The following is a 170,121-nucleotide window of genomic DNA, read 5'->3' as shown; positions in this document are numbered from 1 at the left end:
CTTCTGAGCTGGAATGTTTTGTTGTCTCAACACCACCAATCATTCCAGCTCAGAGGGCATTTTCTTGTCATCGACACCCCGCACCCATCCACGGATCCAGGCTCAGGGAGCAGAAGGGGTTGTCGCCAGCGCTCCTCAGGGAGCAGGGGGCAGGGCGTTCTTTCGGACTAGGGAGCAGAAGGGCTCAGAGGTCGAGGGTGAGATTCCCGCCGGGACTGCGTGATACGCAGGTCAGCATGGTCCCGGCCGCGCGCTCGGGCTCGGTCAGGATGTTGTCGCGGTGGTCGACCTCGCCGGACAGCGTCCTGACCTTGCAGGTGCCGCAGAATCCCTGCCGGCACGAGTACGGTACCGACGGCACCACTCGGCGGATCGCGGCGAGCGCCGATTCGTCTGCGGCGACCGGGATCTCCTGACCGGTCGAGGCCAGCGTCACCGTGAACTCGGAGCCGTTCTCCACCGGTGGCGGGCTGAACCGCTCGTAGTGCAGCTCGATGTCGGCGCGTGTCGCGAGATGACGGCGAAGCCCCTCCAGCATGGGAACCGGGCCGCAACAGTAGACGGCGAGGTCGGCGGGGGCGTCGACGGGACCGACCAGATCGGCCATGCTCGGCAGTCCGTGGACGTCGTCGGTCCGGATGGTGACGCGGTCGCCGAACGCTGCCACCTCGTCGAGGAACGGGATCGACTCGGCGGTGCGGCCGGTGTAGATCATCGACCAGTCCAGCCCGAAGCGCTCGGCCGTGGCGAGCATCGGCAGGATCGGGGTGATGCCGATTCCGGCCGCGACGAAGCGGATTCGGCGCGCAGGTGATCCGCGGCCGGGGACCGCGAACGGAAAGGCGTTGCGGGGACCCTTGATCGAGAAGACGTCGCCGACACGCAACGAGTCGTGGACCTCGACCGAACCGCCACCGCCGTCGGGAATCCGGCGCACCGCGATCCGGTAGTGCTCCCGATCCGCGGTGTCGCCGCACAGTGAGTACTCCCGCATGCGTCCCGACGGCAACAACAGATCGATGTGCGCCCCGGCGTGCCAGTTCGGCAGCGCGCCACCGTCCGCGGCGGCGAGGGTGAGCGCGATGACGTTCTCGTCGTGCGCGACCACCTCGCGTCCGACGATCCGGACCCGGGTGGCCCCGTCGCGCACCGCACCTCGGCGCAGCGGTGACAGCGGACGCCAGACCGGCCACCACGCCCGGAACATCATGGTGCCGACGGTGAGCAGCGGGTCGTGCCGCCATCGGCCGTGCAGGTGGGGCGGTGGTTGCGTGAGCGTTGTCGAATGCGGATGCGCGCGTTGGTTCATGACCCTGCTCTCCCGTCCGCACTCACGCCGCGTTGCGCGCGGCCGGCGAGCTCGCGAGATACGCGACCGCCTGTGCGGTGCTGCCGATGTCCTCCGGCCGGAACCCGGGCCGGAAGTAGCTGAAGGTGGCGAAGACGATCGTCCGCATCTTCGGGAGCACGCCGGCCCGCACCCCACGGTGGTAATGCCAGGTCTTCTGGAAGTAGTTGTACGACAACGACGTGTCCTGGCCCATGATGAATCGATAACCCCGCTGGATGAGGATCAACAGGATCGGCAGCACCACGAACATCGCCCGGCCGCGTCGGAGATATCCGTCGCCGAAGTACGCGGCGACATCGTGTGCCACCGCGCGGTGCTCCACCTCCTCGGCGCCATGCCACATGAACAGGTCGGTCATCGTGGGGTGCGCCCCGACCCGGGTCCAGGTGTTGTTCAACGCGAAGTCGCCGAGGATGGCGGTGTAGTGCTCCAAAGCCGCGATGAGCCAGAGGCGTTCGACGAGGTGTTTGTCGCGGGCCGCCTGGGTGCCACCCTCCAGCGGGCCGAGCACCTTGCGGAAGATCCACTCCATCTGCAGCTGGTAGGGCCGCGGGTCGATGCCGTGGTGATCGAGGAACTCCCACAGGACGTGATCGTGGGCCTCGGCGTGCATCGCCTCCTGGCCGATGAATCCTCGCATGCGAGAGGCGAGTTCCTCGTCGTCGACCAGCGGCAGGGCCTCGTTGTAGGTCTGCACGAACCACCGCTCGCCCTCCGGGAGCAGGAGGTTGAGCACGCTGATGAAGTTCGACGCGACCGGATGGCCGGGAATCCAATGCAGCGGGACGTCATCCCAGTCGAATGCCACGTTCCGGGCGTGCAGTTCGACGGGGCCGGGATCGGCCGAAGCGTCGTCGTGTGCGTGATCCTCGGTGTGCGTCATGTGGTTCACCCCGTGACGTTCTGACGGGCGCCGATGCGCGACAGCCACGGCGCGAAGCGGTAGATCCGGTATCCCACCTTTGCCTCCACGGTCACCGGCACCACCGCCTTGTTGTGCTCGATGGCCGCGACGATCTCACTTGCGACCCGGTCCGGGGTGAATCCCCGGCGCTGGTAGAACCGGTCGAGCCGATCGCGGCGTGCTTGTTCGGTCTCGGCGTCGAGGCCGGCGATCGGCGTCGAGGAGACGATGTTGGTGTCGACGAGCCCGGGACAGATCGCACTGACGCCGATGCGGTGTTCGGCGAGCTCGGCGCGGAGCGACTCGGAGAAGAGGAGGACGCCCGCCTTCGACGCCGAGTACAGGCCGAGGCTGCGTGACGGCGTGAACGCCGCGGCCGACGCGATGTTGACGATGTGCCCGCCGACCCCGCGCTCGACCATCTGCCGGCCGAATTCGCGGCTGCCGGTGACGACGCCGCGCAGGTTGACGTCGAGGAGCCGGTCGACCTGCTCGTCGGTGGCCGCCAACACCCCACCGGCCAAACCGATTCCGGCGTTGTTGACCACGATGTCGGGGATGCCGTGGGCCTCTCGGACGCGAGCGGCGAAGGTGGCGAACTCGGCGGTGTCCGAGACGTCGAGGAGGTAGGCGTGCGCGGCCGACCCCGCGGCCTTGCAGGCGCGGGCGGTCTCGTCGGCGGACGCGAGGTCGAGGTCGGCCAGGACGAGCTCGCACCCGCGTTCGGCCAGTGCCAGGGCCGTCTCGCGTCCGATGCCGCTGCCCGCACCGGTGATCACGACGAGTTTGCCCGCCAGAGGTTTCGGTTCGGTGAAAAGCCGGGCCCGCTCGATGACCGGGGCCGGGGCCCCACTGTTGGTCTGCACCGCAAGGAAATCCAGGACGAGATCGGTCAGATAGTCGGGGTGGGTGTAGGGCAGCCAATGTCCGGTCGGGGTGTCGCGGCGCCAGAGTTTCGCGACGTACGTCGGCGTGATGTCGTAGATGGCCGGCCGCAGCGCGATGTCGCGTTCGTTGACCACCTGGAGCACCGGCACCGTGGTGGTCCGCGGATCGGGCCGCAGGAGTTTGGCGCGGATGTTCGCGCGGTACAGGGCGAGGCCGCTCACCATGTCGCGGCGCAACGAGTCGGCGACGTCGAGGTTCTCCGGTGGCGTTCCCTCGACTGCGCGCAGGAACTGTTTCCACACCGCCGGATTGCCCATCGCGCGCAACAACACGTTGGGGAGCACCGGAAGCTGGAACAGGCCTGTGTAGGCCGACGACATCGACTGCGCGAGCACATTGCGCAGGTGCCTAGGGGTGGGGCTGGCGACCTGATCGCGGACGAACTGACCGAGGTGGTCGAGGTTGGGGCCGGACACCGAGACGAATGAGGCGATGCGGGCATTGGCGCGCGGGCGGCTGACGGCCTCCCACGTCTGCACCGACCCCCAGTCGTGTGCGACCACGTGTACGGGGTCGTCGGGACTCACCGACTCCGCGACCGCGTACAGGTCGTCGGCGAGCTCGTCGAGGCGGTAGGCGGCGACCTGCCGGGGGCGGTCGCTCTCGCCGAAGCCGCGGCAGTCATAGGCGACCACGTGATACTGCTCCGCCAGCCGCGGCGCGATGTGGGTCCACAGGTGGTGGGTGTCCGGCCAGCCGTGCACCAGCAGCACCGTCGGTTTCGACGGATCGCCCAGCTCGTAGGTGGCCAGCCGGATCCCGTTGTTGCTGACGGTCCCCGGATGCCACTCGGGTCGTCGAATCGCCTGTTGAGCCATCTGTCACCTCGTTGTGTGTGCCCCGCCGATGGAGGTACACGTTACCAACGGTTACACAAATGTCCAGACCCCGGAAAAGGAGTGAGGGCCCGGTCGGATGACCGGGCCCTCACCAGGGACTTCTCGCGGAACTCCGCGGGATCACTGCCGATATGACGACAGGAAGTTGCCGATCCGCTCCACGGCCTCGGTGAGATCCCGGGACCACGGCAGCGTGACGATGCGGAAGTGGTTGTGGTCGTCGAGGTTGAACCCGGTGCCCTGCACCACCAGGATCCTCTCCTGCAGCAACAGGTCCTGGACGAACAGCTCGTCGTTGTGGATCTCGTACACCTCGGGGTCGAGGCGGGGGAAGGCGTACAGCGCGCCCTTGGGCTTGACGCAGCTGACCCCGGGGATCTCGTTCAGCTTCTCCCAGGTCACGTTCCGCTGTTCGTACAACCGGCCTCCGGGCGAGACCAGGGCCTCGATGGACTGGTAACCGCCGAGCGCCACCTGGATCGCGTGCTGGCCCGGCACGTTGGCGCACAGGCGCGTCGACGCCAGGATGCCCATGCCCTCGATGAACCCGCGCGCGTGGTCCTTCGGTCCGGTCATCACGACCCACCCGGCGCGGTAACCGCAGACGCGGTACGCCTTCGACAGGCCGTTGAAGGTGAGGCACAACAGATCCGGCGCCAGCGAGGCCACGTTCACATGCTCGGCGTCGTCGTAGATGATCTTGTCGTAGATCTCGTCGGCGAGGATCAGCAGCGAATGCTCGCGGGCGAGTTCGACCAGCTGCTCGAGCACCTCCCGTGAGTAGACCGCGCCGGTCGGATTGTTCGGGTTGATGATGACGATCGCCTTGGTGCGGTCGGTGATCTTCGCGGCGATGTCGGCGACGTCGGGGTTCCACCCGTTCTCCTCGTCGCAGCGGTAGTGCACGGGCTGCCCGCCGGACAGCGAGGTCATCGCGGTCCACAGCGGGTAGTCGGGTGCCGGGATCAAGACCTCGTCGCCGTCGTTCAGCAGCGCCTGCATCGTCATCGTGATGAGCTCGGAGACGCCGTTGCCCAGGATGACGTCGTCGACGTCGAAGTACGGGAAGTCGGGGATGAGCTCGTAGCGAGTCACCACGGCACGACGCGCGGACAGGACACCGGCCGACTCGGAGTAGCCCTGCGCGTAGGGGAGGGCGTGGATCATGTCGCGCATGATCACGTCGGGGGCCTCGAAACCGAACAGCGCCGGGTTGCCGATGTTCAGCTTGAGGATTCTATGGCCCTCCGCCTCGAGCCGCTGCGCGTGCGCGTGGACGGGACCGCGGATCTCGTAGCACACGTTCTGCAGCTTGAGCGACTGCTCGAGCGGCTTGAGGTTCTGGTTGAGGTGCGAAACATGGGGCCTACTCACGGGTACATTGTCGCAGCCGGTGGCAAATGCGTTTCTGGCGCGTGTCGGGGTGCCTGCTTCCCGGCACGCTGGTCGTCGGCTAGTAGTCGACCGCGTCCCTGATGAGCGGACACGTCATGCAGTGCCCGCCGCCGCGACCGCGCCCGAGTTCGGCCCCGACGATGGTGATGACCTCGACGCCGGCCTTGCGCAGCAGGGTGTTGGTGGTCGTGTTCCGGTCGTAGGTGATGACCACCCCGGGCTCGAGGGCGACGGCGTTGTTGCCACTGTCCCACTGCTGTCGCTCGGACTGGTACACATCGCCGTCGGTCTCGATCACGCGCAGCGAGTCCAGGTCGAGCGAGCGTGCGACGGTGTCCACGAACGAGCCGGTCCCGTGGTCGATGACGTCGACGCCCGGTGCCGCGTCCGACGGCAGCAGCGAGAAGGTGTGCACCGCGTCGATGATCCGGGGGTAGAGCGTGACGATGTCGCGGTCGGCGAAGGTGAACACGGTGTCGAGGTGCATGGCCGCCCGCAACTTCGGCATGCCCGCGACCACCACCCGATCGGCTGCGCCCTTCTCGAACAGGGTCTTGGCGACCTGGGTGATCGCCTGACGCGAGGTCCGCTCGCTCATGCCCATCAGGACGACGCCGTTGCCGACCGGCATGATGTCGCCGGCTTCGAAGGTGGCACGGCCCCAGTTCTGTTCGGGATCGCCCCACCAGACCGTGGAGTCGACGAAATCGGGGTGATACAGGTAGATCGCCTTGTAGATCAGGGTCTCCTCGCGCCGCGCCGGCCAGTACAGCGGGTTGAGCGTGACCCCCCCGTACAGCCAGCAGGTGGTGTCGCGGGTGTAGAGGGTGTTCGGCAGCGGCGGGAGAAGATATTCACGCGCGCCGACCTGCTCGCTGGCGAGCTTGAGATAGCCGGAACGGAAATCGTCGGGCAGATCGTCGGTGGCCAGCCCGCCGATCAGGACCTCGGCGAGTGCTCGCGGAGTGAGCGACTCGAGGTAGCTCCGCGTGCTGTCGACGAGGCCCAGGCCGACGCGGTTGGCGACGATCGTCCGGTCCAGTAGCCAGTCACGAGCTCCCGGCAGCTCGAGCGTCGCCGCCAGGACGGCGTGGAGTTCGAGCACCTCGACGCCCCGCTGGGTCATCTTGTTGACGAAGTCGGCGTGGTCGCGCTGGGCGTTCTCGACCCACATGACGTCATCGAAGAGCAGGTCGTCGCTGTTGGTCCGGTCGCCAGCGCGCCGATTCCGAGCACGGCGCCGACGACGAGGATTCCGCAGAGCGCGGCCTCGGCCGGTCGGAAGATCCGCGCACCGTTCTCGCGGCGCGCCATCACGTACAGGATGGTCCCGGGCGCATAGATGATGCAGGACAGGATCAGGAACTCCGGACCGGCCGCGAAGACGAGGAACACCGTGTACACGGTGGCGAGGACGGCGATCGCAAGCGCGCGACGTGCCTGCGTCCCGGACCCGCGTTCGGGGAACGCCACCTTCACCGCGAAGGCCGCCGCGAGGAAATAGGGGATGAGCGACAGGCTCGTGCACAGGTCGAGGAGGAAGTCGAGCGAGTCCTCGGCGAACAGCACGACGATGATCAGCGTCTGGACCATCAACGAGGTCAGTGCGAGTGCCGCGATGGGGGCGCCGGCGCCGTTCTGTCGGGACAGGAAGCGCGGCATGTCCTTGTCCTGGGCCGGGATGAACAACACCTCGGCGGCCATCAGGGTCCACGCGAGGTAGGCGCCGAGGACCGAGATGACGACCCCGAAACTGATGAACGCCGTCCCCCAGCTGCCCACGATCTCGGCCAGCAGCGGAGCCATGGACGGTTGCCGGAGCGCCGCGATCTCGGCCTGCGGGAGTATCCCGTAGGAGAGCAGGGTGACCGAGGCGAACACGCACAGCACGCTGACGAAGCCGAGGATGGTCGCACGGCCGACGTCCTCGCGTCGTCGCGCGTAGCGGAAGTACACGCTCGCGCCCTCGATCCCGAGGAACACGAACACGATGATGATCATCGTGTTGCGTACCTGGTCGAAGATGGCTCCCGCGGTGACGTCCTCGGTGCCCCAGAAGTTGTCCGTGAAGACGCCGACGTCGATGGCGACGACCGCGACCGCGATGAACACCAGGATCGGCACGATCTTGGCGACGGTGACGATCCGGTTGATCGCGGCGGCATCCTTGACGCCGCGGGCGATCAGGGCGGCGAAGACCCAGATCCCGACGGTCGAGAGCAGTGCGGCGATCACGGTGTCACCCTCACCGAGCGCGGGCCAGGCCTTGCCGATGGTGCTCATGATGAACACCCAGTAGAAGGCGTTGCCCGCACAGGCGCTCGCCCAGTATCCGAACGCCGAGTTGAAGCCGACGTAATCCCCGAAACCGGCCTTGGCATAGGCGAATACGCCCGAGTCGAGCTCTGGTCGGCGAATCGCCAACCGCTGGAAGACGAGTGCCAGGGTCAGCATCCCGACGCCGGCGATGGTCCAGGCGATGATGGCCGCGAAAACGCCTGCGGACGAGCCGAATCGGGCAGGCAGGGAGAACACCCCGGCACCGATCATCGAGCCGACCACCATCGCGGTCAGGGTCGGCACACTCATGCCGGGTGACTGTTTGACCGCGTTGTCCTCGACTGCCGAGTTCGCCTCCCGCCGGTCGGATTCAGTGAACTGTTGCCTTGGCTCACGATGTCACAGTCGGCGGTCCTCGGCAGGATGTCGAGACACGACATGTCGATCGGGTGGTCGCGTCCGGACGGCCCGCCCGATGCAGAACGGGCCCCGACCGAATGGTCGGAGCCCGTTCTGCGGTACTGCGATCTACTTGTGGCCGGGCCGCTTCTTGCCGGCCGCGATGCCGAAGCCCTTGGCCTTCGACGCCCCGGTCTCGGCGACCGTGCGAGCGGCGGACGAACCGTTGCTCGACGCCGCAGGCGCCGCCTCTGTGTCGGGGTCGTCTGCGTTGCCCGCGGTCTCGACCTCGGCCGTCCCCGCGTCGTCGGCCTCTGTTACCGGAGCCTCGGCGGCCGGGGCCTCGTTCACAGGCGCTTCGGTCGCTGCGGCCTCGGCTGGTGCCTCCTCGGCCTGCGGGGCCTCGGGTTCTGGCTCAGCCGATTCCGGAGTCGGAGCAGCTGCCGGTGCGGCCTTGCTCGCGCCGCCCGGTCGCTTCTTGCCCGCGGCCATGCCGAAGCCCTTGGCCTTGGCCGGCTTCTCCTCGGTCAGCACGGCGGCCGAGCCGCCCTGCGGTGCCTCGGCGGCTGGGGTCTCAGCAGCCGGAGCCTCGGCAGCCGGTGCCTCGGCGGTCTCGGCAGGTTCGACGTCCGCCTCGGGAGCGGGGGCGTCCGCAGCCTCGGCAGGTGCCGCAGCCGGCTTGGCCGCGGCCTTGCCGATACCGCCGGGCCGCTTCTTGCCCGCGGACATCCCGAAGCCCTTGGCCTTGCCGGGCTTCTCTTCCGTTGCCGCAGCGCGAGGTGATTCCGTCGCCGATCCCGCGGTAGCCGACTCCGCTGTCGTCGTTCCCGCTGTCGCCGAAGCCGATTCCGTGTCCACGGTGGGGGCGGCGTCCGGGGCCGATTCGCTTTCGTCGACCTTGCTCTCGGCGGGCGCGGTCACCCCGGCGGCGGGGGCCGCCGCGTTGGTGGTCTTCTGACCCGGGCGCTTGGCCTTGCCCATGCCGAAGCCCTTGGATGCGGGCTTCTTCTCGGCCTGCGGCGTCTCGGTGGTGGCCTCGGCGACCTCCTCCTTGACCGCCTCGGACGACTCGGCCTCGGCCGGCACCGGCTCGGCGGTACCACCGGCGGGCTTGCTCGCGGCACCGGGACGCTTGGCGCCGCCCTTCATGCCGAAGCCCTTGGCTGCGGGCTTCTTCTCGGCGGGTGCCTCGGCTGCGGTCTCGGCGGTTGCCGGCTCCGGGGCGGCCGACGCCGCTGCGGCGCCGGGCTTTTTGCCGCCCTTCATGCCGAAGCCCTTCGATGCCGGCTTCTTCTCGGCGGGTGCTTCCGGTGCCGCGGTCTTGGCCGCCGCGCCCGGCTTCTTGCCGCCCTTCATGCCCAGGCCGACCTTCGGCTTCGGCGCGGCCTCGGTGGTCGCGGCCGACGCAGTCGCCGCCGCGGGCACCTTCTCGGGCTCGGGTTCCGGCTCCGGCTCGGCGAGGGTGGGACGCGGTCCGAGGAACCGGCCGCCGAGTTTGACCTCGGTCCGGTCGCGCTTCACCGATTCGAGCAGCAACTGCGCGACGTCGACGACCTCGACCTTGCCCTCGGACTCGGTACCGCTCGTCCGGGCGGTCACACCGTCGGTGAGCATGACGCGGCAGAACGGACAGCCGGTCGCGACCTTCTTGACCTGATCGCCGGTGGTGTCGCCGAGAGTATCGAGCGCCTCGTCGACCCGGTCGATGTTGATCCGCTTGCCGATCTGCTCTTCCATCCACATACGGGCACCGCCGGCACCACAGCACATGGACCGTTCGCCGTGGCGCGGCATCTCGGTGAGCGTCGAACCTGCCGCACCCATCAACTCACGCGGGGCGTCGTAGACCTTGTTGTGGCGGCCCAGGTAGCACGGGTCGTGGTAGGTGACGCCCTCGCCGAGCGGTGCGACCGGAACGAGTCGCTTCTCGCGCACGAGACGGTTGAGCAGCTGCGTGTGGTGGACGACCTCGTACTTCGCGCCCAGCTGCGGGTACTCGTTGCCCAGTGCGTTGAAGCAGTGCGCACAGGTGACGACGACCTTCTTGCGCTGCTCGGGCGCGGTCGCGAAGACCTCGCCGAGCATCTCGATGTTCTGCTGCGCGAGCATCTGGAAGAGGAACTCGTTGCCGGCACGTCGTGCGGAGTCGCCGGTACAGGTCTCGCCCTCGCCGAGGACCATGAAGTTCACCGCGGCCATGTCGAGGAGCTCGGCGACGGCCTTGGTGGTCTTCTTCGCGCGGTCCTCGTAGGCACCGGCACAGCCGACCCAGAACAGATACTCGAAGCCCTCGAACGACTCGACGTCCTTGCCGAAGACCGGGATCTCGATGTCCATCTCGTCGATCCAGGCGGTGCGCGCGGAGGCGTTCTGGCCCCACGGGTTGCCCTTGTTCTCGAGATTCTTGAACATGCCGGCCAACTCGGTCGGGAAGTCCGACTCGATCAGGACCTGGTAGCGGCGCATGTCGAGGATGTGGTCGACGTGCTCGATGTCGACCGGGCATTGCTCGACGCAGGCACCGCAGGTGGTGCAGCTCCACAGGGTCTCGGTGTCGATGACGGCGCCGAGGGCCTCGGGATCGAACTCACCCTCCACGGCTTCGACGACCTGACCGCCGCCCAGATCACCCTTGGACTCGCCGACGAGCTTGCGCGCCGCCTCGGCGCGCGCCGACTCGGGGATCGCGTTGAGCTTGTCCTCGAGGACGTTGCCGTCGGCGTCGACGAGGCCTACCTCGTCGCCGCCCATGTCCTTGCGGCCACCGGCGAGCAGGTACGGGGCCTTGGCGTTGCCGTGGTCGCGCAGCGACATGATGAGCAGCTTGGGGCTCAGCGGCTTGCCGGTGTTCCAGGCCGGACACTGCGACTGGCAGCGACCACACTCGGTACACGTGGTGAAGTCGAGCCAGCCCTTCCACGAGAAGTCCTCGATCTTGCCGGCGCCGAACGCGTCGACATCGGGATCGGCGGTCTCCATGTCGAGGACCTTGCCCTGGCTCATCATCGGCTTCGCGGCACCGAGGGCGACGCCGCCGTCCTGCTCGCGCTTGAAGTAGATGTTGAAGAAGGCCGAGAAACGGTGCCAGGCAACGCCCCAGCTGATGTTCATGCCGACCATGGCCAGCCAGACCATGCCGCTCATCAGCTTGATCACGGCGAAGATCGACACCAGCGTCGGCGAGGCCGGGAGAATCTTCGCGACCTGCATGGTGAAGAAATCGGAGTAGGCGTTCGCGTGACCGTAGGTCGCGATCTTCGACGCCTTGACCAGGATCATGCCGAGGCCTTCGAGCAGCACGATGGCCTCGACGAAGTAGGCCGGTCCGAAGCGCGAACCACCGAAGCGCGACAGCCGCTCGGGGACGCGCGGGTGGTTGAGCTGGCGGATCACGATCAGCACGATGATGCCGACGACGGTGGCGATGCCGAGCAGCTCGTCCCAGAGGTGCCACGCGAAGGTGTCACCGAAGACGGGCCAGTGGAACTCCGGGTTGATGGACTGTCCGTAGGCCTCGAACCACAGCAGGAATCCACCGAGGAAGCCGACCATCACGAGCCAGTGCGCCCAGCCGACGGTGCGGAACTTGACCATCCGCGTGTGGACGATGAATTCCTTCATCATCGTCAGGAAGCGCGGGAGGATGGGCCAGAAGCGGGAGCTGTCGACCTTGTGCCCGAGCTTGATGGTGCGGAAGATCCGCACCACGCCACCGAGGAACAGGTACCAGCAGAGGAGGCTGATCACCGCGGCTGTCGTGCCGATGGCAATCGTCGTGGTAGTCACGGGCGCGTACCGGCCTTTCGTCTAGGTCGTCCGCCCCCGGTCGCGGAACGCGAGGCTGGGTACCACGGGGCGGTGTACTACAGGTAACCGTAATTCGTTGCGCCACCGGCGCGCTGCCAAGGCTGGCCTAATTACGCTGGTCTACCTCATATCAGATGATACTCGCCAGTAACTTACTGTCGAGTCAGGGTGTCCGAGGCCACGTCCGGGCCGCGGGTGCCCGGAGACGTCACCGGGTTCGCGCGACCTTCTCGAGTTCCTCGAGCGCCGTATCGAGGTGCGTGAGCAGGCGTTGCAGGCTCGGGAGCTGGGCCCGGGCGCCGATCAGCCCGAAGTTGATGTGCTCGGCGGTGCTGGTCACCGTGATGTTGAGCGCGAGACCCTGCGTCGGGATGGAGACCGGGTACACCCCGTCGAGGCGGGCGCCGTTCCAGTACAGGTGCTTCGACGGCCCGGGGACGTTGCTGATGATGATGTTGAACTGCGGGGGGACGTACTGGACGAAGCCGGGCACGGTCGCGAAGGCGAGCGGCGCGAAATTCGCCGCTCCCAGCGCGAGCGCCTGCAGCGGACGAAGGCCCCGGACCACCGACTTGCTGTGGCGCGCCGACTCGACGAGTTTGTCGAGGCGGCGTTCGGGATCCGGCTCATCGGTCGCGAGACTCACCAGGATGGCGGTCACCGCGTTGCCGTCGTCATCGCCGTCGGTGTGCATCGACACCGGCACCGCCGCGATGAGCGGGGCGTCGGGCAGGGCGTCCTGGTCGATGAGGTACGACCGCAGGGCTCCTGAACACATCGCGACGATCACGTCGTTGAGGGTGATGTTCCGGGAATCGGCCACTGCCCGAAGACGGTCGATCTCCCACTGCTGCGAGGCGAATCGGCGGGCGCTCCCGATCGCGACGTCGAGAATCGTGCGCGGGGCCCGTCCCAGTGGGGCGACGAACTCCGGGTCGCGGAGGCCGGCCACCGCGACCTTCGCGGCCGCGGGCCCGAGGCCGGCGACCTGGCCTGCCACGTTCGCCAGGCCGGACACCCGGCTGCGCAGACTCGGCGAGGGGCGCGGGGGTCGACGCTCGACCAGCGCCGGGTCCCAGGGTGCAGTACCCGACCGGTCGTCAGGGTCGTCGGACAAGGTCCGCTGGAGCAGGCGCAACGCGGAGACGCCGTCGACGACGGAGTGGTGGATCTTGCTGTAGAGCGCCACCCGGCCGTCGTCGAGACCCTCGATGACGTGGATCTCCCACATCGGTCGGAACCGGTCCATCAGGGCCCCATGGTTGAGGGAGACGTATCGCAGCAGCTCGCGGACGCGGCCGGGGCGGGGGAGCACAGTCCGGCGGACGTGGTAGTCGAAGTCGATCTCGTCGTCGAAGGACCACGCCACGTTGCCCAGCAGGGTCACTGGTACCGCCGGCCGCTTGCGGAAGGTCGGATGGACTTCGGTGCAGCCGCAGAACGCCTCGATGATCTCTTCGGCGAGTTCGCTCGACGACTGGCCCTCGCGCGGTACGAACAGTTGGAGTCCGCCCACGTGCATGGGCTGCTCCCGCGTCTCGGCGAGGAGGAACATCGACGAGGTGACCGGCATGTACGGCATCGCACCATCACTTTCACACCACGAAATGGATGCGCGCACAGGCTGAGCGCGACCGAGGTCCCCTCAGTATCACGGGGCGACTGCCGGGTCGGGGCTCGAATGGGCATGTTGGGAGTCGGTCCCCCTACGTTGTAGGGGTGAGGTCAGGTGCTCGTCTCGTCGTACCGGTGCTGCTGGTGCTGGTCGAACTGTGGATCACCCTGGCCGTCACCTGGATGTACTTCTCGTCGGTCGGCAGGATCGACGACGCGACGGCGCCGGCCCGCCGGTCCACGCTGCTGGTGCTGGGTTCCCTCGTCTACGACGACGGCTCGCCCGGCGACTACGTGCGAGGCCGGCTCGACACGGCGCTGGAGCTGTACCGGTCCGGGGGAGTGGACCGGATCATCAACTCGGGCAACGGTTCCGAGGAGGCTGGAAACGAACCCGCGGTGATGCGAAGCTATCTCGAGGAACGTGGTGTCCACCCGCAGGCGATCGTCGACGACCCGGCCGGCCTCGACACCGCGGCGAGCTGCCGACGCGCCCGCGAGGTATTCGGCGTCGACGAGGTGGTCATCGTGACGCAGGGTTTCCACCTGCGCCGCGCCATCGCGTTGTGCCGCGACCATGGCGTCGACGCGCGCGGTGTCGCGGGTCGATGTGACTGTCCCGTCTGGACTCTCGCCCGGAACCACGTCCGCGAGACGGTGTTCGCCGGGCCACGGGCGGTGCTGACGGCGGTCACATCTCCCGCTCCCTGAGGAGCGAGCTTGCGAGCGTCACGAAGGGTCACCACCAGCCCAGCGACCGCTGGAGGTCGGCTTCGACGGCGGGGATCAGGCTGCGGACGAAGGTCGCCGAGAGGTGGTGGAAGTCGTGCCACACCAGGATGTTCCCGACGACCGCGGGGCAGTACTCGTCGTCGCACATGGCGTCGGTGTAGTCGAGGAAGCTCATGTTGGGGAACTCGCCGGCGAGCGCGGCGGCGGGGTCGGCCGGCGCCATCGCCTGTGCTCGGGGCACGCCGCACACCTCGGGTTTGCGTCCGCTGGCGAGACACTCCGGCGGCTTGAGTTGTCCGGTCGCCCAGGGGTTGTCGCGGACCGCGACGACCCGCTGCCCGCGGTCGCGGAACTCGGCGAAGATCTCTTCGTAGTCCTTGGGGACGTAGTCGCCGTCGCCCGACTCGACGGGCCGGGTGCTGTTGGTGAACACGACATCCGGCTTGTCGACGGCGAGCCGCTCCATGACGCGACGCGACCAGTCGTTGCACTGGTAGTACTTCTGGCCGAACCACGTGAACACGTGCTCGGTCGTGAGGGCGCACCCGACCTTGAGGTAGGTGGTCACGCGGAAGTCGTGGCGCTTGCCGATGGCGTCGAGCGCGGTGATCCACTGTTCCGCATGCGAACCGCCAACCAGCGCGATAGTTCGGGTGGCGTTCACGTTGCCGTAGTGCCCGACCTTGATGGACGGGTCCTTCCAGCCGCTGATGATCGAGTCGTAGGAGGTGATCGGCCAGTCCATGTCGACGACTTGGGGACTCGGTTGTGCGGTCACGTTCGGTACCGGAGCGCCGTCGAGGAATGCCCGCGCACCCGGGTACAGCCGTGGGTCGAGGTTCTGGGTGTCGAGGGTGGCGTTGGCGGCGTCGCGCTGCCAGGTCACCGCGGCGGCGCCGGCTGCGACGCTGATGACGACCAGTACCGCGACGAGGGCGCGCCGGTAGCCTCTGGTCTTCTCGAACGGCGGCCGCGCGACCACGCCATCGGCATCGGGCGGCACCGGGGACTGCTTCCGCTTCGCCGACCCGGCACGCAGCGGCGCCTCGACGTACTTCGTGGTCAGCCAGGCGAGCAGCACGGACACGGCCAGGATGGCGGTGCCCTCGAACCACGAGACATCGTCCTGATAGCGCCACGCCAGGTAGAAGATGAGCAGCGGCCAGTGCCACAGATACAGCGCGTAGGCGATCGAGCCCAGCCACACCAGCCGGGGATGGGCGAGACCGCGGCTCACCCCGGATCGGATCGAGGTCTGGCCGGACGCCGTCTTCTGATCGACGGGGGCCTGATCGATGGGGGCGGTCTGGGACGAGCCGACCCAGATGAGGATCAGCGTCGCTCCCACGGGGACGAGCGCCCACGCCGCGGGGTATTCCTGGACGCCGGCGATCCACCAGCCACACGTCACGATAAGGCCCAGGGCCACGAGTCCCAGTAGGTCACGCACCCGCTGCGACAGCGCGATCCGCGGCATCCACACCGCGAGGAGTCCGCCCACGAGCGGTTCCCACAGACGGGCCACGGTGTCGTAGTAGGTGAAGGGCTGGTTGATCCCGTGGCGGTAGTTGGCCCACGCGAAGGAGCCCAGTGCGACGACGCCGAGCGCGATCCCGACGACTCCACGGACCACCTTGGGGTCGGCGAAGAATGCGGATCGCCGGCCGAGGGCACGCAGCACCGCGCCCAGTGCCAGCGCGCAGACGAGGGTGAGGACGAAGAACTGGCCCTGCATCGACATGGACCAGAGATGCTGCATCGGGCTGTTCGCGGAGTCGGCGGCCGCGTAGTCCTGCGACTCGAACGCGAGGTGCCAGTTCTGGTAGTACAGGGCACTGGCCTGCAGTTCGGCCCCGAGCGGTCCCCAACGCGTCGTCGGCATGATCAGCGCGATCAGTCCGGCGGTGACCGCGAGGACCAGCAGCAGAGCGGGCAGCAACCGGCGCAGGAGCCGGGAGAATCGCGGCCACGGATTGATCGCCGCGCCCCAGGAACTCGTCGTGGGCTGGGTCGCCAGGACGTGCTTGAGCAGAGACGCGACGAAGAAGTAACCGGACAGGGTCAGGAAGACGTCGACGCCGCCGGAGACCCGGCCGAACCAGACATGGAAGATCGCGACCAGCGCGATCGCGATGCCGCGCAGCCCGTCGAGGTCCAGCCGGTACCCGGACGTGTTGCCGGTCGCGGCGTCCTCGTTCGGGGTTGCGACGGGTGTCGCATCGGTCAGGGGCGTACGCACAGAGGGCGATGGTACTTGCCCGCACCTGAGGGAAGCCTGGCACGAGCGGGGTGTCGTCGGACCTCACAGCAGACTCGTGGATTCACCTGCTGCGTCGGAGTCCGCGACTGTGTCGGCGAGGCGTCGTAACATCCCCGCATGCTGCTCTTGTCGATGGGCGTCTCGGTGGACGGCTTCATCTCCGACCGCGACGGCAACTTCAACTGGTCGGTCCCCTCTGACGATCTGTTCGCGTTCCACACCGAACGGGTCGGCGAGCTCGGCGCGTTCGTGTGCGGCCGCCGGCTCTACGAGACGATGCTGGTTTGGGAGACCGACCCGCGGATGCGTGAGAACGACGCGGATGCCGCGTTCGCCGACCTCTGGTCGGCGCTGCCCAAGGTGGTCTTCAGCCGCACCCTCACGTCGGTCGAGGGCAACGCGCGGTTGGCGCAGGGATCGCTGGCCGACGAGCTCACCGCGGTGCTGGACTCGACCGACGGCGACGTGGAGATCGGCGGCGCCGACTTGGCCCGGCAGGCAATCGAACTCGGATTCGTCGACGAGTTCCGCATCTTCCGCTACCCGGTCATCGTCGGTGGCGGTACCCCGTTGCTGCCGCCGGTCGCCGACACGATCCGGCTGTCGCTCGCCGAGACCCGGACCTACGGCGGACAGGTGATCTACGAGCGGTACCGCCGGGTTCGCGACGACGCATAGCGTCCCCACCCGAGCCGGCGCCGACGCGCCGATTCGTTCTCGGTGCGTCTAACCCTTCAGCCACACCGATCGCCCCGGCACGCTGTCGAGCAGTCATTCCACGCCGACAACCAGGGGAGATCCATTCATGACAGCACGACGATCGGTCGCGATCATCGGGGCCGGGCTGGCCGGGACCAGCGCCGCCCTCGGCTTCCTCGACGCCGGGTTCGACGTCACGCTCTACAGCGACCGGGACCGCGAGTCGTTGCGCGACAAGGTGCCGCCGACCGGTGTCGGTGTCCTGTTCGGCAAGTCCCGCGAGTGGGATGCCGAGATCATCGAGGACCTGTACGAGGTCAGCAACACCACCGGCATCAGCGCCCGGTTGTACTCCGGCAGCGGCGACGAGCGCGCCGCGGTTCTCGAGTTCAACCCGGACTACGGCTACGTCGCCCAGGCCGTCGACCTCCGCCTCCGCGCCGACGACCGGCTCGCCCGGTTCTTGGACCGCGGCGGCCGATTCGAGGTCGGACACGTCGGCCTCGACCGTCTCGACGCGATCGCCGCCGACGCCGACATCACTCTCGTCGCCACCGGCAAGGGCGGACTGTCGACGCTGTTCCCGGTCGACGAGTCGCGCACGCATTACCGGGAACCGCAGCGTCGTCTGCTGCAGGTCACCCTGACCGGCGTCGACCACGGCCCGGAGTCCTTCGCCTACCGCAGCAGCGCGGGCGGCGACCACTCGCTGTTCAACCTGGATGCGCAGAACGGTGAGATCTTCGTCGGACCGTTCCTGCACAAGGACGCCGGCCCGACGTGGTCGTTCATCGTCTTCGCCAAGCCCGACGGGGCGTGGGCCGCCCGGATCGATGACGTCCACGACGCGGTCTCGGCCCGGCAGACCATCTCCGGCATTTTCGCCGAATACTTCCCGGAGGATGCGCCGGTCATCGACCGGTTGCAGGTCATCGAGTCCGATCCGGTGTCGTGGCTCAAGGGTGCGGTCACCCCGACCGTGCGGCAGGCTGTCGCCACCACCGCGGGCGGGCATCCGGTAGCGGCGATCGGTGACACCGCGATCGCCGTCGACCCGGTTGCGGGGCAGGGTGCGCAGAACTCGCTGATCCAGGTCGCCGAACTGGTGAAGGCCGCTCGCGGCCACGAGGGCGAGTTCACCGCCGAATGGCTGTCGGCGGAATTCGAGAAGCATTGGGAGCGACGCGGACGGGCTGCCGTCGAGGTCACCCGCCTCTACCTGGGCGACCCCGACTACGCGACCCACCTGGAGTTGTCGTTTCCGGCTGCCGCCGTCAGTCCCGCCATCGCGTCGGCCCTGTTCGGTCTCCTCTCCGAACCGAATCCGCTGCTCGGTCTGCGGACCCGCGAGGACGTGGAGGGCTTCATCGCCGCGGTGGCCGAAGAGCCGCACGACGAGGTCCTCGCCCGCTTCGCGCCCGCCGGACAATTCAGCAGCGCCACCCCGGAGGCCGTGAGCGCCTGACTCTCGCTCCCTCCGGCGCCATGTGATACGAACAACATCGTCGTTCGAGCCGGTGCCGGAGGGGGCAGATGTGAAGTCGGGGTGGACGTTGGCCGACGCGCCTCCGCAAACCGGACGGGTCGCGGTGGTGACCGGGGCGAACTCGGGGATCGGGCGCGAGATCGCGCTCGGGCTGGCGACTCTGGGCGCTCGCGTCGTGCTGGCGTGCCGCAATTCTCAAACGTCTGCGGAGGCCCGCGACGACATCGTCGCGAAGGTTCCGGGCGCCGAGGTGGAGATCGTCGATCTCGATCTGGCGAGTCTGGATTCCGTGCGATCCGCGGCCGAGGAGATCCGACGCCGGCACGCGACCGTCGATCTGCTGGTGAACAATGCCGGAGTCATGCGGGCGCGGCACGAACTCACCCCGGACGGGTTCGAGATGGACTTCGGGACCAACTATCTCGGTCATTACGCACTCACCGGCCGGCTGATGGATCTGATCCTGGCAGCCGACGCCGGGCGGGTGGTCACCGTCGGCAGTCACGCGCACCGAGCCGGGAACATCGACTTCACGGACCTCCCGATGGACCGTGCGTTCACCAGTGCCGGTGCCTACTCGCGGGCGAAGCTCGCCCAGATGCTGTTCGCGCTCGAACTCGATCGTCGGATGAGAAGCGCGGAGGCGCCGGCGATCTCGCTCGCCGCGCACCCGGGCGGAACCCGCACCGGCGTGATGCGCGAGCAGAGCCGGTTCCTGCAGTGGGCCTATCACGCGTCCTCGCTGCGATGGCTCACCGACCGATTCATCATGGACCCGCCCGACGGGGCGTTGTCGGTCCTCCGCGCCGGCACCGACCCGAAGGCGCAGGGCGGCGAATACTACGGTCCGGTGGGCGGTTTCGGGCTCGCCGGCCCTCCGGTGCTGGTTGAGCCGTCGGCGAAGGCGAAGGACCGCGACGTCGCGGCGCGGTTGTGGGACATCGGTGCCGAACTCACCGGGGTGACCATCGACCTCGGCTGACCTCTCGTCAGAGCTTGAACCGACCCCCATTGCTCCCTGAGGTGCGAGGAGCGAAGCGACCATTATTCTTGCTCCCTGAGGTGCGAGGAGCGCTAGCGACGAGCCACGAAGGGTCGCAACACCTCTCATCAGATCGCGAACCGCCCGGCGAATGATCGCAGCGGGAGGTCGGCACTCGTCACGATGCCCGGAGGTGCCGCCACGACGGACCGGATCGAGTTGAGGGCCGGGAGTCCGGTGACGGTCATGCCGATGGATGCGAAGTTCTCCGGCTTGCTGAGGTCGAAGCCCTTACGCGGGAAAATCATGTGCTTGGAGTAGATGTTCGGGTCGCCGGTGACCTGGGTGATGTAGCAGGCCTGGATGTTCCACGACGGATCGGTGTGCGGTGTCATCTGCCATTCGAGGTGGGATTCGACGCGCGCCACACCGTCGACCATGCCCTGGTATTTGATGTAGCTGCCGCCCAGCGAACCCTCCGGGAGCTGATACCAGCCGAGGTCGACGTCCTTGGTGCAGGCGCCCAGTTCGTAGGAGAAGGTCACCTCGTCGAGTCCGAGATCGAAGGCGTCGGCCATCAGGTAGACCGAGTCCGCGAACACCGCGGTGTACTTGTACAGCGAATCGGGGATGCTGGGGTCGTCGACGGGCAGGCCGTATCCGACCGCCTTCCAGGTGTCGACGGAATGGTGGCAGGAGACGTCGACGGATTCGATCACCGTGACGTTCTCGATGTCGGCGACGTCGGCGGTGTGCACGATCCCGAGGATCTGCGCCAGACCGGGGTTCATACCGGTGCCGTAGAAGGTTGCGCCGCCGCGCTCGCAGGCCTCGGCGATCACCTCGCTGACCTTGCGTCCGGAGTGGTGCGGGTGATTGATGTCGCGATGGAATCCGGTGATCCAGTCCGCCGTGGTCACTACGTTGATCCCGGCCTCGAGAACCTGGACGTAGAGGTCCTCGTCGGGGAAGACGCCGTGGAAGGTGAGGACATCCGGACGGGCGGCGACGATCTCCTCGACCGTGCCGGTGGCCGTCACCCCGACCGGGTCGAGGCCGACGATCTCACCGGCGTCGCGACCGATCTTGTCGGGCGTATAACAATGCAGCCCAACCAGTTCGAGGTCGGGATGCGACTGGATGCGCCCGATCATCTCGGTGCCCAGATTGCCGGTGGCGACCTGGAAGACCCGGATTCGTTCGGTGGTGGTCATGACAGATCCTCTCGGGCTGAACGTATGTCAGGACTGCGTGGCGGCGCGTAGCGCCTCGAGCTCGGAACGGCGGATGCGGACGAAGTCATCGCCTTGTGGCAGCACCGCTCCACTCGACGACGACGGATCGGCATCGTCGGGTCCGCCGTCGGGGTAGAACTGCCGCGCCCACTTGCGAAGTGCGGTGAAGCCCTCGAACTCTCTGCGGGACAGTGCGGGTGGATCGGAGTAGCGCTGGTGTGCCCAGATGTCGATGTCGGCGGCGAACTGCTCGATGACGAGGTCGGCCATCACGGTCCCGTAGCGGGTGATCTCGCCGGTTTCCTCGCCCGGCTTGCGGCCGATCCACACGGTGAACCGGACGTCGGAGGTGTGCTCGTCGACCGGGGTGACCGCCGGCATCGTGCGGTTGTCGACCATGCCCCAGCTCTTGGTGACCGAACAACCCAGCCCGGCGTTGATGGATTCGACTCCGCTGGTGGCGTTCTCGAGTGTTGCGCCCTCCTCGAAGGCGATGGTGAAGTCGACATGCGACACCGGCCCGTCGAAGTCGTGCCGGGTGAACTCGGGCATGAACGGTGTCTTGTGGACGAACTTGAAGTGGGCGAAGTCGACGCCGTTCTCCATGATGTACTGCGGGTGGATCTCGAGTCCCGGCCGGAAGAGGGTGGCCGCGGGCACCGGCGGGTAGTAGTCGGCGGCGGTGCGATCGTCGTCGAAGTCGCCGAAGATGTCGGGAACGTCGAAATGCGGTGGGCGACCCTCGACGTCGTGCCAGATCCAGACGGCCTCGTTGCGCTCGACGACCGGATAGCTGCGGATTCGTCGCCCACGATTGGGATGTTTCTCGTACGGGATGCAGACGTTGCGCCCCTCGCGATTCCACTCCCAGCCGTGGAACGGGCAGACCAGGTTCTCGCCCTCGACGTGGCCGCCGTGACCGAGATGGGCGCCGAGGTGCTCGCAATAGGCGTCGAATACGGACACCTGGCCCGACCGCGACCGCCAGGCGACCATCTCGCGCCCAAAGTACTTCATCGTGTGGACCGCCCCGACCGGGATCTCCGAGCACCAGGCGACCTGGAACCAACCGGTGGGTGTCATCGACAGCGGCGTTCTCGCCATGCGGCAACCGTAGGTCCCGCGCGACGAGAATGCAAGAGGGCTCTATGAAAAAGGGCGTGCCTGGTCAGCTGGCGGTTTCGGCGAGCTCCGGACTCGGTGACGCGGAATGCATGACCCGATGGATCTCGGCCGTGAAGTCCTCGGCGGCCTCGATGTTCGACGCGTGACCGGTGTCGAGGACGACCAGGCGATCGAGGTAGCCGCGAACCGACAGGGCATGCGCGATGCGCTGGGTCATCGCGTGCGGGAGAAGGAGGTCGTGCCGCCCGCCGATGACCGTGGTCGGCACGGTGATGGCGTCGGCGCCGGCGGGTCCCATCGCCAACTGGAGAAGGGCCACGGCGGACTTCGCGCGGGAGCTGGGCGAGCACGAGCGGGTCATCGCGAGGACGAACGCGGCGTGATCGACGGTCGCCGATCGGCCGTTCAGGATGCGATGCCGGATGACGCTCCGCGTGAACCGATCTCCCGGGAACGGAACCGGTATGGACAGCGCCATCTGCAGCAGCCACAGCGGCGCCTTGATCGGGCCGTTGACGAGCGGCAGCACCCGGCTCTCGGTGGCGACCCCGCCCCAGGTGGTGTTGGCGAGAACCATTGCGGTGGCTCGCGACTGGGCCTGATCGCGATGCCGGTGAGCCCAGGCCTGCAGGGTGATGCCGCCCATGCTGTGTCCGACGAACACGGCTGTGGACGCTTCCGGGAGCGTCTGGGAGACCACGGTGGACAGGTCATCGGCCAGGACGTCGGTGTCGAACGTGCGACGGCCCCAGGTGCTCTCGCCGTGGCCGCGCTGGTCGTAGGCGATGACGTGGTAGCGCTCGGCCAGCGCATTGATCTGTGGATTCCAGTACTCGACACAGCACGACCAACCATGCACGAGAACGAGTACGGGAGCGTCCGCCGGTCCGTGGTGGACGACGCGCAACCGCGCGCCGTCGTCGGTCACCGCCCATGAGGTCCGTTCGGGTTCGCGGCTGTTGAACAGCGTGTCCACGTAGACGCGGTTGCGGAGTCGGCGACGCGCCTCGGCCGGCAGCAGGCCGGACAGGGCGTGGCGGGCGGCTCCGATGCCGGTCGCTGCATTCATGTCGTCCCCCTCGGACCACCGGTGACTTGTGTCACATCGGCTGCACAATGATACAAACTCTTACCGTCTGTATCTACCGCTTCGGATAACGGTTTGTGCCAAATGTCGGGTTGTGTCCGAACGGGCCGGCTGCCTGGTCGGACGTTGGTCGTCCGCACTTCGTCGCGATCGACCCGACGGACGGGTAGCCGAGCGAACGATCGCCAAACATCGCGCCGGTCAGCGCATCGCCGCTACGCCATGACCGCTGTCGGCAGCGGCTACGATCGGCAGCCATGGTTCCCGGCGAATCCCGCGCCTCCGATGTCCGCGCCGCGGACGACGAATCCCCCCACGGTGCTACGGGCAGCGTCACCCGGCGGGTGAACAGGCGCGGCCAGGCGACGCGCGAGGCGATGCTCGACGCCGCGCTCGCCTCGTTGGCCACCGGCGACCCCGCCTCCGTGTCGGGCAACCGGATCGCCAAGGACATCGGCGCGACGTGGGGCGCGGTCAAGTATCAATTCGACGACATCGACGGTCTGTGGGCGGCGGTGCTGCATCGGACCGCGGAGCACCGCGGCGACCTCCCGATGAGTGTGAAACCCGATGCGCCGCTGGCGGAGCGGGTCGCGGCCATCGTCGACCTCATGTACGACGGACTGACCGCGCCCGAATCCCGTGCGATCGAGACCCTGCGGGCGGCCCTGCCGCGCGATCCGGACGAGTTGCGTCGGATGTTCCCCAAGACCGCCGCCGAGTTCGCGTCGTGGGGGCCGTCGTGGATCGATTCGTGCCAGCGCGCTTTCGCCGACCTCGACGTCGATCCGGAGCGGGTACGTGAGGTCGCGGCGTTCCTGCCCGGGGCCATGCGGGGCCTGGTGTCGGAGAAGCAGCTCGGCACCTTCCAGGATCAGCAGTTGGCCCGACGTGGCCTGGCAAGGGCCATCGTCGCGCTGCTCGCGGGCTGAGGAACCGCCCCGACGGGCCAAATCCGCGCTCGGGGGCATCGCCGACCAGTGGATTGCGCATGACCGGTGCCGGTTTCGCTCGCTGTCCCGCGGGCTATTCCACGAGGCGGCCTGTGGCGGACGCGGACCGCCTCGACGCCAGGACACGACAGAAGGGGACGGTGATGCTGCTGCCGACCGGGCTGACGGCCGGATCGACCACGCTGCGCGCGGTTCTCGCGTGCGGACTGTGTCTGCTCCTCCTCGTCGGGTGCGCCCGGCAACCCGGCGGCGTGACGGCCGAACTGTCGCATTCGTCCGGCGACGTGGTGAGCTCGGTCGCCTCCGGCGAGGAGGGGCTGCGCCTGTGGACCGAGGACCGCGCACCGCGACAGTATGTGCGCGTCCTCTTCGACGACCTCATCGAGCAGTCACTGTCCGCCTACGGGGCGGTCGTCAACCTCGACATCGACAACGTGGCCGATGAACCGATGCGGGCGGGCGTCGAGGACGCCATGGGCGAGGCCACCCGGGTTCTCGTCTCCGCCCGCTCGGTGACGCTGCTCGACCGCGAGGACCCGCGGGTCGCCGAGTCGCTCGACGCGTTGAGCAAGGTCGGCGAGCGGCTGCAGCGGATCGTCGACGACCCCCGTTCCGCAGCCGGCGGGAGGGGATGAACCGGTGAAGACGATCTTCGGCGTCGCGCTCGGCATCCTGACCGCCATCGGCGGCTTCCTCGACATCGGCGACATCGTCACCAACGCGGTGGTCGGCTCGCGATTCGGTTTCAGCCTGGTGTGGGTCGTCGTGGTCGGCGTCATCGGCATCTGTCTGTTCGCCGAGATGTCCGGGCGGGTCGCCGCGGTGAGCGGACGCAGTACCTTCGAGATCATCCGGGAACGACTCGGCCCGCGGATGGGTGCGGCCAACCTCGTCGCCTCGCTGTTCGTCACCGGACTCACCCTCACCGCCGAGATCGGCGGAATCGCACTGGCGCTGCAACTGGCCAGCGGGGTCGCGCCGCTGCTGTGGGTGCCGGTCGCCGCGTTCGGTGTGTGGATAATCCTGTGGCGGGCCAACTTCAAGATCATGGAGAACGTGACCGGCCTGCTCGGCCTGTGCCTGGCCGTGTTCGGCGTGGTCTTCTTCCTGTTGCAACCGCCCTGGGGTGAGGTGTGGAGTCAGATGACGGCGCCCTCGATCCCGTCACAGGAGTCGGTACCCACCTACTGGTACTACGCCATCGCGCTGTTCGGTGCGGCGATGACACCGTACGAGGTCTTCTTCTTCTCCTCGGGCGGTATCGAGGAGGGTTGGCGGCGTAAGGATCTCGCCCGAGAGCGATGGAATGTGCTGGTCGGATTCCCCCTCGGCGGCCTTGGTTCGATCGCGATAGCCGGCGCCGCAGCGCTCTACCTGATGCCCGCCGACATCTCGGTGGACTCGCTGTCGCAGGTCGTCTTACCCGTGGCGCAGGCCGGCGGACAGCTTGCGCTCGCCTTCGCGATCATCGGGCTGGTCGCGGCGACGACCGGCGCGGCCCTCGAGACGGCGCTGTCGACCGGCTACTCCATCGCCCAGTACGCCGGATGGCCCTGGGGCGCAGCCAAGAAGCCGTTCCAAGCGGCACGGTTCCACCTCGTGATCATCGTGTTCCTCCTCGGGGGAGTGCTGATCCTGCTGACCGGCGTCGATCCGATCATGGTCACCGAGTATTCGGTCGTGTTCTCCGCGGTCGCCCTGCCGTTGACCTATCTACCGATCCTCGTGGTGGCGAATGATCGAGAATACATGGGAGACAGAGTGAACGGGCGAGTGATGAACTTCTTCGGAACCATCTACCTGGGCATCATCGTGGTCGCCTCGGTGGCTGCGATACCACTGCTGATCGTGACGGGGGCGGGGCGGTGAGTGCGCGGGACGACGACCGCGGGTTGTCGCGCCGGGCCACGATCGATCTCCGACTCCATCTGCTGGACAGGCAGATCCATGATCGGGATGGGGTGCCGCTCGGCGTCGTCGACGACGTCGAGATCGAGATGCCGGAGGATGGTCCGCCGCGGGTCTCCGCCCTGCTCACCGGCCGCGCGCTCTTCTACCGACTCATCGGCGGCGGCCCGCACATCAGCGAACTCGACCGCATCCCCTTCGACCGCGTGCGCGACATCGATGTGCGCGTCGCGATCGACGACGCGCAGGAGGAACTCGAACTCGCGTGGCCGGAACGATGGTGCCGGGATCACATCGTCGCGCGCATCCCCGGGAGCGGGAAGCGATGATTGCCAGCGACCTGTTGAGCTGCACCGTCCGAGGATCGGACGGCGATCACGTCGGCCACGTGATCGACCTGCGCTTCGAGGTGGAGGACGACGCACTGAGGCTGGTCGGGTTGCTCGTCAACCGCCGGAATCGCGTGTCCTTCCTCGGGTACGAACGCCAGGGGGTCGTTCGGCCATGGGCGCTGAACCGGTTCTTCGCGTGGTTGCACCGCGGCACCGTGCTCATCCCATGGGACGACGTGGAGACCGTCGAGGACGGGACGGTCTACCTCCGGGACGGCTTCCATCGCCTCGACGCCTCGCTCGACACCGCCGGCGACCGCGGCTCGTCCTGAGAGTCCGGGACGCACAGACGACGGTTTGGTCAGCACGGTCGACGGGTAGACCGGGGGCAGCCGACGCCGCGGTCCGCCCGGCGTGAATCCGCTATGGTGAGGAGAGCCGTCGTAGATGTCACGGGGACCCGATGATGACGTGCAGGAAAGCGCAGGCCAGGCGACCACGACGCCGCGGCTGGCGCGAGCAGGACTCCTCGACACCGGCCGCATCCTGGCCGGTGTGCTCGCCCCGGTGATCGCCGAAGGTGTTGTGGCGCGGCGCAAGTCGATGGTCCGCCTCGGTGGGCGATTGGACACCCACGGTCGCGCGGCGCGGGTGCTGAACGGTCTGCGGTCCAGATACGACGACGCCGACGCGCTGGCACTCACCTTCCCGCGTTCGATGGTGCTCGCGTTGCGACCTCCGGCGGTGACCGCGACCCTCGACGGCACGCCCGACCCGTTCACCCCGGCGTCCAAGGAGAAGGTCGCGGCGCTGTCGCGCTTCCAGCCGACGGGCGTGTTGATCTCGGACAACCGGCATCGCCGGGCCCGTCGTGAACTGAACGAACTGGCGCTGCAGACCTCCTCCGACGTGCACTCCCTGCACCGACGATGCGGACAGATCGTTGAATCCGAGATCGCGGAGCTGCTCCCCACCCTCACCGACGGCCGTCTGACCTGGGATGCATACGCCGTCGCGCACTGGCGCATGGTGCGCCGTTTCGTCTTCGGTGACGCGGCCCGTGACGACGAGAAGGTGACCGACCTGCTGACTGCGCTGCGTCGGGATGCCAACTGGGGCCCGGTCTTCCCGTACCGGTCCACCACCTACAACAACTTCCGGCGGCGTCTCGACCACCTGGTGGCCTCCGCGCCCGACGACTCGCTCGCCGGGGTCACGAGGGACGCACTGGACAGTCCGGGCTCGCTGGACCCGACCGGCCAGATCCCGCACTGGCTGTTCGCATTCGACGCGGTCGCGGTGGCCGTCCACCGATCGCTCGCGCTGTTGGCCGCCCACCCCGCGACCGCTGCGGCGGCGCGGAGCGAGATCGCCGACGGGGATCCCGGCGAGGCGCGCCTGCTGCCGACACTCCGTGCGACCGTTTTGGAATCGCTTCGCTTGTGGCCGACGACCCTCGCCATCCTGCGCCAGGCGAGCAGGGATGTCCCGTGGGACGGCGGCGCGGTCTCCGAGGGTGCGACCACGATCGTGATCGCGGAGTTCTTCCAGCGCGACGACGACGCGATGGACTTCGCCCAGCGTTTCACCCCCGAGGCCTGGACCGACGGTCGAGCGCAGAGACTCGCCGGTGTCGTCCCCTTCAGCGATGGCCCGGGCGAATGCCCGGGACGCAACGTGGTCCTGATGTTCAGCACGGCGGTGCTGGCGGCGATCTGCCGGGATCACGAACTCGACGACAACGTGCTCGCGCCACGTGTGCGCGGCGGCGACGTCGAGATGCCACGCGCCTTCGACCATTTCGATCTCACCGTCTCGCTCCGAGCCGCGCCCTGACATCCCGGGTCACGCAGGGTTGACGAGAGCCTGTCCTGGGTATGAACAGCGCACCGATCAGCGGTTGACGTCGGACGCCCGGACGCCGAGACAAGGACAGGGCGGTCCACGGACCGCGATGCCCAATGGTGGGTTTCGGTGCGGCACGATAGGAGACGACCGATGGGGTCTCACTGCAGGACGACGCGCGATCACGACGAGATCCGAGAGTGGGCGACCACCCACCGGGGTGTGCCCGCCCGCGTTCGCGACATCCGGAGCGTCGGCGGAACAGGAATGCTCCGCATCGACTTCGACGGTGCGGTCGACGGCGACCTCGAGCACATCACCTGGGACGAGTGGTTCCAGAACTTCGAGCGCGCCGAACTGGCTCTCGTCTACGAAGCGGAGAAGTCCGACGCCAGCAGGACCTTCGCGAAAGTCGTGCCTGCGCCGGACTTCTGAACCGAGCTCAGACCCGCCGGGCCGCGTACCGGGCGCCCTCGAGCGTCATGCCGTTGACCGAGTAGAGCACGTGCAGGGCATTCGGGCCGCCGACCGGCGCGCCGTCGCAGATGGTGTCGCCGGGGATGCAGTAGCGAACGGTGCGGCTGCGGTACGGTGCGGCCACCTTGACCGGGGGAGCGCCGATGTCGTCGATGAAGCGATCCGACGGCGCGCCGTAGAGCACGATCGCGGCGACGTTGCGCGCCATGTTCGCCGGCAGCGGCGGCGGCACGAACCGGTCGTAGGCGGCGTACCGGGCGGGCAGGTCCAGCCCGGCGTGGACGGCGTAGCCGGCGACGACGGCGCCCTGGGAGTAGCCGCCGAGGACGACCTTGGTGTCCGGGCACTTCGCGGCCAGGTACTTGATGCGGTTCTGGGTGGTGCGGACGCCGTCGGCCACCGTGCGCGCGAACTTCAGCCGGTTGTTGAACTGGTCGCTGGCCGGGTACTTGACGCCGTAGGCGCTGACGGACTTGCCCGGCAGCTGCGAGCGAACGGCCTCGACGAAGGAGATCCCGGTGAGGCCCAGCGGCGGAGAGGTCTCCACGGTTCCGCGTGCGAACACGACCTCGACGTCGGAGCACGATGGTGCGGCCTGCGCCGTGGGCGTGCCGACGGCCACCGCCCCCGTGATCGCCGCGATGACACAGAGGACGGAGACACTGAACCGTTTGATCACCAGGCCAATGGTAGAGATCACCTCGCGCGGGGATAAGGGCCTGATCGTCCCAAAGATTGAGCCGATCCAGGGCCATCCGAGAGTCGGTTCGGCACGAACAACCGGGTTGAACGTATGAGAGGTTTGTAGAATCACGGGGTTCGCCGGGCTGATCCGGCGCATCGAATCGAGGTTGAGTGCCGGTGGCAACAGACGTCCATTTCAAGATCGCCGAGCTGGCGCGGCAGATGCATGCCGTTCCCGAGTCCACGGAGGACACGTCGGCCGAGGTGCTGCCCTCGGTCACCGCCGGTGCCGTCGAGTACGTCCCCGGTGCGCAGTACGCCGGCGTTCTCGTGGTCGATCAGAAGAACAACTTCGACACGCTGGCGCCCACCGACCCGCTGATGAACCTGGCCGACCGAATCCAGAAGGAAACGGGTGAGGGTCCGTGCCTGCAGGCGGCCTGGGATCACCACACCGTGCTCGTGAACGACATCGCCCGCGACGAGCGATTCCCCGCCTTCTCCGCTCGCATCCTCGACGAGAGTCCGCTGCGGTCCAGCCTGTCGTTCAAGCTGTTCACCGACAAGGGGACCATCGGCGCGCTCAACATGTTCGCCGATACGCCCGACGCCTTCGGCGACGAGTCCCTGGAAGTCGGCCTGTTGTTCGCGACCCACGCCGCCCTGGCATTGCGTGCCGCGCGGCAGCAACAACACTTCCGCAGTGCGTTGGCCAGCCGGGACATCATCGGTCAGGCCAAGGGCATGATCATGTACCGCTTCCGCATCGATGCGGTCGCCGCCTTCGCTCTGCTCCGACGCCTGTCCCAGGACACCAACACGCCGCTGGCCAAGGTCGCCGAACAGCTCATCGAGAGGGAACTGGCCGAGCCCACCGACGGGAGCGCGGAGTCGCTCTCCTGACCGGGCAGATCGGCGTCGGGGGCTGCTAGATTCCCCGGGTGAACCTCGAGCAACTGGGGCCCGGAGCCCGTCGGCGTCTCGGCTATGCCTGATTCGCCGGAATCGTCGTCGTCTACCTGGCCATCATCCAGCTCGGGGGCCTGGCGATCGCGCGTCTCGCCGACGACAGCGAGCCGGTCGCCACCGCGGGCGTGGTCTTCGGGATGATCCTCCCGCTCGGGGCGGCGCTCGTGTTCACGATCCTCGTCATCGTCATCCTGGGATGGCAGAGGCCCGTGCTGCGCGACGACCGGCCCGTCCGGCGCTGGGTCTGGATCGTCCCGGCGGTTTTCGTGGTGGCCATCCTGGTCGGCATCGACTACAGCTCGCTGGCCCAGAAGGACCTCCTGTTCATCCTGACCCTGTTGATCGCGACGCAGTTCGTCGGCTGGGGCGAGGAGGCGATGTTCCGGGGCATCGGTGTCACCACATTGCGCGATCACGGGCTCAGCGAGGGCAAGGTCGCCTTCTGGTCCAGTGCCGTGTTCGGAGCGGTGCATCTGACGAACGCGATCACCCACGGTGTGAGCGCGATTCCGCAGGCCATCGCCGTCAGTTTCGCCGGATACTTCTTCTACCTGATCCGGCGGGTGTCGGGCGGCAACGTCCTCAACTCGGTCATCCACGGGCTCTTCGACTTCACGATCATCACCGGCACCGTCATCCTCGTCGACCAGACGGCGTATGTCGGTGCGTTCGCGCCGATCCTGGTCTACGTCGTGCTCGGCATCGTGCTGTTCCTGGCCCGCCATCACATCGAGCCGGTGGACACGGTCGGCAGGCGTCTGCGGTAGCGACTACGTTGGCCACATGCGCAGCCGGCACGTGAGTGTGGTCATCAACGCCGAACCCGCGAGGGTCTACGACTTCGCGGCCGAACCCGACAACCTGCCGCGGTGGGCCGCAGGGCTGGCGAAGTCGGAGGTGGTCCGGCGGGGTGACGAGTTGCTCGTGGAGTCGCCGATGGGCACCGTGACCGTCCGGTTCGTCCCGCGGAACGGACTCGGCGTCGTCGACCACGAGGTGGTGCTTCCCGCCGGGGACACCGTGCTCAATCCGCTTCGGGTGCTGGCACATCCAGAAGGTGCCGAAGTCGTCTTCACGATCCGGCAGCTGGCCATGTCCGACGACGAGTTCGACCGCGACACCGAGATGGTGGAAAAGGACCTCGCACAGCTGAAGTCGCTGCTGGAGACGGCCGGTTCGGCCTAGTGTCCGGCCGGGCCGACCCGGCCGGCGTCACTTTCGCTGCAGTGTGAAGTCCGCGGAGTCCGCGTGCCGCAACGCTTCCCACGCCGCCGAGCTGCTGCCGAGTGCGTCGAGCAGATAGGCGGCGACGGCGTCGGCGACCAGGCCGACCCGGTCCGCGTCCTCATCGGTCGTCTCGCGTACCGCCTCGCCGGCGATGCCGCCGAGAGTGTGTTCGCCGTCCGGAATCCACAGCAAGTCCGTCGCGCCGGGGGAGAGGTGGAAGGCGTCGGTCAGCCATTCCGGGCCACGCGTCGACAGGGCCGAGTCGTCCTTGCCGCCGGCGACGACGAGTGCCGGGGTGGACATCCTCGAGAAGTCCGGCCGCATGAACGGCAGGTGTTCGCGCGCATACTCGCTCAGGCTGTCGCCGGTCCCCGCCGTCGCGATCAGTGCGCCCGCTCGCACGGCGGGATGTGCGAGATCCGGGCCGACGTCTCCGTCCGGCCCGACCACACGCGCGCCGAGGAGCGTGCCGACGGTCTGGCCGCCCCACGAGTGGCCGGCCGCGGCGAGCAGGCCGATGTCGACGCGAGCGCGGAGGTCGCCACCGGCCGCGACGAGTATCTCGTCGAGGTGATCGATCACCGCGTGCGCGTCTTGCACTCGCGTACTCCAGATGGATGCGAACCGCGGGTCGTCGAACCCGATACCGTATCGCCGGGAATCGAGGTGCGTCGGCTGCACGACGACGAAACCCGAAGCGGCCCATCGATCGACAAGCGGTGCATAACCGTCCATCGACCAGGCGTTGCCGTGGGAGAACACGAGGACCGGGAGGTGCTCGCCGGTGACCGGGGCGGTGACCTTCACCGTCAGCGGGAACGGTCGGTCCGAGGTGGGGACGACGATGGGCTTGACGGCGACGATCTGACCGGCGAGCGATTCCGTGGACATGAGAGTTCCTTCGGGACGGGGAGCGGGACGCGATAACCTGGACGGAACGATGTTCCGCCAAACTAGCGGAACGGTGTTCCGCGAGCAAGGGGTGGACGGTGTCCGCAGGAAAAACAGCACGTCAGATGCAGGCCGAACGGAGCCGTACGGCACTTCTGGAGGCGGCGGCCGCGGCCTTCGTCGATGCGGGCGTGCAGGCCCCGGTGCGGGACATCGCCACGCGTGCCGGGGTGGGCGTCGGCACCGTGTACCGGCATTTCCCGACCCGGGCGGAACTGGTCACCGCGGTCTACCGGCACCAGGTCGACGAATGTGCGGCACTGGCGGAACAGCTTCTGGCCGAACAGGTCCCGCCGCGTGCCGCGCTGTGCCGGTGGACGTCGGCGTTCACCGACTTCCTCGTCACCAAACACGGCTTGAGTGACGCGCTCAGCTCGGACGACCCGAGTCTCGTCGATCTGCACGCGCTCATCTTCGACACCCTCGTGCCGGCGTTCGCCTCGCTACTCGAACCGGCGCAGGCCACGGGAGAGGTCAGCCGGGACATCTGCGCGCTGACCTTCCTACGGGCGATCGGCAACCTGTGCATCATCGGACCCGGGTACACCGACGCCGACGCCAGGGCGATGGTCGGTCTGTTGCTGATCGGCTCCGGTGCATCGTCGGCAGGGAGTGAGTACGCATGACGCAGCGTCGGCTGTTCTTCATCCACGGCGCGGGCGGGTACGCCGACGACGGCCCGCTCGCCGAGGCGCTGGCCGCGGCACTCGACGCGTCGCTGGACATGCCTCGTTTCTCTGACGATGACATGTCGATCGAGGCGTGGGCCCGGCCGATCCGCGAGCGTCTCGCTGGGCTGGACGCCGACGATCACGTCGTCGCGCACTCGTTCGGGGCGACGGTGCTGATGCATGTCTTCGCCGAGGCCCGCCTCGCTCCGAGAAACGCTGTGCTGCTTGCGATGCCGAACTGGGGACCGGACGGTTGGGATATTCCGCAGTACGTGTTTCCCGGTACCGGCTCTCTGCTCCCTTCGTTCCACCACTGCGTCGACGACGACGTGGTGCCCGTTGAGCACCTGGACCTGAACGCGGCGTTCCTTCCGTCGGCGCCGCTGCATCGTCATCCGGTGGGCGGTCACCAGTTCGACGGGCTCGCCGACGTCGTCGCCGCCGAGCTCATCACCGCCGAGAACCGATGAGCGAGAACAGCGCGGCCGACGCCGACGCCCGAGGAGTGCCGGCCGCGTCGGCGGCGGGGCGGTGGCTGATCGTCGCCGCGGTGCTCGGTTCGGGTGTCGCCTTCATCGACGGCACCGTCGTCAACGTCGCACTGCCGGCCATCGCGCGCGACCTCGATACCGGTCTACGCGGTCAGCAGTGGGTACTCGACGGGTATCTGCTCACGCTGAGCGCGTTGTTGTTGATCGGTGGGGTCGCCGGCGACCGGTATGGGCGCCGGCTCGTCTTCGCCGGAGGTCTTGCCGTGTTCGCGGTGGCCACGGTCGCATGCGGGCTGGCGCCGACCGTCGAACTCCTCGTAGCCGCACGGATCGTGCAGGGGATCGCCGCGGCCGCGGTGGTGCCGGGCAGTCTGGCGTTGATCAACGCCGAGATCCGGCCGTCGGACCGCGGTGCGGCGGTCGGTCTGTGGGCCGGGATGTCCGGCGCGACCACGGCTCTGGGCCCGTTCCTCGGTGGCTGGCTCGTCGACGCGGCGTCGTGGCGGTGGACATTCCTGCTCAGTGTGCCGCTCGCCCTGGGAGCGTTGTGGATCGCGATCCGGCATGTCCCCGAATCGCGAGGCGCGCCGTCGAACGCCCGGCTGGACGTGGCGGGCGCCCTGGCGATGACCGTCGGGCTCGCGGGCGTCATCTACGCCCTGATCGAGGGGCCGTCGAACGGGTGGAACGGGGTGACGGTTGCGGCGGGGGTGGTCGGAGTCGTCGCGCTGGTGGGCTTCGTGGTGATCGAGTCGCGGGTGCCGGCGCCGCTGCTGCCGCTCGGGCTGTTCCGGTCGTCGCAGTTCACCGGCGCCAATCTGACGACGCTGCTGGTCTATGCGGCGTTGGGCGGTGCGCTGTTCCTGCTGGCCCTGCAGTTGCAGCAGAGCCTCGGTTACTCGGCGTTCGAGGCCGGCGCGGCGATGTTCCCGAGCACGTTCATCATGCTGTTCGGGTCGCCCTTGGTCGGCAAGCTGGCGCAGCGGACCGGGCCACGGCTGCCGATGACGGTCGGCCCGCTCATCGCGGCCGGTGGTTTCGCGCTGATGTCCCGCGTCGAGCCGGGATCGGGCTACGTCGACTCCGTGCTGCCCGGGGTGCTGCTGTTCGGCCTCGGCATGACGGTGACGGTCGCGCCGCTCACCTCAGCGGCGCTCGCCGCCGTCGACGACGCGCTCGCCGGCACCGCGTCGGGCGTGAACAACGCGGTGGCGCGGCTCGCGGGGTTGCTCGCGGTGGCGGTGCTGCCCGCCGTGGCGGGGATCGATGCGGGCCCCGGCGATCCGCTCGGCGACGGCTTCCGGGCGGCCATGTACATCTGCGCGGGATGCTGCGCGGTCGGCGGGCTGGTGGCGGCGTGCACGATCCGCTCGAGCACTGATGTGCGGCCGCAGGTCCGTGCGGGTGTGGACACCGCCTGTCAGGATGCGGCTACCCGGGCAGGTTAGGCCCGGCGTTCGCCCGTGCCGGCCGCGATGGCCCAGAGCACCAGGACGGGCTGGAAGAACAGTCGCGTCAGGCGCTTCTCGTCGGTGTCGAGTCCGAAGGCGTCGATGTGCTCGACGTACTGGTTGATGTTGCCGGGGAAGATGACCACGAAGAACGCGGCCACGATCCACGACACCACCTTGCGGTGGCGGGGCAGCGCGATCAACGCGGCGCCCAGGGCGATCTCGACGCCGCCGGAGGCCAGCACCACGAAGTCCTTGCTGAACGGCACCCAGTCGGGGACCTGTGCCTGGAACTCCTCGCGCTGGGCGGTGAGGTGGCCGACGCCGGCAATCACCAGCACCGCTCCCAGGGCGATCCGGGCGATGGCCCGGCCCAGCGGCTGACGAGTGGTGGTCGGCGTGACGATCGACATGTGGGCTCCTCGGGTGGGTGTCGGTTCGGTTCTACCGCACTTCGTGGCGGGCGGGGTTTCGGACGGTCAGCGCCGGAGAGTTCGGGTCGGGATGAGTCTTGATGACTATTTGTGGCACAGAAGTACTTACTTGTGATTGAGTGTTGTGACTGCGACCACAACGGTGTGGTCGCTCGTTGTATGCAGAGGACCGCCCATGACCCCCGATGTCGCACCCGCACACCGACTCTCCGTGTCCTGGCTGCAGGCTGTGCCGAGTGCGCTGCGCGGGGCGGCCGGTGTCGTCGTGACCACCGCGGCGTTCTTCGTCGCCGTCGCGGTTCTGGTGATCGCCCAGATCGTCGTCCTCGCCACCCGCGCCGCGGTCGACCTCACCTGAGGTTCGCGACCGGTCAGGAATCGAGAAGCGTCCGGCCGGGTCGGCGTCTTAGCGTCGAAGCATGACGAACATCAACGCACTCACACTCGACGTCACTGACATCGCTACAGCACAAGCGTTCTACGACAAGGCCTTCGGACTCGGCGACCGACTGCGGTTCCGCGCGGGAGACTCGCCGACCTCGGGTTTCCGCGGTTTCGTGGTCTCTCTCGTGGTCGCCGATCCGACGGTTGCCGACTCCTTCCTGCTGCCGGCGATCGAGGCCGGCGCCACGGTGCTCAAACCCGCCAAGAAGTCCTTCTGGGGATACGGCGGTGTCGTCCAGGCGCCCGACGGCGCGATCTGGAAGGTCGCCAGTTCGTCGAAGAAGCCGACCGGCGCGCCGGAGCGGGAGGTCGACGATCTGGTCCTGCTGCTCGGCGTCGACGACGTCGCGGCGACCAAGGGGTTCTATGTGAGCCGCGGATTCACCGTGGCCAAGAGCTTCGGCCGTAAGTATGTCGAGTTCGAGAGTGCCCCGAACTCGATCAAGCTGGCACTCTACGGCCGCAAGGCCGCGGCCAAGGATGCGGGTGTCCACCCGGACGGTTCGGGTTCCCACCGGCTGATGATCGGCGGCGACGCCGGCGAGCTGACCGATCCGGACGGCTTCACCTGGGAGGCCGCACCCCGTTCGCTCCTGGCATAAACCGCTCGGGAACAAGATTCCTGCCACCTGGGTTGAGTCGGTCAGACTTAACTCTGGAGGTTTCATGTCGCAGACATATTCACTGCCGGTTCTCTTCGTTCCCGACGTCGTCGTCCTGCCCGGCATGGTCGTGCCCATCCCGCTCGACGATGCCGCACAGGCCACGGTCGACGCCGCCCGGGCGAGCGAGACCGGGAAACTGCTGGTCGCCCCACGTCTGGACGACCGGTATCCCACCTACGGTGTCATCGCGTCGATCGTGCAGGTCGGCCGCATCCCGGGCGGCGGGATGGCAGCCGTCGTCAAGGGTGAGCAGCGCGCGCAGATCGGGACCGGGACACCCGGTCACGGTGCGGCGCTGTGGGTCGAGGTGACCGAGGTCGACGCCGTTGACGCCACCGACGAAGAACGTGAACTCGCCGGCGAGTACAAGAAGCTCGTGCTGGCGATGCTGCAGCGCCGCGAGGCATGGCAGCTCATCGACGCCGTCAACAAGATGTCCGATCCGGCGGATCTCGCCGACACCTCGGGCTATGCGTCGTGGCTGTCCGACGAACAGAAGCGTGAGCTGCTCGAGACGCCGGTGACCGCGGCGCGGTTGCGGCTGCTCATCGAGTGGACCGGCGATCATCTGGCCGAGTCCGAGGTGACCGAGAAGATCGCCGAGGACGTCCGCGCGGGCATGGACAAGCAGCAGAAGGAATTCCTGCTTCGCCAGCAGCTCGCCGCCATCCGCAAGGAGCTCGGCGAGGACGAACCCGAGGGCGCCGACGACTACCGCGGCCGCGTCGAGGAAGCCGACCTGCCCGAGAAGGTGCGCGAGGCCGCGCTCCGCGAGGTGGGCAAGCTCGAGCGTGCCAGCGACCAGTCGCCGGAGACCGGATGGATCCGCACCTGGCTCGACACCGTCCTCGACCTGCCGTGGAACACCCGGACCGAGGACTCGACCGACGTCAAGGGCGCGCGCGAGATCCTCGACGCCGACCACCACGGCCTCGACGACGTGAAGGACCGCATCGTCGAATATCTCGCGGTGCGTGCTCGTCGCGCCGAACGCGGCCTGCAGGTCGTCGGCGGACGCGGGTCGGGCGCCGTGATGGTGCTCGCCGGTCCTCCCGGTGTCGGCAAGACATCGCTCGGTGAGAGCGTCGCCCGGGCGCTGGGCCGCAAGTTCGTGCGCGTCGCCCTCGGCGGTGTGCGCGACGAGTCGGAGATCCGCGGCCACCGGCGTACCTACGTCGGCGCGCTGCCCGGCCGGATCGTACGGGCGATCGGTGAGGCGGGATCGATGAATCCCGTTGTGCTGCTGGACGAGATCGACAAGGTGGGCTCGGACTACCGGGGTGACCCGGCCGCCGCGCTGCTCGAGGTCCTCGACCCCGCGCAGAATCACACCTTCCGCGATCACTACCTCGATCTCGATCTCGACCTGTCCGATGTGCTGTTCCTCGCGACCGCCAACGTCATCGAGAACATCCCGTCGGCCCTGCTCGACCGTATGGAGCTGGTCACGCTCGACGGGTACACCGAGGACGACAAGGTCGCCATCGCCCGCGATTACCTGCTGCCCCGGCAGGCGGAGCGGGCGGCGCTGACACCCGACGAGGTGACCGTCACCGATGCGGCGCTGCGGGAGATCGCGGCCAACTACACCCGCGAACCCGGTGTGCGGCAGTTCGAACGGCTGCTGGCGAAGGCGCTTCGCAAGGCCGCGACCAACTTCGCGGTCGAATCGGGAGACGGGGGAACAGCGACGGCGCCCGTCATCATCGACGAGCCCGATCTGCGCGACTACCTGGGGCGTCCGCGCTTCACGCCGGAATCGGCGGAGCGGACGGCGGTCCCCGGTGTCGCAACCGGTCTCGCGGTCACGGGCATGGGCGGCGACGTCCTGTTCATCGAGGTGAACGCCACCGAGGGTGAGCCGGGTCTGAAGTTGACCGGCCAGCTCGGCGACGTGATGAAGGAGTCGGCGCAGATCGCACTGTCGTACGTGCGGGCGCACGCCGAGCAGCTCGGCGTCGACCCGAAAGCGCTCGACAAGACCATCCACGTGCACGTTCCGGCCGGGGCCGTGCCGAAGGACGGTCCGAGCGCCGGCGTCACCATGGTCACCGCGCTGGTGTCGATGGCGACGGGACGTCAGGTGCGCAGCGATGTCGGGATGACCGGCGAGGTCACGCTCAACGGGCGGGTCCTGCCGATCGGTGGGGTCAAGCAGAAACTGCTTGCCGCACAACGCAACGGGCTGAAGACCATCTTCATCCCGCAGCGCAACGAGCCCGACCTCGACGACGTGCCGGCCGAGGTGCTCGACGCCCTCGACGTGCGGCCGATGACCGATGTCGCCGAGATCGTCGCGCAGGCGCTGGAAGTCGCCGTCGACGCGCAGGTGACCGCGGCCTGATCCCGCGCGCTGTAGCCCAGGCCCAGTCCAACACCCCGGTGGTACGTGGACGATCACGTTCCGCCGGGGTGTTGGCGTCTGTCAGAAGGGTGGCGGGTCGTCGGGCGTGTCGGGTTGATGGCTGGCTGCCTCGGCTCGGGCAAGTCGATCCGCTTCGCGTTGTTTCTTGTTGCGGGCACGTTCTTCTCGCCGCTTCGCGTGTTTCGCGGCGGTGCGTTCGGTGATCGTGCGCGGTTGTCGGCCTTGTTGTTGTCCGCCTTGCCGCTCGGGCACGATGATCCGCGGTGTCGGTGGTGCTTTCGCGGCTTGTTCGAATCGGATGCGCCGCAGGTTGGGGAAGAGGTCTTCGAGGGTTTCGGCCTCGCCGGGGATCACAAAGCCCTCGGGCGTGACGTATTCGGTGACCAGACGGCCCTCGTCGTCGCGGTACTGCACATCGGTCCAGTCGCTGTGCGTCTTGTGGAGATGACCGGGACGGCATTTGGCGTTGAGGTTCTCACTCGAGGTCGCACCCCCGCGGGCGGGTCGGGCGTGGTCGTACTCGGCGACGTGATCGACATCGGCGGTGAATGCCGAACGCGTGCAACCCGGCTCGGTGCAGTAGCCGTCGCGCACCCGCACGAACTCCGCGCACGCACTTGTCGGACGATACGGGTCACCAGGCAGGGCAGCCGGGTAGACCACCACGACCTCCGACGACACCGGCTCCGTCGACGGTGTGGCCGAAGTCGGGGGCGTCGACGCGTCACCCGCGCCGCCAGTGTCGTCCGTAGCCTGCTGTGGTGCGGCGATGTTCGCCGTCCGCGTGGGCTCGTCGTCGTATCCGCCCTCGTCGGCGACGACCTGCGTGGGTGGTGTGCGGATGGGGGTGACCGGCCTGGTCGTCGCGTCGGGCCGGGCGGCGAGGTCGCGCACATGCTCGTCGGAGATCACTCCGTGCCCGTCGATCCAGCCGGGTCCGGACCCGCCGGCCAGGGTGTCGGCGTCGGTGACGACGTGGATCACGATCTCGGTACTCGCCGCCGAACCTCCAGGATCGACAGGTGTTGTGGTGCAGTCGGATTGTCCGCACGCGCACGTGAACGCTGTTCGGGTGAGCAACGTACATGGCGTCGGACTTCCGTTCCCCGAGGGTGCGGCCATCCCGTTCGCAGACGGATGCGGCCAACTCCCGTACCGAGGCGTCGGAAGCTCGGATGTTCTCGGCGGCCATGACCGCGGTGATCTCACCGGTGCCGTCACCGTGGTTCTCGGTCCACACCCCGCGTTTGTCGAGCGCTTCGCGGCGCCGTTCCCGGACGGCGTCGGCGTCGTGGCCGAAGACCAGGCGGTCGATCATGTCGCGCAAACCTGACGTCGACTACGACCCGGACCGGGAGCGCAGCAGGTCGGCGATCGACTCGTCGAGCACCTCGATGATCCGGCGGCTGGCGGGGTCGTCGGGGTCGAGAAGGTGATCATCGGACACCAAGTGCGTGCGGCCGATGATCTCGCGGATCTGGTGCGGCCCGATGATGCCGTCGCGCAACGTCTCCAACACCCGCGGCAACCGATCACGCAGACACAACGCCTCGTCGACCAGCATCCCCGCCCGGTAGCGGGTGATCCCGGCCTCCCGCGACACCCGGGCGACGATGTCACCGAAACCGTCGGAGACGTAACTGTTGCCGACAGTGGTCAACAGCCGATCGCACAACACCAGGATCGTCTGGTAGCGGCACCACGCCAGATACGACTCGCCCGCGCGGATCGACCCCAGGCGCTGCATATGGGTGGCGGTGTCGGCCGGACAGGCAGGATCGACCCCGGCGAGGAACTCGCCCGGCAGATCCGTCCATGCCCCCACAGTGACTCCCCCCGAAGTCGTTGCCGCCCGGCCTGGTTGGCCGGTTCAACTGATACGTCCAAGGTAGACCCGACCACCGACAAGAATGCTCGGCTCCGAGCCGCTACGTGAGCCCGACGGTGCGAGCGATCCTCTCCGACAACAGATACAGCGCATAGGCGAAGTAGGCCACGATCGCGGCGGGCAGGACCCACAAGGCGGCCACGGCCGCAACGAGACTCGCCGCCCACTGGCGCCCCCACAGCGGCGCGGCGACGAAGATCATCAGCAGTGAGAGCAGGAGAGAGACCGCCGACGATGATGTCGGCCACGACCAATCGAACAGCAGCGCCCCGCTCGAACCGACCGCCGCGCAGATGCCGACGAGGCTCAGCACCAGCCACCCGACCACACTGAGACGTCGCCATCCGCCGGCGACCCATCGCGTGCGAAGTGCCACGGCCGACCACATGATCCACCGCTTGAGCCAGGGGACGCCGGACGCCCGCATCATCTCGCGGAAGAACCGGTCGGACAGGGTGTCACTCCCGAGCGCGCCGGAGTTGACGGTGCCCGTGATGAGCTCGTCGTGGATGAGCGCCGCGAGTGAGTGTCTGCCGTAAGGGTTCTCGAACCAGCGCAGGAACCGGGGGATCGAGGCGAGGTCGGTGGGGTTGTCGTCGCCGGGCACAAACGCGCGGGCCGCGTCGACGGCGCCCCGCGCATCGGCTTCCGTCTGTCCTCGCTCGACCAGTTGTGTTACCAGGTACTCCTCGACCGCGGGATCGGAGAAGCGAAAGGCGTTGCGCACGAGAAACTCTCGTTCGTCGATCTGCGCGATCTCGACTTCGCCACACCCGGTCGGGTCGTCGACCTCGAAGCCCGACGTCGGCGCGACCCGCCACGGCACCCATCGCGGATCGCTCGGTGTGGTCTCGTTCATCGCCACCTCCGCGTCGAGGGGATGAACTGACGGTAGCCGGGCGCGACCGGGACGAGTGGGTAACCAACAGCGCGGCGTGTTGCGAGGTGGCTTCGACACGGCTCCTCGACCTCGACGCGCTCCTTCGTCGCTTGCTCGGCCCGGCGGCTGCGCTCGTCGCCTGCTCAACCAGCGGGGGTGGCGCTCGCTCGATCAGTTGGGGGTGGCGCTTGCTCGGCCCGGCGGCTGCGCTCGTCGCCTGCTCAACCAGCGGGGGTGGAGCTACGCAACCGGCGGGTGACCGTCGAGGAGTGCCTCGACCAGCAATCGGCCCGTCTCGATGGGGGCGGTGGAGCGAGCCATCTTCGACCCCGAGAGCGCACCGTCGTAGACCACCTGGATCTGTCGCGCGGTCACATCGGGCTCCGGGACGCCGAGGGTGCGCAGGTTGTCGCCGAGGGTGTCGAGGAGCCACGCGCGGTGCGCCGTGATGGGAGGCAGGTCGGTGTCGGGGAACTCGGTCGCGGCGTTGGCGTACTGGCAGCCGCGGAAGTTGCGGGTCGGGGCCCCGGCGATGGCGAGGTCGAAGAAGGCCAGGATCCGCTCGCGCGGATCGGAGACGGCCTTCGTCGCCTCGAACCACCGGTTTTGATCAGCCTGATCCAAACGCTCGAGGTAGGCCACGACCAACCCGTCCTTCGAGCCGTAGGCGTTGTACAGACTCGCCTTGGCGACACCGGACTCCCGCAGGATCAGGTCGATGCCGACCGACCGTATGCCCTGTGCGGCAAACAGTTCGGTGGCGGTGGCGAGCAGTCGATCGGCCGGGCTGCCGGGCCCGGCAGCAGAGGTCGCGCGGCTGGTGCTCGCCTGTGCGGGGTTGCTCACAGCGCCAAGGGTAGACCACGAGACGCCGTAGACAGACTGGTCTGTCTATGCCAGGGTCGGTGCGGTCACCAGCGGGCACACCGACGCAGAAAGGCTCACCCATGGCGCTCTTCCTCTACGAACTCCAACCTGCCGACAGTGACGCGGGCAAGATCGAAGAACTCATCAAAGGACTCGACGCACATCTGCGGACCGCCGGCGGCGAATTGATCGAGACGCAGGTGACCGAAGGCGCCGCGCGACTGTTCGTGATCGCCGAGTTCGAGGGGTGCCGGGCGGCCGTATTGGACGAGGTCGAGGACTTCCGGGGGCTCGTCGCTGCCGGCCCGGACGAGGTCCGGCTCGTCGGCGCCGACCTCGACGAGCTGAAGAAGGCGCGTCCGACCGCCGGTTATCTCGTCGAATGGGACATCCCCGAAGCCATCGACATGGAGACCTACCTGGCCCGTAAGAAGGCGAACTCGCCGAAGTATGCCGACGTCCCCGAGGTCAGCTTCCTGCGGACCTACGTCCGCGAGGACACCGACAAGTGCCTGTGCTTCTACGACGCCCCGGACGAGGCGGCCGTCCGTCACGCTCGTGAGGTCGTCTCGACCCCGGTGGACCGCCTCCACCGGCTACAGGGCTGACCGGTATGGCGCCGACGCTGACCGATGAACTCGGCGAAGTCGTCGCATCCGTGGCCGACCGCGCGCGCGAACTCGACGCCGGGCACACCGACACCCGGGTCGACATCGCCGCGGCCGGTGCGGCCGGCCTCCTGGGCCGGGGAGTGGTCGACGGTTCGCTGACGTCGATGATCGACGTCCTCGAACGTGTGTCGGCAGTGAGTCTGTCGGCCGGATTCTCGCTGTGGGCGCAGCGGATGACGATTGAGTACGTCGCCCGATCGCCGGAAGCGTTGCGGGAGAGACATCTCGCGCCGCTCCTCGGCGGTGGGCGGATCGGTGTCACGGCCATGGCGGCGGGCCTGAAACAGGTGGCCGGGCTCGGCGACGTACCCATCACGGGGCGTCGCAGCCGGGCGGGGGTCGTGGCGACCGGACCGATCCGCTGGGCGTCGAACGTCTACGCCGAGTCGCTGATCGTCCTCCCGGTGCGCACCGGGAGGACGACCCTCGTCGCGGTCGTCGACGCGGACGCGCCCGGCGTCGAGATCCGTTCCGCGCCTGACCTCATCGGTTTGGGATCCACCGCCTCGACGTCCCTAGCGCTCACCGACGTGGTGATCGAGGACGAGAACGTGATCTCCGACGACCTCACCGGGTTCGTCCGGGGTATACGTCCGGTGTTTCTGCTGCTGCAGTCCGCGTTCTGCAGCGGTGCCATCGGTGCCGCACTCGACGGGGCCGTCGAGTCCTTGGCGGGGGTCAACGAGGTGTTCCGTCCCGAGTTCGACAACCGGACGGCCGAATTCGAGTCGATCCGTGCGCGGCTCGCGACGTTCGCCGCCGACCCGACGACTCCGTCGCCGGCCGAACTGATCCGGCTGCGCCTCGACGCCGCGCGAACCGCGGTCGCGGCCTCCCGGCTCGAGGCGACCGTCCGCGGCGGTGCGGGTTATGCGACCGCGAGCGCCACCAACCGGCGGTTCCGGGAAACAGCCTTCATCCCCATCCAATCACCCTCGGAAGGACAACTGCGGTGGGAACTCGCGCAGTTCGAATAACTGGTGGCCGCAAAGCCTTTCGCGGCAACACTGTACTGTCGGGCATCGACCTCGCCGTCGACGACGGGGAGTTCGTGGCCGTCCTCGGGCGTAGCGGAAGCGGAAAGACCACGCTGTTGCGTGTGCTCGCCGGCCTCGAGACCCTCGACGCCGGCAGCCTGGAGTGGCGGGAGTCCGGCGGTGAGCGACCGCACACGGGGGTTGTCTTCCAGCGCGCGCTGCTGATGCCGTGGCTGACCGTGGAAGAGAACATCCGGTTCGGACGGCGATTCGCCGCGCACCGTGCGTCGTTCGAGAACGACTACGCACTCGGCCTGTTGCGCCGCTTCGGGCTCGACGGTCTCGCCGACCGCTACCCCGATCAGCTGTCGGGCGGTCAGGCGCAACGCGTGGCGATCATCCGTGCGGCGGCGATCCGGCCGAGGTTGCTCTTGCTCGACGAACCGTTCAGCGCGCTCGATCCGGCGGTGCGCGGCGAATTGCGCAGCTGGCTGGCCGAATTGGCCGCCGAACTCCGGATCACCGTCGTCCTCGTCACGCACGACGTCGACGAGGCGCTCGAACTCGCCGACCGGACCGTCCTCTTGTCCGAGACCGGTCGCATCGGTGGGGAGTGGCGGCTCGAATCCGGTCTCGGCCGAGACGATCCCGACCGGCGCGCGGAGATCCTGACGCACTTCGGTCACCAGGTGGGGCAGCAGGTGTGAGCGCGCCCATCTCACGCCGACTCCTCCTGGCCGGGGTCGGTGGCCTCACCGTCGCGGGCGGCATCGGCGGCGTCGTCGGTCTGGGCCGGGCGGCCACGGCAGCGCCACCGGGTGCGTCCGATGCACTGCGGGTCGGCTACCTCCCCATCACGGATGCGGCGCCGCTTCTCGTCGCACACGCCGCCGGACTATACGACCCCGCGGCCGTGAGTTCGATGAAACCCGTGCTGTTCCGGAGCTGGTCCTCGCTCGCGGAGGCCTTCGTGACGCGCAAGGTCGACGTCGTCCATCTGCTGATGCCGATGGCGGTGGCATTGCGGTACGCGATGCACAGCCCCGTGCAGGTGTTGGGCTGGAATCACACCAACGGATCGGCGCTGACCGTGGCGCCCGACATCGTCGACCTCGAGCAACTCGCCGGCTCTCAGGTGGCCATCCCGGCATGGTGGTCGATCCACAACATCATCCTGCAGCGGATGTTGCGGACCCACGGACTGCGACCGGTCATCCGTACCGGGGCGTCCCGGGGTGACAAGACCGTCGAGCTGATCGTGATGAGCCCCTCGGACATGGTGCCGGCGCTGGCGAACGGGTCGATCGGCGGTTACGTCGTCGCCGATCCGTTCAACGCGATGGCCCAGGTGCGCAAGATCGGCCGCATCCACACCTTTCTCGGCGACGTGTGGCGACAGCACGCCTGCTGCGCGCTCCTCGTCCATCAGTCGGCCATCGACGAACGACCCGCCGCGGTCCAATCCCTCGCCGACTCCGTGGTCGCGGCTCAGCACCACATCGATCTCGATCGTCCCCGAGTCGCCGCGGAACTCGCCGGCGGTTATCTCCCGCAACCGAAACCGGCCATCGCCAAGGCGCTCACCTACGACCCGGCCGACTTCGCCGTGAGCAACGTCGACTGGCAGCCGCAACGACTCGGATTCCAACCCTTCCCGTTCGCGAGTTTCACCGAGCGGCTCGTCACCGAGATGGACAACACCCTCGTCGACGGTGATCGCCGCTTCCTCGGCCGTCTGGACCCGGCGACCGTCCATGCCGACCTCGTCGACGACCGATTCATCCGTACTGCCATCGGAATGCGCGGCGGTGCAGCCGCTCTCGGACTACCCGCCGATCTCACGAGAACCGAACAGGTGACGCCATGACGCTGCTGACCCAGGACGAGACCACGACGGACCCGCGCCGGCGATCCGGTTCCGCCATCGTCCCGCCGCTGATCGCGATCGCGGTGCTCGTCGCGATCTGGTGGGCGACAACGACAGTCGTCCCCGCCCAGGATTCGCTCGCCCGCCAGTTCGCCCCGCAAGAGGTGTTCCCGGCGATGCTGGAACTCCTCGAACGCGGGGTGCTGTTGCCCGACATCGGACTGAGCCTGTGGCGACTCCTGATCGGCCTGCTGATCGCCGTCGTCCTCGGCTTCCCGCTGGGACTGCTGATCGGTCTGAGCCTCACCGCGGAGCGCGCCGCGAATCCCATCGTGGCCTTCCTGCGGATGATCTCGCCGTTGTCGTGGGCGCCGGTCGCGGTGATGGTGTTCGGCATCGGCAACGAACCGGTCATCTTCCTGATCGCGATCGCGGCGATCTGGCCGATCGTCATCAACACGGCGGCCGGCGTGAAGTCGATCGACCCCGGCTTCGTGGAGGTCGCGCGATCGTTCCACGCCACCCGGACCGAAGTCCTCGTGTCTGTGGTGATCCCGGCGATCCGCGGGAACGTGCAGACCGGTGTCCGTGTCGCGCTCGGCATCGCCTGGGTGGTCCTGGTGCCTGCCGAGATGCTCGGCGTGCGCTCCGGTCTCGGCTACCAGATTCTCAACGCCCGCGATCAGCTGGCGTACGACCAGGTGGCCGCCCTGATCGTGGTGATCGGCATCCTCGGCTTCCTCCTCGATGCGGGTGCCCGGCTGGTGCTCACCCGACGACGCTGAGCCCCGCCGACGGCCTCGCGATTCCGTATGACGTTGTGCCCGGAAACCGGGCGCAACGTCATACGCGTTTTCGGCCCGGCGGACATTGAGCGACATCCGCTCAACTTTCTTCGACGATCCGGGAACAATCCGTCGGCCACCCCCGTTACACACTTCGAGAAACCTGAGCGACGAAGACTCAAGTCGGTTTGACTCGGATCTACTTTTTCAGTAGGACATGAGTCGGACGCACTGAAGTCCGGTCCCGCAGAGTTTCGCCACGACATCCCCGCGGTCGCGAGACCCCGGGACAAGGACTCGGGTGCACACCCGCAAACTAGGAGGAAGCCAAACATGTCTCGTGCTGTTGGAATCGACCTCGGTACCACCAACTCGGTGGTGGCCGTGCTCGAAGGCGGCGAGGCCGCCGTCATCGCCAACGCCGAAGGCGCACGGACCACCCCGTCGGTGGTCGCGTTCGCGCGTAACGGCGAGGTGCTGGTCGGCCAGCCCGCCAAGAACCAGGCGGTCACCAACGTCGACCGCACCATCCGCTCCGTCAAGCGCCACATGGGCGAAGGCGACTGGACCGTCGAGATCGACGACAAGAAGTACACCCCGCAGGAGATCAGCGCGCGCACGCTCATGAAGCTCAAGCGCGACGCCGAGTCGTACCTGGGTGAGGACGTGACCGACGCGGTCATCACCGTCCCGGCCTACTTCAACGACGCGCAGCGTCAGGCCACCAAGGAAGCCGGCCAGATCGCCGGCCTCAACGTGCTCCGCATCGTCAACGAGCCGACCGCGGCCGCCCTGGCCTACGGACTCGACAAGGGTGAGAAGGAACAGACCATCCTGGTCTTCGACCTCGGTGGCGGCACCTTCGACGTCTCGCTGCTCGAGATCGGCGACGGCGTGGTCGAGGTCCGTGCGACCTCCGGCGACAACCACCTCGGTGGTGACGACTGGGATCAGCGCGTCGTCGACTGGCTCGTCGAGAAGTTCAAGAGCCAGAACGGCATCGACCTGACCAAGGACAAGATGGCCCTGCAGCGTCTCCGCGAGGCTGCCGAGAAGGCCAAGATCGAACTCTCGAGCTCCCAGAGCACCTCGATCAACTTGCCCTACATCACCGTCGACGCCGACAAGAACCCGCTGTTCCTCGACGAGCAGCTCTCACGCAGCGAGTTCCAGAAGATCACCTCTGATCTCCTGGAGCGCACCCGCGCACCGTTCCAGGCCGTCATCAAGGATGCGGGCATCTCTGTCGGCGACATCGACCACGTCGTGCTCGTCGGTGGTTCGACCCGTATGCCGGCCGTCACCGACCTGGTGAAGGAACTGACCGGTGGCCGCGAGCCCAACAAGGGCGTCAACCCGGACGAGGTCGTCGCCGTCGGCGCCGCACTGCAGGCCGGTGTGCTCCGCGGTGAGGTCAAGGACGTGCTGCTGCTCGACGTCACCCCGCTCTCCCTCGGTATCGAGACCAAGGGCGGCGTGATGCACAAGCTGATCGAGCGCAACACCACCATCCCGACCAAGCGGTCGGAGACATACACGACCGCCGAGGACAACCAGCCGTCGGTGCAGATCCAGGTCTATCAGGGTGAGCGCGAGATCGCCTCGCACAACAAGTTGCTCGGCAGCTTCGAGCTCGGCGGCATCGCTCCGGCCCCGCAGGGTGTCCCGCAGATCGAGGTGACCTTCGACATCGACGCCAACGGCATCGTGCACGTCACCGCGAAGGACAAGGGCACCGGCAAGGAGAACTCGATCCGCATCCAGGACGGTTCCGGCCTGAGCAAGGACGAGATCGACCGCATGATCAAGGACGCGGAGGCGCACGCCGACGAGGACCGCAAGCGCCGCGAGGAGGCCGAGACCCGCAACCAGGCGGAGTCGCTGGTCCACCAGACCGAGAAGTTCCTCAAGGAGAACGAGGACAAGGTCCCGGCGGAGCTGAAGGAGAAGGTCGAGGCGGCCGTCGCCGGGGCGCAGGAAGCGCTCAAGGGCAACGACACCGCGGCGATCAAGTCCGCGATCGAGAAGCTGTCGGAGGAGTCGCAGGCCCTTGGCCAGGCGATCTACGCCAACGCCGCTGCCGAGGCCCCCAACGGTGAGTCCGCCGCGGCCGACAGCGATCCCGACGTCGTCGACGCCGAGGTCGTCGACGATGCCGACTCGAAGGAGAACAAGTGACCGCAGGAGCCCATTCGTCGAATGGGTCCGGCGAGGAGCCGGTGACGGTGACCGACCGTCGTCGTATCGACCCGGAGACGGGTGAGGTGCGCGACGAGCCGGCCGCCGGCCCCGGCCCGGCCGACGCCGGACCGGTTGTCGACGAGTCCCAGACGGACGAGTCGCAGGCCGACACCGCAGCCGACGAGCCGGATGCCCGCGTCGCCGAGCTGACGGCCGACCTGCAGCGCGAACGCGCCCAGTTCGCCAACTTCCGGCGGCGTGCCGCCGAGGAGAAGCAGGGGTCGGTCGCCTACGGCAAGCAGATCCTGATCGACAAGCTGCTGCCGATCATCGACGACCTCGACCGTGCACGCGAGCACGGCGACCTCGACAGCGGTCCGCTGCGTGCGGTCGCCGACAAGCTGACCGGTGTGCTGGCCGCCGAAGGTCTCGTGGCCTTCGGTGCGGCGGGTGACGAGTTCGATCCCGAACTCCACGAAGCCGTGCAGCACGACGGTACCGGGGCACATCCGGTGATCGGATCGGTGTACCGATGCGGCTACCGCCTGGGCGAGAAGGTGATCCGCACCGCGATGGTGACGGTCACCGATCCCGCTCCCGCGGGCGACGCGCCCGGTGCACAATAGAACGACCGTCGCTCGATCCTGGGTGGGCGAACTCACCACTGATCCCTGAGGTGCGAGGAGCGCAAGCGACGAGCCACGAAGGGCGACGAACCCTTCGTGGCTCGCTTCGCTCGCACCTCAGGGAGCAGGTGGTCGGCTCGCACCTCAGGGAGCAGGTGGTCTGCTCGCACCTCAGGGAGCAGGTGGCCCCAACTGAAACTTCAATCCAGACAACAGAACTCAAGGAGGTGACGTCTGGTGGCACCACAACGTGAGTGGTTAGAACACGACTTCTACAAGGACCTGGGCGTTGCTTCTGACGCTTCGGCTGAAGAGATCAAGAAGGCCTACCGCAAGCTCGCGCGCGAGCTGCATCCTGATGCGAATCCGGGTGACAGCGCGGCCGAAGAGCGCTTCAAGCGGGTGTCCGAAGCCCACAGCGTCCTCGGCGATGCCGAAAAGCGCAAGGAATACGACGAGACACGCGCCATGTTCGCCGGCGGACGATTCCGCGGCGGCGGCAACGGCTTCCCGGGTGGCTTCCCCGGCGGCGGAACCACCTACACCACCGGCGGCGGTGGCGACTTCGACCTCGGCGATCTGTTCGGCGGGGCGCAGACCGGGGGCGGCGGTGGCGGTTTCGGCGACATCTTCGACGGCCTGTTCAACCGCGGCGGCGGAACGCAACGTACTTCGACGGCGAGCCGGCCGCGTCGTGGCAAGGACCTCGAGACCGAGACGACGCTCTCGTTCTCTGACGCCGCGCTCGGCACGACCGTCCCCCTGCGGGTGACGAGTCCGTCGCCCTGCACCACCTGCCACGGCTCGGGCGCCAAGCCCGGGACCAGTCCGCGGGTGTGCGCGAACTGCAACGGTTCCGGGTTCGTGAGCCGCAACCAGGGCGCGTTCGGATTCAGCGAGCCCTGCCAGGACTGCCAGGGCACCGGGTCGCGGATCGACGACCCGTGCACCGATTGCGACGGCAGCGGCGTGAAGGTCCGCGCGCGCACCATCAACGTCCGGATCCCCGCCGGCGTCGAGGACGGTCAGCGCATCCGGCTCGCCGGGCAGGGCGAGGCCGGTCGTCGTGGCGCCCCGTCGGGTGACCTCTACGTCGTCGTGCACGTGACCCCGCACAAGCAGTTCACCCGCAGCGGCAACGACCTTCGGGTGCAGCTGCCGGTGCGGATCTCCGAACTCGTTCTCGGAGCGACGGTCTCGGTTCCGACCCTGGAGGGTTCGGTCGGGGTGAAGATCCCGCCGAACACCACTGACGGCCGCACGCTGCGCGTGCGCGGTCGTGGAGTGCCCAAGCGCTCCGGCGGGGCGGGCGACCTGCTCGTCACCGTGAAGGTCGCGGTTCCGAACAAGCTCGACGAGGCCGCGGTCGAGGCGATGCGCGCCTACGACCAGGCCGAGCGGGCAAGCGGTTTCGACCCGCGGGCGGACTGGGGGCGATGAGTGATGGCCGGTGCGGGCAACTTCGACGGCGACGGCGCGACCTTCCTGATCTCGGTGGCCGCCGAACTCGCCGGCATGCACGCCCAGACCCTGCGGACGTATGACCGCCTGGGCCTGGTCACCCCGCAACGGACGAGTGGCGGTGGTCGCCGCTACTCGTCCCGCGACGTCGAACTCCTGCGCGAGATCCAGCGTCTCTCGCAGGAGGAAGGCGTCAACCTCGCGGGCATCAAACGCATCATCGACCTGAGCAATCAGGTCGAGGCACTCCAGCACCGCGTGCGCGAGCTGACCGACGAGGTGCAAGCGTCGCGGACCCGCCGCGGCGGCGAACTCGTCCCGGTGCCGCGCACCAACGCCCTGGTCGTCTGGCAGCCGCGACGCAAACGCACCACCGACTGACCTGGTTTCGACGCGAGCCCACGGACGTGCGTAACGTTGAGCGTATGGCTTCTGAACCCGTCACCACCGTCGACTCCGGCCCGCACAAGGTCTCGCGCCGGGTCGTCGTGAACGCCCCGGCCGCCGATGTGTTCGCGCTCGTGTCGAATCCGCATCGGCATCCGGAGCTCGACGGTTCCGGCACGGTCCGCGACACCCCTGTGGACGGGCCCGAGACGCTGACCCGTGGGGCGCGTTTCAGCGTCGGGATGAAGCAGTACGGCGTGCCGTACAAGATCACCTCGACCGTCACCGACTTCGAACCCGGTCGGGTCGTCGAATGGCAGCACCCGATGGGGCACCGCTGGCGGTGGGAACTCGAGTCGACGTCACCGACCACGACCGCGGTCACCGAGACCTTCGACTACTCGACGCTCCGGGTACCGAAGATCATGGAACTCATCGGTTACGACAAGAAGAACGGCAAGGGGATCGAGGGCACCCTGCGGGCCCTCGCGGCCCGGTTCGCCTGAGCCGGACCGTCACCCTTGATGGACTCCTCTTCCCCCGAGTCGTTCCCCGAGCCCGGCACCTCGGATGAACCCGTCGTCGTCCTCGGCATCGTCGCCGCGCCGGGCCAGGCGATCGACCTCGCCCGCAAGCTCATCGAAGCCGACCTCACCGACCACATCCAGACGACCTTCCCTGGCGCGCGCTGGCAGCTGGATCTCCTCGAGGCCGGCGTCGTACAGCCGCCGGCCGGCGACGCCGAGATCGTCGACGCCACAAGAGATCTTCTGCTCGAACACGAGTGGGATCTGGTGCTCTGCCTGACCGACCTGCCGCTACACGTCGGCAAACGTCCGGTCGTCGCGCATGCCAACGCAGTGCACGGCGTCGCGGTCCTCTCGGTGCCGGCGCTCGGCGCCACCGGAGTGCGGCAGCGGGCCCGCGGCATCATCACCGGACTCGTCGGTCAACTCCTCGGTGCCGACGCCGACGACCTCCGCGGTCACCAGAAGTCGCCGGCGCGGTCGGCGCTGCGCCATCGCGTGCGCCAACTCGGGACCGACGTCGACGAGGCGGGCACCGCGTTCACCGCGCGTGTCCTGACCGGGAACCTGCGTCTGCTCACCGGCATGGTGCGCGCCAACCGCCCGTGGCGGCTGGCACTCGGCCTGAGCCGCGCACTCACCGGCGCTATCGCGGCCGGGGTTTTCGCACTGGTGACCGCCGACATCTGGCTGCTCGCAGACACTTTCGGTGGGATTCGGCTCACCGGCGTGGCGCTCGGCTCGATCATCGCGATCACCGCGACGCTGATCATCGGTGCCGACCTGTGGGAACGTGGCACCTCTCGTCAGACGCGCGAACAGGTGGCGCTGTTCAACATCGTCACCGTGATCACGGTGGTCCTCGGCGTCGGCGCCTTCTACGCGGCGCTGTTCGTATTGTCCGCCCTCGGCGCACTGTGCCTGGTGGTGCCGCAGGTCTTCGGTGCGACGCTCGGCCACCCGGCCGGTTTCACCGACTATCTGGAGGTCGCCTGGCTGACGTGCTCCCTCGCGACTGTCGGCGGTGCCCTGGGCGCCGGCCTGGAAACCGACGAGGCGGTGCGCGACGCCGCCTACACGCAGCATCCCGCGGAGCCCATCTGAGTCGGTGTACCTGCACAGCCGGGTGTACGAAGACCGCAGGCGAGCCGCTAGGCTTGCGGGTCAGAACGCCACAGCAAGGTCGCCGACGGGAGGTGAACCATGTCCGAGGTACCGGCTAACGGGCCGATGCCGGGGTTCGTGGTCCTGGGTATCTCCGTCGTCGACGACCAGATCAGCTCGGTGGTCCGCGACGCCGACGGCCACGTCCTGGCGAGCAATCTCGTCGACCTTCCGGACGCGTCGGCGGCCGGTGCCGAGGCCGCGATCCTCGAACTCGTCGATTCCGTCCCTGTGGAGGTCGACCGCATCGGGATCTCGGCGTCCCGCGCAGACGTCCGCGATCACCTGGCTCGGGCCTTCGCGCCGGGCGCCGGCACCGGGCCGTCGTGGACGGAGAAGGTCGTCGTCACCGGCTATGCCGCCGCACTCGCCGAGATCGCATGCACGCATGCGACGCGCGGTGGGGTGGTGGCCGTCGTCGACCTGGATCGCGATGCCGCGCCGGCCGCCGGCACGACCCTCGCCACCGTCGACACGTCCTCCGGCGCCGTGCTCGGCACGACCGACTTCGCGCCGGGCGAGGTCGCCTCGGTCACCGACCCCGACGCGGCGACCCGGCTCGCGACGGCGGTCACCCGCCTGCCGCGCGGGCGTGACATCACGTCGGTCATCGTGGTCGGCCCCGGCGCGCAACTCCCCGGCATCGCGCCGGCCTTCGAGTACGCGGCGCAACGCCCCGTCACCGTCGCGGACAACCCGGCGCTCGCGTCGGCCCTCGGTGCGGCCGACGCCGCGGTGGTAGCCGCGGCAGCACCCCCCGTCGCCCCGCGGACGTCGACGGGACGTCGCTGGTGGTTCGTCGGCGCCGCCATCGGCGCGGCCGTGTTCCTGGCCGCCGTCGGGATGACGCTGATCCTCACCGCCGAGTCGACGGTCGCCGAACCCGCGCCCGTCACCGTGACCGAGACACCGGCAGCGGTCACCTCGACCCAGGAGGCGACGGTCACCGAGACCGAGACGGAGACCTCCGTCCGCACGACGACGGTCACCAGCACCCCGCGTCCGGTCACTCGAACGGAGACGGTGACTGAGTCGGCTCCCGAGACGTACACCGTGACCGAGACCGAAACGGTCACGGCTCCGGCCGGCGGCGAGCCGAGCCTCGAAGTCCCCTGAGCCGCACCGGTTCGGGGAAGTCAGCTCTTGTGCCGGCTCAGAACACCGGGTCGTGCTGGATGCGGCTGGCCCGGACGCCCGCGATGATCAGCGTGCGTCGGGTGTTCTCGATCATCTGCGGTGATCCCGCGATGAGCACCTGACGGTCCTGCCAGTCACCGGACCGGGCCACGACGTCGGCGAGGGTGCCGATCTCGTGGTCGATGCCGAGCTCGGCGGGTGTCGCCACCGCGTTGATCCACCACGGATCGCTCTCCTCCTGGGACACGGCGGTGACCCGCAGCCAGGGATTGGTCGACGCGATGCGGCGCAGGACGGTCAGGTCGTAGAGCTCGCCCGGGTAGCGCATGCCGTAGAAGATGTGCGTCTCCGGCGAATCCGCGCGCATGGACATCTCGATCAACAACGCCCGCAGCGGTGCGAGCCCGGTCCCGCCCGCCACCATGAGGACCTTGCTGTCGCGGTCGACGTGAAGCGTCCCGTGCCCCTGGGCGAGGGTCCACACATCGCCGATGCTGGTCTCGCTCACGATCGCGGTGCTGACCGTTCCACGGGGGATCGCACGCACGTGGAACTCCAGTTCACCGGCCGGGTTGGGCGGGATGGCGGGGGACAGATTGCGCCACTGCTTGGGCCATTGCGGGGTGTGCACCTCGAGGTACTGGCCCGTGTTGAACGTGAGCGGCGAGTGGGCGAGGAGTCGGACGACCGCGAGGTCCCGGGTGATCCGGTACTTCTCGACGACCTCGGCGGTCCAGCGCGCAGGATGGGTCGCGCTCTCGGCCGCGCCCCGCATGACCCCGGTGACCAGCATCATCGCCTGCGAGACGGTCTGTTCGGTCTCGGCGTCCCAGTAACCGGCCATGAGGCTGCCGAACTCGCCCATCAGGGCGGCGTACATCACGTGGTAATGCTCGGGCTCGACTCCGAACTTGCGATGGTCGCGTCCGAGCTGCGCGAGGAACTCCACGAGTTCGGCGTGACCCGACTCGGCCGGGATCGCTTCCAGCACATGGTCGATGACCCGATGGAAGGCCACTCGCTGGGCCGCCATCGACACCCCGAACAGGTCACGCAGGTCGGGATCGATCGCAAACATCCGGGTGTAGACGTTGGTGACGAACCGGTCGGGCTGTCGATTGACAGCCGTCCGCAGCTGATGCAGCGCGTGGCGCGTATGTGTCGCCATCTCGAAAAGATCACACCTCCGTCGCGGCTCGTCTCCCCACCCGGTTCAAGAGACCCACACTAGTCCTTCAACACGTCACAATTCAGGATCCGGCATCCCATGTCGGACAGTGATGAGGTATGGCAAGGTACGGGGATGACGTCCCTCGAAGGGGTCCTCACGGGCATCGTTGATGCCCATGTGCAGCACTGGAACCCGCGGCGCACCCCGTGGGCGGCGACGCGGGCGTCGCGGCTGTACGGGTTCGTCCCCACCTTGGGCGACCGGGTGTTTCCGCTCGTGGTCTCGCGCGCCGACCGCGAGTACATCCTGACCCCGCGCACCGTGGCCCGGGCCTACGAGCCGCGTCAGTACGCCACCGATGCGGCGCTGGTGCCGACCGTGGTGGGGGTACCGATCGACACGGTGGTGCATGTCGAGTCGCATTGGCGCCGCGAGGTCGCCGACGCCGCGGAGCCACCGGTGGACAGCACCGCCGTCGAGGAGACCCGATATCTCGAGAGCCTGCCGTTCGGCCAGGCCGGTACCCCCCGCCTCGGCGCCGTCATCTCGCACGGCGATCCGCGGACCCGCACGTTCGCGACCATGCTCGACGAACAGTTCGCGGCCTCGCCGCGGTTCCGCGGCATCCGCATCGTCGCGTCCCGACATCCTGATCCGCGCGTCCGCGATGGCGGGGACACCGACAACCTGCTGTCCTCGACGGCGTTCCTCGAGGGGTTCGCCGAACTCGCGAGCCGCGATCTGGTCTTCGAGGCGTCGGTGTACTCCCATCAGCTCTACGACGTGATCCTGCTGGCCCGGGAGTACCCGGACACGACGATCGTCCTCGACCACTTCGGCATCCCGGCGGGGGTCTTCGGTCCTGTCGGTGTCCGCACCGGCGCGACAGCCGCTGCGCGCGCGGACATCTGGCGATTGTGGCGAGAACGGATGACGACCCTCGCGAACCACCGCAACGTCGTCGTCAAGCTGTCGGGTCTGGCGATGCCGATACTGGGTTACGGTCACGAACGGTGGGGCAACATCGGCGGTCAGGCCACGCTCGCCGAGATGATCGGTCCCTTCGTCGAGCACATCGTCACTCATTTCGGGTCGGACCGCATCATGTTCGGGTCCAACTATCCGATCGATCGGCCGAACGCCGCGGTCGACGTGCTGGTCGGCGCGCTCGTCGACTGTGTGTCCCAGTGGGGTTCGGAGGCTCTGCGGAAGATCTTGCGCGACACCGCTGTTCGTGTCTATGCGATCGATGACGCGGCGGGTTGACCGCTCACCGGCCGCGGGGCCACCACGTCGAACGTTGCGGCGACTCCGGCACGGGCACGTCCCGCATGAGCCGGGTCAGGATCTCGACGAGGGCGGTGCACGAGGGATACCGGTCCTCCGGTGACTTCGCCAGCGCCTTGGCGAAGATCGAGTTCATCGCCGACGGCAGCCAGGGGCGGCGCCGGGTGAGTTTCGGCGGGTCGTCGTTGAGGTGGGCATAGGTGATCGCGAAAGCGGTGTTCCGCGGATACGGCGGTGTGCCCGTGATGAGTTCGACGAGCGTGCACGCGAATGCGTAGAAATCGGTTGCCGGGGTGAGCTTCTGGGCCTGCAGTAGTTCGGGCGAGGCGTAGCCGATGGAACCCTGCACACGACCGTTGCGCGCGAGTGGACGGGTGTCGTCGAGGAACTGGGCGATCCCGAAGTCCGAGAGGTAGGCGTCGAGGGGTGTACCCACAGATCGCGGGGTGCGGGAGAGGAGGATGTTCGCGGGTTTGACGTCGCGATGCAGGATGTCCTGCGAATGCGCATGATCCAGCGCATCGGCGATCTGCATCGCCGCCCGCAGGATGGTGTCCATGTCCGGCTCGTCGCCGCGCTCGGGGACGAGTGCGGTTGCCGCGGGGCCGCCGATGTACTGCATGGTCAGCCACATCGACGGCAGGTGCCGCGGCCCGAGCGACCCGCGCGGGGAGGCGATCTCGCCGTGCTCGATCATGCGCACGATGTGCGGATGATCGAGCAGCGACGCGATCCCGAATTCCCGCTCGAAGCGCTCCCGGACGCGCGCGTGGTCGGACGCGTTCGGGTGCAGGACCTTCAGGGCCAGCGGCCCGTCGCACGACGGGTCCCCGTCGTCGCCGGTGCGATGGACCCGGAACACATCTGCGCTCGCCCCGCCACCGAGGAAGTCGTCGATGGTGAAGCCGGCCACGCTCTCGCCAACCTCGAACACCCTGCCAGGGTAGTGGCGTTCGCGGGCCGGCGGCGGTAACCGCGGGGTCAGCGAGCCGGTGTCAGCCGGAAGATCGGGAACCGCCGGCCCTGCGCGGTCTCGGTGTACTTCAGGAACTGCTCGGATACCGAGATGAACTTCTGCCACGCGGGTTCCCAGTCGTCGCCCTCGACTTCGGTCACCGCGGTGTCGAGACGTTCGACGCCGTTTGCCGCCGGCGTCTCCACGGCGACCGATTCGGGATGGGCACGCAGGTTGTGAACCCACGCCGGGGCCTTCGGCGAACCGGCGTACGAGCCGATGACCAGCCAGCTGTCGGCGTCGGGCAGCGCGAACAGGGGACTGATCCGCGGCTCGCCGGACTTGGCGCCCAGCGTGTGCAGGAGCACGAGGTTCTTGCCGAAGCCGGCGGTGTCCACATGCCCGTTGTTGGAGCGGAACTCGTTGATGACGGTCGCGTTGAAATCGTTCACGTCGCTCATTGTCGCGGTGCCCGGCGTTTCCGGCCATGTATCAATCTGAAACCGTGGTCGTTCGGTCTGCGAATACTCTGAACAGATGAGTGTCGACCCGAGTTCGCTGGCCGCTTCCCTCCCCGACGGCATGGTGGTCACCGACGCCGACATCCTGGCCGGCTACCGGCAGGACCGTGCCGCCGATCCGACGGCCGGCACCCCGCTCGCGCTGGTTCGGCCGACCACCACCGCCGAAGTGCAGGACACCGTTCGCTGGTGTGCCGCCAACGGTGTCCCGATCATCACGCGGGGAGCGGGTACGAGCCTGTCGGGCGGGTCGACGGCCGTCGACGGCGCGATCATGCTCTCCACCGAGAAGATGCGGGACATCGACGTCGACCCGGCGACGCGCACCGCCGTCGTCCAACCCGGACTGTTCAACGCGGAGGTGAAGGCCGCGGCCGCCGCGTCGGGGCTGTGGTATCCGCCGGACCCGTCGTCGTTCGAGATCTGCTCGATCGGAGGGAATGTCGCCACCAACGCGGGCGGACTGTGCTGCGTCAAGTACGGCGTCACCACGGACTACGTCCTGGGCCTCGAGGTCGTGCTCGCCGACGGCCGGGCGGTACGCGTCGGCGGCAAGCAGCTCAAGGACTCCGCGGGCCTGCCGCTGACCAAGCTGTTCGTGGGCAGCGAGGGGCTGCTCGGGATCATCACCGAGGTCACCCTGCGGCTGTTGCCACCGCAAGGCCCCGCGAGCACCGTCGTCGGTGTGTTCGGTTCGGTGCACGACGCCAGCCGGGCGGTGCTGGCGGTCACCGGGGACATGCGTCCCGCGATGCTCGAGTTCATGGACTCGGTCGCGATCAACGCCGTCGAGGACCTGTTGCGGATGGGCCTCGACCGGGAGGCCGGGGCGCTCCTCGTCGCCCAGTCCGACGCCCCGGGTGCGGCCGGCGCGGCCGAGGTGGAGTTCATCCGGAAGGCGTTCGAGTCCAATGGCGCCGGGGAGGTCTTCGCGACCGACGACCCCGTCGAGGGCGAGGCGTTCACCGCGGCCCGCCGCGCGGCGATCCCGGCGGTGGAGAAGCTGGGATCGCTGTTGCTCGAGGATGTCGGCGTACCGCTGCCCTCGTTGCCCGACCTCATCGACGGTGTCGCCGAGATCGCGGCCGACAATCGGGTGATGATCTCGGTGATCGCCCACGCCGGCGACGGCAACACGCACCCGCTGATCGTCTTCGACCCCGCCGACGCGGACGAGGCAGAACGCGCGCAGGTCGCCTTCGGTCAGATCATGGACCTCGCGATCGAGTTGGGCGGCACCATCACCGGCGAGCACGGGGTGGGACGGCTGAAGAAGGGCTGGCTGCCCGACCAGGTGGGGCCCGATGTCATGGAACTGACGGCTCGGATCAAGCAGGCTCTCGACCCCGACGGTCTGCTGAACCCGGGCGTGCTGTTGTAGGTGGGCGGCCTCCGGTGGACCGGGAGGCCGCGGTGCGCCCCGCCACCACATAGGTGTCGCGGCCTGCGGCCTTGGCGTCGAAGAGCGCGTCATCGGCGACATCGAACTCGTGCCGGATGAAGGCGTCGGCGTCGTCGGCGGACATGTGGCCGCCCGGTGTGACCCCCACGGCGATGCCCAGGCTCATCGTCGCGGTCGCACCACCGGGGATCGTGATCCGCCCCGCACGGATGCGTTCGGCGAGCGCGCGCACCGAGGTCTCGTCGGCAAGCGTCGCGATCGCGAACTCGTCACCGCCGAGTCGCGCGGCGATGGCCTTCTCGTCCGTGGCCCCTTGCAGAATCGCCGCGACCCGCTCCAGGACGTCATCACCCATCGCGTGACCGTGTTCGTCGTTGATGGCCTTGAACCGGTCGACATCCGCGGTGACCAAGGCGAACGGGTGGGCGGGGCTGCGACGGAGCATTGTCGTCGTCGCGTAGATGAAGCCGCGACGATTCAGCAATCCGGTGAGCGAATCGGTATTCGCCATGATGAGCTGATGTTTCAGCGATCGCTGGAAATCAGATGTGTAACTGCGATGAAGGGCCGTGGTGCCATTGGTGACGACCAATAATGCGAGTGTGGTGAACAGGACGTTCAACACCGGAGTGCCATCTGCCCATGACATGAGGCCCATCGCGCAGACCGCGATGCTCGAGTAGATCATGTGGGCGTACGCGACCGGGGACCGGACGAAATGCGCCACATATGACCCGATGACGGCGAAGATCACGGCGCAGAACTGGGCCAGGATGATGTCGGAGATCGCCAGGATCGCGACGGTCAGCACAGCGTCGGCCCACAGGACGAACAGGGTGTTGAACCCCCTGATCGACGACTGTTTGGTCCACCAGATCACGCCGAGGTGGACCCGGCTGACCACGAGAGCCATCGGGATCGTGGTGGCGACGACGATGCCGAGGGCGATCGAGCGCGGGACGGATCCCTGTGTGCCACTCGGCGTGAAGAGGGCGATCGTGCCGAGCGCCCCGCACACCGCGACCAGTACGGCGATGGTGACGCGGACATGCCATTCGCGCATCCGGACCTGTTTGAGGACGTGATCGGCGTTGTCGTAGAAAAGGTGATGATGGCCGGATATCTCACCGGTGGCCGGTCCGTGGCGAAGAGCCCGGAAACGAGCGGCGGGCCGTTCATCCTGGTCTCCGCGTTGTCGGTGCTCGATGGCCGCATCCTCTTTCACTCGTGATGCGCGTGACGCGCATGCATGTCGCGACGACGAATCGTCGAACACACGTTACGGAGTTTAGAGGACGATTAAAGATCGTTTCTTCTCGAAATCCGCGATATGACCCAACGGAGCGAAAGATGGAAGAATCGGCAGAATTGCCGTCGATCTGATGCGCGCTGAGACGGTCGTGCCGATCGGGCCCGATCAGCCGCCTCCTGCTGGGGTCCTCCCGTCCCCTCCGCGGGAGGGACCCCAGCAGGTAGTCCGAATGCGATGTGGCCGGCGCGAACTTGGCCTCGCGGAATTCAGCATATTGGCTCGATGGTCAACCTACAATCACATCAATCGGGATAACTGACAGGAGATCGTTGATGAATGGTCCCGGGGAGCCCGGACTACGTGATATCGACCTCCGACGACTGCGAATGTTCGTCGTCGTGATGGAGGCGCCCAGCCTTCGTGTCGCCGCGGATGACCTGTTCATCAGCCAGCAAGCGCTCTCCTCGGCGATCCGCGAACTCGAGCGACACCTGGGGGTGGAGCTCTTCTCGCGGTCGCGCCGAAGCCTCACGCCGACGCCTGCCGGTGAGGCGCTCTACCGTGGTGCAGTGCCGTTGCTGGCCGGTGGCGAACAGCTCGCGACGCAGGTACGACGGGTGGACGCCGGCTCGCCTGCGCCGTTCGTGATCGGTCACGCCCCGGACCTCGCCTCCTCCGAAGTCTTCCGGATCATCGAACCGGTGGTGCTCGCCGACTCGTCGGTGCCGATCACGGTACGACCGGTCTTCGCCGAACTCATTCGCGACGAGTTGCTGTCGGGAGCCATCGACATGGCTCTCGGACGAGGCGTGGCGGCCCCGCCGGACATGGCCACCACCATCGCGACACAACACGAACTGCGTCTGGCGGTGCGTGCCGATCACCCGCTGGCCGCGCACGACCGGGTCGACATGGCCGACCTCGCCGGCTACGAGATCGTCGTCTGGGGTCCCGAGCACGAGTACGAGTACACCGACATCCTCGTCGGCATGTGTCGGCGTGCCGGGTTCGAACCGAAGATCATCCTGTCGACGCTGCTGGGGACGCCCCCGCACACGGCGGTGATCGCACACCCCGACGCGTGCGCATTCGTCACCAATGAACCCGGCTGGATCTACGTCAACCGCATCCGGATCGTCGAGTTCACCGATCCGCCGTTCGCACCCGTCCGCGCGATGTGGTTGCCCAACACCTCGTCGACCCTTCGGCGACAGATACTCGCCGCGGCCGAGAACTCGCTCTGAGGTTCCGGCCGCAGGCCTCAGGCGCCGTCTCGTCTGCTGACCTGCACCGCGGTCACGTCGAAGATCCGCGGGTACCCGATCGTCGAGTCGGGGACGGCGCGGTCCGGGAAGTCGAAGACGCTCAGCATCAACTGCACCGGGTAGTCGATCGACTGGTCGACCGTCTTGACCGGGTGCCCGTCGACGCTGAACACGAGCCGTCCCGGTTCCCAGTCGACGGCGTACTCGTGCAGGTCGGCGAGATCGTGCGGGATCTCGATGACCGAGAAATCGTCGACAATCCGAGGGTCACGGTGCGGATGGACGCCCACCCCGACCGTCCAGGGCTCGCCGGGCCGCGGGCCGAAGATCTCGGCGACGCAGATCTCGCCGGACTCGTCGGGGCGCTCCTCGGTGCCGAGAAGCCAGAACGCCACCATCGACGCCGGATCGCGGATCGCGCGCATGGTCACCTCGAACCGGCCGTGGGCTTGGGCGAAGCGGATCTCCGAGGCGCGATCGGTGGTGACGGTCAATCCGTCGCGGTGGGCGTGCTGACCGACCGGGCTGCCGATCGGGCCGGCGTGATGCCCGGTCTGCAGGCTCGAGACCCGCATCCCCGACTCGGACGGCCGCCAGGCGGGCTGGTCGTCGTCGATGCACAGCCGTGAGCGTCCCTCCGATGTGCTCCACCGGGCGGCGGAGTTTCTCGGGTGTCGACCAGTGCGGCAGATACGCGGCGATCCACGTCCGGGGGTCGAAACCGTCGCCGGTGAAGTCGTCGTGCAGGGTCGTCGTGAGGCCCGTCAGATCCGCGGAGTGTCGGTCCATGAGATTACGGTACAACGACTTTCGAGGGCCACACGCGTAGTGTGTGCTGGTCAGTACGGGCGTGATCAGAGGTGGGATGACTTGGAGACGACAACTGCGGCCGACACTCTCCGGCGATGGGCGCTCGACGAAGAGCTGAAGTCCCGGGTCATGGCCGACCCCGCGCTCGCCGACTGTGCGCGGCGAGTCGCCGACCGCTACACCGCGGGAGAAGATGTCGAGTCCGCGATCCGCGCCGGAGCGCGCGCCGTGGAACGCGGGCACCGGGTGAGCATCGAGTACACGGGGGAGAGCGTTCGCGATGCCGCCGAAGCGACGGCGGCCACGGACGTGTTCGTGTCTGTCGCCGAACACATCGGCCAGACCGGACTGCCGTCGACGGTCTCCGGCGATCTGTCGCACATCGGCCTCCTCGTCTCGGAGGAACTGGTGCGCGACAACGCTTCCCGCCTGGCACAGGCGTGTGCCGCGGTGGACTCGGTCTTCATGATCTCGGCCGAGGGATCGGACCGGGCCGACCAGGTTCTCGAGGTCTACGACTGGCTGTCGCAGCGATTCGACAATGTGGGCGTCACACTCCAGGCACGGCTCCACCGCTCGGAGGGCGACGTCGAACGCCTCCTCGCGATCGGTGGCCGCATCCGGCTCGTCAAAGGCGCGTTCTACGAATCGGATTCGACCGCGCTGTCGCGAGAGGATCCGGAATTGGCGGAGCGCTTCGGACGTCTCGCACGGCGCATCGTCGACGGCGGCGGCTCCCTCACACTCGCGACCCACGACGAGGTGCTGCTGACGCGCGTCCTCGACTCGGTCGGCGCCGCCGACGCCCTCGAGGTCGAGATGCTGATGGGTCTCAGAACCGACCTCCTCGATCGGTTGGCGGCGAACGGGGTTGCCACGCGCGAATACTGCATCTTCGGCTCGGAATGGTGGTTGTACGTGCTCAACCGCATCGCCGAAGACCCGACGAGGGTGTTCCAGGCCATCGTCGACCTGGGGCGCGGGCCGATCAGCCCGCCGGCCACCGCTCGGTGATCAGCTCGACCATCTCCTCGACCCACGCGTCGTCGAGTGCGGCGTCGCTGCGGATGAGGATGCGGAAGATCGCGGTACCGGCGACGACCTCCGCGAGCATGGGCAACCGGTCGTCGCCCCGGCGTTCCTGACCGAACCGGGATTCGAAGGCGGTGAGGTCGCCGGCGAGCCGGGCGATCATCTGACTGTGCAGCTCGGGTGAGGCCACGGTGTCGGCGATGAGACCCGGAAGCGCCACGCGCACCTCGGGCCGGTTGAACATCGCCCGCACGATCTCGACGAGCGCCCGGATGTCCTGTCGGGCATCGCCCGAAACCGTTGGCGGCGCCAGTGTTTCGGCGGCCAGAACTGCTTCGTGGACGAGCTGGGCCTTGCCGGACCAGCGCCGGTAGATGGCCGCGGTGGTGGTGCCCGCGCGGGCCGCGATCGCCGAGAGGGACAGCGCTGGGTAGCCCGTCTCGAGGATGAGTTCGCGGGTGGCCGCGATGATCGCGGTATCGATCCGCCCGTCGCGGGGCCGTCCGGGCGACGCAGGGTTCGACCTCTTGTGTTCCCTTCGGCCATCTGCTGTCATGAGTCCCAGCATAGTTGCAATACGGTGTGCATCGTATTTATGGGAGGGCTCGTGGAACTCAGTCCACTCGACGAATATCCGATCCATCAGGCCCCGGCGCCGATCACCTGGCCGGCGACCTCCGACCGGAACTTCTACGACCGTTCGTACTTCAACGTCCTCGACCGCGAGGGCCGGTTCATGGCGCTGACCGGCATCGGCTACTACCCGCGGCTCGGGGTCAAGGACGCCTACTTCGTCGTCCGGCGCGGTGACACCCAGACCGCGGTGCACCTCAGCGACGCCATCGACGACGACCGCCTGCGGCAGAACGTCAACGGCTACCGCCTGGATGTGCTGGATCCGTTGCAGGAACTACATCTGACGCTGGCCGAGACCGAGGGGATCTCCGCCGACCTGACCTGGCGCGGTCTCTTCCCCGCGGCGCTGGAGAAGCCGCACGACATGCTCACCGAACGGCGGGTCACCCTGCAGGCGTGCCGGTTTGCGCAAGTGGGCAGCTGGCAGGGATGGATCGATGTCGACGGGGAGCGGTTGACGGTCGAGCACGACACCAGCGTGGCGAGTCGTGACCGGTCGTGGGGCATCCGCCCCGTCGGTGAGTCCGAACCCGCGGGCCGGCCCGACACCGCCTTCCGCGGTATGTGGTGGCTGTACCTGCCGTTGGCCTTCGACGACTTCCAGTTGTTCCTGATCCTGCAAGAGGATCCCGACGGTCATCGCAGTCTCTACGACTGCACGCGGCGCTGGCGGGACGGTCGCGTCGAGCAACTCGACGGTGTGCGCGTCGCCATCGACTACACGTCGGGCACACGGATTCCCCGGGGCGCGCACGTCGAGTTCCTGACCCGTGCCGGTGACCGGGTGGTCCTCGATGTGGAATCAAAACTGTTCGCTCCCATCGCGTTCGGATCGGGGTACGGCGGCGACTCGTCGTGGGGACACGGCACATGGAAAGACGGACCGTTCGCCGAACGCGTCAGCTTCGACCTCACCGACCCGGAGGTGATGGCGCGGGCGCCCTTCAGTCTGATCGACCACGTCGGGTCGGCCGTCTGTACCGAACCGGACGGCACCGTCCGGCATGGTGCCGGTCTGTTCGAGCACGGCGTCATCGGTCCTCATCACCCGTCGGGATTCTCCGACTGGACCGATGTGATCGGCTAGGACATCGACATGAAGATCATGACGGCGTTGTTCGATCCGGTCGGAGCGGTCGATCGCGCGCGGGCGCTGCAGGAGGCTGGCGCGTCCGGTGTGTTCACCTTCGAAGGTCCGCACGACGTGTTCACGCCGCTCGCGCTGGCGACGGCGGTGGACGGGCTCGACATCATGTCGAATGTGGCGCTCGCGCTCCCGCGCAACCCGATTCAACTGGCTCATCAGGCGAACGACCTGCAGGTGCTCAGCGAGGGCCGGTTCATCCTCGGGCTGGGCACCCAGGTGCGCGCCCAGATCGAGAAGCGGTACGGCGCCGAGTTCGATCGTCCGGTGGAGCGGATGAAGGAGATGGTCGGTGCCCTGCGGGCCATTTTCGCCACCTGGAACGACGGTGAGCGTCTGGACTTCCGGGGCGAGTATCACCGTCACACCCTGATGACGCCGACCTTCGTACCCGGTCCGAATCCCTACGGGCCGCCGCCGATCTACCTGGGCGCGTTGGGCCCTCGACTCACCCGTGCCACCGCCGAGGTCGCCGACGGTCTGCTGGTGATGCCGTTCGGATCGAAGCGGTTCCTGCGCGGCACGACGCTGCCCGCGGTCCGCGACGGTCTCGCGGCGGCCGGTCGGAGCGAGGACGACTTCGAGGTGGTGCCCGAGATCATCGTCTCGGTCGCCGGGAGCGGAGCGAGCGGGCCGAATGCGACGGTCGCGACAGACCGCGACGCCGACCACGCCTCGACGCGAATGCTGTTGGCGTTCTATGGTTCCACTCCCGCATACCGGCCCGTGCTCGATGCGCACGGATGGGGCGACCTGCAGCCGGAACTCAACGCGATGTCCAAACAGGGACGCTGGCAGGAGATGGCCGGGCTGATCGACGACGAGATCCTCCACACCATCGCCGCCTGCGGCACTCCGGCCGAGATCGCCGCACACATCCGCGACCGCGTCGAGGGTGTGTCGGACCGTATCTGCCTCTACCAACCGGGACCTATCGGTGTGGAACCGCTGGCCGAGATCGTCGATTCCCTGACCGGTGACGCGAGATGAGCGCGGAAACAGTCGAATTCGAGGAGATCACCGACGACCGCTACGGCGGCAAGGCGGCCGGGCTCGCACGTCTGCGGCGCCTGGGTCTCCCGGTGCCGCCCGGGTACGTCATCGCCGGCGTGTCCAGGGTGTCCGACGCTGCGACAGCGAGATTCGACGAGATGGCCGCCGCCGGCTGGACACCGGTCGCGGTCCGGTCCTCGGCCGTGGGGGAGGACGGGGACGACCAGTCCTTCGCCGGCCAGTACGACACCGTGCTGGGGGTCGACACCGTCGACCGCTTCGTCGACGCGGTTCGCGCCTGTGCCGACTCGGTGCACTCGCGCCGCGCGTCGTCGTACAGCGGGAATGCCTCGGCCACCATGAATGTGGTGGTCCAGCGGATGGTCGATGCGCGCGCCGCGGGCGTGGTGTTCACCGCGGACCCGGTCTCAGGTCGACGCGACCTGACGGTGATCGACATCGTTTCCGGGCTCGGCGAATCGCTCGTCGACGGGACAGCTGCTCCCGATCACGTCGTGGTCGATGCCGACGGAACCCCGGTGGTCAACGAAACCGTTGCGGCGCCGGTTCTGTCACCGGTCGAGATCGCGGCGATCCAGTCCGGTGCCCGCCGGGCCGAGCAGGAGTGGGGCCGGCCGATGGACCTCGAATGGGCCATCGACAAATCCGGTGAACTCTGGTGGTTGCAGGCTCGGCCGATCACCACGCTGCCCGGTGACCTGAACGAGATGGACTCGCCGGTGGCCGGCGCCGACCATGTGTACACACGATGCAACATCGGCGAGATGATGCCGGGCGCGTTCTGTCCGCTGACCGCATCGGTCTCCGGGTTCGCGATCGACTACGCGATGCAGGTGGTGCAGGTGGTCGCCCGGGCACAGGAGCGATACGAGAAGCCCTGGCTGCAGGTCGGTTACTTCTACGGGCACATGTTCCTGAACCTGACCGAGGGCACGGCACTGAGTTCCGGCATCCTCGGGAACTCGCTGGAACAGTTCTCGACCTCGATCTGCGGGCGGGTCATCGACGAACTCGAACCCAAGCCGCCACAACCGTTCCGGCGCAAGCTCGGGAACACCGTCCGGCTGACCTCGCATGCGCTGTCGGTCGGTCCGGCCATCCGTCGACTGCCCGGTGAGATCGGCGGGTTCGCGGTACCGACGAGCCGCGACCCCCGGATCGTATGGGAGGAGCTGGAAGCCGGGGTCGCCCAATACTGCGAGGTCACCCTCATCCATGTGCGGTCGTCCTCACGCGCTGCCGTCGCGGCGAATGTGCTCGAGAGCGTGCTGGTCCGGCGCGCGGAGAAGGACGGCCGCACCGAGGACGACGGCAAGGCCGAGGCCGCCCGGCTCATGGCCGGCGCCTCGGAGGTGGAGAGCGCACTGATGCTCGCCGAACTCGATGCCGTCGTACGGACGATCGCCGCCGATTCCGCGGTGGCCGAGGAGTTCCTCGATGCACCGCCCGACGATGCGGTCACTACGTTGCAGTCGTCCGACGGAGGTGCCGGCTCGGCCCTGCGGAGATTCCTCGAGCGCCACGGACATCGCGGGTACCGCGAACTGTGCATGCGCGATCCGTCCTGGGCCGACGACCCCGGCGGGCTGGGTTCGATGATGCAGGTGATGGTGCGGTCGGTCGGGACCCGGACCGTCGCGCGACCCGACCCTGCGCCCGTCGACTTGCACCCCTCTCGGTCGATCCGAGTCCTGGCCCGACTGGCGCAGGGGGGTGCGCGAGGACGCGAGGAGACGAAGTCGCGGATGGCGCTGATGGCCCATCGGCTCAAACGGGGCTACCGACACCTCGGCGAGGTGCTGGTCGAGACCGGACGGCTTCCCGACGCCGATCTCGTCTTCTTCTTCGACAGTGCGGAGCTGCAACGGATCGTCGGCGCCGGCGACATCGCCGACCTCGTCGAGAACGCGCGGAAGCGTCGGGAAGCGTTGTCGTACCAGGATCGGCTCGAGTTCGACGACGTGTCGGTCGGCCGCCCGTCCCCGCGCGTCGTGGCTCCTGAGCGGAATGTCGGCGATGGCCGGATCGTGGGTCGACCGGCGGGCCGGGGAACCGTCGAAGGCGTGGTGCGCGTGGCGAAGTCGATCGTGGAGGCGCGTGATGTCCAGCGCGGTGAGATCCTCGTGGCACCCGTCACCGACGTCGGCTGGACGCCGTACTTCACCGTCATCGGTGCGCTGGTCACCGACATCGGCAGTTCGGTCTCGCACGGTGCGGTGGTCGCCCGCGAATACGGACTGCCGTGCGTCGTGAACACCCTGGTGGGCACCCAGGTGTTGCGGACGGGAGACCGCGTGCGGGTCGATGGAGATCGCGGGATCGTCGAACGGCTCGAGAGTCGTTGACTGCCAGGCGGTAGGCGGAGATGTCGTCCGGAACGACCAACCGGTGCCGACTCTCGGCGTGCTGGACACCTGCGACGACACACGTCGAACACCGACACCGGCTGGTCATCATTGTCCGCGGTATCGGTGTTCGACCGGTGTACGAGCCCTCGATTCTCAGGTGCCCTTGGTGACCACCGGCTCGACTTCGACCACTGTGATATCCCCGGTCATCTTCGGATTCGCTTCCACACCTGCTGTCCGGTCCCCAGCGTCGAAGACCCGCAACCATATCGTCGCGGCGGCCGACAATGCAGCGGCACCGGCGATGTACACGCCGAACGCGACAACCGTGCCGGTCGATGCGAGGAGGGCTGCCGCCACCAGGGGGGTGAGCCCGCTGCCGAAGATCGAGCCGAGTTGATAGCCCATCGAGACGCCCGAGTAGCCGACACGGGAGTCGTAGATACCGGCGAAGAAGGCGGCCATCGTCCCATACGCTGCAGCGTATGGAATGAAGATCAAGGCGTAGCCGAGCATTGCGAGACCGAACTGACCGGTGTCGAGCAGGAGAACCCAGGGGACACCCATGAGTCCCATGCCGATGTTCCCGATCAAGAACACCTTCTTGATCCCGACCCGATCTGCGGTACGCGCGAACACGGGGATCAAGATCAGGGTGATGACCTGACACAGCAGGACCATCAGCAGCATCTGGCTGTAGCTGAAGTCCAGCCTGGTCGTTCCGTAACTCAGGCTGTACACAGCGGCACCGTAGATGACGACGCCGGTACCGAGATAGGCGATTGCCATCAGAACCACCTGCTTCGGGTAGTGCCGGAGCAGAGTGACCAGAGGACTCTTCTCCTTCTTGTCCAGCTGTTCGACGCGTTCGAACTCTGGGCTCTCCTCGACGGCCAGTCGGATGACAAGACCGACGACAACGAGCGCGAAGCTGGCCAGGAAGGGAATTCGCCAACCCCAGCCGAGCAACTGGTCCTCCGACATCAGAGCTGTCGTGATCAGAAAGACGCCGTTCGCCATGATCTGACCCGCCGGGGACCCGGCCTGCACCCAACTCCCGTACAACCCTCGCCTGGCCTTGGGCGCGTGCTCGACTGTCATCAGAACAGCGCCGGCATACTCGCCACCTACTGAGAGGCCCTGTAACACACGAAGAATCACCAACAACACGGGTGCGATGATGCCGATCGAATCGTAGGACGGCAGAAGCCCGACCAAGCCGGTCGCCACACCCATCATCACGAGTGTCACGACGAGCGTGGGCCGGCGGCCGATACGATCTCCGAAGTGGCCGAAGATGATCCCGCCCAGGGGCCTGGCGACGAAGGCGACTCCGAAGGTCGCGAACGAGAGCAGAGTACCTACGAGCGGGTCATGCGAAGGGAAGAACACATGTCGGAAAACGAGTGCGCTGGCAGTGCCGTAGATGAAGAAGTCGTACCATTCGATGGACGTTCCTACGAAACTGCCGAGTGCTGCCTTTTTGGCGGACGTTAACATTCGGGACCTTTCTACCCGCCTTGGTGCGGGGACATCTGCGATGACTGTAATGATGGATTAATCGATGTTTGTATCCAGACCATTTCTGGACAATCGGCCACCACCATTGCTCCGAACCGTCACGACGCCGGGCCGTTCGGATGTGACATATTGCCCTCCATGCGGCGTGGATCAGGATGAGGATCTACCGCCGGGCGGGTTTCGAATTACTATCGAAAGTGTAGTGGACAAGACATTACTGGGTCAGGTCCAGCCTGTTAATTGATCGTTTCACCGTGTCGGTTCACGCACGTCAGCTCACTGGGAAGGGCTATTGATCTTCCGGATCCGGGCAGGCTCGAAATCCTGCAATCCCGTGCTGCGCCTCCCTGCGGACGTGATCCATGGTGTCGGGGTCTTCGACAATCGCACGCACAGCGAGTCGTGCAGCGGAATCTGCGAATCTGTCGATGTCGGACTCCTTACGACCATCCACGTGAAACCGATGTTGACTACCCTCGGTGAGGCTAAGGGCCGTGCGCACGAAGTCGCTTGCCGGCTCTGCACAGAAGACTCCCGTGGCGAGTCCGTCGTCGATGATCAGCTGAAGCAGTCTCACCAACTCGTGATAGTCCTCGTGAAAGTCACGAAATACTTCTGGCTGTTTCGTCGCGGCCTCTTCGAGATCGTAGAAATTCAGAGGTGCAGAGCACATTTGAATCACGTCTCGATACAACACGATGTACAAGCGGACGGCTGCGGATTCGGGGCGATCGGCAAGCGTCCGGGCCGCTATCAGAGATGTCCGATTCTGGTCCATGATTGCCCGAAGGATTGCATCTTTCGAATTGAACCAATAGTAGATCGATGACTGCTTCAAACCTGCGGCCTGGGCTATCTCCGCCATTCGGGTCGACGCGAATCCCTTTTCCGCGAAAAGCGATGCGGCCGCCGTGAGAATCCCTACCCGCGGCTCGCTCGTGACCATTCCGCTCTCCCGGGGGCGACCGCCCGCTGAGCCGCGTTTCGTCATGCGGCGATCCTAACAGCGCGAACCTGTCCGTATCGGCCACGCCTCAGCCCCCGATTGCCGTTCGAGCGTAGTCGTCGAACTCCAGATAACGTTCGATCTGGTGGTTCACTCCACCGGAGGCGTACTCTTCGCGAGTCCGCTGGTACTCGAAATGCAAGCGTGAGTACTCGACCATCTTGTTGGCCACCGGCAAGCGGTCCTCCTCGAACCTGCGCCCCGCCTCGACGACATCGTCGGTCTCGGCCAGGTAGCGCGCGAAGGTGGACCCGTCGATCAGGGCTTGGTTGGCGCCTTGCGCCATTCCGGGATACATGGGGTGCGCTGAATCGCCTATCAGGATTGCGCGGCGGTCTGTCCATCGCGGGAGGTGGCGACGGTAGTGGGCGATCTCGCGACCGATGATGCTGCCGGGTTCGCTGACGTCGACGATGCGCGGAATCGGTGTGTTGATCCAACTGCGTGCACACTCGGTGAAGTCGTCGTAGGAACTCAGTCCGTCCAGGCTGCCGTACCAGTACGCGTGAGTCTCGTCGATCGGTATCCACCCGATGTGACCGTTGGGTCCGAACACGTCGGCCTGGACGTCGGTGGGGACTCCGGCGGCAGCGCAGTCGAACACTCCGCGCCAGCGCACAACCCCCTCGTCGGTGAATTCCGGGGGTGCCCCGAACATGAAGTTGCGAAGCTTGGAACCGATGCCATCGGTCCCCAGCAGGACGTCGCCGGTCGCCTGGGTGCCGTCTGCGAAATGCAGGGTGATGCTGTCTGCACTCTGCTCGTACCACTCCCCGCCACGGCTGTAGATGATCTCGTCAGGGCTGAGGCCCGATGCGAGGAGCGCGTTCAGCCGGACCCGGCGCGCACCGGTGATGGGTGCGCCGAGCTCGGTGGCCCAGCCGTCTACGTCGACGTCCGAGGTCCGGGTGCCGTCACAGTCGAGCGTCCACCATCGCTTCATGGCGGCCGCCTCTGCCAGGTAGCGTTCGCCGAGTCCCAGGCCGTCCAACACCCGGACGCCGTTCGGCCAGATGTTGAGACCGACTCCAGCAGTCCGTATTTCAGGGTCCTTCTCGAACAGTCTGATTGTCCAACCCTGTTGTTTGAGGTGAAGCGCAGACGACAGCCCCGCAATTCCCCCACCGCAGATCAGTGCTGTTGGCATGACGTGTGTCCTTTGAGTGTGTTGGGCGAGCACAGTCGCTCGATCACCGTGATCAGCGCCCCATGGTCGAGTCCGCCGTCTCCGGAGGCGCGTAGTGCTTGGACCAACTGGGTCACGACGGCGGCGACGGGTGTGGCGAGACCTGCCTGATCGGCCGCCGATTGCGCGATCAAGAGATCCTTGTAATGCAGATCGACGCGGAAACCCGGCGTGAAGTCACGGTCGATCATCTTGCGAGCCTTGTTCTCCAGCACCCTGCTGGCAGCCAGGCCGCCGTTGAGCACACTGATCGCGGCGTCCATGTCGACATCTGTTCTCTGCAGGAGACTCAGTGCCTCGGCCACCAGAGCGATGTTGCCGGCCACGATCATCTGGTTGGCCGCCTTCACCAACTGTCCGGAACCCACCGGTCCGACATGTGCGACAACACCGGAGAAGGCGGCAATCGCAGATGTCGCTGTGGCGATGTCGGAGGGCGAGCCGCCCATCATGACTGCGAGGTTGCCTGTGTGAGCGCCGTGTTCGCCACCGCTGACCGGCGCGTCGACGAAGCCGATGGCCGACTCGCTCAGGGTTGCGGCGATGGTCACGGCCCGCTCGGGGGCTATCGTGCTGCAGTCGACCACTACTCGGCCGGGTCTGGCTGTGGTGGTGACGCCGTCGGTTCCGAACAACACCTTCTCGACATCGGGCGCGTCCGGGAGCATCGTGATGATGGTGTCTGCCCGTTCGGCGACCTCCGCCGGACTCACCGCCCCGACCGCACCAGCGGCGACCAGGTCGTCGACCGCCGTCTGCGACCGATTGTGGACGACGACCGTGAGTCCGGCGTTCACCAGATGGGCAGCCATCGGCCTTCCCATCACTCCCAACCCGATGAAGCCGATCGTGCCGGTGCCGCTCATCTCAGTACCCCCGATCCAGGTCGACGACATTCCGGAACGGCTGTGCAGCACCCAGTCGTCGGAGGTTGTCCACGAAGAGGTCGACCTGGCGGTCGCCGAGTAGCTGCGAAGCATGCGAATCGTGCGGCAGCACCAGGGCGCCGGGGGCGGTCCACAGCGGGTCGTCCGCCGGAAGTGGCTCCATCGCATGACAATCGATCAGCGCGCCGCGCAGGTGGCCGTCCTCGAGAGCTGCTACCAGTGCGCCGGCGTCGTGGATGGGACCCCGCGCAACGTTGGCGATCCACCCACCGGGTTTCATCGCAGCGATCGCACGGGCGTCGATCAGTCCTCTGGTCTGCGGGGTCAACGGCGCAGCGATCACCAGGAAGTCGGACGTGGCGAGAGCGTCCAGAAGTGATCCGGTCGACACGACCTCGTCAAAGCCTCTGACCTCGTTGCCTTGTCGATTGATTCCGATGGTCCGGATTCCCAGCGCGGACGCAATCCGCGCGGTCTGGGAGCCGATGTTGCCGGTGCCGAGGATCGTCATGACCGCGCCGTCGAGTTCTCGAGCGGGCAATTCGACCCACTTGCGCGCAGCCTGGTTCTGCCATCGGGTGTGCAGCATCTTGGCGTCGGCCAGAATGGCTCCGATGACGGTTTCCGCGATGGCTTTTGCGGCGACGCCGGACGCGTTGGCCAGCACAACCCCCTGCGGCACGATCGTCGTCAGATGTTCCGCACCGGCGCTCATCGACTGAATCAGCTGAAGATCAGGGTTGATGAGCTGGTCGTACCCCTTCTGGGTCAGGATGCCGACTTCGCTCTCGATGGATTCGACGGTTCCGCTGGTCTCCACCATTATCGCGTGTGGTGGCCGTTGTGGTGGTAGGCCGCCGTTCAGGTTGGACACCGGAATGTGCTCGAGCCACACATCGTCGGCGACCGCCAGAATTCTTGCTCGTTGTTGCTCGGTGAGCCAGATCCCCTCCACGGGGTCACTCGCTCCCTGTACTGCTTTGGGTAGCCCCGCTACCACGATGTTGAGCGACACTGACGTCGACTCCTCTCAGATTGTTGGTTGTGAGCTGGGGTTCTTCCGCTTCAACTCAGCGAGAAGCTCTCGGAGGCAGGCGTCTACGACGTTCTGTTCTCGTGCTCGTACACCGGGACGGCCGGCGACGTGGCCCAACGACGACTCCAGGACACGCAGTTCGCCGTGCCGCAGCGCTTGTACCTCCACAGAGTTCTCGGCCAACGTGAAGTACGCGTCCGTCGAGCACGGCATCAACACGGTTCTGGCTTTGATGAGACCAAGACCTGCACAGAGTCCACCCCGGTTCCGCCCGATGTCGGCGTCCCGCCACATCCTCAGACATGTCATCAGATCGCCGGCGTCGAACGCCTCATGGTCTTCACCCCAACGCACCAGAACATCGGCGGCGCTGCGATATCCGAGATCCTTGTAGATCCCGTCGGTGAAGAAGGCCGGTGAGTACGCCCAGCCTGCGTACACTCGCCCGAAGGCGTTCAGTCCGCGCGCCGGGCGAACGCCCAGACCGAAGTTCGGATCGGCTTCCAATGCGGCCGCCACCGAGTCGAGGAACACCTGATTCACCGTGGAACAGCGGGCAGCCGAACACAGAGCCATGACCGAGTCCACATCGTCCGGGAACATCGCGGCGAATTCCAATGCCTGAGTGCCGCCGAGGGACCACCCCGCCGCCAGCTGAACTCGTGCGACTCCCAGAGCATCCAGGACGAGGCGTGCGGCACGGGCGTTGTCTCCTACGGTGATCCTCGGAAAGGTGTGTCGCGCAACGTCAGGTGTGGTCGACGGAGAGACCGACTTCCCGTTGCCGAGGTGGTTGACGATGACCACGCGGTGATGCGTCGGATCGATCGGGCGCCCTTCACCGATCCACGGTGCGTAATCGGCATCGGTGCCGGTGTAATAGGTGAACAACAGCACGACGTCGCCCGCGCCGAACAGATCGCCGTAGGTGCGAAAACGGATGTGCGCATCCGACAGTCGTTCGCCCGACTCGAGCGGGAAGTCGTCGACCACGATCGTTCTCGTGCCGTTCATCGGGGCTCTCAGAAGAAGGTGAGGTAGCGGTCACGTTCCCAGTCGGTGACTGCGGTGCAGTAGTCTTCCCACTCGCCGCGCTTGTAGTCGATGAACGATCGCCAGCCCTTCTCTCCGAACACTTCTCTGGTGAACGGATCCGCTTCGAAAGCGTCGATGGCGTCCTCCAGTGTTCGCGGAAGCAGCGTGAGGCCACGCGCTGCGTATTCGGACAGCGGAACCTCGTACAGGTTCTCGGTGTGGAAGCTCTCGAGTTCGGCCTTCTCGCGAATTCCTTCCAGGCCCGCGGCCAAGAGCACGGCGGCCGCGAGGTGCGGATTGCAACTCGAGTCGACCGCTCGGCACTCCACCCGGCCTCCACCGAGCGGCACACGAAGCATGTTCGTGCGGTTGTTGTTTCCGCAACTGGCGAAGATCGGCGCCCACGTGGAACCGGACATGCTGCCCTTGCGGACCAGCCGCTTGTAGCTGTTGACCGTCGGTGCGATCACTGCGCAGATCGCGGCGGCGTGACGAACGATCCCGGCAGCGAAGTGGTAGCCCAGCTCGCTCAGCCCGACGCCGGCCGGATCCTCCTGCGCGTCGAACAGATTGGAGGTGTTCGCCAGGTCGGCGAGGGACATGTTGAAATGGGCACCCGACCCCGTTCGGTCGTCGAACGGCTTGGGCATGAAGGATGCCATCAGCCCGTCTTCGCGGGCGATCTCGCCGGCCATCATCCGGAAGATGACGACGCGATCGGCCATTGTCATCCCATCCGCGTAGGTGAAGTCGATCTCGAACTGCCCCTGCGCGTCCTCGTGATCGAATGAGTAGACATCCCAACCCAATTCGTTCATTGCGTCGACCAGCCTGCTGAGCCAGGGGAGATTGTCGAGCAAGGTGGGTATCGCGTAACAGGATTTCTCCAGAGTGTCGCGGTCGCTGACGTTCTGGGGATTGCGGGGATCGCCGGAGAAGACGAAGAACTCTGTCTCGACGCCCAGGTTGAAAGTGAACCCCATGTCGGCGGCCGCGTCGATCTGACGTCTCAGGATGTTACGGCTGGACGCCTCGAACGGCTGACCGCCCTCATACAGGTCGGAGAGAAACAGTGCGACGTCACGACGCCAGGGGAGGACCACCCCGCGCGACAGATCCGGACGCGCTGACAGCTCCTCGTCGCTGACATCCTGAGGGAGGCCGTCGAGCGCAGCGCCGGTGAACAGCTCGGAACCACCTGCCATGTGTGTGAAATGGTCGATCGGCACGACCTTGCCTTTGAGGTTTCCGTGCAGATCCGTGTAGCCCGCGATGGCGTAGCGGACTCTCTCTTCCTTCAGTTTGGCGCCGAGAGATGCTGCGTGCGAGTCGATTGCGGTCATGGAGACCCTTTCAGACGTAGTTTCGACGAGGTATTGAAACAGTAGCTCTAGGCAATTTCGATGACATATCGAAACTGTTTCCAGTGCGTTTCGCCGTTTCGGGGGAGGGCTCAGATATGCTCGTGCGCTTGGTCGTTCAGTGACCGTGTGGGAGAGACAACGGATTTCGGCGGAAACTCGGCCGTGCGAAGAATCCGAAGCGAGGTAGTACTCTGCGCTCCGTGGCCTTCAGGCGCGAGAGGGATCGTGCGGTAGCTCGGCGTAGTCCCATTCGTGCTGCCGCGCCAGGTTGCAGGCGATGTCGACGTCCCCTCTGGTCAGCGAGTCGAGAAGGGCCTGATGGTCGTCGGCGATCGTGGTCAGCTCGGGAGTGGACGCCAACATCGTCACCGACGTCCATGCCTCGATCTGGAGATTCTCCCAGGTGCGAGCTATGAGATCGTTGCCGGCAGCTTCTATGATGTGTCGGTGGAATGCGACGGTCTGCACTCCGACTGCTTCGACGTCTTTCTTTTCGGCCATTCGATACATCTCCGCGATGTCCCGCTCGAGGTGATCAATGGGCACCGAACCAGTCAACAAGACCAGTCGTGTGGCAGTTTCTTCCAACGCGGCCCGAAGGACGTAGCTCTCCCGCAGCGCCTCTCTGATGGAGGACCGGATGAAAGTACCGCGACGCGGCTTGATCTCGACCAGTCCGAAGGCCTCGAGCTCGCGCAGTGCCTCGCGGACCGGAGCCTGACTCGTTCCGAACTGAGCCGCGACCTTTGTCTCGACCAGACGCTCGCCAGGCCCCAGCTCCCCGAACACGATCTGGTGCACGAGCGTATCGCGGATCTGTTGACTGAGTGTTCGACGCAGGCCCGTCTGGTGACTCGCAGGCATGGTCTCAAGATACGGAATCATCCTGCTCCGGGTCGCACCGGTCGGAGAACCGCTGGTACGCGCGGGCATCGTTTGCTCCGACACACTCGACCCTCGCAGTGAGATCGGAACTTCGCACGCGCCGACGGCGATGGAGACAGGACCGTGTGGCCGAGCCGCACTCCTCCTCATCAGATGTCGAGTACCAGGACCGACGACTTCGATCGCGACACACACGGCAAGATGACTTCGTTCGACGACCGCTCCTCGTCATCGAGGATGTCGTCGTTGTGCTCCGGGACACCGTCGACAACCCGGACCTCGCAGGTGCCACAGATGCCCGCGCGACAGGAGTTGTCGATTGCCAGTCCGGCCTCTTCGAGGATCTCGAGGAGGTCCCGATCTGCCGGCACCCGGAGTGTTCTTCCTGTCCTCGCCAGCCGTACTTCGAACTCACCGGCCGGCCGGGCGGGAGCTGAACTCGGCGCGAAGCGTTCGCGATGTAAGGCGGTCGATGGCCAAGCGGCACAGCACTGCTCGACCGCATCGATCAACGGTCCGGGCCCACAGCAGTAGACGGCCGTGTCCTGCAACGGTTCGCTCAGGAACTCCTCGAAGTCGAGCAAGCCGTACTCATCCTGGGGCAACACGTGCAGGTCTCCCCCGAGGAGTCCTCGCAGTTCATCGACGAAGGCCATCGAGTTGCGGGTCCGCCCGCCGTACACGACCGTCCAGGACCTTCCACGCCCGGCCGCCTCGTGGATCATCGGCAGAAGTGGCGTGATCCCGATGCCGCCGGCGACGAAGATGTAGCGTGCTGCGTCCACGAGCTGGAAGTTGTTGCGCGGCCCCCGCGCCGACACGACATGACCCCGCTCCAGCTTCTCGTGGATGATCTCGGACCCGCCACGGCTGGTCTGTTCGCGTAGGACCGCAATTCTCCACGTACGTTTGTCCCCCGGCGCGCCGCACAGCGAGTACTGGCGGACGAGGTCGTCTGCCAGTTCGAGTTCGATATGCGCACCGGGTGTCCAGCTCGGCAGCTCCGACCCGTCATCAGCGCACAACTCGAGACTCACGATGTCGTCGGCTTCTCGCCGTTTCGAAGCAACTCTCAGTCGCGTCTGCATGCTTCCCTCATCCCGGGCGTTGAGGTCGCATGACCGGCGTTTCACGGTGAGCCCAGCCCGGCCGCTGTCGCATTCGCGTTTCGAAACCGCACTCATGGCTGGGGAGTCATCAGACGGGTGGCGGTTTCGGGCCTGAACATGTGCAGAGCGATGTCGTGCATTCCGCGCATGGCTCGGAGAATCTCTTTCCGGTCCTCGTCCGTGCGGGCATACCGCGCGAGAATCTGCCTTCCGAGCCCCACGTGGAACTTCTCGTCGATCTCGATCTTTCGATGCACCCGCACGACCTCGTCGAAGCCGTGTTGTTCACCAGCGAGGAATGTCGGTTCGAGACTGCCGGTTGCCGAAGTCTCGGATGCATTCCACGCGGCGATCGCAGCCAGTGGATGGCGGTCGAGACAGTCCCAGAGAAACTCGCTCCACTGGAGACTGTCCGCAGGGACCGAGGTCGGGACCTTACCGCCCAGCGACTCCACCGCGTTGCCGACCAGCTCGTAGTGCTCAGCCTCCTGGAAGGCCTGTTTCGCGAGCAGTGTGACGTGCTTCCGCTCGAAACCCATTCCATAGCGCTGGATCTCAGCGTTCAGTAGGAATACGTAGTCAATCTCCCGCCACGCGCGCGTCGCGAGCCACTCGGCCAGGATGATGGGTTTCGGATCCCTGCTGAAGTTGTCGAAGAAATCCTCGCTGGTTCGCCGCGCGTTGCTGAAGATGGCGTCGAGGATCTCGTTCACCTCGTCGATGATCGGATCGAGCCCCGTTCCGCCTCTCACGTTCCGCACACTGACCATGACCCGCACCTTTCGTAGACGTTGCTATCGATTATCGATTATCGATCGTCCGTGTGCGGCCGTCAAACGGAACGGCAGCAGGTGTCCAGGCGCGCACTAAAACGTCCGGGTCGGCGGGCGGGCCTGCGCCCGCCCTGCCGACCCGGAGTCGTCGTGAGTTGCCGGACTCGTTCAGTCGGCGACGGCGGGATACGCGTCGAGCATCAGGCCGGCGACCGCACCGAGGGCGTCGGTCCAGGCAGCGGTCATCTCGTCGGTCCACTCCGCGCCGCCGCGCTCGGCCATCGTCGCGATGAGCGCATCGGCCACCCAGCCGTACATCACGGGCGTCACGCCGAGGTCGTTGTGCCGGCGTCCGAGCGCACCGAGTGTGCGGCCGAGCCACTCGGCGTCGTCGAGGTGGTCGAGGACCGCGGCTATGGCCTGCTGCAGCATCGTGGCCTGTGGTCGGAGGTCGTCGCCGAACATCGGCCGAACCTCCGGATGTTCGGTGAACAATCGGTCGTAGAAGTCGAGCATCAACTTCTGTTCGTCGTCAATGACCAGGGAAAGGCTGTCCTGCAATACCTCTGGGTTCAACATGGGGGGCTGCACCTCGTCGGAATCGTGCGATGTAGCAATGAAACAGTTCTTGTATCTCTGTCACATCTAGCACGACGTAGGCCCTCGCACAGCGGAATGGCCGGACCGGCACAGATCAGGCTGACGTGACTCAGAGGCCGGCGACCTCGCTGGCCGCGTAGGAAGCGAGCAATCGAAGGCGTTCCGCGCTGGGGGAGCCGGGCTCGGCGGCGTAGATCATCAGGATCGTCCCGGGATCGGCGGTGACGGCGAGTTCCTCGTAGGCCAGGGTCAGTTCGCCGACCACCGGGTGGTGGAAGCGTTTCGTCCCGGTGCCGTGTGTCCGGACGTTGTGCGCGGCCCAGAGTGTGCGGAAAGTGTCGCTGCGCGTGGACAATTCGCCCACGAGATCCTGGAGCGCTTTGTCGTGCGGATCGCGTCCCGCCTCGGCCCGCATGATGGCGACGCACATCTCGGCGAACAATTCCCAGTCCGGGTAGAAGTCACGACTGGCCGGGTCGAGGAACTGGAAGCGGGCCAGGTTCGGCGTGCGGCCGCCGTCGCCGATGACCGGCGAATAGAAGGCGCGGCCGAGGGCATTGGTGGCCAGCAGGTCCTGATGCGAGTCGCGCACGAAGGCGACGGCGTCGGTGATGGCGGCGAGTGCCCAGGTCAGGCTGTGGCGAGAGGCCGTGGCCTTCGCCGAACGACGCCTCGGCCGTCCGGAGGCGGGTATCCCGTCGGCGGCCCGGGCGAGGTCGAGAAGGTGGGCGCGCTCCGTGTCGTCGAGTTGCAGGGCTCGCGCGAGTGATTCGAGAACCGACGACGACGCACCGGCGATGGTGCCCCGTTCCAGGCGGGAGTAGTACTCGACGCTCACCCCGGCGAGGGTCGCCACCTCGCTGCGTCGAAGACCGGGTACGCGGCGATTACCGCCGGCCGGGAGCCCTGCGGTCTCGGGCGAGATCTTCGCGCGTCGCGACATCAGGAATTCGCGGACCTCGGCTCGGTTGTCCATGTGCCCAGCGTAGGACGGTCGGAAGCGTGCAGGGGTGCCCTGTCAGTACACCTCCCGACAGGAACTGTCGCGGACGCGACGCATGCGGTTGCCTTGATGGGTGACCGCATCTGCCGTCGTGCTCGTCTCGTGAGGCGAGCAGGTGGCGGAACCGACTGACGAGGAGAACACATGCGCGGAGTGATCATGGATGCCCCCGGCACCATCCGGGTGGACGATCGCGAGAACCCGACCATCCAGGAACCGACCGACGCGATCATCAAGGTCGCCGCGACCTGCGTCTGCGGGTCGGATCTGTGGCCGTACCGCGGCATCGAAGACGTCGATCACGCGCCGATGGGCCACGAGTACGTCGGCACCGTCACCGAGGTCGGCGACCAGGTGTCGTCGATCAAGGTGGGCGACTTCGTGGTGGGTTCGTTCTTCGCCTCGGACAACACGTGCGAGATCTGCCGTGCCGGCTATCAGTCCCGGTGTGTGCACGCCGAGCCGATGGGCGCCCTCGGTACGCAGGCCGAATACGCCCGGATTCCGCACGCCGACGGCACGCTCGTGGCAACACCCGGTCAGCCGGATGCCGACCTCATCCCGTCGCTGCTCGCGGCGTCGGACGTGCTCGGCACCGGTTGGTTCGGTGCCGTGGCGGCTGAGGTGGGTCCGGGTAAGACCGTGGCCGTCGTCGGCGACGGCGCGGTCGGACTGCTCGGTGTGCTGGCCGCGAAACACCTGGGCGCCGAACGCATCATCGCGATGAGCAGGCACGCGGACCGGCAGGCGCTTGCGCGCGAGTTCGGGGCGACCGACATCGTGTCCGAACGGGGCGACGAGGGCGTGGCACGTATCAAGGAGCTCACCGACGGACTCGGCGCGCATTCGGTCATCGAAGCTGTTGGGACGCAGGAGTCGATGATGCAGGCCATCCGGTCGACGCGACCCGGCGGCCATGTGGGTTACGTCGGCGTCTCGCACGACGTCGAGCTGCCCGGTCTCGAGCTGTTCTTCTCCGGCGTCCACCTGCACGGCGGACCGGCCCCGGTGCGACGCTTCCTGCCCGACCTGATCGACCTGATCTGGAAGCGGGAGATCGACCCCGGCAAGGTCTTCGACCTCACCCTCCCGCTCGACGACGCCGCCGAGGGATACCGCGCCATGGACGAGCGCCGCGCGACCAAGGTGCTGCTCACCGTCTGACCTCGGTCGGTACCCTCACGGCAAACGAAAGGTGTTCAGCATGAAGATCACTCGCAGTTCCATCGACACCGTCAAAGGTCCCGGCGACTGGTTCACCGGCGACGTCTACATCGATGCGGCGGCCGCCTCGCCACCGCCGTCCCGGGTGTCGGCAAGCCTCGTCCATTTCATGCCGGGGGCGCGGACGCACTGGCACCGGCACCCGCTCAGCCAGACGGTCTTCGTCACCGAGGGGATCGGCCTGTGCCAGCGGCGCGGTGGCCCCATCGAGGTCATCCGCCCCGGCGATCGCGTCCTCTTCGAAGCCGACGAGGAGCACTGGCACGGAGCCGCCCCCACGCGCCTGATGGTCCATCTCGCGATCAACGAGGGCGACGACGACCACGATGTCGTGCAGTGGCTGCAACCGGTCACCGACGAGGAGTACGGGCAGGCGCCGGATCTCGGGATCTGATCAGTCGAACCCGACGGTGGCCGGGGTCTTCGGGGTTGCCTGACACGTCAGCAGCCTGGATCGTTCTGTCATGATCGAGCTCGGCCATGCCGCAATGCCGTCGTCACCGACTCGAACATCGTCGACTTGATGGCCCCGAGGGTCGCCCGGTCCTTGCCGACGATCGGAGACAGCGTGTCCAGGGCTGCCCCGACGATCTCCCCCTCGGCCGCAGTGCCGTCGATCAAGCCGCCGTCCAGAGCTTCGGCGCTTCCGAAGCGATGACCGGTGCTCATCGCGACGAGCGCTGCCTGCGGGGTGAGTTTGGCCTGGATGAGCGCGGCCATCCCGGGGGTGAACGGGATGTTGATGTCCACTTCCGGGAAGCAGTAGTAACCGCGGTCGGCGCGCATGATCCGGAAGTCATGAGCGATGGCGAACATCGCTCCCGCCCCGAAGGCGTGACCGTTGACCGCTGCAACGGTCGGCAGCGAGAACGTGAGGATGCGCGCGAGCAGCGTTTGCACGGCCTCGACGTACCAGTCGGCTCGATCGCCGTTGGCGATGAGCCAGTCCAGGTCCAGACCATTGGAGTAGAACTTGCCGTCGCCCACGGTGATCAGGCCTTTGGCGTTCGCCTCGGCGTCCTTGAGGAGTGAACCGACGGCGTCGAGCCAATCGGGGGAGAACCGGTTCTCGTCGTCGCCGATGGTCAGGATGGCGATGTCGTCCCGATAGTCCAGTGAAGCTGTCATGACGGGTCCTTTCGCGAAGAAGTGGACTGATGCGATGGTTCGGTTGGGGTGAGGGACAGTACGGCGCGGACCGCCGTTGCAATGCGTTCGCGGGTTGCGGCATCGGGGGTTCTCCTGCCGCGCAGAAGCAATGCAGTCGGAAGTTCGACCACGCAGTCTCTGATGACGGACACGGCGTCACGGTCTGCGCGCTGCCAGACCGCCTGGGACAACTCGACGAACAACGACGTCAACGACCGGTCGAGACCGCGGAGCTCCCTCGCGAGGTCGTCGGGAAGGTCATTGGACCCAAGCAGTTCTCCGCGATCGACCGTGAGTAGGAAGCCACCCCGCACAGGAGCTTCGAGCAAGAACCGTGCGGGCGCATCCGCGGCGACGACGACGGCTTCGACTGCGGAGTCACTGCGGCCGTCGCCGCCGGTGAGGACCGCGTCGACCGCTTCGCGCTGAGCGGCGAGGAATTGCTCGGCAGCGCGCAACCACACCCTTCCCACGAGACCCGCGCGCGACCCGAACGCGTGATAGATCGCGCCGTTGGACATCGAGGTGAGCTCCGACAGCGCACGAACCGTCACCGCCGCAGGGCCGGCCCGGACCGCCAAGCCCTCGGCCGCATCCATCAACTGCTCGAGGTCGTGCCTGCGAGGACGAGGCATGACGAAACTCTAACAGAGCACGCGCTCTGTAATGCCACCGCAGCCCGGGTCGACCCCGACTCGGGTTCGATGCAGCTCTCCCAGCGACTGTCGCCGAGGTGCCCGTGCTCCGAGGAGCCTGGCGGTTGCGCGAAATTGACCGCCTGAAGTCCGGATCGCGTGGTTTCGCGCACCTCGCGACGCGCCGTACTCGCGCGTAGCGATTTGACTCGTAAGAATCACAGCGTCGAACCACCCCGCACGTCCCGGATCGCCACTGAGCTGGGCCGCTGCGCTGTACCGTACCTGCGGACCTTCAACCGCACGACGACGACGTGAATGGAGCCGGTGTTGTTTTCTCGTATCGCCATCGTGAACCGAGGTGAGGCCGCGATGCGGCTCATCCACGCCGTTCGGGGCCTCTCGGAAGAGACCGGGCAATCCATCGAGGTCATCGCGCTGCACACCGACGTGGATCGCAATGCCACGTTCGTACGTGAGGCGGACGTCGCATACGACCTCGGGCCTGCCGCGTCGCGTCCGTACCTGAACATGAAGGTGCTCGAGCACGCCCTGCTGGAGACCGGTGCCGACGCGGCATGGGTCGGTTGGGGCTTCGTGGCCGAGGATCCGCTGTTCGCCGAACTCTGCGACCGCATCGGCGTCACCTTCGTCGGGCCGTCGGCCGAGGCGATGCGCAAACTGGGCGACAAGATCGGCGCCAAGCTCATCGCCGAAGAAGTGGGCGTCCCGGTGGCGGCGTGGAGTCGCGGCGGTGTGGACACCCTCGACGAGGCTGTGGCCGCGGCAGCCCAGATCGGCTACCCGCTGATGCTGAAGGCCACGGCCGGCGGTGGTGGCCGCGGCATCCGCAAGGTCACCAGCGATGCCGATCTCCGTGACGCCTACACCCGCACCCGCGAGGAGGCCGAGCGCGCCTTCGGCAGTGGCGTGGTGTTCCTGGAACGGCTCGTCACCGGCGCGCGCCACGTGGAGGTCCAGGTCATCGCCGACGGCCAGGGCACCGCGTGGGCGCTGGGCGTCCGCGACTGCTCGGTTCAGCGACGCAACCAGAAGATCATCGAGGAATCGGCGTCGCCGGTCCTGCCCGCCGACCGTGTCGCCGAGCTCAAGGCGTCGGCGGAGCGGCTCGCCGTGGCCGTGGGATACCGCGGCGCGGCCACCGTCGAGTTCCTCTACCACCCGGGCGAGAACCTGCTCGCGTTCCTCGAGGTCAACACCCGCCTACAGGTGGAACACCCCATCACCGAGGCGACGACCGGCTTCGACCTGGTCCGTGCCCAGCTGCACGTGGCGTCGGGCGGCCGCCTCGAGGGTGAGCCGCCGGTCGAACGCGGGCACGCCATCGAAGCCCGCCTCAACGCCGAGGATCCCGACCGCGACTTCGCCCCCGCGCCCGGCCGTATCGACCTGCTCGAGCTGCCCGCCGGCCCCGGCATCCGCGTCGACACCGGCGTCAGCGAGGGCGACACCATCCCCGCCGATTTCGACTCGATGATCGCCAAGATCATCGCCTACGGGCGGAACCGCGACGAGGCACTCGGCCGCCTCCGCCGGGCCATGCGCGAGACCCGCGTGATCATCGCCGGCGGCGCGACCAACAAGAGCTTCGTGCTGGAGCTGCTCGCGCAGCCGCAGGTCATCGACGGGAGCGCGGACACCGGCTGGATCGACCGCGTGCGTGCCGAGGGCGGCCTCGTCGCCAACCGGCACTCGGCGATCGCGCTGATCGCCGCCGCCATCGACGCGTACGAGGAAGAGGAACTCGTCGAGCGGCAGCGGCTGATGTCGACGGCCTCCGGCGGTCGTCCGCAGGTGCAGCACGACAGCGGCCGTCCGCTCGATCTGAAGCTGCGCGGCGTCGCGTATCGCGTCCGGGTCGGGGCCATCGGCGCGCACCGCTTCCGCGTGACCATCGAGGCGCCGGGCGAGATCCGGACCGCCGATGTCGACCTCGAACGCTTCGACGAGCACGCCGCGCAGCTCGTGGTCAACCGGGTGCGCTACCGCCTGCTCACCGACACCCACGGGCCGATCCACCTCGTCGACGTGGACGGCGTCACCCACCGCGTCAGCCGCGACGAGGGCGGTGTGGTGCGCTCGCCCGCGCCGGCGCTCGTCGTCGCGACGCCGCTGCAGGCCGGCGACGAGGTCGACGCGGGCGCCCCCATCCTAGTGCTGGAGAGCATGAAGATGGAGACCGTCCTGCGCGCGCCGGTGCGCTCACGTGTCAAGGAGTGCGCGGTGTCGGTCGGCACCCAGGTGGAGACGGGCGCGACCCTGATGCGCCTCGAACCGCTCGCCGACGACGAGGACGACGCCGTCGAGGAGGTGGCCGCCGACGCCGTCGACCTGGAGCTGCCTGCCGAGCTCGAGGTCGATCCCACCGAACGCACCACCCGCAGTCAGGAAGACCTCCGCAGCCAGCTGCTCGGCTTCGACGTCGACCCGAACCACCGGATGCGCCTGCTCGACGAGTACCTCGCCGTCCGGCGCGCCGCGTTCGACAGCGGCCGTCGTCCGCTGGCCGACGAGCTCGAACTGGTGACGGTGTTCGCCGACCTGGCCGAGCTGAGCCAGAACCGGCCGTCGAGTCATGACGTCGGTGTCGAGCACGTGCACAGCGCACGCGAGAACTTCCACACCTACCTGCAGAGTCTGGACGTCGAACGCGACGGGCTGCCCGCGGCGTTCCACGACCAGCTGAGCCGCGCGCTCAGCCACTACGGCGTGACCGACCTCGAGCGCACCCCGGAGCTCGAGGCCGCAGTGTTCCGGATCTTCCTCGCGCTGCAGAACCCGAACGACTCGGCCGCGGTGATCAGCTCGCTGCTGTTGGAATGGCTCGACGAGCCGACCCCGCGCGACGAACTGCGCGACGCGGTGGGCACCGCCCTCGACCGCCTCGTCGCCGCCACCCAGGTCCGCTTCCCGGCCGTCGCCGACCTCGCCCGCGGCGTCATCTACGCCTGGTACGGCCAGCCGCTGCTGCTGCGCGACCGCGCCCGCGTCTACAGCAATGTGCGCAAACAGCTCAAGTACCTCGACGAGAACCCCGACGCCGCCGACCGCACCAGCCGCATCGACGACATGGTGCGCAGCACCGAACCGCTCGTCCGGCTTCTCGGCCAGCGCATCGAACGGCACGCCGACAACACGGTGATGCTTGAGGTGCTGACCCGGCGCTACTACGGCAACCGCGGCCTCGCCGACATCCGGACCCGGCAGGCCGGCGGTGCGACATTCGTGGTCGCCCGGCGAGATGCCGGTGACATCGCTTCGGCCGCAGTCGGTTTCGACGCCCTGCCGGCGACGATCGGCGGACTCGCCGAACTCGCCCGCGACACCGCCGCGGTCGATGCCGACATCTACCTGGCATGGGAGCAGCAACCCGACGACTTCGACGTGCTCGCCGAGACACTGCACGACATCGTCGCCACCAGTTCGCTTCCGCCGCAGGTGCACCGCGTCACCATCACGGTCGCCGGCAGCGCCGATGCGCGGATGCATCACCACGTGACCTTCCGGCCGTCGGCGACGGGTATGGCCGAGGAACGCCTGATCCGCGGACTGCACCCCTACATCGCGCAGCGCATGCAGATGGAACGGCTCCGTAAGTTCGACCTCACCCGACTGCCGTCGTCGGACGACGAAGAGGTCTACCTCTTCCGTTGTGTCGCAAGGGAGAACGCGTCGGACCGCCGTCTCGTCGCCTTTGCCCAGGTCCGCGACCTGACCGCACTGCGCGACCAGGACGGCCGCCTGCTGACGCTGCCGACCGCCGAGGCGGCGCTCGCGTCGTGCGTCGACTCGATCCGGCGCGCGCAGCGCGGTTCCACCAACCTGTCCAGCGCCAACCGGATCATCATGTACGTGTGGCCGCCGATCGACGTCGACGCCGACGTCCTCGACGCGATCGCCGACCACATCCGCGGCACGACACAGGGAGTGGGGCTCGAAGAGGTCCAGCTCATCGCGCGTCGCCGCGACCGCGACACCGGCGAGCTGAGCAAGGTCTCGGTCCATTTCTCGGTCAACCCGACCGGCGGGTTCGACGTCCGGGTCGTCGACCCGACCGACGAGCCGATCGAACCGGTCGACGAGTACCGCCAGAAGGTGCTGCGGGCAGCGAAGCGCAACACCGTCTACCCGTACGAATTGGCCGCCATCCTGGGCGATTTCACCGAGTACGACCTCGACGCCGAGCAGCGTCTGGTGCCGGTCGACCGGGCCAAGGGGCGCAACTCGGCGGCGATCGTCGCCGGTGTGGTCACCACGCCGACCGAGAAGTACCCGCGCGGCGTCACCCGCGTGGTCCTGCTCGGCGACCCGACGAAATCGCTGGGCGCGCTGGCAGAACCGGAGTGCAGCCGGCTGGTCGCGGCGCTTGACCTCGCCGAGCAGATGCAGGTCCCGCTCGAGTGGTACGCACTGTCGTCGGGCGCGCGGATCTCCATGGATTCCGGCACAGAGAACATGGACTGGATCGCCCGGGCGCTGAAGCGCATCGTCGAGTTCACGCAGGCCGGCGGTGAGATCAACATCGTCGTGGCCGGGATCAACGTGGGCGGGCAGCCGTACTGGAACGCCGAGGCGACGATGCTCATGCACACCAAGGGCATCCTCGTGATGACACCGGAGTCGGCCATGGTGCTCACCGGCAAGCAGTCGCTGGACTTCTCCGGCGGTGTGTCGGCGGAAGACAACTTCGGCATCGGCGGTTACGACCGCGTCATGGGCCCCAACGGCCAGGCGCAGTACTGGGCGCCGAATCTCGGTGCGGCACGGGACCTTCTGATGGCTCATTACGAGCACACCTACGTGGCGTCGGGCGAGCAGACCCCGCGTCGCGCGATCACGAGCGACCCGGTGGACCGCGACATCTCCGACTACCCGCACGTCCTGGCGGGCAGCGACTTCACCACGGTCGGGCAGATCTTCTCGGCGGCCACCAACCCGGACCGCAAGAAGCCCTTCGACATCCGCACGGTGATCCGCGCCGTCGCCGACCAGGACCACCCGGTGCTGGAGCGCTGGGCGGGGATGGCCGACGCGGAGACCGCGGTCGTGTGCGATCTGCACATGGGCGGAATCCCGGTGTGCCTGTTGGGTATCGAGTCGAGGGAGGTGCCGCGCCGGGGATACACCCCCACGGACGGTCCCGACACCTACACGGCCGGCACGCTGTTCCCGCAGTCGTCGAAGAAGGCGGCGCGCGCGATCAACGTGGCCAGCGGAAACCGACCGCTCGTGGTGCTGGCGAACCTGTCCGGGTTCGACGGATCGCCGGAGTCGCTGCGCAAGCTCCAGCTGGAGTACGGCGCGGAGATCGGCCGGGCCATCGTGAACTTCGAGGGCCCCATCGTGTTCTGCGTGATCTCGCGCTACCACGGTGGTGCATTCGTGGTGTTCTCGAAGGCGTTGAACCCCAACATGACAGTGCTCGCGATCGACGGGTCGTTCGCGTCGGTCCTCGGCGGTGCCCCCGCGGCGGCGGTGGTCTTCGCCGGCGACGTGGCTAAGCGGGTCAGTGCCGACGCACGGGTGCGTGAACTCGAGGCGGAGACCGCACAGGCCACCGGCCCCGACCGCTCACGGCTCAACGCCGAGCTGGCCGATCTGCGTCAGTCGGTGCGCGCGGAGAAGATCAGCGAGATCGCCGCGGAGTTCGACGCGGTGCACAGCATCCGACGCGCCGTCGAGGTCGGTTCGGTCGACGCGGTCATCCAGGCCGACGAGCTCCGGCCCCAGATCATCGGCGCGATCGAGAAGTCGCCGGCGTGGGGTCGGCAGGACTCGCAGGTGGCCAGCTCGTAGAGCCTGCGCTTCTTGATCCGAAAGAACCTGTTTGTGCTAGGAGCGAGCCCAACTACTGCTCCCTGAGGAGGCCGGAGCTTGCGGAGGCCGTCACGAAGGGTCTTCGCAACTCGCCTCGGGAAGACCCTTCGTGACGCGCCCTCCGCAAGCTCCGGGCGCTCCTCAGGGAGCGGGGGGCAGTCGTTCTTTCGGATCAGGGAGCAGAGACGCCGCGTTCGACGATCTCCTTGATCGCCGCGAGGGTGACCGGAATCCCCGACAGCGCGGCGTCGCGGCGCTGCTCGAGTTGGGCGTCGGCGTCGTCCCCGAACCGCTGCGCGAACAGCTCGAACCCGGCCGGCTGCACGGCCCACGATTCGGTCAGCGTCGTCCCGTCGTCGTCGGGTTCGATCGTGTACGACCACCGCACGGCGTCGCCGTTGACCATCCAGGCGAACTCGACGGGCTCCTGTGCGGCGACCACCCGCGACTGGGTCTCCCACACCCGCTCGGGTGTCTCGTTGCGGCCGAAGAACCACGCGCCCACCTCCGGTCCGGTCGCGGGCTCCTTCCACCAGCACGCCTTGCAGATCGGGCTCCACTCGCCGGTGCGAGCGATGTCGGTCACCACGTCCCAGACCTGCTGCGGCGTGGCATCGACGGCGATGGACTCGGAGTGGGTGAATCGGGCACTGCGGTCGATGTCGCTGGTCGTCATGGGCCCTTCCTGCGGTCGCGTACCGACCATCCTAGGGAGGGCGCCGCTCAGGGCGCGATGGTCCGGTACCGGGACGGGCTGACCCCGAAGGTCCGGCTGAACGCACGACTGAAGTGCGACGGGTCGCGGAACCCGACGTGTGCGCAGATGTCGGCGACGCCCAGATCGCTCTGGACGAGCAGGTTACGGGCCCGGTCGAGCCGCCGGGCGTAGAGCCACGCCCGAGGTGTGGTGCCGGTCGTGCTGAACAGCTTGTGGACGTAGCGCACCGACATCCCGAGCTCTGCGGCCACCAGTGCGATGGTGTGGTCGGGATCGTGGATGTGATCGGCCATCGCGTTCTGGACCGCGCGGAGGTCGGCGGCGTGTATCCGGTCGGTCGCGGTGCGAGGTGAGACCTGCTCGGTCATCGCGCCGGCGACCATGTCGAGGACCGCGCTCGCCACCGTGCTCGACGACGGCACGGAGATGCCCTGGACCTGGGCCGCGACATCGACCAGGAAGTTCGACACCAGCCGTCCGATGCCCGAGTCGACCGCGATGGCCCGGCCCGTCGCGTCGTCGACGACGTCGTGGGTTGCCCGCGCGATGAGCTGTTCCCGCGGGGCGCGCACGACGATCTGCTCGAACTCGGTTGCGCCACTGACGACGAAAGGTGCAGTGGCGTCGATGATCCCGAAGGCGCCGTGTTCCAGCAATCCGGTGCGCTCACCCTGTGAGATCGTCGCGGCCCCCTGGGTGATGAGGCACAGCAGATAGTCGTCGGCCGGATCGGATTCGATCATCGCCGGCGTGCGCACGACGGTGTGCGGATCGGCGCGGACCACGCTGACCGACAGGGCGCCGACGGGTCGGGCGACGATCTGTGCGGTGAACGGGCGTCGGTCCTGGGGCCAGTCGATGTCCATCTCGCAGAAGGTGGCGTCGAGGGCCTCGGCCCACCGCACCCGGCCCTCGGCACTCGCAAGCTCGCGGGTGCTCAGTTCCACGGATCCGGCGGTGCGCGCGGAGTCATCCATCGGTGCATTCGCAGTCATTCTCTCCCACCACCTCCACCCATAGTGTTCCAGATCACAAGACATCGCCGACGTGGCCGGCGGCATGACCGAACGAGCCGGCCCCAGACAACAGATATCCGGAACGACAACGGAGAGTCACATGACCGCAGTACAGCCCTCCCACGAGGTCACCCCGAAGTTCGTCGAAGAGATCACGATGGCCGAGCTGGAGGCCGATCCGTACCCCTTCTACGAGCGGCTCCGAAAGGAGGCGCCGGTGGCGTTCGTGCCGTCACTCGGGATGTACATCGTCTCGACCCGCGAACTCTGCATGCAGATCGCGAAGGACTCGGACACCTGGCCTGCGGTGATCTCCCCGGCCGGCGGACGCACGTTCGGCCACGGTGCGCTGCTCAACTCGAACGGCCCCGAGCATCGCGACCTGCGCGACATGGTCGAGCCGCATCTGCAACCGTCGGCTGTCGACGACTACATCGACGATCTGGTGCGTCCGTTCGCACGCGAACTGCTGGAGCGGATCGAGGACAACGGTTCGGCCGACATCGTCGCCGAGTACTGCGAACCGGTCAGTGTCCGTGCCCTCGGCGACCTGCTGGGCCTCGGAGATGTGAGCACGGACAAACTGCGGGAGTGGTTCCACAAGCTCAGCGGCTCGTTCACCAACTCCGCGATGACGCCCGACGGCGAGTTCGCCAATCCCGACGGCTTCGTCCCGGGGGACGAGGCGAAGGCCGAGATCATCGCGCACGTCGACCCCAAGATCGACGAGTGGATCGTCAACCCGGATCACAGCGCGATCTCGCACTGGCTCCACGACGGGATGCCGGAAGGCCAGACGCGCAGCCGCGACGTCATCTACCCCAACCTGTATGTGTTCCTTCTCGGGGCGATGCAGGAGCCGGGACATGCGATGGCGACCACACTCGCCGGTCTGTTCAGCCGGCCGGAACAGCTCGAGCGGGTCGTCGACGATCCCGGCCTCATCCCCAGGGCGGTCGGTGAGGGTATGCGGTGGGTCGCGCCGATCTGGTCGGCGGCCGTAAAGATCGCCACCGACGAGGTCGTGGTCGGCGGGGTGACGATCCCGCAGAACTCCTTGGTGATGCTCTCCTACGGTTCGGCGAATCAGGACGAGAACGCCTACGACGCCCCGACCGCCTACGACCTCGACCGCGCGGTGATCCCGAACATGACCTTCGGCGGCGGTGTCCATGCCTGTGCGGGAACCTACTTCGCCAACAACGTGATCAGGATCGCGCTCGAGGAACTCCTGGAGACGATCCCCAACATCGAGCGCGACACCGACCACGAGGTCAACTTCTGGGGCTGGGGCTTCCGTGGCCCCAAGGAGCTCCACATCCAGTGGGAGGTCTGAGGCGTGACCACCACACATCGTGTTCGTGTCCAGGGTTCGGACACGCCGCTCGAGGTCGCCGCCGATCAATCGGTTCTCGATGCGGTTCTGCGCGCGGGGGAATGGCTGCCGCACTCCTGCACGCAGGGGACCTGCGGTACCTGCAAGCTCCGAGTACTCGACGGCGAAGTGGCGCACAATGACTCACCCGACTACACGCTGACACCTGCCGAACGGTGTGCCGGGCTGGCGCTGGGTTGCATGGCCACCCCGTGCTCGGACCTGGTCGTCGAACCGCTGGGCGCCGCGGTCGACGATGGAACGCCCCGACATCCCCTGCGCGATCACGACGGCACCGTCGTCGTCCTGGACGACATCGCCACCGATACGCGCCGACTCGTCGTCGAACTGGACGAGCCGATGTCGTTCAACGCCGGCCAGTATGCGGAGCTGGTGATTCCCGGTACCGGTGTGGGGCGCCAGTACTCGATGGCCAACCCGCCGTCGGAGTCGAAGCTCCTGGAGTTCCACGTCAAGCGCACCGTCGGTGGAAGAGCAACGGAGGGTTGGATCTTCGGTTCGCTGACGGTGGGGGAGCGGGTAGAACTCCGCGGACCGCTCGGCCAGTTCCACCTCGTCCGCGAGCAGGCCGAGCCGGCGATCCTCATCGGCGGCGGTACCGGACTCGCCCCCCTGAAGTCCATCGCCCGCCACGTGCTGGACCACGGCCTGGTACCCGAGCTGTACCTGTACCACGGTGGCCGACGACGCGACGACCTCTACGACGTCGAGTTCTTCCGCGAACTCGAGGCCGGGTACAGCAACTTCCACTACCGGCCGGTCCTCAGCGAGGAGCAGTGGGACGGCGCCACCGGGATGGTCACCGACGTCGTCGTCGAGGACTTCCGGAGCTGTAAAGGGCTGAGCGCCTATCTCTGTGGCCCGCCGGCCATGATCGAGGCCGGCGTCCGGGCGCTGAAACGTCGCCGGATGGCGCCCCGTCTCATCTTCCGAGAGGAATTCACCGTGGCGGCCCCCGTGGCGACCACCGCGGCATCGTGACATCTCGATCGATCCGAAAGGCAAGTCATGTACCGACTCACCGTGATCTACGGACATCCGCTCGACCCGGAGGCCTTCGACCGGCACTACGAGAACGAGCATGCTGAACTGGTCCGCCGTATCCCCGGACTGCGCCGGTTCGCCGCGGGCAAGTGCGACTCCCTCGACGGCACCGAGCCCGCCTCGTACTCTGTGGCCGAGCTGTACTTCGACTCGAAAGACGCCCTTGCCCAGGCCCTCGGATCGCCTGAGGGGCAGGCCGCGGCCGGCGATGTCGCCAACTTCGCCACCGGTGGGGCGACCATGCTGTTCAGCGACGAGTCGATGGTGGGTCCCTGAGATGGCCGCGCTGCAGACCGTCCAGAAGATCGGCCCGGTCCTGGATCTGTTCACCGTCGAACGTCCGGAGTGGGGTGTTTCGGAGGTCGCGGGTGAGCTCGGCGTCCCCCGGTCGAGCGCGCACGCGCTGCTGGCCTCACTGGTCGACATCGGCCTGCTCCAGTGCCGCGCCCGCGGCCGCTATCGCATCGGCTGGCGGGTCGTCGAGCTGAACCAGGCGTTGCAGGGCACGGTCGACGTCAAATCCTGTGCCGCAACGGCTTTGCAGGCGCTGTCGGAGAAGTTCGGCGAGACAACCCATCTCGCGGTCATGGAACGCTACCGGGTGATATACGTCGACAAGGTGCTCGGCAATCACGTCATCAACGTATCCGGCGCCCGGATCGGCGCCCAACTCGACGCGCACTGCAGCGCGGTCGGCAAAGTACTCCTCGCGCACTGCGACCCGGCTCAGCTGGCCCGCAACGTGACCGACAAGCAGCTCCGGCGGTACACGTCGTCGACCGTCACGGACCCAGACGAACTGGCGGCCGAACTGAAGGGTGTGCTGCGCCGGGGTTGCGCCTTCGACCTGGCCGAAGCCGTTCCCGACGTGCACTGCGTCGCGGCTCCGATCCGCGACGAGATGGGGGTGGTCGTGGCGGCGATGTCGATCACCGCGCCCGCGACCAGATTCGTCCCGGCACAACACGAATTCCGGCGTGCGGTCATCGCGGCCGCCGCCGACGCGTCCCGCGCGCTGAGCACCTCGTCCGGCGACGAGTCCACGCCCATCCGGCTGCCCGAGCGCGAGGTCTCCGTCCTGCACGCGGTGGCGGGATGACCCCGCGATCGCCGTTCCTCAGCCCAGAAAGATCGTGCCTTCCATGACCGACCATGCCGACCTCGTGCGCGACGCCGCCGATGCGCTGCTCGACGCCTATCGAGACCACGCCCCGATCGAACCCCTGGCCGCGCGGTTCGCGGACCATCCACTGTCGACCGCCTATGAGATCGCCCTCGCCCAGGTCCAGGACTGGGAGAAGCAGGGTGACGTGGTGAAAGGGCACAAGGTGGGGCTGGCCTCCCGTGCCATCCAACGGCAGATGGGTGTCGACCAGCCGGACTTCGGGCACCTCACGGCGAGCATGTTCCATCTCGAGAACGCCCCGATCCCGGCGGGCACCTTCATCCAGCCGCGCATCGAGCCAGAGGTCGCCTTCGTCCTCGCCAAACCGCTTCGCGGGCCGGGGGTCACGGTCGCAGAGGCCACCGCGGCCGTCGACTTCGTGCTCCCCGCACTCGAGATCGTGGACTCGCGCATCCGCGACTGGCAGATCGGCATCTTCGACACCATCGCCGACAATGCGTCGTCGGGCGGGGTGATCCTGGGCGGACGGCCGGTGCCGCTCGTCGACGTCGACCTGCGGATGGCCGGCTGCAACCTGCATGTGAACGGCGAACTCGTCGACACCGGCGCCGGTGGTGCGGTGCTGGGATCCCCGATCAACGCGCTGGTCTGGCTGGCGAACACGGTCGGGCCGCTGGGTGTCACCCTCGAACCAGGCCACGTGGTCCTGCCCGGTTCGATGACCGCGGCCGTGCCGGTCGCGCCGGGGGACACCGTGGTCGCCACCATCGCCGGACTCGGCAGCGTCACCGCGGTGCTGGCCGGCGCGTGAGTGCTCGTGTCCTCGAACCATCAGGAGAAGATGTGACAGACAATGGAATCGACGATTGGAGTGCGGTTCGTGTCGCCGGCACGCTGCTCGCCGCCGAACACTCGCGGACGGCGCGGACCTCGATCCACCACGAGTGGCCGGGCCTGACACTCGACGTAGCCTATGCCGCTCAGGACATCGCGCTCGCCGATCGGCGCTCGCGCGGAGAGACCGTGACCGGGATCAAGCTGGGCCTGACCTCGCGGGCCAAGCAGAAACAGATGGGCGTCGACGAACCGTCGGTCGCCTGGCTCACCGACGCGATGGTGCTGCCCGCCGGTCTGCCGGTTCCGCGTGAGCGACTCATCCATCCGCGCGCCGAGCCGGAGATCGCTTTCGTGCTCGGGCGGCCCCTCACCGGTCCCGGTGTCACCGCGGCCACAGCACTCGCCGCGGTCGACCATGCGATGGCCGCGATCGAGATCATCGACAGTCGCTACTCGGGGTTCAAGTTCACCCTCGCGGATGCGGTGGCCGACAACAACTCCTCCGGCGTCTACGTGACGGGTCCGGTCATCCGAGATGTCGCGAACGTGGACTTCGGACTCGAGGCGTGCCTTCTGGAGATCGATGGCGACATCGTCGCCACCGCGACGGGCTCGGCGGTGCTCGGACATCCTGCCGAGGCACTGGCGTTCGCGGCCAACACCTTCGGCGCGCGGGGCGTCACCCTGGAGGCAGGGTGGGTCGTCCTCACCGGCGGCATGACGGACGCTGTGCCGGTCGAGCCGGGTAGCCGGGTCGCGGCACACTTCACCACGCTCGGCTCGATCACGATCGCGGGAGGGTGAGATGCCGTTCATCGATGTGACCATCGCCCAGGGGCGTTCACCCGACGAGGTGCGCGCGCTGATGCGCGAACTGACGGCAGCCGCCCACCGTGCGATCGGCGCGCCGATCGCGAACATCCGAGTATGCGTCCGCGAGGTCCCGACCACCCACTGGTCGGCGGGCGACGTCACCGTTGCCGAACGTCAGGCGGCGAACACGGAATCGTGAGGCGCGGGAGGAGCTGCTCGCTACTGTCCACGGGAACTGCAAGACACTGGTCCCTGATTCGAAAAGGCCGCTATACCTGCAGTCCGGCCGGTGACCGGCAGACTTCAACTCGACCGATGGACTTCGATTGAAGTCTAGGAGTCGAGTTGAAGTCTGTTTGGTCACGGGGCGTGTCAGCTCTGCTCCCTGGCCGTCCGGGTAGCCGACGTCGATCCCGAGAGTGTTGCCCGCTGATGATGCGTCGTTGAACACGGTGCACATGCGGGTGACCGAGCAGGGCAGAGTCGCGATCGCCGCGGACGTGACCGCGGTGATCGGGGAGAAGTTCCTGTCGATGATCGACGAACGATCCTGCCCGCGGCCGGAACCCGACGGCGCCGAGGATCGTCGCAGTGTCGGAGAACGCCGCGCCGACGGTTTGGAACTATTGCCGGATCAGGCGGCGGTCGGTGCGGCGATGACCACCGCTGGCGCGCTTCGCACCCAGGTGCTGGTGACCATCCCGGCCGACAACACCGATCCGGCGCGGTTGCCGTGGGTCGGTGCGGTCACGGCGTCGACGGCACGACGACTGTCCTGCGACGGTGGGGTGGCCGAGATCGTGCTCGACACCGAGGGCGTGCCGTTGCGGAAGGGCACCACGAATCGGCTGTTCCCACACCACTTACGTCGAGCGATCATCGTTCGCGTTATGTGCTGTGTGAAATGCGTTGCCCCCGCGGCGCATACGCAGGTCCACCATCTCGTCCATAGGGCTGATGGTGGTCCGACTGATCTGGACAACGGGTGCTTGCTGTGTCAGCGCTGCCATACCCAGGTCATCACCATGGCTGGGAGGTGGTGATGGGTCCTGATCGGCATCCGTGGCTGATCCCGCCGGCCGACATCGACCCCCGACGGTTACCCCGGCCTGCCTACAACCGCCGCACCATGCGACTCGACGACGCCCTCGTGTAGTCGCCAACCCTAGAACCACCGCGCCCAGACTCTCCGGCGTCGACTCCGGCGCCACACGACCTTTGACAACTCCACAGGGTGGATGTGTCGGGCTCAGCGAGCCGCGCGGAGTGCGATCTCCGACGCCCGGACATCACTCGCCGGCACGCCGCCGATGCCCCAGTTCTCCGGCGCCACCTCGACGATCTGTCCGCGGACGCCCGATCGTTCAACGTCCAGATGCTCGACGACGAGATCGGTGAACGCGGCCAGGAGGTCCGAACGCTGCTGCGCCGGACGGCCTGCGAGCACGATCGCGGTGAAGTACGGCGCGATCGTGCCGCCGTCTGCGACGAGCTGTCCGCCGACGGCGAGGTCGGCGGGGTCGTACTGCACGACGAAAGCGCGTACCCGCTCGATCGGTGAGTCGAGGATGCGGGAGTAGGTCCCGCTCGCGTCGGTCAGCAGAGCGGCGCGCTGCTCGGTGGACGCGGTGCCCGCGGGGATGTGAAAGTGTGCAACCGGCATGTCGGCTCCGATCGGAAGTGCCCGTGTCCGTGGGGGATCGGGCTACTGGATGCCGTGGCGAGTTCCGCCGTCGGCGTTGAGGACGCTGCCGTGCAGCACGGCGGCCTGGGGCTCGAGCAACATCTCGACGAGCCAGGCGATCTCGTCCAGTGTGGGCAGGCGACCCAGCGTGGTCTTGGCCGTGTACCTGTCCCAGATCTCCTGCGGCGCGGCACCGGTCTCACGCGATTCGGTGTCGACGAAGGCGCGGAGCCGAGGGGTGTCGATGGGCCCGGGCGCGATGGTGTGCACGGTGACACCCCGGGGTCCATAGAGTGCCGAGATCTGTCGCATCAGATTGAACAACGCGGCATTGGCGGTACCCGGTCCCGCGTCGAGGGGCCCCGGTTCGAGTCCGAGTGAACCCGCGACCGCGACGAACCGCGAGCCGTCGGCGAGATGGTCGCGGACTGCTCGCAGCAACCGGACGGTGCCGGCCACCTTGATGTTGGCCGCGGTGGCCAGCAGCGATGGCTCGATCGCGTCCGCGGAGCCGCGCACCGGGAGACCGGCCGCGAACACCGCGAGTCGTACGGGCCCGTCGAGGCAGGATCGGATCGCGTCCACGGACCAGTCCTCGGCGATGTCGGCCGCGCACGGGATGATCAGCTCGTCTGTTGCCGCGAGCTGTTCGAGTTCCTCGGCACGGCGCCCCACCGCGAGAACCCGCATCCCGCGTGCCACCAGGCGTCGTGTGAACACGGTCCCCATCGCGCCGGTCGCGCCGACGACCACACATGTCTCGGTTGTGGACACGGGTCCTACTTCCGGATGCGCAGGGTCACCGCACGGGGTTCGGTGAAGAACTCGCGTGAGTACTGGCCACCCTCACGGCCCAGGCCGCTGATGCCCTCACCGCCGAAGGGCAGCCGGAGATCGCGTTCGAAGAAGGTGTTGATCCAGACCGTGCCGGCCTTCCAGCGCGCGGCCATCCGATGCGCCCGGTCGAGATTCTGCGTGAAGAGGATACCCGCCAAGCCGTAAGGGGAGTCGTTGGTGATGCGCAGCGCCTCCTCTTCGGTGTCGAAGCCCAGAACCGTCTCGACAGGACCGAAGATCTCCTCACGTGCCGTACGGGAGTCGTTGGTCAGGCCGGTGATGACGGTCGGCGGATAGTAGAAGCCGCCCGCCCGATCGGAGTCGGTGAGTCGTTCGCCGCCGGTGATGATCTTGCCGCCTTCATCCTGCGCGAGTTCGACGTAGCTGTGCACCTTGTCGAGGTGCCGCTGCTCGACGAGCGGCCCCATGAACGTCGTCGGGTCCTTCGGGTCCCCGACCACGAGCTTCCGCGCCTCCTCGACGAAGCGCTCGACGAATTCCTCCCGGATCGAATTCTGCACCAGCAGTCGCGAACCCGACAGGCAGACCTGTCCGTTGCCGCCGAAGATGGCCCGCAGCGACATGGGTACGGCGACGTCGAGATCGGCGTCGGCGAACACGATGTTGGCCGACTTGCCACCCATCTCGGCCGAGACAGGCGTGTGGTTCGCGGCGGCCGCCTGCAGGATCTTCACGCCCGTGGCACTCGATCCGGTGAAGGTGATGCGGTCGACGCGCGGATCGGAGGTCAGCGGTCCGGCGACGGCCTCACCACCGAAGCCGTGGACGACGTTGAGCACCCCGGGCGGCAGACCCGCCGCGAGCGCGATCTGCGCGAAACGGTTGGCGGTCAACGGTGTCTGCGGTGCCGGTTTGAGGACCACGGTGTTGCCGAAGGCAAGTGCGGGCGCGATCTTCCATGTCGCCAGCATCAGCGGCGCGTTCCACGGACTGATCGCGGACACGACCCCGGCGGGCGGGTAGAGGACGTAGGAGAGCAGATCGCCGTCCGGGTAGGCCTCGTTCGCGGCCATCGAGACGTAATCGGCGAAGAAGCGCAGGTTGTGGGCCACCCGCGGGATCTCGGCATGCAGCGACTGCGTGATCGTCTTGCCGCCGTCGCGGGTCTCGAGCTGCGCCAGCTCTTCTCGGTGGTCGTCGACTGCGTCGGCGACCGCATGCAGGATCGCCGCGCGTTCCTTGGGTGACATCTGCGGCCACGGCCCGTCGTCGAAAGCGGTGCGGGCAGAGTCGATCGCCGCGACGCCGTCGTCGACGGTGCCGCGCGCCACCCGGGCGAGCAGCGCGCCGTCGTGCGGGTCGCGCGACTCGAACGTCGCGCCGTCCGAGGCCGTCCGCCACTCGTTCCCGATGAGGTGGCGAACCTCGGCAGTACCGCTCTGATCGGTGTTTTTCAGATGGCTGGAAAGAGTCATTTCCTCACACCTCCGCCGCGACCGGCGTCTCGTAGGTGCGGCCCGCCAATTCGGAGGCCACATCGATGATCATGTCTTCCTGGCCGCCGATGACGCCGCGACGGCCGAGTTCGAGCAGGATGTCCCGGGCGGGGACGCCGAACTTCTTCGCGGCGCGCTTGGTGGGGTGGAAGAACGTGGAATACACACCCGCGTAGCCGAGCACGAGCGCGGTCTCGTCGACGATCTGCGGCTCGGTCATCAGTGGGGCCACGACGTTCTCGGCGGTGTCGATGAGCGGGAACAGCTCGACGCCGGTGTCCCAGCCCGCGCGTTCGAATGCGGCGGCGAGGACTTCGGTCTGGGCATTGCCGGCACTGGCGCCGAGCCCCCGTAGCGAGCCGTCGATGTAGGTGGCACCGTTCTCGGCGGCGGTGAGCGCGTTGGCGATCCCGACACCGAGGTTGTTGTGGGCGTGGAAACCGATGTCCGCCGAGATTGCCCCACGCAGTGCCGCGACCCGCTCGCCGGCTTGCTGCGGGACGAGCGCACCCGCGGAGTCGACCACGTACACCACGTCGGCGCCGTAGGAGTCGAACTTCGCGGCCTGCTCGGCGAGTGCATCGGGTTCGAGTTTGTGGCTCATCATCAGGAAGGTCATCACGGTGAGCCCGTTCTCCTTCGCCCACTCGACGGGCTGCTGCCCGCAGTCCGCCTCGGTGCAGTGGACGGCGACGCGGACGGTCGAGATGCCGGCGTCCACCGCCGCCCGCAGTTCGTTCAGCGTCGCGATACCCGGCACGTAGAGGGCGGCGATGTCGGCGTTGTCCACCGCGTCGACGGCGGCGCGCACATATTCTGGGTCGGTGGCCGCGGCGAAGCCGTACTGGACCGACGACGCACCGAGTCCGATGCCGTGTGCCACTTCGATGGTCGGGACGCCGGCCCGGTCGAGGCCGGCAGCGATCGCTGCGACATCAGTCGTGGTGAATCGGTGCGACACACTCGACATCCCGTCGCGCAGCGTCGTGTCGACGAGGGTGACCGATCGTGGTCGGCGGGTTGTGGACTGACGTGTCATCGCAGTGCTCCTGTCTGGAGTGTCGCTGTTCCGGCCTTCTCCTGCGCCATCACCTCGGCCACCTGCACGGCGGCGGCGGTGATGATGTCGAGATTGCCTGCGTACGTGGGTAAGAAGTCGCCCGCGCCGACGACCTCGAGCATCACGGTCACGAGATCGCCGTCGGTGTCGACGAGCTTGAGTGTGTAGCCGGGGACGTAGCGCTGGACCTCGGCGACCATGTCGACCACGGCGCGTTCGATGGCGCCGGCATCCGGGTTGCGGACTTTCGCATACACCGTGTCGCGCATGTTCATCGGCGGCTCGGCCGGGTTGATCACCGAGATCGCCTTGGCCCGGTCGGCTCCCGCGACCTGGGCCAGGGCGCGACCCGTCTTCTCGCTGAACTCGCTCAAATTCTGCCGGGTCCCCGGCCCCGCACTCGCCGACGCGATGGCCGCGACGATCTCACCGTAACTGGCGTCGGCCGCCTGGTTGATCGCGTAGAGGATCGGGATGGTCGCCTGCCCGGCGCAGCTCACCATGTTCACGTTGGGCGCGTTCACGTGTTCGCGGAGGTTGACCGCTGGGACGACGTAGGGGCCGACCGACGCGGGCGTCAGGTCGATCGCGGTGATCCCCGCGTCGGCGTAGCGGGGTGCGACAGCGGCGTGGACTTTGGCCGACGTGGCCTCGAAGACGAGATCGGGCGGCGTCGCCTGTTGCAGCAGCCAGTCCACACCCGCTGCCGACGCCTCGAGCCCCTCGTCACGTGCCCGTCGCAAACCCTCACTGGTGGAATCGATCCCGACCATGTAGACCGGTTCGACGTACTCGGACCGCAGCAGCTTGTACATCAGGTCCGTCCCGATGTTGCCCGATCCCACAATGGCGGCGGTCAACCGGCTCATCGCATGTCTCCTTAGCTGTTGGCGCACGTCCGTCTCGGTTTCCCCGGGCGTGCTCGATACCGAACGTAGGAGCCGGGTGCGGTCCGCGGGGTGCTGGGACGGACAGTCCGAACGCGGACTGCTTCGGCAGCACCGTTGTCCGGATATCCCGAACGGCGGTGACGGCAGTCACACCTCGTCGCCATGCTGAGGGTCATCGCCAGCAGCCACCGAGATCCGGTGGCGCACGACCCACAGGAGAACCGATGACCGAGAACGCCGCACGCTTCGATGTCGCGCACCTCGCCCGTGCCGAACTGTTGACCCCGAAGCCGCAGGAGACCCTCGACTTCTTCACCCGATTCCTGGGCATGTACGTCACCCGGCGCGAGGGCCAGTCCGTCTACCTCCGGGCGTACGAGGACCCTTATCCCTGGAGTCTGAAGATCACCGAGGCCGCCGAGCCCGGGATGGGTCATGCCGGCCTGCGGACCAGCTCGCCGGAGGCGCTCGAACGGCGCGCCGCCTCACTTCAGGGTGCGAACATCGAGACCTCCTGGCACGAAGACGAATTCGGCTACGGCAAGACCCTGGCGTACAAAACCGCCGACGGTCACGACTTCTCGCTGCTCTGGGAGGCCGAGAAGTACGTCGCGCCACCGGAACTGCAGAGCAAGATCCTCACCCGGCCGTCGAAGAAGCCGTTGCAGGGCATCCCGGTCAAGCGCATCGACCACCTCAACCTGATGGCCTCGGACGTCACCGCGGTCAAGACCGAGTTCGAACGCCACCTCGGGTTCCGCACCACCGAGCGCGTCGTCGACGGTGATGTCGAGATCGGCGCCTGGATGAGCTCGAACATCCTCGGCCACGAGGTCGCCTGCATGCGCGACATGACCGGCGGGCGCGGCAAACTGCATCACCTCGCCTTCTACTACGGCACGGGTCAGCACAACATCGACGCCGTGGAGATGTTCCGCGAGTACGACATCCGCATCGAGGCCGGACCGGACCGGCACGGGATCACCCAGGGCCAGTTCCTCTACGTGTTCGAACCCGGTGGCAACCGCATCGAGTTGTTCGGCGAGTCCGGATACCTGCATCTCGACCCGTCCGCCGAGACGAAGACCTGGCAGATGTCCGACATCGACACCGGTCTGGCGGTCGGCGGTGCGAAGCTGCCCTGGGAGACCTACTTCACCTACGGCACCCCCAATCCGCTCCCGCTCGACGAGCACATCACCGCCTTCGCCGACTTCGGACCGGGCGGGCCCGCGCCGGAGGCCGAGGCGGTCGTCGAACTCGTGCCCGACGAGATCGAGCAGTCCCGGGCCGTGGCGAATGCGCCGGTCTGAGCCGACTCGCGCATTCCGACGCGATCAGGAGAACCCTTGACTGTCATCGACATCGCCGCGGTGTCGTCGTCCGACGACGTGCCCGACCAGCCGCCGCGGATAGCCGACACCCTCTACCACGACCTCGTGTCACCCGACGAGGTCGCCGAGGTCCGCCGCCGGGTTCGCGAGGTCGCGCTCCGCGACGTCGCCCCGGTGGCCGATCGGATCGCGCGCGGCGACGAGCGACTCGACGGCTTCCCGCGCGATGTGTTCGATCGGCTGGCCGCGGCGGGGATCTACCGCATCCCCTTCGCGGCCGACGTCGGCGGCGACGGACTGGCCCACCCGGCGACCGCCACGGCCACCGCCGTCGAGGAGTTGGCGTACTTCTCGAACAGCGTCGCTGCGATCTTCGACGTCCACTGCATCCTCGCGGGCAACGCGGTCAATCAGGGTACGCCGGAGCAGCGTCGCCGGTGGCTTGCTCCGGTCGTCGCCGGCGAGATCGTGGGCGCGTTCGCCACCAGCGAGCCGGCCGCGTCGAGTGATCTCTCGCCCGAGGCGGTCCGGACCGTGGCGCGCCGCCGCGGCGACGGGTGGGTGCTGAACGGACGCAAGCGTTGGATCACCAATTCCGTCGTCGCCGCGTTCGTCGTGGTGCTTGCGCGCACCGGTGATCGGCTCTCGACATTCATCGTCCCGACCGACACCCCGGGCGTCCGGGTGGGCACGCCCGACCGCAAGCTCGGGAACAAGGGGCAGATCACGGCCGACGTCCACCTCGACGACGTGCAGCTAGGACCGGAGGCCCTGCTCGGGACCGAGGGCGGCGGGCTGAAGGTCGCATTGCAGACGCTGACCTACGGGCGCATCGGCATCGCGGCCGCGGGCGTCGGTATGGCGCAGGCCGCCTTCGACCGCACCGCGTCGCACCTCAGCACCCGGGTCGCGTTCGGCGCACCGCTCGCGGCCCGTCAGCACTGGCAGTTCCTCATGGCCGACCGCGCGACCGAGATCGCGGTCTCACGTGACCTGTACATCAAGGCCGCGATGCGGCTCGACGCCGGCACGCGCTTCCCCGAACCGGAGGCCGCGATGGCCAAGCTGCGCGGCACCGAGGTCGCGGTCCAGATGGCCCGCGACGCGGTCCAAGCGTTCGGCGGCTTCGGATTCACGCAAGAGCTCGGCGACGACGACTCGTCGGGTCCGGTCGAGGCCCTGTACCGGGACAGCAAGATCGGGGAGATCTACGAGGGTGCCAGCGAGGTACAGCGGTGGGTGCTCGCGCGGCAGATCTTCGGTCGCGACGTCGTGGGCTGAGCAGCGCGCGTCACGCCATCAGGCCGCCGTCCACCCAGGTGGGCGGCGGCCCTTGGAGTCGCGGGACCAAATCGGGGCATGGTGGTGTTGTGCACGGTGACGCCTTCCGAGCGCCGTCGCTCGACGGAGCCGGGGGAGCGTCAGCAGGAGGAAACGTGAGCAACACCTACCGCAAGACCCCCGAGGCGTTGAGCCGCCTCACCGACGTCCAATACCGCGTCACCCAGCGTGACGGCACCGAGCGTGCCTTCGACAACGAGTACTGGGACAACCACGAACCCGGCCTCTACGTCGACGTCGTGTCCGGGCAGCCGCTGTTCTCGTCCACCGACAAATACGACAGCGGCACCGGCTGGCCGAGCTTCACCAAGCCGATCGAGCCCGACGCGGTCGCCACCAAGACCGACCGCACCCTGTGGATGCGACGCACCGAGGTGCGCTCGTCCGGCGCCGACAGTCACCTCGGGCACGTCTTCGACGACGGGCCGCGCGAGGCCGGCGGACAGCGCTACTGCATGAACTCCGCCTCGTTGCGGTTCATCCCGGTTGGCGAGCTCGAGGCGGAGGGGTACGGCGAGTACGCCGGCCTGTTCGGCGGCACGCACACCACGAATTCCCACACCACCGATACCCAGGAGGAGAACGTATGACGACCGACCCCGGCCAGATCACCGTCCGTCCCGGCACCGAGACCGCGGTCCTCGCGGGCGGATGCTTCTGGGGGATGGAAGACCTGATCCGCAAGCAGCCCGGTGTCCTGGACACCCGGGTCGGCTACACCGGCGGACAGAACGACCACGCCACCTATCGCAACCACCCCGGTCACGCGGAGGCCGTCGAGATCGTGTTCGACCCGACCCAGACGTCGTATCGCGACATCCTGGCGTTCTTCTTCCAGATCCACGACCCGACCACGCGCAACCGGCAGGGGAACGACGTCGGCACGAGCTACCGCTCGGCGATCTTCCCGGTGACACCGGAACAGGAGAAGGTCGCCCGCGACACCATCGCCGACGTCGATGCGTCGGGGCTGTGGCCCGGCAAGGCGGTCACGACGATCGAGGAGCTGGGTCCGTTCTGGCAGGCCGAGCCCGAACATCAGGACTACCTGCTCAATTTCCCGAACGGGTACACCTGCCACTTCCCGCGCCCGGGATGGGTGCTGCCGAAGCGGGACGCGGCGTCCACGCGGTGACGCGCGAGGGCGGCTGACAGTGCCGACGCCCGTCGACGGTCATGCGACAACGACCGTCGACGGGTTCGTCAGCGTATGCTGGAGCGATGTAGCACTCTGCTACACACGCGCGGGAGGTGTGCGGATGAGCACCGGTACGGACAAGGTGACCCGGCTGTCGGCGGCATTGGTGACCGATGCCGCCCGGGAGGGCGCGCGAGAGCAGCGGTCGGCGCGGCAGCAACTCGAACACTGGGCGCGTCTCGGGCGCAGCGTCTCGCAGCGCACCACCGCGTCGCGTCAGCGGGTCGAGGCCGCGCTGGCGGGCGATCTGCCGGGAGAGGTGCTGACCGCAGAGGAAGCCGTCGTCTACGACGCCGAGATCGACGCCCACCTCGAAGCGCGGCTCGCGACCGACGACCACGTGGATCGTCGTGCCGCGGCAGGGTTGTCCTCGGTGGTCGTCGATGACGCCGGACGGCTCGTCGAATACCGCCCCGACGGGACGAGCGTCATCCTCGAGCAGTGACTCCGCGGCTCGATCTGGTCGTCGGATGCAACGGCGCGGGTAAGTCGACGCTGGTCGAGCGCCATCTGCAACCCCTGCTGCATGTGCCCTTCGTCAAAGCCGACCTGATCGCCCGGCAGCGGTGGCCCGACTCCGCGGAAGCCCATTCCTACGACGCCGCCCGGTTGGCGGCGGCGACCCGCGACACTCTCATCGAGCGCGGCACCTCGTTCATCGCCGAGACGGTCTTCTCGCACCCCTCGAAACTGGAGCTCATCGAACGTGCGCACACCGCCGGATACCGAGTCGCGCTGCACGTCGTGATGATCCCCAAGGCTCTCGCGGTCCATCGCGTCCGATTGCGCGTGGACAGTGGCGGGCACGCGGTCCCGGAGGTCAAGATCCGCGAGCGGTTCCGACGCCTGTGGCCGCTCGTCCGGACGGCCATCGCGCGGAGTGACCTGGCAACCGTGTACGCCAATGAGCGACCGACCACGCGCATCGTCGCGCGGTACGTCGACGGTCTGGTCGCCGGCGTACCCGACTGGCCAGACTGGACGCCGGGTGCGCTGACGGATACGAAGGCACGATGACTTCCCTCGATCGAGCCGGCCGGCTTCTCGTCGTCGGCGCTGTCAACGTCGATCTCGTGGTGGCGACCGACCGTCTGCCGGGGCCCGGTGAGACGGTCGTCGGTCCGAGCGTGACACGTCACGGCGGCGGCAAGGGTGCGAACGCCGCCGTCGCCGCGGCGAGTGCGGGTGCCGAGGTGCGCTATTGCGGCGCAGTGGGTTCCGACGACATGGGCGCGAGCGCACTCGCCGAACTGCGGGACTCCGGTGTCGACGTGACGGACGTGGACGTGCTCGACGGCGTCGCCACCGGGATGGCGCTGATCGTCGTCGATCCGCACGGGGAGAACCAGATCGCGGTCGGGGCAGGCGCGAATGCCGTCCTCGGTGCCGACGAGGTCCGTGCCGCGGTCGACCGTGCGGCGGGCTGGGCCGGCTGTGTCCTCGTCAGCACCGAGATCCCGGCCGACGCCGTCGCCGCGGCGGTCACGACGGCCGCCGCCCGGGGTATCCGCTGCGTCGTCAACCCCGCCCCGGTGTTGCCGTCGACCGTCGACCTGATGGCGTCGGCGCCGGTACTGACGCCCAACTCCTCTGAACTGCGGGACCTGTACGGACTCGTCTCCGAGGGTGTGGCCGCGCCGGAGATATCGGCGGCCGAACAGGCGACGGCGGTCGCATCCCGAACGGGCGCACCGGTTCTCGTGACCCTCGGTGCCGATGGCGTACTGATCGCCGACCCCGCGTCCGAGGTGATCCCGCTTCCCGCCGGACGGGTCGCGCGGGTCGTCGACACGACCGGTGCGGGTGACACCTTCAATGGCGTGTTCGCGGCCGCGCTCGCCGCCGGCTCGACGGTCGTCGAGGCGGCGAGACGTGGTGTCGCGGCGGCGTCGCTGTCCGTCGCGGCGGTCGGTGCCCGGGCCGGGATGCCGAGCGACGACGAGATCCGCCGCGCGATGTGAGCGGAACCGGCCGGGAGGGAACCGCTAGCGGGTAGCCGGTTTCGGCCGTTTCATGAACCGGTGATGGTCGTCGCTGGGCAGGAAGTAGTCGCCCTGCCCGCCCGCGCGCAGCAGCGGTCGAGCGCCGGCCGTGTCGTACGTCTGGTCGTCGCGCAACAGATGGGTGGCGATGTGGATCTTGACCACCTCGCCCAGCACCATCCAGGTGTCGACGAGGTCGCCTGCGGCCGTGCGTAATTGGAACGACTGGGTGGTTCGGCACTCGAAACTCACCGGACTCTCGCCGACCCGTGGCGGGGCCACGAGATCAGAGGCGAGGCGCGTCAGGCCGGCGACGTCGAACTCGTCCTCGCCGGCGGGCACCGCAGCCGAGGTGGCGTTCATCTGCTCGCCGAGGCCGTCGGTCGCGAGATTCCAGACGAACTCGCCGGACCCGATCGAGTTGGCGACGGTGTCCTTGTAACCGACGCTGGCGAAACCGACGATCGGCGGCGTGTAGTTGAAGAGGTTGAAGAAGCTGTAGGGCGCGAGGTTGCCGACGCCGTCGTCGGACACCGTCGAGATCCAGCCGATCGGCCGCGGCGCGACGATGGCATTCACCGGGTCGTGGGAGAGTCGGTGGCCCTGCGACGGCTCGTAGGAGTGGTAGGTCGTCACCATCGCCACGGTACGTCAGCCCGCCAACCGTTCCATCGCCTGCGTAAGGTGAGGTGCGACCGACCACCGCGCACATCGACGATCGGGACCGCCGTGACCCTCTCCTCCGCCTCTGACCTGCGGACCTTCGCCAACATCCGGGACCTGGGCGGTATGCGGGTCGCCGGCGGCGGCGTCACCGCCGCCAACGTGCTGATCCGCAGCGATGCCCCGTATCCCGACGACGAGGACCCCGTCGGCCTGCCCTGGCCGCCGGCGACCGTCGTCGATCTGCGCGACCCCACCGAGCTGGGCCGGATGGCCGTCACCTGGCCGCCGAACGTTCGCGTCGTGCACCGTCCGGTGTCCTCGGGTGCCCGCGTCGACCGCCTCGCCGACACCGCGCTCGTCGAGATCTACACCGCGATGATGCGCACGGGCGGGCATCGACTCACCGCCGCGCTGAACGAGTTCGACTCCGAGGGCGCGACGCTCGTGCACTGCGCTGCCGGCAAGGACCGGACCGGGGTGATCATCGCGATCGCCCTGCTGTTGGCGGGCGTCGACGAGGAAGCGGTCGTCACCGACTATCACCGGACCGAGGACGGCATCGCCGGGGTGTTCGCGCGTCTGCGGTCCCGCAAGCGGATCCCGGCGGGCACCACGCTGGACGCCCCGATCCTGCGCACCCCGCGCGAGGCCATCGAACTCGTCGTCGGGGACGTGACCGGTGCGCGCGGCGGTGCGTGGGGATGGTTTGAGGAGCACGGCGGCGACGTCGACCACTTCCGGGGCTGGGTCTCGGGGTTCGTGCGTCCCGAGGGCGAGGAGGCCGGGCGTGACTGACGAGAACACTTCGGAATCAGCCCAATTCAGCCCGGGTGTCGTGGCAGCCGTGCTCGCGCACATGAACGACGATCATGCCGACGACTCGCTGCTGATCTGCCGTGTGCTGGGCGGGCGGCCCGATGCGGTCGCGGCGCGGATGACCGGATTCGACCACGAGGCAGCGACGTTCGACGCCACGGTTCCCGAGGGGGTCGTCGGGGTGCGGCTCGCCTGGGATCGCCCGGTCCGCGATCGGGGCGACGTCCGCACCGCGGTCGTCGCGATGTTCCGTGCGGCGCAAGAACGTTCGGGTACCTCTGCGTCCTGAGGGTCACGTGCTCCCGCGAACCATCAGTTCGACCGGGAGGCGGCGGGATTCGACGTTCCGCCTGGCCGCGAGGTCGAGGAGGCCGCGCACCGCGGTCTCGCCGATCTCCCGAGCGGGGGAGCGGACCGTCGTGAGCGGTACGGGGAGCTGGGCGGCCACCGGGATGTCGTTGTAGCCGATCAGGGCGAGGTCGTCGGGGATGCGGAGTCCGAGGTCGCGGGCGACACCGAGGACTCCGATGGCGATGGTGTCCGACACCGCGAAGATCGCCCGGGGACGGTCCGGACGATCGAGCAATGCACGCCCGGCCGCCGTCCCGCCGTGAACCTCGAAGTCGGAAGCGACGATGCGGTCGTGGGACAGCGTGATCCCGGCATGAGCTAGCTCGGCGCGGAACCCGCGGAGCCGGTCGGTGGCCGTCGTGGCGTGGCCGGGCCCGCCGATGACGGCGAGGTCGGTGTGACCGCGCTCCAGGAGATGCCGGGCGGCGATGCGTCCGCCGCGCACGTCGTCGCCGCCGACGAAGGGGAGTCCGGCCTCGGCGTGCCGGGTGAGGGTGAGCATCGGGAGGTCGCCGACCCGCAGGGACTCCACGAAGTCCCGGCCCGGCAGGTGTAGTCCGCTCAGCAGCAGACCGTCGACCTGCCGGCCGACGAGGAGTTCTATGGCCCGTCGCTGAGCGGCCTCCTCGTCGGGCGGGGACGACAGCAGGACCGAGTATCCGGCCCGGGTGGCGGCTTGTTCGATGCCCTGGTAGGTCGTGGCCACGACGCCGTCGGTGAGGCGGGTCATCACGACCCCGATCGTGGTGGTTCGGCGGGTCCGCAGGCTGGCCGCCCACACATTGCGCTGGTAACCGAGTTGGTCGGCCACCTCCCGCACCCGCAGAGCCGACGCCGACCACCCGTCGGCGGGCTCGGACTGTCGCAGCACCCGGGAGGCGGTGGACACGTGTACGCCGGCACGCCGGGCGATCTCCTTCAGCGTGGGGGCGCGCTGACCACTGACCACGCTGATCCTCTCTCTTCCTCATTGACCCGATGGGCATCGAACACCTACCTTAGGCGATGCAAACGTTCGTGCAAACGTTCTCGTCGACGGCCCTCGGTCCGCGCGAGTCCCATTCTCGACGGAGGTCCGCCATGTCCCGCACCAGCACGTTGCCCCAGCTCTTCGCCCTGGACTCGTTGCTCGACGCCGACGAGATCGCGATCCGTGACAGCGTGCGGGACTTCGCGGCGTCGAAGTTGCGTCCGCACATCGCCGACTGGTTCGAGGAGGCCCGGCTGCCGGCCCGCGACATCGCCCGCGAGCTGGGCGGGCTCGGAGCGCTCGGCATGCACCTCGAGGGTTACGGCTGCCCCGGGATGAGCGCGATGTCCTACGGATTGACGTGCCTGGAACTCGAGGCCGTCGACTCCGGCATCCGAAGTCTGGTCTCGGTGCAGGGCTCGCTGGCGATGTTCTCCATCCACCACTGGGGTTCGGAGGAGCAGAAGAACCAGTGGCTGCCGCGGATGGCGGCGGGCGAGGCGATCGGCTGTTTCGGCCTGACCGAGCCCGACTTCGGGTCCAACCCGTCGGGGATGCGCACCCACGCCAAGCGGGACGGCGACGACTGGGTGCTCAACGGGACGAAGATGTGGATCACCAACGGTTCGATTGCCGACGTCGCGGTGGTGTGGGCGCAGACCGACCTCGCCGACAGTCCCGGCGGCATCCGCGGGTTCGTCGTCCCGACCGACACACCGGGGTTCTCGGCGCCGGAGGTCACCAAGAAGATGTCGCTGCGCGCCTCGGTCACCTCCGAGCTCGTGTTCGACGACGTGCGCCTTCCCGCCTCGGCGATGCTGCCGAAGGCGGAGGGGCTGCGCGGACCGCTGACCGCTCTCGGCGAGGCCCGCTTCGGGATCATCTTCGGAGCGATGGGTGCCGCCCGCGACTGCCTCGAGGCGGCCATCGAGTACGCGCAGTCCCGCCAGGTGTTCGACAAGCCGCTGGCCGGCTACCAGATCACCCAGACCAAGATCGCCGACATGGCGCTCGAGGTGGGCAAGGGTCACCTGCTGGCCTACCACCTCGGCCGTCTGAAGGACCGCGGCGAACTCACGCCCGAGCAGGTCAGCACCGGCAAGCTGAACAGCACCCGCGAGGCGATCGCGATCGCCCGCGAATGCCGAACCATCCTGGGCGCGAACGGCATCACTCTGGAGTATCCGGTGATCCGGCACGCCAACAACCTGGAGTCGGTGCTCACCTACGAGGGGACCTCGGAGGTCCACCAGCTCACGATCGGGCGCGCACTAACCGGGTCGGCGGCGTTTCGCTGAGGCAGTCGGGCGCCTGGCGGTAACCACCGGCGCCCACGGAACGTGGCGCAGTGGGTTACGTTGGACGAGCACGCCGAACAATGCGCGTCCGTGGTCGTTCGCTCACGTCGGGCGTCGAAAGGGGTTCGACCATGACCGATCCGGCTGACGATGACGTTCACCGCAAGATCGCGGATCTGGCGCGTGAACTCCACGGCGACGACTCCGACGAGCAGGTTGCGAAGACGATCGTCGAGAACGCGCTGGTCGACATCCCCGGAGTCGCGTACGCCGGCCTCACCGTCGCAATCGACCGAAAATCGATCGCGTCGTTCGGGTCCACGCACGACGTTGCCGACGTACACGACCGTATTCAAGCGGAACTCGGTGAGGGACCGTGCATCTCGGCAGCGCTCGCCGATCGCATCGTCCGAGTCGACGACCTCGAGAACGAGCAGCGCTGGCCCGAATACCGCCGCCGCGCGCTCGTCGAGACGCCGATTCGTTCCGTCCTGTCGTTCCAGCTCTTCGCCGACACCACGTCGATCGGGGCGTTGAACCTCTACGCCGACGAGCCGTTCGCCTTCGACCTTCACGCCGAGGACATCGGGGTGGTCTTCGCGACGCATGCCGCCCTCGCGTGGAACAAGGTGAAGAAGGACAAGCAGTTCCACAGCGCCCTGGCCAACCGGGACGTCATCGGTCAGGCCAAGGGCATGCTGATGGAACGGTTCGACATCGACGCGGTGGCCGCCTTCGACCTGCTGAAGCGCCTGTCGCAGGACTCGAACACCAAGCTGGTCGACATCGCGCGGCAGATCACGACAGCACGGTGACCTGACGCGACCCTTCGAGGCTCGTCGCTTGCGCTCCTCGCACCTCAGGGGGCAGGAGACCCGCTCCCTGCATCTCACGGGGCAAGGTTGGTCACTCGGTGACGGTGAACTCCACCGTGCTCGGCCCGACCTGATCCTGGGTCAGAGCGCGTCCCGCGTCCTCGATGGACTCGAAAGTCTTGACATACGGCGCCATTCCGCAGAGTTCGAGGGGGCGGGTCACCGCGCGGCCACCCACGACCACCACTGGGACGAATCGGCGACCGGCGTCGTCGATGAACGAACGCAGTAGCACCAACCCGACGGTTCCGAAGAAGTTCAGGCCCGAGAAGTCGAGGACGATGCCGTCGACGGGGCCGCTGATCACGCGGTCGAGAGCGGCGGCGAAGTCGGCCGCCGAGTCGCGGTCGACGCTGCCGGAGAAGCCTTGCACGCAATACGATTTCGGGGAGACCAACTGGTGGGAATGGGCCTTCGGCGCGGACTCCGCAGTGGGATCGAACGCCGAACGAAAGATGGTCGAAGAGGTGAGAGCCATGATGTTCTCAATTCAGTCAAGTGCGTCTGGCCACGACCGTCACTTCTGGATCGGAAGCCTTGGTGCTGCACCGAATCGGCGTCAGTACCCCAAGTTCACGATCACCCGGTCAGAGGGATTGAGCGTGATGGTGGAAAGCGAGAAGGCCCTGGGCGCCCAACGCTCTAGAACGCAGCTTCTACCTGAACCGCATCTCTTACCCTACGTTGCACAAGAGCGACCTACAAGGTTGTGCCCACTTCGGCAGTTTCTATGCGGTGTGTTCCTGCCACGCGACGCCCTGACCAGCCGAGGGCCGCCGTGGCTGGACGCCGCCGGGCGACCGTGGTTGGGTGGACTCGGATATGCGTCGAACCCGGTGCGCACATCAGTCCTGTTCTGGATGCGGCACGAGGTCTGCGCATCGATCTCGAGCTGTCTTCGAAGTCTGGTGGTGAGAATGGCGTCGGGTGACCGGGGCGATCACGACGATTACAGTGATGTCCTTCCGGCTCTGCGGACCATGCACGAGGAGAAGGACGACGCTCGTCGTGCCCGGCTGCGGGAGGACGTCATCGCGAGGTGCCTGCCCCTGGCAGACCATGTCGCCAGGCGCTTCTCGGAGCGCGGGGAACCCATTGACGACCTGCGTCAAGTGGCGCGGATCGGTCTCATGCATGCCGTCGACCGTTTCGACGTCGAACGAGGCAATAATTTCCTGGCCTTCGCGGTCCCGACCGTCATGGGCGAGGTCAAGCGCTACTTCCGCGACAGCACCTGGTCCATCCGCGTGCCACGCCGGGCCCAGGAGGCGTCGCTCAACATCGCCAAGGCCAGCGAGGAGTTGCTGCAGTCCCTCGGACGGTCGCCGCGCCCGAGTGAGATCGCCCAGCACCTCGGGCTGCCCGTCAGCGAGGTGATCGAGGGCATGGTCGCCCGGTCGGCCTACACGGCGAGCTCGATCGATGCCGAAGCCGGTTCGTCGACCGACGGCTGGACGCTGGCCGACACCCTCGGCGACGAGGACGCGCGACTGGAACTCGTCGAAGAATTCGTCACGCTGCAGCCGGCCCTCGAGCGGCTGACCGAACGCGAGCGCACCATCCTCACGTTGCGGTTCTTCAAGTCCATGTCGCAGAGCGAGATCGCGCGTCAGGTGGGGATCTCCCAGATGCATGTGTCGCGCTTGCTGACGCGGATTCTCGAGACCTTGCGATCGGAAGTCGTCGATGACGATGACGAGAACTCCAGGCCGGGATCGCAGGCCGACAGCGAGCGTGCCGCGACGAAGGGCCGCGGCACGCCACGCGGGTTCACGGCTTGAGAATCACCTTGACCATTCCGTCGTCCTTCTTCTGGAATGTCTCGTAGGCCTTCGGTGCCTCGCTGAGCGGTAGTTCGTGGGTGGCGAAGGTGTCGACGCCCAAGGGGTCGTCGTCGGTCAGCAGCGGCATGATGTCGTCGACCCAGCGCTTCACGTTCGCCTGACCCATGTGCAGCCGGATCTGCTTGTCGAACATGGTCAGCATCGGCAGCGGGTCGGCCGCGCCGCCGTAGACCCCGGAGAGCGAGATCGTGCCGCCGCGTTTGACGATGTCGATCGCCGAGTAGAGCGCGCCCAGCCGATCGGTACCCACCTCCGACATCGCCTTGCGGGCGACGGCGTCCGGCAGCAGGCCGACGACGCTCTGCAGCGCCTTGTTGACCGGCGACCCGTGGGCCTCCATCCCGACAGCGTCGATGACCGAATCGGTACCCAGTCCTCCGGTCAGGTCGCGGATGGCGTCGCCGACGTTGTCGACCGCGTCGAAGTTCACGGTCTCGATGCCGCGGGCCTCCGCCCGGGCGAGTCGCTCGGGCACGCGGTCGACACCGATGACCCGCGCTCCCTGGTGCGCGGCGATGCGGGCAGCCATGTCGCCGATGGGGCCGAGGCCCAGCACCGTGACGGTTCCGCCCTGGGGGATCTCGGCGTAGGTGACGGCCTGCCAGGCCGTCGGCAACACGTCCGAGAGATAGACGAACCGCGAGTCGGGCTTCTCCAGCGGCACCTTGATGTGGGTGAACTGGGCCTGCGGCACCCGGAGGTACTCGGCCTGCCCACCGGGCACGGAGCCGTAGAGCTGGGAATAGCCGAACAGCGCGGCGCCCATCCCCTGCTCGGTGACGCGGGTCGTCGCACACTGCGTCATGAGGCCCTCGTTGCAGAAAAGGCAAGAGCCGCAGGAGATCTGGAAGGGGATGACCACACGGTCGCCGACCCGCAGGTCGCCGGTGTCGCTGCCGACCTCCTCGACGATCCCCATCGGCTCGTGCCCGAGGATGTCGCCCGCCTGCATGAACGGACCGAGAACCTCGTAGAGGTGGAGGTCCGACCCGCAGATGTTGGTCGAGGTGACCTTGATGATGGCGTCGGTCGGTTCGATGATCTTCGGGTCGGGCACCGTCTCGACCGAGACGTTTCGCTTGCCCTGCCAGGTCACTGCACGCATTCTCTAGGCCTTTCCGTTGTCGGCTCGACGCTCTTCGCGAATCTCCTCGAGGCGGTCGTCTCGTCCTCGTTCACTCTTTCCGGCGTGTTCCACCGGGAAGTCGTGGAACCGCTCCTCATAGCGTTCGGCTTCCTCGGCGGTGGTCTCGGGCTGGATCGGGTCCTGATGGGCCCGATCGCCGTCCCGGGCTGCGCGACGTCGCAGCAGGACGCGGCTGCCGATCAGCAGTCCGATCGCGAGCAGACCCATGACGACGGCGCCGACCGCCAGCCACACCGTCGCATCGCGGTCGCTCGCACCGGCGGCGATGGCGATGCCGGCGAGCACCAGCATCAGTCCGAGGCAGACGAAGCCGAGTAGGCCGACGGCCTTCAGTCCTCGCGACTTTCGTGCCGGGCGCCGCGCGATGGCCTCACGCGACGCGACTTCTCGTTCAGGTGTCAGATCTGGCATGGTGCACTCCCTGCGCTGTCTGGTCGGGCTCGGTGGCCGGCGTGCTCGACACCGGCCTCGGTGCGGAGGGTTTACCGCGAGCGGCCGGCGATGAAACGTCGCCCCACCGCGCCCGCGTCGGTCATGGGACGGATGGAGACGTGAATCTCATCGAGTCATGATCTGGGTAAACGCTCTGCTAACGTGTCGACACGTGTTCGGGGGGGCACGTTCAGCGCGGCAAGGTCCTCCGGCCGCGGTTTGGAACACGGAATCACGGGGCACTCATGACCAGACCAGCCGAGATCGGCACCACCAATCAACGGGCGAAGAAGACTCATTTGATGACCGATTCCGACGCGACGTCCCAGCTATCGATCGACGGCGGTACGCCGACGGTCCTGCGGGTTCCGGCCGCCACCGATCGTCTCGCGCTGGTGCGCGCTCTGGTCGAGACCGCGCTGTACATCGACGACTGGGCGCTTGACGACGTCATCGACGCCAAGGTGGCCGTGGACGAGATCTGCTCGCAGATCATCTCCGCCGCCGCTGAGGAGTCGTCCATCGAACTGACCCTGCACATGTCGTCGCAGGGCGTGATCGGCGAGATCCGGGGGGAGCTCGTCCCGGACGTGACCCTGAAGCAGTCGACTTTCGGATGGCGGATCGTGCAGACCGTCACCGACACTCACACGATCTCCTACGACGAACCGCTCCCGGGTGCCGCCTCCCGCGGCGTCGTCATCGGGTTCTCGAAGTTCCGTCGCTGACCCGGAGCCACTCGTCGCCTGCGGTGTCGTAGGCGACCAGGCCGCGGTCGGCGAACGCGCGCAGCCACCCCTCCATGGGCCAGGTGCCCCATCGCCGGTGGAACACCCGTGCGTTGCGGAGGATGTCCGCAAGGTGTTCGACCGGCGGGTTCGAGACCGGATGGTGCTGGTGGTAGGCGTGTGCGCCACCAACCCAGGCGATCCGAAACCCGTTGTCGCGCGCGGACATCGCGAAGTCCGTGTCCTCGCCGCCGTAACCGCGGTAGCCGGGGTGGAAGCCGCCCAGGGCGAGCCAATCGGTCGCCCGGACCGCGAACGACAGCGACCAGAAGAGCATCAGCTCCGATGAGAGTTGTGTCTGCCCGGTTCCCGGTGACGGACGCGCCGGGTGCGGATCGGTGAACCGGGCGAGCTCGCGCGCATCGAAGGTCGGCTGGTCGCAGGGGAGGTAGGTGACCGGGCCGCAGTAGAGGACTTTCAGGTCCGGTGTGGCCGTGCAGGAGCGGAGATAGCGCTCGAGCATGTCCGGGCCGGGGATGCAGTCGACGTCGAGAAACACCAAGAGCGAGGCCCCCGCGGTCATGGCGGCCGTGGCGCCGGCGTTCCGGGCATCGGCGAGTTGCAGGGTGTCCGGGTCGTCGCTGGCGAACCGGATGACCTCCACCGGGTGCCCGTCGGTGACAGAGGTGATGCCGGGGTCGTCCATGGCCACCACGAAGTGCAGGTCGGGCCGCCGGGTCGAATGGGCGAACGCCTCGAGTTGTCGTCGAAGGTGGCGGTGCCGCCCCGACACGATCGTGATGACGGCGACCACCTCGGGGACGCCGGTCATCGGTGCGCGACCGCCTCGATCGCCCGCGCCGCACGTTCGGCGGCGCCTGCGGTGTGCCACCGCGACCATTCCGGCGACGAACTCCCGGCGGTGTCGAGGATCGAGCGCCAGCGTTCGGTGGACGGCCATGACGACGTGACGAGAGCGAGTTCGGAGCGTGCGAGGGTGGTGCCGGTTGCCCGTTGTTCGGCGAAGGGTCGGTCCTCGGGGATGACCACCGCCGGGCGCCCGGCCGCGGCGGCGTCGGCCACGCTTCCCTGACCCGCGCCGATGACGGTCACCCGCGCACTGCACAGGAAGGGCCACGGGTCGTCGACCCAGGTGCCGAAGGCGGGTCCGAGCCCGACGACGGTGTGCTCCGGGAGCTCCTCGCCGAGTGTGGTCGCCGGATGCGGGGCACCCGGTACCCCGCCCGCGCCGGTGACGACGAGGATGTCGGCGGCGAAGGTGGGGTGGGACACGGGGAGTCGTCCGTCGAACCGCGAGATACCGCCGGTGAAGACTGTTTTCGGCAGATGCTCCCGGAGCCAGTCCGGTTGATACAGCTCGGCGGGCCAGGGCGCGATGATCGCATCGGCCGCCCGGTAGGCGAGCTGATGCGGCAGATCGTCGCGAACGCCGGGCTGCGCCGTCACGATCACCGGCACGCCCATCAGCCGGAGGAAGAGGGTGACCTCCACCGATACGTCGACGACGACGGCGGCCGGTCGGCGCGTCTCGACGAACTCGGCCAGCTGCGCCATGCGTGTCCGTAGTCCGCCGTCGTGCCGTGGGGCCCAGTGCAGCAGGCCGCCGGCGTCGACGTCCCGCGGCTGCGGGTCGGAGTCGTCGCGCTCGAGGGTGATCACCTCGCTGAACACCGGGGCGGTCAGCGACGCGCTGGTCAGCGCGACGACGTCGGTGCCGATGTGGCCGGCGACGGCGGTGGCCCGGGAACAGTGTCCGCGGCCCTGATGGTGCACGTAGTAACCGATCACACCCCGACCTCCCGGGGGAGCGAGGAGTCGGCCAACGGCCGCCCGGCGACCAGATCGGCGTAGATGTCGAGGTACCGATCGATCATCGCGATGTCCGTGCAGTGGTCCTCCGCGCGCCGACGCACAAGGCCCCGGTCGAGGGTGAGCGCATCGTCCACCGCGAGGGCCAGCGCGTCGATGTCGCCCGGCGGCACGAGGACGCCGGCGTGCTCGCCGACGATCTCGGGAATGCCGCCACGGGCGAAGCACGCCACCGGGGTGCCGCAGGCGAGGGATTCGGCCACCACGAGGCCGTATGGCTCGTCCCACACCGGGGTCACCAGTGTCACGCCGGAGGAGCCGACCAATCGCGCCAGGTCGTGCTGGTGGAGGTGTCCCTCGTAGTGGACGAGACCGCCCAGCGACGGGGCGATCTGTTGCTCGAAATACCTTGTGTCGCTGATGGGTCCGGCCAACCGGAGCCGACGGCCCGCGCGCTGGGCAGCCTCGATCGCGAGGTGGGCGCCCTTCTCCGGTACGAACCGGCCGAACCACACCAGGTCGTCTCCGCCGGGGCCGGCGGGCCAGCGGTCCAACTGAACCCCGTTGTGCACCACCGGGATCTCGCCGAGCACATGCGACCAGGACTGTGCCGTGTGCCGACTGACGGCGACACAACGCGTACCGGGCGCAAGGGTCAGCGCGGACTCGAGCCACGGCGTCGGCGGGGTGTGCAGCGTGGTGACCATCGGGGTCTCGACGGCCGGACCCATGGCGACCGGGAGGTAGTGCAGGCTGTGATTGTGGATCACGTCGTAGTCGCCGGGGTTGTTGGTGAACGACAGCATGAGCGACAGGTACGCGTGATGATCCTGCAGTGCTTCGAGTTGGGGCATCGACACATCCGAGCGTGCGGCCGCGGAGGGCTCGAACAACTCGCCGCGCAGGCGATCCGAGTCGACCGGCAGATCGCTGCCCGCGCCCGCGAACAGCGTGACCTCGTGACCGGCGAGGGTGAGGGCGCGAGTGAGATGCCAGACGTGGGCCTCGAGTCCGCCCGCGAACGGCTGCGCGATCGGGTAGCGGCTCGACGCGACGATGGCGATCCTCAACGTGTCACGCATCCAGAGCCCTGGTGTAGAGGGCGGCGTGCTGCTCGGCGAGCGACTCGCGCTGCGCGCGCCGGTCGGGCCACGAGGCCGCCGCGGGACGAGCCGAATATGCCTGTGCCAGAGCAGAAACGAGTGAGTCCGGATCGAAGGTGTCCTCGGTGAACTCGAAGGACAGGCAGTCCTGCTGCTCGCGGTAGAAGCCGCAGCTCGGCGCGATCACGGTGGTTCCGAGATCGTGGCAGGCCTCGAGCCACCCGGAATGGGTGCCGAATCGGTACGGCAGTACCGACACGTCCACGCTCCGCAGATAGTCCCACAACTGATCATCGGTGAAGTACTCATGTACGAGCACGCGGGCATAGGGGTGCCGGGAGAGTGCCAGCGCCGTGGTGCCGAAGTCCGGGTTGTATGCGTGCTTTCCGGGGACGAACACCTCGTCGTGGAGGTTGATCTGAACCGTCATGTCCGGGTAGTCCGCGGCCGCCTCGAGCAGGGTCATGATCACCGGCAGCGGATCCATGTTGGCGCGGATGCTCTTGGCGTGCACCCCCACCACGAAGTCGTCGGCGTGCGGCGCGCGCGGACCGAATCGGCCGGGCGGCACGACATGCGGGTGAGGCAGCACGGTCGCCTTGCGCTGCCAGCGGCGCGCGATCTCCCGGGAGACGCCGGGGGTCAGGGTGATGACCTCATCCGCCGCCGGTACGAGGATGTCCAAGACCTCCTCGTGGCGTCCCGGTTCGGGGTGATGCGGATTGCGCAGATCGTGCAGCGTGTACACGAGTGGTTTGCCGTGGGTGCGCAGCTCGTCGATCACCTTCGACATCACGGCCGGCTCGACGGCGTCGAACCCGAAGTGGAGATGGAAGACGTCGAACTCGTTGTGGTTGCGGGCGATCCACGCGGGGTCGAGCATGAGCGGGGGCCACCAGCCGCCCGGCACCTTGGCGCCGTCGGCCGGCACCGGGTCGGGCAGGCGTACGACCGAGACCGGGCCGGTGTCGAGCCCGCTGACCGTACCGTTCAGCGGCGACAGGTGGCGGACGTACACGTGGGAGTGCGGCACCGACGCGACGCGCACGCGGGTCGCACCGCCCCTCCGCGAACCGAGGCCCGCCGACATCGTCGACAGACCTCGTGTCGTGTTCGACCCCGTTGTCTCGAGGGTTGCTGTTCCGCCTGGCTGCGCACTGCTCACTGCCACATCCGTTCACTAGGGTCGCAACGGCTGTGTTCTCAACCGGGCCTGCACGATCGCGGCTTCGGCGAGCCGCAGATGACTGCCGGTTTCCGGCACCTATCTCGTGCCGGTGCGGATACCCCGGAATGTCGGCGGTGAAACCGCCCGTGGAGGCGATGAACGGTGGTGCGTCGGTGCTACTTCGAGGACGAGGCGTTCTCGTTGTCGGAGCGGTGTGCGTTGAGCAGCAGATGGTCGAACGACTGCCGGACCGGGTCCGGTAGCACCACGTACCGGTGGACGCCGGTGACGATCGACCGCGCGAGCTCGTTCACCTTGACGTTGGCCGTCTGCGAACGCCAGCGCATGACCTCGAACGCGCGATCGGCGCTCACGCCGTAGGCCAGCGAGATCATGCCCTTGGCCTGCTCGATGACGCCCTGGTGCTCGCGGAATCGCGCGACGTGCTCGTCGACGCGGTCCTTGACGGCCTTCTCCTCGATTGCCGTCAGATCGAGATAGAACCCCTCGGCGCCGATCACGGCGCCGGATTCGTCGGTGAGTTGCTGCGACACCACCGCGACGTGGCGGACCTCACCTTTGGTGTCGACGATGCGATGGCGGCTCGAGAACGGGATCCGGCGGTCGAGCATCGTCGCGAGCAGCTCTTCGAACGACTGCCGGTCGTCCGGGTGCTTGTGCCCCGCGATCAGCTCGGTCGTCGGAGTGACCTCACCGGGCCGGTAACCATGCATCTCGGCGACCTCGTCGGACCACTCCCATTCCTGGGTGTCGAAGAGGAACCGGAAGCTGCCGACGTGACTGATACGGGACTCGCCGGCGGTGTGATCGTTGGCGTCTGTCACCCTCACCCCTACAAACCACAAATCAACAGGAATGCCAGCGGTCTCGGGCGAAAGATGAGCTTACCTGGCTGGCGCACCCGGCGGGAATCGACCCGGTGCGTGTCCCCGGAGTCGGACTCGCGGAGATCGTTTCGGTGGCGTGTCGGCCGGGTATGTGCGGTACCCCGGGCCGGCGGTGAGACCCCGACCCCGACCGACACCGATCTCGGCTACGGCCAGGAGGACGAGAATGAGTACCGACAACGTGGGCGACAGTGCGACAGCGGCATCTGAGGGCATCAACCCCGATCTGACGTCGACAGCCGGTTTGGAGGATCTCGACGAGGACCGGCTCGGTCAGGACCCGCTCGAGGAGGGGATGGACCCGCCCGAGGACTGGTCGGCCAGTGATCGGACCGGCACGACCGCCCGGGAACAGCGGGAAGGCGAGTCCCTCGACGAGAAACTCGACCAGGAGATCCCCGACCAGAACCCCTGACGACGTCCGCGCCCCGGTCCGCGCCGATGTTTCCGCACGCTTCTCAGCGGGCACCATCTCGATCATGAGCGACCAGAACCCCGAGCACGAACCGAAGACGATCTCCTACCCCGGTGAGACCGACGAGATGGGCGAACGTCCCCGGGACGAGATGCGTGACTATCGCGGCCGCGATCTGCTGGCCGGCAAGACCGCCCTCATCACGGGCGGCGACTCGGGTATCGGCCGTGCGGTCGCGGTCGCCTTCGCCAAGGAGGGCGCCGATGTCGCCATCGCGTACCTGGAGGAAGACAACGACGCCCGCCACACGGTCGAGCTCATCGAGGCCGAAGGACGGCAGGCCCGCGCGTACCGCGGCGACCTCGCCGACCCGGCGCACTGCGCCGACATCGTGAAGCGGACCGTCGACGAACTCGGCGCATTGGACATTCTGGTGAACAACGTCGCCTACCAGGAGATCGTGGACGACTTCCTGGAGCTGACGCCGGAGCAGTGGCGGCGCACCTTCGACGTCAACATCGACAGCTTCTTCCACACCACGCGAGCGGCGGTGCCGCACCTGACCGGCGGCGGCGTCATCATCAACACGTCGTCGATCAACGGTCTGCGTGGCAACGACAGCCTCATCGACTATTCGGCCACCAAGGGCGCGGTGCTGGCCCTGACCTACTCGCTGGCGCAGGCGCTGATGGAACGGAAGATCCGCGTGAACTGCGTCGCGCCGGGCCCGGTCTGGACGCCGCTGATCCCGGCGACGATGCCGGCCGAGGCGGTCAAGGACTTCGGCACCCAGGCGCCGATGGGACGGGCGGCCCAGCCCGACGAGATCGCACCGTCGTACGTGTTCTTCGCGGCCGAGCAGCTCTCGTCCTACTACACCGGCGAGGTGCTGGCCCCGATCGGCGGCGAGACGCTGCCGGGGTAGGCCGCCTGGTCAGGGCACCGGCAGCGGCGCCAGGCTGTTCCCGCGCGGCAGCGAACCGCAGTTGCTCTGTGTCGGGGCACCCGCGAACCGCTCGGTGAGGTACTGCAGTGCCAGCGGTTCGAACGGGAGGAACGCCTCCTGATGGGTCAGGCCGTTGAGCTGCCGGTAGGTGATGTCCACGCCGCGTGAGCAGTACTCGTTCGCGAGGCCGATCACGTCACCGGTGATCATCAGGGTGTCCCCGATCGCGTTGTAGTGACCCACCGCGAGAAGCATCCTCGTCGACGGGGTGCCCGACCGTCCCATGATGTTGTCGTTGATCGCCCGCACCACCTGCGGCACGTCGAGCAGACCGGTGTACGGCGGCTTGACCATGTCCGCGCTGGTGAGTCCCGGATACTTCGACGCGAACTCCGAGATGCACTCGTCGCTGACGTCCTGGGCGACCTGTCGGCCGCGGGTCGAGAGGAACGTCGAGGTGTCGAGCCGGTAGGTCCGCTGGTAGGCGACCACGAGCGCCGGGATGACACCCGCCCACTTCGCACTGCCGTTGATGTAGGGCAGGTTGTGCGCGAGGTCCACCGGCAATCCGCCCGCGGCGGCGCCGACGATGTTCAGTTCGGGCGCGTAGCGCGGCGCGACCTCGGCGCCGAACTGCGTGGGGATGGACCCGCCGGAATATCCGACGAGGCCGACCGGGGTCGACCGCGGCAGCCGCAGGAACGACTGTGCGGCGCGGACGCCGTCGAGTGCGGCATAGCCCGACTGCCGGCCGATGGTCCACTGCAGCTTCTCGCCCTCGTAGTCCGGCACCACGACGGTGTACCCGGCGGCGAGATAGCCTGCGATGACGCCCTGTTCGGCGGTTGCGGTGCCGTTGGTGTAACCCCCGCTGAGCGTGTACGACGGATCGCACTGAGACCCGAGCGCGTCGTAGGCCATGTGGTACGAGACCAGGCGCGTCGGGCCCGGGATCAGCGGTCGCAGCACGGTCGCGACCGTCACCACGCTCTCGCCGAACTGGTCGGTGGTGCGATAGAGCACCTGCGAGCCGGTGATCGGGGTGGACATCGTGGGTGTCTGGAACCGCATGGGACGGCTGCGGAGCACCGCTCCGGGAGCCACGCCCGACAGTGAGGCGTTGTAACGGTAGAACGGGTCGGCCGACGGCAGTGGCGAGCCCGGCCCGGGTGCGGCCTGGGCGGGGGGCGTGCCCGCGAACACGCCGAGCAGCACGCCGACGACCACACCGATGACACCCACGCGCAGCCAACTCGTGCGCACCCCGAACGACATGGCTCATCTAAGCATCGAACGGGCCGTCCCGTCCGGGAAAGGCATGCTGCCGGTCGGGTCGCTCAAACATGGGATGTTAGGTTGTTTGGCGTGTCCGGACCCATCAACCCGCCCCAGCGAACGAGCGAACTCGTGGTGCAGCGCATGCAGGAGTTGATCGCAGCCGGTACCTGGCCCCTGGGCGAGCGGATTCCTGCTGAGCCCGAGCTCGTGGCGCAGTTCGGCGTCGGGCGCAACACGATCCGGGAGGCCGCGCGCGCACTGGAACACGCGGGCATGCTCGAGCCCCGGCGGGGCGACGGCACGTATGTGCGCGGCCGGAGCCCACTCGCCGGTGCGATCGCGCGGACCTCCGCGCCGTCGGAGCTCCGCGATCTGCTCGAAGTGCGACGTGCACTGGAGAGCGAGGCCTCGGCCGGTGCGGCCGCCCGGGGCGACGCCGCCGACGTCGAACGTCTCCGCCTGTTGCTGGCGTGCACCGAGGACGCTATGGCCGACGGTGATCTGGATCGATACACCGAGGCGGACATCGCATTCCACGCCGAGCTCGTCGTCGCGTCCCGCAACGCGCTGCTCATCGCGATGTACGACGGAATCGCCGAGGCGATCGCCCGGACTCATCTGTCGGTCTTGCGACGTCCGCTGGCCGAGCAGTCGCACCCGCGCGGTCATCGGGACGTCGTCGACGCGATCGAGCGCGGCGACGCCGACGCGGCGCGCGCGGCGGTGTATGCCTACGTCGACTTCACCGAGGTGTCGGGATGAGTGCGCAGGCGCTGTCCACGCGCGAGAAGTCCGGCGTCGGGGTCATCGTCACCGCGGTCGGAGTGATGCTGGTCGCCGCGAACCTGCGACCGGCCGTGGTGTCCGTCGGACCGCTCATCGGCGTGATCTCCGACGACGCCGGCTTCAGCAGCGCCGTCGCCGGTCTGCTGACCGCGCTGCCGGTGCTGTTCTTCGGGATCTCGGCGCCGGTGGCTCCCCGTCTGGCCAACCGGTTCGGCATCGAACGGGTCATCTTCGGGGCCCTGCTCGTCTTGATCGTCGGCATCCTCGTCCGGCTCATCCCGTCGCCGGCCGCCCTGTTCGGGGGTTCGGCGGTCATCGGCGCCGCCATCGGCACCTGCAACGTCGTACTCCCGGCGCTGATCAAACGCGACTTCGCGCACCGCTCCGGGCTCATGACCGGCCTCTATTCGATGACTCTCTCCGGCGGGGCGGCGGTCGCGTCCGGGGTGAGCGTGCCCATCAACGACGCACTCGGCGGGGACTGGCGGCTGGCGTTGGCCGCGTGGTCGCTGCTCGCGGTGGTCGCCGTGGTCGTCTGGATTCCGCAGCTGCCCCTGGTTCACCGGGTGACCTCGGCGGCGCCGACATCGTCGTTGCTGACGAACCCGATCGCGTGGGCGATCACGGTCTTCATGGGAACGCAGTCGCTGATCTTCTACACGTTCGTGGCCTGGCTGCCGCAGTACCTCGTCGACGACGGCATGTCGCCGTTGCGGGCGGGTGCGGTCCTGGCGTCGGCGCAGGTGGTCGCCCTGATCATGTCGCTGGTCGCGCCGATCGTCGCCGGCCGCTTCGCCGGTCAGCGGGTGGTGACCCTGTCGGTGATCGCGGTCTGCGCCGTCGGCTTCGTGGGTCTGCTGAGTACTGATGTCTGGCCGGGATTCTGGGCGGCCTGTGTGATGGTCGGGCCCGGTTCGTCGATCAGTCTGGCCCTTCTCTTCATGGTGCTGCGCAGCTTGGGATCCGAACAGACGGGCCAGGTGTCCGGGATGGCGCAGTGCGTCGGCTACCTGGCGGCGGCGGCCGGCCCGATCATCATCGGCTCCATCCATGACGTCACCGGCTCGTGGACCCTGGCCATGGCGGTGCTCGGTCTCGTGCTGGTGCCCCAGGCCCTCTCCGTCCTCGGCGCCGCCAAGGACGTCAAGATGACCGGTTGACGAGGTCTGCGCCGGGACCCGGACGATTCGTCGCACAGTCGGTATCGGTCAGCCCTGACCGCTAATCTGTCGCCATGCATTGTGTGGTCGTGGGTGGGGGACTGGCCGGACTGGCGTCGGCGGTCTGGCTGTCGGAGGCGGGGCAACGCGTCACCCTGCTCGAACGTCGGGGTTCGCTCGGTGGGCGCACCATCTCGATGCCGCTGCACGCCGTCGACGACGTGCCCGACAACGGGCAGCACGTCTTCGCCAGCGGGTACGAGCACCTCATGCGCTATCTGGACAGCGTCGGTACGCGGGAGCACGTGGCCTTCCCGGGTCACATGACGGTCCGGATGCCCGGTGGGTCGACGCGCCGATCGGCGTTCACCGGCCTGCCCGGACTGCGGGCCGCACTCGGCGACCTTCCCGGGGTGACCGGCCTCGACCGGTTGCGCACGGCGCGTGCGCAGATCAGGTTGATACGGCAGGCATTTCGGCAACCCGACTGGCTCGACGACGTGACCGCCGACGAATGGTTCCGTCGCATCGGACTGCCGCAGTCGGCACGGGATGCGTTGTGGGACGGCATCGTCATCGGCCTCACCGGCGACAAGCCCGACATCTCCTCGGCCAAGGTCCCGGCCGATCTGCTCGTCACGGGAGCCCGCCGGGCGCGGGAGACGCGCACGCCGATCTCGATCGGGTATCCCACCGTCGATCTCGACACGTTGTTCATCGACGGCGCCGAGAAGCGCTTCGCCGACGCCGGTGTGGAGGTCCGACACCGTGCGGTGGTCTCGTCGATCGACGTCACCGACGGGACGGTGAGCGGGGTGACGCTGGCCGACGGCGAGAAGATCACGGCCGACGCCGTCATCTGCGCGGTACCGGTGTGGAGCGTGAAGGGTCTGCTCGACCAGGTGCCCGGGCACGAGCGGATCTATCGCGCCGTCGAGAACCTGACCCCCGTGCCCATCGTCAGTGTGAACCTCTATCTCGACCGCTCGATCGGGATGACCGACTGGGGCGAGATCCTCTACGGCGGTGAGGGAGTGCTCGAACAGGTCTGGGACCGCCAGCGCATGCACGGGCGCGAACCACGCGACAACTACTTCTACTCGACGACGGTGTCGGCGTCCTACGATCTGATCTCGAAGACGAACGCCGAGATCACCGAGATGCAGATGGACATGCTGCGCCGCTACTTCCCGCAGGCGGCGAACGCGCAGGTGGTCCACAGCCACGTGGTCCGGATGCCGAAATCGACCTTCGCGCAACGACCCGGGACCGCCGGCCTCCGCCCAGACCAGCGCACCGAGGTCGACGGCCTCGCCCTCGCCGGTGACTGGACCCGCACCGACTGGACCACGACGATGGAGGGCGCGTGTCAGAGCGCGGCGCGGGCCGTCGACATCATCCTGGAGTTCGCCCGGCTCGGCTGAGTCGAGGACTTTCTCCGCGGCGCATACCAGCATGGTTGCGGGGGTTTGTCGTCCCTGGCAGGGTGCACATATACGGCCGTTTCCCGAAGGGCGTGCAGAACTCCGCGCCGCGGACGCCGTACCTCGCGACGCGTCGTCGTGCGACGGTCGCGCACAACACAATCACCTTGCCTGCCGCCGGGGCAGAACTGCTCCGCGAGCGGCCCGCCGGATGAGGGAAAGGATCGTTGCGATCGTGGTAACTCACACAGCAGCCAGAACTCCAGAAGCCGCCGACGTCTCGCCCGGCGCGCAGTCGACGAGCACACCCGTCGACGTCTACCGCACCCGGCTCGCGCAGCGCAGCCAGATCGAACCGCGCCCACACAACACCGTGTGGGGGAGCATGGGAAACCCGGGCCCGCTGTCCGCGCCCGAACTCCGGCACTATGCCGATCGCGGATACCACACGGAGACAAACATTCTCGCGGACGCCGACATCGCCGACTGCCTACGCGAGGTGGAGTCGATCACCGAGCGGCTCGGCGACGACGATCGGGTGATCCGCGAATCGTCGAGCGGGCAAGTGCGATCGCTGTTCGCGGTGCATCAGCTCAGTGACGTCATCGCCGAGATCTGTTCGCGTGAAACGATTGCCGGGGTGGCCCGGCAGATCCTCGACGACGACGTCACGATCCACCAGAGCCGCATCAACCTGAAACCCGGGTTCGCGGGCGGTCCGTTCTACTGGCACTCGGACTTCGAGACGTGGCACGCCGAGGACGGCATGCCCGCCCCACGTGCGCTGAGCGTCTCGCTGGCCTTGACGCCGAACTACACCACCAACGGTCCGCTGATGATCATCCCGGGTTCGCACCGCCGGTTCGTCAGCTGTGTGGGCGAGACACCTGATGACTACCACCGGGAATCGCTGACGTCGTATCGGCCGCCATTCGGGACACCGGAGGAGGAGGACGTCGCGAGCCTCGCCGACGAACTCGGTATCGACACGATCACCGGCCCCGCCGGGTCCGCACTGTATTTCGACTCGAACTGCATGCACGCGTCCGGCGGGAACATCACGCCCTTCCCGCGCAGCAATCTGTTCGTCGTCTTCAACGCGAAATCGAACGCCCTCCAGGCGCCGTTCGGCGGGACCGCGCCACGCCCGGATCATCTGGCGCACAGGTGAGTTCGTCGTCCCCTGCTCCCTGAGGTGCGAGCGGCACGGCCCTGCTCCTTAACCCGAGAGAACGACCTGCCCCCTGCTCCCTGAGGAGCGCCCGGAGCTTGCGGAGGGCGCGTCACGAAGGGTCCCGTAACGTGTCTCGCCAGACCCTTCGTGACGCTCGCAAGCTCGCTCCTCAGCTCAGGGAGCGGAGGGGTCACAGGTGAACGACCTTCAGAACCCCGTCGACGAGCCCAGGTCCGGGGCCGGCCCGGCGAAGTAGTGCTCACCGTCGAAAATGGCCGGCAGGCCGGCGGCCAGGTAGGTGCCGATGCCGGGCTGCTCCAGCTCGGTGAAGAGCGGATTGCGCTGCAGAACACCTGATTCGACGACCTCGTCAAAAGTCCGGTAACGCTCCCAGAGCACGGAGGTCTGCGCCAGCGCGGCCTCGACCTCGACAGACGTGTGTCGCGCGAACCACGCCGCGAACAGCGGTGTGAGGACACCGCGGTGAATGTACCGGTCGTCCTCCCTGACGAAGTCCGCTCCCAGCGCCCGTTCGACGGCCGCGACCGCCTCGCCGGTCCCGGTCATCTCGACCAGCCCGCGGAAATGCCGCGGGGTCAGGGCGACGAGCATGAAGCGAGAGTCATCCGCGGTGACGAAATCGGTTCCGTAGGTGCCGTATACGTCGTTCCCGGTGGCCGGTCGGGTGTCGCCACTCAGCTGCGGTTCGGTGAGATAGCCGAGCGTCCCGGCGATGGCGAGAGCGGTGTCCTCCAGGGGCAGGGTGATCTGCGCCCCCATCCCGTTCTGGTCGCGGCGCCGGACGGCGGCCGTGATCGCCAGTGCGGCATAGAGGCCGCACGCGACATCCCACGCCGGCAGTACGTGATTGACGACGCCGGCGTAGTCGGTGGGGCCGGTGATCGACGGGAATCCGAGTGCCGCGTTGACTGTGTAGTCGACTCCGGGAGTGCCGTCGGTCCGGCCGAGCAGTTCCAGGGTGATGACGTCGGAGCGCCGCGCCGACAGCGTCTCGTGACTCATCCACGACCGTCCGCCCGCGTTGGTGACCAGGATTCCGCCGCCCGGCCCGCTGTCGATGACAAGATCCTGGATCATTCGCTGTCCCTGGGGGTCACGGAAGTCGACGGTGACGGACTTCTTGCCGCGGTTGAGCCCGGTCCAGTAGATCGAGTTGCCGTCATCGGTGACCGGCCAGCGGTTGATGTCGGCGGCCCCGCCGATTGGGTCGACCCGGATCACCTCGGCGCCGAGCTGCGACAGGGTCAGGCCGCACAGGGGTGAGGCGACGAAGCTCGACACCTCCACGACGCGGAGGCCTTCGAGCGGACGGGGATGCGAGCTCATGCGCGGAAACTCCTGGAGTGGAATGGGGGATTCGGCAGACGATCAGGCCATCAGGACGCGGAAACGCCAGTCGAGGACCTCGCGATCGGAGTCGTCGCCGTGTGCGACGACGGTGGAGCGCAGGCGCAGGACGCCGCCGGCGGCGAGCGGCGTCGCCTCCTCGACGAGGATCGTCGAACTGAGGGTGTCGCCCTCGTGCACCGGTCCGGTGTGGTCGCACGAATCCCAGCCGGTCACCGTCACCAGGTTCGGCAGCGCCCGGTTCGCCTGCGCGAGGGCCAGTCCGATGGTGTGCCCGCCGTAGACCAGCCGACCGCCGGCGGCCGCACCGGCCACCCGCTCGTCGTGGTGGGTGGCTGCGATGTTCAGCGAGAGCCGGGCGAGTTCGGGTGCGCTGGACACCACGTCGGCGCTGGAGGAGAAGGCGCGTCCGGCAAACTCGGATGAGAAATGTTGTCCGCGTGCGGATTCGCGATAGGTGTCGAGGTCCCATTCGGGGATGAACGGTTGCGCATCGTCTCCCGGTCCGATGGTGCTCAGGTCGTCAGCGTGCACGGTCCGCCCGGGATCGGCGTCGGGTGACAACGGCAGCATCGCGCACCGGTAGAAGTCGAGGACGGTGACGCCGGTCTGATCGGTGGTGACCATGTGGAGCGCGGCGAGCCCGGTCGGCGCACGTCCTGGCTTCGGTGTGTTCTCGCGCAGCCCGACCACTTCGGTGACGGTCGTCAACGTGTCGCCGATCCGGGGGTGGCTCAGGAACCGCAGGCCGCGGTAGAAGAGGTTCGCCTTCACGTGGTGGGTGGCCAGCGTGGATTGACCGATCGCGACGTCGGTGACCAGGCCGGGATGGGCGAGGACGCCACCCACCACGCGATCCGAGAGATGGGCGTCGAGCGAGAGTCGAAGGCGGTCACCGAGAATCGCTTGGTGCGTCGCGGCGAGACCGGATGTCAACGTGAGCGACGGCGCGTCGTCGAACAACTGTCCATGGGACAGTTCGTCGAAGAACGGGCCGCCCACGGCGACCGGCTCGGACGCGCTCATTCGGACGCAGCCTTGGCGAGGACGCGCCGCGCGGACACCGCGAGCGCCTCGTCGAGCATTCGGCCGTCGAGCTCGGCCGCACCGGCACCCGCGGCGGCTGCCTGCTCGAGTGCATCCAGCACCCGTCGCGCGTCCTCCACGGCGGCGGCGTCCGGGGTGAAGATGTCGATGGCGGACTGCAGTTGAGCCGGATGGATCACCCAGGTGCCGTCGAAGCCGAGGTCGCGGACCCAGCGCTTGGCGTCGCGGAAGGTGTCGTCGTCGGCGATCGTCAGATGCGGTCCGTCGATGACGTCCACGCCGGCCGCGCGCGCGGCGAGCAGCACCGAGTCCTGGACGACGTGCCACGTCTGCATCGCCAGGCCGGGGCTGCGTCCCAAGGATGCGGCGAGATCGGCGTAACCGATGAGGACGGCGTCGAGCCGGTTCGTGGCCGCGCAGATGGCGCCGGCGTCACGGATGCCGCGCGGTGATTCGAGCAACGCCTGCAGACGGACCGGCGCTCGGCCGAGCTGCTCGTCGGCCGACCGGAGGTCGGCGGGCGAGTCGGCCTTCGGCAGCACCACCGACGTCAGGTTCGGCATCTGGGCGCAGGCGGCGAGATCGGCGCCGGCCCAAGGCGTGTCGATCGCGTTGATGCGCAACGAGATCGCGCGGTCGGCGCCGAACTCGGCGACCAGGTCGGCGGCCGCTGCGCGTGCGGAGTCCTTGTTCGCCGGGGTCACCGCGTCCTCGAGGTCGAGCACGACCTCATCGGCGATCGAAGCCAGCGCCTTGCGGGCCTTGCGGTCGTCGGAGGCGGGCGCGACCAGGACGGCTCGTCTTCTCTGCACGGTTGCTCCAGGGGTCGAGATCAAATGTGCGGCCATATGTGATGCGGTTCCGGTTGTATCAGACCGCGCCGAGCTTTGGGAAGTGTTGACAGGTCCGACGGGGATCGACAAAATGGCCGTACAAATCCGCCGTAGATCGTAGGGGCACCGTCATGAGCTCACTTTCCGCCGAAGAGGCATTCCTGGTCGACACTGTGCGGTCCTTCGTCGACCGCGAGGTGAAGCCGTCGGTCCAGGAGGTCGAGCATGCCAACGAATATCCCGAGAAGTGGATCGAGCAGATGAAGCAGATCGGCATCTACGGGCTGGCGGTGCCCGAGGAGTTCGGCGGTTCGCCGGTGTCGATGCCGTGCTATGCGCAGGTCACCCAGGAACTCGCGCGCGGCTGGATGAGTCTGGCCGGCGCGATGGGTGGGCACACGGTTGTCGCGAAGTTGTTGACGCTGTTCGGCACCGACGAGCAGAAGCTCGAGTACCTGCCGCGGATGGCGACCGGTGAACTGCGCGCCACCATGGCGCTCACCGAACCGGGCGGCGGGTCGGATCTGCAGGCGATGTCGACCGTGGCGAAGACCGATGGCGACGAGCTGGTCATCAACGGTGCGAAGACCTGGATCAGCAACGCCCGGCGTTCCGGGCTGATCGCGCTGATGTGCAAGACCGATCCCGGCGCGCAGCCGCGCCACAAGGGCATCTCGATCGTGCTCGTCGAACACGGACCCGGGCTGACCGTGTCACGCGACCTGCCCAAGCTCGGCTACAAGGGTGTCGAGAGCTGCGAGCTGTCCTTCGACGGTTACCGCATCCCGCAGACGGCGATCCTGGGCGAGGTGCCCGGCAAGGGATTCGGTCAGATGATGAAGGGCTTGGAGACCGGTCGAATCCAGGTCGCCTGCCGAGCGCTGGGCGTCGCGACCGCGGCACTCGAGGACTCGCTCGCCTACGCGCAGCAGCGGGAATCCTTCGGACAGCCGATCTGGAAGCATCAGTCGATCGGCAACTATCTCGCCGACATGGCGACCAAGCTCACCGCAGCGCGCCAGCTGACCTGGCACGCGGCCGAACAGTACGACCGGGGTGAGCGCTGCGACATGGAGGCGGGGATGGCCAAGCTCTACGCCTCCGAGGTGGCGATGGAAATCGCCCTGAACGCCGTCCGCATCCACGGTGGTTACGGGTACTCCACCGAGTTCGACGTCGAGCGATACTTCCGGGACGCGCCCCTGATGATCGTCGGCGAGGGCACCAACGAGATCCAACGCAATGTCATTGCGGCACAACTCGTGTCGCGCGGCGGGATCTGAGCGGCACGCCGTCGTCCGGCGGGAGAGTGGGTTCCATGCGCGAGTCCGAGCAGTCCGCACCTGCGTACAAGACGCTGGCCGCGGAATTGCGCGCGCAGATCGTCGCGGGCAGATACGCCGACGGTGTGCGGCTGCCGACCGAATCCGAGCTCTCCCAGGAGTACGGGCTCAGCCGGCAGACCGTCCGCCGCGCGTTCCTCGAACTCGTGACCGAGGGCTCGGTGTACCGCGTGCCCGGCCGGGGAACATTCGCGACCGAGACCGCGGGTCAGTACCTGCGCCAGCTGGGTTCGATCGAGGACCTCATGAACCTGTCGACGGACACCGAGATGCAGGTGATCGAATCACCCTCGCGTCGCGTGGATCTCGAGGCGGCCGGTCGCCTGAGACTGGACACCGACGTGGTGTACCGCATCGTCTTCCAGCGATTCCACGACGGCGTCCCGTTCGTGGTGACCACCGTGTGGTGGCCGGAGTCGGTCGCACGCCTCGTGATCGACGCCCCGGAAGTCGAGACCGGAGCGCGGAGTGATCACACGATGATCGGCCTGCTGGAACCTCATCTCCTGCACCCGATCGAGGAGTGTGCGCAGTCGATCACCGCCACCATCGCCGATGCCGAGACCGCCGCACGGCTCGGATGCCCGGTGGGGCACACGGTGCTGCGTGTCGATCGGTTGTACACCGATTCACGCGGCCGGGCAGTCGAACTCGCGGTCAGCCACTTCCTTCCCGAGCACTACACGTATCGGGTGACGCTCCGTCGCAGCGCCGACCCGCGGCCGGAGTGAGCCGGCGCCCTCTGCTCCCCGGCGAGCGCGACCCCCTGCTCCCTGAGGAGCGCGACCCCCTGCTCCCTATCCGAAAGAACGACATAGCCATTGCTCCCTGAGGTGCGAGGAGCGCAAGCGACGAGCCACGAAGGTCTTGGCGACGTATCTCACCAGGACCCTTCGTGACGGCCTCCGCAAGCTCCGGCCTCCTCAGGGAGCAGTTGGTGGCTCGCTTCGCTCGCACCTCAGGGAGCAGTTGGTGGCTCGCTTCGCTCGCACCTCAGGGAGCAGTTGTTGGCTCGCTTCGCTCGCACTTCGAGGAGTAGTGGGCACGCGCCCTCTAACGAAGCGGTACCCCTGTCAGCCCCGAGCCGGGAGGGGTTGCTCCTCCGGCACATTCGACGATCCGCGACGCGAGGGGATGGTCAGTGTGATCGCCATGCCGACGAAGGCGGCGGCCGCGGCGACGAGGAAGCACCAGGTGAACGTCGACTGGTCGGGCACCTCGGTGCCGCCGAGCGAGATCGTGGCACTGGCCAGGATCAGTGCCATCACGGCGGAGGCGACGGTGGTGCCCAGCGAACGCATGAGTCCGTTGAGTCCCACGGCGGCACCGGCTTCGGTGGCCGGCACCGATCCCATGATCAGGGTCGGCATCGCCGCGTAGCCGACCCCCACACCGATGGCACACACGATCGAGGCCAGCATCAGCTTCCAGGCCGCGTCCATGAGGAAGAAGGCGAGCAGGTAGCCGCATCCCAGGATGGCGGCGCCGATGGCGAGGGTGATCTTGGCGCCGATCCGGTTGATGAGGATGCCCGAGACCGGCGCGAAGATCATCATCATCAATCCGCCGGGCGCCATCCACAGGCCCGCGGCCAGAAGCGACTGTCCCAGACCGTATCCGGTGGCTTCCGGTAGGCGCAGCAGCATCGGCAGCACGATGGACTGGGCCATCATGCCGAATCCGATCGCCGCGGCCGCGATGTTGGTCAGCAGGACGGCGGGTCGTGCGGTGGTGCGCAGGTCGACGAGCGGCTCGCGCTGGCGCAGTTCGAAGAACCCCCATCCGATCAGCACCAGGATTCCGCCGATGCCGAGTCCCAGTGTGGCGCCGGACGTCCAGCCCCAGTCGTTGGCCTTCGACACCGCGATGAGGAAGGCGGACAGTCCCACGGCCAGCCCGATCGCGCCGGGGATGTCGATGCGGCCGCCGGCGGCGTCGTTGACGCGCGGGACCAGGACCAGCATCGCCACCGTGACGAGGACGCCGAGGCCGGCTGCCACGTAGAACAGGGCGTGCCAATCCCAGGTCTGCACGATCCAGGCCGCCAGCGGGAGGCCGATCGCACCGCCGACGCCGAGCGTGGCACTCATCGCGGCGACGGCCATCGAGGTGATCCGGGGCGGAGTGATCTCACGGATGAGGCTCATACCGACGGGGATGAATCCCATGGCCAGGCCCTGCACGCCGCGTCCGATGATGAGCGGGATGAGCGAATCGCCCAGCGCGCAGATCAGCGAACCGACGGTGAGCAGCACCGCGCTCACCAGGAGGACACGCTGCTTGCCGAACATGTCGCCGAGGCGTCCGGCGATCGGCATGGCCACGGCGGCGGCGAGCAGCGTCGCGGTGATGATCCACGATGCGTTGCCGATCGATGTCCCGAGCAGACGGGGCAGGTCGGGCTGGATCGGGATGATCAGCGTCTGCATCAGCGAGGCGACCAGGCCGCCGAAACACAGCACCACGACGCTGCCGATCGCGCCGGCGGGTGCCTTCTCGACGGCGTCGGACGCGTCGTCGGTCAGCTCGGGCGCGGAACCTCGTACTTGGCTCATGGGGGAGACCTCCTTCGAGGTATGCAGCATACATATGTAATGTACACATGCAAATCGGACAGTAGATTGTCCACGTCGACAGATGGAGGAGAGATGTCGGAGGACCATGCGCCCTGGCAGTCGCCGGTGCATCGTGACCTGGCGCAGGAGTTGCTGCGGATGTCACGGCGTCGCAGCCTGGTGCACCCCGCGGTCGGCCTGGAACGCTCGGCCTTCGCGATCCTCTGGATTCTCTCCGACGGTCGGCCGCGGACGTTGCGGGAGCTGACCGCCGACCTCCAGCTCGAGCAGTCGACGGTCAACCGGCAGGTCAACGCCGCCATCAAACACGGCTACGTCGAGCGGTTCGAGGTCGAGGACTCGTTGTCGAAGTTGATCCGCCCGACCGAGGCCGGGCGAGAGGCGTTCCGGCGCGACGGCCTGCTGCGTGCCGAACGGCTCGAGCAGGTCTTCGCCGATCTGGCCCCGGGCTCGCCGCAGGCCCTGCTCCACGAGCTGCGTGCCTTCAACGACGCCTACGAGCGGACCCAGCACCGGCACGGTGCGGCCGATGAATCCGACCGCGGGAAAAGGGGATTGGCGTGACATCGGCCGGCACATACGCGGTGACGGGCTCGGCGTCGGGGATGGGTGCGTCGGTGGCCGCCGCCTTGCGCGCGGACGGTCACACCGTGATCGGGGTCGATCAGCGCGATGCCGACGTCGTCGCCGATCTGTCGACACCCGATGGCCGACGCCGCGCGGCCGACGAGGTCCTCGCCCGATCCGGCGGGCAAGTCGACGGGGCCGTGCTGGCGGCGGGCATGGGCCCCGCGGCCGGGCGGGAGCGGATGATCGTCGAGGTCAACGTGTTCGGGGTGACCGAGCTGCTGACCGCTTGGCGGCCCGCCCTGGCCGCCTCGGAGAAGGCGAAAGTGGTTGTCTTCGGCTCGAATTCGACGACGGTCACGCCGCTGGTCCCGAAATCCGCCATCCGACGCCTGCTGGCTGGCGACCCCGAGGGGGCCGTCCGGGTGTGATCCGACGCCGGCGCGGCGTCACGGGCCCGGTGGCGTACGCGTCGTCGAAGATCGCGGTCACGCAGTGGTGCCGCCTGCACGGGACGGCGACCGAATGGGCCGGTGAGGGCATCCGGGTCAACGTCCTCGCTCCCGGGCCGGTCATGACGCCGCTGTTGCAGTCGCAACTCGACGGTCCGCAGGCCGGGCACGTGAAGTCGTTTCCGGTTCCGGTGCGCGAGTACGGAACTCCTGACCAGCTCGCCGCCTGGGTCATGCTGATGCTGTCACCGGCGGCGGACTTCATGGCCGGCGCGGTCGTCACCGTCGACGGCGGCACCGAAGCCTTGATGCGCGCACGGGACTGGCCGTCGCCGCTGCCCCCGCGGGCGATACCCCGGTTCCTATGGACGATGTATCGTGCCCCCGACAAGGGCATGGTCGCCGAGTACTAGAGGCCGGCCCGCTCGAGCGCCTCGTCGAACTCTTCCGACGCCTGCTTCTCGCTCTTGCCGTCGTCGAGCGCCTGGCGATAGACGGCGAACAGTTCCGCGCCCCGCTCCACATAGGCCTGCGTCCATCGCTCGGCGTCGACACGCCAATAGCCGATGACGTCGTACGACCGGCGGTCCCAGCGAAGATTGCCGCGCAGGTGCTTGCGGATCGCACGCGACTCCGCCGCCTCGCCGGCGAACCAGCAGTACGCGCCCGAAGTCGGCAGGGTGAGTCCGCAGACCGTGTCCGCGAGACGGCTCGGCGTGCGGGAGTTGCCGCCGACGAGCGTGATCAGCTCGACGTCGCGCTCGGGCAGATAGGCCAGTTCGGTCGGGGCGGGCACCTCGACCACGGCGGTGACACCGTCGGTCGACGGCAGTTCGTCGAGGATTCGGGCCAGGGCGGGGAGTCCGGCCAGATCGGCGGCGAGGATCAGGCGTTCGACGCCGGCGGGTGGTGCGTACCAGCACCGCGCGTGCGTCATCACCACGTCGTGCCCCGCTTCGGCGCGCTGGGCCCACAGCGTTGCAGGGCCGGCGGCATGGATGACGAAGTCGACGACCATGGTGCCGGCGGAGTGGTCGACCGAGCGGATCGAGTAGTTGCGGCCGTCGGGCGCCGGGTCGGTGTCGTAATAGGCCCACGTGCCGTCGCGACATTCCATATCCGGTGTGACACGCTCGGGGTCGTGTGGGAAGTAGATGCCCACGGCTTCGTCGGCGCCGCCGGGCAAGCCGAGTCCTGGCAGATCGTTCACGTCGAAGACGATGCGACGCAGATTGGGCGTCAGGTCGGCGACGTCGGCAACGCGTGCTCTGGAATAGCCCATGAGGTAACCCTAACCTGAGTCGGGCTGGACCCCGGTTACTAGGATATGCAACCATCGGAGAACTGTCGGTGTGGAGAGGAGTTCGCCCGTGTCGGAACCATCGGTCTTGACGGAGGAGAACGGGTCGGCGCGGTCGCTGATCCTGAACCGTCCGAAGTCCATCAACGCGATCGATCACGAGATGGTCGGCTCGATGGCCGTGCACCTCGCGGCCTGGGCCGCCGATGACGCGGTCGAGGCCGTCGTTCTCTCCGGCGCCGGTGAGCGGGGCCTCTGCGCCGGTGGCGACATCGTCGCCATCCATCGCGACGCGTCCGCGTTGAGCGGTAATCCCGAGTCGACCGATCGTGACGCCGAGCAGTCGCCGTCGGCGAGGTTCTGGTTCGACGAATACCGTCTGAACGCGCTGATCTCGGGCTATCCCAAGCCGTATGTCGCGATCATGGACGGCATCGTGATGGGCGGCGGTGTCGGGGTCTCCGCGCACGGCGACATCCGCATCGTCACCGACCGTACGAAACTCGCGATGCCCGAGGTGGGTATCGGCTTCGTGCCCGATGTCGGTGGTACGCATCTGCTTTCGCGCGTTCCGGACGGGCTCGGAACCTACGCCGGCCTCACCGCCGGTCACCTGCGCGGCGCCGACGCCATCGCGATGGGCTTGGCCGATCACTTCGTCCCGTCGGAGTCGCTGCCGGCGTTCCTCGCCGTGATCGGCGAGTCGGGAATCGAGGCGGCACTGTCCGCGCACGCCGTCGACGCGCCGGCTTCCGAACTCGCCGAACATCGCGGATGGATCGCGGAAGCGTTTGCGGCCGATTCGGTCTCGGAGATCATCGAACGATGCCGCGCGGTGGGTTCGCCCTTCGCGGACAAGACCGCCGACGCGATCGAGGCGAAGAGCCCGACTGCACTGGCCGTCACCCTGCGTTCGCTGCGCGAGGCAGCCGGCGACGCGACCCTTGAGGACACCCTGGTGCGCGAGTATCGCGTGTCGGTGCGTTGCCTGCTGCATCCCGACATGGCGGAGGGCATCCGCGCCCAGGTCATCGACAAGGACCGCGATCCGAAGTGGGCCACGTTCTCCGGGGACGCCGTCGACGCCTTCTTCGCGCCACTGCCCGACGACCTCACGTTCCCGACCGTCTGACCGAGACCTTCCCCGGGTGGGAGTCAGCCCGTAACATCCCGCCCGTCACCGAACCGAAAGAGGACTGACCGTGACCGAACACCAGACCATCATCGTCGAGACCAGCGGCCGGGTGGGCATCATCACCCTCAACCGCCCCAAGGCACTGAACGCCCTCAACACCGAGCTGATGAACGAAGTGGTCGGTGCCGTCCGGGAGTTCGACGTCGACCAGGGGATCGGCGCCATCGTGATCACCGGCTCGGAAAAGGCGTTTGCCGCGGGTGCCGACATCAAGGAGATGTCGTCGAAGTCCTACGCGGACGTGGTCAACGAGCAGTTCTTCGGTGCCTGGGATGAGCTGTCGCGGGCGCGCACGCCGATCATCGCCGCCGTCACCGGCTACGCCCTCGGCGGCGGCTGCGAGCTCGCGATGCTGTGCGACACCATCATCGCCGGCGACAACGCCGTCTTCGGTCAGCCCGAGATCAACCTCGGCGTCATCCCCGGGATCGGCGGCTCGCAGCGTCTCACCCGCGCCGTGGGCAAGGCCAAGGCGATGGACATGGTGCTGACCGGCCGCCAGATGAAGGTCGACGAGGCCGAACGCCTCGGCCTCGTCTCGCGCGTCGTTCCCAAGGAGGACTGCCGCGCCGCCGCCATCGAGGTCGCCGAGGTCATCGCCTCGAAGTCGCTGATCGCCTCCGCCGCCGCCAAGGACGCGGTCAATCGCGCGTTCGAGTCGAGCCTCGTCGAGGGTGTCCGCGCCGAGCGCGCGCTCTTCTACTCCACGTTCGCGACCGACGACCAGACCGAGGGCATGGCCGCCTTCGTCGAGAAGCGGGACCCGAACTTCACCCACCGCTGATCCGAGACATTCGCAAACCCACCTCTTTTCGGTGTTTCCACCCCCTGTGTGGTGGGTGGATATACCGAAAAGGGGTGGGTTTGCGGCGTTCAGGAGAGTGTGCGCAACACCGCCAGGACCCGGTCGACGAGCGGGGACTGGGGCCCGTCGGGGAACGCGACGGCCAGTTCGACCTCGTCGTCGGTGTCGAGCGGGCGGTAGACGACGCCGGGTATACCGAGCGCTGAGGTGGGTTCAGGGACCAGGGCGACCCCCACCCCCGCGGCGACGAGTGTCACCAGCGTCGACGTCTCCTCGACCTCGTGCCGGATGCGCGGGACGAATCCCGCGCGTCCGGCGGCCGCCGACAGGACCCCGTGCATGACCGACTTCCCGCTGCCCGCGTGCACGATGAAGTCGTCGCCGCCCAACAGCGCGAGGTCGACGGGCGTATCCGATGCGCCGTGGGCGAGCGGGTGATCGTGGGGCAGTGCCACGATGAGGCGGTCGCTGCGGATCGACTCGACCCGCAGTCCGGTGGTGTTGATGGGCATGCGCAGTAAGGCAAGGTCGATGTCCCCGGACTCGAGCGCGGCGATCTGGGCCGGTGCCAGCATCTCGCCGCGAACGTGGACGTCCACATCGGGCAGTTCGTCGCTCAGTGCGCGCACGAGCGCGGGCAACAGCGAGTAGGTGGCCGAACCCACGCACCCGATCGCGAGGTTGCCCTGCCGCCCGTCGGCGATCCGTTGCGCCTGTCGTGCAGCGGCGTCGACCGAGTCCAGGATCGCGACGGCTCGCTGCAGGTAATCCGCACCTGCCGGGGTCAGCTCGACACGACGCGTCGACCGGGCCAGCAGTGCGACACCGAGCTCGTCCTCCAGCTGGCGGATCTGCTGAGACAGCGGTGGCTGGGCCATGTGGAGCCGCTCGGCGGCCCGGCCGAAGTGCAGCTCCTCGGCGACGGCGCGGAAGTAGCGCAGGTGTCGCAGTTCCATGGAGTCAGTCTAGAGCGTTGATATCTGCTCCATATCAAATGCCGGGATATGGATACTTCTGCATATCGCTGTTGCTTCCTAGGGTGGACTCATGGCATCTCTCACCACGGACGCGGGTACCGACATCGTTGTCTGTTCGCCACTGCGTACCCCGGTCGGGCGCATGGGTGGGGCGCTGTCGACCGTGCCCGTCACCCGACTGGCCACCGACCTCCTTCGCGAACTCGTCCGGCGCACCGGACTCGAGGAGGGTGATGTCGACGACGTGATCCTCGGGCAGGGCTATGCCAACGGTGAGTCGCCGGCGCTCGGTCGCATCGCGGCTCTGGACGCCGGTCTCGGAGTCGGCGTACCCGGAATGCAGATCGACCGTCGCTGCGGTTCCGGGTTACAGGCGATCCTGACCGGGGCGTCGATGGTCGCGACCGGCGGTGCGCGCCTCGTCGTCGCCGGTGGCGCCGAGTCGATGTCGACCGTCGAGCACTACGCGCTGGGTCTTCGGTCGGGGATCAAGCAGGGTGGCGTGGAACTCCGCGATCGCCTCGACCGCGGGCGTCTGACCGCGGGCGGCGAGTCACACCCGGTACCGGGCGGGATGATCGAGACCGCCGAGAATCTCCGTGCGCGGTACGGCATCTCGCGGACCGAGCAGGACGAGTTCGCGGCCCGATCCCACGAACGGGCGATCGCGGCGCACGACAGCGGCCGCTTCACCGACGAGTTGGTGCCCGTCACCATCCCGGGCCGACGTGGCCGTCCCGACACCGTCGTCGACCGCGATGAGCACCCGCGAGCGGACGCTACTGCGGAATCGCTTGCAGCGCTGCGTCCCATCAGGCTCAAGATCGACGGCGAGTCGACGGTCACGGCCGGAAACGCCTCGGGCCAGAACGACGGTGCGGCCATGGCTGTGGTCACCACACGCGCCGAGGCGGAGCGCCGCGGACTGGAACCCCTTCTCGCCCTGCGTTCGTGGGCCGTCACCGGTTGCGAGCCCGAGGTCATGGGCATCGGCCCGGTCGGGGCCACCGCCGCCGCCCTCGACCGCGCCGACCTCACGCTCGACGAGATCGACCTCATCGAACTCAACGAAGCCTTCGCCGCCCAGGTGCTCGCCTGCCTGGCGGAGTGGAAGGTCGACCCGACCGATGAACGACTGAACCCCAACGGGTCCGGGATCTCGCTGGGTCATCCCATCGGAGCCACCGGCGCCCGCATCCTCGCCACCGCGGCCTACGAAGCGCGCCGGCGTGACGCCCGATTCGTCCTGGAGACGATGTGCATCGGCGGCGGACAGGGACTCGCCGCTATCTTCGAGGCGACCCGATGAGCGCGCAGGTGCACGCCGTCGTCACCGGACGTCCCGACGGACCGGCGGTCGTACTGTCCAACTCGCTGGGTTCGACGCATCGGATGTGGGATTCGCAGGTCGCCGCGCTCGAAGAGCGATTCCGCGTGGTGCGCTATGACACCCGGGGGCACGGCGATTCGCCGGTGCCACCGGGGCCGTACTCGATCGATGAGTTGGCCGATGACGTCATCGCGCTGCTGGACCGCTTCGACATCGAACGAGCACACCTCGTCGGGCTGTCGCTCGGCGGGATGACCATGATGCGCGTCGCCGCACGCAATCCCGAACGAGTGGATCGGCTGGCCCTGCTGTGCACGGCGGCGTATCTGCCACCGGCGCAGGGCTGGACGGACCGTGCCGCACTCGTGCGCGCCGACGGCACCTCGGCGGTCGCCGCGGCCGTGGTCCAGCGGTGGTTCACTCCTGGCTACCTCGCCGCGAACACCGAAGCCCGACAGCAGTTCGAGGCCATGGTCGCCGCCACTCCTGCCGAGGGATACGCGGCCTGCTGCGAGGCGATCTCCGCCATGGATCAGCGATCCGACCTGTCGTCGATCATCGCGCCCACACTGGCGATCGCCGGTGCCGATGACCCGGCGACACCGCCGGATCTGTTGCGCGTCATCGTCGATGCCGTGCCGAACGGCCGCCTGCTGGTGGTCCCGGACTCGGCCCACCTGGCCAACGCGGAACAAGTCGACACCATCACTCCCGCACTCATCGAACACCTGGAGCAGCAATGAGCACTCGCGACAGTGCGGCCACGACGACGGTCGTCGACCGTCCCGGCGGCCCGACCAAACTCGCGGCGTCGGCCGCCGAGGCGGTCGCCGACATCCCCGACGGTGCGAGCATCGCGGTCGGCGGCTTCGGGCTGGCCGGCATCCCCGGCTTCCTGATCGACGCGCTCCTCGAGCAGGGGGCGGCGAACCTGACCATCGTCTCCAACAACTGCGGAGCCGACGGTGCGGGTCTGGGTCTGCTGCTGGAGGCCCGGCGCATCGATCGGGTCGTCGCGTCCTACATCGGTGAGAACAAGGAGTTCGGCCGCCAGTTCCTGTCCGGCGAGGTCACCGTCGAACTCACCCCTCAGGGCACCCTCGCCGAACGCATGCGCGCCGGCGGAAGCGGGATCGGGGCGTTCTTCACCCCCACCGGTGTCGGCACGCTTGTCGCCGAAGGCGGACTGCCCTGGCGCTACCACTCCGACGGCACCATCGCGGAGGCGTCCCCGCCCAAGGAGGTTCGGACCTTTCACGGTCGGGAGATGGTCCTCGAGGAGTCGATCGTCACCGACTACGCACTCATCCGGGCCGCCGTCGTCGACACGGATGGCAACTGCCGATTTCATGCTGCCGCACGCAATTTCAATCCGCCGGCGGCGATGGCCGGGCGCATCACCATCGTCGAGGCGGAGAAGGTGGTCGAGGTCGGCGAGCTCGGACCCGACGAGATCCATCTGCCCGGCATCTTCGTGCAGCGGATCGTCGAACTCGCGCCGGAACAGGTCGCGCGCAAGGGGATCGAGAAGCGCACCGTCCGTGAACGTCCCACCGCATCGCCGTCAGCCTAGGAGTGCCGACATGACCTGGACCCGTACCGAGATGGCCGCCCGGGCCGCCCGCGAACTCACCCCCGGTGACTACGTCAACCTGGGAATCGGTCTGCCCACCATGATTCCGGACCTCATGCCCGACAACTCCGGCGTCCACCTGCACGCCGAGAACGGCATCCTCGGGGTCGGACCGTTTCCCTACGACGACGAGGTCGACCCCGACCTCATCAACGCCGGCAAGCAGACCGTGTCGGTCCTGCCCGGGGCGTCGTACTTCGATTCGGCCACGAGCTTCGCGATGATCCGCGGCGGCCACGTCGACGTCGCGGTCCTCGGCGGCATGCAAGTCGCGATGAACGGCGACCTGGCCAACTGGATGGTGCCGGGTGCCCTCGTCAAGGGCATCGGTGGCGCCATGGACCTCGTCAACGGCGCCGGCCGGGTCATCGTGCTCATGGATCACGTCACCAAGAAGGGTGAGCCCAAGCTGCTCGAGGGCTGCGCGCTCCCGCTGACCGGCCGCGGCGTGGTGAGTCGCGTGATCACCGACCTCGGTGTGTTCGACATCGCCGGAACGGGATTCGACGTCGTCGAGTTCGCCCCGGGCGTGGACCTGGGGATGATCGAGGACCGGACCGGTGCGCCGGTCACCGACCGCACCGCCGCCTACGCGACGGCCGGAGCATAGATCGCCTGCAGGTACACACGCACGGTCGACGGAGTCTGACGCACGGTCGACGTCACCGGCGGGTGGCTGCGAGTTCGGCGCGGGACCGCACACCGAGCTTCGCGTAGATCCGGGTCAGGTGGTACTGCACCGTCTTCGGTGAGATGTAGAGCTCGGCCGCCACCTCCCGGTTCGACAGGCCGCGCGCGACAAGGGCGGTCACTGCCTCCTCCTGCGGCGTGAGTTCGGCGGCACCCTTTGTGGCGGTGTGGTTCTCACCACGCGACGTCGCGAGACCGCCGGCCTTCAGTTCGCGTTCACAGCGTTCGACGTAGGTGGTCGCGCCGAGCGACAGATACAGGTCGCGGGCGGTCCCGATGACGGCGTCGGCGGCCCGGCGCTTGCCCGCACGTCGCAACGTCTGGCCGTAGGCGAAGTTCACCCGCGCCTGGTCGTAGCGCAGGCCAAGACCGTCGAGGAGTTCGATGCCCTCCTCGAAGGTGCGCCGTGCTCCGTGGATGTCACCGGTTGCGCCGAGGTGGCGGCCGCGTGCGTACTTCATCCGGGCTGCCGACGACCGGTGGCCCCGCCCGGCGGACCGGATCTCGTAGCGTCGCAGCAGATCGTCGGCGGCCTCGTGCCGTCCCTCGAGGACCAGTGCGTTGGCGAGGACGTCGACCCACGGCCACAGGCCCGGCTCGGACAGGGCCGGGACGGACTCGGCCATCGCGACGAGCGGCGTCAGTATCCGCCGGACCTTGCCGTAGTCGGCTGCGGCCTCCGCCAGTTGGGCCCGGGCCAGCAGGTCCGGTATCCGCATGATCTCGTAGTCGCCGATGGAGGTGCTGCTCTGTGCGATACTTCCATGCGCGTCCTCCCAGTTCCCGCGCAGCGAATCAATCTGGCTCGCAGTCCAGTTGAGCAGGGGCGTGGTGAGCGCGATGCCGCTGTTGCGGGCGAGCGCGCGGCCGGCCTCGACGCCGCGCAGCGCATCGTCCCAGTCGCCGGTGAGGAACTGGACCCGGGCGAGCCAGGCCAGCGCCCACAACGTGATCCGGGTGGAGCCACCGAGCTGCGCCATCGACACGGCGGTTTCGAGATGGGTTCGCGCAGCGTCGATCTCGTCGAGGCCGAGTTCGAGCCAACCGCGACCCATGATCGCACGCTGCGCCTGCGCGCCGTATCGAACCCGTTCCGACACCGTCTGGTACTCGGCGCGTGCGGCATCCGGGTGTCCCGACCAGGCCAGTCCGAGTCCACGGATGACGGCGGCCTCCACTCGGGCGGCCGATCCGGCGTCGGCCATCGCGTCCGCGCGATCGGCCCAGTCCACCAACTCGGTGCCCTGGCATCGGACCAGGTTGTGCAGGACGAAACGTTGCGCGATCAGGGCGGCGACATCGGGTTCCCGCTCGACGTTGACGATCGCCCACGCCCGGTCGAGACGCAGCTGTGCCTCCGCCGACCGGCCCCGCAGGATGGCGAGGTACGCCAGGGTCGCATTGCGCAGCGGTGTCTCGCGCAGGCTCTCCACGGTCGGTACGAGGGCGCCGGCACCGGTGCAGTCGCCCGCGGCGAGAAGTGAATCGACCGCGAGCGTCACCCGTGTGTCGCGCTGCAACGGGTCGGGGGTGAGCCGGCCCGCCTGCCCGTACAGCCCGGCGGCCTCGGCCCACGCACCGTCGGCGCCGCGGGCGCGTGCCAGGTCGGTGAGGGCGTCGGCGAGGGCGGCGTCGACCGTCGAGGTGGCAGCGACGCGGTGATGGAGCTGTCGGGCAGGGTCGTCGACGAGGTCCGCGGCCCGACGGTGGGCGTCGCCCACGGTCTTCATGCCGAGGACCTCGAGGACGGCGGCCCGCACCAGGGGCCCGGCGAGACGCGGTTGCGCCTCCGCGGGTGTCAATGCCCTGTCGTCCGTCACCAGACCGGTTGCGCGCGCGTCGTCGATGGCGCCGAGGGGGTCGGTGATCCCGGCGAGTGCGACTGCAGTGGCGAGAGGCTCGGCGGGGTCGAGGATCGCGAGCGCTTCGATGAGCGCGCGAGCCGAGGTGTCGTTGTCCGGCAATCGTTTCCGCACCATCGCGACGACGTGGGCCGGCGCGGGCAGTCCCATGCCGGTGCGGGACCAGGTGCCTGGCGGGACCTCGTCGAGCAGGGCCACGATGTCGCGGGGATTCCCGCCGGTGTGCCGGGCCAGTTCCTCCCGCATCGCCGGGTGCAGCACGATGCCGCGCTGCGCGGCGAGGTCGGCAGTACCCGTTGGGTCCAGGCCGTCGAGTCGTAGCTCGTCGAGTGCGTTGCCGACGAGCCGGGCGCCCGGCCGAGACATGGTGAGGACGACCAGGATTCGGCGATCCCGGTGTTCTCGGGTGAGTGAGACCAACGCCTGCAGTGACTCCTCGTCGGCGAGGTCGGCGTCGTCGACGGCTATGAGTCCGGCGGTGTCGCCGGGCACCTCGGTCGATGACTCTGCAGGAGTGGTGACCGCTGCGAGTAGTGCGTCGAGCAGGTCGTCCGGGGTCGGGTCGGCAGCGGTCGCGGGTGTGGCGTCGGGCCGGTCCTGTACCAGCTGCCGGATGAGTGCGCCGGGCGTGTGCGCTCGCCACGGTGAGACCGCGGCCCACAACGTGGGACCGGTTGTCGGAGCGGACAGTCGCCGCCGGACCAGGTGCCTCAGCAGCGTCGACTTGCCGATTCCGGGATCTCCCGTGACGGCCAGAAAACCCGACTCCGACACGGCGTCGAGCCGCGAGAAGAGCAATTCGATCTCGCGGTCGCGGCCGACGCACCCGCCGGTGACCATCATCGGTCCATACTAGTCAGCAGCTCAACCCTGATCGCCGCCGGCGACGGGCAGCACGGTCCCGGTGATGTACGACGCCTCGTCGGACGCGAGAAAGCAGATGGCGGCCGCCTGCTCGTCGAGGGTGCCGTACCGGTGCAGCGACGACGACGCGATCGTCTGGTCGATGTGGGCCTGATACCACTGTGACTCGATCTCGTTGCGCGGCTCCGGTGTACCGCGTGAGATCCGACGCGGCGGTGCCTCGGTGCCTCCCGGCGCCGCGGCGACCACTCGGATGCCGTCGTCGGCGTACTCCATCGCCAGTGACGCGGTCAACGCGTTCACCGCCCCCTTCGCCGCCGAGTACGGGATCCGGTGAATGCCTCGCGTCGCCGCCGAGGAGACGTTGACGATCACCCCGCCCCCGGCGCGTGTCATCGACGGCAGGACCGCCCGGCACGCGTACAGCGTCGTCATCAGCGACCGGTCGATCTCGGCCCGGATCTGCTCCTCGGTGAATTCGACGAACGGTTTGAAGTTGATGGCGCCGCCCACGTTGTTGATCAGCACATCCACCCGACCGTACGTGGACAACGCCTGCCGGATCACCGACTCGGCGCCGCCGAAATCCTCCAGATCGGCGATGGCGGCTGCCGCGCCGGGACCGTTCGCGTCGAGGTCGCGGGCCACCTCGGCGACCAGTTCCGATCGGTCGGCGAGGACGACCTTGCCGCCCTCGGCGCTGATTCGCCGGGCGGTCTGCTCGCCGATCCCCTGCGCGGCACCGGTGATGACGACGACCTTGCCGGCGAACCGGCCTGGGGTGACGAAACGCGGTCGGCGCGAAACCAATTCGTCGGCCATCGCTCGGCGCATGGTCTGCTTCGACCGGTCGGCATGTGCGGTGATCAGTGCTCGTGCCGCGTCGTGGTTCCCGGCCTCGAACGCCGAGACGATATCGATGTGGTCCTGCGCGCACAACGGGTGACACCAGGTCGCGTTCCGTAGCACCTCACTCATGCGGCCCTTGACGCCGAGCGCCTTGTAGGCCTCGAGCAGGTGATCGTTACCGGTCTGGGCGAAGAGATAGTCGTGGAACGCGGCGTTGGTCTCGGTGTACTCCGCGGCATCGACGAAGCGATCACCGTCCACGTACGGCACCGTGGCGTCGGCGAGCAGACGGTAGCCGGCCAGCTGTTGCGTGGACAAGCGCCCGAACGTCAGCTCGAGGGCGCCCAGTTCCAGGGCGGCCCGGGCCTCGAACAGGGCGTCCGACTCGTGGATCGCCGGATGCTCCTCGCCGATCTGGTAGCCCTGCGAACCGACGACTGCCGGTCCCGCGACGGTGGGCGTTTCGGTCGCGACCGCGGGAACCGCTTCGTGTAGCGGTTCCAGGCTCGAGGGCGCGAACATTTCCTGCCCGGCGATCGACCGTGCCGGACCCGCCGGATTCGACGCCGTCGGTCGCAGCAACCCCGCATCGGAGTCCAGTCCGCGGTCATCGGATTCGCTGTGCCACATCGGCTGTCCCGCGATGCGGGTCAGCGAGTCGTCAGCGGCAACGACCGGCCGGGTGCCCGTCCACGATGCGAGATCGGCGGCCGGGAGGGTCTGCTGACCGGCGATCGACCGGGCGTCGGACGCCACGATGATCGGGTCGTCGGCGTCCGGCGCGGGCGCCGGTCTCGCCTCCGGCGTCGCCACCGGGGCGGCTTCGTCGCTGAGCGCCTCGGTCTCCTGGACCGTGCCGGTCTCGGCACCGGCCTCCGGACGCGCCGCGAGCGCGAACTTCTCGTAGTAGAAGCCCGTCGGCGCGATGCCGGCCTGGGCGACGTGCTTGCGGACCGACTCCACCATCGGCGGCGGACCGCACAGGTAGATCGCGACATCCCCGTCGTAGAGGTGGGCCGGCTCGATCAGGCTCATCACGTAGCCCTTGTTGACCGCGGAACTGGCCGGGTCCGAGACACAGTGGTCCCACGTCAGACCGGGCAACTTCTCAGCGAAGAACTCGATCTCGTCGAGGGCAACCAGATCGGTGTCGGTGGACACCCCGTAGATGAGATGGACCTTGCGACGGCTGTTGTCGGCGTGCAGCTTCCGCAACATCGACAAGATCGGCGCGAGGCCGGTGCCGCCGGCGAGCAGCAGCACGGGGCGGGTGGCCTCGCGCAGGAAGAACGATCCGTGCGGACCGGTGAACGCGATCTCCTCGCCGCGCGCGGCGCGGTCGGTCAGGTAGGTCGACATCGCGCCGCCGGGACTCAGCTTGATGAGGAAGACGAGACGGTCCTCGTGCGGGCCGTTGGCAAACGAGTACGACCGGGTCACCGGGGTGCCCTCGCCGTCGTCGCTGCCGGGGATCTCGATGTTGACGTACTGTCCGGGTAGGAACGCCAGCTCCCCGCGGTTCTCGATCCGGACCTCGAGACACATGGTCGAGTCCGAGAGTCGATCGAGTTCGACGATGGTGCCGGTGAATCGGGACGCCTGGGTCTTGGCGACATCGGAGGTCGCCGGGATCTGCAGCACGAGATCGGACTTGGGCTTCATGCAACAGGGGAGCGCATAGCCCGCGGCGGACTCGTCGTCGGAGAGCGCGTCCTCGATGTATACCCCGCCGTCGAAATCGCCGGACTCGCAGAACGACTTACACGTTCCACAGGCCCCGTCGCGGCAGTCCAGCGGGATGTTGATCCGCTGACGGTAGGAGGCGTCGGCGACGGTCTGGTCCTCGCGGCACGAGATGAACCGCGTGACACCGTCTTCGAAGGACAGCGCCACCTGATGGATGGTGGCCTCGCCGTCGGGGGCTCGCAGATCGGCGCCGACGCCGTTGTCGGTGGTGACAGTCATGGACGGGTCCTAGAAGTGGTAGATGTCCACCACGTGGTGGATGTAGTCGTTCTTCAGCACGATCGTCTTGCGCCGGATCAACGGCTGCTCGCCGGAGAAGTCGATCGTGTAGAAGGAGGTCCCGTAGTACGGGTCCACCGTGTTGTACCGAAAATACATGGTGTGCCAGTTGAACCGGACGTCGACGAGATAGCCGCGCCGCTCGATGACCTCGACGTTGCCGATGTTGTGGCTCGTCCGGGGTTCGGGCAGTGAGGTCGCCGACGACCGCTCGGTGCGGATGCGGAAGACCCGGTCCTCGAGGCCGCCCTTGTTGCCGTAGTAGATGAGCGAGATCTCGCGGTGCGGGTTCTCGGTGAGACGATCACGGTCGTCCCAGGCCGGCATCCAATACACGACGTCGTCGGCGTAGCAGTCGAGCCACTTCTCGAACTCGCGGTCGTCGAGGTAGCGGGCCTCGCGGTACAGGAACTGCTCGATCATGTTCTGGGTGATGAGCTTTCCGCCGGTGGATATGCCCGACCCGGCGGGATCGGCAGCGGCGGAATTGGTCTCAGCGGTGGTCATGGTGCTCTCCTTCAGGGCGGTGGGCTGGGCGGCGGTCTATCGGGCTTGGGCCCCTGCTTGTCTGGCAGCCGACTCTTCCTTCGCGGCAGCTGCGCGCATCCGCTCGAGCCAGTAACCGTGCTGGACCGGGTAGAGCCCCTCGTCCTCGTTCTTGACGCCGGCCGAGATGACCCCGGTCATGCCCAGCGATTCGGCGACGGGATCGGGACCGGTGAGCCAGTGCTCGGCACCGCGGCTCATGTCGTTCCACGGCGCGGCTTGCGCCCGGAACGTGAGCTGGCACGACCGGAACTCCTCGAGGTCGTCGGGAGTCGCCATTCCGGACGCATTGAAGAAGTCCTCGTACTGGCGGATGCGGTGAGCCCGCGCGGAGTCGCTCTCACCCTTGGGCGCGATGCAGTAGATCGTCACCTCGGTCTTGTCCGGCGCGATCGGACGAAAGTGGCGGATCTGCGTCGAGAACTGGTCCATCAGATAGACATTCGGGTACAGACACAGGTTGCGCGACCCCTTCACCATGAACTCGCCCTTGGCGTCGCCGTGAGTCTCCTTGAGCTCGTCCATCTTGTCCCACAGCGGCCGGTCCTGAGGGTTCGCGGCCCACGTCCACAGGCACAGATGACCGTTCGGGTACGACCAGTAGCCGCCCCCGGACTTGCCCCACCCGCCGGCGTCGAGCGCCTTGGTGTCGTTCGTCGACTCGCCGGTGCCGCGTCGCGATGTGGTGGCCGCGTAATTCCAGTGGGTGGCGGTGACGTGGTAACCGTCGGCGCCGTTCTCCGCCTGGACCTTCCAGTTGCCGTCGTAGGTGTAGGTCGACGCGCCGCGGAGCACCTCGAGGCCGTCCGGCGACTGGTCGACCAGCATGTCGATGATCAGTCGGGTATCGCCGAGATGCTCCCCTAGCGAGGCGACGTCCTCGTTGAGGCTGCCGAACAGGAAGCCGCGGTAACTGTCGAAGCGGGCGACCTTGGTCAGGTTGTGCGAGCCGTCGACGTCGAAGGTGTCGGGGTAGCCGGCCCCATCGGGATCCTTGACCTTCAGAAGGGTCCCGTCGTTGCGGAACGTCCAGCCGTGGAACGGGCACGTGAGGGTCATGCGGTTATCGGTCTTGCGCCGGCAGATCATCGCGCCGCGGTGCGCACAGGCGTTGATCAGGCAGTGCAACTCGCCGTTCTTGTCGCGGGTGATGACGACGGGCTGCCGGCCGATGTAGGTGGTGAAGTAGTCGCCAGGCTCGGGGACCTGGCTCTCGTGTGCGAGATAGATCCAGTTGCCCTCGAAGATGTGCTTCATCTCCAACTCGAAGATGTCCTCATCGGTGAAGATGCGCCGATTGGCGCGGTAGACACCGGCGTCTCGGTCGTCGACGACCGCGTCGCCGAGGACCGAGTTCACATGATTCAAGTGTTCCGATACGGACGCGGTCATGGTCGTATACCTCCAGAAAGTGGGCTGCTCTCTGCACTGTGGCAGCACGTGGTGGCGATCACACCCGGGTAATTGCCAGTCCTGGCCAAGCAACCTATTGATCAATGGCGTCGATCAATCGCCGCAATTTGTGTCTTTGTCATGTATGGATCGACGCTCTACCGTGAGACGTGTCCGCGGTCACAGCCGCGGTGATCGATCGGTAGGAGACGAGGTAGGTCATGGAGCTACGGCACCTGCGGTACTTCGCCGCCGTGGCCGACACCTGTCATTTCGGGCAGGCGGCGGCGTCGTTGCACGTGGCACAGCCCGCGCTGTCGTACGCCATCCGCCAGCTCGAGGCCGAGCTCGACGTCACCCTGTTCACGCGGACCACCCGTCAGGTGTCGCTCACCCCGGCCGGGCAGTACCTCAGGGCCCAGGCCGAGCGAATTCTTGCCGGCGTGGACGAAGCCGTGGACGGCGTGCGTCGGATCGCCGCCGGCCGCAGCGGCCTCGTCCGGGTCGGTATCACCGGTATCGCCGCGTTCTCCCATCTGCCGCGCATCGCGCGGGTCGTCAAGCGGGAGTTGCCCGATGTGGATCTTCGCATCCAGTCCGACATGCTCACGCCGGGCCAGTGCGACGCCCTGCGTGCCGGCACCCTCGACCTCGGGATCCTGCGCCCGCCGGCAATCGGGGAGCACATCGACACGACGGTCATCGATGTCGAGCCGATGGTTCTCGCGGTGTCGGTCGATCACCGACTGGCCGCCGAGCCCGTGGTCTCCGTCGCCGACCTCCGCCACGAGCCGTTCGTGCTGTACGACAGCCGGGACTCCGCCGTCAACGACGCCGCAATACGGACATGTCGCGCAGCGGGTTTCGTTCCCCACCGGGCGCACCAGGCGCCGGGTACCGCGGTGCTGCTGGCCCTGGTCGCCGCCGGGCTGGGGGTCGCCCTGCTCCCGGCCTCGGTGCGGTCACTTCCGCTCGACGGTTTGGTGGTGCGCGACCTCGTCGATGCCGACACCGTCGAGGTCGCACTCGCCTGGCGATCGGGTTCCGACGACCCGGTCGTCACCGCGGTCGCCGACGTCATCGCCGCTGCCTTCGCCGATTCCGCCTTCATCGATCCCGCCGCCGCAGAGTCGCGCGACACCCAGCTTGCCGACCACCGTTCCGTGAGGACCCGACTGGGTGCTCGATCTGGAGAGAAACCGTGAAAATCACCGCTGTGGAGGCGATTCCGTTCGCCATCCCGTACGTGAAGCCGCTGAGGTTCGCCTCCGGCGAGGTGCACGCCGCGACCCACGTGCTGGTCCGGGTGCACACCGACGCCGGCGTGGTCGGCGTCGCCGAGGCGCCGCCCCGCCCGTTCACCTATGGCGAGACCCAGGACGGCATCATCGCCGTGATCGAGGGCATCTTCGCGCCCGCGGTCGTCGGCCTGACCTTGCTCGAGCGTGAGGTGGTCGCCGCCCGGATGGCTCGCACGGTCGGCAACCCGGCCGCGAAATCCGCTGTGGACATGGCGATCTGGGATGCGCTGGGCAAGGTCCTGGGGTTGCCCGTGGGGGACATGCTCGGCGGTTACACCGACCGGATGCGGGTGAGTCACATGCTCGGTTTCGCCGAGCCGGCCGCGATGGTCGCCGAAGCCGAGAAGATGGTCGACACCTACGGGATCCGCACCTTCAAGGTGAAGGTCGGACGTCACCCGGCATCCCTCGACACCGCGGTCGTCCGCGCGCTCCGCGAGCGGTTCGGCAGCGACGTCGAACTCTACGTCGACGGCAATCGGGGTTGGACCGCAGCCGAGTCGGCGCGAGCCATGCGGGAGATGGCCGACCTCGATCTGCTGTTCGCCGAAGAGCTCTGCGACGCAGCCGATGTGCTCGGTCGCCGGTGGCTCGTCGAACAGCTGCCGGTGCCGTTCATCGCCGACGAATCGGTGCCCACGCCGGCCGATGTCACCCGCGAGATCCTCGGCCGGTCGGCGACCGCCGTCAGCATCAAGACCGCGCGGTCGGGTTTCACCACCTCACGCCGCACGCATCACCTCGCCGAGGGGTTGGGCGTCCCGGTCGTCATGGGCAACCAGATCGACGGACAGATCGGGACGGCGTGCACGCTCGCCTTCGGCAGCGCCTTCGAGCTGACCTCGCGCTACGCGGGTGAGCTGTCGAACTTCCTGGACATGAGCGACGACCTGCTGACCGAGCCGTTGCAGATCCGCGATGGCCACCTGCACCGTTCGACCGCGCCGGGCATCGGTTTCGAGATCGATCCGGACAAGCTCGACCGCTATCGCACCGACAACTAGACCCGCACGCCCACAACACGTCTCGTGGCAGCCCCGCGAACCCAGTAGCAAGGAGAAGAACATGACCACCACCGAGCATCCCCAGGAAGTCGCCACCGCCGCGGCGTCCGGCGCCTCCGCCACCGAGCGGTTCCACGCGGACAAGTCTCCGTTCGAGGCAGTGAAGGACACTGCGCCGGAACGTGTCTCGACCCTCATCAACGAGGTCCTCGCGGGCGTGCACGAGGTGATCCGGAAGCACAAGGTGACCTACGACGAGTACAACGCGCTCAAGGCGTGGCTCATCAACGTCGGTGAGGACGGCGAGTGGCCGCTGTTCCTCGACGTCTGGGTGGAGCACGTCGTCGAGGACGTCGCGACCTCGCATCGTCAGGGCAACAAGGGCAGCATCGAAGGCCCGTACTACGTCCCGGACGCTCCGGAACTCGGCGCCAAGGGCACTCTGCCCATGCGGGACAACGAGCCCGGCGATCCGTTGGTGTGGACCGGCCAGGTCCGGTCGTGCGACGGCACCGCCCTCGCCGGCGCCACTGTCGAACTCTGGCACGCCGACGACGACGGCTTCTACTCGCAGTTCGCGCCGGGAATCCCGGAGTGGAATCTGCGCGGCACCTTCACCGCCGATGACGAGGGCCGCTTCGAGATCACCACCATCCGGCCCGCGCCGTACATGATCCCGACCGATGGCTCGTGCGGGAAGATGATCTCCGCGGCGGGCTGGCATCCGTGGCGTCCCGCGCACCTGCACCTCAAGGTCTCGGCGCCGGGCCACGAGCAGCTCACCGCACAGCTGTACTTCCCGGGCGACCCGCACAACGACGACGACGTCGCCAGCGCCGTCAAACCCGAACTGGTGCTCGACCCGCAGGACGACGGCAAGGGCGGCTTCACCGTCTCCTACGACTTCGTGCTGGACCCGGCGAAGTAGTGCTGTTCCACGTGCGGATGGACGTCTCCATTCCCGACGACCTCGACCCCGACCTGCGGGCCGACACGGTCGCACGGGAGAAGGCGTACTCGCAGGATCTACAACGCGCCGGCAAGTGGCCGCACATCTGGCGGATCGTCGGGGAGTACTCCAACTACTCGATCTTCGACGTCGAGTCGAACGACGAACTGCACACCCTGCTGTCAGGTCTGCCGCTGTTCCCGTACATGCGGATCAAGGTCACCCCACTGGCGACCCATCCGTCGGACATCAACGGCTGACGGCCGCTGCTCCTCAAGAAGCGAGCCCGCCCATCTGCTCGCTAATCCGAAAGAACAGCAAAACACCTGGTCCCTGAGGTGCGAGGAGCGCAAGCGACGAGCCACGAAGGGCTGGCGAGATACGTTGCTACACCCTTCGTGGCTCGCTTCGCTCGCACCTCAGGGAGCAGGGGTTGGGTCCCTATCGCTCCTCGCACCTCAGGGAGCAAGGGGCTGGGACCTGCGGTTATGTGGTTCTTTCGGATCAGGAGGCAGAAGACGCCGATCGCAGCGTGAGGATCGTGATCTCCGGCGGCGTCAGGACACGGACCGGCGGGCCCCAGGCGCCGGCGCCGCGGGTGGTGTAGATCGTGGTGTTCCCGATCTGGTCGAGCCCGGTGATCGTCGGCTGCTGGGCGCGGACGAGGTAGCGGATGGGCCAGAGCTGGCCGCCGTGCGTGTGCCCGGACAGCTGGAGGTCGACACCCAGATCCGATGCCTCGACGGCCTGCTTGGGCTGGTGGGCGAGGAGCAGGGTGAAGTCGTCGGGAGACGTTCCCGCCAACGCCGCCGGGAGGTCGGGCTCGTACGGTTCGGGGGCGGTGGCGTCGTGGACGCCGGCGAGTGTGATGGTCGCGCCGTCGACTTCGATGGGCACCCGCACGTTGCGCAGCGTGCGCACGCCGACCTCCTCCCAGACGTCGAGCCACCGGCCACCGTCGTCGGCGTAGTACTCGTGGTTGCCGCTCACACCGAAGACCCCGAGAGGCGCATCCAGATCCGCGAGGGGTTCGAGGGTGTCGCGGACGTTCGGGATGGTGCCGTCGGTGAGGTCGCCGACGAGGACGACGAGATCCGGCTTCTGCTCGTTGACGTCGTCGACGACGCGCTGGGTGAACGACGCGTCACGGGCCGGGCCGACGTGCAGGTCGGAGATCACCGCGATGCGCGTTCCGTCGAACTGCGGCGGCAGGCTCGCGAACGTGGCGTCGACGTCGACGACCTGGGGGCGAGATGCTTCCCACACCCCGTAGCCGGTGACCCCGAGCGCGACCACCACGACCGCGGCCGTGGCGACCCGGAGCTTGCTGAGCCGACGGGCCGCGAACGAGGGGTTGTCCTGCACTCCGGATCGACGTCGCCGGATCCAGCGGACGATGTGTGCGGCGAACGACACGAGGCCCACCACCGCGAGGCCGAGGAACAGGTAGAAGACGGCGGCGAGCCAGATCAGCCCGATCGTGCCGATGGGCCGCGCCCACGACGGGTCGAGCACCCGTCCGGTGGCGAAGCCGATGAGGGCGAGCGCCCACAGGACGACCAGCGCCACGTCGGCGATGATCGACCAGGGGCGCGGCATCGCGGTCGCGCGGACGATGCGCCGGTGCAGCCAGAAGGTGATGAGTCCGAAGACGACGGCAGGAAACAACGCCACGGGATGGACTCCTGAGGGTGGTGACGACAGGGCGACGGAGGCCCAGGTGCCCGGTCATGGGCGGATTGCCCCATTCTGCCATCGGGTCGCGTTGGTACCCTCGCCGCCATGGCCGAGGTCCTCATCACCCCGCTCGAGCTGGCCGAGATGCTGCTGGCGACTCCGCCGATCCTGCTGGACGTGCGCTGGCAACTGGGCGACTTCGATGGTCGGCACGCCTATCGCGAGGGTCACATCCCCGGTGCGGTCTACGTCGACCTCGACTCCGAACTGGCGGCCCCGCCCTCCGGACCGGTCGGCGGCAGGCATCCGCTGCCCGACGTCGCCGACCTCCAGGAGGCGGCCCGGCGATGGGGGATCGACGACGCCGTCCCGGTGGTGGTGTACGACGACTCCGGCAACCTCGCGGCCGCGCGCGCCTGGTGGCTGCTGCGGTGGGCGGGAGTCGCCGACGTGCGACTTCTCGACGGCGGCCTCGCGGCGTGGCGTGCCGAAGGTCTGCGCACGACCACGGGCGACGGCGGTCGGCCGCGAACGGGCAACGTGACCCTGAGCGCCGGACACCTGCCGGTCGCGACCATCGACGACGTCGCGGCCGGGCCGGCACACCTGCTCGACGCCCGGGCCGCCGAACGCTATCGCGGCGACGTCGAACCGGTCGATCCGCGCGCCGGCCACATCCCCGGGGCGATCAGTGTCCCGACGGCTGACAACGTCGACACCTCCGGCCGCTTCCGTACGGCGGAGGAGCTACGACGCCGGTTCGCAGATCTCGGTATCGACGCCGGGGCCGGCTCCGATGTCGTCGTCTACTGCGGTTCCGGGATCAATGCCGCGCACCAGATCGCGGCGCTCGCCATCACGGGGATCGACGCCACGCTGTTCCCCGGATCGTTCTCGCAGTGGTCGTCGGACCCGGAACGGCCGGTCGCCGAGGGCGACCGGCCCTGAGGGGTCAGGCCGCGAACACCGACAGTCGGGCGGGTTCTTCGACGACCGAGTAGTGCGTCGCGTCGCCCTGGAGAACCTGGCTCGCCTGACCGTGGACGTCGACGGGCACATCGCCGGCGAGGGTGATGCGGTGCAGTTCGCGCTGCTGGTTGCCGAAGTCGGCGATGCCGTAGTGCTGCGTGGCGCGATTGTCCCAGATCGCCACGTCGCCCAGTTTCCAGTTCCACCGGAAGGTGTTCTCCAGCTTCGTGATACGCGCCTGGAGGAGCTGGTAGAGGTCGGCGAACTCGGAACTCTTGAGGCCGCGGAACTCCTTGGCGAAGTGTCCGAGCAGCAGGCTGCGTTCGCCGGTCTCGGGATGGACGCGGACGACGGGGTGCAGCGTCTGGTACTCGGAGCTGGTGAACTCCTTGTAGTGCTCGGCCTTGCGGCTGACGTGGACACCACCCGAGGGCTCCTTCTGGCCGACGTAGTCGTACAGGTTGGTGTGGGTGGCCCACAGCTCTTCGGTCAACGCGCGCAGCGGTTTCGGCAGCTGCTCGTAGGCGGCCACCGTCGACGCCCAGGTCGTCGCGCCGCCGTAGCTCGGCAGCGTCACCGCCCGGAGGATGGACGCCTTCGGGATGCGATCGACGAACGTCACATCGGAGTGCCAGCTGTTCGCGGCGCCTTCGATGGTCAGCAGCTGTTCGCCGCGTGAGGTCACCGTCGGATGAGGTGCGGTGGGATCGCCCAGGAGTTCGGCGAAGGCGTACTGGCTGTCGTCGTCGAGCTGGTCCTGGCCCTCGAAGACGATCGTCTTGTTGATCGCCAGCGCCAGGCGGATCGCCTCCACCTGCTCCGGGGTGAGGTCGCCGCCGAGCCGCACCTGGCCGATGCGTGCCCCGATGTGCTCGCCGAGCTTGTCGACGGTGATCCCCGCGTCGCGGTAGATCTGCTGAGCTGCCTGCTCGCGCTCGGTCCGGTCCTCGATCTGCGCCAGGGTCATCTCTCGTCCTCTTCTCAATGTCGTTTGATGGCAATCGAATTCATCAGACCACTGTGGTGGTGGTGCTATCGAGGGAAACGCTCACGGTGATCGGAACGCTTCAGTCCGCCGAGGCCTCCGCCGCGTCGTCGATCTCGCGACGGACATCGGCCGGAACGCGCACCGTCCTCACCGCCCGAGGACCGGTACACCCGGGACCTCGTCGATGCCGTGCCGTTCCCGGACCCGGTCGTGCAACGGGCGCGTCGGGAACGGATTCGATGAGTTTGTCTCAAGCGTCCACCCCGGACCGGGGGTAGATGGTGTGATCGGGTGACCGACGATCCCGGGAGTCGCCATGAGTATTGCCCTGACCGATGACCACGTCGAACTCGCCTCGGTGGTGCGCGAATTCGCCGTCGACCGAAAGGTGCGGGCGCAGGCGCGCGACCGACTCGACGCGCTCGAGGAGGCCAGACCCACGTTCTGGGCGGAGATCGCCGAACTCGGATGGCTGGGTCTGCACGTCGCCGAGGAATACGGCGGTTCTGGTTTCGGGATCGCCGAATCGGTCGTCGTGACAGAGGAATTGGGCCGCGCGGTGGCGCCTGGTCCGTTCCTGCCCACCGTGATCGCCTCGGCGATCCTGACTCATGCCGACGACGAGACGCGTGCCCGCTGGCTGCGGTCGCTCGTCGACGGCACGGTCACCGCGGGTGTCGCGGTGGTGCCGGGACTGACCGAGGCCGGTGGGGCGGTCTCCGGTCAGGTCGACGCGGTACTCGGCGCACCGCTCGCGGATCTGCTGGTACTCATCGGCGACGACGATGTGCTGGTGGTGGAGTCGTCGGACTCGGGTGTCGAGGTGGGCGCGCACGCCGATCTGGACCCGACCCGATTGTCGGCGAGGGTGTCGCTGTCGAGTGCTGCCGCCGTCCGTCTGCCGAGACTGGCGGCCACCGCGCTGGCGCTCACCCGGACGCTGGTCGCGGCCGAAGCCGTCGGCGGGGCGCGGGACGCGCTGGACGCCGCGGTGGCCTACGCGAAGGTCCGCGAACAGTTCGGCCGGACCATCGGTGCGTTCCAGGCCGTCAAGCACCACTGCGCGAACATGCTCGTCGGCGCGGAGGCCGCCAGCGCGGTGGTGTGGGACGCGGCGCGAGCGGCCGACGAGAACGCCGACGCGCTCGGGCTGGTCGCGGCATCGGCGGCCGCGCTGGCACTGCCCACCTACACGACGAACGCCGAGCTGAACATCCAGGTGCACGGCGGCATCGGCTTCACCTGGGAACACGACGCACACCTGCATCTGCGCCGCGCCACGGTGCTGCAGGCGCTGTTCGGCGGACAACAGCCGGCTCGTGACGTGTACGAGTTCTCCGCAGGCGGCGTCACCCGTGCCAACAGCCTCGACCTCCCACCCGAGGCCGAGGAACTGCGTGCGCGCGTTCGAGCCGACATCGCCGAGATCGCCGGCGTCGGCGAGTCCGCGCTGCGCGAGAAGCTCATCGACACCGGTTACGTCATGCCGCATTGGCCCAGGCCGTGGGGACGCGCGGCGGATTCCGTCGAACAACTCGTCATCGAGGAGGAGATGGCGACCGCGGGTGTGAAGCGGCCCGATTACAGCATCACCGGGTGGGTCATCCTCACCCTCATCCAGCAGGGCACGCAGGACCAGATCGACCGGTTCGTCCGTCCGGCGCTGCTCGGGGACGAGGTGTGGTGTCAGTTGTTCTCCGAGCCCGGTGCGGGGTCGGACGCGGCGGCGGTCAGCACGAGGGCCACGCGCGTCGACGGCGGCTGGCGCATCAACGGCCAGAAGGTCTGGACCAGCGGCGCCCACCTGTGCCGGCGAGGGCTGGCAACGGTGCGGACCGACCCGGAAGCCCCCAAGCACAAGGGCATCACCGCGGTGTTGATCGACATGTCGGCGCCCGGTGTCGAGGTACGTCCGCTGCGGCAGATCACCGGCGGGTCCGAGTTCAACGAGGTGTTCTTCACCGACGTCTTCGTCCCTGACGAAGACGTGGTGGGCACACCGAACGACGGCTGGGCCGTGGCCCGCGCAACCCTCGGTAACGAGCGGGTCAGCATCGGCGGCGGTGCGCCGGGTAGCGAGGGTGCGGTCCAGCAGATGGTGGCACTCGTCCAGGGCTACGGGGACCGGGTCGAGGGGGCGGCGACGAAGGTCGGTGAGTTCCTCGCCGTCGAGGATGCGCTGCGACTGCTGAATCTGCGTCGCGCCGCCCGATCGGTCGTCGGCGCCGCTCCCGGACCCGAGGGAAACGTGACGAAACTGCTTCTCGCCGAGCATCTCAGCGACCGCGCCCATCTGGCCGCGGAATTGCTCGGACCCGACGTCGCGTTCTCGTCCGGTCCCGGCAAGCTGGCCGGCCTGCTGATCCTCGGGGCTCGCGGGATGTCGATCGCCGGCGGGACGTCGGAGATCACCCGCAACCAGATCGCCGAACGCATCCTCGGCTTGCCGCGCGACCCGCTCACCCGCTGAGCGGACGCTTTGATCCTGAGGTGCGAGCGAAGACCCTGGTCCTGATCCCTGAGGTGCGAGCGAAGACCCTCGTCCCGATCCCTGAGGTGCGAGCGAAGACCCTCGTCCCGATCCCTGAGGTGCGAGCGAAGCGAGCCTCGAAGGGTCACCGTCGCCCGGGCGGCCGGTCACCGGCCGGGCGCAACGCCCACGACGGCACCCAGTGCGTGACCTTCTCCTGTCGGTCCTTCGAGGTGATCGTGTAGGTCACCTTGCCGTACCAGGCACCCCATTCGTCGCGCCCCCACTCGGTGAGGACGCCGAGGTGCACCGACCGGATCTGCAAACCGTCGGGGTGGTACTCGCCGCTGAAATGCGGTGCATTGGGGTAGAGCGCGCCAAGGTCGATGAGCACCGCCTTGTGGCCGACCCGCACGAAGGCGGGCCGGTGTGGTTGGCCGTTGTCCCCGCCAATCCACTTCATGCCCACCCAGTCAGTTTCGCACGTGTGTTCGAGCGGTGTCACCCTCGGTCGGGTCGGCCGGGCCGCCCGGCGGGAACTAGGGTGTCACGATCGCGAAATCGGGATCCGGGTCGTCCAGGTAGCCGGCGAGTTCGCCGAACGCACTCGGATCACCGTCGACGCCGACGTCGCCCGCTTCGACGGCCGTGCCGAGATCCACGAGCTCGAGGAGCAGCGTCAGCAGGGTCTGCTTCGTCAGGGTGAACGTGGCTGCGACGGGGTCGCCAGCGCTTGCCTGATCCACGTCGAAATGAACCAGGAGGCCGTTGCGCAGCTCCGATCGGTGGCGTCGGTCGACATCGGTGATGTGCCAGTCGAGGACGATGTGGGCGTCCCAGGCCGCTGGCCCGTCGACTCGTAGGGCGACGGCGTCGAAGAGCTGATCGACCGACAGGGCGGCGACGATGTCCGTGGCCGCCGTCGTGGTCGGCGTCCCGACGGGTCCGTGGCGCAACTCGTACGCCCCCATGAGGTAGAAGTTGCGCCACGTGCCGTTCTCCGAGCCATAGCCGAGCTGTTCGAGCGTGTCCGCTTGGAGACTCCGCGCCTCCTCGTGCGCCGGGTCGGCGAAGACGACGTAGTTCAGGACCTGTGCGACCCAGCGGAAGTCGCCCGCCTCGAACGACCGGCGGGCCTTCCGTACCACCTCGTCCGCGCCGCCCATGAACTCGAGGTGCCGCGTCGCGGATTCCACCGGCGGGTGTTCCCAGAGGTGCGCCGGATTCCCGTCGAACCATCCCATGTAACGCTGGTAGATGGCCTTGACGTTGTGGCTCACCGAGCCGTAGTAGCCATGTGTGTGCCAGGCGTTCTCGAGTGCCGGGGGCAATCGGATGTCCTCGGCGATCTCGAGACCGGTCCGGCCCTTGTTGAGCTGCCGAAGGGTCTGATCGTGGAGGTATCCGTAGAGGTCGCGCTGGAGGGACAGGAACTCCGTGAGCTCCGCGGTGCCCCATGTCGGCCAGTGATGCGACGCGAAGAGCACGTCGGAGCGCGCCGCGAAATCGCTGATCGCCTCGGTCAGGTAGCGCGACCACACGTGCGGATCACGGACCAGGGCACCCCGCAACGTGAGCAGATTGTGCAGGGTGTGGGTGGCGTTCTCGGCCATACAGAGCGCGCGCATCTGCGGAAAGTAGAAGTTCATCTCGGCCGGTGCCTCGGTGCCGGGCGTCAGCTGGAATTCGATGGTGACCCCGTCGATGGTCTCGACCTGTCCGGTGGTGGTGATGTCGAGGGTCGGGGCGATCAGGGTCGCCGTGCCGGTGGACGTGGACTGGCCGAGGCCCGCGCCGATCGCACCGCGCGGGCCCCTCGGCAGCGCGGCCCCGTACATGTAGGCGGCTCGTCTCCCCATAGCGGTTCCGGCGTAGACGTTCTCGGCGACCGCGTGCTCGACCATGCCTGCCGGCGCGATGACATGGCACTCGCCGGCGTCGACGGCCTCCTGGGTGGTGACTCCCTTGACACCGCCGAAATGGTCGATGTGCGAATGGGTGTAGATGACCGCGGTCACCGGCCGATCGCCACGATGCTCCCGATAGAGGCGCAGGCCGGCGGCCGCGGTCTCCTGCGAGATCAGTGGGTCGATGACGATGACGCCGGTGTCGCCCTCGACGACTGTCATGTTCGACAGGTCCAGGCCACGGATCTGGTAGATCCTATCTGTCACCTTGAAAAGGCCTTGTCGGGCAACGAGACCCGACTGCCGCCACAAGCTGGGGTGGGCGGTGGCAGGCGCCTCCTCGGCGAGGAAGGAGAAGTCATCGCAATCCCACACCGGTTCCCCGTCCTGGCCGGCGATGGCGGGGGGATCGAGTTCGGCGACGAGTCCGCGCGTGGTGGCGTCCAGGTCGCGTGTGTCCCGGAACGGGAGGTGATCGTGGGCGGACGAATTCGCCTGTGCCACAGAAGGGGATGCGTCTCGAGAGAGAGCCATGTGCTTGACCTCGTCGATTCTCGGTTGAGTGCGTACGGTGACGTTCTCGGTGAGCGATGCGTACGTACCACTTTGTCAGAAGCGCGGATGCCTCGCCGGGGTTCGGCACGCTCAGTTGACACCCGACCGCTCGCCGACCGTGTGGACGACGACGACCTCGGGGTCCCAGGGGACCAACTCGTCGACCGTCGTCTGGAGCTCGTCGATCGGCGGCAGGTCCTCCGGGGCCAGCACACTGACGGTGACCGTGCTGCCGGTCCAGCTGACACCGGTGACCTCGGACGAGTCGTTCCCGCCCGATCCGAGCCACGACTCCGCCGCGGTCGCGATCTGCCGGGACCACAGTGACGAGAGCGAGTTCGCGACCATCGGGACGGTGACGACGACGAGAGCTACGGCCAGTGCCGCGTAGGCCCGGCGTCGAGGGGCCCTCGGATGTTCCGCACCGGCGAGATCGGCGGCCTCTCGGCCATAGCCTGCGATCGTCAACACGACGAGGCTCGTGATGATCATCGCGACCACGTTCGACGCGAACAGCACGAAGGCGCCCAGTGCGAGCGACGGGGCTCCCGACCCGAGGCAGACGCCGACGACCCCGAGTGGCGGCACCAGGGAGATGGCGATGGCCACGCCGGGCAGCACATCACCGACGTCGCGACGGGTGATGGCGATCGCGCCGACGAGGCCGGTGGCGAGGGCGGCCAGGAGGTCGACGAGCGTCGGTGACGTCCGGCCCAGCACCTGTGAGTTGGAGAGCACGTTCGTCGGGTTGGGTAGCAACTGGGCGAACACGACGCCCAGGATCGTCACCAGGATGACCCCGGCGAGCACGTAACCGACACTCGCGAGCACGAGTCGACCACGGCCGGTGGCGATCCCGAGTCCGATGCCGAGGATCGGTGTCGACAGCGGCGCGACGATCATCGCCCCGATGACGGTCGCCGTGCTGTCGGCGACGACTCCCGAGACCGCGATGATGCCGGACAGCGTGAGCATCAACCAGAAGGCGCTGCGTTTGGCGGTGCGGTCGCCGACGGAGAAGTCGAGGCGCTCGACGATCTCGTCCAGGCTGCGACGCTGTGAACCGGGGATGAGGGAGAGCACGATCGGAGCCCCTTCGTCTCGAGGTCCTCTGAAAGTACCCGTTCGCGGTCCGCTGTCCAGCAGAGTCGGCGCAACCGTGTGACCATGGATGAACGCCGGGGAAAGCACAGGGGGCGAACATGGATCGGTTCACCGGATGTCTGCTCGCCGGTGCTGCCGGCGACGCGCTGGGCGGGGCAGTCGAGTTCTCGACTCGGGACGCGATCCTGGAGAGGTTCGGACCCGCGGGCATCACCTCCTACTCCGAGGCGTACGGCGGCCTCGGCACCATCACCGACGACACCCAGATGACGCTGTTCACTGCGGAGGGTCTGCTGCGCGCCTGGGCCCGCGACTGCGCGGGAGGCATCTCCTGCTACGCGGCCACGACGGCCCGCGCATACCTGCGGTGGTTCATCACGCAGGGCGGCCATCCGCGGCACGGCGTGCTGGCGACGACCGAACGGTCCAGTTGGCTGGCAGGGCACCAGCAGTTGCACAGCCGACGGGCACCCGGCACCACCTGTCTCGAGGCGCTCCGGGTGACCACTCGTCCGGGCGTCCCGGCCGACAACGACAGCAAGGGCTGCGGAGGTGTCATGCGGGTGGCGCCGGTCGGTTTGTTCGCGGCCCGCGCGGACTGGTCTGCCGCAGGCACTTTCGACCTCGCGACCACACTCGCGGCGCTCACCCACGGCCATCCCTCCGGTTCGCTTCCCGCCGGCGTTCTCGCGGTCGCGGTCCGCGAGCTGATCGACGGAGCCGGCCTGCCGGAGGCGCTGGCGACGGCGAAGGGCATCCTCCGGGATCGGGCCGGTCACGAGGAGACCCTTGCCGCACTGGAGGCCGCGGAAGTCCTCGCCGGTTCGGGCCTGTCCCACGAGTCGGCGATCACGCGCCTCGGCGGGGGCTGGGTCGGAGAGGAGGCGTTCGCGATCGCCGTCTACTCCGCGCTGGTGGCCGACGACCTCGAGGACGCGGTGATCATCGCGGTCAATCACGACGGCGACTCGGACTCCACCGGCGCGATCGCAGGCAACCTGCTGGGTGCGCGCGACGGGGTCGAGGCCATCCCGCCGCGCTGGCTGGAGCCCCTCGAACTGCGCGACGTCATCGCCGAGATGGCGGGCGATCTACACGAGTTCGTGGACTGGGACATCACCGAGACCGATGAACCGGCCGGGTCGGGCAGTTGGGTCGAGAGGTATTGGGGACCCCGTCCGGGGGCGACTCCGGACCTTCGCCCCGTGGGCTGAGTTTCCGGCGCGACCGGCGCCATCGTCGTCACCCGCCAGAACGTGGCAGGTCAGCGCCTCGGCGTCGGGGCGACGAGGTGCGCAACACGACGGCCACGACGGGGTTGCCCGATGGTCACAGACGTCGGTTTGAGTTCTCCCCATGGCAGTCGCTCTGAGATCCGACCGTGGAATCCGTGTGCTCACAGGCGCTTCCGGGGTCGGGTTCATTCTCGCCATCTGCGGCTCGAATGCGATGACGCCACTGCTCCCGGGATACATGGACACCCATGAGTTCGGGCCCGCCGCGGCGTCGGTGCTGTTCGCCGCCTACTTCATCGCCCTGATCATCATCCTGTTGATCTCGGCTCGCGGCCCGCTCATCCGGCACAGCCGCACGGTGTTACCGCTCGCTCTCCTCGCGGCGATCGTCGGCGACCTCCTGCAGATCGTCGGCGCGTCGGTCGAGGTGTTGCTGTTTCCGGGACGGTTCCTCACCGGGGCGGCGGTGGGCCTGAGCACGGGCGCCGCCGCGGCGATCATGGTGGCCGCCCGCGGCGAACGGGGTCGTGCGTTCATCGCTTCCGGTTCGCTCATCGGCGCCGGAAGCGGGCTGGTTGCGGCCATCGCGATAGCCGTGTTCCTGCCCTGGCAGCTGGTCACGGTGTACGCGATCCACGCCGCGGCGACCGCCGTATGCCTGATCGTCTTACTCGTCGGTCTGCGTCTGGCTCCCGGTCTGCTTGCGTATGGCAATAATTCGTCGATGGACGACGGCTTCACGCCGCAGTCGACGCACGCTCACACCGGCGACCTCGACGTCCACACCGGCGACCTCGACGTCGCGGGCACCCGTCGTCGAGATCCCGGTGCCTATCTGGTCGGCGCGCTGGCGTGGGCGATCGGTGCGCTCGCGGTGGGCGCGATGCCCGCCGCGATCCTCGCGACCGGAGCGAGCGACTCGCTCCTCGTGGCCCAATGTGTCGGTGGCGCATGTCTGTTGGTCTCGATGGTCGCGAGTCTCGCCGGCGTGGGGGTGCGGCTCGTGACGACGCTACCGGCGGTCGGCGTGCTCCTGGTCGTCGGATGGTCGACGGCGGTGGTGGGTCTCGTCCTCGGCCGGCTCGACGTGATCGTCCTGGGTACGGTCGTCGGCGGGATCGGTCAGGCCGGGGGGTACCGAGTGGCGCTCGCCGCTGTCACCCGCGGTCTCGGCGCCGTCGAGCAAGGTCGTGTGGCGTCGCGGTTCTCCGCCTTCGCCTACAGCGGTGCGGGTGTGATGGTGGTGCTCGACGGTGTCGCCGGCCAGGCAGTCGGGACCCTCGGTGGCGCCATCGTCACCGGCGTCGTCTACGCCGCGGTCGCGGCCGTCGCCATCGGTCTGGTCGTTCGACGAGCCTTTCCGCGCCCCGATCCGAAAGTCCGCAGTACCGCAGGTGTGATGGCGGCTTCTCAGGGAGCAGGCATTGACGCTCGCAAGCTCGCTCCTCGGGGAACGGGTCATGAGTGACTCGGGCGCACCGGCTCTGACTGAACAAGTGGGACTGATGGGGCTTCTGTTCACCACAGTTCACCACGGTTCACTGCTGGTACGAGAGTAACAGCGACTGCTGTGCAACAGGATTCGCTGTCACCGCGGTTGTGGATGAATCTCGTCGTCGAACGTGATTGGATCTCGTGACCTGAAAGTGGGCGGTTTTCGGTCAGTTTCGATGTGGAAGTTCCGGGCATGCGCCACCCCTGGTGAGGTTCGCCATCGCGATCAAAGCGTCAGGTGTGTGA

The 170,121-nt window shown here is 67.8% G+C and carries 154 protein-coding genes and 5 pseudogenes; 88 read left to right on the top strand and 71 right to left on the bottom strand.

What is annotated here, in order from left to right; all coding sequences use genetic code 11:
- Window positions 1-184: 184 nt before the first annotated feature.
- The 8 genes and pseudogenes from FFS52_RS09685 to FFS52_RS09650 form a co-directional block, all read right to left on the bottom strand.
- Window positions 185-1,309, bottom strand: coding sequence for a PDR/VanB family oxidoreductase (locus tag FFS52_RS09685; RefSeq protein WP_137809545.1), 1,125 nt, complete (start codon window positions 1,307-1,309; stop codon window positions 185-187).
- A gap of 22 nt (window positions 1,310-1,331) precedes the next feature.
- Window positions 1,332-2,234: a metal-dependent hydrolase gene (locus FFS52_RS09680; RefSeq protein ID WP_137809544.1), complete on the bottom strand. Its 903-nt coding sequence runs from the start codon at window positions 2,232-2,234 to the stop codon at window positions 1,332-1,334.
- A 5-nt stretch (window positions 2,235-2,239) separates the two neighbouring features.
- A complete protein-coding gene (locus FFS52_RS09675) occupies window positions 2,240-4,021 on the bottom strand; it encodes an SDR family oxidoreductase (protein WP_137809543.1) in 1,782 nt (593 codons plus the stop codon).
- Between the two features lie 141 nt (window positions 4,022-4,162).
- On the bottom strand, window positions 4,163-5,416 hold the full coding sequence (locus FFS52_RS09670; RefSeq protein ID WP_137809542.1) for a pyridoxal phosphate-dependent aminotransferase: 1,254 nt from the start codon (window positions 5,414-5,416) through the stop codon (window positions 4,163-4,165).
- 79 nt (window positions 5,417-5,495) lie between these two features.
- Window positions 5,496-6,644: pseudogene (locus FFS52_RS09665) on the bottom strand (arginine deiminase); the annotation flags it as partial.
- Complete coding sequence (locus FFS52_RS09660; RefSeq protein ID WP_137809540.1) at window positions 6,560-8,026, bottom strand: basic amino acid/polyamine antiporter; 1,467 nt, start codon at window positions 8,024-8,026, stop codon at window positions 6,560-6,562. The pseudogene FFS52_RS09665 and the gene FFS52_RS09660, both read right to left, overlap by 85 nt.
- 219 nt (window positions 8,027-8,245) lie before the next feature.
- Entirely contained in the window at window positions 8,246-11,902 is a 3,657-nt protein-coding gene (locus FFS52_RS09655) for a (Fe-S)-binding protein (RefSeq protein ID WP_137809539.1), read from the bottom strand.
- Between the two features lie 229 nt (window positions 11,903-12,131).
- Window positions 12,132-13,505: a wax ester/triacylglycerol synthase family O-acyltransferase gene (locus tag FFS52_RS09650; RefSeq protein ID WP_137809538.1), complete on the bottom strand. Its 1,374-nt coding sequence runs from the start codon at window positions 13,503-13,505 to the stop codon at window positions 12,132-12,134.
- A gap of 215 nt (window positions 13,506-13,720) precedes the next feature.
- Between FFS52_RS09650 and FFS52_RS09645 the strand changes: the two genes are divergently transcribed.
- On the top strand, window positions 13,721-14,248 hold the full coding sequence (locus FFS52_RS09645) for an ElyC/SanA/YdcF family protein (protein WP_137809549.1): 528 nt from the start codon (window positions 13,721-13,723) through the stop codon (window positions 14,246-14,248).
- A gap of 28 nt (window positions 14,249-14,276) precedes the next feature.
- Here FFS52_RS09645 and FFS52_RS09640 read toward each other — a convergent pair whose 3' ends face one another.
- Window positions 14,277-16,508 carry an acyltransferase family protein gene (locus FFS52_RS09640; protein WP_137809537.1) on the bottom strand — a complete coding sequence of 744 codons (2,232 nt, stop codon included), beginning with the start codon at window positions 16,506-16,508 and terminating at the stop codon, window positions 14,277-14,279.
- A 138-nt stretch (window positions 16,509-16,646) separates the two neighbouring features.
- Here FFS52_RS09640 and FFS52_RS09635 point away from each other — a divergent pair, with 138 nt between their 5' ends.
- The 3 genes from FFS52_RS09635 (at window position 16,647) to FFS52_RS09625 (ending at window position 19,696) form a co-directional block, all read left to right on the top strand.
- Entirely contained in the window at window positions 16,647-17,207 is a 561-nt protein-coding gene (locus tag FFS52_RS09635; protein WP_058249646.1) for a dihydrofolate reductase family protein, read from the top strand.
- A 127-nt stretch (window positions 17,208-17,334) separates the two neighbouring features.
- Window positions 17,335-18,693, top strand: coding sequence for a styrene monooxygenase/indole monooxygenase family protein (locus FFS52_RS09630; protein ID WP_137809536.1), 1,359 nt, complete (start codon window positions 17,335-17,337; stop codon window positions 18,691-18,693).
- 70 nt (window positions 18,694-18,763) lie between these two features.
- On the top strand, window positions 18,764-19,696 hold the full coding sequence (locus FFS52_RS09625; protein WP_137809535.1) for an oxidoreductase: 933 nt from the start codon (window positions 18,764-18,766) through the stop codon (window positions 19,694-19,696).
- A gap of 128 nt (window positions 19,697-19,824) precedes the next feature.
- On the opposite strand, the gene FFS52_RS09620 is transcribed toward FFS52_RS09625, so the two are convergent.
- The 3 genes from FFS52_RS09620 to FFS52_RS09610 form a co-directional block, all read right to left on the bottom strand.
- On the bottom strand, window positions 19,825-20,910 hold the full coding sequence (locus FFS52_RS09620) for a dihydrodipicolinate reductase (RefSeq protein WP_137809534.1): 1,086 nt from the start codon (window positions 20,908-20,910) through the stop codon (window positions 19,825-19,827).
- 27 nt (window positions 20,911-20,937) lie between these two features.
- Window positions 20,938-22,035, bottom strand: a complete 1,098-nt coding sequence (locus FFS52_RS09615) for a Rieske 2Fe-2S domain-containing protein (protein WP_137809533.1) — start codon at window positions 22,033-22,035, stop codon at window positions 20,938-20,940.
- A 64-nt stretch (window positions 22,036-22,099) separates the two neighbouring features.
- The gene (locus FFS52_RS09610) at window positions 22,100-23,125 is read right to left on the bottom strand and encodes an alpha/beta hydrolase (RefSeq protein ID WP_137809532.1); all 1,026 of its coding nucleotides are present in this window, start codon (window positions 23,123-23,125) and stop codon (window positions 22,100-22,102) included.
- 395 nt (window positions 23,126-23,520) lie between these two features.
- On the opposite strand from FFS52_RS09610, the gene FFS52_RS09605 reads away from it, so the two are divergent.
- From FFS52_RS09605 to FFS52_RS09575, 7 genes are all read left to right on the top strand, one after another.
- The gene (locus FFS52_RS09605) at window positions 23,521-24,075 is read left to right on the top strand and encodes a TetR/AcrR family transcriptional regulator (RefSeq protein ID WP_223258919.1); all 555 of its coding nucleotides are present in this window, start codon (window positions 23,521-23,523) and stop codon (window positions 24,073-24,075) included.
- 113 nt (window positions 24,076-24,188) lie between these two features.
- Window positions 24,189-24,731, top strand: coding sequence for a hypothetical protein (locus tag FFS52_RS09600; RefSeq protein WP_137809531.1), 543 nt, complete (start codon window positions 24,189-24,191; stop codon window positions 24,729-24,731).
- Between the two features lie 4 nt (window positions 24,732-24,735).
- Window positions 24,736-25,965: an Nramp family divalent metal transporter gene (locus tag FFS52_RS09595; RefSeq protein ID WP_137809530.1), complete on the top strand. Its 1,230-nt coding sequence runs from the start codon at window positions 24,736-24,738 to the stop codon at window positions 25,963-25,965.
- Window positions 25,962-26,333 carry a hypothetical protein gene (locus FFS52_RS09590; protein ID WP_065632443.1) on the top strand — a complete coding sequence of 124 codons (372 nt, stop codon included), beginning with the start codon at window positions 25,962-25,964 and terminating at the stop codon, window positions 26,331-26,333. Before FFS52_RS09595 ends, FFS52_RS09590 begins: the two co-directional genes overlap by 4 nt.
- Window positions 26,330-26,668: a PRC-barrel domain-containing protein gene (locus FFS52_RS09585; RefSeq protein WP_065632444.1), complete on the top strand. Its 339-nt coding sequence runs from the start codon at window positions 26,330-26,332 to the stop codon at window positions 26,666-26,668. The genes FFS52_RS09590 and FFS52_RS09585 overlap by 4 nt, the downstream gene beginning before the upstream one ends.
- A gap of 115 nt (window positions 26,669-26,783) precedes the next feature.
- The gene (locus FFS52_RS09580) at window positions 26,784-28,172 is read left to right on the top strand and encodes a cytochrome P450 (RefSeq protein WP_083207492.1); all 1,389 of its coding nucleotides are present in this window, start codon (window positions 26,784-26,786) and stop codon (window positions 28,170-28,172) included.
- Window positions 28,173-28,334: 162 nt separating this feature from the next.
- On the top strand, window positions 28,335-28,616 hold the full coding sequence (locus FFS52_RS09575) for a hypothetical protein (RefSeq protein ID WP_065632445.1): 282 nt from the start codon (window positions 28,335-28,337) through the stop codon (window positions 28,614-28,616).
- Window positions 28,617-28,623: 7 nt separating this feature from the next.
- Here FFS52_RS09575 and FFS52_RS09570 read toward each other — a convergent pair whose 3' ends face one another.
- On the bottom strand, window positions 28,624-29,346 hold the full coding sequence (locus tag FFS52_RS09570; protein ID WP_078114030.1) for a cutinase family protein: 723 nt from the start codon (window positions 29,344-29,346) through the stop codon (window positions 28,624-28,626).
- A gap of 173 nt (window positions 29,347-29,519) precedes the next feature.
- Here FFS52_RS09570 and FFS52_RS09565 point away from each other — a divergent pair, with 173 nt between their 5' ends.
- The 3 genes from FFS52_RS09565 (at window position 29,520) to FFS52_RS09555 (ending at window position 31,496) form a co-directional block, all read left to right on the top strand.
- On the top strand, window positions 29,520-30,245 hold the full coding sequence (locus FFS52_RS09565) for a GAF and ANTAR domain-containing protein (RefSeq protein WP_137809529.1): 726 nt from the start codon (window positions 29,520-29,522) through the stop codon (window positions 30,243-30,245).
- A 203-nt stretch (window positions 30,246-30,448) separates the two neighbouring features.
- On the top strand, window positions 30,449-31,078 hold the full coding sequence (locus FFS52_RS09560; RefSeq protein ID WP_249356148.1) for a CPBP family intramembrane glutamic endopeptidase: 630 nt from the start codon (window positions 30,449-30,451) through the stop codon (window positions 31,076-31,078).
- A gap of 16 nt (window positions 31,079-31,094) precedes the next feature.
- Window positions 31,095-31,496, top strand: coding sequence for an SRPBCC family protein (locus FFS52_RS09555; RefSeq protein WP_137809527.1), 402 nt, complete (start codon window positions 31,095-31,097; stop codon window positions 31,494-31,496).
- A gap of 27 nt (window positions 31,497-31,523) precedes the next feature.
- Here the strand turns inward: FFS52_RS09555 and FFS52_RS09550 are convergent, their stop codons facing one another.
- On the bottom strand, window positions 31,524-32,429 hold the full coding sequence (locus FFS52_RS09550) for a chlorophyllase (protein WP_065632446.1): 906 nt from the start codon (window positions 32,427-32,429) through the stop codon (window positions 31,524-31,526).
- A gap of 98 nt (window positions 32,430-32,527) precedes the next feature.
- Between FFS52_RS09550 and FFS52_RS09545 the strand changes: the two genes are divergently transcribed.
- From FFS52_RS09545 to FFS52_RS09535, 3 genes are read left to right on the top strand one after another with little or no spacing between them, the layout of a single operon-like run.
- Complete coding sequence (locus FFS52_RS09545; RefSeq protein WP_249356150.1) at window positions 32,528-33,115, top strand: TetR/AcrR family transcriptional regulator; 588 nt, start codon at window positions 32,528-32,530, stop codon at window positions 33,113-33,115.
- Entirely contained in the window at window positions 33,112-33,630 is a 519-nt protein-coding gene (locus tag FFS52_RS09540; protein ID WP_137809526.1) for an alpha/beta hydrolase, read from the top strand. The genes FFS52_RS09545 and FFS52_RS09540 overlap by 4 nt, the downstream gene beginning before the upstream one ends.
- Complete coding sequence (locus tag FFS52_RS09535) at window positions 33,627-35,099, top strand: MFS transporter (protein WP_137809525.1); 1,473 nt, start codon at window positions 33,627-33,629, stop codon at window positions 35,097-35,099. Before FFS52_RS09540 ends, FFS52_RS09535 begins: the two co-directional genes overlap by 4 nt.
- Here the strand turns inward: FFS52_RS09535 and FFS52_RS09530 are convergent.
- Window positions 35,096-35,515, bottom strand: a complete 420-nt coding sequence (locus FFS52_RS09530) for a MauE/DoxX family redox-associated membrane protein (RefSeq protein WP_058249658.1) — start codon at window positions 35,513-35,515, stop codon at window positions 35,096-35,098. The two genes, FFS52_RS09535 and FFS52_RS09530, sit on opposite strands and share 4 nt — an antisense overlap.
- Window positions 35,516-35,711: 196 nt before the next feature.
- Between FFS52_RS09530 and FFS52_RS09525 the strand changes: the two genes are divergently transcribed.
- From FFS52_RS09525 to lon, 3 genes are all read left to right on the top strand, one after another.
- Complete coding sequence (locus FFS52_RS09525; protein WP_065632450.1) at window positions 35,712-35,894, top strand: hypothetical protein; 183 nt, start codon at window positions 35,712-35,714, stop codon at window positions 35,892-35,894.
- Window positions 35,895-35,955: 61 nt separating this feature from the next.
- Complete coding sequence (locus FFS52_RS09520) at window positions 35,956-36,582, top strand: glyoxalase (protein WP_137809524.1); 627 nt, start codon at window positions 35,956-35,958, stop codon at window positions 36,580-36,582.
- Between the two features lie 64 nt (window positions 36,583-36,646).
- Window positions 36,647-38,989: an endopeptidase La gene (gene lon, locus FFS52_RS09515; RefSeq protein ID WP_137809523.1), complete on the top strand. Its 2,343-nt coding sequence runs from the start codon at window positions 36,647-36,649 to the stop codon at window positions 38,987-38,989.
- An 81-nt stretch (window positions 38,990-39,070) separates the two neighbouring features.
- On the opposite strand, the pseudogene FFS52_RS09510 reads toward lon, so the two are convergent.
- The 3 genes and pseudogenes from FFS52_RS09510 to FFS52_RS09500 all read right to left on the bottom strand — a co-directional run bounded on the left by FFS52_RS09510 (window position 39,071) and on the right by FFS52_RS09500 (window position 42,624).
- Window positions 39,071-40,835: pseudogene (locus tag FFS52_RS09510) on the bottom strand (DUF222 domain-containing protein).
- 103 nt (window positions 40,836-40,938) lie between these two features.
- Window positions 40,939-41,757, bottom strand: coding sequence for a DUF1353 domain-containing protein (locus FFS52_RS09505; RefSeq protein ID WP_137809522.1), 819 nt, complete (start codon window positions 41,755-41,757; stop codon window positions 40,939-40,941).
- A 261-nt stretch (window positions 41,758-42,018) separates the two neighbouring features.
- Complete coding sequence (locus tag FFS52_RS09500; RefSeq protein ID WP_137809521.1) at window positions 42,019-42,624, bottom strand: TetR/AcrR family transcriptional regulator; 606 nt, start codon at window positions 42,622-42,624, stop codon at window positions 42,019-42,021.
- Window positions 42,625-42,725: 101 nt separating this feature from the next.
- Here FFS52_RS09500 and FFS52_RS09495 point away from each other — a divergent pair, with 101 nt between their 5' ends.
- From FFS52_RS09495 to FFS52_RS09440, 12 genes are all read left to right on the top strand, one after another.
- Entirely contained in the window at window positions 42,726-43,253 is a 528-nt protein-coding gene (locus tag FFS52_RS09495; RefSeq protein ID WP_137809520.1) for a DUF4242 domain-containing protein, read from the top strand.
- A gap of 5 nt (window positions 43,254-43,258) precedes the next feature.
- Complete coding sequence (locus FFS52_RS09490) at window positions 43,259-44,293, top strand: acyl-CoA dehydrogenase family protein (RefSeq protein WP_137809519.1); 1,035 nt, start codon at window positions 43,259-43,261, stop codon at window positions 44,291-44,293.
- Window positions 44,290-45,000 carry an ABC transporter ATP-binding protein gene (locus tag FFS52_RS09485; protein ID WP_249356164.1) on the top strand — a complete coding sequence of 237 codons (711 nt, stop codon included), beginning with the start codon at window positions 44,290-44,292 and terminating at the stop codon, window positions 44,998-45,000. The genes FFS52_RS09490 and FFS52_RS09485 overlap by 4 nt, the downstream gene beginning before the upstream one ends.
- A complete protein-coding gene (locus FFS52_RS09480; protein WP_137809517.1) occupies window positions 44,997-46,160 on the top strand; it encodes an ABC transporter substrate-binding protein in 1,164 nt (387 codons plus the stop codon). The genes FFS52_RS09485 and FFS52_RS09480 overlap by 4 nt, the downstream gene beginning before the upstream one ends.
- Window positions 46,157-46,945 (top strand): ABC transporter permease, encoded by a 789-nt coding sequence (locus FFS52_RS09475; RefSeq protein ID WP_137809516.1) that lies wholly within the window; start codon window positions 46,157-46,159, stop codon window positions 46,943-46,945. The genes FFS52_RS09480 and FFS52_RS09475 overlap by 4 nt, the downstream gene beginning before the upstream one ends.
- Before the next feature lie 333 nt (window positions 46,946-47,278).
- On the top strand, window positions 47,279-49,123 hold the full coding sequence (gene dnaK, locus FFS52_RS09470) for a molecular chaperone DnaK (RefSeq protein WP_137809515.1): 1,845 nt from the start codon (window positions 47,279-47,281) through the stop codon (window positions 49,121-49,123).
- Window positions 49,120-49,752: a nucleotide exchange factor GrpE gene (gene grpE / locus FFS52_RS09465; RefSeq protein ID WP_137809514.1), complete on the top strand. Its 633-nt coding sequence runs from the start codon at window positions 49,120-49,122 to the stop codon at window positions 49,750-49,752. Before dnaK ends, grpE begins: the two co-directional genes overlap by 4 nt.
- A gap of 237 nt (window positions 49,753-49,989) precedes the next feature.
- Window positions 49,990-51,192, top strand: coding sequence for a molecular chaperone DnaJ (dnaJ, locus tag FFS52_RS09460; protein ID WP_058249666.1), 1,203 nt, complete (start codon window positions 49,990-49,992; stop codon window positions 51,190-51,192).
- 3 nt (window positions 51,193-51,195) lie between these two features.
- Complete coding sequence (locus FFS52_RS09455; protein WP_137809513.1) at window positions 51,196-51,594, top strand: helix-turn-helix transcriptional regulator; 399 nt, start codon at window positions 51,196-51,198, stop codon at window positions 51,592-51,594.
- 44 nt (window positions 51,595-51,638) lie between these two features.
- The gene (locus tag FFS52_RS09450; RefSeq protein ID WP_058249667.1) at window positions 51,639-52,106 is read left to right on the top strand and encodes an SRPBCC family protein; all 468 of its coding nucleotides are present in this window, start codon (window positions 51,639-51,641) and stop codon (window positions 52,104-52,106) included.
- Between the two features lie 18 nt (window positions 52,107-52,124).
- Complete coding sequence (locus FFS52_RS09445; RefSeq protein ID WP_137809512.1) at window positions 52,125-53,231, top strand: hypothetical protein; 1,107 nt, start codon at window positions 52,125-52,127, stop codon at window positions 53,229-53,231.
- A 99-nt stretch (window positions 53,232-53,330) separates the two neighbouring features.
- Entirely contained in the window at window positions 53,331-54,407 is a 1,077-nt protein-coding gene (locus FFS52_RS09440) for a hypothetical protein (protein ID WP_137809511.1), read from the top strand.
- A gap of 37 nt (window positions 54,408-54,444) precedes the next feature.
- On the opposite strand, the pseudogene FFS52_RS09435 reads toward FFS52_RS09440, so the two are convergent.
- Window positions 54,445-55,608 (bottom strand): annotated as a pseudogene (locus FFS52_RS09435) (FAD-binding oxidoreductase); the annotation flags it as partial.
- 123 nt (window positions 55,609-55,731) lie between these two features.
- On the opposite strand from FFS52_RS09435, the gene FFS52_RS09430 reads away from it, so the two are divergent.
- The gene (locus tag FFS52_RS09430; RefSeq protein ID WP_137809510.1) at window positions 55,732-56,865 is read left to right on the top strand and encodes an amidohydrolase family protein; all 1,134 of its coding nucleotides are present in this window, start codon (window positions 55,732-55,734) and stop codon (window positions 56,863-56,865) included.
- A gap of 4 nt (window positions 56,866-56,869) precedes the next feature.
- On the opposite strand, the gene FFS52_RS09425 is transcribed toward FFS52_RS09430, so the two are convergent.
- Both FFS52_RS09425 and FFS52_RS09420 read right to left on the bottom strand, forming a co-directional pair.
- Window positions 56,870-57,820, bottom strand: coding sequence for a serine/threonine-protein kinase (locus FFS52_RS09425; RefSeq protein WP_137809509.1), 951 nt, complete (start codon window positions 57,818-57,820; stop codon window positions 56,870-56,872).
- A gap of 47 nt (window positions 57,821-57,867) precedes the next feature.
- Window positions 57,868-58,293 (bottom strand): nitroreductase/quinone reductase family protein, encoded by a 426-nt coding sequence (locus FFS52_RS09420; RefSeq protein ID WP_137809508.1) that lies wholly within the window; start codon window positions 58,291-58,293, stop codon window positions 57,868-57,870.
- Window positions 58,294-58,378: 85 nt separating this feature from the next.
- On the opposite strand from FFS52_RS09420, the gene FFS52_RS09415 reads away from it, so the two are divergent.
- Window positions 58,379-59,743, top strand: coding sequence for an FAD-linked oxidase C-terminal domain-containing protein (locus FFS52_RS09415; protein WP_137809507.1), 1,365 nt, complete (start codon window positions 58,379-58,381; stop codon window positions 59,741-59,743).
- Here FFS52_RS09415 and FFS52_RS09410 read toward each other — a convergent pair.
- Window positions 59,691-60,827 (bottom strand): GGDEF domain-containing protein, encoded by a 1,137-nt coding sequence (locus tag FFS52_RS09410; protein WP_249356152.1) that lies wholly within the window; start codon window positions 60,825-60,827, stop codon window positions 59,691-59,693. The genes FFS52_RS09415 and FFS52_RS09410 overlap by 53 nt on opposite strands.
- On the opposite strand from FFS52_RS09410, the gene FFS52_RS23870 reads away from it, so the two are divergent.
- Both FFS52_RS23870 and FFS52_RS09405 read left to right on the top strand, forming a co-directional pair.
- Complete coding sequence (locus FFS52_RS23870) at window positions 60,813-60,995, top strand: hypothetical protein (RefSeq protein WP_223258896.1); 183 nt, start codon at window positions 60,813-60,815, stop codon at window positions 60,993-60,995. The genes FFS52_RS09410 and FFS52_RS23870 overlap by 15 nt on opposite strands.
- Window positions 60,996-61,348: 353 nt before the next feature.
- Window positions 61,349-62,260 carry a LysR family transcriptional regulator gene (locus FFS52_RS09405; RefSeq protein ID WP_065632460.1) on the top strand — a complete coding sequence of 304 codons (912 nt, stop codon included), beginning with the start codon at window positions 61,349-61,351 and terminating at the stop codon, window positions 62,258-62,260.
- A 17-nt stretch (window positions 62,261-62,277) separates the two neighbouring features.
- On the opposite strand, the gene FFS52_RS09400 is transcribed toward FFS52_RS09405, so the two are convergent.
- Complete coding sequence (locus FFS52_RS09400) at window positions 62,278-62,856, bottom strand: glycoside hydrolase family 16 protein (RefSeq protein WP_249356155.1); 579 nt, start codon at window positions 62,854-62,856, stop codon at window positions 62,278-62,280.
- A gap of 295 nt (window positions 62,857-63,151) precedes the next feature.
- Here FFS52_RS09400 and FFS52_RS09395 point away from each other — a divergent pair, with 295 nt between their 5' ends.
- Window positions 63,152-64,105 (top strand): proline dehydrogenase family protein, encoded by a 954-nt coding sequence (locus FFS52_RS09395; RefSeq protein WP_137809505.1) that lies wholly within the window; start codon window positions 63,152-63,154, stop codon window positions 64,103-64,105.
- Here the strand turns inward: FFS52_RS09395 and FFS52_RS09390 are convergent.
- Window positions 64,080-64,679 carry a TetR-like C-terminal domain-containing protein gene (locus FFS52_RS09390; protein WP_137809504.1) on the bottom strand — a complete coding sequence of 200 codons (600 nt, stop codon included), beginning with the start codon at window positions 64,677-64,679 and terminating at the stop codon, window positions 64,080-64,082. The two genes, FFS52_RS09395 and FFS52_RS09390, sit on opposite strands and share 26 nt — an antisense overlap.
- Before the next feature lie 51 nt (window positions 64,680-64,730).
- Between FFS52_RS09390 and FFS52_RS09385 the strand changes: the two genes are divergently transcribed.
- From FFS52_RS09385 to FFS52_RS09375, 3 genes are read left to right on the top strand one after another with little or no spacing between them, the layout of a single operon-like run.
- Window positions 64,731-65,846: a hypothetical protein gene (locus FFS52_RS09385; RefSeq protein WP_137809503.1), complete on the top strand. Its 1,116-nt coding sequence runs from the start codon at window positions 64,731-64,733 to the stop codon at window positions 65,844-65,846.
- A gap of 9 nt (window positions 65,847-65,855) precedes the next feature.
- Window positions 65,856-66,893, top strand: a complete 1,038-nt coding sequence (locus FFS52_RS09380; RefSeq protein WP_137809502.1) for a TIGR03617 family F420-dependent LLM class oxidoreductase — start codon at window positions 65,856-65,858, stop codon at window positions 66,891-66,893.
- On the top strand, window positions 66,890-69,262 hold the full coding sequence (locus tag FFS52_RS09375; protein WP_137809501.1) for a PEP/pyruvate-binding domain-containing protein: 2,373 nt from the start codon (window positions 66,890-66,892) through the stop codon (window positions 69,260-69,262). The genes FFS52_RS09380 and FFS52_RS09375 overlap by 4 nt, the downstream gene beginning before the upstream one ends.
- A 156-nt stretch (window positions 69,263-69,418) precedes the next feature.
- Here the strand turns inward: FFS52_RS09375 and FFS52_RS09370 are convergent, their stop codons facing one another.
- The 12 genes from FFS52_RS09370 to FFS52_RS09315 form a co-directional block, all read right to left on the bottom strand.
- The gene (locus FFS52_RS09370; protein ID WP_137809500.1) at window positions 69,419-70,765 is read right to left on the bottom strand and encodes an MFS transporter; all 1,347 of its coding nucleotides are present in this window, start codon (window positions 70,763-70,765) and stop codon (window positions 69,419-69,421) included.
- A gap of 310 nt (window positions 70,766-71,075) precedes the next feature.
- Entirely contained in the window at window positions 71,076-71,777 is a 702-nt protein-coding gene (locus FFS52_RS09365; RefSeq protein WP_137809499.1) for a TetR/AcrR family transcriptional regulator, read from the bottom strand.
- A gap of 43 nt (window positions 71,778-71,820) precedes the next feature.
- The gene (locus FFS52_RS09360; protein ID WP_137809498.1) at window positions 71,821-72,939 is read right to left on the bottom strand and encodes an NAD(P)/FAD-dependent oxidoreductase; all 1,119 of its coding nucleotides are present in this window, start codon (window positions 72,937-72,939) and stop codon (window positions 71,821-71,823) included.
- Complete coding sequence (locus FFS52_RS09355) at window positions 72,924-73,874, bottom strand: NAD(P)-dependent oxidoreductase (RefSeq protein WP_249356158.1); 951 nt, start codon at window positions 73,872-73,874, stop codon at window positions 72,924-72,926. Before FFS52_RS09355 ends, FFS52_RS09360 begins: the two co-directional genes overlap by 16 nt.
- Entirely contained in the window at window positions 73,846-74,880 is a 1,035-nt protein-coding gene (locus tag FFS52_RS09350) for a D-2-hydroxyacid dehydrogenase (RefSeq protein WP_137809496.1), read from the bottom strand. The genes FFS52_RS09355 and FFS52_RS09350 overlap by 29 nt, the downstream gene beginning before the upstream one ends.
- Before the next feature lie 15 nt (window positions 74,881-74,895).
- On the bottom strand, window positions 74,896-75,915 hold the full coding sequence (locus tag FFS52_RS09345) for an alpha/beta fold hydrolase (protein WP_137809495.1): 1,020 nt from the start codon (window positions 75,913-75,915) through the stop codon (window positions 74,896-74,898).
- An 8-nt stretch (window positions 75,916-75,923) separates the two neighbouring features.
- Complete coding sequence (glnT, locus tag FFS52_RS09340; protein ID WP_137809494.1) at window positions 75,924-77,279, bottom strand: type III glutamate--ammonia ligase; 1,356 nt, start codon at window positions 77,277-77,279, stop codon at window positions 75,924-75,926.
- Window positions 77,280-77,507: 228 nt separating this feature from the next.
- A complete protein-coding gene (locus tag FFS52_RS09335) occupies window positions 77,508-78,233 on the bottom strand; it encodes a GntR family transcriptional regulator (protein ID WP_171011593.1) in 726 nt (241 codons plus the stop codon).
- Window positions 78,234-78,334: 101 nt separating this feature from the next.
- Entirely contained in the window at window positions 78,335-79,273 is a 939-nt protein-coding gene (locus FFS52_RS09330) for a PDR/VanB family oxidoreductase (protein WP_137809492.1), read from the bottom strand.
- Window positions 79,274-79,365: 92 nt separating this feature from the next.
- The gene (locus tag FFS52_RS09325; RefSeq protein WP_171011592.1) at window positions 79,366-80,064 is read right to left on the bottom strand and encodes a hypothetical protein; all 699 of its coding nucleotides are present in this window, start codon (window positions 80,062-80,064) and stop codon (window positions 79,366-79,368) included.
- A gap of 171 nt (window positions 80,065-80,235) precedes the next feature.
- Window positions 80,236-80,646 (bottom strand): globin domain-containing protein, encoded by a 411-nt coding sequence (locus tag FFS52_RS09320; RefSeq protein WP_137809491.1) that lies wholly within the window; start codon window positions 80,644-80,646, stop codon window positions 80,236-80,238.
- 130 nt (window positions 80,647-80,776) lie between these two features.
- The gene (locus FFS52_RS09315) at window positions 80,777-81,643 is read right to left on the bottom strand and encodes a helix-turn-helix transcriptional regulator (RefSeq protein ID WP_137809490.1); all 867 of its coding nucleotides are present in this window, start codon (window positions 81,641-81,643) and stop codon (window positions 80,777-80,779) included.
- A gap of 171 nt (window positions 81,644-81,814) precedes the next feature.
- Between FFS52_RS09315 and FFS52_RS09310 the strand changes: the two genes are divergently transcribed.
- Window positions 81,815-82,834, top strand: a complete 1,020-nt coding sequence (locus FFS52_RS09310) for a zinc-dependent alcohol dehydrogenase family protein (protein ID WP_137809489.1) — start codon at window positions 81,815-81,817, stop codon at window positions 82,832-82,834.
- Window positions 82,835-82,874: 40 nt separating this feature from the next.
- The gene (locus tag FFS52_RS09305; RefSeq protein ID WP_065632591.1) at window positions 82,875-83,288 is read left to right on the top strand and encodes a cupin domain-containing protein; all 414 of its coding nucleotides are present in this window, start codon (window positions 82,875-82,877) and stop codon (window positions 83,286-83,288) included.
- Between the two features lie 68 nt (window positions 83,289-83,356).
- On the opposite strand, the gene FFS52_RS09300 is transcribed toward FFS52_RS09305, so the two are convergent.
- Complete coding sequence (locus FFS52_RS09300) at window positions 83,357-84,022, bottom strand: enoyl-CoA hydratase-related protein (RefSeq protein ID WP_137809488.1); 666 nt, start codon at window positions 84,020-84,022, stop codon at window positions 83,357-83,359.
- Window positions 84,019-84,678, bottom strand: coding sequence for a helix-turn-helix domain-containing protein (locus FFS52_RS09295; protein ID WP_137809487.1), 660 nt, complete (start codon window positions 84,676-84,678; stop codon window positions 84,019-84,021). Before FFS52_RS09295 ends, FFS52_RS09300 begins: the two co-directional genes overlap by 4 nt.
- Before the next feature lie 318 nt (window positions 84,679-84,996).
- Between FFS52_RS09295 and FFS52_RS09290 the strand changes: the two genes are divergently transcribed.
- Complete coding sequence (locus FFS52_RS09290) at window positions 84,997-90,495, top strand: carboxyl transferase domain-containing protein (RefSeq protein WP_137809486.1); 5,499 nt, start codon at window positions 84,997-84,999, stop codon at window positions 90,493-90,495.
- A 193-nt stretch (window positions 90,496-90,688) separates the two neighbouring features.
- On the opposite strand, the gene FFS52_RS09285 is transcribed toward FFS52_RS09290, so the two are convergent.
- Window positions 90,689-91,192 carry an SRPBCC family protein gene (locus tag FFS52_RS09285; protein ID WP_137809485.1) on the bottom strand — a complete coding sequence of 168 codons (504 nt, stop codon included), beginning with the start codon at window positions 91,190-91,192 and terminating at the stop codon, window positions 90,689-90,691.
- 47 nt (window positions 91,193-91,239) lie between these two features.
- A complete protein-coding gene (locus FFS52_RS09280; RefSeq protein WP_137809484.1) occupies window positions 91,240-92,229 on the bottom strand; it encodes an AraC family transcriptional regulator in 990 nt (329 codons plus the stop codon).
- Between the two features lie 121 nt (window positions 92,230-92,350).
- On the opposite strand from FFS52_RS09280, the gene FFS52_RS09275 reads away from it, so the two are divergent.
- The 8 genes and pseudogenes from FFS52_RS09275 to FFS52_RS09240 form a co-directional block, all read left to right on the top strand.
- Complete coding sequence (locus tag FFS52_RS09275; protein ID WP_068970807.1) at window positions 92,351-93,586, top strand: cytochrome P450; 1,236 nt, start codon at window positions 92,351-92,353, stop codon at window positions 93,584-93,586.
- Window positions 93,587-93,589: 3 nt separating this feature from the next.
- The gene (locus FFS52_RS09270) at window positions 93,590-94,627 is read left to right on the top strand and encodes a 2Fe-2S iron-sulfur cluster-binding protein (RefSeq protein WP_068970808.1); all 1,038 of its coding nucleotides are present in this window, start codon (window positions 93,590-93,592) and stop codon (window positions 94,625-94,627) included.
- Between the two features lie 27 nt (window positions 94,628-94,654).
- Entirely contained in the window at window positions 94,655-94,966 is a 312-nt protein-coding gene (locus FFS52_RS09265; protein WP_068970809.1) for an EthD family reductase, read from the top strand.
- A gap of 1 nt (window position 94,967) precedes the next feature.
- On the top strand, window positions 94,968-95,789 hold the full coding sequence (locus FFS52_RS09260; RefSeq protein WP_068970810.1) for an IclR family transcriptional regulator: 822 nt from the start codon (window positions 94,968-94,970) through the stop codon (window positions 95,787-95,789).
- A gap of 43 nt (window positions 95,790-95,832) precedes the next feature.
- Window positions 95,833-96,627, top strand: coding sequence for a fumarylacetoacetate hydrolase family protein (locus FFS52_RS09255; protein WP_068970811.1), 795 nt, complete (start codon window positions 95,833-95,835; stop codon window positions 96,625-96,627).
- A 32-nt stretch (window positions 96,628-96,659) separates the two neighbouring features.
- Window positions 96,660-97,457: a fumarylacetoacetate hydrolase family protein gene (locus FFS52_RS09250; protein ID WP_137809483.1), complete on the top strand. Its 798-nt coding sequence runs from the start codon at window positions 96,660-96,662 to the stop codon at window positions 97,455-97,457.
- Between the two features lies 1 nt (window position 97,458).
- Window positions 97,459-97,665 carry a tautomerase family protein gene (locus FFS52_RS09245; RefSeq protein ID WP_068970812.1) on the top strand — a complete coding sequence of 69 codons (207 nt, stop codon included), beginning with the start codon at window positions 97,459-97,461 and terminating at the stop codon, window positions 97,663-97,665.
- Between the two features lie 223 nt (window positions 97,666-97,888).
- Window positions 97,889-98,622 (top strand): annotated as a pseudogene (locus FFS52_RS09240) (DUF222 domain-containing protein); the annotation flags it as partial.
- 93 nt (window positions 98,623-98,715) lie between these two features.
- Here the strand turns inward: FFS52_RS09240 and FFS52_RS09235 are convergent.
- Genes FFS52_RS09235 through FFS52_RS09215 form a run of 5 tightly spaced genes read right to left on the bottom strand, consistent with a single transcriptional unit; the run spans window position 98,716 to window position 103,373 of the window.
- Complete coding sequence (locus FFS52_RS09235) at window positions 98,716-99,129, bottom strand: tautomerase family protein (protein WP_137809482.1); 414 nt, start codon at window positions 99,127-99,129, stop codon at window positions 98,716-98,718.
- A gap of 42 nt (window positions 99,130-99,171) precedes the next feature.
- Complete coding sequence (locus tag FFS52_RS09230) at window positions 99,172-99,924, bottom strand: SDR family oxidoreductase (RefSeq protein ID WP_078113759.1); 753 nt, start codon at window positions 99,922-99,924, stop codon at window positions 99,172-99,174.
- Between the two features lie 5 nt (window positions 99,925-99,929).
- The gene (locus FFS52_RS09225; RefSeq protein ID WP_137809481.1) at window positions 99,930-101,423 is read right to left on the bottom strand and encodes an aldehyde dehydrogenase; all 1,494 of its coding nucleotides are present in this window, start codon (window positions 101,421-101,423) and stop codon (window positions 99,930-99,932) included.
- 4 nt (window positions 101,424-101,427) lie between these two features.
- Window positions 101,428-102,483 carry a 4-hydroxy-2-oxovalerate aldolase gene (gene dmpG / locus FFS52_RS09220; protein WP_137809480.1) on the bottom strand — a complete coding sequence of 352 codons (1,056 nt, stop codon included), beginning with the start codon at window positions 102,481-102,483 and terminating at the stop codon, window positions 101,428-101,430.
- Window positions 102,480-103,373, bottom strand: a complete 894-nt coding sequence (locus FFS52_RS09215) for an acetaldehyde dehydrogenase (acetylating) (RefSeq protein WP_137809479.1) — start codon at window positions 103,371-103,373, stop codon at window positions 102,480-102,482. The genes dmpG and FFS52_RS09215 overlap by 4 nt, the downstream gene beginning before the upstream one ends.
- A gap of 245 nt (window positions 103,374-103,618) precedes the next feature.
- Here FFS52_RS09215 and FFS52_RS09210 point away from each other — a divergent pair, with 245 nt between their 5' ends.
- The 7 genes from FFS52_RS09210 to FFS52_RS09180 all read left to right on the top strand — a co-directional run bounded on the left by FFS52_RS09210 (window position 103,619) and on the right by FFS52_RS09180 (window position 109,228).
- Window positions 103,619-104,707, top strand: a complete 1,089-nt coding sequence (locus tag FFS52_RS09210; protein WP_137809478.1) for a VOC family protein — start codon at window positions 103,619-103,621, stop codon at window positions 104,705-104,707.
- Window positions 104,708-104,743: 36 nt separating this feature from the next.
- Window positions 104,744-106,009 (top strand): acyl-CoA dehydrogenase family protein, encoded by a 1,266-nt coding sequence (locus FFS52_RS09205; RefSeq protein ID WP_137809477.1) that lies wholly within the window; start codon window positions 104,744-104,746, stop codon window positions 106,007-106,009.
- A gap of 155 nt (window positions 106,010-106,164) precedes the next feature.
- Window positions 106,165-106,659 (top strand): peptide-methionine (R)-S-oxide reductase MsrB, encoded by a 495-nt coding sequence (gene msrB / locus FFS52_RS09200; RefSeq protein ID WP_137809476.1) that lies wholly within the window; start codon window positions 106,165-106,167, stop codon window positions 106,657-106,659.
- The gene (msrA, locus tag FFS52_RS09195) at window positions 106,656-107,204 is read left to right on the top strand and encodes a peptide-methionine (S)-S-oxide reductase MsrA (protein ID WP_078113765.1); all 549 of its coding nucleotides are present in this window, start codon (window positions 106,656-106,658) and stop codon (window positions 107,202-107,204) included. The genes msrB and msrA overlap by 4 nt, the downstream gene beginning before the upstream one ends.
- A gap of 124 nt (window positions 107,205-107,328) precedes the next feature.
- A complete protein-coding gene (locus tag FFS52_RS09190) occupies window positions 107,329-107,712 on the top strand; it encodes a hypothetical protein (protein WP_137809475.1) in 384 nt (127 codons plus the stop codon).
- The gene (locus FFS52_RS09185; protein WP_137809474.1) at window positions 107,709-108,284 is read left to right on the top strand and encodes a zeta toxin family protein; all 576 of its coding nucleotides are present in this window, start codon (window positions 107,709-107,711) and stop codon (window positions 108,282-108,284) included. Before FFS52_RS09190 ends, FFS52_RS09185 begins: the two co-directional genes overlap by 4 nt.
- The gene (locus FFS52_RS09180; RefSeq protein WP_137809473.1) at window positions 108,281-109,228 is read left to right on the top strand and encodes a PfkB family carbohydrate kinase; all 948 of its coding nucleotides are present in this window, start codon (window positions 108,281-108,283) and stop codon (window positions 109,226-109,228) included. The genes FFS52_RS09185 and FFS52_RS09180 overlap by 4 nt, the downstream gene beginning before the upstream one ends.
- Before the next feature lie 24 nt (window positions 109,229-109,252).
- Here the strand turns inward: FFS52_RS09180 and FFS52_RS09175 are convergent, their stop codons facing one another.
- Entirely contained in the window at window positions 109,253-109,885 is a 633-nt protein-coding gene (locus FFS52_RS09175) for a flavin reductase family protein (RefSeq protein WP_137809472.1), read from the bottom strand.
- 93 nt (window positions 109,886-109,978) lie between these two features.
- Between FFS52_RS09175 and FFS52_RS09170 the strand changes: the two genes are divergently transcribed.
- The gene (locus FFS52_RS09170) at window positions 109,979-110,710 is read left to right on the top strand and encodes a tyrosine-protein phosphatase (RefSeq protein WP_137809471.1); all 732 of its coding nucleotides are present in this window, start codon (window positions 109,979-109,981) and stop codon (window positions 110,708-110,710) included.
- Window positions 110,703-111,020, top strand: coding sequence for a DUF2470 domain-containing protein (locus FFS52_RS09165; protein WP_137809470.1), 318 nt, complete (start codon window positions 110,703-110,705; stop codon window positions 111,018-111,020). The genes FFS52_RS09170 and FFS52_RS09165 overlap by 8 nt, the downstream gene beginning before the upstream one ends.
- 3 nt (window positions 111,021-111,023) lie before the next feature.
- On the opposite strand, the gene FFS52_RS09160 is transcribed toward FFS52_RS09165, so the two are convergent.
- Window positions 111,024-112,031 carry a LacI family DNA-binding transcriptional regulator gene (locus FFS52_RS09160; RefSeq protein ID WP_137809469.1) on the bottom strand — a complete coding sequence of 336 codons (1,008 nt, stop codon included), beginning with the start codon at window positions 112,029-112,031 and terminating at the stop codon, window positions 111,024-111,026.
- A gap of 131 nt (window positions 112,032-112,162) precedes the next feature.
- Here FFS52_RS09160 and FFS52_RS09155 point away from each other — a divergent pair, with 131 nt between their 5' ends.
- Both FFS52_RS09155 and FFS52_RS09150 read left to right on the top strand, forming a co-directional pair.
- Window positions 112,163-113,350 carry an acyl-CoA dehydrogenase family protein gene (locus FFS52_RS09155; protein WP_137809468.1) on the top strand — a complete coding sequence of 396 codons (1,188 nt, stop codon included), beginning with the start codon at window positions 112,163-112,165 and terminating at the stop codon, window positions 113,348-113,350.
- Between the two features lie 131 nt (window positions 113,351-113,481).
- Window positions 113,482-114,165, top strand: coding sequence for a GAF and ANTAR domain-containing protein (locus FFS52_RS09150; RefSeq protein WP_065632495.1), 684 nt, complete (start codon window positions 113,482-113,484; stop codon window positions 114,163-114,165).
- A 91-nt stretch (window positions 114,166-114,256) separates the two neighbouring features.
- On the opposite strand, the gene FFS52_RS09145 is transcribed toward FFS52_RS09150, so the two are convergent.
- Window positions 114,257-114,703 (bottom strand): STAS domain-containing protein, encoded by a 447-nt coding sequence (locus tag FFS52_RS09145; RefSeq protein ID WP_137809467.1) that lies wholly within the window; start codon window positions 114,701-114,703, stop codon window positions 114,257-114,259.
- Between the two features lie 439 nt (window positions 114,704-115,142).
- Between FFS52_RS09145 and FFS52_RS09140 the strand changes: the two genes are divergently transcribed.
- Window positions 115,143-116,006 (top strand): RNA polymerase sigma factor SigF, encoded by an 864-nt coding sequence (locus FFS52_RS09140; protein ID WP_068970828.1) that lies wholly within the window; start codon window positions 115,143-115,145, stop codon window positions 116,004-116,006.
- Here the strand turns inward: FFS52_RS09140 and FFS52_RS09135 are convergent.
- The gene (locus tag FFS52_RS09135; RefSeq protein ID WP_137809466.1) at window positions 115,996-117,174 is read right to left on the bottom strand and encodes a zinc-dependent alcohol dehydrogenase; all 1,179 of its coding nucleotides are present in this window, start codon (window positions 117,172-117,174) and stop codon (window positions 115,996-115,998) included. The two genes, FFS52_RS09140 and FFS52_RS09135, sit on opposite strands and share 11 nt — an antisense overlap.
- Before the next feature lie 3 nt (window positions 117,175-117,177).
- Window positions 117,178-117,627 carry a hypothetical protein gene (locus FFS52_RS09130; RefSeq protein WP_078113777.1) on the bottom strand — a complete coding sequence of 150 codons (450 nt, stop codon included), beginning with the start codon at window positions 117,625-117,627 and terminating at the stop codon, window positions 117,178-117,180.
- A 323-nt stretch (window positions 117,628-117,950) separates the two neighbouring features.
- On the opposite strand from FFS52_RS09130, the gene FFS52_RS09125 reads away from it, so the two are divergent.
- Complete coding sequence (locus FFS52_RS09125) at window positions 117,951-118,376, top strand: hypothetical protein (RefSeq protein WP_058249946.1); 426 nt, start codon at window positions 117,951-117,953, stop codon at window positions 118,374-118,376.
- Here FFS52_RS09125 and FFS52_RS09120 read toward each other — a convergent pair.
- The 5 genes from FFS52_RS09120 to FFS52_RS09100 form a co-directional block, all read right to left on the bottom strand.
- A complete protein-coding gene (locus FFS52_RS09120) occupies window positions 118,348-119,208 on the bottom strand; it encodes a galactosyltransferase-related protein (protein WP_137809465.1) in 861 nt (286 codons plus the stop codon). The genes FFS52_RS09125 and FFS52_RS09120 overlap by 29 nt on opposite strands.
- A complete protein-coding gene (locus FFS52_RS09115) occupies window positions 119,205-120,185 on the bottom strand; it encodes a hypothetical protein (RefSeq protein WP_137809464.1) in 981 nt (326 codons plus the stop codon). The genes FFS52_RS09120 and FFS52_RS09115 overlap by 4 nt, the downstream gene beginning before the upstream one ends.
- Window positions 120,182-121,288, bottom strand: a complete 1,107-nt coding sequence (locus FFS52_RS09110) for a glycosyltransferase family 4 protein (protein WP_137809463.1) — start codon at window positions 121,286-121,288, stop codon at window positions 120,182-120,184. Before FFS52_RS09110 ends, FFS52_RS09115 begins: the two co-directional genes overlap by 4 nt.
- Window positions 121,281-122,399, bottom strand: coding sequence for a glycosyltransferase (locus FFS52_RS09105; RefSeq protein WP_137809462.1), 1,119 nt, complete (start codon window positions 122,397-122,399; stop codon window positions 121,281-121,283). Before FFS52_RS09105 ends, FFS52_RS09110 begins: the two co-directional genes overlap by 8 nt.
- A 254-nt stretch (window positions 122,400-122,653) precedes the next feature.
- Entirely contained in the window at window positions 122,654-123,322 is a 669-nt protein-coding gene (locus tag FFS52_RS09100; protein WP_058249731.1) for a PAS and ANTAR domain-containing protein, read from the bottom strand.
- Window positions 123,323-123,551: 229 nt separating this feature from the next.
- Between FFS52_RS09100 and FFS52_RS09095 the strand changes: the two genes are divergently transcribed.
- Together FFS52_RS09095 and FFS52_RS09090 are read left to right on the top strand one after the other, a co-directional pair.
- Entirely contained in the window at window positions 123,552-123,800 is a 249-nt protein-coding gene (locus FFS52_RS09095) for a hypothetical protein (protein ID WP_137809461.1), read from the top strand.
- A 64-nt stretch (window positions 123,801-123,864) separates the two neighbouring features.
- Window positions 123,865-124,725, top strand: a complete 861-nt coding sequence (locus tag FFS52_RS09090; RefSeq protein WP_137809460.1) for an SDR family oxidoreductase — start codon at window positions 123,865-123,867, stop codon at window positions 124,723-124,725.
- Between the two features lie 9 nt (window positions 124,726-124,734).
- On the opposite strand, the gene FFS52_RS09085 is transcribed toward FFS52_RS09090, so the two are convergent.
- On the bottom strand, window positions 124,735-126,021 hold the full coding sequence (locus FFS52_RS09085) for a lipase family protein (protein WP_137809459.1): 1,287 nt from the start codon (window positions 126,019-126,021) through the stop codon (window positions 124,735-124,737).
- 90 nt (window positions 126,022-126,111) lie between these two features.
- On the opposite strand from FFS52_RS09085, the gene FFS52_RS09080 reads away from it, so the two are divergent.
- The 4 genes from FFS52_RS09080 (at window position 126,112) to thpD (ending at window position 130,565) form a co-directional block, all read left to right on the top strand.
- Window positions 126,112-126,786, top strand: a complete 675-nt coding sequence (locus FFS52_RS09080) for an FCD domain-containing protein (protein ID WP_137809458.1) — start codon at window positions 126,112-126,114, stop codon at window positions 126,784-126,786.
- Window positions 126,783-127,970: an MFS transporter gene (locus FFS52_RS09075; protein WP_137809457.1), complete on the top strand. Its 1,188-nt coding sequence runs from the start codon at window positions 126,783-126,785 to the stop codon at window positions 127,968-127,970. Before FFS52_RS09080 ends, FFS52_RS09075 begins: the two co-directional genes overlap by 4 nt.
- Window positions 127,971-128,044: 74 nt before the next feature.
- Entirely contained in the window at window positions 128,045-129,394 is a 1,350-nt protein-coding gene (gene hpnE / locus FFS52_RS09070; protein WP_137809456.1) for a hydroxysqualene dehydroxylase HpnE, read from the top strand.
- A 235-nt stretch (window positions 129,395-129,629) separates the two neighbouring features.
- Window positions 129,630-130,565 (top strand): ectoine hydroxylase, encoded by a 936-nt coding sequence (gene thpD / locus FFS52_RS09065; protein ID WP_137809455.1) that lies wholly within the window; start codon window positions 129,630-129,632, stop codon window positions 130,563-130,565.
- Window positions 130,566-130,775: 210 nt separating this feature from the next.
- Here thpD and FFS52_RS09060 read toward each other — a convergent pair whose 3' ends face one another.
- The 3 genes from FFS52_RS09060 to FFS52_RS09050 are packed head-to-tail and all read right to left on the bottom strand — an operon-like array spanning window position 130,776 to window position 133,831.
- Complete coding sequence (locus tag FFS52_RS09060) at window positions 130,776-131,915, bottom strand: CoA transferase (RefSeq protein WP_065632510.1); 1,140 nt, start codon at window positions 131,913-131,915, stop codon at window positions 130,776-130,778.
- Window positions 131,916-131,957: 42 nt separating this feature from the next.
- Window positions 131,958-132,962: a MaoC family dehydratase gene (locus FFS52_RS09055; protein WP_065632511.1), complete on the bottom strand. Its 1,005-nt coding sequence runs from the start codon at window positions 132,960-132,962 to the stop codon at window positions 131,958-131,960.
- The gene (locus FFS52_RS09050) at window positions 132,959-133,831 is read right to left on the bottom strand and encodes a CoA ester lyase (RefSeq protein ID WP_137809454.1); all 873 of its coding nucleotides are present in this window, start codon (window positions 133,829-133,831) and stop codon (window positions 132,959-132,961) included. Before FFS52_RS09050 ends, FFS52_RS09055 begins: the two co-directional genes overlap by 4 nt.
- Before the next feature lie 116 nt (window positions 133,832-133,947).
- Here FFS52_RS09050 and FFS52_RS09045 point away from each other — a divergent pair, with 116 nt between their 5' ends.
- The gene (locus FFS52_RS09045) at window positions 133,948-135,099 is read left to right on the top strand and encodes an acyl-CoA dehydrogenase family protein (RefSeq protein WP_065632513.1); all 1,152 of its coding nucleotides are present in this window, start codon (window positions 133,948-133,950) and stop codon (window positions 135,097-135,099) included.
- A gap of 35 nt (window positions 135,100-135,134) precedes the next feature.
- On the top strand, window positions 135,135-135,890 hold the full coding sequence (locus FFS52_RS09040) for a GntR family transcriptional regulator (RefSeq protein ID WP_137809453.1): 756 nt from the start codon (window positions 135,135-135,137) through the stop codon (window positions 135,888-135,890).
- A gap of 342 nt (window positions 135,891-136,232) precedes the next feature.
- Here the strand turns inward: FFS52_RS09040 and FFS52_RS09035 are convergent, their stop codons facing one another.
- Window positions 136,233-137,714: an MFS transporter gene (locus FFS52_RS09035; protein ID WP_137809452.1), complete on the bottom strand. Its 1,482-nt coding sequence runs from the start codon at window positions 137,712-137,714 to the stop codon at window positions 136,233-136,235.
- Window positions 137,715-137,807: 93 nt separating this feature from the next.
- Between FFS52_RS09035 and FFS52_RS09030 the strand changes: the two genes are divergently transcribed.
- A complete protein-coding gene (locus FFS52_RS09030; RefSeq protein WP_137809451.1) occupies window positions 137,808-138,299 on the top strand; it encodes a MarR family transcriptional regulator in 492 nt (163 codons plus the stop codon).
- Between the two features lie 41 nt (window positions 138,300-138,340).
- Window positions 138,341-139,167 (top strand): annotated as a pseudogene (locus tag FFS52_RS09025) (SDR family oxidoreductase).
- On the opposite strand, the gene FFS52_RS09020 reads toward FFS52_RS09025, so the two are convergent.
- On the bottom strand, window positions 139,164-140,036 hold the full coding sequence (locus FFS52_RS09020; RefSeq protein ID WP_058249747.1) for a siderophore-interacting protein: 873 nt from the start codon (window positions 140,034-140,036) through the stop codon (window positions 139,164-139,166). The pseudogene FFS52_RS09025 and the gene FFS52_RS09020 sit on opposite strands and share 4 nt — an antisense overlap.
- Window positions 140,037-140,124: 88 nt before the next feature.
- On the opposite strand from FFS52_RS09020, the gene FFS52_RS09015 reads away from it, so the two are divergent.
- Entirely contained in the window at window positions 140,125-141,186 is a 1,062-nt protein-coding gene (locus FFS52_RS09015; protein WP_137809450.1) for an enoyl-CoA hydratase/isomerase family protein, read from the top strand.
- Window positions 141,187-141,256: 70 nt separating this feature from the next.
- Window positions 141,257-142,033, top strand: a complete 777-nt coding sequence (locus FFS52_RS09010) for an enoyl-CoA hydratase (RefSeq protein WP_058249749.1) — start codon at window positions 141,257-141,259, stop codon at window positions 142,031-142,033.
- Window positions 142,034-142,122: 89 nt separating this feature from the next.
- Here the strand turns inward: FFS52_RS09010 and FFS52_RS09005 are convergent, their stop codons facing one another.
- Window positions 142,123-143,010 (bottom strand): LysR substrate-binding domain-containing protein, encoded by an 888-nt coding sequence (locus tag FFS52_RS09005; protein ID WP_065632567.1) that lies wholly within the window; start codon window positions 143,008-143,010, stop codon window positions 142,123-142,125.
- A gap of 91 nt (window positions 143,011-143,101) precedes the next feature.
- On the opposite strand from FFS52_RS09005, the gene FFS52_RS09000 reads away from it, so the two are divergent.
- Genes FFS52_RS09000 through FFS52_RS08985 form a run of 4 tightly spaced genes read left to right on the top strand, consistent with a single transcriptional unit; the run spans window position 143,102 to window position 146,604 of the window.
- Window positions 143,102-144,340: an acetyl-CoA C-acetyltransferase gene (locus FFS52_RS09000; RefSeq protein WP_065632568.1), complete on the top strand. Its 1,239-nt coding sequence runs from the start codon at window positions 143,102-143,104 to the stop codon at window positions 144,338-144,340.
- A complete protein-coding gene (pcaD, locus tag FFS52_RS08995) occupies window positions 144,337-145,104 on the top strand; it encodes a 3-oxoadipate enol-lactonase (protein WP_137809449.1) in 768 nt (255 codons plus the stop codon). The genes FFS52_RS09000 and pcaD overlap by 4 nt, the downstream gene beginning before the upstream one ends.
- Window positions 145,101-145,934, top strand: a complete 834-nt coding sequence (locus tag FFS52_RS08990) for a CoA transferase subunit A (RefSeq protein WP_065632570.1) — start codon at window positions 145,101-145,103, stop codon at window positions 145,932-145,934. The genes pcaD and FFS52_RS08990 overlap by 4 nt, the downstream gene beginning before the upstream one ends.
- A 10-nt stretch (window positions 145,935-145,944) precedes the next feature.
- Complete coding sequence (locus tag FFS52_RS08985) at window positions 145,945-146,604, top strand: 3-oxoacid CoA-transferase subunit B (protein WP_137809448.1); 660 nt, start codon at window positions 145,945-145,947, stop codon at window positions 146,602-146,604.
- A 52-nt stretch (window positions 146,605-146,656) separates the two neighbouring features.
- Here FFS52_RS08985 and FFS52_RS08980 read toward each other — a convergent pair whose 3' ends face one another.
- Genes FFS52_RS08980 through benA form a run of 4 tightly spaced genes read right to left on the bottom strand, consistent with a single transcriptional unit; the run spans window position 146,657 to window position 154,222 of the window.
- Window positions 146,657-149,389, bottom strand: a complete 2,733-nt coding sequence (locus FFS52_RS08980) for a LuxR family transcriptional regulator (protein WP_137809447.1) — start codon at window positions 149,387-149,389, stop codon at window positions 146,657-146,659.
- Window positions 149,390-149,410: 21 nt separating this feature from the next.
- Window positions 149,411-152,224: a benzoate 1,2-dioxygenase electron transfer component BenC gene (gene benC / locus FFS52_RS08975; RefSeq protein ID WP_137809446.1), complete on the bottom strand. Its 2,814-nt coding sequence runs from the start codon at window positions 152,222-152,224 to the stop codon at window positions 149,411-149,413.
- A gap of 9 nt (window positions 152,225-152,233) precedes the next feature.
- The gene (gene benB / locus FFS52_RS08970; RefSeq protein WP_137809445.1) at window positions 152,234-152,791 is read right to left on the bottom strand and encodes a benzoate 1,2-dioxygenase small subunit; all 558 of its coding nucleotides are present in this window, start codon (window positions 152,789-152,791) and stop codon (window positions 152,234-152,236) included.
- 36 nt (window positions 152,792-152,827) lie between these two features.
- On the bottom strand, window positions 152,828-154,222 hold the full coding sequence (gene benA, locus FFS52_RS08965) for a benzoate 1,2-dioxygenase large subunit (protein WP_137809444.1): 1,395 nt from the start codon (window positions 154,220-154,222) through the stop codon (window positions 152,828-152,830).
- A 221-nt stretch (window positions 154,223-154,443) separates the two neighbouring features.
- On the opposite strand from benA, the gene FFS52_RS08960 reads away from it, so the two are divergent.
- The 4 genes from FFS52_RS08960 to catC all read left to right on the top strand — a co-directional run bounded on the left by FFS52_RS08960 (window position 154,444) and on the right by catC (window position 157,736).
- Window positions 154,444-155,427, top strand: coding sequence for a LysR family transcriptional regulator (locus tag FFS52_RS08960; protein WP_137809443.1), 984 nt, complete (start codon window positions 154,444-154,446; stop codon window positions 155,425-155,427).
- Complete coding sequence (locus tag FFS52_RS08955) at window positions 155,424-156,527, top strand: enolase C-terminal domain-like protein (RefSeq protein WP_065632576.1); 1,104 nt, start codon at window positions 155,424-155,426, stop codon at window positions 156,525-156,527. The genes FFS52_RS08960 and FFS52_RS08955 overlap by 4 nt, the downstream gene beginning before the upstream one ends.
- A gap of 61 nt (window positions 156,528-156,588) precedes the next feature.
- The gene (gene catA / locus FFS52_RS08950) at window positions 156,589-157,455 is read left to right on the top strand and encodes a catechol 1,2-dioxygenase (RefSeq protein WP_058249760.1); all 867 of its coding nucleotides are present in this window, start codon (window positions 156,589-156,591) and stop codon (window positions 157,453-157,455) included.
- A complete protein-coding gene (gene catC, locus FFS52_RS08945) occupies window positions 157,455-157,736 on the top strand; it encodes a muconolactone Delta-isomerase (RefSeq protein ID WP_058249761.1) in 282 nt (93 codons plus the stop codon). Before catA ends, catC begins: the two co-directional genes overlap by 1 nt.
- Before the next feature lie 244 nt (window positions 157,737-157,980).
- Here catC and FFS52_RS08940 read toward each other — a convergent pair whose 3' ends face one another.
- Window positions 157,981-159,150, bottom strand: coding sequence for a metallophosphoesterase (locus FFS52_RS08940; RefSeq protein WP_137809442.1), 1,170 nt, complete (start codon window positions 159,148-159,150; stop codon window positions 157,981-157,983).
- Between the two features lie 108 nt (window positions 159,151-159,258).
- Between FFS52_RS08940 and FFS52_RS08935 the strand changes: the two genes are divergently transcribed.
- On the top strand, window positions 159,259-160,101 hold the full coding sequence (locus FFS52_RS08935; RefSeq protein WP_137809441.1) for a sulfurtransferase: 843 nt from the start codon (window positions 159,259-159,261) through the stop codon (window positions 160,099-160,101).
- 4 nt (window positions 160,102-160,105) lie between these two features.
- Here FFS52_RS08935 and FFS52_RS08930 read toward each other — a convergent pair whose 3' ends face one another.
- On the bottom strand, window positions 160,106-161,089 hold the full coding sequence (locus FFS52_RS08930) for a TauD/TfdA family dioxygenase (protein WP_137809440.1): 984 nt from the start codon (window positions 161,087-161,089) through the stop codon (window positions 160,106-160,108).
- A 337-nt stretch (window positions 161,090-161,426) separates the two neighbouring features.
- Between FFS52_RS08930 and FFS52_RS08925 the strand changes: the two genes are divergently transcribed.
- Window positions 161,427-163,580, top strand: a complete 2,154-nt coding sequence (locus FFS52_RS08925; protein WP_137809439.1) for an acyl-CoA dehydrogenase — start codon at window positions 161,427-161,429, stop codon at window positions 163,578-163,580.
- Window positions 163,581-163,725: 145 nt separating this feature from the next.
- Here FFS52_RS08925 and FFS52_RS08920 read toward each other — a convergent pair whose 3' ends face one another.
- The 3 genes from FFS52_RS08920 to FFS52_RS08910 all read right to left on the bottom strand — a co-directional run bounded on the left by FFS52_RS08920 (window position 163,726) and on the right by FFS52_RS08910 (window position 167,125).
- Window positions 163,726-164,043, bottom strand: coding sequence for a hypothetical protein (locus FFS52_RS08920; RefSeq protein WP_010842754.1), 318 nt, complete (start codon window positions 164,041-164,043; stop codon window positions 163,726-163,728).
- Window positions 164,044-164,119: 76 nt separating this feature from the next.
- A complete protein-coding gene (locus tag FFS52_RS08915) occupies window positions 164,120-166,021 on the bottom strand; it encodes an alkyl sulfatase dimerization domain-containing protein (RefSeq protein ID WP_137809438.1) in 1,902 nt (633 codons plus the stop codon).
- Window positions 166,022-166,132: 111 nt separating this feature from the next.
- Window positions 166,133-167,125, bottom strand: a complete 993-nt coding sequence (locus tag FFS52_RS08910) for a TIGR00341 family protein (protein ID WP_137809437.1) — start codon at window positions 167,123-167,125, stop codon at window positions 166,133-166,135.
- Window positions 167,126-167,244: 119 nt separating this feature from the next.
- Between FFS52_RS08910 and FFS52_RS08905 the strand changes: the two genes are divergently transcribed.
- Both FFS52_RS08905 and FFS52_RS08900 read left to right on the top strand, forming a co-directional pair.
- Entirely contained in the window at window positions 167,245-168,360 is a 1,116-nt protein-coding gene (locus tag FFS52_RS08905) for an ADP-ribosylglycohydrolase family protein (RefSeq protein WP_137809436.1), read from the top strand.
- A gap of 178 nt (window positions 168,361-168,538) precedes the next feature.
- Window positions 168,539-169,849, top strand: a complete 1,311-nt coding sequence (locus FFS52_RS08900; protein ID WP_249356161.1) for an MFS transporter — start codon at window positions 168,539-168,541, stop codon at window positions 169,847-169,849.
- Window positions 169,850-170,121: the final 272 nt, after the last annotated feature.

Origin of the sequence: Gordonia sp. ALPHA1B1 (assembly GCF_005502615.1) — a bacterium.
GTDB classification, from domain to species: Bacteria; Actinomycetota; Actinomycetes; order Mycobacteriales; family Mycobacteriaceae; genus Gordonia; species Gordonia hongkongensis.
Note: the sequence above shows the minus strand (reverse complement) of the source record. Positions and strands in the feature narration are given on the sequence as shown.

Excerpts from the sequence above, each read along its gene's own strand:
- FFS52_RS09685 (WP_137809545.1), bottom strand. The coding sequence starts at position 1,309 with ATGAACCAACGCGCGCATCCGCATTCGACAACGCTCACGCAACCACCG.
- FFS52_RS09680 (WP_137809544.1), bottom strand. The coding sequence starts at position 2,234 with ATGACGCACACCGAGGATCACGCACACGACGACGCTTCGGCCGATCCC.
- FFS52_RS09675 (WP_137809543.1), bottom strand. The coding sequence starts at position 4,021 with ATGGCTCAACAGGCGATTCGACGACCCGAGTGGCATCCGGGGACCGTC.
- FFS52_RS09660 (WP_137809540.1), bottom strand. The coding sequence starts at position 8,026 with ATGAGTGTGCCGACCCTGACCGCGATGGTGGTCGGCTCGATGATCGGT.
- FFS52_RS09650 (WP_137809538.1), bottom strand. The coding sequence starts at position 13,505 with ATGCCGTACATGCCGGTCACCTCGTCGATGTTCCTCCTCGCCGAGACG.
- FFS52_RS09645 (WP_137809549.1), top strand. The coding sequence starts at position 13,721 with ATGTACTTCTCGTCGGTCGGCAGGATCGACGACGCGACGGCGCCGGCC.
- FFS52_RS09635 (WP_058249646.1), top strand. The coding sequence starts at position 16,647 with ATGCTGCTCTTGTCGATGGGCGTCTCGGTGGACGGCTTCATCTCCGAC.
- FFS52_RS09630 (WP_137809536.1), top strand. The coding sequence starts at position 17,335 with ATGACAGCACGACGATCGGTCGCGATCATCGGGGCCGGGCTGGCCGGG.
- FFS52_RS09620 (WP_137809534.1), bottom strand. The coding sequence starts at position 20,910 with ATGACCACCACCGAACGAATCCGGGTCTTCCAGGTCGCCACCGGCAAT.
- FFS52_RS09615 (WP_137809533.1), bottom strand. The coding sequence starts at position 22,035 with ATGGCGAGAACGCCGCTGTCGATGACACCCACCGGTTGGTTCCAGGTC.
- FFS52_RS09610 (WP_137809532.1), bottom strand. The coding sequence starts at position 23,125 with ATGAATGCAGCGACCGGCATCGGAGCCGCCCGCCACGCCCTGTCCGGC.
- FFS52_RS09605 (WP_223258919.1), top strand. The coding sequence starts at position 23,521 with ATGCTCGACGCCGCGCTCGCCTCGTTGGCCACCGGCGACCCCGCCTCC.
- FFS52_RS09585 (WP_065632444.1), top strand. The coding sequence starts at position 26,330 with ATGATTGCCAGCGACCTGTTGAGCTGCACCGTCCGAGGATCGGACGGC.
- FFS52_RS09580 (WP_083207492.1), top strand. The coding sequence starts at position 26,784 with ATGTCACGGGGACCCGATGATGACGTGCAGGAAAGCGCAGGCCAGGCG.
- FFS52_RS09575 (WP_065632445.1), top strand. The coding sequence starts at position 28,335 with ATGGGGTCTCACTGCAGGACGACGCGCGATCACGACGAGATCCGAGAG.
- FFS52_RS09560 (WP_249356148.1), top strand. The coding sequence starts at position 30,449 with ATGATCCTCCCGCTCGGGGCGGCGCTCGTGTTCACGATCCTCGTCATC.
- FFS52_RS09555 (WP_137809527.1), top strand. The coding sequence starts at position 31,095 with ATGCGCAGCCGGCACGTGAGTGTGGTCATCAACGCCGAACCCGCGAGG.
- FFS52_RS09550 (WP_065632446.1), bottom strand. The coding sequence starts at position 32,429 with ATGTCCACGGAATCGCTCGCCGGTCAGATCGTCGCCGTCAAGCCCATC.
- FFS52_RS09540 (WP_137809526.1), top strand. The coding sequence starts at position 33,112 with ATGACGCAGCGTCGGCTGTTCTTCATCCACGGCGCGGGCGGGTACGCC.
- FFS52_RS09535 (WP_137809525.1), top strand. The coding sequence starts at position 33,627 with ATGAGCGAGAACAGCGCGGCCGACGCCGACGCCCGAGGAGTGCCGGCC.
- FFS52_RS09530 (WP_058249658.1), bottom strand. The coding sequence starts at position 35,515 with ATGTCGATCGTCACGCCGACCACCACTCGTCAGCCGCTGGGCCGGGCC.
- FFS52_RS09525 (WP_065632450.1), top strand. The coding sequence starts at position 35,712 with ATGACCCCCGATGTCGCACCCGCACACCGACTCTCCGTGTCCTGGCTG.
- FFS52_RS09520 (WP_137809524.1), top strand. The coding sequence starts at position 35,956 with ATGACGAACATCAACGCACTCACACTCGACGTCACTGACATCGCTACA.
- lon (WP_137809523.1), top strand. The coding sequence starts at position 36,647 with ATGTCGCAGACATATTCACTGCCGGTTCTCTTCGTTCCCGACGTCGTC.
- FFS52_RS09505 (WP_137809522.1), bottom strand. The coding sequence starts at position 41,757 with ATGAACGAGACCACACCGAGCGATCCGCGATGGGTGCCGTGGCGGGTC.
- FFS52_RS09495 (WP_137809520.1), top strand. The coding sequence starts at position 42,726 with ATGGCGCTCTTCCTCTACGAACTCCAACCTGCCGACAGTGACGCGGGC.
- FFS52_RS09490 (WP_137809519.1), top strand. The coding sequence starts at position 43,259 with ATGGCGCCGACGCTGACCGATGAACTCGGCGAAGTCGTCGCATCCGTG.
- FFS52_RS09475 (WP_137809516.1), top strand. The coding sequence starts at position 46,157 with ATGACGCTGCTGACCCAGGACGAGACCACGACGGACCCGCGCCGGCGA.
- dnaK (WP_137809515.1), top strand. The coding sequence starts at position 47,279 with ATGTCTCGTGCTGTTGGAATCGACCTCGGTACCACCAACTCGGTGGTG.
- FFS52_RS09455 (WP_137809513.1), top strand. The coding sequence starts at position 51,196 with ATGGCCGGTGCGGGCAACTTCGACGGCGACGGCGCGACCTTCCTGATC.
- FFS52_RS09450 (WP_058249667.1), top strand. The coding sequence starts at position 51,639 with ATGGCTTCTGAACCCGTCACCACCGTCGACTCCGGCCCGCACAAGGTC.
- FFS52_RS09445 (WP_137809512.1), top strand. The coding sequence starts at position 52,125 with ATGGACTCCTCTTCCCCCGAGTCGTTCCCCGAGCCCGGCACCTCGGAT.
- FFS52_RS09440 (WP_137809511.1), top strand. The coding sequence starts at position 53,331 with ATGTCCGAGGTACCGGCTAACGGGCCGATGCCGGGGTTCGTGGTCCTG.
- FFS52_RS09430 (WP_137809510.1), top strand. The coding sequence starts at position 55,732 with ATGACGTCCCTCGAAGGGGTCCTCACGGGCATCGTTGATGCCCATGTG.
- FFS52_RS09415 (WP_137809507.1), top strand. The coding sequence starts at position 58,379 with ATGAGTGTCGACCCGAGTTCGCTGGCCGCTTCCCTCCCCGACGGCATG.
- FFS52_RS23870 (WP_223258896.1), top strand. The coding sequence starts at position 60,813 with ATGCCATTCGCGCATCCGGACCTGTTTGAGGACGTGATCGGCGTTGTC.
- FFS52_RS09410 (WP_249356152.1), bottom strand. The coding sequence starts at position 60,827 with ATGCGCGAATGGCATGTCCGCGTCACCATCGCCGTACTGGTCGCGGTG.
- FFS52_RS09405 (WP_065632460.1), top strand. The coding sequence starts at position 61,349 with ATGAATGGTCCCGGGGAGCCCGGACTACGTGATATCGACCTCCGACGA.
- FFS52_RS09400 (WP_249356155.1), bottom strand. The coding sequence starts at position 62,856 with ATGCGGGTCTCGAGCCTGCAGACCGGGCATCACGCCGGCCCGATCGGC.
- FFS52_RS09390 (WP_137809504.1), bottom strand. The coding sequence starts at position 64,679 with ATGACAGCAGATGGCCGAAGGGAACACAAGAGGTCGAACCCTGCGTCG.
- FFS52_RS09380 (WP_137809502.1), top strand. The coding sequence starts at position 65,856 with ATGAAGATCATGACGGCGTTGTTCGATCCGGTCGGAGCGGTCGATCGC.
- FFS52_RS09375 (WP_137809501.1), top strand. The coding sequence starts at position 66,890 with ATGAGCGCGGAAACAGTCGAATTCGAGGAGATCACCGACGACCGCTAC.
- FFS52_RS09370 (WP_137809500.1), bottom strand. The coding sequence starts at position 70,765 with ATGTTAACGTCCGCCAAAAAGGCAGCACTCGGCAGTTTCGTAGGAACG.
- FFS52_RS09365 (WP_137809499.1), bottom strand. The coding sequence starts at position 71,777 with ATGACGAAACGCGGCTCAGCGGGCGGTCGCCCCCGGGAGAGCGGAATG.
- FFS52_RS09360 (WP_137809498.1), bottom strand. The coding sequence starts at position 72,939 with ATGCCAACAGCACTGATCTGCGGTGGGGGAATTGCGGGGCTGTCGTCT.
- FFS52_RS09355 (WP_249356158.1), bottom strand. The coding sequence starts at position 73,874 with ATGTCGTCGACCTGGATCGGGGGTACTGAGATGAGCGGCACCGGCACG.
- FFS52_RS09345 (WP_137809495.1), bottom strand. The coding sequence starts at position 75,915 with ATGAACGGCACGAGAACGATCGTGGTCGACGACTTCCCGCTCGAGTCG.
- glnT (WP_137809494.1), bottom strand. The coding sequence starts at position 77,279 with ATGACCGCAATCGACTCGCACGCAGCATCTCTCGGCGCCAAACTGAAG.
- FFS52_RS09335 (WP_171011593.1), bottom strand. The coding sequence starts at position 78,233 with ATGCCCGCGCGTACCAGCGGTTCTCCGACCGGTGCGACCCGGAGCAGG.
- FFS52_RS09330 (WP_137809492.1), bottom strand. The coding sequence starts at position 79,273 with ATGCAGACGCGACTGAGAGTTGCTTCGAAACGGCGAGAAGCCGACGAC.
- FFS52_RS09325 (WP_171011592.1), bottom strand. The coding sequence starts at position 80,064 with ATGGTCAGTGTGCGGAACGTGAGAGGCGGAACGGGGCTCGATCCGATC.
- FFS52_RS09320 (WP_137809491.1), bottom strand. The coding sequence starts at position 80,646 with ATGTTGAACCCAGAGGTATTGCAGGACAGCCTTTCCCTGGTCATTGAC.
- FFS52_RS09315 (WP_137809490.1), bottom strand. The coding sequence starts at position 81,643 with ATGGACAACCGAGCCGAGGTCCGCGAATTCCTGATGTCGCGACGCGCG.
- FFS52_RS09310 (WP_137809489.1), top strand. The coding sequence starts at position 81,815 with ATGCGCGGAGTGATCATGGATGCCCCCGGCACCATCCGGGTGGACGAT.
- FFS52_RS09305 (WP_065632591.1), top strand. The coding sequence starts at position 82,875 with ATGAAGATCACTCGCAGTTCCATCGACACCGTCAAAGGTCCCGGCGAC.
- FFS52_RS09300 (WP_137809488.1), bottom strand. The coding sequence starts at position 84,022 with ATGACAGCTTCACTGGACTATCGGGACGACATCGCCATCCTGACCATC.
- FFS52_RS09295 (WP_137809487.1), bottom strand. The coding sequence starts at position 84,678 with ATGCCTCGTCCTCGCAGGCACGACCTCGAGCAGTTGATGGATGCGGCC.
- FFS52_RS09290 (WP_137809486.1), top strand. The coding sequence starts at position 84,997 with ATGGAGCCGGTGTTGTTTTCTCGTATCGCCATCGTGAACCGAGGTGAG.
- FFS52_RS09285 (WP_137809485.1), bottom strand. The coding sequence starts at position 91,192 with ATGACGACCAGCGACATCGACCGCAGTGCCCGATTCACCCACTCCGAG.
- FFS52_RS09280 (WP_137809484.1), bottom strand. The coding sequence starts at position 92,229 with ATGACTGCGAATGCACCGATGGATGACTCCGCGCGCACCGCCGGATCC.
- FFS52_RS09275 (WP_068970807.1), top strand. The coding sequence starts at position 92,351 with ATGACCGCAGTACAGCCCTCCCACGAGGTCACCCCGAAGTTCGTCGAA.
- FFS52_RS09265 (WP_068970809.1), top strand. The coding sequence starts at position 94,655 with ATGTACCGACTCACCGTGATCTACGGACATCCGCTCGACCCGGAGGCC.
- FFS52_RS09260 (WP_068970810.1), top strand. The coding sequence starts at position 94,968 with ATGGCCGCGCTGCAGACCGTCCAGAAGATCGGCCCGGTCCTGGATCTG.
- FFS52_RS09255 (WP_068970811.1), top strand. The coding sequence starts at position 95,833 with ATGACCGACCATGCCGACCTCGTGCGCGACGCCGCCGATGCGCTGCTC.
- FFS52_RS09245 (WP_068970812.1), top strand. The coding sequence starts at position 97,459 with ATGCCGTTCATCGATGTGACCATCGCCCAGGGGCGTTCACCCGACGAG.
- FFS52_RS09235 (WP_137809482.1), bottom strand. The coding sequence starts at position 99,129 with ATGCCGGTTGCACACTTTCACATCCCCGCGGGCACCGCGTCCACCGAG.
- FFS52_RS09225 (WP_137809481.1), bottom strand. The coding sequence starts at position 101,423 with ATGACTCTTTCCAGCCATCTGAAAAACACCGATCAGAGCGGTACTGCC.
- dmpG (WP_137809480.1), bottom strand. The coding sequence starts at position 102,483 with ATGACACGTCAGTCCACAACCCGCCGACCACGATCGGTCACCCTCGTC.
- FFS52_RS09215 (WP_137809479.1), bottom strand. The coding sequence starts at position 103,373 with ATGAGCCGGTTGACCGCCGCCATTGTGGGATCGGGCAACATCGGGACG.
- FFS52_RS09210 (WP_137809478.1), top strand. The coding sequence starts at position 103,619 with ATGACCGAGAACGCCGCACGCTTCGATGTCGCGCACCTCGCCCGTGCC.
- msrA (WP_078113765.1), top strand. The coding sequence starts at position 106,656 with ATGACGACCGACCCCGGCCAGATCACCGTCCGTCCCGGCACCGAGACC.
- FFS52_RS09190 (WP_137809475.1), top strand. The coding sequence starts at position 107,329 with ATGAGCACCGGTACGGACAAGGTGACCCGGCTGTCGGCGGCATTGGTG.
- FFS52_RS09180 (WP_137809473.1), top strand. The coding sequence starts at position 108,281 with ATGACTTCCCTCGATCGAGCCGGCCGGCTTCTCGTCGTCGGCGCTGTC.
- FFS52_RS09155 (WP_137809468.1), top strand. The coding sequence starts at position 112,163 with ATGTCCCGCACCAGCACGTTGCCCCAGCTCTTCGCCCTGGACTCGTTG.
- FFS52_RS09150 (WP_065632495.1), top strand. The coding sequence starts at position 113,482 with ATGACCGATCCGGCTGACGATGACGTTCACCGCAAGATCGCGGATCTG.
- FFS52_RS09145 (WP_137809467.1), bottom strand. The coding sequence starts at position 114,703 with ATGGCTCTCACCTCTTCGACCATCTTTCGTTCGGCGTTCGATCCCACT.
- FFS52_RS09140 (WP_068970828.1), top strand. The coding sequence starts at position 115,143 with ATGGCGTCGGGTGACCGGGGCGATCACGACGATTACAGTGATGTCCTT.
- FFS52_RS09135 (WP_137809466.1), bottom strand. The coding sequence starts at position 117,174 with ATGCGTGCAGTGACCTGGCAGGGCAAGCGAAACGTCTCGGTCGAGACG.
- FFS52_RS09130 (WP_078113777.1), bottom strand. The coding sequence starts at position 117,627 with ATGCCAGATCTGACACCTGAACGAGAAGTCGCGTCGCGTGAGGCCATC.
- FFS52_RS09125 (WP_058249946.1), top strand. The coding sequence starts at position 117,951 with ATGACCGATTCCGACGCGACGTCCCAGCTATCGATCGACGGCGGTACG.
- FFS52_RS09120 (WP_137809465.1), bottom strand. The coding sequence starts at position 119,208 with ATGACCGGCGTCCCCGAGGTGGTCGCCGTCATCACGATCGTGTCGGGG.
- FFS52_RS09110 (WP_137809463.1), bottom strand. The coding sequence starts at position 121,288 with ATGCGTGACACGTTGAGGATCGCCATCGTCGCGTCGAGCCGCTACCCG.
- FFS52_RS09105 (WP_137809462.1), bottom strand. The coding sequence starts at position 122,399 with ATGTCGGCGGGCCTCGGTTCGCGGAGGGGCGGTGCGACCCGCGTGCGC.
- FFS52_RS09095 (WP_137809461.1), top strand. The coding sequence starts at position 123,552 with ATGAGTACCGACAACGTGGGCGACAGTGCGACAGCGGCATCTGAGGGC.
- FFS52_RS09090 (WP_137809460.1), top strand. The coding sequence starts at position 123,865 with ATGAGCGACCAGAACCCCGAGCACGAACCGAAGACGATCTCCTACCCC.
- FFS52_RS09085 (WP_137809459.1), bottom strand. The coding sequence starts at position 126,021 with ATGTCGTTCGGGGTGCGCACGAGTTGGCTGCGCGTGGGTGTCATCGGT.
- FFS52_RS09075 (WP_137809457.1), top strand. The coding sequence starts at position 126,783 with ATGAGTGCGCAGGCGCTGTCCACGCGCGAGAAGTCCGGCGTCGGGGTC.
- hpnE (WP_137809456.1), top strand. The coding sequence starts at position 128,045 with ATGCATTGTGTGGTCGTGGGTGGGGGACTGGCCGGACTGGCGTCGGCG.
- FFS52_RS09060 (WP_065632510.1), bottom strand. The coding sequence starts at position 131,915 with ATGAGCTCGCATCCCCGTCCGCTCGAAGGCCTCCGCGTCGTGGAGGTG.
- FFS52_RS09055 (WP_065632511.1), bottom strand. The coding sequence starts at position 132,962 with ATGAGCGCGTCCGAGCCGGTCGCCGTGGGCGGCCCGTTCTTCGACGAA.
- FFS52_RS09050 (WP_137809454.1), bottom strand. The coding sequence starts at position 133,831 with ATGGCCGCACATTTGATCTCGACCCCTGGAGCAACCGTGCAGAGAAGA.
- FFS52_RS09045 (WP_065632513.1), top strand. The coding sequence starts at position 133,948 with ATGAGCTCACTTTCCGCCGAAGAGGCATTCCTGGTCGACACTGTGCGG.
- FFS52_RS09040 (WP_137809453.1), top strand. The coding sequence starts at position 135,135 with ATGCGCGAGTCCGAGCAGTCCGCACCTGCGTACAAGACGCTGGCCGCG.
- FFS52_RS09035 (WP_137809452.1), bottom strand. The coding sequence starts at position 137,714 with ATGAGCCAAGTACGAGGTTCCGCGCCCGAGCTGACCGACGACGCGTCC.
- FFS52_RS09030 (WP_137809451.1), top strand. The coding sequence starts at position 137,808 with ATGTCGGAGGACCATGCGCCCTGGCAGTCGCCGGTGCATCGTGACCTG.
- FFS52_RS09020 (WP_058249747.1), bottom strand. The coding sequence starts at position 140,036 with ATGGGCTATTCCAGAGCACGCGTTGCCGACGTCGCCGACCTGACGCCC.
- FFS52_RS09005 (WP_065632567.1), bottom strand. The coding sequence starts at position 143,010 with ATGGAACTGCGACACCTGCGCTACTTCCGCGCCGTCGCCGAGGAGCTG.
- FFS52_RS09000 (WP_065632568.1), top strand. The coding sequence starts at position 143,102 with ATGGCATCTCTCACCACGGACGCGGGTACCGACATCGTTGTCTGTTCG.
- pcaD (WP_137809449.1), top strand. The coding sequence starts at position 144,337 with ATGAGCGCGCAGGTGCACGCCGTCGTCACCGGACGTCCCGACGGACCG.
- FFS52_RS08990 (WP_065632570.1), top strand. The coding sequence starts at position 145,101 with ATGAGCACTCGCGACAGTGCGGCCACGACGACGGTCGTCGACCGTCCC.
- FFS52_RS08985 (WP_137809448.1), top strand. The coding sequence starts at position 145,945 with ATGACCTGGACCCGTACCGAGATGGCCGCCCGGGCCGCCCGCGAACTC.
- FFS52_RS08980 (WP_137809447.1), bottom strand. The coding sequence starts at position 149,389 with ATGATGGTCACCGGCGGGTGCGTCGGCCGCGACCGCGAGATCGAATTG.
- benC (WP_137809446.1), bottom strand. The coding sequence starts at position 152,224 with ATGACTGTCACCACCGACAACGGCGTCGGCGCCGATCTGCGAGCCCCC.
- benB (WP_137809445.1), bottom strand. The coding sequence starts at position 152,791 with ATGACCACCGCTGAGACCAATTCCGCCGCTGCCGATCCCGCCGGGTCG.
- benA (WP_137809444.1), bottom strand. The coding sequence starts at position 154,222 with ATGACCGCGTCCGTATCGGAACACTTGAATCATGTGAACTCGGTCCTC.
- FFS52_RS08960 (WP_137809443.1), top strand. The coding sequence starts at position 154,444 with ATGGAGCTACGGCACCTGCGGTACTTCGCCGCCGTGGCCGACACCTGT.
- catA (WP_058249760.1), top strand. The coding sequence starts at position 156,589 with ATGACCACCACCGAGCATCCCCAGGAAGTCGCCACCGCCGCGGCGTCC.
- FFS52_RS08935 (WP_137809441.1), top strand. The coding sequence starts at position 159,259 with ATGGCCGAGGTCCTCATCACCCCGCTCGAGCTGGCCGAGATGCTGCTG.
- FFS52_RS08930 (WP_137809440.1), bottom strand. The coding sequence starts at position 161,089 with ATGACCCTGGCGCAGATCGAGGACCGGACCGAGCGCGAGCAGGCAGCT.
- FFS52_RS08925 (WP_137809439.1), top strand. The coding sequence starts at position 161,427 with ATGAGTATTGCCCTGACCGATGACCACGTCGAACTCGCCTCGGTGGTG.
- FFS52_RS08920 (WP_010842754.1), bottom strand. The coding sequence starts at position 164,043 with ATGAAGTGGATTGGCGGGGACAACGGCCAACCACACCGGCCCGCCTTC.
- FFS52_RS08915 (WP_137809438.1), bottom strand. The coding sequence starts at position 166,021 with ATGGCTCTCTCTCGAGACGCATCCCCTTCTGTGGCACAGGCGAATTCG.
- FFS52_RS08905 (WP_137809436.1), top strand. The coding sequence starts at position 167,245 with ATGGATCGGTTCACCGGATGTCTGCTCGCCGGTGCTGCCGGCGACGCG.